The following is a 200,631-nucleotide window of genomic DNA, read 5'->3' as shown; positions in this document are numbered from 1 at the left end:
GGTATTCGTGAAGGTAGCTTAGCACCATTAAACGTTGCTGATATCGGCGAAATGGCAGCTAATGTATTAACTACATCAGGTCACGACAACAAAGCTTACAACATTACAGGCCCAGAGTTATTAACGGGTGAAGATATGGCTAAAGTATTCACTGATGTTACAGGTAAAGAAGTTGCTTACGTTTCACCAACAACAGAGCAAACATTAGAGTCACTTTTATCTACAGGCTGGCCTGAGTGGCAAGCAAAAGGCATGTTAGAGTTATTTGAAGTTTTCGCAACTAACCAAGCTGCTGTAGTTAGCCCAGATGGTGAACAACTATTAGGTCGCCCTCTAACAACATTAAAAGAGTTTGTTGCAGCAAACAAAGCAGCATTCGTTTAATTAAACAAAATTTAATTTGTTAATAAAAATCCAGTCAATGAAAGTTGACTGGATTTTTTACGTTTTTATAAACCTAAACCTTGATTGATTTTTATATACCAATCCGATGTAAGTAATAGCGTATACCTGCTGTTGGCAGTTTTAGGTTTTAACAATTTAATTTACTAGTAGCCTTGCTAGAGTCTAAGAAGACGGTTCAAATTTACTGAACTGAATGTTCAAATCATTGCGTTATTTTTTTTAGAAAACATATTTTATTATACACCCATCAAATATTTACCCACTTACGTAGCGGCTTTAATTCGTTACAGACATACAGATTGTTAAATAAATTTTGGAGAAAAAGAATGAACACTGAAACTATTTTAATTATTGGCGCAGCTGGTAACAACGGCGTTGCAACTATCGATTCTTTAGTTAAGAAAGAAACTAACGCAACTATTCGTGCAGCGGTTCGCAGCTCTGAAAAAGCAGCTGAGTTAAAAGCAAAATTTCCTGCAATTGAAACTGTATTAATTGACCTTGATAAAGCTGAAACTTTAACTGCTGCTTATGAAGGCGTTACTAAAGTATTCATGATCCCAGGTAATGTTGAGCAAAGAGAGCAACATGCTAAAAATGCAATCGATGCAGCAGTAAACGCAGGCTCTGTTAAGCAATTTTTATTCTACTCTGTATTTGGTGCAGAATATGAGTCAATCTTATTCGGTAAGCAATTTAGAGCAGGTGAAAAGTACCTAGAGCAATCAGGTCTTAACTGGACTCATTTACGTACTATCTTCTTCCAAGACAACTTCTTTGGTTGGGCTGAAGGTGTTAAACAAGGTGGTTTATACTTCGGTATTCGTGAAGGTAGCTTAGCACCATTAAATGTTGCTGATATCGGCGAAATGGCAGCTAATGTATTAACGACATCAGGCCACGATAACAAAGCCTATAACATTACAGGCCCAGAGTTATTAACGGGTGAAGATATGGCTAAAGTGTTTACTGATGTTACAGGTAAAGAAGTTGCTTATGTTTCACCAACAACAGAGCAAACATTAGAGTCACTTTTATCTACAGGCTGGCCTGAGTGGCAAGCAAAAGGTATGTTAGAGTTGTTCGAAGTTTTCGCTACTAACCAAGCAGCTGTAGTAAGCCCAGATGGTGAGCAACTATTAGGTCGTCCTCTAACAACATTAAAAGATTTTGTTGCAGCAAACAAAGCAGCATTCGTTTAATTAAACAAAATTTAATTTGTTAATAAAAATCCAGTCAATGAAAGTTGACTGGATTTTTTACGTTTGAAAACTGTTTAAATTAGCCAATACTCGAGAAGTAATACCAATGCGATTAATTAGCTGGTAACAATAAATGCATCAATATTTTTGATTCTAAAGTTCAAATACTACCGTTATTAATTGCTCAGGCCTTTAAATATAATAACCTCAAGATAAAGCAGTGCTTAGCTTAATCGCTTTTACCTGTGATTAACCTAAACCAGCACTAAATGATTTCTTGCAGTTTAATTGAGGATAAAGTCATGAGAAAAGAAGTTGAATTTTATAGTAACGATAATCGCCTGTCTGGATTATTAGAGTTGCCTGAAGGTGATACAAAAGCCTATGCATTATTTGCTCATTGTTTCACCTGTGGTAAAGATATTGCTGCGGCATCAAGAATTTCTCGTGCACTAAACGATAATGGCATTGCCGTATTACGTTTTGACTTTACCGGCATAGGTAATAGTGATGGTGATTTTGCCAATACCAACTTCACTTCAAATCTTGATGATTTGAGAGCCGCTGCGGCATTTTTAAATGAAAGCTATAGCGCCCCTAAATTACTAATTGGCCATAGTTTAGGTGGGGCTGCTGTACTAGCAGTAGCAAGCAGCATTGATTCAGTAAAGGCTGTAGTATCAATAGGTGCACCGTCAAAAGCTGAGCATGTTATTCATAACTTTGATGATAGTTTAGATGAAATCTGCAGTAATGGCATCGCTAACGTAAAACTTGGCTATAAAGAATTCACTATTAAAAAGCAATTTGTTGATGATCTTAGTGAAAACTCTAAGCAAAATTTTGATTTATCAGGAAAGTCTTTGTTGATCTTACACAGCCCTATGGATGCTGTGGTTTCAATAAACGAAGCTGAAAAAATTTATGCAAGCGTAAAGCATCCTAAAAGCTTTATTTCATTAGATAAGGCTGATCATTTCTTATCTAATAAATCAGATGCGAAATATGCGGCCACAGTGATAAGTAGTTGGGCAGATAAATATATCATTGAGTAAACGACTTTAATTTAGTTAATTCTAAAATAAGGTTTGAGTCAATTAGGGTCAGCAAACGTGACCCTAATTATGTTTTAATTTAGATATCATGCAACTCTATAGCCTTGGACTATAAAAGCTTTTCTTGTATCTTCTGTATGTTTTCAACAAACCAAGCCAGTGCCTTACCTTGGTTATCTTTATTCCAAGCCATAGATAACTCACTTTGTCTATTTTCGCATTTTGCCAGCTCAAGTGTAACTAGTTGCCCTGACTCAAGTTGCTCCTTTATTCTGTGTATGGGTAAAAATCCGACACCTAAACCAAGGCAATGAGCATCAATTTTCTTTTGTACAGTGGGTACCGTTATGCGAGCTTGGCCATCTAATAAACCGACAGAGCGAGCCGGTAAGTTTATTGAACTATCCGCTACAACTATTGATGGATACTGCTTAATTATTTTATTAGCTATTGGTTGTGGTTCATTCGCTAACGGGTGGTCATGGGCTACGGCAAATACAAAGTCAATTTCACCTATAGGGTGAACGGCAAAATCATTGTTATATGGATCACCAGTTGCACCAATGATAAGATCTGAATTGCCTGAAACAAGTGAATCCCAGGTGCCACCAAAAACTTCTTCAGAAACGCGGATATTAATCCAAGGATAGGTTTTTAAAAATTGTTCTATTAGCGTATAGATTGGTTTAAACAGCAAAATACTATCTATACATATGCGTAATTCTGACTCCCAACCATCGGCAGATTGCTTAGCCATGTGGGTCAATTCATCTGTAGCTTTAAGAATTAACCGGCCTTGTTCGACAATCATATTTCCAACAGTAGTTAGTTCAGCCCTGCGTTTACTGCGATCAAATAATGCGACTCCCAGATCTTCCTCTAGCTTATTTACAGTATAAGAAATAGCAGAAGGCACACGAAATAACTCATCCGCTGCTGCGGCAAAACTTTTTTTACGTTCAATCGCATCGAGTACTTTCAATGCATCCAATGTTATAGGTGAATTCATTACATCAATTTTTTTGAACCTAAGGTTCAAATATAACCGTTATTAATTGCTCAGTCCTTTAAATATAATAGCTTCAACATTCAAACACAATGAACTTTGGAGAATTAAATGAATATTTCATTTATTAAAAAATTACTTAATAGCGACGCTGGCTACTCTACATTAGCTCTTAGAATTACAGCTGCAATTATCTTTATTGCCCATGGCGCGCAAAAATTATTTGCTTGGTTCGGCGGTTACGGTCTAGAGGGGACTGGTCAATGGATGGAGTCTATCGGCTTAACACCAGGTTACCTATTAACTTTATTAGCCGGTAGTGCAGAGTTCTTTGGCGGTATTGCATTATTAATTGGCTTATTGGTTCGCCCAGCGGCATTAGTTTTAGCTTTCACTATGCTGGTAGCTATCTTCAGTGTTCACATCGATAACGGTTTATTTATGAGTAATAACGGTTATGAATTCGGCCTAGCATTATTCGCTATGTCAGTATCGCTAATGCTTAGCGGTGCAGGAAAGCTGTCAATCGATAACATTTTGAAACAACGTTTATCTTAATTGAGACAGTTTTTTCGTTAACTTTACATTAACATTGTTGTGTCGGTGTTTATAACCCCAGTGACAATGAGCAATTTGACTTGAGAGATTTTAATATGAAACCAGCTTACGAAAAAATCAGTGCATCTGAATTGCACTATTTACCAAGCAGTAACATGCACCCAGCAAATACCCGTTTTCACTTTTCATTTGCCAATTACTACAATCCTGCAAGGATGGGATTCGGCGCATTACGTGTATTAAACGATGATGATGTAGTACCACGTGGTGGTTTTGGACGTCATCCCCATAAAGATATGGAAATTGTTAGTTACGTTCTTAAAGGTAAATTAACCCATTGGGATAGTGTTACTAAAAAAGAAGAAACAATTGGTCGTGGCCACGTACAAGCAATCTCTGCTGGTTCAGGTGTTTGGCACTCTGAATTAAATAAACAAGGTGACTGGTGTCGTTTTTTACAAATTTGGATTATGCCACCTAAACGCGGCGGCGCGGTTCGTTATAACCATAAAAACTTTGAATTAAAAGACAGAGAAAACAAGTTACTACATATTGTTGGTAACCCAAAAAATAAAGATACTTCACCTTTATATGTTAACTCTGACGTTAATTTATATGCATCTGAAATCACAGATTCGTATGCAACAGTTGAATTTGAATTAAAGCCTGGTCGTCAAGCTTACATTAACTGTGCTGAGGGTAGTGTTCACATCGAAGGTTACCCATCTCTTGATGAAAGAGATTCGTTAGAGTTAAAAGAGCCAGGAACATTGAAGTTCTCTTTAAAAGGTAAGAATGCACATTTTGTAATTATTGAAATGAAAAAATCTCGATAATTTTAGATACAAAGATTTAGGAAAAGATTATGACAACTAAACTAGATAACTCAGCATTAGAGCAAACGTTTATTAACGCAAGAACAGTGAATAAATTTACTCAACAAGATGTATCAGATGAACTTATTGCCCAGTTATACGATTTAATGAAGTGGGCACCAACATCGATGAATTGTCAGTCTGGACATTTTGTTTTTGTTAAATCTGAAGAAGCGAAACAGCGCTTAAAACCAACATTAATGGAAGGTAATCAGGAAAAAACTATGGCTGCACCGGTAACGGTTATTGTGGCTACTGATACTGAGTTTTTTAACCATTTACCAGAGCAGTTTCCTGCAGTACCAAATGCAAAAGATATGTTTGCATCTAATGCTGAATTTAGTGCTACAACAGCACAAAGAAATAGCTCAATGCAAGGCGCATACTTAATTATGGCGGCGCGTATGCTAGGCTTAGATTGTGGACCTATGAGCGGTTTTGATAATAATGCTATTGATAGCGAATTTTTCCCAGAAGGTAGATACAAGTCTAACTTCTTAATTAACCTTGGTTATGGTGATAGTTCAGGTAACTATCCTCGCGGACCAAGATTAACACTTGAACAAGTAACTCGTATTATTTAATCAATTTGACATTGATGGTAAACGATAGAGCCTAAGCCTAATTAATAACGTTGGTGCAATAAAGGCAGTATGAATTTTAAAGATTAAAGGTAATTAACATGACTAAAGTAAAGAACAGCTGGAACAGCAGCATTAAAGATGGTGAATACAAACGTAAAGAATCACAATTTAGAAACTGGATCACGCCTGATGGCAGTGCTGGTATCTCTGGACGTGGTGGTTTTGAAGCTGAAGCTGGTCGTTACCACTTATATGTTTCTTTAGCGTGTCCTTGGGCACATCGTACTTTAGTTTTCCGTCAATTGAAGGGACTTGAAGATTTAATTACGGTAAGTGTTGTTCACCCAGATATGCATGAAAATGGCTGGAGTTTTAACCACGATGAAAACTCAGCAAAGCTTTATGGTACGACAGGTGATGATTTATACGGCGATAAATTTATTGCTGAAAAATATTTATCTCAAGATCCTGAGTACGCTGGTGTTAACAGTGTTCCGGTATTATGGGATAAGAAGAACAAAGTTATTGTAAGCAATGAGTCTTCTGAAATTATTCGTATGTTTAACAGTGCGTTTAACCATATTACTGGTAACGAAGATGATTACTACCCTGAACCTTTACGCAGCAAAATTGATGAAATGAACGAGTTGGTTTATCACAAGATTAACAACGGTGTTTATAAAAGTGGTTTTGCTACAGCGCAAGAAGCTTATGATACAAACGTTAAAGAGTTATTTATTGCATTAGATAAAGTTGAAGAAATTCTTGCAACTAATCGTTACTTAACTGGTGATAAGCTTACTGAAGCAGATTGGCGTTTATGGGTTACTTTGGTGCGTTTTGACAGTGTATATCACACTCACTTTAAGTGTAACTTACGATTAATTGAACAATATGAAAACATTTATAATTACATGTTAGAGCTGTACCAAATGCCTAACATTGCTAAAACAGTAAATGAAGCGCATATCAAACGTCATTATTATGCAAGTCACTTATCGTTTAACCCGTTTGGTATTGTGCCAATTACGCACAAACAAGACTGGACAGTTCCTCATAACCGAGGCAAGTAACTCTTAAAAGAGTGAATAATAAAAAGGCCCTACATTATTTTAATAATGTAGGGCCTTTGTTTTTATCTGTTTATAACTAGGTTTATGTTAGTTAGTTTTTACCAACCTTCGACACCTGTCATATCTGGCAATTCATGAGCTATACCTTTATGACAGTCAATACATGTTTTTTCACCACTTGCTAAAGAAGTAGAATGTTGCTCTTCAGCTCTGGTACTCTGTGCGGTAAAGTCCATGTAGTCAAAGTTATGACAGTTACGACACTCTAAAGAGTCATTGGCTTTTAAGCGGGTCCATTCATTTTCAGCTAAATGTCGACGCTTAGCTTCAAATTTTTCTGGCGTATTTATGGTGCCAAAAATCTTTCCCCAAACCTCTTTCGATGCTTGCATTTTACGCGCTATTTTATCCGTCCATTTATGTGGTACATGACAATCTGGACAGGTAGCTCGCACACCTGAGCGGTTAGTAAAGTGAATCGTTGTTTTTAACTCTTCATACGGATTATTTTCCATTTCATGACATGAAATACAAAACTCTTCGGTGTTACTTAACTCTAAAGCGGTGTTAAACCCACCCCAAAAGATGATGCCAGCAATAAAACCGCCTATTACTAGAAAACCTAAGCTAAAGTGAACACTTGGTTTACGTAAGGTATGCCAAATTCTTAACACTAAATTTTTCATATTAGCCCCTAGTGTTTTTCAGCTTTAGATGCTTGTTTTTCTTTCATTAATGTATTCATATCAACAAAAGTATTTTCTACTAATGGTTCGGCATCACGTTGTGGTACGTGACACTGACTACAAAAGTAGCGTCGTGGCGAAACTTCGGCTAAAAAGTTTCCGTCTCGGTCCATGTAATGGGTCACACTCACCATAGGAGCTTGTGATTCATCGGTGCGATTACGTGAATGACAGGACATGCATTTATTTACTTTTAAATCTACCTGGTAATTTCTTACCTTATGCGGAATTAAAGGTGGCTGCATAGGATAATTACGTTTTTGCTTAATATCGGTATTAGCAACATTAGGTATCGCGTCAGGTGTTTTTTGAGTTTCAATTGCTGTGCTATCACGCAAGGTTGCAACTTCATTACCTTCACTAAACGCAGTAAATGATGTAGTAAACATGGTCACTGTTACTAATACTTTGGTTAAAGCGTTAATTGATTTTTTCATTGTTATTCTCCTACGCTTTTTCAATTTTGATTGCACACTTTTTAAAATCCGTTTCTTTTGAAAGAGGATCTGTGGCATCTAAGGTTATTTTATTTACTAAGCGACTCGCATCAAAGAAAGGCATAAATACTAAACCTCGAGGCGGCTTATTACGACCACGAGTTTCAACTCGAGTTTCAACTTCACCGCGACGTGAAATAAGCTTAACTAAATCACCTCGGCGTAAACCGCGTTTTTTAGCATCGTCTGGATTCATATAAACAACGGCATCTGGCACTGCTTTATAAAGTTCTGGTACACGTTGTGTCATTGAACCTGTGTGCCAATGCTCTAATACACGACCCGTTGATAACCATAAATCATATTCTGCATCAGGGAATTCCGCTGCAGGTTCATAAGGTAAGGCGAATATAACGGCTTTACCGTCTGGCTTACCATAGAAGTCATAATCAGAGCCTGGCTTAACGTACGGATCTGAACCTTCTTTAAAGCGCCATTTCGTTTCTTTGCCATCTACTACAGGCCAACGTAAACCACGTTCTTTATGATATCTATCGTATGGTGCTAAATCATGTGCATGACCTCGTCCAAATTCTGCATACTCTTCAAATAAACCTTTTTGAATGTAGAAACCAAAATCTCTAGATTCTTGATTTAATCTATCATCAGGGATCTCTGAAAGAGGGAAGGCATTAACATTACCGTTTTCATAAAGCACATTAAATAATGACTTACCACGATACTCAGGCTTCTTAGCTAGTAATTCTTCAGTCCAAACATCTTCCATTTTAAAACGCTTTGAAAACTCAACTACTTGCCACATGTCAGAGAATGCACCTTCAGGTGGTGTCACTTGTTGGTACCAAGATTGAGTACGGCGTTCTGCATTACCATAAACACCTTCTTTTTCTACCCACATTGCGGTAGGTAAAATTAAGTCAGCAGCTTGTGCTGTCACTGTTGGGTATGGGTCTGAAACAACAATAAAGTTTTTCGGGTTACGATAACCTGGTAAACCTTCTTCATTAATGTTTGCTGCCGCTTGCATGTTGTTATTACATTGCACCCAGTAGAAATTTAACTCACCATCTTTTAATTTACGGTTTTGTAAAACGGCATGGTAACCTGGTTTTGGTGGAATTGTGCCTTCTGGTAGCTTCCAAATTTTTTCAGCAATGGCTCTGTGCTTAGGGTTATTCACCACCATGTCGGCAGGTAAACGATGCGAGAATGTACCGACTTCACGAGCAGTACCACAAGCAGAAGGTTGACCTGTTAATGAAAATGGGCTGTTCCCAGGAGTTGAAATTTTACCGGTTAATAAGTGGATATTATAAACTAGGTTGTTCGCCCACACACCACGAGTATGTTGATTAAAGCCCATAGTCCAAAGGGATGTTACTTTCGTTTTAGGGTCAGCATAAAGTTCAGCTAAGGCATTTAATTTATCAACTGGTACTCCTGAAAGTTCAGACGTGTACTCCGCTGTGTATGTGCTGACAAATTTTGCGTACTCTTCAAAATCAATTGGTTTTGAGCCACCTGCATCTTTAGCGCTTGAGTTTATCGCATTTTTCTCAAGTGGATGCTCTGGGCGTAAGCCGTAACCAATGTCGGCATTACCTAAACGGAAATTAGTATGCTTGTTAACAAAGTCTTTGTTAACACGATCGGTTTTAATAATGTAATGTGCAATAAAGTTAAGTATTGCTAAATCAGTTTGCGGGGTGAATATCATGCCATTATCAGCTAACTCAAAGCTGCGGTGCTCAAACGTCGATAAAACCGCAACTTTTACATGAGGTGCACTTAAACGACGGTCAGTAATGCGAGTCCATAAAATAGGGTGCATTTCTGCCATATTTGAGCCCCATAACACAAATGCATCAGCCGCTTCTAAATCGTCATAACAACCCATAGGCTCATCGATACCAAAGGTACGCATAAAGCCACCAACAGCTGAAGCCATACAGTGACGAGCATTTGGATCTATATTGTTCGAGCGAAAGCCCGCTTTCATCAATTTAACTGCGGCATAACCTTCTTGTACTGTCCATTGGCCTGAGCCGAACATGCCAACGCCTTCAGGACCTTTCTCTTTTAATGTCGCTTTGGCTTTTTCTGCCATAACATCAAATGCTTGATCCCAAGTAATTGGCGTAAAATCCCCGTTTTTGTCAAATTTACCGTCTTTCATGCGCAGTAAAGGCGTTTTTAACCTGTCTTTACCGTACATGATTTTTGATAGGAAATAGCCTTTAATACAGTTAAGACCTTTGTTAACTGGTGACTTAATATCACCATGGGTAGCAACTACTTTATTGTCCATGGTAGCAACATTAACACTACAACCTGTACCACAAAAACGACAAGGTGCTTTGTCCCACTTTAACTTAGTCATGTCGCTACTAGTTATTAGGTTTGATGCACTCGCCGGTAGAGCAATACCTGCTGCACTTGCAGCTACAGCAACAGCGTTTGCTTTAATAAATTCTCTTCTATTAAGTTTCATATCGCGTCCTACTTATTCTTCTAAATATTGGTGGTAAACAGGTGCTAGTGTTAATACACCTGGTTGATATTTGAGTTCATCGGCATAATTACCAATGTGTTTTTGATTATCAGACTCTATGGTAAAAACAATTTTACCCTTACCGTTGTCAGCATGAATTTCTGCGCCTGGTGTAGCTTCAATGCTTTGTCTAACTACAGCATCTTGGCTTACATCGATTTGCATAATAAAACTGGCCACATGGTATTCAGCGGTTTTAGCACTGGCTTGATTCATTAACTTAGCTCCTGAAATAGGAATAATTCGGTTGAGTTGGATGGACATGGTTGGATACAAGCGCCACATCCGTTACATAAATCTTGATCAATTAAAGGTTGAGGAATGGAGCTATCTAAATAACTAAAGGTAATAGCACGAGGTTCGCAAACGTCTTTGCAGCTTTGGCAATAGATTTTGTTTTTAGCTAAGCAATCATCTTTAATGTTAAATTTACTTGGCCAAGCAGCAGAGGTTTTATCATTTTTGAAAAATGTTTGTTGGCAAGATGAAATACAGTCAGTACAAAAAGTGCATTCGCCTTTATTAAAGTCAATGGTAGGGAAGCCATCATCGCCTTTAACAATAATATCTTCATCGCAGCTAGATATGCAGTCGCCACATTGAGTGCAATCTTTAAGGAAGTCACTTTCACTGGTTATCCACGGCAATCTAAACTTAGCCACAACAGAAGGCTTTCTTCCTCGTAGAAAATTACGTTTAGATTGATCTACTGCTGTAGACATAATTTACCCTATACCCCAGGAGGTCCCATTATTAGCTGGCTAAACCATATTGAAAAGCCTAATACGCCAACAATAGCAACGGCTAAAAAAGGTGCTAGGAATATGGTTAAAAATAGGAAGGTATTGAGTTCATCTTTCTTTTGTTCTGTATTGTTATTTACGTCAGACATATTGAAACTCTTATCTATTATTGGTTATTTAACTTAGTATAGACGAATATATTTACAACAATTTGATTTTAATCAATGTTTTTTAACGCTTTGTTTACATCTTATTAAATATTTCATTGTGTGAGTGTTCTGTCAATTAACGGTTTGATTGAGTGCTTTTCTATTTAGCTTAATATTCACATCAATTTAATTTCTGTTAAACTCAAATTATTACTTATCTATTAATTGGTTATTGATATCAAACGGCTCGAATTTATTAACACCTTACAAGCTCATTTAGTTACTAAGCATATGCGTAGTATGCTTATTTTTATCGGTGAGCAGGAGTGGCTAAATAAGCAAATAGAGCAACATATTAGCGAAAGCAAATCAGCGAACTTTTTATTTTTTAGTGACAAGCTTGCCAGTACTCAAAGTAATACAGAATTAGAAATACTATCTAGCGATCACTATGTACATAATAAAAATTATCGACAGTACCTAGGAACTGAACAAGACCTTATTTTATTTGAGGCATTTGATGATTTTAATATCGATGCCTTTGCCGCTTTATCTGGCACTGTAGTCGCCGGCGGACTGCTTGTTTTAACCATAAATAAAAACTTATTTAATAACAGCGAATTCGTACGCTACTTTATTAATAAAGCCGAAGGTACTGATAGTATTTATGTTTTCAATCAAAATGATAACGAGCAAAGTTTCCCTGTTATAGCTCTTGATACTGATAAGTCTGAAAACATTGAAACTCTGCCATTAAATTTTGCTTGTAAAACTTATGAGCAACAACAGGCCGTTGAAAAAATCTTACGTGTAGTTTCAGGTCATCGTGATAGACCCCTTGTGCTTACTGCTGATAGGGGGCGCGGAAAGTCGACGGCTTTGGCTTTGGCTGCAGTAGAATTATTACAGCAAGATAATAAGCAAATAATTATTACAACGTCACATTCTGAAAGTTTAGCTATTTTTTTCAAGCAATTAGAAATAAGTTTACCTCAAGCTAAAACTGCTAAACATAGCGTTAGCCTTGGTACTAGCAATGTTAAGTTTGTCCCATTAGATGTACTGCTCAAACAAAAACCTAGTTGCCATTTATTAATGGTAGATGAAGCGGCGGGCGTACCACTACCAATTTTAAGACTCCTATTATCGAATTATCATCGGCAAGTTTTTGTTTCTACTATTCATGGTTATGAAGGTGCGGGGCGAGGTTTTAGTACTAAATTCATCAAAGAGTTGCAGCAGTTAAAACCACAAAGCCAACATTTTCATATTAATCAACCTATTCGCTGGGCTAGAGGGGATTATTTAGAGAGTTTTACTTTCGATAGTTTATTGCTTGATGCTACTTTGCCAAAGGTATGCTTACAGCAAAATGTTGAAATTGAATATAAAAATTTATCTGGTTCGCAACTGTTACTGACTCCCGGCTTATTAACACAAGTATTTTCATTGTTAGTAAGTGCTCATTATCAAACGAAGCCAAGCGATCTAAAGATGCTACTTGATAATGAGCGAGTAAGGCTTGTATTACAAATCCAAAATGAACAATTACTTGGTGTGGTGTTTTTATTAGCGGAAGGGGATATTGAGCAAGCATTATCAGCTGATATTAAACACTCTTTACGTCGAATTAAAGGTCACTTTACGCCGCAGTCACTACTTGTACATTGCGCAGTTGAGCAGGCATTTGAGTATAACTACCAACGTATTGTACGTATTGCTATTCATCCTGAACTGCAACAATTAGGTTTAGGCCATAAATTAATTGCACAATGTAAGCGTATAGCGATTGAGCAGGGCAGTGACTTTATCAGTTCCAGTTTTGGTGCTAATGCGCAGTTATTGAATTTTTGGTTAAGTAATGACTTTAGCATCGCCCGTATCGGTTTTAGTAAAGATAAGGCCAGTGGTGAACATTCAGCCCTAGTTCTACAAGCTCTTAATAGTAAAAGCGATGTATTATTAAAGAGTATTAGCAATCAATTTAATATAGATTTCCAATACCTCATGAGTGATGAATATCAGTATTTACCGACAGAGCTTATGCTGCTTATTTTACAGCAACTACCAAATCCATATTTATCATTAGATGATCAGCAAGTACTGATTGATCAACAAACCGTATCAGATTTTGCACTAGGATATAGGGTATTTTCCTGTTGTGCTCCGGCTTTACAAAGAAAGTTTTTAGCTTTGCTTCAACAAGGAAAGGTTTCGAATTTGGAGCAATCTTTAGGATATAAATTGATGATCCGTAAAGTGATTCAGCAGCAGTCCTGGTCCGAAATTTATGCTGAGTTTAATTTAACCGGTAAAAAACAGACAATGCAATTAATGAAAGAATTTAGTTTGTACAACTGGAGCGTTAAATAAAAAAGGTGAGCAGATGCTCACCTTAATTTTTAAATTTATTTTTACTAAGATTAAGCTTCGTTTTGACAACCTTTAATCGCTATATCTAAAAGCTCTAACGCTGTTTGTGAACACTCGGTTTCGGTTTGTACATAGTCATTAATTGGCGTCACACGCTCACCCCATTTTATGTACGTAGCACCCCAAGTAAGACCTGCGCCAAATGCTGCAGATATTATGTTTGCGCCGGGTTTAACACGGCCTTGTTCTACTGCTTCACAAAAGGCAATGGCAACTGTTGCTGCAGAAGTATTACCGTATTTATTAATATTAACCATCACTTGCTCGTCAGTTAATTTCAACTGCTTTTGTAGGGTTTCAATAATTCGAACGTTAGCTTGGTGAGGTACTAATAAGTCAACATCAGAAACTTTAAGACCTGCTTGCGTAAGTACGTTTTCTGTTGCTGCGCCCATACCGCGAACCGCATGTTTAAATATTTCAGGACCGGCAAAGTCAATTTTTAAACCTTTTGGTGGGTTTTCATATCTGTCCATGTCAGTACCAAAGTTACTGATTTTTAGGATATCACGAGAGTTTGAATTACAGCCAAGTTTGGCATTAAGTAAACCACATTCAACATCACTAGCTTCTAGAACCATAGCTCCTGCACCATCACCAAATAGTACAGCTGTATCACGGTTGTTCCAGTTCAAGAACCAACTCATACGTTCAGCACCAATCACTAGAGCCTTGCTCGCCATTCCCGTTCTGATTTGTGCCGTTGCATTTTGTAAAGCATATATAAAGCCAGTACAAGCTGCAGAGATATCAAAACAAACTGCGTCATTTGAACCTAATAACTGTTGTACTCGTGAAGCCGTATTTGGTACCAACGTATCAGGAGTACAAGTTGCTACTATAATTAAATCAATATCTGCTGCATCAACGCCCGCACGAGCTAAAGCTTGTTTTGCTGCTAATGTCGACATTTGGGCAGTATTAATATGTGATATGCGGCGTTCCTTTATGCCAGTTCTTGATGTAATCCATTCATCAGAAGTGTCGATAACCGTAGCTAAATCATCGTTAGTTAAGATTGCTGGAGGAGTGTACTTACCCCAACCGGTAATATCAGCGTATTGCATTAGGAAGCCCTGCTTTGAGTATCGTTATTATCATTAATAATTTTTGCGGCATTGTAACATCAAGCTTGGGCTATTACGACAAGAGTAGGTATAGATAGGGGGAAATAGTTTATTAAGCTAATAAAAGTAAAGCGAACCAATGGCTCGCTTTTAATAACAATTTAATTAATGAATTTGGTACAACGACTACATTACGTAAATGTACACCGCTAAGAAGTGACATATGCCACCGCCAAGTACGAATACGTGCCAAATAGCATGATTGTATGGAATTTTTTTAATTGCGTAGAAAATAGCGCCAATGCTATATGCTAAACCGCCAGCGGCTAATAAATTAATGCCACCCGCAGGCACATTATCTAACATTTGCGGCATCGCAATAACAATTAACCAGCCCATTAGAAGGTATGTTGCTAGTGATATTTTAGGGAAGCGTTGTTTGAATTTTAATTTGAAGAATATGCCAAATACAGCTAAAGCCCAAACGACTGATAAAATTGAATAACCCCAAGCGCCTTTTAAGCTGATTAACATAAAGGGAGTATACGTCCCGGCAATTAGTAAATAAATCGCACAGTGGTCAAACTGTTTTAAAATAGGTTTTAGTTTGCTACCACCAATACTATGGTAAAGGGTTGAAGCTAAAAACAGCGCAATCATGCTGCTGCCATAAACAATAGCACTGGTTAAAGCAAAAGCATCAGAAGCGACCTGGATCATTAATACTAGAGCGGCGACACCAAGCATTGCCCCCACTAAGTGAGTAATAGCGTTGATCGACTCTTCAATTGGTGAATATGCCATTATTGAAGGCTGTGTAGAAACGAAAGCTGACATAATATTAATTTATATCCTAAAGCGAAGGTTATTTAACCAGTTAAGACTAGTATGACCAGTGAATGATTATATTGCAATGGTAAATTTGTTTACAAGTGTACACTGAAATTAAATATAAAAGCTAAGAATGAAAAGTAACAACTAAACTTACATGTATAACCTATTTATATCAGTTGTTTATGTGTTTCAGTTATTGTGGTTTGAGAGGTTTTTAAGCTTTTGCTCGCTTGCTATATTTTTATAAAATAATGTTTGATTTTTTAAAAATGAACATGTGTACACTCAATTTTATTGTTTGACTATTATTTGAGTTTTTATTTTTGATAAAGTTCAATCCAAAAAAAAACTCGTAAAATACGAGTTTTTTGCGTTGTTAAGATATTTTAGTTTTATAATTTTAGTTTTGACTAATACTCTTCTAAAAGATGTTCTACTGAACCATTGTAGAATTCTATTTCTTTTTCTAGTTCTAGTTTTTCTTTCAGCTGTTCAATCTCACGCCATTTTTGTTTTTGCTTAGTTTTGGCCTTCGACTTACCTTCTATAATCTCCATTAAGCCATCAATTGGATCCATAGTTAAACTCCTTCTATTTACAACGTCTCCATTTTAATACCATAGTAAATAAAAAAATAAAACACTTAATTTACAAATAGCTAACAAAAAAGTCGCGCTTGGCGACTTTTTGTGCAGTTGTAAGTTTAAAGTTGGATAAAATTAAAGCAGAGAGGCTAATTTTTCTTCTAATTTAATTTGGTCAACAGTGAAACCTCGAATACCTTCAGCTAATTTTTCTGTTGCCATTGCATCTTCATTCATATTCCAGCGGAAATTTTGCTCAGTTAACGCTACCGGGCGAACAGCTTCACTTGCTTGTGCTTTAAGTTTTTGCACTACTGGTTCATTGCTGCTCTCAAGTTCTTGTAGTAGTTGCGGGCTTATGGTTAAGCGATCACAACCGGCAAGTTCTAAAATTTCGCCAGTGTTACGGAAGCTTGCGCCCATAACAATCGTTTTATAATCAAATTTCTTATAGTAGTTATAAATATTTGTTACAGAAACAACACCTGGATCTTCAGCACTTGCATAGCTCTCTTTACCGGTACTCTTTTTATACCAATCTAAGATACGACCAACAAATGGAGATATTAAGAATACACCTGCTTCAGCACAAGCTTGTGCTTGAGCAAAACTAAATAATAAAGTTAAGTTACAATTAATGCCTTTTTTCTCTAACTCTTCAGCAGCTTTAATGCCTTCCCAAGTTGAAGCCATCTTGATCAAAATACGATCTTTGCTGATCCCTTCATCAGCATACAAGGCGATTAACTTTTCTGCTTTAGCAATGGTAGCTTCGATATCAAAAGATAATCTTGAATCAACTTCAGTAGAAATTCTGCCAGGGATCACTTTAAGGATTTCAGCGCCAATTAATACTGACAATTTATCACCAGCATCAACTACTTGCTGTGATTTTGAACTTGATTGTTGTTTTGCCCATTCAACAGACTTATGGATAAGCGCTTGATATTTTTCTAGCTCAGCCGCTTTTAATAATAATGATGGGTTAGTGGTTGCATCATAAGGCGTGTATTTAGCTATCGCGTCAACGTCGCCAGTATCAGCAACAACAGTTGTCATTGCTTTTAATTGTGATAATTGGTTGCTCATAGGGTCACCGTATTGGGAAAATTAGTAAAAAATTGAAAGTTACTTTCTTTATTAGCCAACTAATTTTTTAAATTAACTGATATTGATAGCTATTTGTAACAAAATTACGGGATTACGCAAGAGCTAAATGTCAATTTAGAGTAAATATACCACTTTAATGAGACTTATCGTCATTCTGAGCTTAAAACTTACTTTAATTAGCTATGTTAAAATCAAGCCGTTAATTTTTACTTTTATCGTGATATAGTTTTATTAATTTCAATTTTTACTCTGATATTTATTATGTTATTAGTTATTTCTCCTGCAAAAAATCTTGATTATGAATCATCACTACCAACTACCGAATATAGCCAACCTGAGTTACTAGAACACAGCGAAGAGCTAATGCAGCGTTGTGTTAAATTAACCCCTGCTGATCTTTCATCACTCATGGGTATTAGTGATAAGTTAGCTGGTTTGAATGCTGCTAGATTCGGTGAGTGGTCATTACCTTTTACACCCGAAAATTCACGCCAAGCTATTTTAGCTTTTAATGGTGATGTTTATATCGGTATGGACGCATACTCTTTTAGCAATAAAGACTTTGACTTTGCCCAAAAGCATTTAAGAATCTTATCTGGCTTATATGGCGTATTAAAACCACTTGATTTAATGCAAGCTTATCGTCTTGAAATGGGCACTAAACTTGACAATGATAGAGGTAAAAACCTTTATCAATTTTGGGGACAAGCGATAACCGATAATATTAATGCAGCGCTAGCGCAACAAGGTGATGAAGTATTAATTAACCTTGCTTCTACCGAGTATTTCAAATCTGTTAAACCTAAAGCGTTAAATGCTACGGTTATAACTCCGGCTTTTAAAGATTGGAAAAATGGTCAATATAAAATGATTAGCTTTTTCGCTAAAAAAGCTCGTGGACTAATGGCGCGTTACATTATTCAAAATCAAATAAATAACATTGAACAACTTAAAGAATTTGATTTAGACGGTTATGGTTATAACGCTGATTTATCAACTGATGCAGTGCCTGTGTTTACTCGTAAAATCGTTTAATAAATTTGGCTATAGTTACCTGTATCTATAGCCTAATTTTTATCCTACTGCTATCTAGACTAAACTAATAAGGTAAGTTAATGCTCCTCTATGGGGCTAGTCACTTAAGGAGAAGAAATTGCTGACTCTATTAGCAAAACTATTTAAAGCTTTAAACTCAGAAAGCTCATCAAGGCAGATAGCCTTAGCGATTGCTCTAGGCATGATAGTTGGCTTAAGCCCAACTTTGAGTTTACATAACCTTGTGGTGCTGTTTATTGCTTTTATCCTACGCATAAATTTAAGCGCATTTTTTGTGGCTATTGCCGGTTTTAGTTTATTGTCACTTGGACTTGCTCCAATTTTCTCTAGTATTGGGGAGGGCTTACTCACCAATATTGAGCTTAATAGCCTTTGGCAAAGTTTATATCAGTCAAATCTGATGAAATCAGCACATTTTCATAACACCTTAACCTTAGGCTCGTTAGTTAGCTCATTGGTGTTATTTATCCCAATGGTATTTATCAGCAGGTTGTTAGTTGAACGCTATCGTCATCATTTAAAAACCTTTATTGAAAAATTTAAAGTAGTGCAATGGCTCAAAGGCTCTAAGTTTTATCAGGTTTATCAAAGTATCACTGGCACAGGGAGCATATAATGGCTAAGTTTTTCCGTTGGCAGGGGATTGCCGGGTTTATATTAACTGTTGCTGCTGTTTTAGCTGTGCTGCTAGTACTTGCCCCAACACTGGTGAAAATATCAATAGAAGAAGGCGCAGGCTGGTATAACGGTGCAGAAGTTAATGTTGGTGATGTTGATATTCAATGGTCGCCATTAGTTGTCAAGGTTAACAATTTACAAGCAACAGACAATAAAAAACCAAGTAATAACTTTGTTGAATTTGAACAGGCGAGTGCCGGCGTTGATATTTGGCAATATATGTTTGGACGAGTGCTTATTGAAGAGCTAGAAATAGTTGGTTTAGCATTTGATACAGAGCGCTCATCTGCAGGCGAAGTCTACCGCGATGCTGATACTTCTATCGTAAAAGCTAGTGCGCAATCCATTGAGCAGAAAATGCCGGCAATTGAAGACCAATTACCTGATGTAAAAGACATCTTAGATGACAGTAATTTGCTTACAGTTAAAGCATCTAAGCAACTAGAGCAGAGCTATAAACAAGAAAAGCAAAAATTAAAAGCTCTGCAACAAAAAATACCGAATAAAGCTAGGTTAAAAGACTACGAAGCACGAGTTAAAAAATTAACTAAAACGAAGATAAAGTCGGTGAGTGATGTTACTCGCTTACAACAAGAACTCGATAGTCTTAAAAAGCAGTTTAAGCAAGATAAAGCCTTGATCAAGCAATCGAAACAACAGCTAAAAGCGAGTAAAACTATTTTAGCTAAAGCGGTTAAAGAGGTTAAAAATGCTCCAGATGCTGATTGGCAACAACTTGAGTCTAAATATCAATTAGACAAAGTAGACAATGCAGATTTTGCTCATATTTTATTTGGTGAAAGTGCCCGAGGATACTATCAAACGGCGTCAGACATTTATCAAAAGGTAAAACCTTATTTAGATGACTCTAAAGAGCAAAAGCAGCAACAAAAACAAGCAGTAGAACAAAGCTTAGCGCATGGACGCTTTATTCATTTTATTGATGAAAATCCATTGCCACCTTGGTTAGTGAAAAAAGCTCACTTACAAGTAAACTTAGCTCAAGGTAACTTTGATATTAATATTATTGAGCTAACCAGTGAGCACTGGCACCGTAATAAGCCGACGTTAATTAACATCACTACTAAGCAATTATTAAAAGGAGGCGATGCTAAATTAACATCTCAAGTGTTTAAAAGTAAAAGCGATGTTGATGTAAAAGGTGACTGGTTATTTAGCCATGTGCCTGTTACAGATGTGAAACTTAGGGATAATAAAAATTTAGCCTTAACTTTAGATTCTGCTGATATAACCGGTGTTGGTCAATTTAGCTTCGCCGGGCAAAATATCAGTAGCATTAATGATGTTAATGTTGCTCAAACAAAGTTCACTGGCTCATCAGATTCCTCTATTGGCCGTTCGCTAGTGAGTGCAATTAATGAAGTCAATAAATTCAATTTAGATGTCGAAGTTAGTGGTGATATTAATTCTCCTGATTACAAAGTTAAATCGGATTTAGATAATATTATTGGCCGTGCAATTAATAAGCAGTTACAGAAAAAATTAACTGACTTTCAAAATAAGCTACAGTCGGGCTTAAATCAAAAAGTTGCTAAAGCGCTTAAAATTAACGATAGCGAGGCTGCTGAGTTAGCTGATATAGAAAGCTTATTAACAGATACCGATAAAGCATTGAATAAACTTTTAAAATCTAAATTAGCTGATAGTAAAAAAGACGAACTCGAAGATAAGCTAAAGAAAAAGCTGAAAGGTTTATTAGGTTAGAGAGTACTTTTTAACGCAAAATAAAAGGGCCTAGATATAATCATCTAGGCCCTTTTTTAATCGCGAAAATTTATAAAGTTAAATTAATCGACTAACCAAGTTACTTCTTTTTCTTCGCCATTACGCAAGTATTCAAAGACAATCTTTTCACCTTTGTTTACTTCAGATAAACGTTGTCTGATCTTCATTGCACTGGCTAAGTCCTTTAATGCAACGCCGTCAACTTTAACCACAATGTCACCACCAAGTAATACCGGAGTGCGGCCAATAATGACATTTAAGTAACCGCCTTGAAAACCAAGTTTGTGTGCTAAGGTACCAGGGATCACATGTTGTACTAACATGCCGTGCCCGTATTGGTTATTAATCGCCTTCGCTTCATTAGGGCGTAATAAATGCGGGATAAAACCGCTAAAATTACCTGGCGATGAATCCATAACTTCACGAACCGTATCAACAGAAACAACAAAACCTAGGCCATTGCTGCCACCAGATTTAGATAAAATATGACTAACAATACCAATGATATCACCGTCAAGGTTGAATAATGGGCCGCCAGAATTACCCTGGTTAATTGATGCATCGGTTTGTAGTAAGCGAGGTTTGATACTAGTACCTGGAATTTCATCACGGTCTCGAATACCACTTAAGTAACCTACTGATAAGCTATGACTTACCCCATAAGGTGCGCCAATGGCAATAACTTGTTCACCAATGGTATAGCCGCCTTTATCTGCAAGCTTAAGAGGCTCGATACTACTAGGAACCTTTCTTGCTTGGATCATCGCCAAATCAATTAACGTATCAACCCAAACTACATGACCACTAGTTGTACTACCGTCGTTAAAAATAACTTTAATGTTTGTCGCCTTACCAACTACGTGTGCTGCAGTTAAAATACGACCTGTTTTATTAATAAGAGCACCAGAGCCCAATGAGTTTTGAGTTGTTTCTTTGTAGCTCACTTGTCCCGGTTTTGGAGAAGCAATAGAGGTAACGTGTAATTCAACTACGCCATTGTTTACTTTTTTGAATAGCTGTTTTACTGAATCGGCTGCCGATGCTGAAATTGGTAGCACGATTAAAAGTGTTAAAATAAAATTTCGTAACATAAATACCCTGTCGCTTTAATAGTTGTCTTTAAGCGCAGTCTACTGTTTTACTACATAAATGAAAGGATAAACTTACCTTTTAATAACAAAATATGTGTTTTTAACTAAGTGTTAACATTTTAGGGGCAAAAAAAAACCTTAAGCTAAGCTTAAGGTTTTTATCAATCACAATTTAATTTAGCTACTTTTTTTAGCTTGCTTCTTTCTAGCTTTCTTTGCTTTAGCTGCTTTTTTAGCAACTCGAGCTCGTTTGGTTAGACCCGCATTTTTCTTTACTTTGGTTTTGTTGCGCTTAACAGGGACACGTGCTTCTTTATGTTGAGGACGTAACCCTTCAATAACACGACGTGCTAGTTTTTCGTCAATATAGCGCTCAATTTTAGCTAAGAACAGCATCTCATGTGCTTCGACTAATGAGATTGCAGTGCCTTTTTTACCTGCTCGGCCGGTACGACCAATACGGTGCACATAGATATCAGCTTTGTGAGGCATGTCAAAGTTAATTACATGCGTTATATCATCTATATCTAAACCACGAGCTGCAACATCGGTAGCAACAAGGATATTTACATTACCGTTTTTAACGCGATCTACTGCTTTGTTGCGTTTGTCTTGTGGCATTTCGCCTTCAAGCCAAGCATTTCTTAAGTCTTCGCTTTGCAATAAACCGGCAAGAGATTGTACTGTTTCACGCTTGTTAGCAAAAACAACCGCTCGTTTAACATCTTCTTGCTTTAATATATCGACTAATAGTTTTACTTTATGATCTAGGTTATCTGCTAAGTGTAACCATTGATGGGTCTTAGCTTTCTCTTTACGAGAAGGGTCTGATTCTAAAAATACCGGTTCATTTAAAATATCTTTGGAGAAGCGAATAATGCCAGCACCGGCAAGTGTTGCAGAGAATAATAACGTTTGTTTTCTCCACCTTGCTTCACCAACGATACGGCTGATAATTTCTGAAAAGCCCATATCTAGCATGCGATCTGCTTCATCTAATACAAGTAACTCAATATCACGAGCATCAAATTGTTCAGTTTCGATGTAATCCATTAATCGCCCTGGAGTAGCAATTAACATATCAGTTGTTTCTGTCAGTATTTCTTTATGCGAACCGTAGTTTACACCGCCGGTAATTAAACCAATTTTAATATCGGTGTACTCAGTTAATAACTGCGCTTGTTGATAAATTTGCGTCGCTAATTCTCGCGTAGGAGCAAGTATTAAAACTCTTGGAAATCCAGGTTCAGTTCTTGGGTAATCTAATAAATGTTGGGCACAAGGAAGTATAAAAGCTGCTGTTTTACCTGTACCTGTTGGTGCTGATGCTAAAACATCTTTACCAGCCATAGCTTCAGGTATAACTAAGTTTTGGATTGAAGTCGGCTTTTTGAAGCCAGCTTTTGCAGTACCAGCAACGAGTTCATCATCAAGATCAAACTGTGTAAACATGAATAGATTTTACCTTAGAGTGTTTTTATAGAGTTGTTTATATTAATGCTGTCATTCAAGCTGATGGCATTTTGTGCATATTATAGTGGCATAACTGTATATTTCCTATACAAGTTTATGCTTATTACGCTTTTTTACATTTTTGTAACGTTAAGCGTTAGCGATGTCATTAATTTCTTCAAGTAGTTGTTCACACCACTGATTTATACGTTGGTCAGTTAAATCGTACTGAGTTTCGTCATCAAGCGATAAGCCAACAAAATAATCGCCATCTTCAGTTAATGCTTTTGATGCTTCAAACTCATAACCTTCATTTGGCCAGTAGCCTATTACGCTAGCACCTTGCGGTAGAATATGATCGTGTAACATGCCTAAAGCATCCTGAAACCATTGGCCGTAACCTTGTTGGTCTCCTAAACCGAATAGACCGATAATTTTGCCATTAAGATCTAACTCGGTAATATCATCCCAACTTGATTCCCAGTCTTCTTGTAATTCGCCAAAGTCCCAAGTGGAAATACCAAATATGATAACGTCATAAGCTAAACAATCACTTAAAGGCACATCTTTAATATTAAAGATTTCAACCGTTTCTACGCCCATGCAAGCTTGAATTTTTTCAGCTGCCATTTCGGTATAACAAGTTGTTGAGCCATAAAATAATGCAATTTTCATGTTGATGAACATTTCCGATCTTAAATTTGCGGCGATTCTAGCAGATTTAAGCACATAAACTAAAGTTTTTAAGTACTAAAAAGCGCATGTTATGGGCTATAATGTTAGTTAAATATTAGATTAATTGACTGTAAATTAAGATTAATAAAAATCTTTACTGAGTTTTTCTTGTAATTAAAGCAAATTAAAAGTAATTTTACGCCCAAATTATCGGTCCTATGAAGTAAGCGTACGATAAATTTTCCGAAATGAAGTAAAGGAATTAAAACATGTTTAAGAATATAGTTGCGATTGTTACAGCATCCTTGTTGTTGATAACTGCGCCTAGCCAAGCGGCTAATGATACAGATGCAAAGATTAAAGCTAACTTTGCTAAACTTGGCTTACAAGCTGAGTCGATAAACCCATCAAAAATGGATAACTTATTTGAAGTTTTTACAAGCCAAGGCTTGTTTTACACCAATGCTGATGGCTCTTTCTTGATTCAAGGTAAGCTGTACGAAATTACTGATGGCGGTGTATCAAGCTTAACTGAAGAAAGTTTAGCTAAAGTGCGCGTTAACGGCATGGAAACCTTTAAAGACAACATGATTGTTTTCCCTGCTGAAAAAGAAAAATACCAAGTAACCGTTTTTACCGACTTAACCTGTGGCTATTGTCGTAAATTACATAATCAAATGGCTGAGTATAACGATATGGGTATTACTGTTCGTTATTTAGCTTTCCCTCGTGGCGGTTTAGCAAGTCAGTCATACAATGATATGCGTAGTGTTTGGTGTAGTGCCGATCAACAAACAGCAATGACCAACGCAAAAGCTGGCGCTCAGGTTGCACAAAAAATTTGTACAGCACCTGTTGCCGAACAATATGATTTTGGTCGTAAAATTGGTGTAACTGGTACTCCAGCAATTATGTTAGATGACGGCATGATGATCCCTGGTTACCAAACACCAGAGCAAATGCAAAAAATATTACAAAGCTACTCTACTAAGAAAACAGGCTAAGCTTTATTAAGTTTTACCAAGGCGCTATGTTAGCGCCTTTTTGCTTTCAGGGACGAAAGTATGCAAATCACCATGGACCGCTCTTTCACATCCGTATGATCACGGCATTAGTACATCCCTGATACGTCACGGTTTTAGATTTGTAAGATTTCAGGGAATGCAACTATGTAAATCACCATGGAACATTTAACTTCTAGATTATAGGCATTTTATATTTCTTAAACTTGAGTTCTGCGGTAACCTTTAACTAATCTCAGTTGATAAGTCTTTTTTATGCACAAACAAATTTCACGTCGTGAAACCTCTGATACATCCTCGTTACCTGAAAGCCTGCACCCTATCTTAAAAGCTATTTACGCCTCGCGCGGTATAAGTAATGCTGAACAGCTAAAACAAACTGCTGATCAAATGCATAAACCAAATGAGTTAATGGGCTTAGATGTCGCTTGCCAATTATTATTTACTGCAATAAAAGACAATAAACGCATTATTGTAGTTGGCGATTTTGATGCCGATGGAGCAACATCGACCGCACTAATGATGGATGGTTTACGCCTTTTAGGTTCTACCAATCATGATTTTTTAGTGCCAAATCGATTTGAGTTTGGCTATGGCTTAACACCTGAAATAAGTGAAATGGCGGTTAAATCAAAAGCTGCAGAAGTTATTGTAACTGTTGATAATGGTATTAGCTGTATTGCCGGAGTTGCTAAAGCGAAAGAACTTGGCTGTATGGTGATAGTGACCGACCATCATTTGCCAGGTCAAGCACTGCCTGATGCTGACGCGATAGTAAATCCTAACCAACGTGGTTGTACATTCCCAAGTAAAGCGCTAGCTGGCGTTGGCGTTGCCTTTTATTTAATGGCTGCATTACGCCAAATTATGCGCGCTAATAATTGGTTTGAACAACAAGGCATTGGTGAGCCTAATATTGCCCAGTTACTCGATTTAGTTGCCCTTGGTACGGTTGCCGATGTGGTGAGCTTTGATAAGAATAATCGAATCTTAGTAGCGCAAGGTTTAAAGCGTATAAGAGCCGGAGCAACTCGCCCTGGTATTCAGGCGTTAATTGAAGTGTCAGGTAAAAATCAGTATAAAATGGTGGCTAGTGATTTTGGTTTTGGTTTAGGGCCAAGGCTTAATGCCGCAGGGCGCTTAGATGATATGGGCCTAGGTATTCAATGCTTACTTGCTACTGATTTAAATCAAGCAAGGGTTATGGCAAGTGAGCTTGATGATTTAAATAAAGCTCGTCGTGAAATAGAGCAGGGCATGCAATATGAAGCTGAGAATGTACTTAAAAGCTTAGAATTTACTGAGGATAATTTACCTTCTGCGATAGCACTGTTTCAAGACGACTGGCATCAAGGTGTTATTGGTATTGTTGCTGGGCGTTTAAAAGAAAAGTTCCACCGCCCAACAATAGTATTTGCTAGTGCCAATACTGATATAAACAGTGATAATACTGAAATAAAAGGCTCTGCTCGCTCAATTCCTGGTTTGCATATTCGAGATTTATTAGAGCACATTGACTCACAGCACCCTGGTCTTATTCTTAAATTTGGCGGCCATGCGATGGCTGCGGGTTTATCTATAGATAAATCTAATTTTGCACAGTTTCAAACGCTACTTAATGAGTACGCACAAAAGTGGCTAAGCGTTGATATGCTGCAAGGTAAAATTTTATCTGATGGCGAACTATCTAAAGATGCGTTTAATCTGGAATTTGCCAGTGTATTGCGCGAAGCTGGTCCTTGGGGACAAAACTTTGCTGAGCCAGTTTTTGATAATCATTTTCGCTTAATCCAGCAACGCATTGTTGGCGAAAAACATCTAAAAATGGTGGTTGAAATAGATGGCTTAGCTGTTGATGCCATCGCTTTTAATATTGATATAAAGCAGTGGCCAAATCATCAGTGTGAATGGGTACATTTAGCATATAAGCTTGATATTAATGAATTTAGAGGTAAGCAAACGGTGCAATTGTTGGTCGATTACTTACAGCCCGCATAGTGAAACTTCCTCAATAAGTTCAATCTATTGACGCTAATATACCAGTAGATTATTGCTTACTTTAATTAAGCAATAATCTAAATTTTCCTCATCAACTAAACTTTTTAGCAAACTTCCCCCTTAAATCTATATTCTGATGCGTAAATACGTTACAATGCGCGACTATTTTTCTTAAGTTTTAAAGCTGAATATTATAGATGTTTGAAGTTGCACCACTACACAACCAAATAAAAGACATTCGCGAACGCACCAATGTGCTTCGGGGGTACCTTTGACTACGACCAGAAATCAGAACGTTTAGTTGAAGTAAGTCGAGAATTAGAGTCTCCAGATGTATGGAACGAACCAGAACGAGCGCAAGCGTTAGGTAAGGAACGTTCAGCATTAGAGTTAGTAGTTAAAACTATTGATGATATGGATACCGGTTGTGAAGACATCGAAGGTTTAATCGAGCTTGCCGTTGAAGAGAGCGATGAAGAAACATTAACGGATGCAACCGCTGAGCTTGAAACTTTAGAAGAACAATTAGCTAAACTTGAGTTTCGCCGTATGTTTTCTGGCCCGCAAGATGCCAATAATTGCTATCTTGATATTCAATCTGGCTCTGGCGGCACCGAAGCGCAAGATTGGGCGCAGATGCTACAACGTATGTTTTTGCGTTGGGGCGATGCTAAAGGCTTTAAAGTTGAAGTAATTGAAGAAGCCGATGGTGATGTAGCTGGTATTAAAGGCTGTACTATCAAGTTTTCAGGTGAGTACGCTTACGGTTGGTTAAGAACCGAAACAGGCGTTCATCGCTTAGTGCGTAAATCGCCATTTGACTCAAGTGGTAAGCGCCATACGTCATTTGCCTCGGCATTTATTTACCCAGAGATTGACGACGATATTGAGATTGATATCAATCCTGCAGACTTACGTATTGATACTTTCAGAGCATCTGGCGCAGGTGGACAACACGTAAACAAAACCGATTCTGCCATTCGTATTACTCATATTCCTACGAATGCAGTGGTTAGTTGTCAGGCTGATCGCTCGCAGCATAAAAACAGAGCCACGGCAATGAAGCTACTTAAAGCGAAATTGTATGAGCTTGAAATGCAAAAGCAAAATGACGATAAACAAGCCTTAGAAGATGGCAAGTCAGATATCGGCTGGGGTAGTCAAATTCGTTCGTACGTACTTGATGATAGCCGTATTAAAGATTTAAGAACTGGGGTTGAGTCGCGTAATACGCAACAAGTACTCGACGGCAGTTTAGACCAATTTATTGAAGCCAGTTTAAAATTTGGCTTATAAACAAATTACGTAATATTGAGAACCTAAAAATGACTGAACAAGTAAAAGACGAAAACAAATTAATCGCAGAGCGTCGCGGTAAATTAGCTAACATTCGTGAAAACTGTCCTGCAAATGGCCACCCGAATGATTTTGATCGTGAGCATTACGCTGCCGATATTCAAGCAGAACATGGTGAAAAAACCAAAGAAGAGCTTGAAGAGTTACAAGTAACTTATGCTGTAGCTGGTCGTGTTATGGCTAAACGTGGTCCATTTTTAGTATTACAAGACATGTCTGGTCGTATTCAAGCATACGCTGAAAAAACCGTACAAAAAGACATTAAAGCTCGTTGGGGCTTATTAGATATTGGCGATATTATTGGCGTTAAAGGTGTTTTACATAAATCAGGTAAAGGTGATTTATACGTGAATATGGAAGAGTATTCATTGTTAACTAAATCTCTACGTCCATTACCAGAGAAATTCCACGGTTTATCTGACCAAGAAATGAAGTACCGTCAGCGTTACGTTGATTTGATCATCAATGAAAAAACACGTGATACTTTCCAAGTACGTTCGCAAATTGTAAGTGGTATTCGTAACTTCTTAACCGAGCGTGGCTTTATGGAAGTTGAAACGCCAATGCTACAAGTTATCCCTGGTGGTGCAACGGCTAAGCCATTTGAAACATTCCATAATGCATTAGACATTGACATGTTCTTACGTATTGCTCCTGAGCTTTACTTGAAACGTTTAGTTGTTGGTGGTTTTGAAAAAGTATTCGAAATTAACCGTAACTTCCGTAACGAAGGTCTATCAACTCGTCATAATCCAGAATTCACTATGATTGAATTCTACCAAGCATACGCTGATTACAACGACTTAATGAACCTTACCGAAGATATGCTACGTACTCTTGCTGAAAACGTTATGGGCAACCCTGTTATTCGTAATACGGTTAAAAACGGCGAAGGTGAAGTTATCGAAGAGAAATTCTACGATTTCGGTAAGCCATTCGAGCGTTTATCTATGATGGATGCTGTGATTAAACACGCGCCTCATTTAGATGCGGATGTTATTAAAGATCCTGAAGGTCGTTTTGACGAGCTTAAAGCAATTGCTAAGCAAGTTGGCGTTAAAGAGCCAGAAGGTAAAAACGTTTGGGGTCCAGGTAAGTACCTATGTGAAATATTTGAAGAAGTTGCCGAGCACAAGCTTGACCAACCGACATTCATTACTGAGTACCCTTGGGAAGTTTCTCCTCTTGCTCGTCGTAATGATGAAAACTCATTTATTACTGACCGTTTCGAGTTCTTCGTTGGCGGCCGTGAATTAGCAAATGGTTTCTCTGAGCTTAATGATGCAGAAGATCAAGCAGCACGCTTTAAAAAGCAAGTTGAAGAAAAAGACGCTGGCGATGATGAAGCAATGCACTTTGATGAAGATTACATCACAGCTCTTGAATACGGTTTACCACCAACAGCTGGTGAAGGTATTGGTATCGACCGTCTAGTAATGTTATTTACTGATTCACCAACAATTAAAGACGTAATTTTATTCCCACACATGCGTCCAGTTGCTGAATAAGCTTTACCCTAAAAACGAATCAAAAAAGCCCCGTTAAATCTAATTTAACGGGGCTTTTTTATAATTATATTAGCTGAGATATCTATTGCTTATAAGCGAATATAACAGGTGAAGAAAATAAAAAAACAAATCATAAATAAAATCTAATTTGTTGTATTTGTGTGATTTTTATGTAAAGTTATTACTATAAAAACTCTAAAGAAAATATGGATATGTCAAAACTCAAACTTTTCACTTTGCTAACTTTGTTTATTTCTTCACTACAAGGTTGCGTAAGCTCTAATTCTTCAATACAAGATAAAACCGCAATTGGTGATGAAAATATTCACATTAATATATTAGAAGCTGTTGGTCACGACCCTATGAATGTAGGTAATATTCTCAACTCTAACTTTAAAAACTATAATGTTTCTTCGCAAATTGTCGATAAAGTAAATTCACGCAGAAGTGGCAGTGGTTTTGTTATCGCGGATGGTTATTGGATAACAAATTTTCATGTGATAGATGGCTTAGAAACTATAAATATAGCCACTGTGGATAGAAATATCCCAGCTACTGTGATTGCAACAGATGAAAATTCTGATTTAGCCCTGCTTAAAGCTGATACGACTGGATTTTTGCCAATAAAGATAGGAAAAGCAGATGTTGCTGAACAAATATTTGCAATAGGTTACCCTATGCCAGATATGCTTGGTAGCCAAGCTCGCGTCACGTCTGGCTTGATAAATAGTTTAGCTGGCTTTAAAGGTTCACAGGATCAAATTCAAATATCTGCACCTATACAACCAGGAAATTCTGGTGGACCTGTTATAGGAGAAGACTTTTCTTTAAAAGGTGTTGTTGTTAGTTCTGCATCGACTGTTGCTACGGCACAAAAAACAGGTGTTTTAGCCCAAGGTATTAATTTTGCAATTTCACCTAATATAGTTCATGGTTGGTTAGTTCAAAACGACATTAAACAGCCTAAAACTTATGCAACAAACATTAAAGAAGCAATTAATAGTACAGGGATGATTACTGTTGTTCGTCAAGAGTCTAAATTGCGTAATTATGTATTAAAATATAGTTATATTCATTACTGGGATTTGGGTGATCACATTCGAAATTTAAAGTTAGAACTGAGTGATGAAAGTACCGGTGATATAATTCTAAACACTTATACTCATGCATCAACTAGTGGTGTACAGCAACCTGTTAGAGATGCAGTAAAGCAAATTATAAAAGACCTACAATTAGAAACAATTCCTTTAAAACAACAATTAACCATAACTAAAATATCAAAATCAAGAACACTAAATATAACTTTATCTGATGGTAATAATTATGAACTACCAACGGTTACAAATAAAAAATTTGATAAAGAGCAACCTGTAACTTTAACTTTTAAAACTGACAACAAATTTTATCTTAAACAACAACACTGGAAAAATAGTATTGTAGTGAAAAAGCGTAGTATTTAAGGCAACCGTTCAGGTTTAAGTTTTTAGCCCCGCTGATTAACTGTTAGCGGGGCTTTTTATTTGTATTGATAACACTAACATTAACTTTGTCGAACTTTGCGGTATTTTAACGGTGTGGTATTAAACCAACGCTTAAAAGCCCGATTAAAATTGCCCTTATCTTTATAGCCAAGTTCTTGGCAAATCTCAGTAATTGATAATTGGCTTGTTGCTAATAAACGTTGTGCTTTATGCTTTTTATCGTCATCAATAAGCTCTTTTAGATTAGATTTTTGCTCACTTAGAATTCTTTGTAATTTTCTTAAATTAATATTTAGCATTTTAGCAATCTTATTAGCGTCAGCATTGTTGCCAAAATAATTCTCAGCTAATAAGCGAGTAATTAGTAATTTAGGGTCACGGCTAATTGGTTGCTGCTCAATGGCTTGTAACGGTAATTTGTTGTTAAATTTAAAATGCTGTTTATCTATAGCAATAGCCGTGCATTCATTAGCGAAAGAGCATTGCGTTGCAGGGAATTTGTTTAAGTAGACTTTATTACTGCTTTTAACCGACTTAAACTTAATTGCATTTGGCTGCCAATCCTTGCCTAAATAATGCTGTAAAAATGTCAGTAGCATAGAGACCACTAATTGTTCTATTTGCTCTTCGCCATTAATTATTCCTGGAGTGCCTATTCGGCATAGCCAATAGTTATCTCCATCTTCTTTTAGCCAAAAGTTAGGGCAATTAGATTGTTGTTTTACAAATTGAAAAAACAAATTGATTGCCTGCTCTAAGTTATCTTGGCCAAACAATTCAGGCATTAGTTGTTTATAGTATTTATCGGCAAATAACTCTCCAACTAATAAACCAAATTCATCTCTGGTAACGTGTTTTGCACTATTTTCCATTAACTGCCATATAGGCAGTTCTAAAATTAAATTTTGCTCTGTTGCAACGTGCGATCGGGTTAATGTAACTGAGCTTAGAAGCTTCTCTGTTGGTGCATTTAAATCATCAAGCACATCAATAATAGATTTTAAGTAAATAGCATCGGCTACATAAAAGTTTGGATACATAAACAACTCCATAATTTAGTTAAGTTTAAGGTAACTAAATCATCTTATGTCGTCAAATGACATTTTTTGTCAAATTAAGCGTGCAACCTATTAATTGCTAACTATATTTAGTTAAGAGTTAACGTATTAATCTACGTAGCAAGTTACCCGTACTTTCAAATTTTTAAAGGCAATGCAATGAACTTAAAGACAAAAAAGATAGCAACCATTTTAACGAAAACATCCTTAGCTGTGACCCTTGTTGTTGGTATGTCTGCCAATGCACTGGCAGAGCAAGTTCTATTTAAAAATGTGAATATTTTTAATGGCACAGAAAATAAACTGTATGAAGGCCATAATGTTCTTGTTGAAGACAAGCTAATTAAAACAATTTCTAAAAAATCAATTAGCACTGAAAAAGGCGCTAAAGTAATTGATGGTAAGGGACGTACATTAATGCCAGGCCTTATTGATGGCCATGTTCATATCATGATCAACTCAAACTACTCAGACATTATTCCTAACCAAGACCCGTACGATTTAGGCATCAAATCAGCCATTGTTGCTAAAGACTTCTTAATGGATGGTTTTACCTCTATTCGTGATATGGGCGGGCCTGCTTTTGCTACGGCGCGTCAAATTAAAAAGGGCGAGATAGTTGGCCCACGTATTTACCCATCGGGTGCGTTTATCTCACAAACTTCTGGTCATGGTGATTTTCGCGGTCGTTTTGATATGGGGTATACGATTCGTGGCGGCGATTCTGATGTCGGTGTTTGGGAAAAGTTAGGTTTTGGCGCTGTTGCAGATGGAGTCCCTCAAGTGCTCGAGCAAACACGCTTAAACTTACGTCATGGCGCAACGCAAATAAAAATGATGGCAGGTGGTGGTGGTTCATCTAAGTATGACCCAATTGACACCACTCAATATTCAGTTGAAGAAACATGTGCCATTGTAGAAGCTGCGAAAGATTGGGGCACCTATGTTGGCGCTCATATCTTTACCGACAGAGCCATTAACCGCGCACTCGATTGTGGTGTGAAAACCATGGAACACGGTTTCTTTGCCTCGTTTGAAACTTATCAACGTGTAGGTAAAGAAGGCGGATTTATTGTTCCGCAAATGTGGGCTTTATCACCAGAACTTGCTAACAACCCTAATATGCCAGCCGATAAATTACCAATGGTAGCTGTACTTCAAGAAACTTATAAAGACGTTGGTCGTACTATGTTAGATGCCGGCGTTAAAGTTGCTTTTCAGTCTGATTGGGTAGGTGAAATAGAAGAAGCTAATAGAGCTCGTCGTTATGAAATTTACTGGCGTACAGTGATGTTTAGTGGTGGTAAAAACAACTACGATGGTAACTTTGAAGTACTCAAACAGTTAACTTCAGTTGCTGGTGAAATGCTTGCTTTATCTGGCCCTCGAAACCCTGCTCCAGGCCCTATTGGTGTTATTGAGGTAGGCGCTACCGCTGATATTTTATTGGTTGATGGTAACCCGCTAAAAGATATTCATGTATTAAACGGTGGCTATAAAGAGTGGTATTCACAACCTGCGCCAAGAGAAAATCCAATTAAAACCATTCAGTTAATTATGAAAGAAGGCGTTATTTACAAAAATGAATCGTAAATAATGATAATGCGGACAAGGCTTTTATAGCTTGTTCGCTTTTTTTGTTTACCAGTTAAAGCAGTTTAAACCGTAAATTAGTTAAGCTTTGAGTACCAATAGGTAATAAATATGCGCAATAACCATTTAGGTAGTTTTTTATTGTTAGTATTGCTTGCAATACCCCAGATAAGTTTCGCCACAAGTTCAGAACAAACATGGCAAAAATTGCGTCCCAATTTAGCGCCATTTAACGACCCTTTTAAACAGCTAACACAGCCACAACTCGATGATTTAGGATACTTTGTCGCCTTATCTGAAGATATAACGCTAATTGAGAGCCAAGCCCCAAACTATAAAAAGTTACCTGAGTTAAAGCTAAAACAAACCGCGCTAGAGCAAGAGTTACAATCGCAAAATATAAATGTTAATTATCTGTTGTCACAACGAAAAATTGTGATGCAGAAAAGAGAGCAAGCAGCTACTGCAACAAACCCTGAGATAATTAATAGCTCAACTAAACACACTGTTTCTGGCTATTTAGTTCCGATAGAAATTGAAAATAATGCAATAAAAACCGCATTTTTAGTGAAAGATTCTCCTTACTTTGTTGTTGCTCACCAACACCACGTTCCCCAGCCAAATCAAACCATATACGTTGATTTAAGTAAGTCTAATATCATGCCATCAAAAGAAAAAGTTACTCTTAGCGGTTTACTTAATACCGATGATGTTAAGAAAAATTTAAAGTCTGCAGATAATCATGAAATGAATTATCACGCAGTTTATAAATTAGAAAATGTGACCATCATTGAGCAACAAGGCGATTAAATTATTTTTATTGCAACTCAAAAGGCGAGCCTTAATGATTAACAAGTTTGCTTTAACACTTCTATCCCTATTTTTTTGCCATGTAGCAGTTAGTGCTAATGATGGTATTAAAGCGTTTGGTGAACCTAAAGTATCAGCTGATTTAGTTCGTTTTGCTGTTATTGGAGATTTAACCGGCGGAGAAAGAAAAGGAGTCTTTAAAGTTGGCAGTGAAGCGATAAATAAAATGCAGCCAGATTTTATTTTAAGTATCGGTGATTTAATTGAAGGTGGTACAGAAGATGTCGCCACGCTTAACAAGGAATGGTCTGTATTTAAACGTAATTTAAACAAAAAGGGTATCGTATTTTTCCCTACAGTTGGTAATCATGATATCTCAAATATGGTGATGCGAGATTGGTACACCAAAACTGTCGGGCCGCGTTATTACCATTTTAAACATAAAAACGTGCTTTTTTTGATTTTAGATTCTGAAGATTTCACCAGTGAATTTTTTAGTAACTTTAAAAACAAAAGAAACCAAGCAATTGAGGTTTATAAGCAAGACCCGAAAAAATTTAATGATACAGAATACGCGAAAATGCCAGAGCGTAAATATGGAGAAATTAGCCGTGAGCAAAGAGATTATTTTCTTGATGTTATAAAACAAAATAAAGACGTTCGTTGGACATTTTTATTAATGCATAAACCTATTTGGCAAAGCCAAGATGAAACTAATTTTAAGCAAATAGAATCCGCTTTAAATAAACAAAACTTTACCGTGTTTAATGGTCATGTTCATAGTTATCAATACTGGCAACGTAACAATATGGATTACATTCAATTAGCTACCACAGGTGGAGAGCATACAATTGGTGATGGTGAAAATATGGACCATATTATGTGGGTAAGTATTGACGACTCAGCACCTAAATATTTAAACATTAAATTAACTGGCATGTTAGATAAAAAAGGCAATATACCAGCAGAGGGTGAACGTCTGTTGATGGATGAAAAGTAGCATTACGCTATTAGCCTAAACTAAATAAACCACACTTAAATTACAAAACATTATATAAATATCAACAGGGAAAACTATGGCTGTTCAAATTAAAAAGTATTTAGCATCTCCATTTATTAGCTTAATGATACTTGTTGCTTTATCTTCCAGCTCTTTCGCGCAAGAAAGTGATGCTGATAAAGCGGCAAAGGAATTGGCTAATCCCAATACCGCGTTAGCAAGTCTCAATTTTAAGTTTCAATACACCACCTTTGAAGGCGATTTACCAAAAGCTGATGATCAAACTCGCAATATGATTTTATTTCAGCCGAGTATGCCTTTCCCCCGTGAAGATGGCAGTAAAATTTTATTTAGGCCTGCTGTGCCAATGTTTATTCAACAGCCCATATATCAAGGTGGGGATAGTTGGAGTGATGAGTCAGGTCTTGGTGATATTTCGTTTGATTTAGCCTATGCCCCTAAATCTGAGGCAGGTAACTTAACTGCTTATGGTTTTATTATGTCACTACCTACGGGGGCAGATGAGCTAAACATGGGTGAGAGCACAACGTTTGGTCCTGAAATGTTATTAGGTAAATTAAGCGCTGAAAGTATTTTTGGTGTGTTCCCTAATCATCAATGGGACATTGCTGGTGATAACGACATAAGCCTTACTTCATCACAATTTTTTGCGATATTACTTCCCGGTGGTGGTTGGAGCTATGGTACATCGCCTATTGTTAGTTATAACTGGAATGCCGAAGATGGCCAAGAGTGGACTGTGCCAGTTAACTTTACTGTAAGTAAAACCTTAATATTAAGCGGTAGACCTTGGAAGTTGGGTGTTGAGTTAAATTATTATGTGGAAAAACCTGATGCATTTGGTCCCGAATATATGATCAGTTTCAACATTACTCCAGTGGTAGAAAACTCTTTGGTTAGTTGGTTTAAATAACTGGTAAAGGAATTATTATGAATACAAACAATTGGTTTATAAGTCGATTATCAATTGCAGTCTGCACCGGACTTACTGCCAGTGTATTTTTATCTGCGAATGCTTTTGCTGAAGGCGGTAAGAAATATGATGCCGATGAAGGTTTTGGTGGGCCAGCGGAAACTACTCATCAATTAGAAGATGATGATAAAGAAAAGTTGCCAATATTTAGACTCCCTGCCATTGATGATGGCGTAAAAAATATCAAAGATTGGAAGCATCAAGTTTACGAAGATACAGGCCTGCAGTTTGGTTTAGATTATAGCGTTTTATATCAAAATTTAAGTGATACAACCCCCGGTGCCGCACATGATAGCGCTTCTTCTGGAATTGCTCGATTTTATGGTAAATGGGAGTTTATTAACAAAGGCGAAATGAACTCGGGATCACTAGTTTTTAAAGTGGATAATCGCCATGAGATAGGTGATGCCACACCATCAGAGCTTGGTGGTAATGCCGGTTATTTAAGTCAAACGGGTATGCTATTTAGTGACAAAGGCACAGTATTAGTCGACTTTAATTATCAGCAATATTTCAATGATGGTAATACTGCGATTGTTGTGGGTAAGTTTGATCCAAATGATTACTTTAACGTACTAGGTTATGCCATTCCTTGGACTGCTTTTTCAAATTTAGATTCATTACTAACTATGTCCATAGCTTTGCCTGATAATAGCTACGGGATAGGCATGGGACATTGGTTTAATGACAATATCTATATCAATGGTGCAATAAATGATGCAAATGGTACGGTTGATACCGATGACCCATTTGAAGAAGGTTTTGATGAGTTATATAAAACAGTTGAGCTAGGATATTCGCCAAGTAAGGGGGAGCGATACTTTAAAAATGTCCATGTAATGCTTTGGCAGATGGATGAGAAAACAGCCTACGGCGAAGATAACACTTATCAAGATGGCGCAGAAGGTATTGTTATCGGGGCAAACTATACTTGGGAGCTAGAGTGGATGGTATTTGCAAAACTAGGTTTTTCAAGTGTTGATTCCGCTGCTGTTCCACAATTGTATGAGCGAGATGTTACCGTTGGTTTTATCAAATACTTTGCCGAGCGATCAGACTTACTCGGTATGTCGCTGTCACATGGCCAAATACCGGATGAATTTGGCACACCTAATGACTCACAAACCACCTTTGAAGCGTTTTATCGTATTCAGTTAGCGCAAAACATGGCAATAACGCCAAATGTTCAGTATTTAATTGATCCTGCGCTTAATACCGAAGACGATATTATTGTTACCGGCTTAAGATTTCGCATAACCCTTTAAAAACATGGAACGTTTTTTAGGGATAAGTAAGGTATCAACCACATAACAACAATGACCAATAATATCCATAACATGCATAAAGTATATAAGTTTTAGCGCAGTTAACCCATCAATTTTAATTTGTATCTTTTAATTCGTAGCCACAATTACTGGTTATGTTTTTTTGGTAAGTGCTTTATGGTGAATTGGTTATAAAGGTGTCGCCTAAGCGAAAAACTCTCTTATAAAATATCCGCAGAAGACGATGTGTTATTCGTCACTATAATCAGGAAAGGTAAGCTTGATATTACTAAGCATTACGATATGAAATATAGTGGTTACCGAGCTGGTAACCACTATATTTACTTTATAACGGGTGTTTATAACCTAAACAATGACGTCGCTGATGCTGATAATATGCAAACCACTTTCTATCATATCCAACACATGTATAAAGGATATAAGTTTTAGCGCAGTTAACCAATCAATGTTTCATTTGTATCTTTTTACTCATATCCGCAATTCCTGGTTATACCTATCGCTAAGTTCTTCCTTATAAATTGGTTATAGCGGCACCGCCTTGAACGAAAAATTCTCATATACAATAACCGTAGAAGACGAAGTGCAGTGCGTCACTATAATCAGCGAAGGTAAGCTTAATATTACTAAACACTCCGATATTAAAGATAGTGATTACCGTGCTGGTAACCAGTATATGTACTTTAAAGCTGGTGTTTATAACCAACACAATGAAGGTGCTGATAGGGATTATGTGCAAGCCACTTTCTCTAATATCCATAACAAGCATAAAGGATAGAAGTTGTAGCGCAGTTAACCCATCAATGTTTCATTTTTATCTTTTAACTCGTAGCTATCATTACTGGTTATACTGCTTGGTAACCACTCTTTCAATAAATTGGTTGACACTTTGGTTTGGGTTGGCTAAGTTAACGGTTAGTTAAAATTGATGTTGCTCTAATATAATTAATAATAATAAATGTAAATATAACTGATAATAAATGTAAGTTACCGGCTTGCAATGATAAAAATAAAGGGAGAACTAGAAATGTCCTTAATATTAGGAAAAAACAAGAAATCCACCCACAAGGCAGGGAAGTTTAGGCTTTCACCTACAGCAAAATGGATAAAAGCTGCCGTAATTACTTCGGCAGCTAGCTCTTTTGCATTTTCGGCATCAGCGCAAGAAGCCCAAACTGAAAATCCAGATACAGTCGATAATGATATAGAAGTTGTAGAAATTGTTGGTACACGTAAAACAATTCAAGACCAAATTGCAATAAAGCGTGAAGCTACCACTGTTGTTGACGGTTTATCTGCTTCAGATATTGGTGATTTACCTGCGCTTTCAATTGGTGAGGCGCTAGAGTCGTTAACTGGAGCATCATCTCACCGTGAAAATGGTGGTGCTACTGAAATCAGTATTCGTGGTTTAGGCCCATTCTTAAGTGCGACACATATTAATGGCCGAGAAGCGACCAATGGTAGTGGTGACCGTTCAGTTAACTTTTCTCAGTTCCCATCAGAGCTGATGCAGAAAGTAGCTATTTATAAAACACAAGATGCTTCCATGATTGAAGGTGGGGTTGCCGGTGTTATTTCCCTAGAGACACTTAAGCCTTTAGAGTTTGGTAAGCAACGTTTTCAGGCTGAAGTAAAAGCTAACTACAATCCTGACCAAGCAAACGTTGACAATTCACTTCAAGATGATTTGGGCTACCGTGGAACACTAAGTTATGTTGACCAATTTGAATTTGATAACGGTCAAGCGCTTGGTATGAGTGTAGGTTTTCAACGTCAAGATATTAGCCAGCCAGAAGCTGAATATAGAAGCTCAAGCCCAACAGGCTCATCTTTGTGGGCATGTTTGAATGATCCAACCAATACCAATACCGGTTTTTTCCGTAGCTCAGCGGGCGATTGTGAAGATGGCGTCGATGGTTCGCGTAACGAAGGTTATAATACTGATATTGATCCAGATACAGGTCTTGCAGTAGATGACGGTACACCATACGCATGGACTGGTTCAAGTAGAAGCTTCCGTCAAAACGAGACGTCTGATGAAAGAGACGCTTTGTTCTTTGCTTTACAATACCAACCCTCAGATGCGTGGGATATAAATTTAGACGTGCAAGTTTCAGATCGTACTCAAGCTGAAGCTCGTCATGATTTAATCTTCTTGCAAAAGCGTGTTACACCGGGTGTAACAGGCCAAAATCTGATCACAAACGATGTTGGCGCTATTCTTCATTGGGAAGGTGAAGAACGTATCGAATCCGCGGGCGAGCAGTTTTCACGTGAAGAAAACTATCGTGGATACGGATTGAACGTTGAACATTTTTTCTCTGATGACCTAAAAATTAGCGTCGACCTTGGCTATTCTGAAACAAGCCGTGAAGAACTACAAATAACAAACCGAGGAAGAACTAGCTCTCGCCCATTCTTTTCTTGGGATTTAGGTTCAACTATTCCAGAATTCACAGTTACGGATTTTGATGTGACTGATATTTCTAACTTTACTAGTGATCTTCGTACTCGCATAGATAGAGAAAATGTACGCGATAACGAAGTTATTGGTGCTCGTATTGATATTGAATATAATCTAGACCATGATATTTTTAGTAGCGTTCAAGGTGGCGTTCGAGTTTCAGAACTAACGTTTGTTCAATTTGGTGGAACTAATGGTAATGGCTCAAGAGACACATATGAATTAGATGAAACTGTAACATCAGCCCTCGACGTACTTGAAGGTTGTCAAATAGACTTCCCTGAGTCTGATTTTTTATCTACTGTATCTGACGGTGATATTATTACCCATGTTGACACTTCAGGTAATGTTGTAGAAAGCGGTACAGGCTCTTCGTGGGCAACTTACGATAACAAATGTTTCTCTCAATCAGTAGCAGCATCTGCAGGCGGACAATTCGCATACCCAGAGGTTGTATACGAGAGTACGGGTACTATTGACGTAACAGAAGAAACAACGGCTGCTTACGCAATGCTTAGCTACGACACTGAAATGTTTGGTAAATTTATTCGTGGTAATTTTGGTGTTCGAGTAGTTGATACTGAGGTTACTTCTATTGGTTTTAGAGAAGGTTTTGACGTTGTCACTGATCCAGTGACAGGAGAGGTCAGTCTAGTAACAAACGGTACTATAGAAAAAATTAAAAGTGGCGGTGATTACACAGAAGTATTACCAAGTTTTAATTTAGTAGTTGATTATGATGAAGATATTATCCTAAGAGCCGGTATTTACCGAGGTATGTCACGTGCAGATCCATCTGATATGGGGTATAGCCGCACATTCGTAACCGATGAATCAGATACTCCTGAATCAGTTGAAGACTTGTTAGTGGGTGTTAATGGCTCTGGTAATCCAGACCTTCAGCCACTAATGTCATGGAACTATGATGCTGCTGTTGAATGGTACCCGAGCGATGACTCTATTGTAGCGGTAGGTGTTTATTACAAGCAATTCAATGGCGGTTTCCAACAGCAAACCGAGTTAGAGAATTTTATTGTTGACGGTGTGGAAGTAGCTTTACCTATTACTAATTCAGTAACTAGTGACGAAGAAAGTGACTTGATAGGGTTAGAAGCGTCATTTTCTTATCGTTGGGATTCTGGCGTTGGTGTGAAGCTTGGTTATAACTATGCAGATACAAACTTTGAATTTGAAGATAGTAACTACGGTGATACTTTTACTACTGATTTAGATGGTGTAACCACTCAGCTTACCAAAGGTATTGTTCCTCCTGGCTCCGTACCTGGATTTTCTGAGCATGTATTTAATGGACAGGTTTACTACCAAATTGGCGATTTTGATACCGCGCTTATCTACAAGTATCGTAGCGAATACTTCCAACCTTACACTTCTAACGGCACAAGACTGCGTTATGTTGATGAGGCTGGTGTTTGGGAAGCTCGTGCATCTTACAAAATCGATAAACACGTTCGAGTTAAATTTTCAGCAATTAACTTGTTTAGCGAACATCGTTCTGATGACTTCTATACTGAAGGTAACTTAGGTCAAGTAAGTGACTATGGCCCTCGCCTATTCGCGGGTATAAGCGTTAAGTACTAGACAAACAAAGTACTTAGTTATAACAAGCTAAATTTGAAAATAATAAGATTTTTTGGAGTAGAAAACATGATTAAGAAATCACTTATATCCGTTATCATCGCGACAACCTTAGTAGGTTGTGGTGGTGATGATAATGCTGCACTGGATGGCAATACACGTGGTAACATCGAAATAATTGGAAGCGACTTTTTCGCTGGCGCTACACTTTCTGCAGTAGCTAGTGATGCAGACGGAATTCAAGCCGATACTATTACCTACGTTTGGTCAACCGGTACTACCGGCACATCTTACACAATTACCGAAGCTGATGAAGGCTCAGTAATTACTGTTTCTGCTAGATATACCGATGATGCAGGCTTTACAGAAGGTGTTGGTGCATCCACACCTGCTATCAACCCAACCTTGAATGTTACTGCTAGCATTATCAAAGGTCCTGTTGATGGTGCAAGTTGTGACATATTTGCCGTTGATGAAAGTGGTGCTGCGGTTCTTCCTGCGCAAGGCACTGCAACTTCTGACGGTTCAGGTGGTGTTACATTTAACAATGTACACTTCGAAGGCGTTGGTTTAATTACATGTACAGGCGGTACTTATACGGATGAGTCGACAGGTTTAACCTTAGATGCACCGCAACTAAGATCTGTTGTCAGTGTAGTTGAAAATATTGTTGAGACAGATGATGATGGTAAAGAAATACTACTACCACCACCGACCTATGTTGTTTCTCCTTTAACCGAAATGGCTGTTCAAAACGCTGCTAGTGATTTAAACCAGTTCGCCGATGAAGCTGCAATCATGAACCGTCGCTTTGGCATTCGTTTTGATATAACAGAAGTACTTCCTACTGCAGTAGGTAATGTTGACCTTGGTGCCGATGGCGCGGAAGAGAACGATAGATACGGCTCTGTGTTAGCACTTTTATCTCAACTTGATGCTGACAACGAAGATATGGACATATCTGCGGTTATGGAAGCTCTGGCTACTGACATTGCAGATGGTTCTTTTTCTGAAGAGTCTTTAACTACATTTGAAACAGCACAAATTAATCTGCAAACTACATCAGAAGTTGCTGGCTCTGTTGATGAGCTCTTACTTGACGCGATAGGCGCTGCTGTGGGTTACAACAATAACCCGGTTGCAGCAATCATTGAGGGTGATCTATCAGGTACAGTTCGAAATACTGCAATTGACCCGTTAACTGGTTCAGTTACGGTTATAGATCCAAACTTTGAAGAAGATGCCATTGCTGCTCAAACTAATGTAGCACTTGATTATGGTACATTTAGTATCACTGCCAATGGTGTTTGGTCATATAAAGTTAACACTGAAAACGATACTGTGGCTAGCCTTGCATTAGGAGATTCTGTAAATGATTATGTCTCTATCGCTTCTATAGATGGCACCTCTGCTCAAATTCAGATTCGTGTAGCTGCGCTTACTCAGGTTGCAAAAATATCGGATACAGGTGGCGATACGGGTGAAATTAGATTTAGGGTTGATAACCTTCGTAAAGGTAAACTGACTGCAACTTTCACTAAAGAGGTTGCTCTTGGTAGTGATGGAAATGTGAAAGATGCTTATATTACGCTTTATGGTTCATCTGGTAGTTCAAGTGAATCGTTAATAGACCTGCGTATTCAAGGTAACCAGACTATTGATGATGCTCCGGTAGCCCCTCGTTTCTTTGTTCGAAATACTGACAGTGACGCCTATCCTGGTGATATCATCACTGCACCATTTGTTGAAGATCAGTTTCACGAAGTAGATATTACATGGAATTTAGATGCAGCTGAACAAATCACTGTAACTATTGATGGTCAAGTGATTGGTGGCGGTGCTTTCTCTACTGCAGCAGTTGTTGACTCGGATTTTACAAATTTAGACCAGTGGTTCGCTGATGGTGTGAAATCTATCCAATTTAGATTTGGTGATAATGATAGAACGATTCCTTTTGGTTCTTTCTATGTAGACAACATTGAGGTATTTTCTGATACCGCAGGTACTACAAGTGTATTTTCAGATGACTTTGAAGGTTATAAGGTAAGTGATACTTTAGATGGTACTGACAGCTTGTATAGCTTAGCTATCTACTCAGAAGTTACTGTATTTGATTCTGGTGACGGTACAGTAGAAAATACGCCAGCTGTATTCTTTGGTTTAACAGGTGCTATAGCTAGTAATGAAGCTACCTCAACAGGTGCTGTAAGTGTACTTGATCCAGATAATGGCGAAGCTTTTGCTTCTCCGTCAACACAAACTGGTACATACGGCACGCTAGAAATTTTAGAAGATGGTTCATGGACTTACACTCTTGATACTACCAACGAAACTATTGCTGCACTTATTGTTGGTGAGCGTGAGACAGATACTTTTACAATTGATTCTGTTGATGGAACGACTGCTGAGTTGGTTATAACAATTTCAGGCACCGTAGTTGTAGCGACAGGTGATAACAATGTTGCAAGAATGGCAGATACAACCACAACGGCTGATGCTGAGTTACGTTTAACAACGGATCCTCTTGCTGAAGGTTCTATTTCTACAACCATTAAGTTACAAGCCATTTCGGGCTTCACTGCTACACCAGATGTTAGCGAAGATAATACCGCTTATATTAGTGTTTACGGCGGCTCTGCTTCTTCAAGCAACTTAACAGGTGAAATTGTCTTTAGTAATGGCGCTGTTAAATACCGCGATGCAGCAAAATCTCAACAAACAATTGTTGACTTAACCTATAGTGATGATACTGATATTGATGTAGTGCTTAAATGGACTGCAACGGGTTACTCAGTTTCAATTGATGGCGGTACAACCTTCTTCGGTCCGTATGTTGCAATTAATACAGGTACTGCAACAGAAACGTATCAAATCCGTATTGGTAGCTCTTCGAAAGAGTCAGCTAAAGAATTACTTGCTGATGACATCGTTATTGCTGATGCAAATGATACGGAAATTCTGAATGAAGACTTTGAGTTTTATGCTGACGGTGAAGATCTAAGTACTACTTACGGTAGCTCTGCTGAGGCAACAGTTAGAACCCTAGCTGGAACTAGTATTAACCATGTTGCAAGAATGGCTGATACAACCACAACTGCTGATGCTGAGTTACGTTTAACGACAGCTGCACTTGCTGAAGGTTCTATTTCTACAACCATTAAGTTACAAGCAATTGCTGGCTTCACTGCTACACCAGATGTTAGCGAAGATAATACCGCTTATATTAGTGTTTACGGTGGCTCTGCTTCTTCAAGTAACCTAACAGGTGAAATTGTCTTTAGTAATGGCGCTGTTAAATACCGTGATGCAGCAAAATCTCAACAAACAATTGTTGGCTTAACGTATAGTGATGATACTGATATTGATGTAGTGCTTAAATGGACAGCAACGGGTTACTCAGTTTCAATTGATGGCGGTACAACGTTCTTCGGTCCGTATGTTGCAATTAATACAGGTGCAGCAACAGAAACGTATCAAATCCGTATTGGTAGCTCTTCGAAAGAGTCAGCTAAAGAATTACTTGCTGATGACATCGTGATTGCTGATGCCAATGATACGGAAATTCTAAATGAGGACTTCGAACTTTATGCTGACGGTGAAGACCTAAGCACAACGTATTCAAGTTCTGCTGAAGCAACAGTAAGAAGCATTGATAGCTCGATAAACCTTGTTGCAAGAATGGCTGATACAACCACAACGGCTGATGCTGAGTTACGTTTAACGACGGCTGCACTTGCTGAAGGTTCTATTTCTGCAACCCTTAAATTACAAGCAATTGATGGCTTCACTGCTACACCAGATGTTAGCGAAGATAATACCGCTTATATTAGTGTTTACGGTGGCTCTGCCTCTTCAAGTAACCTAACGGGTGAAATTATTTTAACTAATGATGGTACTGTTAAATATCGTGATGCAGCAAAATCTCAACAAATTATCGAAGGCTTAACGTTTGCAGATGATACTGATATTAATGTAGTACTTAAATGGACTGCAACGGGTTACTCAGTTTCAATTGATGGTGGTACAACGTTCTTCGGTCCGTATGTTGCAATTAATACAGGTACAGCAACAGAAACGTATCAAATCCGTATTGGTAGCTCTTCGAAAGAGTCAGCAAAAGAATTACTAGCTGATGACATCATGATTGCTGATGCAAATGATGCGACGATTCTATCTGAAGACTTTGAAATGTATGTTGAAGGTGATGATTTGAGTACCACTTACTCAAGCTCTGCTGAAGCAACAGTTCAAAAAGACTAATAATCTTGCAGTTGTAGATTAATGTTTTAAACATTGTGTTAAAAATGCCGCTAATTAATAGCGGCATTTTTTTGTTTTTACTTTCTAGGGCAGAGCGTGCTGTTGATGGTTATTTTCGCTAAGCTTAGAATTTCTATAGTTATGTAGATTAAAAAGATAGTTGTATCTTTTTTGACTAACCAGTCAAGAGCTTGTGGGAGGTATTTTTAAAAGTAGCCGTTATTTTGTTGAGTAATATCGGTGAAATATAGTGAAGTAAATTATTTTAATAAATCATACAAATACAAACCTTTTAAGGCTGTTAAAACGTAATGTTTTTATCTGATTCGCTGTAAATAAAGGGGGGATCTAAATTGGGGAAGATAAAAAGAAGGCACATAACTGAACTTGCAATGTACCTTTGAAATTTTTATATCGTTAAAGCTTAGTGGTTATGTCCACAGCCACCTTCGCCGTGTGGGTGACCGTGAGCAATTTCTTCTTCAGTAGCGTCGCGTATTTCTAACACTTCTACTTCAAATTTTAAGTCGATACCGGCAAGAGGGTGGTTACCGTCAACGGTGATCATGTCATCTTCCATACCAATAACAATCACTGTTTGCTCGCCTTCGTCTGTTGTTGCGCGCAGTTGCATGCCAACATCTAAGTCTTCGATACCTGCAAACATTTCTTGAGGAACTGTTTGTACAAAACCTTCTTCACGTTCGCCGTAACCTTCTACAGCTGGTACGTCAGCAACGAATTTATCGCCAACAACTTTACCAAGCATAGCTTTTTCTAGACCAGGAATTAAAAAGCCTACACCTTGAATAAATTCAAGCGGCTGATGATCGTATGAACTGTCGATAAGAGTTTCTTCGCTGTCCATCACTGCGTAGTGCATTTTAACAACTTTGTTGTTTTCAATTTTCATTTTAAATCCTGGTTTATGTAAGTATTAATAATATAGAAATTTGTAAATTTAATTTTAAAAAGAGTCTTATGACTCTTGTAAAGAATAAGGTAGTGGCATCAATGAAAACTTAATTCCGTTTTGATGTTTCAAACGCAATACCGCATTCTCTTCTGTATCGTTGGCAAGTACAGCTTGCACATAGATTGTACCGTCATCGGCTTGATAATGAGAAATTATATTACCCGCATTACGCCAATTATCGCCAAGTTGCTTTTCTAAAGCCGATTGTTCATTAATTTCAACGTCAAGTTGCCACTTAGTATCACCTGTGGTTTGCAGAGCGTATAAAGCCTTTTTATTGCGACCTAAGTACTTCATACGTGCAACGGTTTCTTGTCCAAGGTAGCAGCCCTTAGTAAAACTGATGCCGTTAACTAACTGCAGGTTAAGCATTTGTGGCACGTACTCGTTCACACTTGCTGCATTCATATCAACAAAACCTGAAGTTATCTCTAATAAGCTCCAAACTTTTTGGCCAAAAACAGGCAGATTAGTTGCACTCGCTAACGCTTTTACTTTGTCTTGCTTAGCAATAATTAAATAACGGTTTGTTGCACCACAAATATAAACAATGCTTACGCCGTTATCATTAACTACCGGATTGAATGAGTCTGGGACACTATGAAAATTATCATTAATAAATGCTTTCGCCTCATCACCGACTAAAGCTAAAAAATCTAAGTCAGTCGCTTCATTAATATCAACTTTAGCAAAAACGCCAAACTTATTTAGTTGTGCTAATGACTCGTTCAATGCTAGTTTATTTTGAATTAACAAGCGTTGCTCAAAATGATTAATTAACCTAAATGCTGAAAACAACTTACCTTTGGCGTCACAATGACCGCCAACTAATAAATGCTTTTCTGCTAATTGATTTACATCACAAGTAAGTTGCCCTTGCAGGTATTTATCAGCTTCTTCGCCGGTAACACTAATTGCTGATAAATTATCAGCATAAATGGCAAAGCTACTTGGTAGTTGCTCTTTAGTGGGTAAACTTGAATCAATATTCATAAGTTTTCTTAGTATTTATTGTATAGAAACAGTAATAGGGGCGAGTGGCAAAAAAATCAAGTTCCTTAGACTAAATAATGTGAGCTATAATTTTATAATTACTGGTTAAATTGATTTCTTCGTTGTTATAATAGCGCCATTAAAATTCAGATAAATCATGTGGTGTAAAATGTCGTTAGCAAATAATAAAGCAAGATTACGTTGGGCTTGTCGTCGCGGTATGTTGGAGCTTGATGTATTGTTTATGCCGTTTGTGGAAGAAGCGTGGGATGATTTATCAGACAAACACAAGGCGGTGTTTGAACGATTACTTGAAGGTGATGACCCAGAGTTATTTGCCTGGTTTATGGGACACGAGGAGTGCAAGGATGAAGAACTCAACGAAATGGTGCAACTTATACTCAACCGAGTCAAAGTATAAACTTAGCTTTACCCCTTCTAACATAGCCCCAAAAGTACCTTTATATTTAACGGTACTTTTTTTAGTTCTATTTTTTACTCTACTTTATCGCTTAAATGCATCCCTCGATGCCAAGTACATAGTTATTATTGTTTTAACACTAACCCTGCCGCAATATTTTTTTCTTAGGTATTTATTTAAGCAACAAATTAAGTCAAATTTGTTAGTGGGGAACAATGTTTTGTTGAGTGAAAGTGGAGAGTTAACTTTTGCTGCCGATCAGCACTGGCAAATTACCAGTGCCAGCTTTATCTTGCCTTTTGGCTGCAGTTTAGTGCTAGAGCGTAACTCAAAAAAATTGTTTTGCTGGGTATTTAAAGACAGTTTAAACAATCGGTCTTATCGACGTTTATGTCGCTTAGTTATGCGGCAAAAGGCTAATGTATAGGCTTGTGTTTTAGCCTTTTGGCGTTAAAATTGTTGGTCCTGAAACTTCTAATTGCTCAGGGAAGTCTAAAGTAAAGTGCAAGCCTCGGCTTTCTTTACGCTCTAACGCGCTATTGATAATGAGCTCGGCAACTTGTACTAAGTTACGCAGTTCTAATAGGTTATTGCTGACTCTAAAGTGACGGTAATATTCTTCAATTTCTGATTGTAATAACTGCACTCGATGTAACGCTCGCTCTAGGCGTTTTGTCGTGCGCACAATGCCAACAAAATCCCACATAAATAAGCGTAGCTCATGCCAATTATGTTGAATAACAACTTCTTCATCAGAATCGGTTACTCGGCTTTCATCCCATAATGGTAAGCGTTTAATTTTCTCTTTAGTATTTAAAGTAGCTGCAATGTGCTGAGCAGCAGAGCGAGCAAAAACCACACATTCTAGTAATGAATTACTCGCTAAACGGTTAGCGCCATGCAAACCGGTATATGACACTTCACCAATAGCATAAAGACCATTAACATCCGTTTGGCCATTCTTATCTATCATCACACCGCCACAGGTATAGTGTGCAGCAGGAACAATAGGCAAGGGTTCACGAGTCATATCTATGCCTAAAGCACAGGTTTTTTCATAGATGGTAGGGAAATGTTGCTTAATAAATTTAGCCGATTTATGGCTAATATCTAAAAACATACAATCAGCCCCAAGACGCTTCATTTCAAAATCGATTGCTCGGGCTACAACATCGCGAGGGGCAAGCTCGGCTCGCTCGTCAAACTCTGGCATAAAACGACTGCCATCTGGTCGGCGTAAAATAGCCCCTTCACCGCGCAGCGCTTCAGTTAATAAAAACGTTCTTGCTTGTGGGTGATATAAACAGGTTGGATGAAATTGATTAAATTCCATATTCGCTACTTTACAACCTGCGCGCCAAGCCATGGCAATACCATCACCACTAGCAATATCTGGGTTTGAGGTGTATTGATAAACTTTACTGGCACCACCGGTGGCTAGAATTGTTTTTTTACTGTGGATTGACTCAACTTTTTCAATGTTACGATTCCAAATATAAGCACCAATACATTGTTTATCTTGCTTAGATTTAGAACAAATTAAATCAATAGCGTTATAACGCTCAAAAATTCTTATGCGCGAATGCATCTTAACTTGTTCAACCAAAGTGGTTTGAACGGCTTTTCCTGTTGCATCGGCAGCGTGCAAAATACGGCGATGGCTATGACCACCTTCACGGGTTAAATGATATTTAGAGTCTTCTAATGTCGGCTTTTCTCGATCAAAATCAACACCTTGAGAAATTAACCATTCCATTGCTTCTCGGCCATTTTCGGCAGTAAATTGCACAATATCTTTGTCACAAATATCATTACCCGCAACTAAAGTGTCATTTACGTGCTCATCAACAGAATCATTTTCATCAAATACCGCAGCTATGCCACCTTGGGCATAAAAGGTAGAGCCTTCATTAATAGGGCCTTTACTGAGAATGATCACATCGGCATGATTGGCTAGGTTTAAAGCTAGTGTTAAACCTGCAGCGCCGCTGCCTATAATCAATACGTCACAGTTATGTTGTTGATTCATATGTATAGATGTGGAAAGTTAGCAATGAGAAAATTAAATTTTAACGTAAAAAGTAAAGTAAGTCACTTGTGGCTAGAATAATTAAAAAACATTATTTAGGCCATAATTCTAGTTTAATATTAAAAATCATTAAATTTGTGAAGATAATAAAACCTCGGTTTTATAGGCTTTTTGGCGTATTATTTGTTAATTAAATTAATAATTTATTTTTTTTATTGATAAAAATCGAACTTTTTCATTATGCCTCAGTCCTAATTATACGTTTGTCATGAGCTTAAATGAAAAACGACCCAAGCATGAAGTTAGAAAATAAAAGTAGTATTAGCCAAAATTAATTGGCTTGTTAAGGGGTAAAAGCTCAGATGGGCGAACAGAACATAGACCAGGCTTTGATTGAACGGGTTCAAAAAGGTGACAAAAACGCCTTTAACCTGTTGGTTAGCAAATATCAGCAGAAGGTCATGAATTTAGTGTCGCGCTATGTAAAGAACCAAGCGGATGTGCAGGATGTTACTCAGGAAGCATTTATCAAAGCTTATCGTGCACTAGCTAACTTTCGCGGCGACAGTCAATTTTATACATGGTTATACCGGATTGCGGTTAACACGGCGAAAAACCACTTAACGGCAGGCTCTCGTAAGCCGCCAGGAAGTGACATTGAAGTTGAAGATGCTGAAATATACGACAGTGGTGATGCTTTACGTGAAAATGCGTCACCAGAAAAATTATTGTTAACTAACGAAATTCGTCAGTTAATATTTAAAACAATAGAACAATTACCTGAAGAGTTGCGAATTGCTATTCATTTGCGAGAACTCGATGGTTTAAGCTATGAAGAAATAGCTAATGTAATGGACTGCCCTGTAGGTACTGTACGTTCTCGAATTTTTCGAGCTCGAGATGCAGTAGATAAAAAGATAAAGCCTTTGTTGCAAAGTTAAATGCAAACTTGGTCTTTACAATAAAAACGCTAATAATCACTTTGTGAGTTTAAATATGAATGAAAATAAGTTGCAAGCAGTATCATCGTTATTAGATCAACAGCAAGTAGATGAAGATTTACTTAAGCAAGTGATTGATGACGAAAAGCTAAATGAAAGCTGGAGCCGATATCACTTAATTGGAGATATTATGCGCGGAGAAACTGCCGACTTTATTGATACAGAATTATCACAAAATATAGCCAGTGCAATTGCTGCTGAGCCAACCTTATTAGCACCTAAAGCTAAGCAATCGGTTAGCCAAAAAGTTAAAGCTAAAGTAGTGCAATTAGGTAAGCCTCTTGGCCAATTTGCTATCGCCGCTTCTGCTGCCGGTTTAATGATATTAGGTGTGCAACAAGCAAATAATCCAGATGATATGACCGCTGTGCCAGCGCAAGTTTGGCAACCTCTACCTATGGGAGGTGTTGCCGACCCAGTAAGTTATAATTACTCAAGACAAGATACAGCACTACCTTCACAGCAAAAGCGAGCGCAGATTGAACGCCAACAAAAACTGCAAGCAATTTTAGCCGATCATCAAATGCAAACAAAACTTAATTCAAAAGCTACTGTTACAGATGACTCCGAGCAAGTAGAATTAATTGACGCGCAGCAGCCAAATCAAAATTAATGAAATCAAAAACACTTTCTATATTACTGGCATTTACCGCAATGCCAGTGCTTTCCCAGCAAAACGTAGAGCCAAATAGCTCACCTGAACTTTCATCCGAAAAAGTTATCATTGAAAATAGCATCGATGAAAAAACTACAGCACAACAAGCTGTTACGGATGAAAAAATAGCAAAAGTACCAACTGCATTGCAGTGGATGCAACGCTTATCCTATTCAATTCGAAACTTAAATTTTGATAGCTCGTTCGTTGTTGTTAAAAATAACCGAGCAGAGCCATACCGTTGGTTGCATGGCATTGATGAAGGTAACGATCTAGAGTTAATGACCTTATTAAATGGCCCTCGAAAAGAATCAGTTCGAGTTAATGATAATGTCAGCTATTTTAATTCTAACCTTCACCCTTATACGGTAAAAGCCGACGCCATAAGTGGTCCTATTCCTGTGGCATTTAGTGGTGACATTGAAAAGCTACAACAAAGTTATGACTTTGTTAGTGTTGGTAAAAGCCGAATTTTGGGGCGACCAGCTCAACTAATCCGCCTAGAAAGCAGAGATAAACAACGCTTTGGTTATTGGTTATGGCTTGATGTACAAAGCGGGTTATTATTAAAGGCTGCGTTAATTGATCGTAACGGTGATTTATTAGAACAAATCCAATTTACCCATTTAACCATTACTGAAAAATCGAGTGAAACACTAAACCAATTACTTGTTGCCGAATTACCATCAACCTTAATTGTGTCACAACAAGTTCCTGAGCTGCATTGGCAAGTAAGTTGGTTACCATCTGGTTTTGAGTTGGTTAATACTAAGCGCAACCGTTTAGCTGGAATTAATCAACAAGTAGAGTCGTTAATGTTCAATGATGGTTTAGTCGACATTTCCGTTTACGTAAGTCAAACAAGTGAAGCCAATCGACCTATGACGGTTAATCAAGCTGGCGCCACGGTTCTACTTTCGCAATTGCGCGATGGCTATGAAATAAACGTAGTTGGCCAAATTCCTGCGGATACGGCTAAGGCTATTGCAGACTCGGTAAGTTTTAATTAATCTTAGCGATTAAAGCTAATAGTATGGTCCTATGTGATTCAAAATGATTGAAGAAGTCGCAACAGTAACAGCTATTGATGGTGATATTATCACGGTTAAAAGCACGATAAAGTCCACTTGTCATTCCTGTCATCAGCAAGATGACTGTGGCAGTGGTCAAATTGCCAAAGCAATTCCTCATAAAGCGTTAACGACTAAACTAACTACTTCACTACAGCTCAATGTCGGTGATGAAGTGGTGCTTGGCTTGCCTGAAAATTCAATGTTAACGAGTGCCTTTGAAGTGTATATGCTGCCTTTATTTGGCTTAGTGCTTTTTGCTGCATTTGGCCAATTTACCTTGGTTGAATCATATGAATTGCATGAACTATTTGCTCTGTTTTTTGCCGTGATAGGGGCTTTATTAGGTTTTTATCTTGCTAAATATCGACAAAGTAATACTCAAGTTGCCGCAAACTTACAGCCTAAAATCATGCGTAAATGCGCAAATACCATCCCGGTGAAGCAAATTTAACTAAAAAAAACATATTTTTGCCCAAATTATCGGCAAAGCTGCAAGTAAAGATAGCCCCAAGCTTCGAAATTCTGTAAAATCACGAAATTATTGTTCTATTATTATCGAATTTAAAAGCTCAACTATGAAGCACATACGTAATTTCTCTATTATTGCCCACATCGATCACGGTAAATCGACTTTATCAGATCGTCTTATTCAACATTGCGGTGGCTTACAAGCCCGTGAAATGGAAGCTCAAGTTTTAGACTCAATGGATATTGAGCGTGAGCGTGGTATTACCATTAAAGCGCAAAGTGTTACTCTAGACTACAAAGCCAAAGACGGTGAAGTATATCAACTTAACTTTATCGACACGCCAGGTCATGTTGATTTCTCATACGAAGTATCGCGCTCTCTTGCGGCCTGTGAAGGTGCCTTGTTAGTAGTAGATGCCGGTCAAGGTGTTGAAGCTCAAACGCTAGCTAACTGTTATACCGCACTAGATATGGAACTCGAAGTAGTTCCAATTTTAAATAAAATCGATTTACCACAAGCTGATCCTGATCGCGTCAGTGAAGAAATTGAAGACATTATTGGTATCGATGCAACCGAGGCTGTGCAATGTTCAGCTAAAACCGGCATTGGTATTGAAGATGTATTAGAAAGCATCGTTGAAAATATCCCACCACCAGAAGGCAATAAAGACGACAAGTTACAAGCGCTTATTATTGACTCTTGGTTTGATAACTACCAAGGCGTTGTTTCATTAGTTCGTATTATTCATGGTGAAGTGAGAAAAGGCGACAAAATGACTGTTATGTCGACAGGCCAATCTCACCATATCGATAAAGTTGGTATTTTTACGCCGAAACAAACCGACACGGGTATTCTTAAAACCGGTGAAGTTGGTTTTATCATTGCCGGTATTAAAGAAATTCATGGTGCGCCAGTAGGTGATACATTAACCCTTACTCGTAATCCATCTGAAGACGTGCTTCCAGGTTTTCAGAAAGTAAAACCTCAAGTTTATGCGGGTATTTTCCCAATTAGCTCTGATGATTTTGAAAACTTCCGTGATGCACTAAATAAATTAAGCTTAAACGATGCGTCGTTATTCTTTGAACCAGAAAGCTCTGGCGCATTAGGTTTTGGTTTCCGTTGTGGTTTCTTAGGCATGCTGCACATGGAAATCATTCAAGAACGTTTATCGCGTGAATATGATTTAGACTTAATCACTACTGCGCCTACGGTAAACTATGAAGTACTTTGTAATGATGGCACGGTAGTAACAATTGATAACCCATCAGAGTTACCGCCAGTAAATAACATTGATGAAATCCGTGAGCCAATCGTTGAAGCCAATATACTTGTGCCGCAAGAGCATTTAGGTAACGTAATTACCTTATGTATTGAAAAACGTGGTGTGCAAAAGAGCTTGGTTTATCATGGTAACCAAGTAGCGGTTACTTACGAGCTACCTATGGCTGAAGTAGTAATGGATTTCTTTGATAAATTAAAATCTACCAGTCGTGGTTATGCTTCTCTAGATTATAACTTTGTTCGCTTTGAAGCGTCAGATATGGTGCGTTGTGATATTTTAATTAATGGCGACCGCGTTGATGCACTAGCGATGATCACCCACAGAACTAATTCAGTTTCTCGTGGTCGAATGTTAGTAGAAAAATTAAAAGAACTTATTCACCGTCAAATGTTTGATGTTGCAATTCAAGCAGCTATCGGCAGCAATGTTATTGCCCGTACAACAGTAAAACAGTTACGTAAAAACGTAATTGCAAAATGTTACGGTGGTGATATTTCTCGTAAGAAGAAACTATTACAAAAGCAAAAAGAAGGTAAAAAACGCATGAAGCAAGTAGGTAACGTTGAAGTACCTCAAGAAGCGTTTTTAGCAGTACTTAAATTAGGTAAATAAAGGATTATCATGGCAGCATATTTTTCACTGTTTTTAGTTGTTATTACTATAGTAACTGGCATTGTTTGGGCATTAGACAAATTTGTTTATGCACCTAAGCGCCAGTTAAATTTAGCGGCAACGCAAGAGCAGTGCTCGCAACCTCTTAACGAAGAAGCGATAGCAAAAATCACTGAGCCAAATGCGTTAGTTGAAACGTCAGTACAGGTATTTCCTGTTATTGCGTTTGTTTTAATATTACGTTCATTTATTTACGAGCCATTTCAAATTCCATCCGGGTCGATGATGCCAACGTTATTAGATGGCGACTTTATTCTGGTAAATAAATTTAATTACGGTCTGCGTGAACCTGTAGCCCGTAATAAATTCCTTGAAATTGGCTCACCAGAGCGTGGCGACGTTGTCGTGTTTAAATACCCGGTTAACCCTAAAGTAGACTTTATTAAACGTGTTGTTGGTTTACCTGGCGATAGAATTATTTATCGTAATAAAACTCTTTTTATTCAACCAGCTTGTAACTCGGGTAAAACACCTTGCCCTGAAATGCAGCAAGTTCTTACCACATTTAAAGCCAAAGGTGAGGGCGAAAGCGCCGCATTGTCTCGTTACGAATCGGTAATGCCAAATAAAACACATGAAATTTTAATCAATAATTATAGCCCGGCACAAACAGGACGTTTCTTTAGACAGCCTGGTTTACCTCAAGGTGAATGGTTAGTACCTGAAGGTCAATATTTAGTGATGGGTGACAACCGCGATAACAGCTTAGATGGTCGTTTTTGGGGCTTTGTTGCCGAAGAAGAGTTAGTTGGTGAAGCCGTTGCAATCTGGATGAGTTTTGATTTTGAGCGCAACGAAGAAGACTTTTTACCAACGTGGATCCCAACAGGGATTCGATTTGAACGAATTGGCGGAATAAATTAATTGTCAAAACCAATACAGTTATCACGCTTAACTTCTAAGTTAGGCTATCAATTTAACGACAAGCAATTATTAATCCAAGCGCTTACACACCGTAGTGCTAAAGGAGCAAATAATGAGCGCTTAGAATTCTTAGGCGACTCTATCTTAGGCTATGTGATTGCTCGTGAATTATTTGACCGTTTTCCAAAATCAAGTGAAGGTGAATTAACGCGTATGCGCTCTTCACTGGTTCGTGGTGTTACTTTAGCTGACATCGGCAGAGATTTTGATTTAGGTGACTATTTAATTTTAGGTCCGGGTGAGCTCAAAAGTGGTGGTTTTCGTCGTGATTCAATCCTAGAAGATGCGGTTGAAGCAATTATAGGCGCTATATTTTTAGACTCAGATATGGATAACTGTCGTCGTTTAATTTTATCTTGGTTTGATGCGCGCTTAAATAAAATCCAGCCAGGCTCTGCTCAAAAAGATCCAAAAACGCGTTTGCAGGAATATTTACAAGGGCGTAAGCAGCCATTGCCAGTCTACGAAGTAACAGATACTAAAGGGCAGTCGCACAACCAAGAGTTTACCGTAAGTTGCTCAGTACAAGGTCTTAAGGACGTTATTATTAGCAAAGGTACATCTCGTCGCAAGGCTGAACAAGCCGCCGCTGAAAAAGTTTTGGAGTTACTTAATGTCTAATGATACACAACGCTGTGGTTTAATCGCTATTGTCGGTCGTCCTAATGTGGGTAAATCAACGTTACTTAATGCCTTGCTTGGGCAAAAAATTAGTATTACCTCGCGTAAACCACAAACTACCCGTCACCGTATTTTAGGTATTTTAACTGAAGGTGAAAGCCAAGCTGTATTAGTTGACACCCCTGGCCTACATAACGAAGAAAAACGTGCCATTAACCGCTTAATGAATCGCGCAGCCAGTAGTTCGATTGCTGAAGTAGAAATGATCATGTTTTTAGTTGAAGGTACAAACTGGACTGAAGACGATGAACTGGTGCTTTCGAAAGTAAAAAATAGCGGCGTACCTACGATATTAGTCGTTAATAAAATTGATAACGTGCAAGATAAAGAAGAGTTATTACCGCACTTACAAAAACTTGGCGCAATGCATAACTTTCAACAAATCGTGCCTATTAGCGCAGCTAAAGGCGATAAGGTCGATCATATCCGCGACCTTTGTTTACAAGCTTTACCTGAAGGTGAATTTTGGTTCCCTGAAGATTACGTTACCGATCGTTCATCACGCTTTATGGCCTCAGAAATTGTACGTGAAAAGCTTATTCGTTTTACCGGTGATGAATTACCTTATTCGACAACGGTAGAAATTGAACAATTTAAAACCGATGAAAAAGGCACTATCCATGTTAATGCCTTGATCTTAGTTGAGCGAGACACGCAAAAGCGTATTGTTATCGGCAACAAAGGTGAAAAGCTGAAAACCATTGGCCGTGAAGCACGTAAAGATATGGAAGAGTTATTCGACCGTAAAGTGTTTCTTGAAACTTGGGTTAAAGTAAAAAGCGGCTGGGCAGATGATGAGCGAGCGCTGCGTAGCTTAGGCTATGGCGACGATTACTCAGGCTAGGTTAAACAAACCTAAAGCTGGTTAAGGTTATCTATGGCGCGAATAAAAGAAGTTGTATTACACCAAGCTTATTTATTACATTCGCGCCCTTATCGAGACAGCAGTTTATTAGTCGATTTACTCAGTGAAGAACACGGCCATGTTAGCGCTGTGGTTTATGTTGGTAAGAGTAAAAAATCCAATAAAAAAGGCCTGCTACAACCTTTTTCAAGTTTACAAGTCGAGCTTAAAGGCCAAAACGATTTAAAAACATTATCGCAAATAGAGCCTATGCAAAAAAGCTTACAATTAAGCAGTAAGTATTTATATAGCGGCTTTTATTTAAATGAGTTAATGGTACGCTTGCTCCCCGAAAACATTCCATGCCCACAACTTTTTCAGTTATATCAAACCAGCATACAAGCCTTGGCACAACAACAAAGTATTGAACCAGTTTTACGAAGATTTGAATTAAGCTTATTAGAAGAGCTTGGTATGTCGTTAGACTTTTCTACCTTAGAGCAAGATGCAGACTCTTCAGAAGCAGACCAAACCTTAGCTGATGATGGCCAATATTTGCTGGCAAACCCGCAAGATAGTAATACATTTCGCATAAATGAACCTAAGCCAGTGTATTGGCATTTTATTCCCGAGCAGGGCTTTATACGCGCCGACGGCACATTGAACTTTCCTAGTTATAAACAATTGCATTTACAGCAAATTGGTCATGGTAATTTTAGCGATGCAAACGTATTATTAACCTGCAAACAATTGATGCGACAAGTTTTGCAGTTATACCTTGGTAATAAACCATTAAACAGTAGAAAATTATTTTTTAACCGCTTAGCTAAATAAATCACTATTAAGCTAAGAATATTTATAGAGACAAATATAATGAGCGATATTTTATTAGGTGTTAATGTTGATCACATCGCAACTCTGCGACAAGCACGCGGTACAACATATCCTGATCCTGCCCATGCTGCCTCAGTAGCCGAACATGCCGGTGCTGATGGCATCACTATTCACCTTCGTGAAGATCGCCGTCACATCAATGACCGAGACGTGCAAGTAATGGCACAAACTATCCAATCTCGTATGAACTTAGAGATGGCTGTTACTGAAGAAATGCTTAATATCGCTTGCCAAGTAAAGCCTGTATTTTGTTGTCTCGTACCCGAAAAACGTGAAGAGCTAACTACTGAAGGCGGTTTAGATGTTGCAGGCCAACTAGATAAAATTACCGATGCCGTTACTCGTTTAGCTAATGAAAATATTTTAGTTAGTTTGTTCATTGACGCTGATTTTGCACAAATTGATGCTGCCAAAGCTTCTGGCGCTCCATTTATTGAAATACACACTGGTTGCTATGCCGATGCGCCAACTGAAGATGAACAACTTGCAGAATTAGAACGCCTTACTAAAGGTATAAAGTATGCGGCAAGTATAGGCTTGAAAGTAAATGCTGGTCACGGTTTAAATTACTTTAATGTTAAACCAATCGCGGCGATTGAAGAAATTATTGAGCTTAATATTGGCCACGCGATTATTGCCCGTGCTGCAATCGATGGTTTAGATACTGCAGTTCGTGATATGAAACGCTTAATGATTGAAGCGCGTTTATGATCAAGGCAATAATCTTGTCGTGCCCATCTACAATGGCTTTAACTGATAAAGCTCGTAGGAGTTAACATGGCTAGTGAAGGACAGCGCACCTTACTTGGTTTTGATTTTGGTACTAGCTATATTGGTATAGCAACTGGTCAAGAAATTACCGGCACGGCTTCCCCGCTAAAAGCTATAAAAGCTAAAGACGGTATTCCTAACTGGGGCGATCTTGAAAAAATAATAAAGGAGTGGCAGCCTGACTTATTAGTGATTGGCTTGCCCCTTAATATGGATGGCACCGAACAACCTATTACTGCTAGAGCTCGTAAATTTGCTAACCGCCTAACCGGGCGCTTTGGCATTAAAGCCGAACTACAAGATGAGCGTTTAACAACGGCAGACGCTAAAGCGCAATTATTTGCTCAAGGTGGTTACCGCAATTTGCAAAAAGATAATATCGACTGCCAATCTGCGGTGCTCATCCTTGAAAGCTATATGGAAAGCCTCTACAGCTAGTCAAGTTTCTATAAGCTTGTATTTATAGCAAGTCAGTAAGCCTGATTAAAAGCTTAACTGACTTGTTATAGCATTACTGGTGTGGCGCAAGTTGATCAAAATAAACTACACGATTTTTGCCTTGAGCTTTCGCACTGCGTAGTGCGACATCAGCATCTTTAATTAAATCTTTTAACTGATAGCCGCTTGTTTGAGTGCTGGTTAAGCCAATGCTGCAAAAACTATCAAACCGGTAACTTACTTTCGAAGTGTCCAATTGCTGAAATACGGTTAATATTTTATTCGCAAATGACTTTATTTGTGGCAATGATCGCTCTGGAATTAGTATGGCGAACTCGTCACCACCAAGTCGGCCTATAATTTCGCCTTTAGTGCATACGTTTAAGCAAGCTTGTAATCCATGTTTTATCACCCAATCGCCACGATCACTATTATGAATTAAGTTAATACGATTCATATCATCTATATTGAAAATTAATAAACCGCACGGCGTATTTTCGCTTTGCTGCTGGCTAAGTTTATCTTCTGCTTTGCTGATAAATGCGTGTCGTTGAAATGCTTTAGTCGTTGGGTCATAAGCTAAGTTTTTACGAGCAAGTTTAATGCTTTGTCTTACACGATACATAGAATAGAACTGATAACCGATAAACAATAAAAACAATACTTCTAAGGTTATTTGTATTAACCGATAACGACGAAAAGATATATTACCTTCTTGCTCAACCGCCTGCATCGCATCATTTAATTTTAGGCGCTTTTTATAAAGGCTAACATCTTTTTCTATTGGTTTAAGACCTTGATTACCTTGCTCTATTCCTAAGGCTTTTAAATGAACAATTTGTGTTAACTCATCATTGGCAGCGCTATAAAGTTTTAAATATTCTATCGCCTCAAGGTGATTATCATGAGCTAGCGCATGTTCATATAACACATCGTATGCCCATGTTTTAGGTAAAGGCTCTTTAATATTTGCCACGTGATTAAGAGTTTCTAACGCGTATTTCTTAGCAAGCACTAAGTCGCCTAAATGCATATAGCTACAAGCCAAATACGCGTTGTATTCGGCTTTATTTAAGCTAGAGTAGATAGCATTTGAACGCTCTAACTCGGTATTTATTAGGTTGATGGCACCTTGGTATTGTTGTTGCTCAATATAAATAAGGGCTAAATCAGCAATGTAGTTTTGTACTACTACTTCCTCACCTATACTCAAACATAAATTTTTTGTCGATAAAATACTTTCATCTGTAAGGGTAATTTTGCCTAATTTAACCTCTATTTGAGTACGTTGAGCATTAGCAAAACATTGCTCTCTTGGCGTTAATGAATAGCTAAACAGTTTTTCAATATATGGCAGTGCTTGCTCAAATTGTCCAAGTTGATTATAAAACCCAATTAAACCGATCAAGGTATTATGCAGAGTGTTACTTGGTAAGCTAGCAGAGTCATCGTTCATAATAGCCAATATTTTAGGTACATATTCTGCTGCCCCGCCATAATCGCGCATTAACATTTTTATTTGCAGCATATTAGCGTAAGCTCTAAATACAATGTGCGGTTTATCACTTAAGGTTAAATGTTCGTGCACATCTAAGGCGCGGTAGTACTTGCCGCGCATGGTTTCAAGATAACCTGTTAAATAGACTAATTCTATGCGCTGTGCTTCTGTGAGTTCGTCACGTCGATAATTTAATTTAAATAATAACTCTTGGCTTAAATCTGGATCAGAGCTTTTTACTGCAATGGCTTCATAGTATATATCATTAATCGGACGTAATGGCGCTTGGCTAAAACCGGTTATAGCCAAAAAACAGCCTATAAAAATGACTCTATTGACTAGTGTTTTTATCATATTTGTGCGTTGTTTATTATTTAAAAACATAGGTAAGCTTATCTTCAACAATGTATTTACTGCGCTCACTCATACATAATTCAAATTCAACAATTTGATTTTTACCTTGAGCGCGAGCTACATGCATTGCACAGTTACTGTCTGCGAGTAGGTTTTTAGGTACGTACTTAGCCAATTCTGTATCACTCACTCCTATACAAACATTCAGATCATAACTTATTGCATGGTCTGCACTCTTTAATGTTTTTAACTCTTGTAAAAGCTTTTGAGCAACAATTAACGCTTGTTGCTGTGTGTGATTTTCTAAAGCAAGGCAAAACTCGGTTGCGCCAGTTCTACCTAACAATACATTGTCAATTTTTAAGCGCTTAACTATTACTTCAATTTGCTTTAAAACATAATCACCATGCTCAAATCCGTATTTGTTATTTACCTGCTGAAAATCATCCAAACAAAGGGTAATGAGCGATAAATGCTGGTGTAAGCTTCTTTGTTGATAAATTAAACCGGCTAAATTATCAATAAAATAGCGCCTTGAATACAACCCGGTTAACGAGTCAATGTAAGCTTTATTTAATATGCCTTGATGATGTGCCTTAAGCCAAAAAGTTAAAAGGTAAAGCGCTAAACAAAAAACAAATAGGCCGATAATAATTTTAAAATGTAGCGCTACTCTTTGCTCTAAAATTCTATTTTCATGGCGTAAGCGCTCATCGGTGGCAATGCTGTTACTGTTATCTATTAGCAGTTGTTTTAACTGTTTACTTTGCTCAATGGTTTGATGCCTTGCCATAGCTGAGGCCATTTTTTTCTTTAAATCGAGATCGGCAATGCTTTGCTTGGTCTGATGATACAGCTGTAAATAAGCTAAAGCTTTTTCTGGCTGATTATCGAGTACATACAATTTAGACAGGCTTTCAAAAAAAATTAAATTGTATTTACTAATGCTAAAATTAGTTTGCATTTCTTCTGCAGCAGTGGCATTTATCTTTGCCGCTAAAATATTCTTTTTCTCGATATAAGCTGTTGTTAGTAATACATGTAATGAAAAGTTATGCATGCTAAAACCTGCCGATAAAATAACTTGCTCGTTCTCTAATAAGTTTGCTATCGCTAAATCGTATTGCTGCTCAGCTATTAAATACTTAGCGTTTTCAATAATTAAGCTGTTCGCAATAATAACGTCACCGCTTAAATTACAGTTTTCAATCGCTGATATTACAAATTCATCATTAGCGCGTATTTGTTTTGCGCCTAAATAGCTTAACGCTTGATGATGTCCTAAGGTACAAAGCTCTTTATCTGGCATTATATTTTGGTTGATTAAACTAAAATAATTTAACGCCAGTTGATACTTTTCTAAATGATTATAAAAATAACCTACCATTAAATAAGCACTATTTTTATGCAAGTTAGTATCAGCAAGTGTTTCGACATTTTTTAATAGTAAGTCAATAAGTGTGTATGAGTTAGTAAATTTACTTGAAAGGATTGCGACATTTAATTGCGCTGATAAGCTTATTGCTCGAATTTCTGCATCCTTGGAGTCTTGAATCTGCTTATATGCTGCAACTGCTTGCTTAGATTTACTATTAATAGCAAATTCATAACCACGTAAATAAATGATTAGCTCTTTTTGTTTTTGGCTAAGCTGGGCTTGCTCATCACTGGTTGCTAAGCTTTCAAGGATTATTAAATTTTGTTTAAATTGCGAGCGATTAGATAACCTGATCTCCATAGTTTCAGCAATTAGCGTATCTATTTCTTGGCTAGTTAAGTGGTCGGCAAATGCTGGTGGAGTAAATGTAATAGATAAAGTTAAGATGAGTATTGTCGTCAACAATAACCGTATATTCGTGAGGTTAGTTGCTATTGATGTTCGGTTAAGATAAGTGTTGATAGTATTTATCATTTAAGGCTTAAAGTGGCATAAGAATTGGGCATAATTTAATATGCCCAAATTATTTTAGCCATTAAATGGCTTGTTTAATTTCTTCGTTATTAGGCGCTTCTTCTTCATCTGGTACATCATCTTCATCTGGTACATCTTTTTTATATATATAGCACTTTATTTGCTCTAATTTTAACAGTTGCTCTAGCGCTTTAACATCGCTATTAATAATAGCTGTTTGTTGCTCTGCAGTAAGTTCTGCTTGAGTAACAAGCGTGGTTAGTTGCTCAGTTGATAAATTTGCTAATGCGCTTTGTTTCGCTAAGGTTTCAAGTAAATTGATAACGGACATAAATACCTCTTTTTTGTTGTTAGATTGTGTTGGTTATTAAATGCTGTTTATTGGCCAATTTACTGCGCTTGCCCAATTTAATACCAATAATGAACTTGGTATAACTATAGCTATGATGCTAATTTTTTACTTATTAATCAATGCTTAAATTAAAGCTTAAATTAATGCCTAGGATTATTGCCGAAACTGAGCTTGAACGTGAGTGTAAGGTATAAACTATTTTCATCAAATAAAGCACTACTTTATCGCGGTAAGAGAAGGCGTTGTGCGCTGCTTATCTAACTGTTGCAGTTTTTCCATTACCTGCTTATTTACTACTAATCGCTTGCATGGCGGAATAATTAAGGTGGTGCACTGATTTACTTCGGCATCAATAATATCTTTTAACGGCAGTTTATTAATAATGGTTTTCTCAATAGCAAGTGTTGCTGCTTGGTATAAAATAACTGGGTGCTCTTGTGGGTAGTGCTGTAATAAAACATCAACTAGTACCGCACGATATTCACTGCCCGTTGAAAAGCGGGTTAAGTTGCAATCGCCCACAACACCAACTTGCCATAAGACTAAATAGGCACTGTTATCTACTTGTCGTTTAAAACGAATAAATTGGTTAGCTTCAAAGCTCGCTAAACCAACACTACCAGGGTCAATGCCGCAATCGGCAATTAAGCAATCTTCAGCTGAAATGCCCGCTTCCATCTTGGCAAAATAACCTTCTTTTGTCGCTTGCTTTATCGCCTTATGCGCAGGCGTAACAAACACCCCCGGGTGACCATAAAATGCGCCAACCACCTTTTTACCTTCGCGCATTGCCGCTAGCATAATCTCACTCATTTGATCATAGGTTAAACTGCGTGACTTTCCCTCTTGATAGTATTCTTGTAAATCAACCACATTGTTATTTAACTGGCTCAGCCATTCTTTAATAAATGCATTATTGCCACTAATAAACACAACATCGGCATCTTCAATATGGCTTTTACAAATAGGGGTAAGATGTGCGCCAAGTAGCATACCAATGCCAACACACACAAGGCTGCCTTGTTTCGCGGTTAATTCATTTAGATTGTTACTAGTGCTGCCGGTATCGTTCATTTTTATTCTGTACCGTTTTTATTATTTTAAATTATTTAAATTTTGGATTGTTCATTTGCCAACAGTGTTTACTGTCTGTTGTTGTAAGTTTGTAAGGTAAGCTTTTTATTGCCTTGAGCATAGCTTTATTTTTTGCATCGGTTCTTATCATTAAACACGCAATATTAAGTTGCTTAAATGCAAACTTGGCAAGCTCAGCTAAAACCTCTTTAGCAATACCTTGACCAAAATGTTCACTGTTTAAATAAATGCCCATTTCTACCGAACTTCTATATTTATTCCAGACTAAAGCGCATAAACCAATAGCGGGTTGCGTTAGCTCTTGACTAAATATACTATGGGGATCTTTTGCATGCTCTGTAATGATAAAGGTTAAAATAGAGCCTTTACGATTGAGCCTTAAGCTAAAGTTAAATTCTTGCAGAGCTTTTTCTGTTGATAATACGCCGCCGACATGCTGGCAAGTGATTGGGTCTTGATGCAGATTAATATAAAAGTTTTTATCGGCAAGCGTCATTAAACGCATGGTAAAACGTTTGCTAGAGAACTGATAAGTAGGGAAGGGCATAAATAAGTTAGCTACCTGTAATGTTTGATTGTTACAGGTAGCTTTCGGTGTTATTGATTAAGCAAAAGCTTAGTGAATTAAACGAGCACGTATTGTGCCGTCAATTGCTTTAAGCTCTTTTAATGCCGTTTCACTGTCAGCCGATTCTACATCAATTACTACGTAACCAATTTTCTCATCGGTTTGTAGGTACTGCGCGGCAATGTTAATACCACGGTCAGCAAACGCTTGGTTAATTTGCGTTAGTACGCCCGGCTGGTTATGGTGAATATGAAATAAACGGCTGCGGTTGGTATGTGCAGGTAATGATACTTCAGGGAAGTTCACCGCAGATAACGTTGAACCGTTATCTGAATACTTAACAATTTTTCCTGCTACTTCACGGCCAATATTTTCTTGTGCTTCTTTGGTGCTACCACCAATGTGCGGCGTTAGGATAACATTATCAAAAGCGCGCAGTGGCGAGATAAACTCTTCATCATTTGAACCTGGCTCAACCGGGAATACATCAATTGCCGCGCCGCCAAGCTTTTTACTTGCCATAGCTTCGCTTAATGCATCAATATCAACCACAGTACCACGCGCCGCATTAATAAAGATTGCGCCTTGTTTCATTGCGTCAAATTCGGCTGCGCCCATCATGTTTTGCGTTGAAGCTGTTTCTGGAACATGTAAGGTAATAACATCCGCTTCGTTTAACAACTCGGTCATGCTGTCTACTTGGCTTGCGTTGCCAAGAGGTAATTTAGTTTCAATATCATAAAACTTAACGCGCATGCCCACATGCTCAGCTAAAATCCCTAGTTGTGTACCTATGTGGCCGTAACCAATAATACCTAAAGTTTTACCGCGAGCTTCAACTGAACCAACTGCAGATTTATTCCAAACACCGCGATGTGCTTGCGCGCTTTTTTCTGGGATACCACGAAGCAATAATAGCGTTTCACCTAATACCAGCTCAGCTACTGAACGAGTATTAGAAAATGGTGCGTTAAATACCGGAATACCGCGAGCTTGTGCAGCACTAATATTTACTTGGTTAGTACCAATACAGAAACAACCAATTGCCGCTAATTTTTTAGCATGGCTAATAACGTCATCAGTTAACTGAGTACGAGAGCGAATACCAACAAAGTGAACGTCAGCAATTTTTTCTTTTAGCTCGTCGTCATCTAATGCACTTTTGATGTATTCGATATTGCTATAACCGTTCGACTTTAATACTTCTAAAGCCGATTGATGTACGCCTTCAAGTAATAGGATTTTGATCTTATCTTTATGTAACGATGTTCTGGTCATAGCGGTTAACTCTTCAAATTATTTTATTTGTTTTGGATGGCTAGATATCCATGATGAGATATAAAACTAACATATAGAGTTAAAACTCGAAAGAACTATTTTACAAAATATTCAACATTAAGTTATAGGTAATAAGTTGCCCGTTTGGGCTGGTATTGGAGATGGGTGAAATTACAGTGAATAAAGGGGGGATAGGCCATGATATTGTGGGTGTAATATCATGGCCTCAAATATTAGTTAGTACTAACCAATCACTTTACTACCGTTTGGTGTGCCAAGTACTAAAACATCTGCCGCGCGATCAGCAAATAAACCGTTAGTAACAACGCCTACAATAGCGTTAATTTTGGTTTCCATTTCAACTGGATTTAAAATGCTCATGTTATACACATCTAAAATTACATTACCGTTGTCCGTTACCACGCCTTGACGATACATAGGATCACCACCAAGTTTAACTAACTCACGTGCAACATAGCTGCGCGCCATCGGAATAACTTCTACCGGCAGAGGGAAAGTACCTAAAATTGGCACTTGCTTGCTTTCATCGGCAATACACACAAACTTTTTAGCGACAGCCGCAACTATTTTTTCACGAGTTAAAGCCGCACCGCCGCCTTTGATCATATGCATGTGTTCGTTAATTTCATCTGCACCGTCAACATAAACTGATAAGTCATCAACAGAGTTTAAATCGAACACTTCAATGCCGTAGGCTTTTAATTTTTCTGTAGATGCTTCAGAGCTTGATACAGCCCCTTCAATTTTATCTTTCATTGTTGCTAATGCATCAATAAAGTGATTAACAGTAGAGCCAGTACCAACACCAACAATTGAACCTTGCTCTACAAATTCAAGAGCTTTAATTGCGGCGGCTTTTTTCATTTCATCTTGGGTCATGACAATTCCTGTTAAGAGTATTTAGAGATACCAATTAATGTGTTTGGTATGGGCTTGGTACAACAGCATTAATGCTGATAAATAATTGCCTTAATTATAACCATGTATTGAATAAGGATAAATGCTTTTGCGGTAATTAATCGCAAATAATCTATGTTACTTTTAACTACCAAGAGTAGTGCTTAGTTGCGGTGATTATCTGTGGCAAAGGGATATCCCAGTGCTGGCTTGGAATAGCGGTTAGTAACTGACAATCGTGGGCGACACCAATAGGTGAAAGGTGTACTTGCTCTGACAAAATTTTCTGGTTATGCCAACTGCTTAAGGTGCGATCATAAAAGCCGCCGCCCATGCCTAAGCGGTTACCTTGTGCATCAAAAGCAACTAATGGCGCAATTAACACGTCAAGTTGATTAAAAGGCAGTACATTAGTTACTGCTAGTTTGGGTTCTAATATATTGTATTTATTGGCAACTAAAGTGGTTGTTTGTTGGTAATGTAAAAAAAGTAAATGCCCAGAGCTAAACGGGTGGATAACAGGAAGATAGACTTTTTTATTCTGCTGCCAGCACCACTGGATAAATGGTTCAAGGCTGATTTCGCCATCATTGGCTAAATACACCGAAATAGTTTGAGCGTTAATGATGCTAGGTTGTTGTATTAGCTGCTGACATAAATCGATAGCGGCTTGTTGTTGATCGTTAATTGATAACTGCTGGCGACATTTACGCACTTGCTTACGCAAAGCTTGTCTTTGCTCGTGTGTTATCAAATCCAACTTCTACCCCTTAAATATTAACTAGTTACGCAGTCTTTATAGTAACCTTGCTGTGTGTTTTAGTCTACGACTGAACTTAGCCAACTTTTATTTGCTTAAAGGTAGAAACGATTAAAAAAGTATCATATTATTTTTACATAACGCCAATAAAAACAATAAAGGCAAATAATGAAATTAGCACAATTACTTATACTCCTGCTATGTTTCAGTAGCGTTAGCGCCCTTGCTGCAAAAGCAGGTGAACAAGCACAAAAACAACAAACCCTTTTGATCAGCCGCTTTGCCGAACTTGCACTAGATTGCGTACACAAAGAATACCCTAATATTATTAAGCACATGATGACTTCACAACAAGATGTGCGCACGCCAAAACAACTTTACCCTGCATTTTATGGCTGCTTTGATTGGCACTCATCGGTACATGGTCATTGGTTATTAACTCGTATTTTGCATAAATACCCAGACAATATTTATTACGATGGCATTATCTCCAGCTTGAATAAAAGCTTTACTAAAGAAAACATCGCAGGGGAGTTAGCCTATTTTAACCGTCCAAATACCGGCACAAGCTTTGAGCGTCCATACGGACTTGCGTGGTTTTTACAGTTAACGACCGAGCTTAGACAATGGAACTCGATTGAAGCCAAGCAGTGGTTAGCGATTTTACGACCATTAGAAGATAAAATTGTTGCCAATATAAGCAATTGGCTACCAAAACTTACGTTTCCTATTCGTGGTGGTGAGCATAGCCAAACCGCTTTTGCTTTTGGCTTAATGCTTGATTGGAGTGTACAAGTAAATGATGCCGCCATGGAGCAATTACTTACGCGTAAAATCATTACATTGTATGGCAGCGATAATAATTGCCCATTAGCTTATGAGCCATCAGGGCAAGATTTCTTATCGCCTTGTATTGCTGAAGCCGATTTAATGCGCCGGGTAATGAATAAAGAGCAATACGCTGTTTGGCTCACTGACTTTTTACCAAGTATTCCTAAAGACGGTAGTGCCTGGTTAGTTACCGCTAATGTTGTAGATAAAAGTGATGGTAAATTAGCGCATTTAGATGGATTAAACTTAAGCCGTAGTTGGATGTTAGAAGGCATTGCATCAGGCTTAGATAAAAACGACCCTCGCCAAGCATCAATACAGCGAGCAGCAAGTGAGCATAAAAAAGTAGGCATTGACGCAGTAGTAAATGATTTGCACTACATGGGCAGCCACTGGCTTGGCAGCTTCGCCACATACCTAGAAACCCAACGCGGCATAAACTAATCAAGGTGTCAGACACCTTGATATTTTGAGAAAATAGAAAATAGAAAATAGAAAATAGAAAATAGAAAAAGAAAGGAAAGTTTCCCCAGAAGTATTAGCGCCAGCGTTAATGTCAGTTGTTATGTTCAATGGCGCATTTATCTGAGCGTGTGTTCAGGTGTTAATACACTTAAAAAATTATAATAGATAGAAAGGAAGGAAAGTTTCCCAGAATGCCAGCGTTAATGTCAGCCCATGAACAACCGTGTGTTCAAGGCGGAGATTGGACAACTGCCTCAGGCTTCCCGATACGGGTCGGGCTTGCACAATAGCAGCCGATAAACCCCCTTAGGTAAAACTTATCGGCTCAGGGACATAATTAACAACTCAACATCCCAGGAAACATATTCTTAGTATACACCGCTTATTGCGAAATGGCGGTATATTTTGAATAAAAAAGTAGTGTGCTAATTTTAACTCTGAATAAAAGTGCGAGCTTATTATTTTGTATGCGTCAGAGTTAAAACTGCTTACCAATATCGTGAGATTCGGTAGCCCACTACTAGAAAACGCGGCAACTTTACCTGAGCCATTTAGGGCAATCAACTAAAAAAATGTAACTATTGTCTGACTGCTGTTTTTCTACGCGATGTGTGGTTTTGTTGAGCTTTATCAAGGTTTGAATGATGGTTTTTTCTGGTTAGAACTTTGATTGAGTGTTAGGATTAACTATATTTTATATTTACTAGAAAGTGTCGAAATGGCTGAACAACAATCTTTAACTTTTGCAAACGTACAAGCAGCGTTTGGTGGTGAAAACTTTCAAGCACATGCTTCTGAAATTCACGGCGTATTAACAGGTATTATTTCATCTGGTTTTGCTTTTGAAGATGAAGGCTATTTACCGATTATTAATGACTTATTTAATAATGGTGAAGGCTTAGGTAAAAACCTTAAAGATCTTATTAAAGAAATTTACGGTAACATCTGGCAAGCAATGCTTGATGCAAACTTTACCTTTCAAATGTTAGTACCAGATGATGATGAAGCTATTGTTGAACGTGGTACTGCCTTAAGTTTGTGGGTACAAGGCTTTAATTTAGGTTTTGGTTTGCAAAAGCAAAATAAAGATAAAATGCCTGAAGAAGTTGAAGAGATCATAAGAGACTTTGCTGATATTGCTAACTTATCTAATGAGCTTGAAGAAGATGAAGAAACAGAGCAAGCCTACTTTGAAATCTTAGAGTATGTTCGTATTTCATCGCAGTTATGCTTTGCTGAGTTGGGTAACAAGCCTGAAACAGACACTAGCAAAACCATCCATTAATAAGTAACTCATACCCATAGAAATTACCATGACCAAACATACTCGAATTGATGTGGCAGAATTTGCTACGCGCCGTGAAACTTTATTAGCCCAAATGCCTGAAAATAGCGTGGCCCTTATTCCGGCTGCAAAAGAGCTAACTCGAAGCCGCGATACTGAATACCTATTTTGCCAAGATAAAGATTTTTATTATTTGTCAGGCTTTCATGAGCCAGATGCCTTATTGGTGCTAGTTAAAAACTTTGGTGATGAAAGTATTTTATTTTGTCGTGACAAAGACCCACATCAAGAAGTGTGGCATGGCCGCCGTGTAGGACCTGATGCTGCGCAAGCTGAGTTTGGCTTTGACCTCACCTATACGCTTGATGAGTTAGAGCAAGTTTTGCCTATGTACATTAATGGCAAAGACACTTTAATGTTTGCTCAAGGAGCTAATAAAGAGTTTGATGAGCTGGTTTTTGCTTGTTTAAATATTTTGCGCGGTGGCGCTAAACAAGGATTAACCGCGCCAAGCACTATTGTTGATATACGCGATCTTATCCATGAAATGCGTTTGATTAAATCACCTGCTGAAATTGCGATTATGCGCGAAGCCAATGTTATCTCTGGCAATGCTCACAAACGTGCAATGCGAGCGAGTAAACAAGGTGTTTTTGAGTATCAGCTTGAAGCTGAAATATTGCATGAGTTTGCGTTTAATGGCGCACGCTCTGCAGCCTATGGCACCATTGTTGGTGGCGGTGAAAATGCCACAATTTTGCACTATACCGACAACGAAGAAGTGCTTATGGATGGCGAGTTAGTATTGATTGATGCTGGCGCTGAACTTGCCGGTTATGCTGCTGACATCACTCGAACTTTTCCAGTAAACGGTAAGTTTACTAAGCTGCAAGCAAAAGTGTATAACCTGGTACTTGATGCGCAAATTGCCGCGTTCAATACAATTAAACCTGGCAGTAATTTTGCTATTGCCAACCAAGCAGCAAATGAAGTTTTAACCAAAGGTTTGTATGAGCTTGGTATTTTATCTGGTGATTTAGATGAGCTAATTGCCGATAAAGCTTGTAAGCAATACTTTATTCACGGTTTAGGTCACTGGTTAGGGTTAGATGTACATGACGTTGGCGATTATCAGGTCGACCATGACCGTAACCAACTACGCGCATTTGAACCAGGTATGGTGCTTACCATTGAGCCGGGTTTGTATTTTGATAGCGAAGCCGATGTGGATGAAGAGCTACAAGGCGTTGGTATCCGCATTGAAGATAATATTTTAGTAACTGAAAGCGGTTTTGAGAATTTAACGATAAATGCACCGAAATCAATTAAAGAAATTGAAAACGCGATGCGCAGCCCAAAGAAAAAGTAACAACGCCATCTTATATAAGTAGCTAAAGGCATTTTATGAGCACAGCACAACAATTTGACATTATTATTTCTGGCGCAGCATTAGCTGGCGCGAGTATGGCGCTTGCTTTATCTAAGTTGCAAAAGCCCGATGGTACATTGTTATCTATTGCTGTGGTCGAAACATTCCCGGTAAGTGACCAACTTCCTAAAAGTTATGATGCTAGAGTAATTGCATTATCACATGCGAGCGCGGCGTATTTAAACGAACTTGATGTCTGGCAACAGCTAAAACCTGATGCTATGGCGATTAAAACTATCCATATCTCTGATTGTGATTATTATGGCAAAGCGCGAATGTACGCCGAAGATTATAACGTTAGCGCACTTGGTTTTGTCAGTGAAATGCAAGCCATTGGTAATGCGATTATCTCGCCACTTAAGCAAAGTGCTAACGTAACCTTTTTTGCACCTGACAGCATAAGTGACATTAACTGGCAAAGCGAGTGTGTATCAGTTCAGCTAAGCTCAGGGCAGAGCATTCAAGCCAAGCTACTTTTAGGCTGTGATGGTGGCCAATCTATGTGTCGTAAACAAGCGAAAATAGACACCACAGAAAATGATTATCAGCAAGTTGCCATTATTGCTAATGTTACCCCTGAAAAACCACATAACAATAGAGCCTTTGAACGCTTTAGTGAGTTTGGTCCCATTGCATTATTACCGATGACAGATAACCGCTGCTCTTTAGTTTGGACGGTAAAGCCTGAACACGTTGAGCCATTACTAGCTTTATCAGATGATGAGTTTGCTACAACATTAGCCGATAAGTTTGGTCGATGGTTAGGTGATTTTAGCACGGTAGGTAAGCGTTTTTCTTTTGAGTTAAAGCTTATTCAAGCCAATGAGCAAATACATCATCGTATGGCATTACTTGGCAATGCCGCGCACTCATTACATCCTATTGCCGGGCAAGGTTTTAACTTAGGTATTCGCGATGTAGAAGCAATGGCGAAATACATTAAACAAGCACTTACTCAAAACCAAGACATAGGTAGCTACAAAGTATTAAGCGCTTATGCTCAATCACGAGAGCCTGATCATAAACAAGTAATAACCTTAACCGACTCCTTAGTGCATTTGTTTTCCAATAAGTATACTCCGTTGGTTATTGGCCGTGGTGTTGGCTTAAAAGTATTAAATTATGTGAGCCCGTTAAAGTCGGCCTTAGCACAAAAAACAATGGGTCATTAGCTAAGCTAAACCCTTATAAAAAACCATTAAATAATAGTAAAATCGAAGAGAATAATAATGCAAAACCTTGATGTTGTAATTGTTGGCGGTGGTATAGTTGGCTTAACAACGGCGTTAGCTATTCGTAAGCAAACCTCATTAACGGTTGGCCTCGTTGAAAGCCAAGCATTAAATGAATTATCTTCAGATCCTCATCTTCGAGTAAGTGCCATTAATGGTGCAAGCCAACAACTATTTACTAACCTTGGGGTTTGGCAAGACATAACTAATACTCGACTACAGCCATATAAAAGTATGCATGTGTGGGATAAAGACGGTTATGGCCATCTTGATTTTACCCAACAAGACTTCCCAAACCTTATAGCGAGCAGCAATAATAAAGAGCAAAATTTAGGTTGGATCGTTGAAAACGATGTTATTCGTAATGCTTTATGGAACAAAGCAGAGCAAGACAACGGTATTGTATTTATTACTGAAAAACTAACTAGCATTGCCATGGGCAGTAGTGAAGTATTTTTAATGATTGAAGGTCAAGCACCAGTTACGGCAAAGCTTGTTATTGGCGCGGATGGTGCAAATTCATGGGTGCGTAAGCAACTTGATATGGCGATGACTTTTCGTGACTACGATCATCATGCACTTGTTGCCTCGGTAAAGTGCAGTCAAGGCCATCAAGACACTGCTTGGCAAGTATTTTTACCTACCGGACCGTTAGCTTTTCTACCTTTATATAAGCAAGATCATTGCTCTATTGTTTGGTCACTGCCGCCTGATGAAGCGCAGCGTATAAAAAGCCTGAGCGAGGAAGAGTTTAATAAAGAAATTCTCGCAGCTAGCGATGGCAAGTTAGGACAAGTATCTTTAGTTAGCGAGCGAGCAACGTTCCCATTAACTATGCGTTTAGCTAATGAGTTTGTTAAAGACCGCGTAGTATTAGTTGGTGATGCAGCACATACTATTCATCCGCTCGCTGGGCAGGGCGTTAACCTAGGTTTAGTTGATGTATCTGCTTTAGCTCAAACTCTTGAGCAATTAGTTGAGCAAGGTAGCGACATAAGTGACAGCAAAGCGCTTGGTCATTTCAGTCGTTGGCGCAAAGCTGATGCCAGTGAAATGATCATGGCTATGGAGTCGATTAAGCAAGGCTTCTCTTTACAACAAAAACTACCTAAAGTGATCCGTGGCTTAGGTATGTCTTTGTTAAATCAGTTTTCACCTGCAAAAAAATTACTGATAAAACAAGCGCTTGGTTTTAAAGGCGAGTTACCTAAATTATCGCAAAACCAGGACGGCTTACTTTAGCTTTGTTAAATAAAGTTAATGTGTAAATATTGAACAATGAGCTAACTGCTAAAACGTAAAAAATAATTAATATTTAATTTTGTTATTTTGATTTAATTAGAATAATGTTCGGTAATTACTATTTAGTTGGTTTAATGTTTTAAAAAGTGTGTTTTTAAATTGATTCACACAAATCCTCATCGTATAATCTTGCGCAAATTTAGTTACGATTTAGTTGCCGATTGGTTACTAAAGCAGCAAAGCGTTAGCGACTATTTCCTGCTATGGAAATGCCTAACCCAACGATAAAGTGAATAACAGCATGACTAATAAAACCGTACTACACGCAAAACACCTAGAAGCCAATGCAAAGATGGTTGATTTCTACGGCTGGGAAATGCCAATTAACTATGGCTCTCAAATTGAAGAACATAATGCTGTGCGCACTGACGCCGGTATGTTTGACGTATCTCACATGACCATTGTTGATGTTAAGGGCAGTGATGCTAAAGCATTTTTACGTCGTTTGGTTATTAATGATGTAGCTAAGCTTGAAGAAGCTGGTAAAGCCCTTTACACCGGTATGTGTAATGAAGAAGGTGGTGTGATTGATGATTTGATCATTTATTTCTTCTCAAGCACGGATTACCGTTTAGTGGTTAACTCTGCAACGCGTGAAAAAGATCTTGCGTGGATCAATAAGCAAGCTCAAGGTTTTGAAGTGACCGTAACTGAACGTCCAGAGTTCGCTATGATCGCAGTACAAGGTCCACAAGCTAAAGCTAAAGTTGCTACTTTATTAGATGCAGAGCAAACTGCTGCTGTTGACGGTATGAAGCCATTCTACTCAGCCCAAGCTGGTGATTTATTTATTGCTACGACTGGTTACACTGGTGAAAACGGCTATGAAATTGCATTACCAGCAGAGCAAGCCGCAGATTTATGGCAGCAACTATTAGATGCTGGCGTGGCGCCATGTGGTTTAGGTGCTCGTGATACATTACGTTTAGAAGCGGGTATGAACCTTTACGGTTTAGATATGGATGAAACTGTTTCTCCACTTGCCGCTAACATGGCTTGGACTATTGCATGGGATGACGAGTCTCGCGACTTTATTGGCCGTGAAGTATTAACTGCACAACGAGCTGCAGGCGACGAACAAAAACTAGTTGGTTTAGTAATGGAAGCTAAAGGCGTATTACGTACTGGCTTAAAAGTAATTACTGAGCACGGCGAAGGTGTTATTACTTCTGGTACTTTCTCTCCTACATTAGGTCATTCTATTGCTATGGCTCGTGTGCCACGCGCAGTTAAATTAGAAGATACTGTACAAGTAGAAATGCGTAAGAAGCATGTTGAAGTTAAGGTTATTAGACCAAGCTTCGTACGTAATGGTAAAAAAGTTTTTTAATCTCGTTTTCAATATAAGAAAATCGAATTAAAAAATAGCGATAAAAAACAAAAAATATATTTTCATACGGTCAAATTTGACTATTATATAGACAGACAACAACCGTATGAATAAACTCTTTTGCTTAGCGTGCAAGAGTACAAAAATTAAAAACTTTTTAGGAACAAAAAAATGAGCTCAATTCCTTCAGAATTAAAATACGCAACATCACACGAATGGGTACGCAACGAAGGTGACGGTACTGTTACTGTTGGTATCACTGAACACGCACAAGGCCTTTTAGGCGACATGGTATTTGTTGAGTTACCAGAAGTTGGTGACGAAGTAAGTACTGGTGATGATGTAGCTGTTGCTGAGTCGGTAAAAGCTGCCTCTGACATCTACGCACCTGTTTCAGGTGAAATTATTGAAGTTAACGAAGACTTAGAAGATTCACCTGAGTTAGTTAACTCTGACGCATTTGGTGACGGTTGGATGTTTAAAATCAAATTGGATGACGCTAGCGAGTTAGACGCATTATTAGATGCTGAAGGCTACGAAAATTCAATTGACGAAGATTAATTGTTAATTAACAATCATTTATAAGCCTCGAACGCAGTTCGGGGCTTATTTATTTTAGCACCGAAATAGTTTAAATAAATTAAATAAACCAGTAACTCAAGTTACTGAAATTTTAGGACCTGTTGTATGTCTACTCAATCGTTGACTCAATTAGAGCAAACTGAAGATTTTATCCGTCGTCACATTGGCCCAAGTGCAGAGCAAACTGATGCAATGCTTAAAGAAATTGGTAGCGACTCTGTTGATGCTTTAATTGATGAAATCGTACCTAGCGATATTCGTTTAGCAAATTTACCTGCCATTGGCGAAAGTAAAACTGAAGTACAAGCACTTGCCGACTTAAAAGCAGTTGCGAGCTTGAACAAAGTTAATACTTCGCACATTGGTTTAGGTTACTACGGCACATTAACACCAAACGTGATTTTACGTAACGTGTTAGAAAATCCAGGCTGGTACACAGCATATACGCCGTACCAACCTGAGATCGCTCAAGGTCGTTTAGAATCATTACTTAACTACCAACAAATGTGTATCGACTTAACAGGTCTAGATTTAGCAAGTGCTTCATTACTTGATGAAGGTACTGCGGCTGCTGAAGCAATGGCTTTAGCTAAGCGTGTTTCTAAAAACAAAAAATCAAATTTATTCTTCATCGCAAGTGATGTGTTCCCACAAACTATCGACTTAGTTAAGCAACGTGCTGACATGTTTGGTTTTGACGTTGTTGTTGCTCCGGCTACGCAAGCGCCTGAGCACGATATCTTTGGTGCATTATTACAATACCCATCAGCAACAGGTGAAGTAACAGACATTACTGATTTAATTGCGAGCATTCATGCCAACAAAGGTATTGTTGCAGTTGCTGCTGATATCATGAGTTTAGTGATGCTGAAAGCGCCAGGTGAGTTAGGTGCTGATGCCGTTATTGGTTCAAGCCAACGCTTTGGTGTTCCAATGGGCTACGGTGGTCCTCATGCGGCATTCTTTACTACGTCAGATAAATACAAGCGTTCATTACCTGGTCGTATTATTGGTGTATCAAAAGATACTCGCGGTAACAACGCACTACGTATGGCGATGCAAACTCGTGAGCAACACATTCGCCGCGAAAAAGCCAACTCAAACATTTGTACTGCGCAAGTTTTATTAGCCAATATGGCAGCATTTTATGCGGTTTACCATGGCCCGAAAGGCTTAAAAGTAATCGCTGAGCGTATTCACCGTTTCACTGATATCTTAGCTTTAGGTACGGCGCAAAATGGTTTAATGGCGATGCATAACAACTACTTCGACACATTAACGTTTGATGTAGATGCTACCCAAGGTTTCAACAAAGAAGAAATCGTTGCTCGTGCATTAGCTGCAAATATTAATTTACGTGTTGATGTTGCTGGCCAAATTGGTGTTTCTCTTGATGAAACAACTAATCGTGAATCATTAAATACATTATTTGATGTATTACTTGGTAGTGGTCACGGCTTAGATGTTAGCGAATTAGATGACGCTGTTGTGGCATCAGGCATGTCTTCAATCCCTGCATCACTTGTTCGTGAATCAGAAATCTTAACGCACCCAGTATTTAACTCGTACCACTCAGAAACTGAGATGTTACGTTACATCAAAAAGCTAGAAAACAAAGATTTAGCTCTTAACCACTCAATGATCTCATTAGGCTCTTGTACCATGAAGCTTAATGCAACCGCGCAGATGATCCCGGTATCATGGCCTGAATTTGCCAATATGCATCCTTTTGCTCCAATTGAGCAAGCACAAGGTTACAAACAAATGATTGATGAGCTTGGTGATTGGTTAGTTGAATTAACTGGTTACGACAATATCTCAATGCAACCAAACTCTGGTGCACAAGGTGAGTATGCTGGATTAATTGCTATTCATAAATACCACGAGAGCCGTGGCGACAGTCACCGTAATATTTGTTTAATTCCATCTTCTGCGCACGGTACTAACCCTGCATCTGCGCAAATGGTTGGTATGAAAGTTGTTGTTACTGCTTGTGATAAAAACGGTAACGTTGATATGGATGACTTAAAGGCGAAAGCCGAAGAGCATGCAGAAAACTTAGCTTGTATCATGATCACGTACCCATCTACGCATGGTGTATACGAAACAACAATCAAAGAAATTTGTGATGTAATTCATGCTAACGGCGGTCAGGTTTACCTTGATGGCGCGAACATGAACGCACAAGTTGGTATTACTTCGCCAGGTTACATTGGCGCTGATGTATCGCACTTAAACTTACACAAAACATTCGCTATTCCACATGGTGGTGGCGGTCCAGGTATGGGTCCTATCGGCGTTAAAGCGCACTTAGCACCATTTTTACCTGATCACGCATTAGTTACCGTTAATGAAAACACTAAAGGTAACGGCTCTGTATCTGCCGCGCCATTTGGCTCAGCGGGTATTCTTTGTATTTCTTACCTTTACATTGCCTTATTAGGTAAAAAAGGTGTAACCGATGCAACTAAATACGCCATTACTAATGCCAACTACTTAGCGACTAAATTAAGCGCACACTACCCAATTTTATACTCTGATAAAAATGGCCGTGTAGCACACGAATGTATTATCGATTTACGCCCATTAAAAGCAGAATCAGGTATTACAGAAGTTGATATGGCTAAGCGTTTAATGGACTACGGTTTCCACGCGCCAACTATGTCATTCCCGGTTGCAGGTACGTTCATGATTGAGCCTACAGAGTCTGAAAGCAAAGTAGAACTTGATCGTTTTATTGAAGCAATGACAGCAATACGTGATGAAGTTCGTAAAGTTGAATCAGGTGAGTGGACAAGTGAAGATAACCCTCTTCATAATGCACCACATACGCTAGCTGATATTACTGATACATGGGATAGAGCTTACTCAATCCAAGAAGCAGTATTCCCAGTAGCGGCAGCGGCAGCAAACAAATTCTGGCCAACAGTTAACCGTATCGATGATGTATACGGCGACCGTAACTTAATTTGTTCATGTCCGCCGGTATCTACTTACGAAGATTAGTTAATTCCCGACTGACAACAAGTCGACTGATTTAAAAGCGAGCTATAAGCTCGCTTTTTTGTTTTTAAATTTTGCACATTTCAATTTTAAGGTGATACTTTAATTTATCTAAAATATTTAAATACTTAGACATAAATTCAGTGAAATTTATTGTTAGATAACTTATTCTTAATGAGAACAGTTATCATTTATATAATTAACAAGGCAGAGCCTAATGTCACGACTCATCACTTTTATTGCTTTATTGGTTACTAATATCTTTGCATATGCTGCAACTAGCCCTGTAGTTGACGTGGTTTACCCAGAAATAAGCCAGTCAAATAAAGTGCTTTCTCTTTCTGGCACCGTTGAAGCAAAACAGCATGCACGCTTAGCTCCTTTGCAATCTGGTGTGGTCGCAAGTTTGTTGGTTGATGCCGGAGATGTGGTTAGTAAAGGGCAAAAACTTATTGTGCTTGATGATAAGTTTGCGCGTATTAATGTTGAGCAAGCTCGTGCAGACTATCAAGCTGCGCAAGCCATTATGAATGAAGCGCAGCGGTTACTAGATGAAGTCGTTGAACTATCAAGCAAAAACGTTATCGAAAAAACCTTGATTGGTGAGCGTCAGTCTAATCTTGCTATTGCTAAGGCACAGTATTCTGGCGCAAAAGCAGAGCTAGCGCATCGCCAAGAAGAGTTAGCAAGACATAGTTTATTCGCGCCATTTAATGGCGTTATTGCTAGTCGAAACATTGATTTAGGTGAGTGGGTTACTCAGCAAACTTCGGTGTTTACTTTAGTTGGTGATCAGCAATTAAGAGTGAATGTTGCTGTACCCCAAGAATATTATGCAGTAATTTCAGCAGCAACTTCACAGTCTAAAGATATTAACGTTTCTGTAGTACCTGATTTTAGCCATATGAAGCCAATACAAGCTAAAGTGAGCCGTGTTGTTGCTGTCGCAGATAGTACTAGCCGGGCATTAACTGCTTGGGTAGATATTGCTGCAAATGAAGGGTTAGTGGTTGGCATGTCAACTCAGGTGCTACTTACACTGCCATCAAGTTCAACAGACGTTGTATGGTTGCCAAAGTCAGCAATTAAGTATCATCCTGATGGCGGTCGAAGTATCTTTGTTGTTGAAAATGGCGTTGCTAAAAATATGGTGATTTCAGTTGTGGAAGAGCAAAACGGTAAAGTTGCTGTGTCAGACCTTACAACAAAAAATCCAGTAATTGTTAGCGGTGTACCTGTATTAACTGTGGGCAGCAAAGTAACTATTAAACAAGGTAACAACTCATGATAGCGCAAGCCGTTAATAGAGGGATTTTAGTTACGGTTGTTGTTTTAATTAGCACCATTTTAGGTTTAGTAGCTGCGTTATCTATTCCTGTGCAAATGATCCCCGATTTAGAAGTACGTACCATTACCGTTAGAACTGGCTGGTCTGGCGCAACGCCGCAAGATGTTGAAAAAGAAATCCTGATTGAACAAGAGCGATATTTACGTGGTCTTTCGCAATTAAAACGTATGACCTCTTATGCCGAGATGGGCTCAGCAAGAATAGAGTTAGAATTTCCTTTTGGTGTTGATGAAAACGATGCATTAATCCGTGTTAATAATGCTTTAAGCCAAGTATCCTCATACCCTGAAAATGTTGACCAACCTAGGTTATTTGCCAGCTCATTTTCTGGTAATGCGTTTATGTATTTTTCATTAAAGCCACAAGAAGGCAATCCATTAAATATTGATGTTGATATGCTGCGTGACTTTGCTGAAGACTTTATCCGTCCTCGTATGGAAAGTGTTGATGGCGTATCAGAAGTAAGCGTAAGAGGCGGGGCGCAACGGCAAATACAAATTAAAGTGGATGCGAGCAAATTAGCACAGCGAGATATTAGTTTATCTGAGTTAAGAAACGCTATTCGATCACGTAATAAAGATACCTCAGCAGGTGATATCGAAAGTGGACAAAGCCGCTATTTATTGCGCGTTATTGCCCGTTTTGAAGATCTTGGCGAATTACAACAACTGATCATTAGTCGGAAAAATGGCGCCAATATTCGCTTAAACGATGTGGCCAGTGTAACGCTTGATCATTTTGAAACTCGCAGCATGTCGTTTAAAGATGGCGAGCGCACGCTCAGCCTGTCGGTTCGCCGTGAAAGTGGCTCTAATGTTTTAGCCATTAAACAAGCTATGTTACCCATTGTTGATGATATTAATCGTGACTTATTACAACAAAATGGCCTAGAGCTCCTGTTAACTAGCGATGACGTTAAATACGTTAAAAGCTCACTAGAAAATGTGTGGACCAATCTTGCCCTTGGTGCATTACTGGCAACGTTAGTGATGTATTATTTCCTACGCTCAGGTAAAGCAACTCTTGTCGGTGTATTAGGTATTCCTTTATGTACCATTGCTGCGTTTTTGGCGTTAATGGCATTTGGTCGCACCATTAATGTTATATCACTTGCTGGGGTTGCTTTTGCTATCGGTATGACCGTCGATAATACCATCGTTGTTTTAGAATCTATCGTGCAAGCAAAGCGCCGAGGTATAAGTAGGATAGAAGCCGCTATTAATGGTGTTACAGAAGTATGGCCTGCAGTACTCGCCTCAACGGCAACTACCGTTTTAGTTTTTGCGCCTATCTTGTTTGTGCAACAAGAAGCAGGGCAGCTTTATTCTGATATCGCTATTGCGATTTCAGGAGCGATTATCGCCTCAATGCTAGTGGCTATTTTTGTTGTCCCAGTTGCACTATCTCATATCACTAAAAAAGAAGATTTAAAGCAGGGTAAACAATTTGAGTTATCGAAAAAATGGTTAAGTTTAGCCAAGTACTTTACCCAAAGTATTGCTAAGGCAAGACTGTGTGCAATTAGCTTTGTTGTGGTGATATTAGGTGCGGCTTATATGCTTATGCCAGCAGCTGAATATCTACCTGAAGGAGAAGAGCCGAAAGCCTTTTCTATGATGATAGCGCCGCCTAATTATAATTTATCCGAAATGGCTAAAATAGGCGAAGAGTTAAGAGAACATTTTGATAGCTATGTCATGGCAAGTGACGAAGCTTTCCTTGCAGGTGAAACTGATATGCCACCATTAGAGTATTATTCTATGTCGGTATCGGTTGGCCGTATTTGGTTTTTAAGTGCACCGCTTGACCCTGCATATATTAATCAGATGATGGATGCCATCACTAAAAAATTTAGAAGCTATGAGAATATGCGGGCATTCTCATCACGGGGCTCTATTATCTCAAGTAACAATGGCGGCACAAGAGCTGTGGCTGTCGATATAGCCGGTAATAATATTACTGAGTTATATCAAGCGGCGGACGCGGTTTATCAACAAGCGAGTGTTGTATTTGATCAGCCTCAAATTAACTCCCAGCCAAGCTCGTTAACTCTTGACCAACCATTAATTGAAATAAAGCCCCGCTGGCAACGCCTTGCAGAACTTGGCTTTAGTAACAGTGATTTTGGTTATGCGGTTGCTGCTATGAGTGATGGCGCTTATGTGGATGAATTTATTTTAAACGATGATAAAGTCGACATCTTTTTGTTTAGTGGCGCAGGTAATGAGCAAAACCTTACCCAGCTTGCTGATACTCCATTAGTTACGCCGCAAGGTAATGTGTTGCCACTTAATGCGTTAGCGGATTTAGTCGAAAGTCAAAACAGTAATTCGGTGCGCCGTGTTGATGGTAACCGTACTGTGTCAGTTTATATTATTCCGCCAAGAAACGTTGCTTTAGAAATTGCCGAGCAAAAAGTAAGAGAAGAGCTCCTGCCAACGCTTTGGCAAGAAGGTAAAATTGCGCAAGGCATTAAAGTCAGTATTAGCGGCGCGGCTGATCAACTTGAAGCAACTCAAGCCTCACTATCGAGCAACTTTATAATCGCATTGGTTTTATGTTTCTTACTACTCGTCGCCATATTTAGTCATTGGCGTTACCCTATATTTATTTTAGCAACGGTGCCGTTAGGTATGGCAGGTGGCTTACTTGGCTTAGTTGCCGTTAATGGCATAAACGCTGTGCTTAATAGCATTGGTATGGCTAGCTTTCATTTACCGTTTGATATGATCACTATGCTTGGCTTTTTGATTTTACTTGGTACTGTGGTCAACAATCCTATCTTAATTGTTGATCAAACCCGCCGCGGTATTATCGAACAAGGCATGCAAGTTAAAGCGGCTGTGATGCAAGCTTTGGAAAAGCGCCTTAAACCTATTTTAATGTCAACGGCGACCACCATTTTTGGTTTAGCACCACTCGTACTTATTCCTGGAGAAGGTACCGAGTTATACCGAGGCGTAGGGGTTATTGTACTTAGTGGTATTTTGGTTTCTACCTTGCTTACGCTTACGTTCTTACCTGCATTGCTAGTTGCCACGTTAAAAGATAAGCAGGAGCAATAATCTATTAGGTAAAAGAGGTAAAAAACTCGTTCTTTTTACCTCTTTTGATTGTTCATAGGTAAAAAAATCTTTAATATGTCGCGCAGATGTTAATTAGAGGTTTCTATGCTTAAAGCAATTTCAAAAGTATTGGTATTAACCATGATGCTTGTCGCTTTCCTAAGCCAAGCAATGGCCTTTAATACTTCTATGCCTTGTGAAACTGCTGAAGATGAACATTTAAATGTAGTTACTACCTCGCAAAAGTTAAATTCTAATACTGCAATTGATATTGAATCTAAATATACTATTTCAGCGCATAATGACTCAATAGATCCTGATAATCATGACGATTGCTGCGGCATAGAATGTTGCGATTTAGATTGCAGCTGCATTGCCAATACGTGTAATTCCGTGGTTTATTTCAATATTAGCTTGGTAACTATTAAGACAATTACATTAGATGAAACTATGTTCTTGCCAGAGTTAGTACAACCTAATTCCGTATCAACCTCACTTTATCGCCCCCCAATTTTTACCTCATAAATAGTTTCAATTAGAGCTCGTAATAAAAATAATCGTAAATTTCGCTCTAAATTAATTGTTCCTAATTTAATAGTATTCAGCTTTTTAGGCGAGTACTAACAAGTAGTATTTAAGGTAAAAAATGTTTAAACAAAGTATAAAAATAGCCATTGCAGCATTGTTAATTCCTTCATCTGTCTATGCCAGTGAAAATGAGCATGGCAATAAAGAAGAAGCTCATCAAGAATCGAGTGAGCAACATAAAGAGCTAGACCATAAAAAACAAGATGGTCATAACGACGAGCATGAACATGAAGACGATCATGGGCATAATGACAAAAATGAAGAAGAACACGGGCATCATGACCATGACGAGGGTGGTATTGAAAGAATTCAAGTAAGCGCATCTCGGTTAGGGCGGATTGTTACCGAGTCGGCAACTCGTACCGAAATTATTAACGGTGAGGAAATCCAAGAAAAAGCTCTGATGCGCCCTGGTAATATTTCTATGCTTGTCGCTGAAACTGGTGGCGTTAGGGTACAAACAACATCACCTACATTAGGTAGTGCAAATATACGATTACAAAGTCTTTATGGCCGATATACTCAGCTATTAAGTGATGGTTTACCTTTATATGGCGGTCAAACCGCCTCCATTGGTCTTTTACAAATTCCACCGACCGACCTTGCTAATGTTGAAATCATTAAAGGCTCTGCCTCTTCGCTTTATGGTGGCTCGGCCCTTGGCGGCGTGATCAACTTAATTTCTCGCACCCCAAGCGATGAATTTGAAGGTGAAGTATTAGTTAATGCGACCTCAAAGAATGGCCAAGATGTCACATCATATTTGGCCTCCCCAATAAATGATACCTTAAGCGCATCTGTTACCGCTGGGATTCATCATCAGGAAGAAAAGGACTTAGATGATGATGGCTGGATTGATATGGCTGGTTATGAGCGTGGCACTGTTCGCCCTCGCTTTTATTGGCAAAATGACGATGGCGCTAACCTATACCTCACGCTTGGTGCTATGTCGGAGCAAAGAGATGGCGGTACAAAAGGTAATGCTACACTCCCTGATGGCAGTCAATATGCGCAAACACAAGACACACTTAGAACCGATATAGGCTTTATCTATGACCAACCTATTGGCGAAGTCATGAATATTAATGTTCGTGGTTCGGCAATGAATCAAGAGCATGAACATCAATACGGCGCTATTTTAGAAGACGACAACCACGAAAGTTACCTAATAGAGACAAGCTTATCTGCCTATGCCGATCAAACCGCTTGGTTAGTTGGTGTGGCGCTACAATCTGAAGAATTTTCTTCAGATACTTATTCTGAGTTTGATTACTCTTATGAAGTACCTGGAATATTCTCGAAATTAGATTATGAACTAAGCGATGATATTTCAATGTCATTTAGTGCTCGTGCGGATGATCATAGTGAGTACGGCACTCAAGTAAGCCCGCGTGTATCAATGTTGTACAGCCCAAATGACTGGACGTTCCGCACAGCTTACGGACAAGGGTATTACGCACCAACGCCATTTATTGAAGACATTGATGAAGTCGGCTTATCTCGTCTTGCACCATTAGATAACATAGAAGAAGAGCGTGCAACGACTGCATCACTTGATATTACCTATGCTATTGGCAGTGTTGAAAGCAGTGTCACATTTTTTGCCTCAGATATTGAAAACGTTACTGAATTAGTTGCGATTAACGGCGTTACTGACCCAATGGATAAGCAAGTTGAAATAGTTAATGCACAAGGTGAAAGTGAAATTCGTGGTGCAGAGCTATTACTGCGTTATCGTTGGCAAGATATTAAATTTACCGGAAGTTATTTATATACCGATGCAACAAAAGAAGATGATACTGGATTTGACCGTGTAGCATTAGCGCTAACACCAGAGCATTCGGCAGGTCTTGTGGTGATGAAGGAAGAGCACGGCAGTTACTTACTTGGTTTTGAAGCGTATTATACTGGTACTCAGCACCTTGAAAACAATCCATATCGCCAAAAGAGTCAGCCTTATTGGCATTTAGGATTATTAGGACAAATTACCATTGGCAAAGTAAGCTACTTTGTTAATGCTGAAAACTTACTTAATATAAGACAGACCGATGAGGATCCTTTAGTGTTACCTGAGCAAGCACCAAGCGGGCGTTGGACTACCGATATTTGGTCAAGAAATGATGGTTTTACTGTTAACGCGGGTGTGCGTTTTCAATTGGGTGGATAGAGTCATTTTGCTATTAGGAAGTTAGTCGTTTATGGAACATAAAATCAAACAATTAAACCTTAAGTATGACCATGAAGGTTATTTTGTTCTTCGTGACTTTTTTAGCGCTCAAGAAATTGAGGCGTTAAGAGCGGTCATTTTAAAGTTTCATCAATTATGGAAGCAAGATAACCTTGAGTTTTATCAACAAGAGGCTTTTAACTCATCCTTAATTACTGGCAGTAAATACCTTGGCTGTGCTGATAGAGTTAAACTGTTTAACTTTATCAGCTCTGCAAAAATGATGGCATTGGTTGAGTCATTAATGCCAAATAAGCCTGCATTTATGAATACGCAGCTATTTTTTAACCCTGTTAATCCACAGCAAAAAGATTTTTGGCATCGAGATTGTCAATACGACTATGATGTTGAAGATCAAAAGAAAGTTATTACTGAAACGCAAGTAGTGCACTTACGGGTGCCACTATTTGATGAATTAGGTATTGAGTTAGTACCGGGTACTCATAAGCGTTGGGATAACGATGAAGAGTTTGCAGTGCGCCAGGAAGTACAGGGCAGAACAAGTTGTGAAAACCTCTCGGGAGGTAAAAAAGTAAAACTTGCAGCAGGAGATATCTTAGTTTTTTCAGCTGATATGATCCACCGAGGATTATATGGTTTAGATAGGTTAGCATTAGATATTTTAGTGTTTGATTCATCTGCGAATTACGCTGACTATGTTGATGACGATTGCTTGCCTGATCATTTAATGTTGGCGCAAATTGATAACCCGAAACTTTATATCAATACCATTGATTTAAAGTTAAAAACTGAGCAAGCGATTGATAAAGCGGGGGGCATAGAATGAAAATGAGTAAAATAGTTCAACGCTTGAACGTAAAACTATTGGCAGCATTAGAGCAAATAGATGAGGAGGCTAAGCAATTTGAAGGCTATAGCCATTTAAGTCACAGTGTGCAATTTGATTTATTCCCCAGTAGCTTATTAGTACTTTGTCACTTTTCTAATGAGCAACAGTTTCAGGCTGCTCTGGCTAGTGATGTTGAAACCAAGTTACAAAAGCATTTACATAAATTGTTGTTGAAAAAAGGGATTGTATTGAAAGACCCTAAAATGAACTTAAAACTGAAGGGTTCATTAGAAGTATAAAAATCATTTTTATCAGCAATAAGCTGATAACATGAATTAATAAATTAAAAGGAAATACGATGTCTGAAAAAATCATCAACTTTGAATTTGAGAAGCAAAATAAAAACAGTGTTCGCTACAAAGAAGTTCCAGCGGATGGCATGCCGCCAGTGTTAGGTTCTATCTATGTACAAAAATGGTTTGCTGGTGATAAAAAGAATATTGAAATAACAATTAAAGCAAAAGACTAATTAGTTCTAGTTATAAAATAAAGCCCTATAAATATTATTTATAGGGCTTTATTGTGATAATTAGTGATGATTATTTTTTAATCTTTTTCATTTCAAGTTTAGCAAAGCTTACTTGCGTATAATCACCATTTTTCTTATCGACTTTCCAATCTCCAGTACCAGGGCAGGCGGTATACCAGTAATGCTCAGAGTTTTTAGTACTACATTGGTTGTAAGCACCTGCTTTGAAGTAGAACCAGTCTTGGCTGTAACCTTGAGGGTGGTCGAGTGGGTCAACCTTGCCATAAGGGTCAACATTATTTGATAAATCGACTTTATATACTACCGAATCATGGTCTTGAGCCACAAATTTAACGTACATCATGTTCTCGTACACTAATATTGTGTAAGTAAAATATTCGCCTAGTGCTATACCAGCTTCGCCTGGGTCGGCTAGGTTATCCCAAGTATTACCCCACACAGGAAAAGCAATATCGGTACGATTAGGATCATCTTTGGGTAAATTACGCTCATAAGTCCAAAATACTGAACCTTTGTCGTGGTTAGGCAGCTTTTTATAGTATATTTTTATTGGCTCATTACCCCAGCCAAAGCCTTTATCTTTTTCAATTATACCTTGATCTTTACCTGCATGGATTTGCCCAACAACAACTGAATACGCGGGTTTTTTATCTGGATGACCGGCATTAACAGCAACATGGTCAACCTTTAAACGCGCTTGTAACTGCCCGCCGATAGAACCAAACTTTTTGGCGCGCATATTTGCTTTTATAGCAAAGTTATTCTTGCGATCTTTAGTGCCGATGCTGGTGTTTGAACCACGCAGCATTTGTCTTAATTCGCTACGGGTATTTGATGAACCACCGGTGGTTTGGGCTTTGTTTGGTGCAACAAATACCATATTTTCATTTTCTGAATCTAGATAAAAGAAATCGGAATGTTGAAATTTTTTAATTCTTGAAACATCGACCTCATCAACTTTGCCATCACCGTTAGCATCAAGTGGTAAAGTGATTTTCCAATGTGATAAGTTGAACTTATCGGCAGGAATTGCCGATAAAGCCATAGGAGAAAAAATTAACCCCAGAGAAAGTATCGCTGTGGATAGTTTGGTTAAAGAAGCATGGCGCATAAAAACCTCTGTTTTATAATATTTTTTATGTAGTAAAATAATGTACAGTCATTTTAATTAGATTCTTAAACTAATTAGGCTTTCAATGTTCACTGAAAGCATAGCCATCGTGACTATTTTTTAATTCGTAGAATGTCGCTTGAGTAAATTCGTCATCGTTAGCGGAATTGTTACCATTATACACACCAGCCTTAAAGTACATATATTGACCACCTTGATCATAGCCGCTAGCTGTCATATCCACTGTTTGAACAACATTAGGCTTGTTATCACGGATAATTTTAACGGTGAGCATATTACCTGTTACTTCAATTGAGTAGGAAAACTTTTCATCAAGTGCTATGCCATCAGTAGGATCGTTTGCATCATTACTTCTACTACCAATAAGTTCGTAATAATCGTCACTTTCGCCGATAGGTTCATGAGCAAAATAAATAGAGCCTTTTGTATTGTTAGGTAATTTTCTATAATAAAGACGAATAGGCTCGTCATCATTTGCATGAATTTGACCAATAACAACCCGGCCTATTTGATAGTTCTCACCTGTCTTAGTAACACTGTTTACTGCAAGGGTAGCGGTAAGTTTGCCATCTATGCCACCTGCAGCGACTAAATCTTCACCCGGAGCTGAGGAGAAAACCCAATTGTTCAAATTAACCCCTTGAGTTTTTATGCTGGTATTTTCTCGACGCAGCATTTCTCTTAACTCAACACGAACATACTTAGTATTTTCCGAGGTTTTATAGCCCCTTGGTGGGCACTTAAATACTAGGCCGTTATCATCTGATACATAAAAGAACTCATCAGAGTATCCGCTAGATAATACTGATTCTTTAATAGAATCAGATTTCCCATTGCCATCAACATCTGTTGGAACACTTAAATACCAATCATTTAGCTCTATCCCAAGCTCGTTTGTTTTTAGAGTTGGGGCGGGGTCCGGAATTGAATCTTCATTAGCGAATATTTCAACCTTAATTGTATGCTGGGTACCATCTAGAGAGTTAATGGTAAATTCATCTGTTAGCGTGTTTGGAAAAGTTAATTGATAAACTTCATTAGCAGAGACAGATAATTTATAGTACCAACTTCCATTTGCTTCTATGGAAAATATACCGTATTTACCTTGGGTGTTATTCTGAGGAATAATCAGGCTCTGTGCGGTATCTATATCGGTAACTGTGATAATTGCTTGCATCTGTACATTTGTATCTTTAGCTATTTGCAATGAATCTAAATTATTTCCTGAACTGAAGGTTGCTTTGTCATTTACACCTGCAATGGTAATAACTATCGTGGATAAGGTATCATCAATCGAGGATATTTTTATTTCATCTTTTACGGAAAGACCTTCAGGTAGTGCTTGGATTTCTTCATTTTGAGTGTTTAATTGGTATGACCAAAAACCATCTTGTTGAAGGTTGAAAGAACCATACTTAGATGAAACGTTTTCTTGTATTTTGAAGCCTTGTTCGTTTATATCAGTATCTTCAATTGATAATGTACCTGTTATTAACGTAGTAATATCTTCATTGATTGATTTGCTTAACTCACCACTAATAACTGCTGGCGAAGCTACATCTGTAGTAGCATTATTCTTCGCTGAATTACCTTTAGAACTAGAGCCTGAACCACATGCTGTAAGGTAACTAATTATAAAAATAACACTCAAAATATTTTTCATTCATTTGTACCTATCATAAACATATTAATTATCTCTTGGGGAGAAGATCATCCTTGATCTCTAGTTAACTTAGTTTGTATGTCTGTACGTGTTTGGGTTAACTAATAATCCTTAGGCTAATCTACAATAGGTAAGGCCTGTTGGTCAATAGGTAATTATTTATTGGTAATAACGATTGGTTTCATATGTAAGGTGATATATTTACAAATGTTAATTGTGGTCAGTTATTTGTAAAGGCGTAAAAATAAAGGGGCCATAAGCCCCTTTATATCTAATTTGATAAAATTATTGTTAGTTAACTAAGTGATTTAATGAATATAAATCTCTTGTTTCAGATGTTTTTTTACGTAAATCTTCTAATGCTTTTTTCTCATTTGCTTCGAATAATGAATTTATTAAACGATTAAAATGTTGATGCATAGATCTCCTAGCTGCTTCACTATCACCTTCTTTAAGTGCATTGAATATCTTTGTATGCTCGTCTAAACGGTCATTATCACTTTGACTACAAACATTTTTATAAGCAGAGTTAATTTCTTGATTATTTTCACGTAGTTTCCATAAATCTTCTATGGTTTTTGTTAAAGCATTGTTACGAGTTGCAGCAGATATTATTTTGTGGAATTCTTTGTCTGCAACTTCTGGGTTGGGACCGCTACCCATTCTTTCTAAAGTGCTCTGTAGTTGTTGCAATTCATCCGGAGTAATTGTTGCTGCAGCTAAAGCGGCTGCTTCACCTTCAATAAGTGCTCTTGCTTGGGTTAATTCAAAAGGACTGATATTAGCAGAACTGCTCTCTTCATCAATTTTAGCTAGAACATATACGCCTGAACTGGTTTTAACTTCGACTTTTTCTCTTACTTCCAAAGCAATAATAGCCTCACGAATTGTAGGGCGACTGACATTAAATGTTTCAGCAAGTACACGTTCGGCAGGTAATCGACCACCAACAGGGTATGCACCTGAGTCAATTAGCGCTTCTATTTTCTCAACAATTTGCCAAAATAAACGACGGTTTTTCATCCAAAAAATCCTTAAAAACAAATAATACAGATAAGTGCTAATGTAATTATCGATAAAATCAATGATTTTCAACACCTAAGATTTACATTCTATAGTAAAGAATCTAAAGGTGTCAAATTGGTAATTGACATTGTTTGATCATTAATCTAATTGGTAATAATGTTTTTATCAGGTTTTTGTATTTATTAGTGTAAGCTCTGATGGGAGGGATTGTTATTGGTAAGGTATTTGGACTTGTCTTGGTGAATAATTAATGATGAAAAAGTCCTAACCGCTCTACCACGCTAAAGTGTATTAGTGTATTGAGATTAGCTTTTATGTTTATTTATAACTTAAAAAAATTCCAAATACCTTCATCGCTCATAATTATAAAGTTAACGTAATTTTTACCTGGGCAGCTAACAAAAACTTCGCGCTGGTGATTTTCAATTTAATTCTCCACTTATCTTTATTAGAGATAAATATAGATAAGGTATCCATGTTCATTTGGGTTACTTGCTATACACGCCATCATCTATACCTGTTAAACCCGATGTGTTTTCATCTACATAAAAAACATTACCTGACACAATGATGATGGCGATGAAATTGATGAAGGCGACGATTTAATTAGCCTTAATAAAGTTAAAAAACACATGCTAGTCCGCTACAGTTACCAATGTAGCTATACACTCATCTTTAGGTCAGCCAATTTTTAAAAAAATGGTCTACCAAATGTCTTTATTTTAAGAGCGCTTTTTAACTGTTAGAGCGTGAATTCTGTTTACCAATAGCAAAAATCTTGCCGCAAATAATTATAAACATCTTGTTATAATATAGTTAAATATTTAATAAAAACTCTTTAATCTCTTACAGCCCTTTTATATAAAGGCTTGTGGCTACTTATTTTTTCTTGGTAACTTGATTGGTTAACCAATTGTTGTCTTTTTGTTAACGTATTGGTTGTAAATCTCTCTGTGATGTATTATAAATTGTCTTGACATATTGGTTTTTACATTAATATTTCAAATAGAATGACGACTTAAAAAATAAAAACTGAAATTTATTCAGAGTAAATATTCAGTCTTACGGGGAAATAAAATGAAACTTAACAAAATTAGTTCTGTTTTTAGTTCTAATAAAAACACGAACAAAAATTTAACTTTATTTGGTGCTGCGTTAACTGCAATGTTATCGGCATCAGCTTTAGCTGCTGAAGAAGCTGAAACAGCAACAGCAGCTGCCGAAGAAGAAGTCGAAGTAATTGAAGTTACAGGTATACGCAGCTCTCTTACCGGCGCTCTTATGGAAAAACGCGATAGCGCTAACATCGTTGAAGTGATTCAAGCTCACGATATTGGTAAACTTCCTGACCAAAACTTAGCAGAAGTTTTAGAGAACATCACAGGTGTTCAAATAACAAGAACAGCTGGTGTAGGTACTGGTGTACAAATTCGTGGTACTAACGCAAACCGTGTTGAAATTAACGGTGTATCAACAGTTGGCGCTGGCGCTGGCCGTAACGGTATTAGTTTTGAAGATATTAACCCAGCAATTATAGCTGGTGTTGAAGTAACTAAAGCTTCAGAAGCAAAAACCATTGAAGGTTCAGTAGGTGGTACTGTTAACTTACGTACTATTCGTCCTCTTGAATTATCGGAAACATTAGGTTCTGTTCGTGTACAAATGGAAGATAGTAGCCTAAGTGATGAAGATGCTTCACCAAGACTTTCCGGTGCATACGGTGATAACTGGGATACTGACTTTGGTAAAGTTGGTTTTGTGATGAGTGGTAGTTACACAGAACAAGAAGCTGTGTCATTCCGTCCTCGAGCTGACCGTGATAACTTAACAGATGCCGGGTATCAAGGTATTCAGTTCTTAGTTCAAGAACAAGAAAATGACGATTATGAAACTGTTAATTTAGCAACCACGTTTGAGTGGGCGCCAAATGACAACATGAAACTTTATGCCGATGTTATTATTAACGACCAAGAAAGAAGCCGTGATCAATACCGTCTACAGGCATCTGGCGTAAGTGCATTGAAAAACTATCCAACAAGCACGCCAACAAAATTTGAAGACGTTAACTACGGCTATGGTTTACCAACCTATCAAGCTGCAGTAGCAGGTCGCTTATCTCCAGATTTAGCTCAAGATGACGATGATCCAAACCTACGTTTTACAACTGAGACCGGCTCTCGTGTTACTGATACTGAAGTATTCGTATTGGGCGGTGAATGGCAAGGTGATAACCTTTTTATTAGTGCTGAAGTTTCTACGTCTCAATCAGATTCTAGTAGCCCGACATTAAATACAACAGTTAACTTTATTAACCCTAACTGTCCACAAGATGGTTCAAGTAACGATAACTGTGTTCCATTTATCTATGACTTATCTGGCAACTCATTAGCATTTGGTATTGATTTTGAAAATCAATACGCACCTACTGTTGATCAATTATTAGATCCAGCTAACGTTGTTCTTGACCAAGTTGATTTTGGTGACGATACAACAGAAAACTCTGAAGACGCGATTCGTGTAGACTTTAGCTACTTCTTAGATGAAGTACCATTAGTTACATCAGTTGACTGGGGTGCACGTTACAATGAATCATCACATGAATTTAGAGATGTTAGTGGTAAAATTGGTGGCTACAGTAAAATGGTAGATAGTGCGCCAGGTACTGCATTTGCTGATTTACTTGTTAAAGGTCCGTCAAATTACAGTGATGGTGATGATAGAAGTTTATTTATCAAAAACTTTTTATTAGTTGACCCTGATAAGTCGTTTGATGATGCAATGGGGGTTTGGAATACATTAAAATCAGCAACATTGGCTCATAATCCAGATGCTAAGGTTGCTGATATAGCCGAAAATGATCAAGGTTATCGTAAAGTTGAAGAAGAAACTACTGCTCTTTATGCACAAGTTAACTTTGAGTACAACGACTTTATCCGTGGTAACTTAGGTGTGCGCTACCTTGAAACTGATGTTACATCAACTGGTTTCCAAGATGGTGTTAAAGGTTCTACTACTGGTAGCTACGACTTCGTATTACCTCGTTTCAACCTTGTTATTGATGCTGCAGACGACGTACTTGTACGTCTTGGCTACGGTACCGATATTAGACGTCCTGATTTTGACCAATTAGCCGTTGGTTACTCTCTAGATACTAGTGAAAATGCTGCAGTAGACTTAGGTAACCCTGGTCTTGAGCCGGAAGAAGTAGATTCATTAGATATCTCTGTTGAGTGGTATTTTGCAGAAGCAGCGGTAGCAAGTGTTGGTTACTTTAAGAAAGAACGTACTAATATCTTTGGTACAGACTTTGAAGGTGCACAACTTTACCCATCAGATACAACAACAGGTGGTTTAGAGCGTGATCAAATGGGCCCAGTTTGTGAAGATGGTGGTTTTTGGAATCCAATCGCTGAAGCAAACCAGTTAGGTGACCCTAATATTACTGGTATGTGTGTTGACCAAACTATGCCTGGTAACGACCCTGATACAACTGAAGTTACTGGTTTTGAATTTGCATTCCAATACGGTTTATCTGACTTTGAAGAGCAGTTAGGCTGGGCATCAGGCTTTGGTGTTATTGCGAACTACACAATTCAAGACTTCTCTGGAGGTTCTGTAGAAGATTGTACTTCTGGTCGTGGTGAAGAGGTTCTTGGCGAACTTTGTATTGACCGCGGTTTACTAGACTTTTCAGAAAATGCGTATAACTTTACGCTTTACTACGAAAAATACGGTTTAACAGCACGTATGCGTTATACATGGCGTGAAGCGTTCCGCACTAACGATTTTGCTGGTGGCGCGAATACAAGTGGTTCAAGTACACTTAGTTTCCCTGTTGTTACTGACGACAGAGGCCAGTTAAATGCAAGTGTTAGCTATGATGTTAACGAAAACTTTAACATTGGTGTTGAAGGTGTAAACTTAACAGAAGAAAGTGTTGATCAATACTGTGTATCGAACAATGCATTACTTTGTTTCGTAGGCTTACCTGATCGTCGAATCACAGTTGGTGCAAGCTACAAATTCTAACTGTTTAATTTAACGTATTTATCTAGGTTAAATTATTTATTTTAGGCCAGGGGCGAAAGCTTCTGGCCTTTTTTATAAAAAAGGGCAAGATTAAGTGCCAGCATAGCTTTTACATAAGGATATGACATAAACTAAAATGCACTCTGCTCGAGCTCTTATTTATTAGGCTTTGCCTTTAAATGGATTTATATCATCATTAAATTAACCCTTTTTTTATCAGAAGGAATATTTTTTACTCTTACCCAATAGGAATACTTTTGCCTAAACCAAATAATGCATTGCACAAGCTCACAGAGCTTATCGCTATCAACGAAGAACTTATCCCTTTAAAGAAACTCGCAGACAGGGAGCTTGCTTCTATTTATGGCTTAACTGGAACTGTTTACACTCCCCACATTGATGCGTATATGCAGGTATCAATAAAGAAAGCTGAGATATTAGCCTGTTTAAAAAGGCAGGGCATACTAGCAATATCCGAAGTTGAGTTAATCACAACTGCGTTAGATGCTTTATACAAGAATGTAAAAAACCAAGCTATTGTTGAATATGAAGGTCGTCGCTATGAACGTCGATTTTTACCGTTAAAACTTAGTAAATCAGGTAAGAATGTACAAAAGTGGGCTAAGTTTTGGTTGTTACTAACCTCTGAAGAAAAGGTAGAGCCTAACTGGGATAGACAAGTGAAAGAAATTTGGCCAAGCTATTTTTTAATCAGAAAAGTTGATATTTAATTATAGGCATAGCTATTTAAGATTTCACCACTGTAAACCTTCGCCTAGATTACATTAGAAAAACTTAATTTGTACTATTTACTTAAATCAACTTATTTTATATGACCTCTTAAGAATAATCATTTTTAGGCATTTTGTGAATTTTATTAATATTCTTCGAACCGAACGTTAAAACACCCAATAAATATGTCATGCCAAAATGCAGGGGGATTAAATTACTTGTCAATTTTTTAGCTGCTAAATTGGTAATTGTGTTTTCTTATCTTGTTATGACCAAGGTGGTGGTCGTAGTGATTATATTTTGATGTATTTTCTTAGAGTGGATTTCTAAATAGCTAGTGTAGGCGCTTTGATGTGCCTATTATTCGATAAATTAAATTTAAACGGATGTGCTTAATCGAATAGGGATGCTAAATCCTGTTTTATTTTATTACCCAGTAGAATATTGTAAATCCATTTTATATTTGATTTTATAATTCTAACTAGATTGAAGGCAAGTTAGATTCACTCTAGTTATTGTATAAATCGTACTCATAAGCCTAATTAGATATTGTATTGTGAATATTAGCGTTCACTATTATGGCAAACTTAGGTGTAAATTAGGCACTCACTTTTCAAATGAAAATCAAGTCATTATTTTTGTTTTTTATGGTTTACATACCTATTGGTTGCTCTTTATACAATGGTTGATTTGTTGGTCAGGTGATTGGTTGACAAATTGGTTGACAAGCGTTTTATGAATTGGTTACTATGTGATTTGAATGATAAGTCATGTAACCATTATGTCTTGCATATATTAGCGCACAAGAATCGAATTCTTGTTTCTCTAAAATAGGTAATACAGGTCACCAATTTAATTGGGATGTTCCAGTAAATGAATACACCATATTAGTTGGAATACATTAGACAACTATTTATACCCTAGGCGGCTTTACTACTTTAAGTAATTCAATAGTGCATGGGCCTATGAGGTGGATAAATTTCTCCCTCTGATACACAAAAAACAAAAAACAAAATAATTAGGAGTTAATTATGTCAAAGCCAACTATTGGTTTTATCGGTCTTGGCCTTATGGGCGGAAATATGGTTGAAAACCTACAAAAACGTGGTTTTCAAGTAAATGTAATGGATCTTAATAAAGATGCTGTTGCTAAAGTTATTGCTCGTGGTAATGCGACAGAAGTGTCTTCTGGTAAAGAGTTAGCTGAAAAAAGTGACATCGTAATGCTTGCTCTTACAACTTCAAACGTTGTTGAGTCGGTAGTGTACGCTGAAGATGGCATTTTAGCTGGTATGAGTGCAGGTAAAACATTAATTGATTTCGGTACTTCTATCCCTGCATCTACTCGTAAGATAGGTGCTGATCTTGCTGCTAAAGGTTGTGGCATGATTGACGCTCCTTTAGGTCGTACTCCTGCGCATGCTAAAGATGGTTTATTAAACATCATGGCTGCTGGTGATATTGATACGTTTAACAAAGTTAAGCCAGTTCTTGACGAGCAAGGCGAGAATGTTTTCCACCTTGGCGCACTTGGCGCAGGTCACACAACTAAGTTAATCAATAACTTTATTGGTATGACAACTGTTACGGCAATGTCACAAGCGTTTGCTGTTGCAAAAGCTGCAGGTGTTGATGGTCAGCAGTTATTTGACATTATGTCTGCAGGTCCTTCTAACTCTCCGTTTATGCAATTTTGTAAATTCTACGCGGTAGATGGTGATGAAAAATTAGGTTTCTCTGTTGCTAATGCTAACAAAGATCTTGGTTACTTTAATCAAATGGTTAAAGACCTAGGTTCAGAATCATTAATTGCTCAAGGTACATCTGCTAACTTACAAGCGGCAGTTGATGCTGGTCTTGGTCAAAATGACGTACCTGTAATTTTTGATTACTTCAATACTCTATTAGAGAAGTAGTTAATAGTTAATGTGTATCAAGGCTGATAAAGCCTATTAGATACAACAAATAACTAGTAAATGTAAATCAGCATTATAAGGCTTTCTATTACAAGGAGTAGAGAAAGCCTTAAATTTATCAACAGTTTAGAAGAGTAAGTCATGGTTATCAGTAAACCTAGTTTGATCAAAAAAACTTTCCAAAAATCATTCAGCGTAATCGCAATTTCTTTATTAAGTTTTACAACCTATGCTGCAGAATTTTTAGTAAAAACGCCTGAAGCATTCAAAGATACAGTTAAGAACTTATCTCCTGGCGATACAATAAAATTGGCTAATGGTACATGGCAAGACTTTGAAATTTTATTTACTGGTAAAGGCTCAAAAGAGCAACCAATTACATTAACAGCAGAAACTAAAGGAGAAGTAATTTTATCTGGCCTATCAAACTTACGTTTGGCGGGAGAGTATTTAGTTGTTTCTGGTTTAGTATTTAAAAATGGTTATACCCCAAGTAGTGAGGTTATTGCCTTTCGAGAAAACAAAACGGAATATGCTTACCATTCAAGAGTAACTGAAACTGTAATTGAAGATTATTCTAATCCGGATAAGCAAGAGTCTGATTACTGGGTAGGTATTTACGGTCAATATAACCGTTTTGATAATAACTACTTAGCAGGTAAAAGAAATAAAGGCGTAACGGTTGCAGTACGTTTAAATAGTAAAAATAGTCAGCAGAACCACCACAAAATCGATCATAACTACTTTGGGCCTCGTCCTATCTTTGGTTCAAATGGTGGTGAAACCTTACGTATTGGTACTAGCCATCACTCGTTAACTGACTCATTTACTGTAGTTGAAAATAATTACTTTGACCGATGTAACGGCGAAGTTGAAATTATCTCGGTAAAGTCAGGTAAAAACCAATTACGAAATAATGTGTTTTTTGAATCACGCGGCACATTAACGCTTCGCCATGGTAATGGTAACGTTATTGAAAACAATGTTTTCTTTGGTAATGGTGTGGATCATACTGGCGGTATTCGTGTTATTAACAAAGATCAAATCATCCGTAATAACTATATGGAAGGCTTAACGGGTTACCGTTTTGGTAGTGGTTTTACCGTGATGAACGGCGTACCTAACTCTCCAATTAATCGTTACCACCAGGTTGAAAACGCACTAATTGAAGACAACTCAATGATTAATGTTGACCATATCCAATTAGCTGCAGGTAGTGATGCCGAACGCTCTGCTGCACCATTAAATAGTAAATTTGCACAAAACTTTGTGTTTAATGAAAGCGCTAAGCAACCTTTTACTCTGTTTGATGATATCTCGGGCATTGCCTTTAATAATAACGTAACCAATAGCAAGCCATTATCTGAATTAAAATCTGGCTTTAAAGTCGAAGCTATCAAAATAGAGCGAGCAGAAAATGGCTTGTTATATCCTGTAGGTAAAAACATTGGTGTAGATAGATCAATTTCTCCAATTACTAAATCAGAAACCGGACCTTCTTGGTACCCTAAAACTGCTGGTCAAACTGATTTCGCTAGCGGTGCAACTATTAAGATTAAGCCACAAGGTGATGCCTTATTTAATGCAGTGCAATTAGCTGAAGATGGTGATGTATTAGTTCTTGCACCTGGTGACTATGATGAACGCAAAGTAATCGTGATTGATAAAACATTAACGATTAAAGCCGATAAGTCAAAAACTGCACAGTTATCATTTGAACGTGGCGCTATGTTTGAAATTGCTGATGGTGGCAGCTTAAGCTTAGACGGATTAGTGATTAGTGGTAAAAATAGCCCTGACTCTTCTGGCAATACGTTAATTCGTACTAAAAAGTGGGGCATGACAGCTAATTATCGTTTAGTTGTGCAAAACTCTGAAATTAAAAATTTAGATATTAACCACTCGTTCCATTTCTTTGTATCCGGTAATGGTGCATTTGCTGATGAAATAACGTTAAGCAATAACAGCTTTGATAATATCACCGGCGATATTCTTCGCCTTGATAGAGAGTTAGAAGATTTAGGGATTTATAACGCTGAATACGTTACTTTATCAAAAAACACTTTTAAAGATGTAGAAGGAGCTTTAGTTAAATTGTACCGAGGTGGTAGCGATGAAAGTACCTTCGGTCCACACCTTAATATGACTAACAATAAGGTAACTAATGTAGGTAATGGTAAGCGTAATAAGTCGAAATCTAGCCTTTATTTACACGGTGTACAAGTGACTAATGTTGCAGACAATACCTTAGCTGAGTCAGCTCAAATTGTAGTAGAACATACGGTGGGTCAGCCAAAAACAAGCATCCAAAATAACAAGCTTAGTCAAGATGTAAGTGTTGTTGAACTTCGAGTTAGTGGCCCGCATACGGCTGTACTTGAGAACAACCAAGTCGTTGCTAAGTAGGTAGAAATTATGTTGAACGGTTTTTATAAAAAAATGAATGTTAAAGCACTTGTTACTTGTTTTTTAGTACTTACTTTTTCATGTAGTCAAAGTGTGGCGCGAGTAAGCCCTAACTTAGTTATTAGCCAAGATGACATCCCTTTAATGCAAAGTGCTATTAAAGAGCCGGGAAGTTTCGCTAAAGCTTATTTAGAGACCAAAGCATCAGTTGACGAGCAAATTAGTCAGACGATTAAGGTGCCTGTACCTAAAGATGGTGGCGGTGGTCCAACTCATGAACGCCATAAGAAAAACTATCTTTTAATGTACAATGCAGGGGTTATTTACCAGTTAAGTGAAGATAAAAAGTACGCCAATTATGTACGCGATATGCTTTTAGAGTATGCCAAGTTGTACCCTACGCTTGATGTACACCCTAAGCGTAAACTTAATAAGCAAAATCCAGGCAAGTTATTTTGGCAAAGTCTTAATGAAGCAATGTGGCTTGTTCATACCATTCAGGCTTACGATCTTATCCTAGATTCTTTATCTGCTGATGAGATTGCAACCATTGAGAGCAAGCTTTTAAAGCCAGTTTCGCTATTTTTATCTGAAGGCCAACCTTCTACATTTAACAAGGTACATAATCACGGTACGTGGGCTGCCGCTGGTGTTGGTATGGCTGGCTATGTGTTAAATGAACCTGAATACGTAGAAAAGGCATTACTTGATTTAGAAAAGTCAGGTAAAGGTGGTTTCTTACGTCAACTAGATGAGCTTTTCTCGCCTGAAGGTTATTACAATGAAGGGCCGTATTACCAACGTTTCGCTTTATTGCCATTTATTACTTTTGCTAAGGCGATTCAAAATAACCAACCCGAGCGAAAAATATTTGAACACCGCAACGGTATTATTATTAAGGCTATAGATACTACGATTCAATTAAGCTACAACAAATTGTTTTATCCAATTAATGATGCCATTAAAAGTAAAGGCATTGATACTATCGAGCTTGTTAATGGTGTAACGGTTGCTTATGGCTTTACTCAAGACACAGGTCTTTTAGATATAGCTAAGCAACAAGGGCAAATTATTTTAACCGGTGATGGCCTTAAAGTAGCAAATGCTTTAGATGCAAACTTAGCCACACCTTACAAATTTAAGTCGGTAGCTTTTGGTGATGGCGCTAATGGCAAGCAAGGTGCGTTAGTGATCATGCGCCAAGAATCTCGCGGTGAACAAGCCTTATTATTTAAACCTGCTGCACAGGGTTTAGGTCATGGTCATTTTGATAAATTAACATGGCAATTCTATGATAATGGCGCTGAAATTGTATCTGATTATGGCGCGGCACGTTTTCTTAATGTAGAAGCCAAATTTGGTGGCCGTTATTTACCCGAAAACGACTCTTACGCTAAACAAACGGTTGCTCATAATACCGTTGTTGTTGACGAGAAAAGTCATTTCTTAGGTGATGTTGAAGTGGGTAATGCAAACCACCCAGAGCTATTGTTTTTTGAAAACAATGCTCAAGGTAGTGTTTCTTCTGCACAAATAGACACAGCTTATAAAGGCGTTAACCTGTTACGTACTCTGGCGTTAGTTAAATTGCCTGAAATTGATAAACCACTAGCGTTCGATATCTTTGAAGTAACCAGTGAAGAGGTGCATCAGTTAGATTTACCTGTGCATTATCATGGTCATTTTATTGATAGCAATTTCACCATGGCGGGTTTTGGCAATAACTTAAAAGCGCTTGGTAATAACAATGGTTACCAGCATTTATGGCTAACCGGACAAGCAACACCTAAAGCTGGCATAGCGCAAATTACGTGGTTAAATGATAACGGTAGGTTCTATACACAATCATCTCTTGTAGATGGCAGTACTGATGCGTTATTTACCCGTGTTGGAGCAAATGATCCTAACTTTAATTTACGCAATGAGTCTGGCTTTATTTACCGTAAAAATGCGGTAAAAAATCATCGCTTTGTTAGCGTATTAGAACCACACGGCGAGTATAACCCATCTAAAGAATATACTTTGTCTGCTAATCCAAAAGTATCAAATTTAAGTTTTGAGCAAGTTAATAACATTAGCTTAGTTACAGTACAGCTTAAAAACGGTGCGCAGTATTTACTCGCGATTAATAATAATACTAGCGAGAAATCAACATTCAAATATCAACAAGTTGAATATAAATTCAACGGGCGATTTAATCTTTTTAAATTACCATCACAGAAGTAAGTAGGGGAATTATTATGAGTCAAAGTGCTCACTTTTTATCTGGCGACGAAACTGAAATCGAAGACCTAGGCGGTGGCTTAAAACGTCAAATGTTAGGTTATAACCATGAGTTGATGGCCGTTAAAATTTGGTTTGATAAGGGAGCTATTGGTTACAACCATAGGCACAGACATTCTCAAGTTACTTATGTTGTTGAAGGTGAATTTCACTTTAACATTGACGGTGTAACGACAATTATGAAAGCCGGGGACAGCTGTTTGATCCCACCGTGGGCTGACCATGGTGCGACTTGTCCTGATGGCGGTATTTTAATCGATACATTTAGTCCGCCACGTGAAGATTTTTTACCTGAAGGTACATTCGATAATATCGATATAGAAAAACTTAATGCCAAACCAGCGGAGATTAAATAATGAAAATGCAAGGGTTACGTTGGTGGGTAATTGCGTTAATCGCACTAGCCACAGTGATAAACTATATAGACAGATCAGCTTTAAGTGTACTTTGGCCTGATATTGTTGAAGAACTTTTTCCTGATGAATCAGCTTTAGAGCGTAAGCAAATTTATGCAAATATCTCTATCGTATTCATCTTATCTTATGCTTTTGGTCAAGCCATCTTTGGTAAGATTTTTGACTGGGTCGGCACTCGTTTAGGTTTTGTGTTATCTATTGGTGTTTGGTCACTTGCAACTGCAGCCCATGCATTTGCTCAAGGTGCATTAAGTTTTGCTGTTGTTCGCGCTGTTTTAGGTGTTGCTGAAGCGGGTAACTGGCCGGGCGCTGCTAAAAGTAATGCCGATTGGTTCCCAACCAAAGAGCGCGCTTTAGCACAAGGTATATTCAACTCTGGTGCTGCCATTGGCGGTATTATTGCAATCCCTCTTATTGCTTATTTAACCGTGTTCTTTAGCTGGAAAATGGTATTTATTATCATTGGTTTAGTTGGCTTATTATGGCTTATTCCTTGGTTGATTATTGTTAAAGCTCCACCTGGTTCACATCCTTGGATCACAGATGAAGAGCGTGACTATATTTTAACAGGTCAAAAAAATTCAGACTCGCAATCAGAAGCTGTTTGTGAAGAAGATGAATACAACCCTTCTACAGGTGAATTACTTTCTCGTAAGCAAAGTTGGGGTGTAATTATTGCCTCTGCTGCAATCGATCCTATTTGGTGGTTATTTGTTTTCTGGATCCCTATCTACCTAAACGAAGTTTACGCGATGGATGTTAAATCAATCGGTATTTATGGTTGGGTTCCTTACGTTGGTGCAATGTTTGGTGCTTGGTTTGGTGGCTTGCTTGCGCAAAATCGTATCAAAGCGGGTTGGAATACAGACAAAACACGTAAGTTAACGATTACCTTAGGCTGTCTAATTATGCTACCTGCATTATTGATGATGGCAAACCCAGGCGGTCCTACTTCAGCAGTAATGATCATGGCTGTTATCTTATTTGGCTTCCAAACAGCTATCGGTAACGTGCAAACATTACCTAGTGATTTATTTGGTAAGAAAGCCGTTGGTACACTTGCTGGTTTCTCAGGTATGGCAGCTAAATTAGGTGCATTAGGGTTAACAGCTTTAGTACCTATGCTAACTGCTGATGGTAACTACACTCCTGCATTTGTTATTGGTGCTGGTTTAGCAATTACTGCGATGCTTGCTGTTTGGGTTCTTATTCCAAAAATCGAACCTCTTAAAAGTTTAAAGAAGTAAAGTTTGAAATGACTCGATAGCCTTTATCGAGTCATTTTAATAAATCTAATAAAAGTGAATAAGGCTTTGTAATGAAAAACATTTTTTTATTCGGCGAATGTATGATTGAGCTAATGAGCGCTGAAAAGGGCGAGTTAGCTAATACCATGAAGCAGTCATTTGCTGGTGATGTTTTTAACACAGCAGTTTATCTAAAACGCATTTTTACTGATGTAAAAGTGAATTTAGTTACCGCTGTTGGTAAAGATCAATTTAGTTTGGATATGATCCAATATTTTGAGAATGAAAACATAGCAACTGAATTTGTTTTCAAATCAGAAGATAAAATACCAGGCTTGTACTCGATACAACTCGATGACGAGGGAGAGCGTAGTTTTACTTATTGGCGTAACGATTCAGCGGCTCGTAAAACTATGCAGCACATAGATGAGGACACCGTAGCTGAGCTAGCGAAAGGGGATATGTTCTTTTTCTCGGGTATATCACTTGCTGTGGTTGAAGCTGATGCAAGAGCAAAGTTTTGGGATCTAGTTACAAAGCTGAAAAGTGCAGGTGTGCAAATCGTTTTCGACCCTAATTATCGTCCTCGTTTATGGAAAAATGAAGCACAAGCAAAAGAGCAATTTGATAAAGCATTTAGCCAATCGGATATGCTATTACCTGGTATAGATGACTTTAATAGCCTCTATGGTATGGATAATTTTGATCAAGTTAATCAGTTTTTAGCCCCTTACCAAATAGACGAAATTATTGTTAAAAATGGCCCTGAAACAGTCATTAGTGTTGTGCAAGGCGTAACTGAGCAGCACCATATTACTCCGGTGCAAAATGTCGTAGATACAACATCTGCAGGCGATTCGTTTAACGGTGCTTATTTAGGCGCAAGGCTAAACGGCAAGTCGATAATAAAAGCAATTGATATGGCCTCAAAAGCTGCTGGTTTTGTTATTCAGCATAAAGGCGCAATTGTTGAAAAACAAAGTTTTACTGAATTTACTCAAACCCATTTAATTTAATTACTCACTCATTGCACCTAAGTTCGGTGCTTTGCTAAAAGGTCTACATAATGAAATCTTTCAAATCCTTGATGGGGTCACAAACCCTTTTGCCTATCATTCAAGCAGATAGTGCAGAGCAAGGCGTAAAAATTGCAACGGCTATGGCTGATGCCGGTTTAACTTTAATCGAAGTTGTATTAAGAACTGAAGCTTCTCTTGAGGCTCTAACGGCAATTAAAAAAGCACTACCAAACCTAATCGTTGGTGCGGGTACTATTACCAATGAAACTATATTGCAGCAGGCTGTTGATGCCGGTGCTGATTTTATTATTACTCCAGCAGTATCAGAGCGATTACTTGGTTATCTAGCTGACTGTGGTTTGCCGGTACTTCCTGGTGTATCTAATACTGGTGAGATATTAATGGCCCGTGAGTTTGGCTATCAAGAGCTTAAATTATTCCCTGCTTCTTTATCTGGTGGTGCGCCATTTATTGCTGCGTTATCTTCTATTTTCCAAGATATCAAATTTTGCCCAACGGGTGGCGTTACCTTAGAAAACAAAGCTGATTACTTATCTCTTAGCAATTGTTTTGCTGTAGGTGGTACTTGGGTAGCTAAAAAAGAATGGGTTGAAAAAGGTGATTGGAATGCGATTACTCAAGCCTGTATTGAAGCAAATAAATAAGTAATTTATTTTTTGCTCTAGAGCAAAACTCTCCCCAGAGTTTAAAGGGCGAAGCAATTAGTTGCTTCGCCTTTTTTTATGGGAAATTTAAAGCTAAAAAGAGGTAGATATTTATTAATGCATAACAATTTTTTATCAAATTGATAAGAAACAATAATTTTTTTATTACTCGTTTGCTTGTCTATAATTAGTTAACAAATTAAGCATGACCAACGTGAATATTTCTCTTCATCATGCTTTTATCGTTTTAGATTGTAAGGGCTATTGATGAAATTATTACACACTATGATCAGAGTTACTGATTTAGAAAAGTCTATTGAGTTTTATACCAAAGTATTGGGCATGTCGTTATTAAATCGATTTGAAAATACCGAGTATAGATACACCTTAGTATTTGTTGGTTATGAAGATCAACCAAATGCTGCAACTATTGAATTAACTCATAATTGGGATACCAATGAGTATGAAATGGGAAATGCTTTTGGCCATTTAGCGATTGGGGCTGATGATATTTATACACTGTGTGACAACATCAAAGCACTCGGCGGTAACGTTACTCGTGAAGCCGGTCCTATGAAAGGCGGCACGACCCACATAGCATTCGTTAACGATCCTGACGGATACCCAATTGAACTTATCCAAACCGGCTCTTAAGTAGCACTAGAGGAATATTATTATGCAAGACTCATTATTTACTAAAGTTGACTTAGGTAACTTATCCCTTAAGAACCGCATTGTTATGCCACCAATGACACGCTCGCGTGCAAGTCAGCCGGGTAATACGGCTAATGACATAATGGCGACATATTATGGACAACGTGCATCAGCTGGACTTATTGTTGCAGAAGGCACACAAATTTCAGCTATGGGCCAAGGTTATGCTTGGACTCCAGGTATTTATACGCAAGAGCAAATTGCTGGTTGGAAGAAAACCACTGATGCTGTACATGCAAATGATGGCGTTATTTTCGCCCAACTTTGGCACGTTGGCCGTGTAACTCACCCTGAAAATATTGGTGGTAAGCAGCCTATTTCATCATCGGCACTTAAAGCTGAAAACGTGCAAGTATTTATTGATAACGGCAGCGATGCACCTGGTTTTGTTGATGTGGTTATGCCGCGCGAAATGACAAAAGATGACATTAAAGATGTGATCGAAGAATATCGCCAAGCTGCATTAAATGCGATTGAAGCTGGATTTGATGGTATCGAATTACATGCTGCAAATGGCTATTTAATTAATCAGTTCATTGACTCCGAAGCTAATAACCGTACCGATGAATATGGTGGTAGTGTTGAGAACCGTTTACGCTTTTTAGGTGAAGTGGTTGAAGCTATGGTTTCTGCTATTGGTGCAGAGCGTGTTGGTGTTCGTTTAGCGCCGTTTACTTCATTAAATGGTACAGTTGATGCTAATCCAATTGAAACCTATACTGCCGCCGCTGCATTATTAGATAAGCTAAACATAGTTTACTTACACATTGCAGAAGTTGACTGGGATGATGCGCCAGATACGCCTTTGGAATTTAAGCAGGCTATTCGTGCAGCATATAAAGGCATCATCATTTACGCTGGTCGTTACAATGCAGGTAAAGCTGTACAAGCAATTAAAGATGGCCTAGCAGATATGGTTGCTTTTGGTCGTCCATTTGTGGCTAACCCAGATTTACCTAGCCGTATTTTGAATGGTCAAGAGCTTGCTCCTCACGATCCAAATACTTTATTTGGTGGTGATGAAAAAGGTTTAACTGATTACCCAAGGTTTACTAAAAAGTAAGTCGTTGTTAGTAAATACTTATAAATAGCTCTAATAGGTAATTTAAATTATTTGCTATACAAATAAAGAGGGAGTTTTAAAAACTCCCTCTTTAATGACTTTTATGCTCTATTTATTTCTCTGTGGAAATTGCTTTTTTATCATTCTAAGTTGATGAAAAGAGCCTACTAGTAAAAACATATAGCCAAAGAGCTCTAAACCTTCTTGAATGATAGTTTTATAAAGGTGACGATAATCATCAAGCATTACCTCTTTCCAAAGTGCCCCGCCAGAGCCTAATAAGCGACTAAAAATCATAATAATCACCAAGCCGACGAGTATATTAAAGTAAGCATTGGTTTGACTAAACTTGAGTGCCGATTTATTTAAACAGCTTTTGTGTCTCGCGCTGTAAATTATAGCGATTACAGCTACTGAAATTGCTGGGTAGAACCAAAAACCATGGAATATCATATCTAAGAAATAATCCATTTCACGTATCAACATACAGCCAAAAAATGCGGCAATTAGCACATATAGCGGTCTACTTTTTTCATCTTTATGAGCCGAATATGTAAAAACACTTAAACTAACTAACAAAAATAACTGTTGCAAAAATTCTGTGAGAGACGTTTCACGCAGTTGATTTTCTAAAATAAAGTAATCGATTCTTATGGTGTGAAAAACCCCCGCAGCTAACAAAGAGGTTATAATAAAAGGTAAAATCAGTGCTTTAAATATTTGGCGCATAATAATTTACTCATTCATAACGTTGAAATTGTCGTTTAAAAATTGTTTTAAAATCAAGGTCATCGATAAAAATAATTTTAAACTAATAGGTCGATTTATCAAATATTTTGATAATAGTCTCTTGCTTACTTGCCTAGCGACTAAATAGCCCTCTATTCAATTGTTGCTTCTAGTTCGTTAATACTTATAGCGCACGAGCATTGGTTTGCATCATCACCGCTAACCCGCCATTATTTGTTGGCTCAGCGTAGGCTTTTAAAGCAAACTCAAGAGGTTGGCTATTTGAGCTAAATTTATCCGTATGAGCATTAAACTCTACACATTCCTTTGTTAATTTCTCAGCTAGTTTCAAATTGCTGTGCTCGCTTGCTGGGCAGTTAATAGCAACAACAAGTGATAAAATACTCAATATGGTTAATTTTTTCATTTTCATTCCTAAAGCCCCACTGTTAGGGACTTATGTTAATAAGGTTAAATAAGTACTAGCGTTTACTTTCGCTAATTAACTATTACTTTGATGAGGCTATATTAAATCCTATTGAGTCGATTGAAAATTTGTAATTTTGGTATAATATGTTCTATTAAATAGAATGAATGTGGTTGGTGTACAAATGAAAAATGTGCTCTTTAGCCCATTTTGATAAATTTTTTTAGTTTGTTTAATAACTTAAACGATATTAAATCAATCACTTAAGTAATTAGGGTAGGCATATGGCTAAAGTTCTTAAAGCAACGCAACATGATATTGGCGGATTAGATGTAAATCGTATTTTGCCTCATCAAGAAAAGCGCATGGTGGGACCATTTATTTTTTTTGATCAGATGGGACCTAGTAGTTTTCCCGCAGGACAAGGAATTAATGTTAAACCACATCCCCATATTGGCTTATCCACCTTAACCTACTTGTTTGATGGCCGTATTTTACATCGCGATTCATTAGGTAATCATTTAGAAATATCCCCAGGTGATGTTAATTGGATGACAGCGGGTAAAGGTATTGTGCATTCAGAGCGAGAAAGTTTTGAAGTGCGAGCTAATCCTCATTCTGTTAGTGGCTTGCAGTGTTGGGTTGCATTACCTGAAGCTTTAGCTGAATTAGAACCCGCATTTAGCCATGTTAAAAAAGAACAACTACCTAATATTATTAATGAAGGGGTAATGATGAGGTTAGTTGTTGGGGAAGCTTATGGATTAAGCTCACCAGTGAAAACCTATTCGCCAATGTTTTATATTGATGTAGTCGCGAGTCAAGGCAGTGAAGTTACAATTCCTGATCAAAACCAAGAAACGGCAATTTTTACCGTATGTGGTGAGGTTAGTATTAATGGTGAAACGTTTGCTGCCAATCAGTTTATTTTATTAGAGCCAGGCGACAGCTTAATTAGCTCTGCAACTGATGGCCGTTATGTAATGTTAGGTGGTGATAAATTTGAGCAAGTTCCATTTATACATTGGAACTTTGTTTCTTTTAAAAAAGAGCGCATCAAACAAGCTAAAGAAGACTGGATAAATAGACGCTTTCCTAACATCCCTGGCGATGATAAAGAGTTTTTTGCGTACTAGTATGGTTGATTCAACATGTATCATAATGAACAATCGTGAGATAGTTTTAATTGCAAATATAGAGAAAAATTATGCTTAGAGTCACTCTAGAGCAATGGCGCATGTTTAAAGCTGTGGTTGAGTATGGTGGCTTTAACCAAGCATCACAAAGCATATATAAAAGTCAGTCAAGTATTCATAATGCAGTAAGTAAGATTGAAGAGTCGTTAGCAGTAAAACTATTTGTGATAGAAGGACGAAAAACAATATTAACTGATGCCGGTAAGTTAATGTTAAAAAGGGCTGATTTTCTGCTACAAGAGGCAGCAAAATTAGAAAGTGTAGGGCAAACGCTGGGGCAAGGTACAGAAGGGCAATTAAAAGTTGCCGTTGATGAAATGTTCCCTCAATTACTTTTATATAAAGTATTAGAGCGTGTATCTACACAATTCCCCCTGCTACAAATCGAGTTGGTTGAGTCGGTATTAAGTGGCGCCAGTGAATTAATTGAAAACTCAGATGTTGATATTGCCATTTCATCAAATCCAATCAGTGAGGGTTTTTGTGAACAAATTTGTCAAGTAGACTTCATCGCTGTGGCCAGTCCTGAACATGGACTACACAAGCTAGATAGGCAGCTATCTGTTGAAGATTTAAAAGGTTATAGACAAATAGTGGTCAGAGATTCTGCCATATTAAATCAAAAAGATTCTGGTTGGCTTGGTTCAAATCAGCGTTGGACAGTAAGCCACCTAAGAACATCTATTGATATGATTTGTAATGGTTTTGGCTTTGCTTGGTTACCAAAAACCTCCATAGAGGATAAGCTTACACAGGGGATGTTAAAGCCTTTGCCTTTACAATATAACGACAAGCGTTTCGCCCAACTTTATTTAATTTTTAAAGACTGCGACAATTTAGGGCCAGCAGCAAAAGTATTTGTAGAAAAGTTACGAAATCAGTGTGACGCCTAAGTTATAGCCATTTAATTAACTTGCTATTAATTTTAATCACGCAATAAAAAGTCCCTTTGCTGTTCAGCAAGGGGACTTTATTTTTATTGATAAAATATTGAAATAGCTTAGGGATTGCTATTTTTCAGGAGCATCAATAACGATAATTTCACTGTCAGTTAATGCTTTAAACTTAATTGTTTTTTGCATAGTAACTTCTGCGCCATCGCCTTTATTCATTACAATTGAGTCTTGTTCATCACTTACTTCAAATTGACCATCTGAAGCTAATACATAAGCTTGGTGCTCTACTTGTATTTCAAACTCACTACCTTGTTCAACTTTGCCGCCATAAATACGAGCAAACTGGTTGATATATAAAGCTTTGTCTTGATCTTCAGGGTAACCAGAAACTAATAATGCTAAATCACCATTTTCAGACTTTTCGGCAAATCGCTTACTCTCCCAACGAGGTTTTATGTTGTACTCGTTAGGCTCAATCCAAATTTGGTAAAATGTTAGAGGATCTTTAGTTAAGTTGTATTCTGAATGAGCAATACCAGTACCTGCACTCATAACTTGTACTTCACCTGCAGGAGTAATGCCTTCATTACCAGCACTGTCTTTGTGAGTAATAGCACCAGAGCGAATAAAGCTGATAATTTCCATGTTCTTGTGTGGGTGAGTAGGGAAGCCTGTACCTGGAGCAACCCAATCATCATTTACTACTCGAAGAGTACCAAATCCCATTCTGTCTACATTGTAGTAGTAAGCAAAACTAAAGTGGTGGCTCGACTGTAACCAGCCGTGGTTAGCTTTACCTAATTTATCAAAAGTATATTGCTTGATCATGTTAAATCCTTACTTATCATCTTACTGCTTTCGCAAGTGCTGGTGCGGTAGGTAGTATTTTTATTGGTTAAATAACGTTGCGCCTAGTTAATTAATAGACGCAATGTTCAATTATTTAGAATATTAAGTAGCAGACTACTTTAGTTTGTCAGCAATGATGTTATCAATTGAAAAACGACCAGCACCTTGTAGCATTAATGCAACGCTGATAGCTAATAGTGATAAACCAAATTCATAACCATTGTTGCTCATGAATAAGCCGTTATCGATATGTACGCTGAAGATAGCAACAATCATAGTGAAGGCTAAAACTAATGCTGAAGGACGAACTAAAAGGCCTACGATTAATAAAATACCACCAAAAAATTCTGCGCTACCCGCTAAAAGAGTTAGTAAGTAACCTGGAGTTAGACCAATTGACTCCATCCATTGACCTGTACCTTCAAGACCGTAACCACCAAACCATGCGAAAAGTTTTTGTGCACCGTGAGCCATAAAAATGATACCAGCGATTAAACGAAGTGGTAATGCTGATACAGAGTTTTCAGAGCTAAAAAGTTGTTTCAATGTTGAAGTGTTCATAATGTTAATTCCTAAGTATTTAAAATGTTGATACCAAACTTAATGAGCTTGGTATTTAAAGTATTTGTTAAGTTGGAGCTATTGTAATAGGAAAGTTAATTGAGCATAAGCAATCAAATTTGACGGTTCAGTTCAAAAAAATTGAACTGTTGGGTTTGGAGCACTACTGAATATTTAGGAAAGCTTAGTGTAGAGGCTTCTGCAGCGATAAATAGCATTGGTAGTTATTGCAAAATATCAATGCTAATTTGGCTGTTGTTAGTTTAAAAATGTTGTAAATAGATTAGATAAAGTTAACCAAACTAGTGATTGTTGGCTTTTATGATGGCTTGTACGGTTTCAATTATTTTATTTCTAAACCACTTATGGGCAAGATCATCTTGATCACGATCATGCCATACTAAATACAGGTTTAAAGGTTTAGTTTCAATTGGCAAAGGCGCCCAGGTTAAATCTTTTAAACAGCCGTAGGTCATAACACTTAATTGCGTTGTAATTAAATTTGTACCTTGGATAAAAGCCGATACGGCATTAAAGTTTGGTACATCTATTGTCGCTTGGTTAAGTTGCGATGTGATGGCTCGTGGTAATACTTGATTTGATGATTCTGTATTACTAAATCTTACATCGACATATTTACAATCAATGTATTGTTCTAATGTCTTTGGTGGCTGGCGCATGCTTTTATCATAAAAACAGACCATTTTTGATTCGACTAATGATACATGATTTAGCCCATCTTTATTTGGTAGGGCAGGTGTGATCAGCATATGACAATCTGAGGTACGCGATTGATTTGAACTAGGAATACCCGCAGGAATAAAGTTTAAAGAGGGGAATATACCTTCACAGGCTAAATTTTTAAGCAGGGTTGGAAAGATAAAACCGGTAGGGAAATCATTCGCTGCAATAGTAAATTTAAGAGGATCAGATTTTGGGTCAAAGCTGTGTGGCACGTTGAGTAAAGTTAATCTATTTAAAATAGCTTCTACAGGCTCTTGCAGTGATATCGCCTTCATTGTTGGACTTATACCTCGCCCTTCACGAATGAATAGAGGATCGTCAAGTACGGTACGCAATCTATCAAGGGTATGACTTACCGCTGATTGTGTTACGCCTAGCCTTGTAGCTGCTTTGGTCACAGAGCTCTCTTCTAACACCGTAAGAAATGTTTTAAGAGCGTTACCGTCTAAATCTAATTGATTAATTTTATTCATAATTCATATTAGCTCAAAGGGTATCACTGTTTCAATTGCTTGTTGCCATACCTTGCTGCAATGGCCTTTTTAAAACGAGTTTGTTTTTGTGATTTAGCTTGGCAAATACTTTAGCTTTGGCGGATAAAGTTATCTTCGCCATAAGCAATAATCGTTTTACTGATCTGCTTTTGTACACCTCGCTCTAGTGCCCAACTATGCCAGTACAAGGTTTGTGGTAAATGTTTATCTGGGGCTAAGTCGATTAGTGCGCCAGATAATAAATGTTCATTTGCTTGAGTTGTAGGTATTAGACCATATGCCAGTCCCGCGAGTGTCATAGTTACGACTGCTTCCGAAGAGCGAATTCTATGACAGGGATAATCATTGCGACGTATTTTAAAGTGCTGTTTTAAATAGTCGCTGTGCATAGTATCGCGCGCGTCATAATCTATACTCGGCGCATGTATAAGGTTTTGTTTATTGAGTCCATCTTTAAAATACTTATTTTTAAATTCTTTACTCGCGCACAAAACATAGTTAATGGTGCCAATTGCTTCAACTTTTACTCCAGCAAAGCTGCTTTTTTGAGAACTGACAGCGGCAAAAACTTCGCCTTTCTTTAATAACTCTTGGGTACTGGCTTCATTGCTAACTTGAATGTTTAACTCGATAGCGTGCTTTTTTAAAATGGGGGAAATCGCGGGAATAAACCAGCTGGCTAAGGTGTCTGCATTTACCGCAATGTTTATTGGAATTGCAGTTGCTTGATCGCTTGGTACTATCTCGCCTGCTAAATCGTATTCCAGCTGCCTAACTTTTCTAAAATGAGATAGTAGCTTTTCACCAACGAGTGTTGCACACAAGGGCTGAGTTCTGATCAATACCGGCTGGGCCACTAACTGTTCAAGTTGCTTAATACGCTGTGAGATTGCCGACTGGGTTATGTTAAGTATATTTGCTGCTTTGTCAAAACTCTGTTGTTGAATAACCGTATCTAGGGCATGGATCAGCTTATAGTCAAAAGGGCGCACTGTATTTCTCTATTAATAAAACCTTTGTTGATTATAGGTAAATTTAATCATAAGTAAAATTAATAAAAGTTAAGTTTATTTAATTTTACTTAATATGATCTTGTCACTAACATTTAGCTATTAATTTGATTTTTATCTTTGTGTTTCAATTTTTGTGGGGGGGATTTATGTTAACTGTTATGCCAATTTTAAAAGGGTTTGTTATTGGCGCTGGGCTAATTATTCCTATTGGCGCGCAAAACTCTTATGTCCTTAGTCAAAGTATTAAGCGCAATCATCACTTAGTGGCAGCGACCATCTGTATTGTATGTGATTTTATTTTAATGGCTGTTGGGGTTTATGGCGGCGGTGCACTACTTGCAAGTAATTCTGCACTGGCGTTAATAATTACTTGGGCTGGGATCGTGTTTTTATCTGTTTATGGCGCTTTGTTTTTTAAAAGTTGTTATCAGGGAGGTAAGGGCGATATGTTAAAAAAAGTGAAACCGAGTACCCGTAAAGTGGTTGTTTTTACTACATTAGCAGTTACTTTATTAAATCCACATGTCTACTTAGATACGGTTGTTATTATAGGTAGTATTAGCGGCCAATTTGATGATTCTCAAAAAAGCGCATTTTTAGTAGGGATTATGTTGGCGTCATTGGTGTGGTTTTATAGCCTTTCACTTGCGGCGGCAAAAATGTCACCTTGGCTTTCTCAAGAGAAGGTACAAAGGGTAATAAACTTTTTGGTTGCTGTGCTTATGTGGTCTATTGCTTGGAGTTTATTTAATAGCCTCTAACTAATTAGTTAATACAAAACATAAACTGAAATACAAGTTTATGTTTTGTATGGGGTATTATTTTATTGACTGGAGAATTTAATATACTAAATATTTAAAATGCTTGCCCTAATTGTAAATAAAGACCGTTATTGCCCGACTCACCCACGGCAAAATCTAATCTTAATAAGGTTTGGCTTTTTTGATCTAAGGTGTATCTTGCGCCAACACCAGCCATAGGGTAGAAGTTGTCATCGTTACCGGCGTCATCAAAATCATCAAACAATGAAGCAACACCAGTAAATGCCACTACGCCCCATTTAGGGTTTAACCTATAACGCCCTTCAATTTGCATAACAAGAGCATTTTCGGCACTGTTTTCGCCCGGCGTGTAACCACGTAGACGTCTCAGTGTAGCTTGTGACGTTTTGGGTGCATCTACGGTAGAAAGTAGGGAAGTATTGTAAGCCAAAACCAAATCATCGGTTATTGATTGAAAGTATGAGTACTGAGTATTGTACGACCAATAGTCAAAATCACTGGCAAAGGCATCATCAAATTTAGTTGCTGAAAACTCAAGGTATGAGCCAGAACTTGGGTTCATCACTAAGTCGCGAGAATCATAAGTAATATTTAACGCAAGACCACCACTGTAAACTTTGCCAATATCAAATTTAGAAAGGATGATATCTGTCGGTGCATCCGCTGCTTGCGGATCTAAATTGGTATACACATAACTACCACCAATAAACCAAAGAGAGTCGCCAATACGCTGTTGATAGCGAGCGTAGTATAGTTCAAATGTAGTTGTTAACGATGCAGGGCCTTGACCTAGATAGTCATCATAATCATTATTAGTTTCTGAAATCATGCCCACCATTAACGCGCGCTTGGTGTTGTTATCCCAATAAGCTCGGTTGAATAAAAGGCCAACCCAAGAGTCAGTATCAGAATAAGTATATGAAGCTCCAGCAAGTGAAACGGGCGAAAGCTCATCGTATTTTTTTATGTAGTTAGCACTCGCGCCACCGGAAAAACCAAGCTTAGGACTATTACTTACTTTAGGAGCCACTAACCATTTTCCGTCACTTTGAGTTACAGGTTTTTCTGCTTCTTGTGAGTTAGTTTTAGAGTTTTCATCTGCAGCATAAGCAAATGGATAAACCGATAATAAGGCTAAAGATAAACAACTAACTAGGCTTTTTTTCATCATAAATTCCAATGGTGACAAATCTGTGGAACGCAAAAAACGATAGTCAGTAAGCCTATCGTTTTTTGATTGTTGGTGTGTAAGTTTTTGATCAATTAATACCTACTTAAGCTTGCCCCACATTCTTCTTAAGGTATCGTCTTTCAATACATAATGGTGAAAAAAAGATGCACTAATATGAGCTGCTAATAATACATAACAAGCTATTTCTAAAAAAGAATGGAAATCAAGCGCCATAATATAAAGTCCCATATTGCGCTCTTCAAAACCAGGAATGGTAAATAAATTAAATACTACCGTTTCTCGTGCTCTAGCAAGGTTGATTAATAAGCCTGTAATAGGCATAAGCAATAATATTGCATAAAGAGCCATATGTGCCATATGAGCTACAAATTTTTCAAACTTTGTGCCTAACCCTTCAGGCTTACCAAACCACGCCATTAATACGATTCGGCCGAAATATAAAAAGAATACGGTCATACCAAACGATTGATGTAGTTTCATCGCTTCTGATGAACCAGCATATGAGTCGTACATCATAAGTGCTAATGCGGTGATAAAAGCAAACGCTGATACGTGATGAACGATACGGTTAGCCGAACTAAATTCTTTTACTGGGATCCAAACTTTCATTGAATGTGCCTCTGTTGATCTTTCTTACTGGTGCTTATGGTGTAGCAACCAGATAAATTGGGCGATAACACTCGCCCATCGTAATGTATTTTGGGTGATTAAATCCAAGCGTTAGTAATCAGCTCTTTTTGTTACTTCTGGAGGCATAGAGCCAACAATATTACCTGGGTTAATCATTTCTGGTGCAGCTGGCATTGTCGCCTCAGTAGTAATTTTCACCTCAATGCCGTAATGCTCTGCCGACTCTTTTAGTAATAATTGACCTTCTTTCGCTAATTTTAATGCATCACCTAAAACACGCCATGCTTCACGAGGACTGTGAATACCAGATGAGTTTTCTGCACCAACAAAGTCCCAACGCATGCTAGCACGGCGGTGCATTTCAAGAGCCGGTTGAATTGCTTTTGATATTTCTGCTTCTCGTTCTTGTTCATCTTCAATGATTTTAAATTCAGCCTTTTTAGCTAAATCTTCACGAACACCTTTAATGTCTTCAATTAACGCTAGAATTGCGTTTTCAGCATCATTTAACTCTTTTACTGTGTAACGCTGTACATCACGTACCATAGCTCTAATTTGTTTTTCACTTTGATCATCATGGCAGCTTAAACAAGCTGTAAGCTCGTTCAATGGTGATTCTAAGTTATGGTTAGTTAATTGCTTACCATTTACTGTTTTTTCAGGCATATGGCAATCGACACAAGTAACACCATCGCGAGTATGACGGCCACTTGAGGTCATTTCTGTTTCAGGGTGTTGCATCTTAAGCATTGGCGCTTTTGTGGTTTTATGGCTCCAGTCTTGTTTGAAAGTGCCATTTGCACGAGCATTGTCGTAGTACTCTTCGATCATTTCTACTTTTAAAGGTTTATCCTTTGGCCAGTTAGACCAAGGGAAAGTAAGCTCTTTGTTTTTACCTTTAAAGTAATATTCAACATGACACTGTTGACAAACATGATTGCGCATGTCTTCTTGGCTAGATTTAAGGCCGTGTTTTTTATCCGCTTCATAGCCACGTCCAACCATGGCATTAATGTAAGCTGGGCGAGTAACTCGCAAACTCATATCATCTGGTGCATGACAATCGGCACAAGTACTACCCATTTCAGAGCCATGGATACCTTCACCATGATCTTCTTCTAATTTTGCCACAGTATCCCAGTATGGAGTACGGTTGAAATTTTCCCAGCCCATTTCTCTTACAAGCTCAGGTACCCAACCGCTATGACAATTCATACAAGCACCAGGCTGGCCGTTAAATTTAGCAAAGCCGTGCGAGTTCAAAAACTCTTTGTCATTTCGCTTAGTTTCATATTGATCGATTTGCGAATAATAATGACCACGCTCTTCATTGAAATCCACGGAAAACGCATAGCCAGCCCAAAGCTCGGTAAGTTGCGGGAAGCGTATCAATTTACTATAAGGCGTGTTACCACCATACTCAGTTGGTTTCGATGTATCTTTCATCATCATATACATTTCAACATGCTCAGGGTAATCCTTACCCCAAGACTTAATTGTTGGATCTGAGTCTGAAAGCTTTGTTTTGCCATCATCAGCCAATGACGGCTGTGATAAAACACTTAATAAAGTGCCAAAAAGTATTGTAACAAACGTGGTGGATTTCATATGAAACTCGTACTATTTTAATATTGAGTTAAGTTTATAACAGAATCCTAATTGAACAAGTTACAGTTTGTAATCAGTTAACTATAAGAATAATAAGACTTTTTTAATTGTTTTTATTTGTAACTAGATAAGGTTTTAATAACCTTGTTTGATATGAGTCAAAGCAGAAAATATTCCTTTCGTTAGCATCTTCCGCCCTATTTTATTTTGAGAATTTGCTTACCAATATCGAGCCTTTAATCAAATTTGAAAAGGGCTTAGCTTTCAGCTTAGCTAAGCTTTCTGCTATACTTCAACTCTTTGTTTTTCCGCAACATCTTAAATGGCATCAATAGTTTGCCAGAGGCCTTTTTATGTCATTTTCAACTCTTGGATTATCACCTGCAATATTAGATGCTGTAACTGAACTAGGGTATAGCGAGCCAACCGACATACAGAGTAAAGCAATCCCCGTTATTTTATCTGGTAAAGATGTTGTTGCTGCTGCGCAAACAGGCACAGGTAAAACTGCTAGTTTTGTATTGCCAATTTTAGAAAAATTCAACCAAGATAGAAAATTACGCGGTAAGCGTATTCGCGCCCTTATCTTGACTCCTACCCGAGAATTAGCAGTGCAAATTGAAGAAAGTATTGCTCAGTACGGTAAAAACTTAGAGTTAAGCTCAATGGCTATGTATGGCGGTACAAGTATCGATGAACAAAAGCAGCGCTTAATCTGGGGCGTCGATATTGTAGTGGCAACCCCGGGACGTTTATTGGACATGGCACATCAGCGAGCCTTGCATTTTGATGAACTTGAAGTGCTTGTTCTTGATGAAGCTGACCGAATGTTAGATATGGGCTTTATTGATGATATTAATAAAATCATTGAGCGACTCCCGCATAAACGCCAAAACCTATTATTTTCTGCCACTATCTCAGAAGAGGTACGAAGTCTTGCTCGCCGAACAATACATAAACCTGTCGAAATATCTATTGGTAAGAATAGCGCATCAAAACCAAACATAGAGCAGTGGTTAGTTACCGTTGATAAAGATAAAAAATCAGCATTATTAAGTCATTTAATTGTTGAGCAAGATTGGCAACAAGCGTTAATTTTTATTGAAACTAAACATGGCGCTGCCAAGCTTGTTAGTCAGTTAGAAAAACGCGGTATTCAAGCTGAATCAATTCATAGTGGTCGAACTCAGGCCGTGCGCGAACAAATCTTAGCTGACTTTAAATCGGGTAAAATTAAATTTTTAGTATCTACTGGCATTGCTGCTCGTGGTATTGATATTGGAGAGTTAAGCCGAGTAGTAAATTACGACTTACCTGATCAAGCGGATGATTACATTCACCGTATCGGCCGTACTGGCCGTGCAGGAGCCGAAGGTGAAGCTATATCGTTTGTTGCTAAAGATAATTTTAGAAATCTTTGCGCTATAGAAAGCCGTTTAGGCCATATTATTGAGCGTAAAGAATTTGCCGAGTTCCCGGTAAGAAAAACAGTGCCTATTTCAATATTAAATTACGTACCTAAAAATAAGCGCTAATTAATACACTTTTTGAGATAATTGGCCTGCAATCTTACAGATGCGTGACTATGATTTGGATCGTAACCCCGACCATTCATAAGGCTCATACTATTAAAGTCAAATAAAGGCTTGCTTTAATATACTGATAATAACTTTAATTTATTAGTGGGTATATTTAAAGAAACATCACTATCAAAAAAATTTGCGCTATTTTTATCATACTATTACAATGTAGTAACGTATCTACATTTTTATTAAGGAAGTATTTATGAGTATTCAAACAGTATCTAGTCGGGAATTTAACCAAGACCCTACGGCTGTAAAAAGAGCAGCTCTTTCATCTCCTGTTCAAATTACTGAACGAGGAAAGGTTTCTCACGTCTTAGTATCTATTGAAAAATACCAAGAGCTAACGAATTCATCAGATACAATCGTTGATTTACTGTCTATGCCTAACTCAGCTGACATTGAATTTGATGCTCCAAAATTCAATGCATCATCATTGAAAGCCGCGGATCTTGATTAATGTTTTTACTTGATACTAATGTTATTTCCGAACTTAGAAAAGCATCTACGAGCAAAGCAGAAAAAAATGTAGTTGAGTGGGCTACACAACAATCAGTAGGTTCGATGTTTATATCTGCAATTTCTATATTAGAAATTGAAATGGGCATTTTGCAAAAAGAAAGAAAGGATCCAGCTCAAGCCGCTATTTTAAGAACTTGGCTTAATAGCCATGTGTTAAAAGCATTTTCAGATAGGATATTACCTATAGATACCAGTGTTGCAATACAGTGTGCAAAGCTTCATGTACCGAACCCTAAGTCCGAGCGTGATGCAATGATCGGTGCTACAGCTAAAGTTCATGGAATGACTCTAATCACACGTAATGTTAAGGACTTTAAACACATGAATTTAGATATATATAACCCATGGTTAACTTCATAATTAAATCCCTCTGTAATTGACAAAACAAGAAAAAAAGCTTTACCAACTTCAATAAAGCTCTTTCAAAAAATCACGACATTACCTAGCTTGCAGATGATTTAAATTATTGAATTGTTACTACGCTGAAATGATAAACATAGCAACACAGCAGGCTAATCCAGCAAACCAAGAAAGTGAGCGTAGTGTCGCTTTGTCGCTAATATACAAGTAAATATAGAGCAGGCGAAACCCAATAAAGCTGATAGCTAACGCATCTAATGTTGCTTGGTCAGCCCCAGTGTTATGAGCAATAATTACCGCTGCAAAAAATAGCGGCATAGCTTCTAAAGTATTTTTTTCCGCCCACAAGGCTCTTTGTCCATCACCTTTTAATTTTGCTAAGTAGTCTCGAGGGTTATTATTGTCATAGTTTTTCGGGTCTGAATCACTCGATAAAAACTTTGCATAACCAACGGCTAGTAGAGGTAATAAACAGCTAGCTAATACACACCAATAGGCAATCGTCATTTTAAATCCCTTAAATTATTTTGTTACGTTAATTCTTATACATGTTTGTGCTAAATGATTTACACTTTAAATGAACAAAACTAATTGTTAAAGCATTCTTATACCAATTAAAGCAAAATAATTGGTGTTATCACATTGATTAAACTTTATTGAGACTTTCATGTTTAAACGTTTTGAATCTTGGGTTACTCCTTTTCCAAAGCAAGCTAGCGAAAAAGAACAAAAGCCTGCGCCTAAAGGTATTTTTGCTTTTTGTCGTCACTATACTCGCGGTTTTGAGATCCCTTTAATATTAATGTCGTTAACTACGGCATGTTTAGCTATTTTAGAAGTGTCTTTATTTGGCTTTATGGGGGATTTAGTTGACCTTTTGGTAAATAGTGAACCAGATACTTTTTTTGATGAGCAAGGTGAGCATTTATTGAAAATGACGCTGATGGTACTAGTGGTTATTCCTGCATTAGTTTTGTTCCATGCCTTAGTCATTTATCAAGGGCTATTGGGTAATTACCCTATGTCTATTCGCTGGCTTGCTCACCGCTACTTACTTAAACAAAGTGTTTCTTTTTACCAAAATGACTTTGCCGGACGTATCGCTACTAAAGTGATGCAAACATCATTAGCTGTGCGTGAAACCGTAACCAAATTACTTGATGTATTGGTTTATATCTTTGTCTATTTCACTTCTATGATAGTAATGATGGCCAATGCCGATTATCGTCTGCTTTTGCCGATGCTAGCTTGGTTAGTTGTTTATGTGGTATTACAGCTTACCTTTATACCTAAATTGAAACGTGTATCAACAGAGCAAGCAGATGCTCGTTCAACAATGACAGGGCGCATTGTCGATAGCTATACCAATATAGCCACAGTAAAGCTATTTGCTCATACCGATAAAGAAGCTGAATATGCAAAAGACAGTATGGACTCGTTTTTACAAACTGTTTATAAGCAAATGCGTTTAGTTACTGGCATTAATGTGAGTGTGCAGTTTATTAACTATGTGTTGATCTTTACCATAAGTGCGATTTCTATTTGGCTGTGGACTGACTCAGCAATTACCGTAGGTGCAATTGCTATAGCAATCACCCTGGTACTACGCCTAAGTAGCATGTCGCAGTGGGTAATGTGGGAAATAAGCTCATTATTTGAAAATATTGGCACCGTTGCTGATGGCATGAATACGTTATCAAAACCTATTGAAATTACTGATGATAAAAATGCACCTAAATTAAATGTTGCAAAAGGTAGCATTGACTTTAATAACGTGAGTTTTCATTACGGCGAAAACACTGGGGTTATCGACAAACTTAATTTAAACATTAAAGCGGGTGAAAAGGTTGGTTTAGTTGGGCGCTCTGGCGCAGGTAAATCCACCTTAGTTAATTTACTGATGCGATTTTATGATGTAGAGCAGGGCGCGATAAAGATTGATGAGCAAGACATTAGCAAGGTTCAACAAGATTCCTTGCGTGAACACATAGGTATGGTAACGCAAGATACTTCTTTATTGCATCGCTCAATTCGAGAAAACATTTTATACGGTAATCCAGATGCGAGTGAAGAGCAGTTAATGCAAGCGATAAATGATGCCGAAGCCTCAAGTTTTATTGAAACCTTAACCGACCCGCATGGCAACAAAGGCTTAGATGCACAAGTTGGTGAGCGTGGGGTAAAACTCTCTGGCGGGCAGCGACAACGTATTGCCATTGCGAGAGTGTTACTTAAAAATGCTCCTATTTTATTGCTTGATGAAGCAACTTCAGCGCTCGACTCTGAAGTGGAAGCAGCAATTCAAGAAAGTTTATATACCTTAATGCAAGGTAAAACAGTAATTGCTATAGCGCACCGTTTATCAACAATTGCTGCTATGGATAGGTTAATCGTACTTGATGAAGGTAAAATTGTAGAGCAGGGTAGTCACAGCGAGCTGATTAACGCCGGTGGCATATACGCTCATCTGTGGACTCATCAAACCGGTGGTTTCTTAGGTGTTGATTAGACTTGATAAAAGTAAACTCAATACCCATTAATAAAAAAAACTTAGCATTATAAAGCGAAGATAAAATGACAGAAATTAATTCATACGGCATAGGCCGTGTAAATGAGAAGTGGAATGAAGCTGATAAAGCGCAGTGGTTAGCACATCAAAGCATTAAGCGTTCTTATCAAGAGCAAGTGCTAAGTAAGATTGCAGCATTAAAAACCAGGTTCGATGTTGTGCAATACGGCGAGCTTAACTATGAAACACTGGCTACAGCCGCCAATAGCTACCCTTTATTTGCGATAAAAACTAAAAACTGGGACAGCGCTAAGCCAACTATTTTGGTAACAGGTGGCGTACACGGTTATGAAACCAGTGGTGTACAAGGGGCAATTCGTTTTGTTGAAACACAAGCTGAACGTTACTCTGAGCAGTTTAATATTGTGGTTACGCCATGTATTAGTCCTTGGGGCTATGAAACTATTAATCGCTGGAACCCAAAGGCGGTTGATCCAAATAGATCGTTTTATCAAGACTCGCCTGCACCTGAGTCGGCACAAGTTATGGCATTTGTGGCCAGTTTAAACGTTGAGTTACTTGCTCATATTGATTTACATGAAACCACAGATACAGATAATAGTGAGTTTAGGCCAGCGCTTGCTGCCCGTGATGCCATTGTGCAAAAAAACTGGAACATTCCAGATGGCTTCTATTTGGTTGGCGATACTCTTAATCCATGTGATGATTTTCAAACGGCAATCAATAATAGTGTTGCGCAAATCACCCATATAGCCCCAGCCGATGCTGATGGTAAATTAATTGGTGTTGAATTATCACAAACAGGTGTAATTAATTACCCAACCAAAGAGCTTGGGCTTTGTACTGGTTTTAGTGATGCAAAATACAATACCACCACAGAAGTTTATCCTGATAGCCCATTAGTTGATGATGAAAACTGTATTGTTGCGCAAGTTGCTGCAATTACGGGTGGTTTAGATTATCTTTTAGCTCTGTAATATTAATCATTAATAGATGCTTTTTTTAAAAAACAAATGGTGTAAACTCATAGCACGATTTTAAGTAGGAAATTATTCATGCCAAAAGCAAGTGATATAAAGAAAAATGCTGCAATAGAACACAACGGTAAAGTGTATATTGTTCGCGACATTACCCGTTCAGTTCCACAAGGCCGCGCTGGTGGTAGTTTATACCGTATGCGCTTATACGATGTAGTAACAAATGCAAAAGCGGATGAAACATTTAAAGCAGAAGATATGCTTAACTTTGCCGATCTTACTCGCAATCAAGTAATGTTTTCATACGTTGATGGTGACGAATATGTATTCATGGATAATGAAGATTACACGCCATTTCATTTAAACAAAGAAAGCATTGCTGACGAAATACCATTTATTAACGAAGAAACTGAAGGGTTAATTGTTATTTCTGTGGATGGTGTACCTGTTGGCGTAAATTTACCTGCAACGGTAGATTTAGTGATTGTTGAAACGGCTCCTTCTATGAAAGGTGCATCAGCGAGCGCTCGTACTAAGCCTGCGATTTTAACTACGGGTTTAACCGTACAAGTACCTGAGCATATTGCGGAAGGTGACAAAATTAAGATTAACACGGAAGAGCAAAAGTTCATCTCACGTGCGTAGTCTTTATTAAGCTTAAGTCTTTAGATACTACAGTTTAAATAAAAAGGTTAAGAGCAGGCTCTTAACCTTTTTTTGTGCAAAAATAACTAATACCAATTCCATTAATTAAGTGATCTACTTTTTCATGAGGAAAAAGGGATAAATACAAGGCATAAAATTTAGTAAGTAGTTATTCTACTTATAAATTTTATAACGCAGTAGTTATTCATTTTAACCATTAAAAATGAACGGTTAATTAATGGACTTGGTATAGCTCAGAGCAAAATCTTATTAGACTTACCAGTGCATCTAATAGATACTTACTATAGAGCTATAAGCTACTGATAAATATTAAAAAGGATCTTTTTTAGCGGTGAAGAAATTTAAATTGAGCCAAGATGAAAACTTATCAATTAAGGTAAGCCATTTATTGTGCCCAAAAGAGTTTCAACACATCGACCTATATTTTTCTATTCCTGATGAAATGGGCATAAGTGCCAAAACTCTTTCTGAAGAAAATTACTTTCATTCAAGTATCCGTAGCCACTGTGCTTATTATTCTGAACAAGTGCATTTACCACTCGTTCGAAGTCGCTTTATTAGTCAAACCAAAGGTCAGCAAAGCGATTATCGCAGTAACCTCAACTTATTCTCACATCAGTACCGCAAAGCCTTAGAAACGGATGTTAAGCAGGCGGTTAAGATAGAGTCAGCGGATGAATTTTACCAAAATGCATCAGAGCTACTCGAGCAAACCCAAGCTTTATTAAAAAAGCTGCGTCGTTATACGCCTCCCGATCAAAAGCTAAGTTCGTATTTTGAAAACGTAGATAACTTTTTAAGCTGGAAAACCGAGCAATTATTTTTAAAACTAGTAGCTAATGGCCCTAAAAGTAGTGAGCATAGTGAAGAAAGAGAGTTATTACTTGAGTTATGTAAGCAAGAATCAGCTTATCGAGATGAGAATCAATATAACTCAAAAATCACTTTAGACGATCCAAATCGCATTACCAATAAAATGCGCCTATTGCAGAGATTAAGCGAGATTGGCGTGGTATTTAAACGTCAAACCTTTAACTTAAATGCTAATTTAAAGCGTTTGGTAAGGGGGAGTGTAACCGCGGTTATCATGGCGTTTGTTATGGCTATTGTGTTAAATGCTCGCACCGCTTATAACGAAGTTACCTTAGTATTAATTGCATCATTAGGTGTGATTTATGGCATTCGTGAAATTTTTAAAGACGATTTAACCAGCTACCTTTGGCGTAAGATCCAACATGGCCGGCCTAAGTGGCAGCACTTATTTAGTAATAGCTTAACTAAGAATAAAATTTGCTCGCAAACCATATGGCTTGAATACATTAAGAAAAAAGACTTACCTAAAGAAGTTGATGCTTTATTAATGAAACGTCGCCAGCAAAATCGGCAATCGGCGCAGTTGCTGCATTTTCGCTGTGACTCCAGAGTAATAGCTAAAGATTTTATGCCAGGGTTTGAAGAAATTCAAAATCAAATCGTCTTTAATTTAAGCCCATTTAATCGCTTTTTAAAAAAAGGCGAAGGACGATTATATTCACTAGATAATAGTAAAATATCGAACCAAGGGGTTGAGCGACGCTATCAAATAAATTTAGTGATTATGCAATCGAACCGTAAAAATCAAAAAATATTACAGCGAGCTAAGATCACGATTAATCGCTCAAAGATTGTTAATATTGAAATGATGAAGACGAGCCAAAATTTTGAAGATGAGTCTTAGTTAATACACTTTAACCTACTTAAATAGCTAAATTTCTTAATCTAAATATCTCAATCTAAATATAAAGCTAGCTAATGAAATGTTTGTTGCAATCTTGCTTGCCAATTTCCTTTGTGGCTTATTTCACATGCTTGTTCACTGTCAAAGCGTACAACTTTTCTGCTTGGTTTAATGACGACTGATAACTCATTTATTACGGCCGTAATAGCGGCTGTTAAAGCTTTTTGTTCGCCGTTAATTTCAGCTTGTTTACGTTGTTTTTCAGTGTCATAAATACAATAAATAGTTAAACTGTTGGCTATGTCTTTAAAGTTTACGCTATGGGTTAACCAACTAAATCCATCGGATGTTAGCTTGAACTCTTCACAGATAATGGTTAATTTTTTGATTAACGCTTTTTCGAAATTTTTATCATTCTTTTTCATAAAGACAGTGTAAACTAAAGTTTAACTATAGGAAGTAGTTTTACATGCTAATAAATCAATTAAAAACAATAATAAACGATCCTAATTTAGAAAAAGTCGAAACTGTGCAAATGCTATGGAGCGATTATGGTGAAATAGCTCGTTACTTTAGCCCTTTGAATAATAAACACTTTATTATAAAGCACATCGATGTACCTGAGGATATCGAACATCCGAGGGGATGGAATACCCCCCTGAGCCATCAACGAAAACTAAATTCTTACCAAATAGAAAAAAGCTTTTATCAAGACTATGCCAATCTTTGTCCTGAAGCTTGTAAAGTAGCTACGCCTATAGCTTCTCTTGTCTCTGATGAGCAGTTAGTTATTGTTATGGAAGATTTAGATTATGCAGGTTATTTTAACCGCGTAGTTGATGCCGATATGAAGCAGATAAAGTCGGTTATTCACTGGTTGGCAAATTTTCATGGCTACTTTTTCAATCACGACGGTCAAGGCCTTTGGCAACAAGGGTGTTATTGGCATCTAGGCACTCGCCCTGATGAATTAAAAGCTATGGCTGCAGGGCGATTAAAAGACAATGCTAGCGCTATTGATCAAAAACTTAATGACGCAAAGTATAAAACTTTGGTTCATGGTGATGCTAAGTTAGCTAATTTTTGCTTCTCACAAGATTTTAATAAAGTAGTAGGGGTAGATTTTCAGTACATTGGCTCTGGAGTTGGAGTGCAAGACCTTGCCTACTTTTTAGGGAGTTGTCTTGATAGTAAAGACTTACACCTACATCATAACGAGTTACTTGAAGAATATTTTAGTACGTTAAAGTTAGCACTGAAACGTTATCATAGAGGCGTGAGAGCGCAACAAGTTATCAATGAGTGGCAAGGCTTATATGCATTTGCTTGGGCAGATTTTTATCGGTTTTTGCAAGGTTGGAGTCCATCACACTTTAAAATAAATGCTTATATGCATAAACAAACCGACTTAGCACTTGCTCAATTACAGAAAGCTAAATAGTGCAGCTTGACTAGTTGATTTTAAATTGTAATTTATTGAAATAAAGTCACTGTTATTTGATTTTAAAGGTTATAATTATGACGATATTTTACTTAATCTGAGGAACTTATATGCGCTTTTTATCTCGCCGTCTGGTTATGCCTAATGACTTAAACTATGCCAACTCTTTATTTGGTGGTAGAGCATTAGAATGGATTGATGAGGAAGCCGCAATTTACGCTATATGTCAGCTTGAAACTAATTTTTTGGTGACTAAGCATATAGGTGAAATAAGCTTTGAGTCACCAGCTATGCAAGGAGATATTGTTGAGTTTGGCTTAGAAACCAAAAAGGTTGGTAAAACCTCAATCACCGTAAGCTGTTTAGTAAGAAACAAAGCCTCTAAAAAAACCATCTGTTTTGCCGATGATATTGTTTTTGTTGCCGTCGATCCAGAAACTCGTAAACCTACATTACATGGTAAAGAAATCGAAGCATTGAAACAGCAGACTAAAGAAGAGATCAGGGCATTAAATATGTTAAGCCCAGATGAGCTATCGCAATAACCAATCAATTAGGCGTTAACTCTAAAGGAATTAGATTTAAAGTGTTAACGCCTCATAACTTGCAATTACTTTACTCACATTTTCTTTAGGCTTACTCTGCATTTTTCTATAATGACTCAAGGTTTTACTGAGGTATTCTTGGTGTGATTTAATGCTAAGATCCCACATTGTTGAACCAACATCGGTTAGCTGGTGCTTTGGTGTTTGCTGACTGTTTCTAACCACATGAATAACTTCATAAAAGCGTTTATTTTCACAAACAATGGCTTCATTGATTAAATCAAACTCTAAGTCTATTAAGGCCTTTCTTACCTTATAGTTGTGATGGACAGGGCAAAGCATAAACTCTAGTTTTAAGGTAGGGCTAGCTTTTACTATTTGTTGCACGAACTCGATTAGTAAATCACCACCGACACCTGCAATAATAATTAAATGGCTTGGCTTTTCTGTATTAGACGCAGTTATATGCAAAGGAAGTTTTGCCACATCAAGACAATGTACTTGCCACTTATTAGCAAATATTTCACTGCTAAAGTGTTTTGATAACTGGGTATGAACTTGCTCGGTTAGCGCTGGTACTATATCGACAAAGTGAACCTTATCGGCAATTTGGCGTTTAAGTAAATTCATACCTAATAAGCCATGATCGCAACAACAATCCCATATGTGAGTGTAGTTATTGTTGACCATGGCATTGATGGTTTGTAATCGTAATCCGGTTTTCAAAGTTTCTTTAATATACTTTTAATTAGTGAGCTTGTTATAATCCGGGCAAATTTATTGATTAATTTAAAAATAAAATGCTAAAAAATCTGTTAAACCAATTAAACACTGAACCAGAAAACGTAATATTTTCTGAAGTTATCTCGGTAATAAACCAACACTACATATATACACCAACTAGCTTTATTAATGGTGATATCTCTAATGATGCTGGCACTAACGAAGGCTCTTGTAAAATATTTGCTTTTGCTCAGCTTAATAATTTATCTGAGCAGCAAACATTAGCCTGCTTTGGTGACTATTATCGTATTGATGTTTTACTTTACCCTGAAGCAAATGATCACGCTAATATTCGCAACTTTATTAAAACCGGTTGGCAAGGTATTAAGTTTGCAGGAGCTGCTCTGCAACTCAAAGCTTAAGGTTTAAGGCCTAATTTAAACGTACCATTTGGTAAAAACTGAGCGACTTCTTTACGCTTTTTAGCCACTAACAATGGCCCATCGTCCATCATTAAAAAGTTTTTCCAAGTACGTTTAAATACTGCCCAAGTTGTTTCAATAACGACTTTACGCGATAGGCAAAAATACACAACGGTATTATTTTCCCAAGTCAGATGATTTAAAATCGCCTCAGGTAACTCAGGCTCTTCGCTATCCCATATAGCTTCCCAAGGGCCTTTTTCGCTCCAAGTGCTGTCTTCAAATACCCAATCACCTTCAGAGAAAAAATCAGGATGATCAACTTTAGAGCTTATTGCAGCTCCCCATAACGTTGCTGAACGGGCATTGGACATAGGCTTAATAGCCGCTAAGTCTTTATCAGAAATTGGTAAGTCTTTACGTTTAAAAACCCAAGCATGTTTTAGCTCTTCAATAGCGATGTAATTCATTTACTTTCTTTTTTGGAATAATTAGCGCAATTGTAGCATTGATTTATTGTTGCGTTAATAACTGCTTATTTTGAATTTATTGGTGTTAGGTTAATTTACTGATATTGTGAACTAACGAGTTAACTATTTCGTATAAAACAAATAACTCTAATAACATTAATAACTAGATTTCGAGAGATAGATGCTATGTCTTTGACTGTTCAAACAGTTAATTCAATTAAACCTACCGTATTATTGATCAGTTTATGGTTTTTATCGTGCGCTATTACTTTCTCTGTTTATGCGGATGAAATGGACGTGGATGATCAAATTATAGGTAAACCTGTTTGGGAAGCAGGTATATTTACAGCTGCTTTTAATGGGCCTATATATCCCGCGGCATCTGATACACAAAATAAATTTTTACCCGTTCCTTTTGTTATTTACAGGGGCGAGAGAGTCCGTGTAGGTGACGGATCTTTTGTAAAAGCTATGGCCGTTGAAAAAGAGCGTTTTAAACTTGATGTTTCTTTAGGGGCTGCATTTAATGCTGACTCTGAAAAGTCAAAAATTAGAGAAGGAATGCCCGACCTAGATTTTTTATTTGAAATTGGACCGCAGGCGAGTTTTTTACTGGATGACAATGACTCATCTAATACTTGGCTCAATCTACAAGTTAGGTCTGTCTTTACCACCGATTTTTCTGAAGTAGACCATAAAGGCTATTTATTTCAACCGGAAGTCGCGTTTAAAGGCAAAGGCGTAATAACTGATGATTCAGATTTTGGCTTTTCTATCGCACCTATTTGGGCGACTAAAAAGACACATGATTATTTCTATAGTGTTGACCAACAATATGTAAATGAAGATAGAGAGTTTTACCAAGCTCACAGTGGCTATTTAGGCACCAAAATAAGTATCTTCAACCGTTTTTTGTTACGAAAAAATTTATCAATTTTCTTTGCTAGCCAAATCGGTGTTTGGTCTGGGGCTAAAAATGAAGATAGTCCTTTATTTCAGCAAGACGTTACTTATACCTTCGCTATAGGCGTTAAGTGGACCTTGTATGAAAGCAATCAATTAGTTCAATAGCATATTCATTTTAACCATTAAAAATGAGCAGTTAATTAATGGACTTGGTATTAAGCATTGCTCTTATCATTTATTATCCGTATATTATTCTGGTCGTACCTCTTGTGTTAAGTTAAAAGTTCTTAAACCTTTGCTTACTTAGCGCAGCAACAATGGACTTTGCATGAATCAACAAGCCTTAAATCAAGAATCATTATTTATTGATGATGATGATCATAAATTACACCTTCGTCATATTTATCAGAGCCCTGGTGGCGTTCCGGTGCTTATGGTGCATGGCGTTATAGAAAACGGTTTAATCTTTTACACCGAAAAAGGCAAAGGTTTTGCTTGTTATTTAGCAAAGCAGGGATTTGATGTTTATGTTTTAGATTTACGCGGACGTGGAAAGAGCGTGCCAGCCATAAATGCTGAATCTGATCACGGCCAATATGAATCAATTACCAATGATATTCCTCTTGCCATTGAATATATTTATAAAAATGCTAAGCAACGCATACATTTAGTGTCGCATTCTTGGGGCGGAATTTTAGCTGCAAGTTGTATGGCAAGGCATCAAGAGGTACTGCTTAAAATTCGCTCCAACCTTTGTTTTGGTAGTAAGCGAAGAGTTACTGTTGGTGGTTTTGAAAAGTATTTAAAACTTGATTTGTTTTGGAATAAATTAGCTATGCGTATGGTTAAAAAACATGGCTTTCTTGACGCCAAAAAATACAATTTTGGCTCAGACAATGAAACCCGTAAATCATTAGAACATTGTGTCGCTTGGGTTAATAAAGGCGAGTGGCAAGACCCTCAAGATGGCTTTAATTATCAACAGGCCGCAGAAAACATTATCTGGCCGCCAACTTGGCACTTAACTGGAATAAAAGATACGGTATTAGGAAATGCTGTTGATGTGCAGTTATTTATTGAAGAGTCTAAAAATCATAATGCTAAATTTTCTTTATTGAGTAAGAAAAATGGTAATTTAGTCGATTATGACCATATCAATATTTTAACGCATCCATTGGCCGAACAAGATCATTTTCCGCAATTGCTTACTTGGCTTAATCAGCAAGCATGATTACAATGTAGCTATAGTAAGTAAAAGTGATGAGATATTATGTCTTCAGATAGATTTGGCACCAGTGCTAATTATAAAAGTAAAGAGCAAGGTTATCGAGATAGAGCGTTAAAACTCTTCCCGTGGATTTGTGGTCGTTGTGCTCGAGAGTTTGTTTACTCAAACCTTAAAGAGCTTACCGTGCATCATATCGATCATGACCATACTAACAATCCACAAGATGGCAGTAATTGGGAGTTACTGTGTATTTATTGTCATGACAATGAGCATGCTAAATATACAGATCAAGAGCAGTACACCCGTGAAGTTAAAGCCGGCGAAGATAATCATCAAGCGGCTACTCATAACCCGTTTGCCGATTTAAAATCTATGCTTAAAAAATAATTGCTTAAGTAACCGCTTGTTCAATTAATTCACTAACAATTAGCTTTAATAGAAAGGTCTCTCGTTCAATCGATAGGCCTTTTTTGTTACTCTTTGCCATAGTTTGTTCATTGTGTTTAATGGCATCAAAAATATTCATCCACACCGGTTTCATACCGTTTTGAATTTCGTGCTCTTCAAATTCAGGAGCAAGTAGTTCGTCAGCAATACGACAAACGTAACAATAAGACTCCATATGTACGATATCAAAGTCATCTTTATACCAAGGACGAAACTCTTCGTATAAACCAAATTCAGACAATACATTAATATTTTGTGCACCGGTTTCTTCTTTTAACTCTCGTATTAAACCGGTAATACTATCCTCACCTTCATCGATGCCGCCTCCGGGTAAGGTATAGTCATGGTAGCGCTCGGTATAGAGTAATAATATATCTTCCCCGTTAAGCACTATGCCACGAGCCGCTTTACGGTTAAATTGTTTACCTTGCTGATTTTTAACGAGCTCTGCAATGTCAGGATGAATAGTCGATTTAAGTAAGCGCATCAGATTCTTTATTAGCTATGTGTATTGTATAGGGCGGCTATTATACGGATTTTCAGCGCTAATAAAATTGCTATTATGGCGCATAGTATTGTAACAATTATTGCCTGAGTTAGAATAAGCCAATAATTCAAAATGACTCCATTATATTATGCAGCGCAGCCGCTTAGATAAATTTATTAGCCAAAAACTTAACGTGCCTAAAAAACAGGTGCGTTTGATGCTTGCTCAAAAGCGAGTAAAAGTTAATGGCAATGTTGCAGACAGTATTGACCTTATTGTTGATAAGTTCTCAGTCATAGAATGTGATGGTGAAATATTACAAGCCAACAAAGCTAGCTACATTATGCTGCATAAGCCGATAGGCGTTGTCAGTGCCACTAAAGATGATAAGCATAAAACGGTGATCGATTTACTCGATATCAAGGATTATCCAGAAAAACATCTACTGCATATTGTTGGTCGCTTAGATCTAAATACTTCAGGGTTAATATTATTAACCAATGATAGTAGTTGGTCAGAAAGTTTAACCTTGCCAGAAAACAAGGTTGATAAAGTCTATCGTGTGACCTTAGAAAATCCAATTGCTAGTGATGAATTAAAACAGCAATATCTATCCGCTTTTGCTAAGGGCATGTATTTCGCTTATGAAGATCTCACCACTAAACCCGCAACTTTACAGTTTATTAGTGAAAATGAAGTATTAATTACCTTACAAGAAGGAAAGTATCATCAAATAAAGCGTATGTTTGGGCGCTTTCAAAACCCTGTTATTGGCTTACACCGCCTATCCGTTGGTAACTTACAACTCGATAGTAACTTGTTGGTTACACAAAGTAGGCAATTAACTGCGTGTGAAGTGCGTGAGATCAGTGTAAAATAACGCCATTATTATTTACAACAAGTTAATGTTGTAGCCACGTACGCCTTATCGTACCAATTTATACTTAGGAATACCCATGAGCAAAGCGCCAAAATATAGTTTCCGTGTTGTTGAAAAACGCAACAAAACTTGGACTGCTGAAATCCAACGTCAAGCAACGTCTAAAAAGAAAGTTGTATCGAAACGCCAAACTAATTTTGCCACCGAAGCTGAAGGTATTACTTGGGCCGAAGAGCAGTTAAAAGAAATTTTAGCCAAGCTAGTTGCTAAAAATAAGCGTCATGACGAAGAGCGTGCTGAGCAATATCAAGATAAATTAAAAAAAGCGGCATTACTTGCATCAGAAGCAGCACTAGAAGCCAGCGAGCAAGAGCTTAATAAGAGTGAAAGTGAAGAGTCGTTTTCATTAACTGAAGCAGAGCAAGAAAAAGCAATTGCTGACCTAGAAGAGCTAGAAGCGTTAGAAAGTAATGATGCGGATGACGAATTAAAAAATAAACCTGATACGCTTAAATTCGATTTTGAAATTGAATTAGAAGAAGCTGAGCAAGCTGAAAAAGAAGCAGCCGCTTTAGCTAAGAAAAAAGCCAAAGCAGCTAAGAAAGCTAAAGCTGAAGAAGTTGTTGAAGACGATGTACCAACTGCTGATGGCAGTGAAGAAGTTAACTCTATCTACTTAAACAAGTAATACCAATTTGATTAATTAAGTGAACTACTTTTTCATGAGGGAAAAGGGATAAATACAAGGCATAAAATTTAGTAAGTAGTTATTCTACTTATAAATTTTATAACGCAGTAGTTATTCATTTTAACCATTAAAAATGGGCAGTTAATTAATTAACTTGGTATCTAATATCAAGGTGTCAGACACCTTGATATTAGATGGCAATAAAAAACGAGCTAATTGCTCGTTTTTTGTTTTTACGATTAGATAATATAAATCTAGTTGTTTGAAAATTCTTTCATCATTGCAAGTGCCATTGCTTCGGCAATTTTAATGCCATCAATACCTGCTGATAAAATACCTCCGGCGTAACCTGCACCTTCACCCGCAGGGTATAAGCCTTTAACATTTAAGCTAGTCATTAGCTCTTTATCGCGAGTAATTTGAATTGGTGATGAGGTACGAGTTTCGACTGCCGTTAACGTAGCATCTTTCATCGAAAAGCCTTTAATCTTCCGCTCAAATGCAGGTATCGCTTCTCTAATAGCTGCAATTGCATAATCTGGTAAGGTTTGTGATAAATCACAATAAGTAACGCCAGGCTTATATGAAGGGATAACATCACCGTGTTCACCACTTGCTCGACCTGCTAAGAAATCACCCACTAACTGCGCAGGTGCATCGTAGCTTGAACCGCCAAGTTTAAATGCGGTTTCTTCTAAGCGGCGTTGAAATTCAATACCTGCTAACACATCACCTGGATAATCTTCAGGTGAGATACCAACTACAATAGCGCTGTTGGCATTTCGCTCGTGGCGTGAATATTGGCTCATACCATTAGTTACCAAGCGGCCTTCTTCTGAAGCTGCAGCAACTACAGTACCACCAGGGCACATACAAAAGCTGTAAACAGAGCGGCCATTACTACAGTGATGCACTAATTTATAATCAGCAGCGCCAAGAATAGGGTGGCCTGCATTTTTACCAAAGCGAGCTTCGTCAATAACCGATTGTTCGTGTTCAATTCTAAAGCCAACAGAGAAAGGTTTCGCTTTGATGTAAACGCCTTTATCGAAAAGCATTTTAAAAGTATCGCGGGCGCTATGGCCAATAGCAAAAGCGACAAAGTTAGTTTCTATTTTACTGCCATCAGATAAGGTTAAGCTTTTTACTTGCTCATTTTCTATTTCGATATCGTCAACGCGCTGGCTAAAGCGAACTTCACCACCAAGCTCGATAATACGAGCGCGCATTTTCTCAACCATAGTTACGAGTTTAAACGTACCAATATGAGGCTTACTTACATATAAAATTTCTTCAGGTGCACCAGCATCTACAAACTCATGTAAAACTTTACGCGAGTAATGTTTTGGATCTTTAACTTGGCTATATAATTTACCATCCGAGAACGTACCAGCACCGCCTTCACCAAACTGTACGTTTGACTCGGTATTTAATACTTTCTTACGCCAAAAACCAAAAGTGTCTTTGGTGCGTTCACGTACTTCTTTACCACGCTCAAGAATGATTGGTTTAAAACCCATTTGCGCTAAGACTAAACCAACAAATAAACCACAAGGGCCCAAACCAACAACAACCGGGCGTTGTGGTAAATCTTTTGGCGCTTGAGTAACAAACTTATAGCTTGTATCAGGGCTTTGTCGTACTTGTTGATTTTTTTCGTGACGAGCTAACAGCTCTTCATTAATGGTGGTATCTACATCAAGAGTGTAAATGAGCGTGATTTTGTTTTTTTGACGGGCATCGTAGCCACGTTTAAACATAGTGAAATCAATTAACTGATCTTCTTCGATCTGTAATATATCGAGCACTGCTTGTTGTAATTCTTCGGGCTCATGGTTGAGATCTAATTGCACATTGGTTAAACGTAACATTTATGGTTTTCCGTAAATAATTTAATTACTTATTTCACTATAGACTAAATGGTGTAGTTCATAGAAAAAGTAGCGCTATGGATAAAAATTTTGCGTATTTTACCTTATAGTGACGCGCATAAAAACAAGAGATTGAAATTGTCGCCAAGCAAGGTATGATCTAGAGCAATAATTAGTGTGAATGAGTAAGATCTTTATGGCGTTTGTTGTTACCGACAACTGTATTCAATGTAAATATACTGACTGTGTAGCAGTATGCCCTGCAGATGCCTTTTTTGAGGGGCCTAATTTTCTGGTAATAAATCCTGATGATTGTATCGATTGTGATTTATGTCCGATTGAATGTCCAGCAGAAGCTATTTACCAAGAAGATGCTGTACCTGAAGATCAAAAAGAGTTTATAAAACTCAACGCTGAACTTTCACAAATTTGGCCGCGTATTACCGAAGTTAAAGCCCCACCAGAAGACGCCAAAGATTGGGATGGCGTACCGAATAAAATTAAAAACTTGCTAATTGATTAATCAAATCACAAGTAATTTGATTGATTAACAGGCTAATGCCTGACATAACCCCCATTGACTGCCTAATTATAAAAATAATCGATATAAAAATGAATATTTTTTGATGATTTATCAAGTTAAATCTAATCAAAGTTAAACGCTTCTATGTTATTTTGACGCATGTAAAATTTTATTAAACCTACTTTTTTGTAGGTTTACAATTCATTCTTTTTTTATTTCTCTAGTAGTCAAATATGAACATGCAAATTATTGTAAAACTCATCAAAATAATATCGCAGGCTTGCCTAATATGTTTAACTTTTTCTTGTGGAGAAAGTGGCGATAATGTTGATTCATCCACGACTGACTCGCCCAATGTTAGCTTAAATACGCCCCCTCAAATTGAAAAAACATCAAATTTTAGTTTATTAGAGCATTCCGATTTTTATTTCACACCTTCAGCGTCTGATCCTGATAACGACAAATTAACTTTTACTATTGAGAATATTCCTAATTGGGCAACATTCAATACAACTGATGGTTCATTATCAGGAACACCAACTAGTGATGATTCTGGAGTATATGAGAACATAAAAATCACGGTGACAGATGGCCAAGATAATGCCTTTATTGAATTTTCTATTGAAATTATAGATACCGTTTCAATTCAGGGAGCACTTATAAGTGATTATAATATATCTGCTACCATCTTTATGGACCTTAATGCTAACCAACATATAGACAGTAATGAACCACAAACTCGTAGCGATAGTAATGGCGAGTATAAATTAATTATTAATGCCAGTTTATTTGAACGTTTTTATAGCACACCTATTCGCGCTTATATTAACAATGAAGTCCAACACCAAAATAGCAACGAATTCTATAATTCTCATCCATTTGCTATGTCTGTTTTGCCTAAGCATACAAACAGTTTAGAAATAGACAATGTTTCTGAAGTTCATTTATCTGCTTTCACGCATCTTATATATGAAGGCTTAACTGACTATGTTAAACGAACAATCACGGATGAAATTAGCGTTACAACCTTACAATCGAAACTACAATCGAACTATAGCTTACTAGCTGAATATTATGGTGTCTCAGTAGAGTATTTAAGCGGTAATTATTTGCAGATATTGCCTACAGTATCTAAACCTACACAAACTATGCTGATTAGTAGGGCCGAAAAAATACTGCTCGACGCTGCAATTCTTCAAAGTAGAGAACTCGATCTTGATTTAGACGGCATTCTAAATTATCAAGATGAAGATGCAGATGGTGATTTCATTATTAATGTCGCAGATGCATTTCCGATAGATATTAACGAATCAAAAGATGTCGATAATGATGGTATTGGTGATAATGCCGATAACGATGATGATAATGATGGTGTGCTAGATAGCGAAGATGACTATCCGTTTGATCCTAGTCGTTACAGTTTTCAAGATGCTGATAATGATGGTTGGCCACGTGATCAAGATATTGACGATGAGAATGCCCTAGTACCAGGCGTTGATTTTATTGATACCGACGGTGATGGTTTTGCTAATGAAGGTGGATTAATTGATGATTTGGATGACGATAATGATGGTGTATCTGATATCGAAGATAGCTTTCCGCTAGACCCTAAAGAGTCACAAGATACTGATTTAGATGGAGTCGGTAATAATAGTGACTTAGATGATGATGGTGATTTGGTCCCAGATACTTTAGATGATTTTCCTCTAGATGCTAGCGAAACTAAAGATACTGATAATGATGGTATTGGCGACAATGCTGATCTTGATGATGATGGCGATGGTATTCTTGATATTTATGAAACAGGGCCAGGACAACCAACAGAGTTAAAATTTGCAAATGAAACAGCTAAAACTGGCTTACATCATAGCTGGGATGTGGAATTATTAAAAAGTAACGATGTGACTCATTATCAAAAGGATCTTTTGACAGCGGCTGGAGCAATTGTTTCTGGTGATTATGATAATGATGGTGACTTCGATATATTTGTTGCAACTGGTGACTTATCCGCGAGTAAGTTATTTCAAAACCAAGGAAATAATACCTACATCAATGTTGCCAAAGCTGCTGGCGTTGAGTTAGAGGGCGAGTTACTCAGTGGTGCTAGCTTCGCCGACACCGATGGCGATGGTGATTTAGATTTATTTATTGGTAGTTTACACGCGAAAAATTACTTATTTGAGAATCAAGGGGATGGCACCTTTGTTGGCCAAATTCAAGAGGTAACCACCAACGCCACTGTTTCGTCGGCGTTTGGCGATTATGATAAAGACGGCGATTTAGATTTGTTGTTAAGCCATTGGGCTGAAAGAGGTATGCCAACAGAAGATGCAGAGAATTTATGGGAGAACACTGGCAATAACACCTTTGTTTCGGTAAACCAAAAAACCAATGTTTCAAGTGCTATAACTAACTCTGCTATTAGTCCTGACTTCAGTTTTACTCCAGCATTTGCTGACATTAATAATGATCTATACCCTGATTTACTTATGGCATCAGATTACAATACATCTGTAGTCTTGTTAAATAACAAAGATGGTACATTTTCAAATCATACATCCTCGCTAAATATAAAAATTCCAGATTTAAATGGAATGGGCTCTGCAATTGCTGATTATGATAATGATGGTGATTTAGATTGGTTTGTTTCTGGTATTTTTAGTACTAGTTTTACCGGAAATAAACTTTTTAAAAATGACGGTCAAGGTGGATTTGAAGATGTGTCCTTTGCTTCGAAAACGTTTGATGCGGGTTGGGCATGGGGAACTTGTTTTGCAGATTTTAACAATGACTCACACCTAGATTTGTTTGTAACAAATGGCTATCACTCCGATGGGGTTGGCGGTAATGGTAGTGAGCCTCATACAACCGATAGCGTAAAATTATTTATGTCAAACGGCAATGGAGGCTTTGAAGAAACCTCTGTTGATGCTGGGTTAACCGATCAAGGTCAAGGAAGGGGCGTGCTTTGTTATGATGCCAATGATGATGGCATGATTGACATCTTTATTCTTAATTTAGACCGAAATAAAAATGCCATTGTTTATTACGAAAATAAGAATGAAGAACTACTTGGAAATTATTTAAAAATTACGTTGCGCAGCAAAACGACTAATCAATATGCTATTGGGGCTATGGTTAAATTAACCTCATCAGGGGTAACACAAATGCGCGAAGTAAATATTAATAGTAATTTTATTTCACACAACCCTACCGAATTACACTTTGGTTTAGGGGATAGCAATAGTGTTGATTCGTTAGAGATTATTTGGCCTGATGGGCAAATAGAAATGATGAGTTCTCTTGACGTTAACCAAACCATTATCATAGAACAATAATAAGAGAGTTAAATGAAAAATATACAATTAAAGCCTTTAGCACTTAGCTTAGCGGTTATCACTTCAGCTTTTGGCATGTCCGGTTGTGATGATAAAGCTGCAGAAGCAAATATTGAAAAAAATATCGATAATAATCTTGACCAAGATATTGATAAGGATATTGAACCAAAAGAGCCTTCGGTGGCTCGCCGATGGAATGAAGTAATACTCGCCGGTATTCGTAATGATTTCGCGCGTCCAACTGTACATGCGCGTAATTTATTTCATATGTCATCCGCAATGTACGATTCTTGGGCCGCATATTATCCAGATTCACCGTATTTATTAAACAATACTCAAAAAGATTACACATGTCACTTTGAGATGGATAATATTCCAGAAGATACATTAGCCGCGAGTGAGAAAGCGATAAGTTTTGCAACTTACCGATTGATCAAACACCGCTTTAAACTATCACCTGATGCTGAAGATACTTTTGCTCTAGCTGATGCTCTGATGACATCTTTAGGGTATGACAGTAGCAATGAAAGTTTAGATTATAACTCTGTTGATATAGATGCAAATGCAGCTGCACTTGGTAACTACATTGCTAATTGCTACATTGAATATGGCTTAGAGGATGGCTCTAAAGAAAGTTTTTTACATCGAAACACAGTTTATCAACCGACTAATTTACCATTAGAACCGGAAATGCCAGGTAATCCTAATATAGAAAATATGGATCGTTGGCAATCGCTAGATCTAGGTACTTATATTGACCAGTCAGGTAATTTAGTACAAGGATCGATAGATTTTCTGGGCGCGGAGTGGGGAGAAGTCGATCCCTTTGCTTTATCTGCAAACGACTTAACTATTCATCATCGTGATGGCTATGATTATCATGTATATCATGATCCAGGTGCTCCACCATCGTTTAATGAGGGATCTTTTGAGGAATACTTATGGTCTTTTTCATTAGTAGCGAAATGGTCGGCGCAATTAGATCCTGCTGATGGAGTAATGATAGATATATCTCCGGCAAGCCAAGGCAATATTGATCTAGCAAGTTTCCCTACTAGTTATAAAGAACATGCCAGTTTCTATCAAACTGAAGGTGGAGATATAGGCAAGGGCTACGACATTAACCCTGTAACGGGTGAAGCATATGAAAAACAAATGGTACCAAGAGGTGATTACACCAGAGTTTTAGCTGAATTTTGGGCGGATGGTCCTGATTCTGAAACACCTCCAGGGCATTGGTTTGTGATCATGAACGAAGTTAATGACCATCCTGAGTTCGAAAGAAAATTTGCTGGTACTGGCGAAGAGCTTTCTCCGTTAGAGTGGGATGTTAAGTCTTATTTCGCTTTAGCGGGGGCTATGCATGACTCTGCTATTGCAGCATGGGGGATTAAAGGCTGGTATGACTATATTAGACCTGTATCGGCAATACGTGCTTTAGCAGATTTAGGGCAGAGTAGTGATGAAAATCTACCAAATTACAACGCTAAGGGCTTAGCATTAGAAACTGGTTTAATCGAACTGGTAACTGCAGAAGATGTTTTAGCAGGAGAAAACGCAGAGCATGTTGGTAAGATTAAATTATTAGCATGGAAAGGCCCTGATTATATCGATGATCCTACTGTGGATGTAGCTGGAGTTGGTTGGATTTTAGCTGAAAATTGGTGGCCATATCAAAGACCGTCTTTTGTTACCCCACCTTTTGCTGGTTACGTTTCTGGGCACTCAACTTATTCAAGGGCAGCAGCTGAATTATTAACACTGTTAACAGGAAGTAAGTATTTTCCAGGTGGTATGAGTAGTTTTGAAATAAAAGCGGATGATTTTCTTGTTTTCGAACAAGGCCCTAGTGTTGATATGAAACTGCAATGGGCGACTTATCAAGATGCATCAGATCAGTGTAGCTTATCGCGTATCTGGGGAGGTATTCATCCACCTGCAGATGATATTCCTGGCCGCCTTATTGGTGAAAAAATTGGTAAGGCCGCATTTACACACGCAAGTAGCTATTTTGCCAAATAGAACTTAGCTTCAGTAATAGTTCATTAAGTACCCGCTTACTTGATGAACTATTACGCTCTTTCTTAATAAATCTCGCCAATAAACTCTATCTGGGTTAAATACAAACGTAATTCAAATTCAACCTGATGATAATTAGGCATCATATGCTGGCATAACTTATAAAATGCTTTGTTATGATCTTTTTCTTTTAAATGTGCTAACTCGTGTACCACTATCATAGTTAAAAATTCAATCGGTGTGTTTTTAAATAGAGCAGCAACACGCAGTTCATTTTTACTTTTCAGCTTACTACCTTGTACTCTCGATACATAGGTGTGCAGACCAAGTGCGTTATTAATTACATGGATTTTATTATCAAAGGCTATTTTACTTAATGGCGCAGACTTTCTTAGGTACTGATTTTTCAAATCTAGTACAAATTCACGTAGCTGATTATCATTACCAATGCCATGTGTTTTGGGATACTTTTTAAGTAAAAATTTATCTAATCGCTTTTCATCAATAAGCGTTTGTACTTGCGCAATTACATTTGGCGAGTAAGCAGATAAATACTTTAGTGAAACAGTCATAAGGGTTCGAGTAATTAAAGGTTTTTGATTAAATAGCTAAAAGTAAAAAAGCGAATTAGTTGCCTAATTCGCTTTTATATTATTTTAACAGCTATCAATTAACAATCAATGACTAGCTTTAGTCGATGCTTAGTTTTTGCCAATCATCATCATCGCTTAAACGTACCGAAGATGTTTTACCATCACGCTCAACGTTTATCTGATTAATTTGGCCAGGCCAAACTTCTTGCAGTGCACGCATTTGAATGTACACGCTAGTGATAGTTTTCGGCTGCTTAATTTCTTGGTATACCCAAAAGAATTTACCTTCAATTTCATAGCCAACACTACCAAGTTCAAGTAGTTGTTTGTTTTGATCGCCTAAGCGAAATTGCTGTTGAATATAATTGGCAAAATCTTTCTGCGTTTCATCACTCTTCATAATATCAGTATGCCTTTTTAATATTCTGCCAAGCGCATGCTCAGCGTCGTGTATATAAAAGCGATGTGAAACTTCAATGTTACCGGTATTGTTGTTAAACAATACCGTAGTGTAAGCTTCTTTTTGCTGATGAGCGGTAACTAAGCTGCTCATTAACAAGGAGATAGTTATAAATAGTAAATGAAAAATACGCATTATTTTTTGTATACCTTAGGTTTAACTTCTTTAAGTTCTGTTTTGATGTCGTGCATTATATCACGTGATTTCATCGCTTTGCTCTTCTCTTTCTTGAACGCTTCAATACGAGATTCGATGATTTGACGCGGGTAATGGTTATTTTCAACATCGGTATCGGCTGTTTGCCATAAAGGATCAACAACTACAGATGCTAATTCTTTACCTTTTTCAGTAACAATTAACTTACTTACATTTTTAGGAGCACGGCGCCAGATCTCAGCAGGAATATGCAATGATTCTTTTGTGCCATCGGTGTAAGTCATTTCTAATAAAATCGGCATAACCAAACCACCAACGTTAGTGAAATCCATTACGTAGTAGTTTTTATCTTCAGCTACTGCACGCTCTAACGCGGTACGCTCCCAAGGCTTAAGCTTGTTAAGCATCTCATTGTACTTGTTACGCTCTTTGTTCGTTACCGTCCAACGGTCATTCTTGTCATGGAAGTCGCTTACATCAGGGTTTAATTCAACCCACGTTTTAACGCCTTCAGCTTCGTTTCTTTCTAAGAATAAGGTACCTGGCTTGTTCGCTTCTTCTTGACGACGACGGTCAAAATCGATGTCAGGGTTTTTAGTATCTAAACGCAGTTTGTATACTTTATCTAAAGAGATATCAACGTGATCTGTGGTGTAGAACCAACCATTCCAGAACCAGTCTAAATCCATACCAGAAGCTTCTTCCATGGTACGGAAAAAGTCAGATGGAGTAGGGCGTTTGTTTTTCCAACGAACCGCGTATTCTTTAAAAGCGAAATCGAATAAATCACGACCCATAATTACTTCACGTAAAATATTTAACGCCGCAGCTGGTTTAGTATAAGCATTTGGACCTAAACGTAATACGCTGTCCGATTGAGTCATAACAGGTACTTGTACGTTAGATTTCATGTATGACGTAATATCGCGTGGCTCAACGCCCCATGGAATTGTAGGATCCCATTCACGACCAGCAACACCGTCTAAGAAACTGTTTAAACCTTCATCCATCCAAGTCCATTGACGCTCGTCAGAGTTAACAATCATTGGGAAGTAGTTGTGACCAACTTCGTGGATAACAACGCCAATTAAGAATTGTTTTTCAGCTAATGTGTAAGTACGGCTGCCGTCTTCATGGCGAGTAGTACGAGGACCGTTAAAACTGATCATTGGGTATTCCATACCGCCAACAGGGCCATTAACACTAATTGCTGTTGGGTATGGGTAATCAAATGTGTAACGAGAGTATACGTCTAAGGTGTGGATAACAGACTCAGTTGAATACTTGCTCCATAACTCGCCACCTTCTTTCGGGAAGAAAGACATAGCCATAACGAATGGTTGCTCTTTACCACCTTGCTTATAACCTTTTGCATCCCACATAAACTTACGAGATGAAGCCCAAGCAAAGTCACGTACGTTTTCAGCTTTAAAACGCCATGTTTTGGTTTTAGTTGTACCAGCTTTCTCGTTCTCTAACGCTTCTTGTGCAGTAACAATCATAACAGGACGTTTAGCCGTTTTAGCTTGCTCTAAACGTTTACGCTGAGTTTTTGTTAACACACTGCTTGGGTTATCAAGTACACCAGTTGATGAAACGATATGATCGGCAGGTACTGTCATAGACACGTCGTAGTCACCAAACTCTAACGTGAACTCACCACGGCCTAAAAACTCTTTGTTATGCCATGCTTCGTAATCTGAAAAAGCAGCAACACGAGGGAACCACTGCGCTAAAAGGAAAATGTCATTACCACCTTCGTTAGCGTCATCAGGGAAGTGCTCAAAACCAGAACGTGCTGAAACCGCGTTCTCTTCAAGAATGTTGTAAGCAAAATCGATGTTGAAAACAAAATCATCACCTGGCTCTAACGCTTCTGCTAAATCGATGCGAGCTTGTGCGCCAGTAATCGTTATTTTAAGTTTGTTACCGCGCTTATCAGTAACTTTAGTAATGTCATAACCAATCGTGTTATCAGCGTAGTATTGCTGGCGACGTAATTCACCAATACTCACTTTTGCTGGTGTATTACCACTTGCTTTGCTGCTTGCTGGACCACGGCGACCAATACCACCAAAGTCTCCACTGCGCTCAGCAATTGAATCTGGTTTAAAACGGTTTTGCTCAAGCTGTAACCAAATATATTTTAAAGTATAAGGAGAGTTGTTTTTATAAGTGATCGTTTGTGATGCGCTAAGACGACGCTTTTTCTCGTCTAGCTTAACATTAATTTTGTAATCTACTTGTTGTTGCCAGTACTCTTTACCTGGTTCACCTGCGGCATTACGGTAATCATTTGGTGTAGGTAAAACTTCTTCTAATTGACGAAATTTATCTTCAAAATCACCTTTGGTTTGTTTTACTGCAGAAGCAACTGCAGGGCCTGCTATAACAATCGATAAGATTGTTGCTTGGCACAATGCTTTAAAGTTCATGAATCTTCCTGAAATATAGTTTGGATTAGTTGAAAGCAATGTTTGACTTTGGAAAGTAAGCTTAAACAAAAATTTTCAACACTTAGCGCTATTTTGTGGATGAGAATTTAACTAAGAGCAGTAGGGGAGTCAATGCACTATCAGCCTAAAGCACCGATTTATGCGATTAAGTTACAATTTGTAAAGATTTGTAGTGATAGCTGGAGGGAAGAGCTTGGATTAGTAATAAAAACTAACCCAAGCTAAATACTTTAAATGGATAAAATATAAGGCTATCCGAATATAGAGCGCATTAACGAAATCGCCTTTTCAACCGGCTTGCCATCTTTTACGCTGTTAATTAATGAGTTTCTCATTTCCAGCAAGTATTCAGGAATATCTTCTTGAGCAAGGGCTTTATCAACGATTTGTTCAGCTGATTCTTTGGTGCGTTTAACGCTACGAGCAACACCTACTTTTGTCTTTTTAGGTTTATCTCGCATGCGTACGTAATTAGAATTTTCAGCTAATGACTCATCGGCAAATAAGAATAAATCAATCATTAGTGCGCGGGCTTGCCAAATACGAAGCTGTTGTTCATCGCTCGGTTTTGGCTCTCTATGCCAAGGGCAAGTTTGAATCGCTGTAATTAGCTCATCCCAGTAACCATCGAAACTTTGATTATTAAACTTCGTAATACTTAAACCTTGGCAAATGACATCGAGTTTGGCATTGGTTAACGCCACAAAAATATCTGGACGGCGCATTGCTAATAAACGCGTTGCAGCCATCATAGAAGGCTTATCACCATCCGTATGTTCGGTAAATACATTGCAATATGCTGATACGAACGCATCGTAATTAGCTTTTGTCACATCGCCTTCTAGTGGGATATGTGCAAGAGCACTATCAAAGTATTCGCTATGATTAACTAATAGGTTATGAAATATCTTGGCGCCTTTAGTACTAGCAAACCACTCAACATCAAAGTTATAAATGCTAATATCGTGTTTGGCACTGTGCTTACCGGTAAATGCTAAACGATCTTCTTCGATCATCTCAGCTAAAGGTTTAGTTTTTATCTCATTGATGTAATCAAGCAGAGCTAAGCGTTCTTCTAAAGCTTGCAGAGTTGAGTTTTCTTCAATAAAGCTTAGGTAGATTGGCCAAGGAGTTATGCGAGTCATTTTTAACTGACAAACCGAAATCCCAGCTTCCAATGTTTCTTGCAGTTTTTTTAATGGACGAAACTGATTTTCTTCCAATAAATCCATGTTAATTCCATGCTTACATAATTTGTGTAACTCTTTACACCAACCTAAAAAGTCTTCTGGATGATTTTCAACTTTAACTGCCATTAAGTTTAGGGCCAGATCGGCAACGTATTTTAAAGCGGTTTGATAAATTTGGTTTTCAAGTGTGCCAATAGACATTTTTGCAGGGGAAGTAAGCAGTTTTCTCATAGATATAAATAACTCCAGAAAAGGGAAACGAAAAAGTTGAGCGGATGATACGCCGATTAAAAATCTATACAAGACCAATCATGTTGCATTTTTGTTAAAGAGTTTTACCTGCTTTTTTAATGAACTGTAATTGTATGTTTTTTAAGTTTTTATTATTTGTTTCAAATAAAGCTTTAAATACTACCTCGAAAGAGTATGGTTTATTTATGATGTAATAATTAAAAAACCTTAAAATGATGTGCCAAATATTTTATATTTTCCGTAGCGGATTAAATTTTTAAGTACAAAAATCAAGAGTCACTCATCAGGGAATTATAAATATTGAATCCATATATATTAACCACACCACGCCTTTTAATTCGGCAGGTAAGTATTGAAGATGCGGGCTTTATTTTGGAATTGCTCAATGAACCCGAATTTATTAAATACATAGGCGATAAAGAAATCCGAAATCTTAACGATGCCATTAATTATATAAAAACAGGCCCTCAGAAAATGTTAAAAGAGCATGGCTTTGCCTTACATGTTGTCGTTTTAAAAGAAAGTGAGCAAGCAATTGGGTTTTGTGGTTTTCTAAAAAGACCTGTTCTACCTTACCCTGATTTAGGTTTTGCATTTTTACAAAAATACTGCGGAAAAGGCTATGGTTTTGAAGCAGCACAAGCCGTTTTAAACTATGAAATAGAACATCATAACTTAGATAAAGTAATGGCTATGACTGCGATAGAGAACCCTGCTTCACAGGCACTATTAACTAAGCTTGGTTTTAAATTTGAACAACAAAAGTTTATTGCCGGTTATGACGGTGAAATATCAATAGCTTGCTATAGTTAATACAAGCACGCTAATGAGAATTAATTACAAAAGTGAGTAAATAAATGAATATCAATAACAAATCTAAAACTTATAAAAAAACTATTTCAACTCGCTTTATTTTACTCAGTCATTTAACCATTGCATTACTATGTTTTAAGGCGAATTCTTCTGAGATAAACACTCAACAGCAAGAGCAGTTTGTAACTGTTGAATTATCACAAGAAGATATTGAGTCTTTAAAACTAGGAAAGCAAATTAACGAAGCATTATTAGCAATTAAACACCCAAACGACCCAACATCTATCCATAAAATAACCAAGCTTGGCTGGGATCAAAGATACTACTTAATGATCAGGGGCTGGTTAGTTCTGCAACTTCAAGCTGATCAAAGTATATACACAGGAATGCAAGATCAGACACACCTTGCAGATAGGATCGAGTTTATTAAAAAAGCGATTCGTACTATTGATTTGGAGTGATGTTATTAATGTATTTATTGAGAAAATAGTTAACTAAATAAAATATAATTATGGCGATTAAAAATAAATTTAAGCCCATCACTGCAAATAAGTCTGGTGCTTTCATAAATGTACTCATTAAAGATTCTTGATAATAAAAGAACCACTGATGATTATCCGGAAAAACTAAGGTATGAAAGTAATAAAATATTTGTTTAAAACCCAAAAAAGCAAAACTTAAAACAATTACTAATGCGCTAGTAATTAACGCTTGTAGTTTTAATTTCTTATCAGGCATTGCTACTTTATTCTTTATATAAGCAAAAAGTAAAATGCTTAAAGGAATTAAATTTACTAGCCAAAGCCAAGTGAGCCGGTCGATTAAAATACTTACGTCTTCTAAGTGAATAACCTCACTTTTTGTAAAAAGCCTTTTTGTTCTCTCATCTATTGTATAGCTTATTTTATCTAGACCTTCACCATGGTTGTTAATCGCCACCACTACTTCCGAAAATAATGAATAATGCTGTTCGCTGCTTGTATGTACAAAATCCTGTTTATTGTATTGGTTTTGTGGGGCATAGGTTTGTATGTGATTTTTTATGTCTAAAGCTTGATACCAATTAGGGTAAGTAAAATCAATAGCAGAGTTTAATTTCCAACTGATCCCCGACGAAAATATAAATAATGAAGTGCAAAAGCATAACCAAATTAATGCGGGGAGAGTTTTTTGATTTTTTACGGAAGAAAGCATTTCAGAGTTTTATAAGATAAATTAATATCAACAAGTTACCACCTTTTTTCTTTCAAATCACCATTCAACCCCGTTCATTGTTACAAAATTTAATCCCTCATAATTTGACAGACTAAATATTGCTACCTAGATTTTATATAGCAATAGAGTTTTGCTGAGTGTATTAAGGGATTAAAAAGGGATTAAAAAATGGTTGTTGATAAAACAAACAGCTTGCTAGTAATAGCATTTGATAGGGTGTTAGAGCAACACTACAGGGAAGAACTGAGTTCATTTTGCGATACCCAGTTTATTCGTTCAATGCAAGACTTGGAATTTTCCAATATAGAGCCTGGCGCTGTAATTTATTTAATGGACTACACCAGTAGCGCTCATTTGCACAATATTGAATATATCCGCAATAAATATTCATCTAAGCTATTTTTCGTCATATCTTCTGCTGTTTCAATTCCTCTATTACATCAATCCATTCATTTAGGTGTAAATGACTTATTTATTTCTCCTTTAAATGAGCAAGATAAAAAATCCTTGCGATGTAACCTGATGAATAAAACACAAATAGCATGTAACTCTTTAAGTTCGGAGTTCAGCGATGATTTATGTTGTGAAACACTTGATAGGGATAACCCTATATCAGAGCTGCTAGATATTATCGAACGCGATTATATTAAAGGCCCATCTCTTCAAGATTTAGCTCATGATGTACACCTAAGTCCTAGCCGTATTTGTCATATGTTTAAAGACCTATGTGGCATAACTTACAGTCAATATCTCATTTGCCGAAAACTAGAAGAAGGGGAAAGGCTACTAATATCTGGTGATAATTCTGTCACGACGATTGCTTATCAAGTTGGATTTTCGAATCCATCCCATTTTTGCCGCAGTTTTAAAGAGCATTTAAACATCACCCCAACAGCTTATGTGCACGCCAATAATGAATTAAAACAAAGTCCAACATATATTCATTATCAAAGGGTCCGGTCTGATATGATGCAGCAATACTCTAATCAACCAAGTGCCTATGCTAGTAATAGGATAAGTCGTGTGTCCTAAGTTGATATTTGTATTTTATAAGGGCTTTATTCTTCCTTTTAGAAAAATGAAGTTCGCACTTGTATTAGGTATTTTTATATCCCAGCCTATAGCGGCTCAAGAAAGTACTGTCATTTCAAGTGTTCTAAGCGTACCTGTAGCTGAGAGTGGTAATTCCAAGGTTATTGACTCAAAGAATCTTAATCACAATAATATTGGTTCATCTAGTATCCCCACATATGATTACCTGATCTCAAACAGTAAAAAGCAATATTTATGGTTTGATGACTCTGGTTTAACAATGTCTGGTTTATCTCTGCATCGCTTACTGGCTGATCTTGGTTGGCATCAACAAATCAAAGTTACTTCAATTGAAGCTGAATCATTTAAAGCTCATGATGAGGTTTTAACTCTTGGTTTTTTAAAGTTATTAAACCTTAATGAAAGCAGCAGCCAAGAGAATTTAAGTGATGGCTTATTAGAAGCTATTGATAATGATTCTACAGATGAATTATTACTGTCATTAATTCCTAATTACGACCAAATTAGCCACTTACGTAAAGCTATTTCTCAGTACCGTTTTCTATCTAGTTACCAATGGCCTAAATTAGATCCTTCATTTAAACCAAAACTAGGTCAAAGCCATAAAAATGTTGCAGCAATAAGGAATATTCTAGTTAATTTAGGTGACTTACCTAAAAAGGCGCAAACTCAATACCGATTAGATGTGTATGACTCCGTTGTAGTTGCTGCGCTAAAAAAATTCCAAGAACGTCATGGTCTAACTGTTGATGGAAAGCTAGGGCCTCAAACATACCGAGCATTGTCGGTCACACCAAAGCAGCGTGTAGTGCAACTACAAACTAACCTTTGGCGGTGGTTTACTCTTCCAAAAGAAGCGCCAGAGAATTATTTATTAGTAAACATTCCCGGCTATCAGCTTGCTGTTGTTGAAGGTGGTGAGCAAGTAATGCAGATGAAGGTTATTGTTGGCGATAACGATAATCAAACACCGCAAATGATCACCGAGATTAATCGTGTCACTTTAAATCCGACATGGACACCAACACCTAACATTATTAAAAATGAATTAATTCCTGAGTTTGAACAAGATTACTTATCGCTAAAGCGTAAAAACTTTCAATTGGTTAAAGGTTATTGGAAAAATGCTCAAACGCGAGAAATTGACGACCCTAATTTAAACTTAGCAAAACTTCTAAAATCATACCGCTTGGTACAAGCTCCTGGTGACAATAATGCATTAGGCTATTATCGTTTTAATATACCTAACGATTACTCAGTGTATTTGCATGACACACCAATTAAATCATTATTTAACCGTAGTGAACGAGCATTAAGCCATGGTTGTATTCGACTCGAAGATGCAAAGCTTTTGGCTAATTACTTAATAAATAGTGAAACATCTGTTAAACCCGAAAAAGTGAATAAAGCTTTGCAGTCGGGAAAAACTACAAACCTACCATTAAACAACCCTCTACCTGTTTATATTACTTACCAAACGGCTTGGATAAATGAGCAAGGCGAATTAAGACTTTCACCTGACATTTACAACCTTGATCATAACAATTCATCTAATTCGCAATTTCATGCAACAGATAGCAATCCTGTGATAAGCATTTCTCAAAATAACTTCTAATCTTTTAATTCGTACCTTAAATAGACCTTGGTTTGTGTAAGGTTAACGAAAGTCTGGCAGGGAGCAGATAATTTGGCTCTCCTAGCTGAGTTAAAAAAATATGGAGTCATTTCAGATGAGAAAATTAAAAAATTTATTCACCGAATTTATTGAAGACGAGAGTGGTTTGACCGCTGTCGAATATGCTATCGCGGGTAGTTTAGTCGTTGGTGGTATGGTTGTTGCGTTTTCAGATTTAGGTCAGTCCGCAAAAACAAAAATAGGAGATCTATGTGAAGCCGCAGGGACCTCTGCATCTACTTGTACGCAATAGATTAAATTTCAATTATTAATTAAGGAATAGAAATGAAATTATTAAAAGATTTTATTAATGATGAGAGTGGATTAACCGCTGTTGAATATGCAATTGCAGGTAGTTTAGTTTCAGCTGCGTTGGTTTTAGCCTTTACCGAGCTAGGTGATGCGGCAACAGATAGCCTTGATTGTATGGATACTGCAATTAATGCTGCTCCTGGAGCTGGTGTAGATTGTACCTAATCTCACTTGAATTAAGGATATAGGGATCATGACTGAATTCGAATTTGGGCAAACTTTAATTTTAATCATTACATTTGCTATTTTTACTATTGCACTGATATACGATTTGAAATTTCAGCGTATCCCTAACTCTTTATGTTTTGTAACAATTCTAATCGGAGTCGTGTTACAAATTTATTTTTTAAAGTTCAGTGGGTTAATTACTGCTGTTTTAGGGTTTGTTGTTGCTTTTATCATCCTCTTTCCCGCTTTTTATATTAAAGCATTAGGAGGAGGTGATGTAAAACTGATGATGGCTATAGGTGTTTTGATAGGTCCAATGTTAATTGGTTGGTCAATAGTCTATGCAATTCTAGTAGGAGGATTTTTAAGTTTACTTTTAACTATATATAAAACTGGATTTAAAGGTATTAAGGCTACTCTTGTTCGGTACTACCATTGCTTTTATTTAAGAACATACTTTAAACCAGGTGCAGGTGAAGCTGCTTCTTTAAAAGTTCCTTATGCTCCCGCTTTAGCTTTAGGTTGGTTATTAGCTTGTAGTCAAAATAAAGATGTTCTAAGTGTTCTTTCTAATTTTAAATATGTGATATTTTCATGAAGGAGGTTTCATGAGTTTATTTGACTTCACTAAAAATAAATCAATAAAATCAGAAGATTCGATTATAGAGAAGGGCAATGACCTTCAAATTATAAATGAAATTACTGAACTTAATAATGATGATGACATAACTTTTGATGAAGATCGTGTTGATTTGGTAGGCGAGGCAATAGAAAAACATAAAATTGAAGGCTTTAACCTTTATTCAAAAGGAGAAGGCAATAGTAATGAGAGAATTAGTTACCAACCACAAGACTTATCAAACTCAGAAATTTCCAATAAATATTTTGAATTTAATCAAGTAGCACCTTGTCCGTTAGAGTTATCAGATACTGGGTTGTCAGAATATTTATTAGTTAATTTAATGCTTAAACATTTACAGTATTTTGGTGTATTAACCCTTCGTGATTTAGCTCAAAAAATGTGTTTAAGTGGCGGCGTAGTTCAAGGTTTAATTGATATAGCTAAAGTGAAGTCTTGGATAGAAAATTATTCAAACAATGCGAACGAACAAATGCGATTTTCGTTGAGTTCAATTGGTACATTAGAAGCCGAAAAAGAGTTATTAAGAAATGGTTATGTTGGTCCTGCCCCTGTACCTTTAAAGCAATATACTGAAATTTGTTTAAAGCAATCTAGTCGAGGTCATCATATTAATATTGATGAGCTTACAAATGCCTTTTGTGATTTAACTTTTTCTGATGATTTATTACAAAAAATAGGCCCATCTCTTAATTCCACAAAACCAATATTAATTTATGGTGCGCCAGGTACAGGTAAAAGTTATTTATGTCGTCATTTAAATTTAGTGTTTGGTGGCGATGTTCTTATTCCACATGCGATTGAAGTAAATAATGAAATTATTCAAGTGTTTGACCCAGAAATTCATCATTTATCAGAACAATTACAACAAGAAAACGTTTTAAAATTAGCAAGTAGCTACGATCAACGTTGGGTGTTAGCAAAACGTCCTGTAGTGGTTAGTGGTGGAGAACTTACTGCTGAAATGCTTGAGGTTAAATTTGACCCAACCTCGAAAACTTATCGCGCACCTTTGCAGTTAAAAGCAAATAACGGGATTTTATTATTAGATGATTTAGGTCGTCAAAAGATAACACCTAAAGAATTATTTAATCGCTGGATTATCCCGCTAGAAGAAAGAAGAGACTTTCTTTCTTTACAGTCCGGTCTTCATTTTGAAATTCCTTTCGAATTACTCTTGTTATTTTCTACCAATTTATCACCCACTGAGTTAGTGGATGAAGCATTTTTACGCCGTCTTGGCTATAAAATTCAATTTGAAGACTTAACCAAAGAGCTTTACCAAGAAATTTGGTTTAAAGAATGCATAGAGCAAAATTTGCGTTGTGAATTAGAAGTTTTTAACTATTTAATCGAACACTTACACGAAATGCATAAACGAAAATTTTTACCATGCTACCCAAGAGATTTGACTTGCATTGTAAATGACCAAATAAAATTTAATAAGTTAGATAATGAGATTACTAAAGAGTTATTAGACTTTGCCTGGCACAGTTATTTCGTTAAATAGGCAGTACGGATAAACATTGTTTAGCAAATAAGGAGATTTTGTGAATAAGAATATCGCGGTATTTATATTATTATCAGTTGGTTTTGGCTTAGGAGCTGTTTTTTTAGCTAAAAACTGGCTGGATGAAAATCAACCCAAAGATGCTGCCGCAGGTCATGCTAAAGTTGTTGTTGTTAACGCGGCACTTGCTACAGGAAGTATCATAGAAGCTAAACATTTAAGTGTTACTACATTACCTGAGGGAATGGTGCCAAAAGGTAGTATTTCTTCCATTGAAGAAGCAACGGGTATGGTAGTTAAAAACAGGCTTTATGCTGGTGATATCTTACATAGTGCTCGTGTAGCTAAAAAAGGTGAAGGTAGCTCTTTAGCTAGTCTTATTGGTAAAGACATGCGAGCCGTGTCAATTAGGGTAAATGATGTTGTTGGTGTTTCTGGCTTTATCTTACCCGGTAATAAAATTGATGTGCTAACAACTTATAAAAAAGAAAAAACTACTTATACTGAAGTAATCCTTTCAAATATTAAAATCCTTGCCGTAGATCAACGAGCGTCTAATGATGAAAATAAACCTCAAATAGTTAGAGCGGTAACTCTTGAGGTTAACTTAGAGCAAGCTGAAATACTAATGAGCGCACAAAGTAAAGGTAACTTACAACTAGCTCTTCGTAACCCTAACGACGAAACCGAAACTCAATTGAGCCAGCAATTTAATGAAGTTGAACCTGAGCCTTCTAATACAGAATCTGAAGAATCATCTGACCAAATAGCATCGACGTCAAACAATACAAAATCAACCCGTAATAAAGTTGAAATAATCCGTGGCATTGAAACTGAATCAGTTTCAATCTCAAATTAAATAATAAGGACTACCACATGAAAATGGCATTCAAAGTAGTACCCTTTTTAGTTTTATCATTGAGCATAACTATTATCTCTATAAATTTTAATAGTGCGTTAGCCGGTGGCCCAACTGTGAAGGAAGACAGTGCAGTAAAGGTTCCAATTTTTAAGTCACGAAATTTACAAATGAAACAAGATATTCATCGTGTTTCAATTGGTAACCCTGATATAGCTGACATTCTAGTTTTACGCTCTGATGAACTTTATGTTGTAGGTAAAGAGCTAGGTCATACTAATGTAATGATTTGGGATGAAAACGATAAAGTTATTGATGTATTTAATCTAGAAGTTTCCCATGATTTAAATGGCCTTAGAGAGCGTTTTTATCATTACTTGCCAAATGAAAAAATAGGCATTGAAAGTTCACAAGGACAGTTAGTTCTTAGTGGCCAATCGTCATCCTTAACTAAAATGAATTTAGCTGTTGAATTAGCTAGATCTTATGCTGAAGCTGCTAGTGTTGGTGGTCGTTCAAGTGAAGTCTTGAATATGCTTAGTGTTGGCGGTGGTCATCAAATTATGCTTGAAGTTACCGTTGCAGAAGTGCAAACCGAAGTTGCTCGCCGCTTAGACTCAAAAATGTTACTGCAATTTGATGGTAGTGATGGGTCTGGTGGTATAGTTTCAGGAGGTGATTTATTTAATGCAATAGGCGTAACTCCTGCTATTTCACAAGGGATCTTCGGTACCTATTTAAGTGGTGATATGTTACTTAGCTTTGCTTTTGATGTAGCAAAGCAACACGGTTTAGCGAAAATTTTAGCTGAGCCCAATATTACGGCTTTAAGTGGCCAAAAAGCCGAATTTTTATCTGGTGGTGAATACCCTATCCCGGTGCCTAATGAAGATGGTATAACCATTGAATACAGAGACTTTGGCGTGGGTGTAAGCTTTGTTCCTACTATTTTAGATTCAGGCAAAATTAATTTAAGCCTAAATGTTTTAGTAAGCGAATTAAGTTCAACTCATGCCATGGCTTTAACCCCGACAGATTCTAATAGTCGAATTATAGTTCCTTCTATAACTAAGCGTACCACAGCGACAACCGTCGAATTAGGAGACGGGCAAACCATAGCTATTGGTGGCTTGATTAGCGATACCCTCAGAGAAACAGTAGATAAAATTCCTGGCCTTGGTGATATTCCTATTTTAGGGCAACTATTTCGCAGTCAAGAGTTTGTTAAAGGTCAAACAGAGTTAGTAATAATGGTAACGCCTAGGTTGGTTAGACCATTTAATAAAAAAGATATCGAACTACCAACAGATAACTTTGTTCCTGTTTCAGATATGGAGTTTTATTTACTCGGGCGCATGACTCCTAGGGAAGATCCAGAAGAAGATGAGGCAAAGGAAAAGTCACCAAACGAAATTGAAGACCAAAATGATGAAATGCTCCCTGATGATGGTGGTACTCAGGAAAAGTATGGGCATGAACTAAGTTCTGAAGAGAGTGGAGTATAAATTATGAAAACCATTATGTTAGCTATTGCCTGCATGTTTTGCTCTGTTGGGTGCACTTCTACCGATGTTTATCCGATAACAGGTTCATATGCCAAAATAAACGAAATGCAAATCCTTGATCCTATGGCCCCTGAAAATAACGCCGGAATAGTCAACGATCTTGATGGTGTGTATGGAGAAAAAGTTGTTGATGGATATCAAAAATCCGCGGTGACTCCAAAGGATGGAAAAGTAAGTTCAGCAGCCAGTCAAGCGATGGATTCAGGTAGCAGTAAGTAAACATTGGAAAATATGATGAAAAATATCAGTAAGCAACAGCAAGGCAACATATTAGTGATGTTCACTATAGGCCTGTTTGTGCTTATTGCTATGTCAGCATTAGCATTAGATGGTGGGCATATGTTGCTCAATAAAAGCCGCCTACAAAACTATGTGGATGCTTCAGCATTAAATGCAGCAAAAGTGATTGATGATGGTGGCAACCACGCGCAAGCAAGAGCGGCTGCAATTGAACTATTTAACATTAACTTAGCTCATAGTGATGCGGCTGAAATTGCTAATAGTTTTGATATTTCAAATTTAGTTGTGAGCTTTTACCACTCCCCTGAAGATACCACTCCGGCAGCTGAAACTGATGAAACAGCTAAGTTTGTTAAGGTGGTTGTTTCAGATATTGATTTATCTAATTTTTTAGCGCAAATAATGAGCTTTAATAAAGTTGTTTCTGCTTCTGCTTTAGCAGGGGCAAGCACCGCGATACAGTATTGTTTTAACGATATCGTCCCTATGATGGTTTGTGGAACTCCACCACCTGATCCAAAACCTGATAATTATACATTTGGATATGACTATGGAAAACTTCAAATAATGAAAATGGACTCTAATCCAGACTCTCAAATAGGTCCCGGTAACTTTCAATTAATTAGGTTGGGCGATAGCCATGGTGCTAATGAGATCAGAGAGGCAATGGCCGGTGGTAATGATCCTTCTGCAAATATATGCTTTTCATCTGGTAGTGATGATCCTGATGTTGATACTACTTCTGAAGTTCCAACTGAGCCTGGTAATACCGTAGGACCCGTGGCGCAAGGATTAAATACTCGATTTGGTGAATACCACGGCCCTCTTAACAAAGATTCTCATTTATACCCGCGAGATCCTAATGCCTGTGAAGGAGATCGCATTGAATTAGATGATGAAGGCGTTGCATATATGCAGGATGGAGGGACTATATTTCCGTCTGTAGATGATGAATCAACACCTATCGATGAATCACTTGAATTTTATCAACGACTTTATACTCATGAAGAGTATGAAAGTGATAATGCACCTGCTACCCAGCAATGCTCGGTTGATAATGGTGATTGGGATAGTACAGATGCTATTGCAAAACGTCGCATTATTAGGGTTGTTGTTGGCAATTGTACTGAACAGGATAACGGTGCCAATAGCGTAGAATTCTTAGGTGTAGCATGCTTCTTCTTAACCCAGCAAACAACACAAAAAGGTAATGAATCTTACGTGGTAGGGGAGTTTATTTCAAATTGCACAGGTAATGGTTGGCCTTCGGGAAACACTACTGCTAATGGGCCTCATACTTTAGTACTTTATCACTCACAAAATAGTAGTGATTCTTAGGGAGGAGGGATGAGTATTCGTAATCAAAAAGGTTTAGCCGCAATTGAACTCACTTTAATATTACCGTTTTTATTATTAATTGTTTTTGCTACAGCAGAATTTGGCCGAATGCTATACCAATACAATGCTCTTAACCATTTAACTCGTGATGCTCTTAGATATGCTGTACATGATGTTGTTGATGGTGATACAGGGATTGTTACAAATGATACTATTAGCTTAATATCAGCAAGGTCTAGAAACTTATTGTTTTATGGTCAAAATTCAACTGATACTGAAGTCCTACCAGGTTTATCCTCTGCAACCGTAAGCATTGTTCCTCATAATTCTAACTTTGTAACTATTACTGTCAGCTATGATTGGCAGCCGATTTTCTTTGATTCTATGCCTAGCTTTGTTTCTACAGACAGTTTTGATCTAACTTTCCCATTAGTTGTTAATTATACGATGAGGGCGTTATGAATAAAAACTCTCAATCAAAACAAGATGGGTTATATACAGTAGAGTTTGCCATTGTAGGCAGCTTATTTTTCCTTTTATTTTTTGCTTGCATAGAAATAGGGCGCTTATTTTTTACATGGAATGTTTTAACTGAAGTATCTCGTCGAGGGGCAAGGTTGGCTACTGTATGTAATGCTCTTTCTGATACATCTGATGCATCATCTGTTAACGAATTATTAGGTGTTACTCAGTTAGCTACATTTTCTGGTATCCAAATAATTCCAAATTTAACCACTGATAATATTGAAATAACTTATCTTGAGCTTGATGGCAGTGAAGCTGGATCTTTATCTGATATTAGACTTGTTAGAGCTGAAATCGTTAATTATCAGCATGAATTATTAATTCCAGGGTTATACCTAACCCTCAATTCGCCAACATTTAAAACAACATTAGTGAGCGAGAGCTTAGGTGCAATACCCGGCGGCAATTACACTGTCTGTTCGTAATAGGAAAGAGGATTTATACATGGAAAACAAGCTGTATGACGTTAAACCATTTAACTCATTATCAAAAAAAGTATCGTCGGCCTCCAGTAATCAAGGATCGTTGGATATGTCTCTGTCTTTAATGATTAAAGCTCTTATTATTTGTGATGATGAACAAGTGAAATCTGCACTTGAAGAGTTACTTAAAGCGGTTAAAAATTTAGATATTCACTTTGAAAATAAAGTCTCATTCGTAACTGAAAACTATTCTTTAGCTATCATTGTTTTTACAGGAGAAGAGCAGCAAACAATACTTGATATTGAAAAAGTATCTAATTCTGGAGCAAGTATAATATTGATAGGTGATACTTTACCTCAAGGTTTGTTGAGGAAGGCGTTGCAACTTTCTATTAAAGATGTAGTTCCTTTAGAAACAGCGGAAGATGAGTTAATCCCTGCGATTCAGCAAATTGCAAACCAATTATCCCAACACGCAAATTTAGCTCCAGTGATTTCTGTTATTAATGGTAAAGGTGGATCAGGAGCTAGCTTTATTACAAATTCTTTAGGTCAGGTTATAAGTGACCGAAGTGAACATGAGATAGCTTTATTTGATGCTGATCTACAACATGGTAGTTTGGCTGATAGTATGAATCTAAAACCAAGTTATTATTTAGATGATGCTTTAGAAGAGGTTAAAGAACTCGATTCTACTGCCATTAAAAGTATGATGGTTCGAAGAAATAACTTAAGTCTATTGCCTGTAAAAGCATATTCACAATTAAATCGACTAGCTCATATTGATCAAAACAGAGTTAATCAATTATTAGGGAAGTTACGCTTAAGTTATCGACTAATGCTTGCCGATTTATCTAGAGGGGTGGATAGTTTATCTGTCCCAATTATAGAGTCCTCTGAACATGTTTTAATTATCATTCAACAAAATATTGTTAGCATTCGTGAAGCTAAAGAATTAGTTGAGCAGTTAAAAAATACTATGGGTATAGATGGAGAGAAATTACATATCATTGTAAACCGTTTTTCTGATAAATATTCAACAATTTCTGTTGATGATATAAGAAAAACAATTGGCATCAATTCCGTATTTAAAATATCTAATGATTATCAACTAGCTAGCTCTTGTACTGAGCTAGGAAAACCTTTAAATGAATTATCAAATTCTAAGCACCTCACTGAAGAATTACTTGAGATTATTAAAAATATAATGCCGTTAGATATAAAGCATGATTCCAAACCTCAAGGTTTTTGGGCCAAAATTACAGGTAAAAAATAATGGAATTGATGAAAAAGCAAGATGCACAAGAATATGACTTTTTAAATCCTCAAGATTTAGAAATAAAGCAGCAAATATTTTCTAAACTTTTGAAAATGCTTGATCTTTCTGTATTAGAAACTATGGAGGATATACCTGCTAGAGAACAAATAAGTGATATTTGTAACCAACTATTAAATGAAGTCACTAGACCATTAAATTTATTAGCTCGACAAAAGATAATTAAACTTATTTTAGATGAAATTTTAGGGTTAGGGCCGCTTGAGACCTTATTCTCAGATACCACAATATCCGATATTTTAGTAAACAGTTACGACAATATCTTTGTTGAGCGCTACGGTAAGTTAGAAAAAGTACCTGTACAGTTTTATGATGATAAACATCTATTGAATATAATTGATCGTATTGTTTCTAGTGTTGGTCGACGTATTGATGAATCTTCTCCGATGGTTGATGCGAGGTTAAAAGATGGTTCTAGGGTAAATGCCATTATACCGCCACTTGCATTAGATGGTCCTACATTATCTATTCGTCGTTTTACCGTTGAAAAGCTCAAAGCGGATCAACTGATAGAATTTGGCTCAATGAGCCCTGAAATTGGTCAGATTATAGAAGCTGCAGTATTAGGTAAGCTCAATGTTTTAATCTCGGGTGGTACGGGTAGCGGTAAAACAACCTTGCTTAATATATTATCAGGGTATATTCCTGATGTTGAACGTATTATTACCATTGAAGATTCTGCTGAACTGCAACTACAACAACCGCACACGGTAAGGCTAGAGACTCGTATAGCCAATATTGAAGGCAAAGGTGAAGTTACACAGCGTGACTTAGTAAGAAACACATTACGGATGAGACCGGATCGTATTGTTATTGGTGAGGTCAGGGGGGCTGAAGCTGTTGATATGTTAACGGCAATGAACACCGGTCACGAAGGCTCTCTTACCACATTACATGCTAATACTCCCCGAGATGCTTTAGGCCGTTTAGAGAACATGGTTTGCATGGCTGGTTTTGATATGCCGGTTAAAAATATTCGAGCACAAATTGCCTCTGCAATTGATTTAGTTATTCAGTTACAAAGACACGAAGATGGACGCAGACGTATCGTTAGTGTGCAAGAAATTAATGGTATGGAAGGTGAAGTCATAACCATGTCTGAAATATTTACTTTTGTCAGAAAAGGTAAAGATGAAGAGGGGAATATATTAGGAGATTATAAAGCAACAGGTGTGGTTCCTAACTTTAATGGCGATTTAAAAGCTAAAGGCATTAACTTACCCAATAGCATCTTTGGAATTGACTCTGATATGACGAATTTTTAGGGGGAATTATGAGTAATGAAGTGATTTTCTTATTACTAGTGTTTGGGGCTGTTTTGTTTATGACACAAACATTGTTTGTTTCAGTTTATAACCCTCAACGAACTAAAACTAAGCAGCTTAAACAACATCTTGAAGAGTTAGCTCAAACGGACCCTAATCAAGTTGATTTAGTATTGAATCAAAGGCTTTCGCAGTTTAGTCCGTTTATTATATCGATTGAAAAAATACCTGCGATTGAAAATTTAACTTATAAATTAGAAATGTCTGGTTCTAAGCTATTTGGCCATCAATATATTTTATTAAATTTACTAGTTGCAATAATTATTGCTCCATTAATATGGGCACTTACCCGTGATCCTATCTTTGTTTTAATCGCTATTTTATTTGTTTTTATTGGTTTTTCTATGAAGTTAAGAAAAGGCATAGCTTCAAGATTAGAAAAAATTGAAACGCAATTTCCTGAAGCTCTAGATGTACTCAAAAGAGGCTTACAAGCAGGGTATGCTTTTTCTGAAGCACTAAAGTTAGTATGCGAAGAAACACAAGGCGAGTTAGCCGATGAATTTAATTTACTTTTTAAGCAAATTAATTTTGGTAACGATATTAAAACCGCGCTATTAACTTTTGTTCATAGGGTACCAACGACATCATCAATGGCTTTTGCAAGTGCGGTAAGTATCCAAAAAGAAACCGGTGGTAATTTGGCTGAAAAGATAGAAACCTTATCTAGGGTTATTCGTCAGCGTTTTAAATTTAAACGTAGAGTAAAAACATTATCTGCAGAGGGGCGTTTGTCTGCCTGGGTGTTGGTTTTAACTCCATTTGCACTTTTTGCCGTTTTATACATGAGCTCTCCTGAATATGTAGGAACACTGTTTGCTACCCCTGAAGGAATTAACCTAATGAAATGGGGTGGGTTAGGTATGATTATTGGAACAGTTTGGATTAATAAACTTATTAGAATTGAGTACTAATTATGGATTATTTATTAGGTCTAGTTAATAGTGTTATTGATAGTCCTGAGGGGGCTAAATGGGCAATTTATTTTATTGCTGGAGCTGCTGGAATTACTTTAGCGATAGCAATGAGCTTAGTTTTTTCGGGGACATATTCTCCTATTCGAATGAAATTACAAAAAATGCAAGGTGAAAGCAATAAGGCTGAGCAGGTTAGTGATAATATATCCCAAGCTTTAGAACATTCGCTAGATAAAATGCCTTTCTTACAGCAAAGCTTTGCAGGGGATGATAAAACCAAGCGCTTGTTAATTCATTCCGGTTTTCATTCTGAAAACGCTTTAAAAATATATAATGCGATTAAACTCTTTTTATTATTAATTGGCGGTAGTATTGCCATTATGGCTTTACAAGCTTTTCCTGATTTGTCGTCTTTCGTTACTATTTATTTAGTTGCCATTATTCTTGGTGGAAGTTATTTACTACCTGGATTCATCTTAACTTATATCGCAAAACGTAGAATGTTAAATTTACGCAAGTTTTTTCCTGATGCACTAGACTTGTTAGTGGTGTGTTGTGAATCTGGCCTAGGCTTATTGGACTCATTCCAGAGAGTAAGTAAAGAGATGGAGTATGCACAACCTGCGTTATCCCACGAGTTAGCTTTGGTTTGTAGCAAGGTTAGAGTGGGTTTTTCAATGCAAGATGCCTTGCATGAATTTTCAGAGCGTACAGGTTTAGAAGACATTCGAGGATTAAACTCTGTTATTGTGCAAAGCTTAAGGTTAGGTACTGGTATTGCAAGTACACTTCGAATTTATTCTGAAGAGTACAGAGATAAACGTTTACAGGAGGCTGAAGAAAAAGCCGCTAAAGTAGGCGTTAAAATGGTCTTTCCAATGATGTGTTGTATTTGGCCTTCATTTTTTATAGTTGCTGTAGGCCCCGCAGTGTTAAAGGTTATGGCCGTTTGGGATACAACATTCTAGGATAATGATGAAATATATAAAAATAATAACGGTTCTACTTTTTTCGATAAGCTTGCTATCAGCATGTTCTTCAACTGATGATGAACAAGCTAATATGGAAAACTATGCTCGAGATGATTTATTTGGCGAAAAAGGTCAGTCGCGAGGCATAACTAATAAAACTATGGATGAAGCACTTGCTAGTGCGCTTGAAGCAGAGCAGCGAGGTGATTTAGATAAGGCACTTTATTACTATATTCAATGCTTAGAGTTTGAACCTGACAACTCTAAGGTACTTTATAGAATCGCTCGAATTCATGACAAACAAGGAAATCACTCTATTGCTGAGCGAGCATACAAAGAAGCCTTAGCTAAAGAACCTGATATTTTACTTGCGTATCAATACCTAGGCATTATTCAGATGCAGAAAAAGCAATATAAACAAGCCCAAGGTTACCTACAAAAAGCCATTCATTTAGATCAAAAACGTTTAACTGACCTAGGTGGCAAAAAGGAAGGAGGGTATTACGCTTTAGATAAAGCTTCTCCTACAAATTCATACAGTGTATCTGGCATTATTGAAGATATGCACCATAACTTTGAACTAGCCAGAATTTATTATAATTTAGCACTTCATCAAGACGAAAATTCAGCTAATTTACTTTCTAATCTTGGTTATTCTTATTACCTAACTGGAGATTTAACCCTTGCAGAGCGCTATTATCGCCGTGCAATTAATGTAGATACAAAATTTAAACGAGCTTGGACTAACTTAGGTTTAGTATATGCAAGAAAAGGGCAATACAACCGGGCGATAAAAACCTTTAAGCAGGTAATGCCTGAATTTGATGCTTACAATGATTTAGGGTATTTTGTAATGCTTGAAGGACGTTTAGATGAAGCTGAATTTTTCTTTCAAAAAGCTATCGATATGTCACCTAGCTATTTTAAAAAAGCATATGCTAATCTAGAGCAAGTGCAAATGCGTAAACGAGAGTTATGGTTAGCAGAGCAAGAAGCGCATGGCATGGAATCTGATGAAGGAACTAAACCAACTGAGCCGGTTAAGGCTAGTTCTGAAGCGCAACAAATAAGAAGCAAATAATATATTGGGTAAACAAATAACGTGAATTTTAAAGTAGTAAATGCAGAAAATAGCCAAACCATTGTTGAGAATGAATATGGGAGTGTTACCCAGCAGTTAATCAATGCTAAGTGTACTGAGGTAAGTATTTCTCACCAAACATGTCAAGCGAGTTTATCCTTGTTTGGTGGTCATGTGCTCAGCTGGAAGCCCATAGGGCACGATGAAGTTTTTTGGTTAAGTAAAAGTGCAGTCTTTGATGCTAAAACAGCAATTAGAGGGGGGATCCCTTTATGTTGGCCATGGTTTGGGCCTTATGGCGAAGCAGGTAACCATGGTTTTGCTCGTACTAGCGTATGGGAGTTATCTAAAGTTGATGTTGCCCAGCACTCAGTTACGGTTGAGTTGACTTTATCTGGAGCTAATTTTTCTCAGTTTTGGCCAAATAAATTTGTGGTAAAGCAAATCATTACTTTTTCAAATACGTTTTCACAACAGCTTATAATAGAAAATGTCAGTGATGAAGATTTTCAGTTTACTGATGCTTTACATACTTATTTTTCGGTAAGCTCACCAGAAAACGTTGCTATTCCTGAACTAAGCAATAGTTCTTATCATGATAAAATTAAACAATTATCGAATTGCCAACCAAAGGATGTATTTGATTGTATCGGACCTATTGATAAAATTTATCACTCTGATTCATCGATGACTATGTTTGATAAAGGTTGGAAACGAGCGATTGAGATCAATAAATCAAATTCCTCGCAATGGGTTTTATGGAACCCAGGTAAAGAAATTGCGGCAGGCATGGCAGATATCCATCAAAATGGCGAAGATGAGTTTGTTTGCTTGGAAGCTGCGAATACAAATTGGATAACTGTGAAAGCTGGAGAGACAGCAGAAGTATCGCAAGAAATTCAGGTTTATAAACTCTAACGTTAAGTATCGTTTTGTGATTAAGTGAGCTAAAAACTCTAGCTCACTTTTGCCTTTCGATTTTAATTTATTCTTAAATGCCTATTTAATAGCATTTGGGTAAAAGGGATCTTTAAATAAAACCCTCTAGGTAGGGTTTGAAATGGTCTGCCTTGAGAGTCGAATGCTTGGGTTTTTACACTTGAGTTTGCCGCTTTCGGCCTTAGTTGCAGCACTTGCCCATATTTAGCATTTATTTGTTCTACTTTTCCTAGTGCTATCATATCTGTCAGCTCTTGCCAGTCTTGGCGCATTAGTTCTTCTTCTTCTTGGTTTGGCTCCCATAAAAAAGGTGTGCAAACCATGCGCTCGGCAATTGGGATAGAGCGCTCTGAAATAACAGGTACCCACAGCACTTTTGCCATTTTGTTTTTTAAATGGCATTTTTCCCATGTCATACCTGTGATGCCTGTAAGAGGGGCGACACAGACAAAAGTAGTTTCAAGAGGTTTACCTTCTCTTGAAATTGGCAAGGTTTTTAATTCTATTCCCAATTCAGGAAAGTCAGGTAAGGGCATTGAACCTGCGCTAGCACCTAAGGTTTTCTCTAGTAATAAGCCTATCCAGCCTTTTTCTCTAGATAAGTTTTCAGGAACAACAACCCCTGCTTTTTCGGCAAGTTCTCCTAATGAGCGGCCCGCAAGGCTTTGTGCGTGTTCTAAGAGCTTTGATTCGGTTGCAGGGATATTAATACTCAAGGTTTTTATTCAATTATTACAAGTAGATTTTATTATTATGCTTAAAAATAAAAATAATTTCCTTGTTTATTTGCTCAATGCACAACTTTGTGGAACAATCATTTTATATAGTTATAAAATTGAACGGGAGTTCATGTGATTGATGCCGAAGGCTATAGAGCTAATGTCGGCATAGTGATTACAGATGGTAAAGGTCGAGTTTTTTGGGCTAGAAGGTTTGGTCAGCATTCATGGCAATACCCACAAGGTGGCGTTGATGAGGGTGAATCAATCGAACAAACGATGTACCGTGAATTACACGAAGAAGTTGGTTTAAAGCCTAATCAAGTTGAAATTATTGCTACGACAAAACATTGGTTAAGGTATCGTTTACCAAAACGTTTGATACGACACGAAAGTAAACCTGTGTGTATTGGACAAAAACAAAAGTGGTTTTTATTAAAACTCACCTGTGCTGATGAAGAAGTCGATTTATTACATTCTAGTCATCCTGAATTTGATGATTGGCGTTGGGTAAGTTATTGGTACCCGGTAAGACAGGTGGTATCTTTTAAGAAAGATGTTTATCGAAGAGTTATGAAGGAATTTGCTCCTATTGCATTACCTCCATTCTCCAATGATAACAACCAATCTAATCGGAAAGAACAAAAAAAGCCCAGACACAGTCATCGTAGAAATTTTAGAAGAAATAGAAATTCGTAATCATTATGTTCAAAATACCGTTTCATCTTAGATGCAGCGGTATTTTTTTGTCTGTTGCATTCCCTTTTAATTAATCAAATTATGTTAGAGTCCTTCTAAGAGAGGAGTACTGTAATATTTAAAGTATTTGGGCAAATGCTTGCTTGTTAGCTATTTGTTAATGAGATAGATTTTTTTTCACTTTTTTAGTATGGTAACTGTCTATTTTAAATTGATTTTTTAATTAATTACGCGTTTGCACATTGTCATAGTTTTATTAGCACAGGGAATTTATGCTAACCACTTTACGTCGCATTGTATTAGCCTTTAGCCAAGAGCCAGATCTAGAACAGGGCTTATTACGCTTAGTTTCGCAAGTCAAAGAAGCTATGGCGACAGAGTGTTGCTCTGTATATCTTGCCGATTATGAACAAGAGCATTTTTTATTAACTGCCTCTGATGGCTTATCAAAAACATCATTAGGACAAGTCGCGATTGGTTTCTCTGAAGGTTTAGTTGGCCTAGTTGGGCAACGAGAAGAGCCAATAAATATTGCAAACGCGCAAAGTCACCCTCGTTTTAAACATTCTCCTGAAGTGCAAGAAGATGATTTTAATGCCTTTTTAGGAACTCCAATAATCCATCAGCGAAAAGTTGTTGGTATTATTTCTGTTCAGCAAAAACAAGCTAGGCAATTCGATGATACCGAGGAAGCCTTCCTCGTTACACTTGCAGCTCAGTTAGCTACGGCGATAAGCCATGCTGAAGCAAAGGGCATTAGTAACCCTAATATTAGTCAGAATAAATGGCAAAAATTGCAAGGTATCCCAGGCTCTTCAGGCCTAGCTATTGGTCGTTTTTATGTTAGCTACCCTAGATCTCAGCTTAGTAGTATTAATTTAACTAAGCACGATCAACCAGCGCAACAAATAAAGCGCTTTCAGCAATCAGTATTGCTGACTATTCGTGATTTTGGGCAAATGAGTCATCGCATGCGCGGTACTATTCCTGATGATACCTTAGACATTTTCGATATGTATAAACATATGCTAGAAAGTGCCAGTTTAGGTGAAGAAATTACTGAAAAAATTAATGAAGGTTGGTGTGCTGAGAGTGCATTAAAGCTCGTTATAGATCAATATATTGTGCAGTTTCAGTCGGTTGACGATCCTTACATTCGAGAGCGTGCCACTGATATTAAAGACTTAGGCAATAGAGTCTTATTCCATTTACAAGAAACAGATCATTCTAAGCCGGAAGTACCTGATGACATGGTGCTTGTGGCGCAAGAGGTAACAGCGGCTTTATTGGCTGAGTATCAGCATAAAGGACTAAAAGCGATAGTATCCTTATCTGGCTCAACCAACTCTCATGCCGTTATTTTAGCTCGGGCATTAGGTATTCCCGCAATTATGGGCGTTGGTAATATTCCATTAAATAACTTGTCTAATAAACAAGTGATAATTGATGGTTACTCTGGTGAAATATTTCTTTCGCCGGAAGCAAGTTTATTAAAAGAATACCAACATTTAGTAAAAGAAGAGGAAGAGCTTCAAGATGTTGTACGTGAAGTTACTGATCTTCCAACCATCACCAAAGATGGTAAATCGATAGAGTTATTACTTAACGCTGGCTTGAGCGGTGGTATTGATCATTCAATGAAGAATGGTGCAGTTGGTATAGGCTTATATCGCACCGAAATTCCATTTATGGAGAGACCTTGTTTCCCATCAGAAGTTGAACAAGTATCTTGGTACAAAACTGTTCTACAGTCTTTTCCTAGACAAGCTGTTGTTATGCGCACCCTTGATGTCGGTGGGGATAAGGCTTTACCATACTTTCCTATTAGCGAAGATAACCCTTTTTTAGGTTGGCGTGGCATTCGCATTACTTTAGATCACCCTGAGATATTTTTAGTTCAAGTAAGGGCTATGCTCAAAGCGAATATCGGGATTGGTAATTTAGAAATTATGCTACCAATGATCTCGTCAATAACCGAAGTCGATGATGCAATAAGATTAATTAATCAAGCGTATTTTGAAGTTAGTAGCGAAACTGAAGAACAGGTGCTTAAGCCTAAAATAGGTATTATGTTGGAAGTTCCTTCGGTTATTTTTCAATTATCTGAACTCGCTAAAAAAGTAGACTTTTTCTCTGTTGGAAGTAATGACTTAACTCAATACCTTCTTGCAGTTGATCGCAACAACTCAAGAGTTGCAGGTATTTATGACTCATATCACCCAGCAGTACTACGAGCTCTAAACCATATTGCCGAACATGCTCAAAAAGAACTTATAGAATTGAGTCTTTGTGGTGAATTAGCAGGAGATCCTGGCGGCGCACTGTTATTATTAGCCATGGGCTATGATAAACTAAGTATGAACTCACATAATATTCCTCGGATTAAGTGGGTTTTGCGTCATATTGATTATGAACAGGCAAAATTGATACTAAGCCATTGTCTAATGTTAAGCACGACTAAACAGGTGCATAATTACATTAACGACCAGTTGGAGTTGCTAGGTCTTGGTGGTTTTGTTCGAGCGGGTAAGTAAGGCTCTATAGTCTATATTTTATTTTTTAAAGGTGCTGGTATTTAGCACCATCTTCAATAAGAGCTTAGTTCTCTATGTTTTTAACGGTTTTTTTAATTTGTATGTTACTTGGTACCTTGGTGGGGTTTCTTGCCGGGTTACTTGGTATTGGTGGTGGTTTAGTTATAGTTCCATCGCTAGTAATTCTATTACCTATGCTTGGCTTTGAACCTGAAATTGTTATGCCTATTGCCTTAGCTAGTTCACTAGCGTCTATCGTTGTAACCTCATCAAGCGCTGCCTTTAATCATCACAAAAGTGGTAACATCCCTTGGCACATGGCCAGAAAAATGATGGCTTTTGTTGCGGTAGGTGCTGTTGCTGGTGCTAACCTTGCAGACTTACTGCCAACAAGTGCTTTAACGGCTATATTTTCAATATGTGTTATTTTACTTGCCTCTTATATGCTGTTTTCGATAAGACAAACAGTTCATCGTGATCTTCCTAGTGACAATACCCTTAAAGGAGTTGCTGCAGGTACTGGTGTAATTGCTAGTTTAATGGGGATTAGTGGTGGAGCGGTTCTTATTCCTTTTTTAACCTATTGTGGCGTAAATTTACTTCACGCCATTGGCGTTTCAACTGCTTGTGGTATGATAGTCTCGCTTTTTGGTACTCTGGCATTTATCATCGCTGGAATAGGTGAGCCGAACTTACCTGAATGGAGTTTGGGTTATGTCTATTTACCCGCTGTATTAGGTATTGCTTCAACTTCTACCATTTTGGCATCATATGGTGTGCGATTAGCAAATCGTTTACCGGTTAAAACAATAAAAAAATTCTTTGCTGCATTCTTAATCATAGTAGCAATAGAAATGATGATTTAATTTTGGATCTTATATGACCCTTGCTGCAATTCAATTCCCGATTATTGACCCAATAATTTTTTCAATCGGACCTGTTGCCCTACGTTGGTATGGCTTAATGTATTTAGTTGGTTTTGTTTTTGCGATGATCATTGCTAACAAAGCGGCAGATAAAAGTAATGGCTTATGGACACGTGACCAAGTAAGTGACTTATTATTTTATGGCTTTTTAGGCGTAATTTTAGGTGGTCGTGTAGGTTATGTGCTGTTTTATAACTTCGACTATTTCTTAACCGACCCTATTTATTTATTTAAGATATGGACTGGGGGGATGTCCTTCCACGGTGGCTTGCTAGGGGTAATTGCTGCGGTTGCAATCTTTGCTAGAAAAGAGAAAAAAGGCTTCTTAGAAGTGGGCGATTTTGTTGCGCCATTAGTACCTCTTGGCCTTGGGGCCGGGCGTATTGGTAACTTTCTTAATGCCGAGCTATGGGGCCGTGAAACCGATGTGCCTTGGGCTATGGTATTTCCGACCGACAGTTTACAGTTAGCGCGTCATCCATCACAGCTCTATGAATTCTTCTTAGAAGGCGTTGTACTGTTCTTTATCGTTTATTTTATTGGCCGTAAGGCAAAAGCTCCTGGTTTAGCTTCAGGGCTTATTTTAGCCGGTTATGGCGCCTTTAGAACCTTTGTTGAATTCTTCCGTGAACCAGATGCGCATTTAGGCTTTATTTTCTCGTTTGTATCGATGGGACAAATACTTTCAATGCCAATGATCATTATCGGCTGTGGCTTAATTTGGTGGTCATTAAAGCAAGGTTCAAGCAGTAATAATAAGAGTAAAGCTTAATGAAACAATATTTAGATTTATGCCAGCGCATTATTGATGAAGGTAGCTGGATTGAAAACGAAAGAACGGGTAAGCGTTGTTTAACCATTATTAATGCCGATTTAGAGTATCAAGTTGGCAAAAATGAATTCCCAATTATTACCACTCGTAAAAGCTTTTATAAAGCTGCTATCGCTGAGTTACTTGGCTACATTAAAGGTTATGATAATGCAGCCGACTTTAGAGCTTTAGGTACTCCTACATGGAATGCTAACGCCAATGAGAACGAAGCATGGCTAAACAACCCGCACCGTAAAGGTGAAGATGATATGGGCCGTGTTTATGGCGTGCAGGGTAGGGCTTGGGCTAAGCCTGATGGCGGTAGTGTAGATCAATTAAAGAAAGTTGTTGATAACTTAAGCAAAGGTATTGATGATCGCGGTGAGATAATCAGCTTTTACAATCCAGGTGAGTTTCATATGGGGTGTTTACGCCCATGTATGTTTCAACATCAATTCTCACTTCTTGATGGTACGCTTTACCTTAATAGTTACCAACGCAGCTGTGATGTCCCATTAGGGCTTAACTTTAACCAAATACAAGTATTTGCCTTCTTAGCTATCATGGCGCAAATCACCGGTAATAAAGCTGGTGTTGCTTATCATAAGATAGTTAATGCCCACATTTATGAAGATCAAGTTGAGTTAATGCGTGATGTGCAATTAAAGCGAGAGCCTTTTGCTTCTCCGCAATTAATTATTAACCCTAAAATTAAATCACTAGAAGATCTAGAAACATGGGTAACCATGGATGATTTCGATGTGGTTGGCTATGAGCACCACGAAGCAATCAAGTACCCATTCTCGGTGTAATTAAATATCAAGGTGTCAGACACCTTGATATTTATTTCAGTTGAATTTTAGATATAAAAAAACCGGCATAAGCCGGTTTTTTTAATGTTAAAACAAAAGTTCTAATTAAAGAGCTTTAATTTTAGCATTTAAGCGGCTCTTAGCACGAGCAGCTTTGTTTTTGTGAATTAGACCTTTACTTGCGAAACGATCTAAAATCGGAGTTGCTAATGCGAACTCTTTTGTAGCTTCTTCTTTGTTACCAGCTTCGATTGCAGCGATAACTTTTTTCAAGTATGTGCGCATCATTGAGCGACGACTTGCGTTGTGTTGGCGACGCTTTTCTGATTGTACAGCGCGCTTCTTAGCAGACTTTGAGTTAGCCAAGGTGAACTCCTAAAATAAATAATAATTGCCGAAATTTAAGGCGATGAAATATGCCTGTTTTAGAAGGTTTTGTCAAACCTTTTATCTATTGATTAAACAAAAAATAACAAATTCATGTAATATTTTGTTTAAACAGGCACAAGCAGTGGATAAGATGATACCATTATTTATCGCCAATGACTAAAATAGTTAGTGGTTTTTTCACTATTTTCATAAAAATAATAAAGGAGTAGCAATTTTGAGCAAAAAATTGCTTAAATCTGGGCTAATCGTCAGTTTTATGACGCTTATCTCAAGAGTTCTTGGTTTAGTACGCGATGTGGTTATCGCCGATAAAATGGGTACCGGTACAGGGGCCGATGTTTTTTTCTTTGCTAATAAAATTCCAAACTTCTTACGTCGTTTATTTGCTGAAGGCGCATTTGCACAAGCATTTGTTCCTGTTTTAAGTGAATACCAAGAGCTTGATAAAAAAAATGGTACTAATGAAACTCGTGAATTAATTGCCAAGGTAAGTGGTACTTTAGGTGTCATTGTAACTATCGTTACCGCGATAGGTGTTATCGCTTCACCAGTTTTTGTGGCTTTGTTTGGTTTTGGTTGGTTTTTAGATTGGCTAGATAATGGGCCTTTTACTGAAAAATTTGATCTAGCCTCGCAATTATTAAAAATTACCTTCCCGTATTTATGGTTTATTACCATCACTGCACTTGCAGGAGCTGTGTTAAATACTTTAGGTAAATTTGCTGCAGCAGCTTTTACGCCAGTACTGCTTAATGTTTGTATTATTGGCGCCGCGATATATTTATCGCCTTTATTTGACGTTCCTGCGTTTGCATTAGCGTGGGGCGTATTTTTAGGTGGTTTAACTCAGTTTTTATTTCAAATACCATTTTTAATCAAGGCAGGCGTGTTAGTTAAGCCTAGTTGGGGCTGGCAACACAGCGGCGTTAAGAAAATTCGTAAATTGTTAATACCTGCATTATTTGGTGTTTCGGTAACGCAAATTAACTTATTACTCGATACCTTAATTGCCAGTTTTTTAATCACGGGCTCTATTAGTTGGTTGTACTATGCGGATCGATTATTAGAATTCCCGCTTGGCTTATTTGGTATTGGTATTGCCACTGTTATTTTACCCAGTCTGTCACGATTACATTCAAGTCAGAACCCAAATGAATTCTCAGCAACCATAAATTGGGCGATTAAAGTCGTTAGTCTTTTAGGTTGGCCAGCAATGGCAGGACTTATGGTGTTAGCACAACCAATTATTATGGTGCTATTTATGCGCGGAGAGTTTAGTGAGCAAGATGTTACGCAAGTATCATTCGCTTTATATGCTTATCTAAGTGGCTTGTTAAGCTTTATGTTTATTAAAGTCTTAGCACCCGGTTATTACGCTAGACAAGATACTAAAACGCCGGTGGTTATTGGGATTAAAGCCATGATCGCTAATATGGCATTTAACTTAGCATTAGCGCCGTTTTTCGGTTACGTAGGCTTAGCTATGGCAACAGCAATGTCAGCTACTCTAAATGGATTTTTGTTATACCGAGGCCTTAAAAAACAAGGTATCTATCAATTTGATTTTGCAACTAAAATGGTTGTGTTTAAGTTGATTGTCTCTGCGGGCATTATGGCCGGAGTAATATATTACTTATCGCCTAACTTTAGCTCGTGGTTAGAGCTAGGTTCGTTGGAGCAAATTTTACAACTGGCGATGCTGATTGGTATTGGCGCAGTGAGTTATTTTATCAGTGCGATCATTTTAGGTATTCGTTTACATCACTTTACGGTAAAAGTTGAATCTAGCCAGTAAAAATCTCTATAAAAGTTTGTCAATTTGTTGGTTTTTTATTTAGCAAAAGCGATGAAAAACCAATAAATTCTAAATAATCACAAAAAAACATCAACAAATGTGCAGTTAGTTGCCCCAAGGTGCTGATTATTCACTCCTACTAAGATATAATTCGTCGGTTTTTAACTTGCTCAGGATTTAGGTTTACATGCAATTAGTTCGTGGTATACATAACCTTCGTGACAATCATCACGGTTGTGTGCTCACTATAGGTAATTTTGATGGTGTTCATTTAGGACATCAACGAGTCATTGCCGCTTTAGTAGCTAAAGCTACAGAACTTAATTTAGTGCCCGCAGTAATGGTGTTTGAACCACAGCCACAAGAGTTATTTAATCCACAAATGGCTCCAGCTAGGTTGAGCCGTTTACGAGATAAGTACTCGTTGTTGAAAAAATTGGGCGTGCAGAGGTTAATTTGCGTTAACTTTAATCGTGAATTTGCTAATCAAAGCGCCGAAGATTTCATTGAAAAATTGCTCGTAGAAAAACTAGGTATTAAGCATTTAATTATTGGTGATGACTTTTGTTTTGGGAAAAACCGTTTAGGTAATTTCCAAATGTTAAAAGAGTCGGGTCAACGTTTTAACTTTAACGTAACTGATACCGCAAGTTATAAACTTTCAGATTGCCGTATATCGAGCACTGAAATACGTAAAGCCTTACAACAAGATGAACTGGCTGAAGCTCAAGCTATGTTGGGCCGAACGTATAGTATTATCGGCCGTGTAGTTCATGGTGATAAACAAGGGCGAAATTTAGGTTTCCCAACCGCCAACGTATTATTAAAGCGTTGTGTGTCACCGGTTAGCGGTGTTTATGTAGTGCAAGTTAAAGCACTTGGTAAAGAATTTAATGGTGTTGCCAATATAGGCTCTAGGCCAACAGTAAATGGTATTAGGCAGCAACTCGAAGTAAATATATTTGATTTTAGCGACAACTTATACGGACAACCAATTGAAGTAGCACTATTGAAAAAACTGCGCGATGAGCAACGTTTTGCTTCTTTAAAAGAATTGACCGACCAAATTGCAAAAGATGTTAAGCAAGCAGGTAGTTATCTACAGGCTTTAGAAACTGATACTAACGGATAAATGATTAAATGAGTGATTATAAACATACTTTAAACTTACCTGATACTACGTTCCCTATGCGTGGTGGTTTACCTCAAAGTGAACCTAAAATGCTAAAAAAGTGGGCTGAAAAAGACTTGTACGGTCAAATTCGTGCTGCTAAAAAAGGCAAAAAATCATTCATCTTGCATGACGGCCCTCCGTACGCAAATGGTAATATTCATTTAGGCCACTCAGTTAATAAAATCTTAAAAGATATTATCGTTAAGTCGAAAACATTGTCTGATTTTAACTCGCCATACGTACCAGGTTGGGACTGTCATGGTTTACCAATTGAATTAGTGGTTGAGAAAAAGTGGGGCAAGCCAGGTAAAAAACTTAACTCAAGCGAGTTTCGTCAAAAGTGTCGTGAATACGCACAAAGACAAGTTGATGGTCAACGCGAAGACTTTAAGCGTTTAGGTGTTTTTGCTGACTGGGAAAACCCATACCTGACAATGGATTTTAAAACTGAAGCGAACATTATCCGCGCTTTAGGTAAAATCACTGAAAACGGACACTTACATCAAGGCTTTAAACCTGTACATTGGTGTACAGATTGTGGTTCAGCTCTTGCTGAAGCAGAAGTTGAGTATCAAGATAAATTCTCTCCTGCAATAGATGTGAAATTTACAGCCGAAGATTCTGTTGCTGAATTATTTTCTCATCCAGAAGGGCACAGCGGTGAAGGCCAAATTTCAATTATCATTTGGACTACTACGCCTTGGACATTACCTGCTAACCGCGCGGTTTCTGTTCACCCAGAATTACAATACACCTTAGTACAAGTTGAAGGTGAGCAAGGTCCACAACGTTTAATTTTAGGTACAGACTTAGTTAAAGACTGTATGGATCGTTTCGGTATTGAAAAATACCATGCGTTAGGTTTTTGTGACGGCTCAGCATTAGAAAATGTACAAGTTAATCACCCATTTTATAACTTTACGGTGCCAATTATTTTAGGTGACCATGTAACTACCGATGCTGGTACTGGTTGTGTTCACACTGCACCTGGTCATGGTGTAGACGATTTTAATGTTGGTCGTACATACAACTTAGAAGTTGCGAATCCTGTTGGCGCAAATGGTGTTTACTTACCTGATACCGAATTATTTGCTGGTCAGCACGTATTTAAAGCTAATGACAGCGTTGTTGAAGTATTAAAAGAGAAAAATGCCTTAATGCATCACCATGCATTTGAGCACTCTTACCCACATTGTTGGAGACATAAAACGCCTATTATTTTCCGTGCAACGCCGCAGTGGTTTATCAGCATGGATCAAAAAGGTTTACGTGATGAGTCATTAAAAGAGATTGCAAAGACTGAGTGGCTCCCTGACTGGGGTGAAAGCCGAATTCAAAAAATGGTTGAAGGCCGTCCAGACTGGTGTATTTCACGTCAACGTACTTGGGGCGTACCAATTGCTTTATTTATTCATAAAGACACAGGTGCACTTCACCCAAATTCAATTGAATTAATTGAAACCGTTGCACAAAAAGTTGAACAAGCAGGTATTCAAGCTTGGTTCGATTTAGAGCCGCAAGAGCTAATTGGCGATGATGCTCAAGAGTACGTGAAAGTACCTGATACGCTAGATGTATGGTTTGATTCAGGTGTATCACATTACTCAGTAGTTGATGCTCGTGAAGATTTTGATAAGCACGCTGATTTATACCTAGAAGGTAGTGATCAACACCGTGGTTGGTTTATGTCTTCTATGATTTCTTCGGTAGCGATGACGGGTAAAGCACCATACAACCAAGTATTAACACACGGTTTTACCGTTGATGTTAATGGTCACAAAATGTCTAAATCTTTGGGCAACGTAGTTATGCCAAAAGAAATCACCGGCAAGTTAGGTGCGGATATTTTACGTTTATGGGTAGCTTCGGTTAACTATACACAAGAGATCACAGTGTCAGATGAGATCTTTAAGCGTCAAGCTGATGCTTATCGTCGTATCCGTAATACCTCTCGTTTCTTATTAGCTAACATGAATGGTTTTGAGCCCAGTCAACACGCCGTAGCTTTAGAAGATATGGTTGCGTTAGATCGTTGGGTTGTTGGCCGCGCTGCGCAATTACAAGAAGAGATTATTGCTGCATATGACAACTACGAGTTTAGCTCGGTAGTAAGCAAAATCATGAATTTCTGTACTAATGAACTAGGTGGTTTCTACTTAGATATTATTAAAGACAGACAATACACAGCCAAAGCTGATGGCTTAGCTCGTCGCTCTTGTCAAAGTGCATTATTCTTAATTGCCGAAGCTATGGTTCGTTGGTTAGCGCCAATCTTATCATTTACAGCACAAGAGATTTGGACTGCATTACCAGGTGAGCGTGATGAGTTTGTATTTACTGGTGTGTGGTTTGAAGGTTTAGAAAAACTAGATCAAAACACACAAACCAATGATAAATTCTGGTCATCGTTAATTGCTGTTCGTAATGAAGTAAATAAAGCCTTAGAGCAAGCTCGTCGTGACGAAGTTGTGGGCGCTGCATTACAAGCTAAAGTAACTCTTTACACAAATGAAGAGTTAGCTAAGCAGTTATTAACTGTTGGTGATGAATTACGCTTTGCTTTAATCACATCAAGTGCTGAAGTTGTTGTCGTAACTGATGCGCCAGAAGGGGCAATTGCTACAGAATTAGACGGCTTATGGTTAAGCGTTGCTGCTTCAACAGGAACTAAATGTGATCGCTGTTGGCATTACACTGACGATGTTGGCACAAATGAATCACACCCTGAGTTGTGTGGTCGTTGTGTGACAAACATTGAAGGTGATGGTGAAGTTCGTCAGTTTGCTTAATTTTGCAAAACTCAGGTTAAGTGTTAAAGCAAAATTAAATTTATAGAGTAGTAATAAAATGGCGAACACAGAAAACAGCATTTTTAAAGACACCGGCTTGCGCTGGCTTTGGCTAGCAATTGTTATGTTGATACTTGATCAAGTAACTAAGCAAACCGTTGTTGCATTAATGGATTATCGCGAGTCAATCGCGGTAATGCCATACTTTAACTTAACTTATGTACATAACCCTGGAGCCGCGTTTAGCTTTTTAGCCGACCAAGGTGGCTGGCAACGTTGGTTCTTTACTGCAATTGCTGCAGGCGTAAGTTTGATGTTAGTTGTATGGATGGCAAAAACGCCCAAACAAGACAAAGCAATATCGATTGCTTTCGCGCTTATCTTAAGTGGCGCACTAGGTAATTTAATTGACCGAGTGATGTTTGGTTACGTTATCGATTTTCTTGATTTTTATGTAGGTAATAAACATTGGCCTGCATTTAATATTGCTGATTCAGCTATTTTTGTTGGCGCAGCTATTATGATATTTGATGCTTTTAAAGGTGAGTCGAAAAACGACTCAGCTGAGAAGTAAAGCTCTGGAGTACAGTAGTATGTCTAATAAGACAGTTGTAAATGATTCAAGCATAATGATGCATATTACCATGAAGCTTTCTGACGGCTCTGCTGCAGATAGCACTAAGGTAAATAATAAACCTGCTAAAGTTAATCTTGGCGATCAAAGTTTATCTCCAGCTTTTGAAGCTCAACTTTTAGGTTTAAGCGCAGGTGATAGCAAAGAGTTTACCTTAGCTGCCGCAGATGCGTTTGGTGAAGTGAACCCTGATAATATTCATTATGTAGACCGTACAAAGTTTAGTGAAACACCGGCAGAAGTTGGTAGTATCGTTACTTTCACTCAACCAGGTGGCGAGATCCCCGGTATTATTCGTGAAGTAAATGACCTATCTGTTACGGTTGATTTTAATCACCCTTTGGCAGGACAAGAGATCACTTTTGCTGTTGATGTAGTAGAAGTACTTTAGAGTATTAACGAGTTCGAAACTCATGAACCTCACTAAAAGATTTAAAGGCGTTTAGGAACACTATGGAAATTATCTTAGCTAACCCTCGCGGTTTTTGTGCCGGTGTTGACCGAGCAATATCTATTGTTGATAGAGCATTAGATTTATTTGATGCACCTATCTATGTTCGCCATGAAGTCGTGCACAATAAATTTGTCGTTAATGGCTTAAAACAACGTGGTGCTATTTTTGTAGAATCACTAAGTGAAGTACCTGACGATAAAACAGTGATATTTTCTGCCCATGGTGTATCTAAAGCGGTTAGACAAAAAGCTAAAGATAGAGGCTTAAAGGTGTTTGACGCCACTTGCCCATTAGTAACTAAAGTTCATATGGAAGTAACTAGAGCTTCACGTAAAAATCACGAATGTATTTTAATTGGTCATGCTGGACACCCTGAAGTGGAAGGCACAATGGGCCAATATGAGTCAGAAATTGGCGGCATTTATTTAGTTGAGTCTGAAGAAGATGTAGCTAAGCTTGAAGTTAAAAACTCAGATGTGTTGTTTTATTGTAGCCAAACAACCTTGTCGGTTGATGACACCTCAAGTGTTGTTGATGCGCTGCGAGCAAAATTTCCTAATATTCAAGGCCCGCGTAAGGACGATATTTGTTACGCGACCCAAAATCGCCAAGATGCTGTTCGCTCTATAGCAAAAAAAGCAGAACTGTTATTAGTAGTAGGAGCCAAAAATAGCTCTAACTCTAACCGTTTGCGTGAGCTATCAGAAAAGTTAGGTACAACTTCTTATCTTATTGATGGCGCCGATGATATTCAATCAGCTTGGCTAGAAGGTGTTGACAAAATAGGGGTAACTGCTGGTGCATCCGCTCCTGAAGTATTAGTTGCGCAAGTGATTGAAACCTTAAAAGCCCTAGGCGGTAAAGTTGTTATTGAAAATCCGGGCCGAGAAGAGACCACAGTATTTGCTGTACCTGCAGAGCTAAGATAAGTAAAAGTTAAACAGAATAAACCATAAAAATGCCTCGTATTTACGAGGCATTTTTGTTTCTAATACGGTCAAATTTCTAATAAGTTTGCGCTTGGAATATCACCATTTACTTCTATACTTAATATTGATTTTATTATAAGCAAGGAGGCTTAAATGAAGTATTTTATCAACCCAAATCAAACTAAATTCAACAACCATGCTGGCTTCTCATTAATTGAGTTAACGGTCGCACTCTCAGTCACCGCAATTCTCACTTCTATCGGTATGCCTAGTTACAATGATTTAATTAAAAAACAGCAAATTTCGGCGGATATAAATCGTTGGTATCGCGCCTTTAATCTAGCTCGTCATACTGCAATTATTAATTCAAAGATTGTTACTTTGTGTCCAAGTGACAATGGTGAACAATGCACTAGTAATTGGCAAGATGGAGGATTGATATTTGTTGATGATAATAAAAATCATCTACGGGATTTTGGTGAGCAATTAATTCAGGTTATTGCTAAAAGTTCAGATGAACATAATATTACTTGGCGGGCTTTTCAAAACAGGAACTATTTACAATTTCAAGAAAATGGTTTTACTTGGGCGCAAAATGGTACGTTAAGAGTATGTAATAGTGACACTAGCCTAAAATATAACAGGGCTATAATCGTAACACGCTCAGGGCGCTTAAGGTTATCTCAAGATATTAACGGTGATGGTATTGAAGATGATGCTTCGGGTAAATCGATAACTTGTAGTTGAATCAAAATTAACAGCAAAACTTATTAATAATAATTAAAGCCAGCATTTTGTGTTTAGTATGCCTTGCTCTGTGTAGCCATTTCGCTGGTTTAAATTATTTATCGTTAATTGCCGGCAGTCGCGATCATTTATTTGTGAATTGATCGCTTGTGCTTTTATAGTAAAGCTATCTTGGCCATCAACATTATAGTATTTAACTTGAACGGATAGCTGATAAAATTTATCAACTGTTAAGAGGGTTTGATTATTTAAGCCATCCTGCGATATTAAGTCAGATGAGTAACTTAAGTTTTGATTATAAAATTTCTCTTGTGCTACAGCTAACTTCATTAAAGTTGATTTTGCATCACTGCGGTGTGCTTTTAAAACATAGTGCTGATAGTTTGGGTAAACAATTGCGGATAGTATGGCTAAGATCAAGATAACGATTAATAACTCAATTAAGCTAAAAGCCAACTGCTTAACCAAAGTGATTGCGTTGTTTATAACTGCAAGTCGCATATTATTATCCTTAGTAAATTTATGCTACAGGCACAGCAAAGAATGATTGTTCAATATGTTGACTACCTTGCCCTAGTTGGTTGAATACAACTATTTTAAAAAGCTGGTGTTCAATGCCATTGTTACTGCCATAGCTTTTAACGTGTTGACCTAAATAAATAACCACGTATTTACTGTTGTTTATACTGCTTATCACTGAGTTATTATCCTGCCAGTTAATATCATTAATTGATAAATCAAAGGCATATGGAAAATAGCCATTGCGTGCAATATTAAGGTCAGCATTGCTTTTGATTAAATCCATAATAAATAACCTAGCGTTGCTATAGGCATAATCGGCATTATTTTTACTTTGCAGCTTTAATAACTGTTGATTCGCCATTTTAGTCTCGACAAAACTGTTTTGATAAAGCGAAGTAGCCACTAAGGTAACCAGTAACAACATAATTAAGTTGGTAGCTAGCACTAAACCACTTTCATTTGATGCATAAGGTTTGTCGATCATATCTTTGACTCTTTTTTAATAAGCTAAAGTAAGCTGATAAACCTGGCGGTGAAAATTATCCATAGGTTGGTAAACCTCATCGCCAAGGTAATAGGTAGTTTTATCAAGATGAGAAAAGTCAGGGCATCGACTGCGTACTAATAAATCAACTTTTACGCTCTTAATATTACGCCAGTTTGATACCTGATCAGCGTTAACGTATTTATCAGGAGCAGAGTTTTGATCCTCATCAATGCCGAATTGCACTTGCAAATTTTCAACGCCACTAAGTAGCTCTTCTTTTTGCGGTCGACCATTAACTAAGGTTTGCCAATGAAGGGCGGGGATCACTTGATTATTACAACGTCTATTACTATCACCTATAAAATAACTATGGCTAATAACTTGATGAGGCTTAGCCGCTATAGGCAAAGAATTTATGACAAGGTTTTGATCTTTACCTAAAAATGCCTTGTGCTCGTTGCCATTACTCTTTATGTATAGCTGTTCATTATCAATAATCGTTGTTGGTGTTGGCTCTATATATCTGAGAGTTAAAATATCACCACGCAGGTAATCGTCATTGGTTACACATGTATAATCGCCGCTTGAATTGTTCACCGCAAAAATACTTTGCTTAAGTTGAGCCCCCCAACTATTGCCTGCTTCAACGCAAGTTTGATTTAACTCATCACTTAAATTTAGGCTGCCGTTAATCTCACTAAAAGCAAGTAAGCCTGCCCAATAACTGCTATGGTTTATATCTGTAGATAAAAAATTAAAGCTAAAGCGAGCATTTTCTTGCATATGTGCAGATTGTTTTACCACTACAAAACTTTTATTAATTAACAATAATGACTGCATGCCCATTGTTAACATGAATAAACCAAGTGCTAGGGAAATCATTACTTCTATTAAAGTAAAGCCAGCCAAATTTGTTTTATCAACAGAATACATGAGTATTAAAATTGACGATTAATTTTTACGCATTCTAAATCAGCCGAAGTTTGTTTTGGGCAATTGTTACCTGCAGAGCCATCTCTATTTTCATCCCAGTGGACAATAATGGTCGCACGATTATTATTAATTAATATTTCCCCTGATCCTGCTGGTAATGATGCACTGATCAAATTTTGCCATTGCAATAAATCATATTGCGCAATTTCATTTGGCGAACAACTACTGACCTGACAGTCGATTGAGGCTGATGGCAGTTGTTTAAAGTTTAATTGGTAATTGGCTAAGACCGTACTATTTGCTTCAATGTGCGCTGACATCTTTTGCACCAGTAAATTAGCTTTTGTTTGAAATTGCGCAATTTGTGTATCGCGTAATGAGTTGAGTTGTAATTTGGCTATACCTAACATGCCAAAGGCAAGGATACTCATGGTTATGAGCACTTCTAAAAGGGTAAAGCCATAGTTAGGTTGGGTAAATAATTTAGCGTATTGCTTAGCGTTAATTGTAGAGGTGTTAGTAGTCATTGAGTCACATCCTTGTTATCAAATACTGTATTAACGAATAGCTTATTATTTTATTTATTCAAACTAATTTATGTTAATTTCAATGGTTTTTCTTCTCAATAATAACTATTCGATGTGGTAAAAGTTACCTAACACTTTAATAATTAGTGAAAAAATAGCTCTAATGTTAAAAGGGTGCTAAATTTAAGATAGTCTATAAAATTAGCGTCTATTCCTTTTTCGTGAAAAAAAAGTAATAATGGGTTAGCGCAACAATTTATAAATAACAGAATAACAACAAATAGTGCAATTTATAGGATATAACTTTGCGATACAAAGGAAGCGCTATTAAGGCGGATGCTCTTAATAGTGGGTATTGAATTATGAAAAAAACAAAAGGGTTAACACTAATTGAAGTGTTAATCACCATTCTAATAATTAGTATTTTAGCTGGGGTTGCAGGCCCTAGCTTTTTACGTTCATTTGATTCTCGCAAGCTGGTTAGTGCCACTGAGCAACTTTATTCACACTTGCAGTTAGCTCGTTCCGAGTCATTAACTCGTTCTGCATCAATTTATTGGACAGCCAATTCGTTAGGCTCAAAAAGTTGGGCATTTGGTTTTAGTACCTCAGCCAGTTGTGATCCGCTAATTACATCTAATACAGCCGCTAATGCTTGTGTATTAAATATTGATGATGGTGACGGTAATTATGTCGCAGCTGATGATGATGTCTTACATCGTATTAGTGGCAGTGACTTTGATGACATCACTATTCGTCGTACATACACTTCTCTAGCTACCGATGCTATTACTTTTGATCATCTCCGAGGCACTATTGACCAAAATAATCGTTATTATACCCTAACATCAGCATTGGGTAGTACTGTGCGAATCCATCTGACTTTACTTGGTCGAGTTAAAATTTGCTCTGATGACCTTAGCGATTATAAGGACTGTAATTAATGATAAAACTTCATAAAGGCTTTACCCTTATCGAATTATTACTATCCATGGTTTTTGGTTTAATTGTACTTTCCGGGGTTACTTATATTTATGTTGCTGTAGTTGGAAGCAGTGCAAGTACACTCAAATCTAGCAAGTTGAATACTGAGTTAATGACGATTATGAGTGTTATGACTAATGATGTGCGCCGAGCAGGTTATTGGGCCAATACAGCGGATTTAGCATCAGAAAATCCTTTTCAACAACTTGGCGTTTCAGCCTTAACTGTTGTTAATTCCTCTTCATCTAATACACAAATCACCGATGATAGTAGCGTCGATGGTGAGTGCTTATTATATTCATACGACCTGGATGAAGATGGAGAGTTAGGGTTGGGGACTGAGTTTTTTGGCTTTCGCTTAAATGCTGGCGCAATTGAAATGCGAGTAACAAGTACTATTACTGAAGGCGATAATTGTAATGATGGTAGTTGGGAGCAAATTAGTGATCCTGATTTATATACAGTCAACAGCTTGGCTTTTAATCGTCAAAACTCTGCTTGTGTAAATACTTCTGAACCGGATGGTATAGACAATGATGGTGTGGATGGTATCGACAATGACGGTGAGAGAGATTGTTATGATGTTACACCCGAAACCTTGGATGTAACCGTTGAAACACGTGAAATAAATATAACTATTTCAGCTTCTTTGGTTAACGATACAGAAGTTAATCATACTGTAAGTGAAACCGTTAGAGTGAGAAATGATTTGGTTAGGGTGCGTTAATATGAAACCAAGAAATATAAATCTAATGCACATGAAAAAACAGCAACAAGGTATGGCTGTATTGGTCATTTCAATTATCTTACTAGTACTAATTACTCTAATTTCTTTGTATTTAGCTCGAAGCGTTTTAGTTGAGCAAAAAATGGTAAGTAATGATTTTAGAGCAAGGCAAGCTTTTGATAATGCCGAAGCAGGTTTAGCTCTGGCAATGGAAGCGATAAGTGATGATAAATATTGGGACGAAGATGGTAATGTTTTAGGCGTTTTTGATCTTGATGCTGGCGATGGTATTAATGACTCGAATACTGGTGATTTAGATAATGGCAGTGTATCTATTAACGTTATTACAGTCGTTATTAATGAACTCGATGCATATACAATTGAATCTACCGGTTTAAGTGATGACGGTACTGCTTCTCGAACTGTTACAGCTGATATGCGCGCGTTAAATCCTTTACCTAATATTCCTGATAACCCTTTGAGTACTAAAGGCACAATTATTTTAGGTGGCTCCGCTACAATACATAATCCCGAGGGACACAGTACCATTTGGAGTGGCGGGGATGTCGATGTTGGCTCAAATAACTCAACGGAAACTACAATTGCCGATCCAAGTGATCCTAACTATCCAAGATGTATGGATGATGGTAGTTGTAATACGGTTGAAACCTCTAGTCGCGATAAAATTGGACTTGATATAATTGAACATGACTCAGACTTAGCTAACTTAACTGCAGCGGAAATGTTTGAAAACTTTTTTGGTATGAGTCCAGAGCGCTATAAAGAAGTGATGAGTGATGTAATTATTGGCGGCCCTGATGCTAGAGGGGAGTGCGGTAACACTTGGAATGGCTGTGTTGATGGTTCACAAAATGACATTATTTGGTATGACGGTGACGTTAGTGAAAATGGTGGCTCTATGGGCTGTGCACAAATAATTACCGGTGGCAATGTTTGTGCGGAAAATGATCAAAGGCCTTCAGTCTTAGTTATAGATGGCGACCTTGATTTGCAAGGTACACCTCATTTTTATGGCATTGTTTATGTTATGGGCTCTATCTTAGGTACTGGTAATAGCACTTTTCACGGCGCATTAATTGTAGCAGGTGATCTTGCTAACTCTACTAGTGGTAGTTTAGATGCACATTATGATTCTAGTCTTCTGAAAAAAATAAAAGATAATGGACCTAAAGCTGTCGGTGCTGGTAGTTGGAAAGATTTCTAATGGGAGTAAATGTAATGAATTTACGTAAAAATCATGGATTTGGTTTAATTGAAGTGTTAGTCGCTTTAGCTATTATGGCCGTAGGTTTACTAGCTGTAGCTAGTTTTCAAAGTGGCTTAATAGGTGAAAGTGCAGAGAGCAAAGCCCGTGCAGAAGCGGTCGCTATTGCCCAAGATCGGATTGAGCAAATACGAAACTATACTGATGTTGCTTATGATTCTGCAGCTTTCGATACTTTATTTGCTGATATTAGTGAAGGTAATGCAACAACATTTACTGGTAGCAATACCGTTTTTACTCGCACAGAGACAATTGTCGAGCCAAACGATACTAAAGAAATTGATGTGATAGTTAGCTGGGTAGATGTTTCTGGTGCCAACCAGCAAGTCGTACTATCAACCGAGATATCTTGGGAATCACCGAGTCTTGAAGGTGAATTGGATAATGAATCATCAGCACCTCTCGTACGTTCAGCGACAGGGCGCGCGGAATTAGGAGCCGGTGATGTTCTTGATTCTGATAATGTCGTTAAGGAACTTGGTGAGTTACTTGGTTTAATCGACCGTGGTGATGGTGATTTACGACTATCCAGTGGTGAAGACGTAGTCTTAACTTTAAAAGATGCATGTTTACTTGATGATGAAGGTGCTCGTACAGAGGTTCCGTGTACTGACTTTGTAAAAATATCCGGTCGTGTATTTATCGATCAAACAACTCAAGCAACAAATCCTACCGATGTGTTTGTTATCGCATCTGATGCTGCTTTTTGTCAACGTTATTACCTTACTAATAAATACGATGCTTTGGGTAACCTTATTGCTGTAGATGTTCCTACAGATATTAAAGATGCTGATATATCTAACTTTGCCACAAAGCCAAATGGTGATTATTTATATTATTACTACACCTGCTATTTAGGTGGCGGTTGGCATGGTAATATCGGCTTACTTGTTACTGCAAAAAACAATTCACAAGATACAGTTAAAGCCTGTGTTGGCGACCCTACATCTTTAGATGCCTATGCTGACCCTGAAGTTGCTATTCGTCGTGTATATCGAGGCATGGCATTTAAATATATTGATGATGCCCATACGCAAAAAGAAATGAATGGCGATGAAATTGTTTATTACACTGTTGGTGTAGCTGATGCTCTTCAACTACCTGATCCTGATGACGAGACACAAGTACCGCATGACTTTGTTATTTCATCGATTAGTGGCTCTGATGGTAGTGAGTGTATTTCAGAAGGTATTATGGTTCGAGGTGACAGTAATGATGGTAGTGAGTTTGCAGGTAACCCTACGTCGTTTTATTGTCTAAATCAAAACGTAAACTTTGTTGATCAGATTAAGTTAGATGCTCTAGATTATGGCGTAGATGAAGCTTGCCCATTTGACCCTAGTGATCCTCCTAATCAAAAACATACTATCAGTGGTGTGGTGAATATTTCTGCTCCATTGAATGATGTAAATACTGTATTTGTTCGCACTACCAATGTAAATACGTCTGATGGACCGTTAAATTGTGTTGTCGATACAGATAGTATGACTCATGATGGAAGTAACTATGTTTTACCTTATAGTTGTGATGTTTATCAATGGACTAATCCTTGGAGTGGGTACTTGCAAGTTACACCCAATCTAAATCAGTTTACTTGTACTCGATACCGTAAAAGGTTCACTAGTATCGGTGATGATACTTTTAATATAGATTTTCAATGTGAAAATAAAATCGACAATGGCATCTATGGCAATATTGTCATAAGTGGCAATAACTCATCATTAGCTACTGCTATTAATATTTCAGGTGACGTGAATGAGTTCGGTGACAATACTTGTTCTACCGATATTAAACCTGATTATAGCTGTGCTACGGTTAACTTCTTAAATTCTGATACTTGGAGTGGAACAGTTACACTTTCTGGTACCAAACTTTGTACTAAAGTCGTTAGTGATCCAGATGGCGTAGTAACCATTAATGAAGATGCCTCTAGTAAAGCAACTATAATTACCATAACTAACGCTAGCTCTGGCAACATCAGCATTGATATATCAGATGAACAAGCAGGAAATCCTAAATGTCCTTAATAAATAAAAACAAAAATAAAGGTTTTACCTTAATTGAGTTAATGATTGTTGTTGCTATTATCGGTATTATTGCCGGTATTGCATATCCTTCGTTTAGTGAATCAATCAAGAAGTCGCGTCGCGCTGATGCCCGTGGTGGTTTAGTTGAACTGGCGTTATCACAAAGCAAATTGAGAACAAGCTGTACAACTTACGGTAGTACCATTGGTGCAGCAAATAGTTGTGCTAATGCTACTGTAAAGGGTCGTAGTACAAGTGAGAATGGCTATTATACATTTTCAATAAGTGGCGCAACAGGAAATGCCTATGTACTAACCGCTAGCGCGAAAGGGGCACAACTTAAAGACACAGCTTGTTTGTCAATGACAGTAACGGTGAACGCTTCAAATCCAAAAGGTTTAAAAGCGCCAGAAGCTTGTTGGTAACCTAAAGTAAAGATTAACTATTTTTAACTAAAAAGACCTTCAATAATGAAGGTCTTTTTTTATATGTAGATAAAATTTAGCTGGAAGCTAGATTAATCGTAAATAGTTGGAATAGCTTGGCGTTTATGTTGAGTATTGTTAAAGATAGCAACTAACTTATCTTCCACTGAAGAATCTATGTCCTTACCCTCTAAGAAATCATCAATGTTGTTATAGCTTAAGCCAAGTGCAACTTCATCTTCTTTACCTGGTGCTAACTCTTCTAAATCAGCTGTAGGAGCTTTAACGACAAGTTTTTCTGGTGCACCTAAGGTTTTAGCTAATAAACGAACTTGACGCTTACTTAAGCCAAATAATGGCACTAAATCACATGCGCCATCGCCCCATTTAGTGTAAAAGCCGGTAATATTTTCAGCACTATGATCAGTACCAATTACTAGGCCGCCTAAAATACCTGCTAAATGATATTGCATTACCATACGGGTGCGAGCTTTCACATTACCTTTTGAAAAATCTAAACGATGCTCATTTGCATCAAGTAAGCCATTTTCTGCTAAAACGCTTACCGCTTCATTGTGAATACCGTCAGCGCCTTGCATGATATTAGTCGATACACAGTGGCTTGGCTGAATAAACTTAACCGCTAATTGGGCATCATCTTCATCCGCTTGTACGTTATAAGGTAGTCGTACCGCGATAAATTTATATGTAACTTTTGATTGTTCTTTATTTAATTCGTTAACAGCTAGCTGAGCCAAGCGGCCACAGGTAGATGAATCAACGCCACCACTGATCCCTAAAATCAAGTGTTGTAATCCAGAGTTAACTAATTGCTGCTTAATAAAATTCACACGGCGAGTAATTTCAAATTGAGGATCAATCTCAGCTAATACTTTCATTTCAGCTATTATAGCTTGGCGGTTCATATGGGGCCTTAAAGGTTATTTTTAATGTCTATATTCTAACTATGATAATGTTGGCTTACTACTGTGTAAATTGAAAAAATCTAAGTTATAAGCATTTTTATTAATTATTTTTATAACTAGCTATTTATCTTAGCGAAATTTTAGTTAGAATGAGTTAATAAATAACTTTTTGGTAACAAATAAAATGAAAAAAATAGAAGCCATCATTAAACCGTTCAAAATGGATGATGTACGAGAAGCATTAGCTGAAGTAAGTATTACTGGTATGACTGTATCAGAAGTAAAAGGATTTGGTCGTCAAAAAGGTCATACTGAACTTTATCGTGGCGCTGAATATATGGTTGATTTTTTACCTAAGGTAAAAATTGAAATCATTGTTGCCGATGAAGACGTTGACCGTTGTGTTAATACTATTATTGAAACGGCGCAAACTGGTAAGATTGGTGATGGTAAAATTTTCATTACTAACGTTGAGCGTGTTATTCGTATTCGCACAGGCGAAGAAGACGCTGCAGCAATTTAACTCTTTTCTTTACTCATAAAAAAAGCGTGCCATGCACGCTTTTTTTGTAGTTAAAATATCTAGTATCTAGCTTTAAAGCCCTTTCACCATTTCGTTATTAGGGTAGTTAACCGATAATACTTGACGAGCATTTTTTTGTAAGTCATCAAGACCAAGAATTCCATAACATTCAATCATAATAACCAATGCATCTTCAACTTGATCACCACCAGGGAAGTATTCAACAATATAACGGGCACGGTTCGCAGCAGCAGCATAAGCTTTTCGCTCAATAAAGAAACGGGCTGCAGCAATTTCATAATCAGCTAAGCGACTTTTGATAGCAATAAGCCTTTTGCGAGAGTCTGGGGCGTATTTACTATCAGGGTATAAAGTTAAAATTGTTCTAAAGTCAGTAAATGCAGAGCGCGCGTGTACTGGATCTCTGTCACTTCTGTCGATTCCTGCCATTTCTTGGAAAAGATTTTCTTCGTTAGAAAGGTGCATTAAACCACGCATGTAATAAACGTAATCTACATTTTTATGGCTAGGGTTTAGTCTTAAAAACCTTTCTACTAAAGCAATACCTTGTGCTGTATTTCCTGATTTGTAATAAGCATAAATTAAATCAAGTTGTACCTGATGAGAAATAGCACCAAAAGGGTAGCGAGAATCAATCGCTGATAAAATTGGAATAGCTTTTTGGTATAAGCCATTATCTAAAGCACTCTTTGCATCTAAATAAAGCGCTTGTGCAGATTTATCAGGAACTTTTTCAACATCTTCTGGTGAAGATGAACAGCCTGCTAAGCCTAGAAAAAACGTAAGAGTTAGAATTTTTATTGTAAACTTGTTCATAAATTTTGGATGTCTGCTTAAAATAATTGTGAAAGCCCCGCATAAAGCAGGTAAAATACTTAAATCGAATAATACTTAGCATTCTAACCTAGCTTTAGTGCATTGCACAGTGCTAAATAAATGCAGTATTAAATATTTACCAATGATACTCAAATACAGTGGCTATAATCGTACCGTATGGGTATTGAGGTATTAATTAATAGAGACTTCAATGGCTGAAAAAATTCAACATCAGGATATCGTTCCAGATTCGTGTTTAGGTAAACGTCTAGACCAAACTATTGCGCAAATGTTCCCGGATTATTCTCGCTCTCGTCTAAAAGATTGGATTTTAGATGGTAGTGTGCAAGTTAATGGTGAAGTGGTAACTCGTGCCCGTGAAAAAATGATGGGTGGCGAAACTATCAGTATTAATGCAGCCGTTGAAGTTGAAGTTCATTATAAAGCACAAGATATTAAGTTAGATATTGTCTATGAAGATGATGATATCTTAGTTATTAATAAACCAGCTGGCTTAGTTGTTCACCCTGGAGCAGGTAATCCTGACGGCACTGTATTAAATGCTTTATTACACCATTGCCCTGAGCAAGATAAGTTGCCTCGTGCAGGTATTGTTCATCGTCTTGATAAAGATACAACTGGCTTAATGGTTGTAGCAAAAACAATTGCTGCACAAACAAACCTTGTTGAGTCTCTTCAGGCAAGAGAAATAACTCGAGAATATGAAGCAATTGCCAATGGCATCATGACTGCCGGCGGTGTAGTAGATGAGCCTATTGGACGTCATGCTACCAAGCGTACTCATATGGCGGTTGTTTTATCTGGTCGTCCATCAGTAACTCATTATCGTGTGGTTGAAAAATACCGTTTACACACTCGTTTAAGGTTGCGCCTAGAAACTGGTCGTACTCACCAGATCCGTGTACATATGTCTCATATTCAACACCCTCTTGTTGGTGATCCTGTTTATGGTGGTCGCCCAAGACCGCCTAAAAATGCAAGTGAAGAACTAAGAGAAATATTACGAGGCTTTAAGCGACAAGCGTTACATGCTGCATTGTTATCACTTTATCATCCTATCACTGGTGAGCTAATGACTTGGACAGCACCTGTACCTGACGACATGGTTAAAGTTGCTCTTGCACTGCAAGAAGATGCTAAGTTAAATATTGTTGAAGACTTCTAATTTTAGTTAAATGAATTCAATCATTGATATCAATTGGCCAAGGCTAACAAATGTCTTAGCAGCAACTACATCAAGACAAGGTGGTATTAGTTTACCGCCTTTTGATAGTTTTAATTTAGGTGATCATGTTGCAGATAATATTGAACATGTTCAACTAAACAGGCAGCGTCTTAGTCAGCAATTTAATTCAAAACAACCTATTCAATGGTTGAATCAAGTCCATGGTGGTGATGTCGTTGAAGTAACTATACACCAGCAAACTCCGATTACAGCCGATGCGGCTTTTACAAAATCTAAAAATATCACTTTAGCCATACTTACTGCCGATTGTTTACCTATATTACTAGTAAATCAACAAGGCGATGAGATTGCTGCGGTTCATGGTGGTTGGAAACCTTTGGCTGCTAATATTATTGCCAATACTTTAGATAAATTTAGTTGTAAAGGTACAAGTGTTAAAGCTTGGTTAGGCCCTTGTATTGGCAGTTCAACCTTCGAGGTTGGCGCCGAAGTAAAAGCTAAGTTTTTATCACTTGATGTAAAGTTAGAAAATTGTTTTATTGAGCAAGGCAATGACAAATATCTAGCTGATTTACAGGCAATCGCTCGATATTTGTTAACTTGTAACTGCGTTAATTCTATTGATGCGCTTGCTGAGTGTACATTAACGCAAGCTGATAAATACTTCTCTTATCGCCGTGACGGAAAAACCGGCCGTATGGCAAGTTTGATTTCAATTCAAGCCTAAGCAAAGACTAGTAATAACATTAAAATTCCATAGTACAATGGCTAGTTTACACTCTATTAAAATTTGATTTAAAACAAGTTTACCTTTCAAACTAGTATCTAGATATTGAAAATTACCTTCCTCGTACCTATCTCTTAAGTAAGAAGTTATTTTATTGATCGTTTAGGAGATATTTATGCGTTTAGATCGCCTTACTCAAAAATTCCAACAAGCCCTAGCAGATGCTCAGTCTTTAGCTTTGGGCAAAGATCATCAATTTATTGAACCTGTTCATTTAATGCTGGCACTAATCAATCAATCAGGTGGCACAGTGCTCCCATTGTTGAAAAATTTAGGTGTTGATGTCACGAGCTTTCGCGCAAGTCTTGCCACAATCCTAGATAATACTGCCAAAGTAGAAGGTAGCGGGGGAGAAGTGCAAGTCTCCAACCAATTAGGCAACATCATTAATTTATGTGACAAGTTAGCACAAAAGCAAAATGATAAATTTATTTCATCAGAAATGTTTATCTTGGCTGCACTGCAAGACAAAGGCAAGTTAGGTCAATTGCTAAAACAATTAGGCCTTAATGAAAAAGAAGTAAAAGCGGCAATTGAAAAGGTTCGTGGAGGTCAAACGGTTGATGACCCTAATGCTGAAGATACTCGCCAAGCATTAGATAAATATACGGTTAATTTAACCGAGCGAGCAGAGCAAGGTAAATTAGATCCGGTGATTGGCCGTGATGAAGAGATCCGCCGAACAGTTCAAGTTTTACAACGTAGAACAAAAAACAACCCGGTATTAATTGGTCAACCTGGTGTTGGTAAAACTGCCATTGTTGAAGGCTTAGCGCAACGTATTGTTAATGGCGAAGTATCGGAAGGATTAAAGAACAAACAAGTTTTATCATTAGACATGGGAGCTCTTATTGCCGGCGCTAAGTATCGTGGTGAATTTGAAGAACGCTTAAAAGCTGTTCTCAGTGAGCTAGCGAAAGAAGAAGGGGAAGTGATTCTCTTCATTGATGAATTACATACTATGGTTGGCGCAGGAAAATCTGACGGTGCCATGGATGCGAGCAATATGTTAAAACCTGCACTTGCCCGTGGTGATTTACATTGTGTTGGTGCAACAACGTTAGATGAGTACCGTCAATATATTGAAAAAGATGCAGCGCTTGAGCGACGTTTTCAAAAAGTATTGGTCGATGAGCCAAGTGTTGAAGATACCATTGCTATATTACGTGGTTTAAAAGAGCGTTATGAATTACACCATAGTGTTGAGATCACCGACCCTGCAATTGTTTCTGCAGCAACATTATCCCATCGTTATGTGAGCGATCGTCAGTTACCCGATAAAGCAATCGATTTAATCGACGAAGCTGCATCAAGTATTCGCATGCAAATGGACTCAAAGCCAGAAGAGCTTGATCGTCTTGAGCGACGTTTAATCCAGCTGATGCTTGAGCAAAAAGCGTTAGAGAAAGAATCAGATGATGCATCGAAAAAAAGGCTGGCTTTGCTTAATGAGCAAATAACCGCTAGTCAAACTGAATTTGATCAACTCGAGCAAGTTTGGAAAAAAGAAAAAGCATCCTTATATGGCACGCAGGCGATAAAAGCTGATCTTGAACAAGCAAGAATGGATCTTGAAATTGCTCATCGTGCTGGTGATTTAAATCGAATGTCAGAATTACAGTACGGCCGTATTCCTGAACTAGAAAAGCAACTTGAATCATCAAGTACATCTGAAGTGGTTGAAACCGTACTTATTCGTAATAAAGTAACCGATATTGAAATCGCGGAAGTATTATCAAAAGCCACAGGTATACCTGTAGCAAAAATGCTTGAAGGTGAAAAAGATAAACTTCTTACTATGGAGCAGTCATTACAAAAAAATGTGATTGGTCAAAAAGAAGCTTTATCAGCAGTATCTGATGCCATTCGAAGATCTCGAGCTGGCTTATCCGATCCAAACCAACCAATTGGTTCATTTATGTTTCTTGGGCCTACAGGAGTTGGTAAAACCGAGCTAACTAAAGCTTTAGCTAACTTTTTATTTGATAGTGATGACGCCTTAATTCGTGTTGATATGTCTGAGTTTATGGAGAAGCACTCCGTAGCTCGTTTGATCGGTGCTCCTCCTGGCTACGTAGGTTATGAGGAAGGCGGCTATATTACAGAAGCTGTTAGACGCAAACCATACTCAGTAATATTACTCGATGAAATAGAAAAAGCTCATCCAGATGTTTTCAATATATTACTGCAAGTATTAGATGATGGTCGTCTCACTGATGGCCAAGGTCGAACAGTTGATTTTCGCAATACGGTGATCATCATGACATCTAATATGGGATCAGATCTTATTCAAGAGTTATCAACCGAAAGTAGCTACGAAGAACTTCGAAATACTGTTATGGGTGTTGTTGGCCAGCACTTTAAACCAGAATTTATTAATCGTATTGATGAATCAGTTGTATTTCATCCTTTAGATGCTGAGCAAATTAAACAAATAGCTAAGATACAACTTAAGCTTCTGTCTAAGCGTTTAGCGGATAGACAAATAAGTTTAGAAGTAAGCGACGAAGCATTAACTAAGATATCTGAAGCTGGTTTTGATCCTGTATTTGGGGCACGACCACTGAAACGTGCGATACAACGCCATGTTGAAAACCCATTGGCTCAAGCTATTTTAAATGGCCAATTCAATGTAAATGATGTTATCAATATCGATGTTGAAGATGATAACCTAGTGATTAACTAACGGATCAGATATCCAAATATTCAAAAGCCTTACTATGTAAATAGTAAGGCTTTTTGTTTAGGAATGAGATTGCAGTGAAATAGTTTAAATTAGAAAGACTAATAACAATAGTCTTGTACATCCTTTTCAACAGAGCGGATTCGGTCTAGTTTTTCTTTATCAGTTAAAATTCTTGATTTACCATTGGCATCAGTAATTTCAATTTTATCAAAATCAGTTAAAGTTCTCAGATTTGCTTTAGCGTTATTACATTTAGCCACTGATGCGTGCACAATTTGAGTAGATGTATCTGCTAATTCGTCTTTTTCAGGTTTAATGCCATTCTTTAATGGCGCTTGAATTGGAGAGTAGTGTGTATCTATTTTGATTTCAGCGTAATCATCTTCAATTGGATGTTGTTGTGTATAGTGGATCACACCATTTTCATCAACCCAACGATATACAGTCACATCTTTCGCGAAAGATTGTGAGCTAATTATGAATGCGATTAATAAAGAGAATATCCTATTCATATTTATTCCTTGTTTAATTTACTACCTATTTGAGACTTGGAAACAAGATAAACTTATTCAAAATGCCTATTTAAATAAGTGAACCTACATTTATTATATATGAGTTAGACTAAACCCGTTAAATAATAATGCCCAATATGTAATTAATTGACTAAATTTAGTTGTTTTAATAACGTTAATTTACACATTAGATTAAAAAATAATCAAACGGAAGTTTTTTTTCGATTATTTAAAAAAAGGTGTTGATCTTCACCTGCAAATCTATAAAATGCGCTCCACTTCTTCGGGGCAACCCAAAGAACGGTTAGAAGGTTAGATGTTAAGAATTACTTAGTATTTAACGCCAACAAAAACTTTTTAAAATTCTTTTTGAAAAGCTGTTGACTTCCTAACTGAGGTGCTTATAATGCGCCTCCTGCTTCGGGCAAACGGCAACGTTAGCTACAAGCAATAAGAGTTAAGCGAATGCGACTTGCTCTTGTTATAAACGAACGTTTATAACCTCTTTAACAATTAGTTATCATGCAATTTGTGTGGGCACTCACATTGATGTTGATTTTACATAGCTACTTAGTAGCAAATTAACTTAATG

The 200,631-nt window shown here is 37.5% G+C and carries 181 protein-coding genes, 1 other RNA gene and 3 pseudogenes; 126 read left to right on the top strand and 59 right to left on the bottom strand.

All coding sequences use genetic code 11. From position 1 onward, the window contains the following. The 3 genes and pseudogenes from FNN08_RS12680 to FNN08_RS12670 all read left to right on the top strand — a co-directional run. Positions 1-384 (top strand): annotated as a pseudogene (locus FNN08_RS12680) (SDR family NAD(P)-dependent oxidoreductase); the annotation flags it as partial. 347 nt (positions 385-731) lie between these two features. Continuing rightward, positions 732-1,607, top strand: a complete 876-nt coding sequence (locus FNN08_RS12675; RefSeq protein ID WP_143586343.1) for an SDR family oxidoreductase — start codon at positions 732-734, stop codon at positions 1,605-1,607. A gap of 302 nt (positions 1,608-1,909) precedes the next feature. Continuing rightward, positions 1,910-2,653 (top strand): annotated as a pseudogene (locus tag FNN08_RS12670) (alpha/beta hydrolase family protein); the annotation flags it as partial. A gap of 118 nt (positions 2,654-2,771) precedes the next feature. On the opposite strand, the gene FNN08_RS12665 reads toward FNN08_RS12670, so the two are convergent. Then, positions 2,772-3,671 (bottom strand): LysR substrate-binding domain-containing protein, encoded by a 900-nt coding sequence (locus FNN08_RS12665; RefSeq protein WP_143586339.1) that lies wholly within the window; start codon positions 3,669-3,671, stop codon positions 2,772-2,774. A 108-nt stretch (positions 3,672-3,779) separates the two neighbouring features. Between FNN08_RS12665 and FNN08_RS12660 the strand changes: the two genes are divergently transcribed. The 4 genes from FNN08_RS12660 (at position 3,780) to FNN08_RS12645 (ending at position 6,758) form a co-directional block, all read left to right on the top strand. Next, the gene (locus tag FNN08_RS12660) at positions 3,780-4,226 is read left to right on the top strand and encodes a DoxX family protein (protein WP_143586337.1); all 447 of its coding nucleotides are present in this window, start codon (positions 3,780-3,782) and stop codon (positions 4,224-4,226) included. 95 nt (positions 4,227-4,321) lie between these two features. After that, positions 4,322-5,062 carry a pirin family protein gene (locus FNN08_RS12655; protein ID WP_143586335.1) on the top strand — a complete coding sequence of 247 codons (741 nt, stop codon included), beginning with the start codon at positions 4,322-4,324 and terminating at the stop codon, positions 5,060-5,062. Between the two features lie 29 nt (positions 5,063-5,091). After that, positions 5,092-5,685: a malonic semialdehyde reductase gene (locus FNN08_RS12650; RefSeq protein ID WP_143586333.1), complete on the top strand. Its 594-nt coding sequence runs from the start codon at positions 5,092-5,094 to the stop codon at positions 5,683-5,685. Positions 5,686-5,783: 98 nt separating this feature from the next. Further along, positions 5,784-6,758: a glutathione S-transferase family protein gene (locus tag FNN08_RS12645; RefSeq protein ID WP_143586331.1), complete on the top strand. Its 975-nt coding sequence runs from the start codon at positions 5,784-5,786 to the stop codon at positions 6,756-6,758. Between the two features lie 98 nt (positions 6,759-6,856). On the opposite strand, the gene FNN08_RS12640 is transcribed toward FNN08_RS12645, so the two are convergent. Genes FNN08_RS12640 through napE form a run of 6 tightly spaced genes read right to left on the bottom strand, consistent with a single transcriptional unit; the run spans position 6,857 to position 11,405 of the window. Further along, a complete protein-coding gene (locus tag FNN08_RS12640; protein WP_143586329.1) occupies positions 6,857-7,444 on the bottom strand; it encodes a cytochrome c3 family protein in 588 nt (195 codons plus the stop codon). Between the two features lie 8 nt (positions 7,445-7,452). Next, positions 7,453-7,941: a nitrate reductase cytochrome c-type subunit gene (locus FNN08_RS12635; protein ID WP_143586327.1), complete on the bottom strand. Its 489-nt coding sequence runs from the start codon at positions 7,939-7,941 to the stop codon at positions 7,453-7,455. A gap of 10 nt (positions 7,942-7,951) precedes the next feature. Next, a complete protein-coding gene (gene napA / locus FNN08_RS12630; protein ID WP_143586324.1) occupies positions 7,952-10,453 on the bottom strand; it encodes a nitrate reductase catalytic subunit NapA in 2,502 nt (833 codons plus the stop codon). Positions 10,454-10,465: 12 nt separating this feature from the next. Then, positions 10,466-10,729, bottom strand: coding sequence for a chaperone NapD (locus tag FNN08_RS12625; RefSeq protein ID WP_185962663.1), 264 nt, complete (start codon positions 10,727-10,729; stop codon positions 10,466-10,468). Next, on the bottom strand, positions 10,729-11,235 hold the full coding sequence (napF, locus tag FNN08_RS12620; protein WP_143586320.1) for a ferredoxin-type protein NapF: 507 nt from the start codon (positions 11,233-11,235) through the stop codon (positions 10,729-10,731). The genes FNN08_RS12625 and napF overlap by 1 nt, the downstream gene beginning before the upstream one ends. Positions 11,236-11,243: 8 nt before the next feature. After that, positions 11,244-11,405 (bottom strand): periplasmic nitrate reductase, NapE protein, encoded by a 162-nt coding sequence (napE, locus tag FNN08_RS12615; protein WP_143586318.1) that lies wholly within the window; start codon positions 11,403-11,405, stop codon positions 11,244-11,246. 225 nt (positions 11,406-11,630) lie between these two features. On the opposite strand from napE, the gene FNN08_RS12610 reads away from it, so the two are divergent. Continuing rightward, positions 11,631-13,778 carry a GNAT family N-acetyltransferase gene (locus FNN08_RS12610; RefSeq protein WP_313904985.1) on the top strand — a complete coding sequence of 716 codons (2,148 nt, stop codon included), beginning with the start codon at positions 11,631-11,633 and terminating at the stop codon, positions 13,776-13,778. Positions 13,779-13,828: 50 nt separating this feature from the next. Here FNN08_RS12610 and FNN08_RS12605 read toward each other — a convergent pair whose 3' ends face one another. The 4 genes from FNN08_RS12605 to tal form a co-directional block, all read right to left on the bottom strand. Beyond that, a complete protein-coding gene (locus FNN08_RS12605) occupies positions 13,829-14,905 on the bottom strand; it encodes a ketoacyl-ACP synthase III (RefSeq protein ID WP_143586314.1) in 1,077 nt (358 codons plus the stop codon). Positions 14,906-15,091: 186 nt separating this feature from the next. Beyond that, the gene (gene trhA, locus FNN08_RS12600) at positions 15,092-15,742 is read right to left on the bottom strand and encodes a PAQR family membrane homeostasis protein TrhA (protein ID WP_143586312.1); all 651 of its coding nucleotides are present in this window, start codon (positions 15,740-15,742) and stop codon (positions 15,092-15,094) included. A 407-nt stretch (positions 15,743-16,149) separates the two neighbouring features. Next, positions 16,150-16,317 carry a DUF3545 family protein gene (locus FNN08_RS12595; protein WP_143586310.1) on the bottom strand — a complete coding sequence of 56 codons (168 nt, stop codon included), beginning with the start codon at positions 16,315-16,317 and terminating at the stop codon, positions 16,150-16,152. Between the two features lie 141 nt (positions 16,318-16,458). After that, complete coding sequence (tal, locus tag FNN08_RS12590) at positions 16,459-17,412, bottom strand: transaldolase (RefSeq protein WP_143586308.1); 954 nt, start codon at positions 17,410-17,412, stop codon at positions 16,459-16,461. Between the two features lie 282 nt (positions 17,413-17,694). On the opposite strand from tal, the gene yaaA reads away from it, so the two are divergent. From yaaA to FNN08_RS12575, 3 genes are all read left to right on the top strand, one after another. After that, entirely contained in the window at positions 17,695-18,468 is a 774-nt protein-coding gene (yaaA, locus tag FNN08_RS12585; protein WP_143586306.1) for a peroxide stress protein YaaA, read from the top strand. Between the two features lie 118 nt (positions 18,469-18,586). After that, positions 18,587-19,105 carry a TIGR03546 family protein gene (locus FNN08_RS12580; RefSeq protein ID WP_143586305.1) on the top strand — a complete coding sequence of 173 codons (519 nt, stop codon included), beginning with the start codon at positions 18,587-18,589 and terminating at the stop codon, positions 19,103-19,105. Continuing rightward, positions 19,105-20,892, top strand: coding sequence for a TIGR03545 family protein (locus tag FNN08_RS12575; protein ID WP_143586303.1), 1,788 nt, complete (start codon positions 19,105-19,107; stop codon positions 20,890-20,892). Before FNN08_RS12580 ends, FNN08_RS12575 begins: the two co-directional genes overlap by 1 nt. An 83-nt stretch (positions 20,893-20,975) precedes the next feature. On the opposite strand, the gene FNN08_RS12570 is transcribed toward FNN08_RS12575, so the two are convergent. From FNN08_RS12570 to fldB, 3 genes are all read right to left on the bottom strand, one after another. Further along, a complete protein-coding gene (locus FNN08_RS12570; RefSeq protein ID WP_143586301.1) occupies positions 20,976-22,004 on the bottom strand; it encodes a S1C family serine protease in 1,029 nt (342 codons plus the stop codon). 177 nt (positions 22,005-22,181) lie between these two features. Further along, positions 22,182-23,456 carry an ATP-dependent RNA helicase SrmB gene (gene srmB, locus FNN08_RS12565; protein ID WP_143586299.1) on the bottom strand — a complete coding sequence of 425 codons (1,275 nt, stop codon included), beginning with the start codon at positions 23,454-23,456 and terminating at the stop codon, positions 22,182-22,184. A gap of 150 nt (positions 23,457-23,606) precedes the next feature. Continuing rightward, positions 23,607-24,131: a flavodoxin FldB gene (gene fldB, locus FNN08_RS12560; protein WP_143586297.1), complete on the bottom strand. Its 525-nt coding sequence runs from the start codon at positions 24,129-24,131 to the stop codon at positions 23,607-23,609. A gap of 269 nt (positions 24,132-24,400) precedes the next feature. Here fldB and dsbC point away from each other — a divergent pair, with 269 nt between their 5' ends. The 5 genes from dsbC (at position 24,401) to FNN08_RS12535 (ending at position 31,475) form a co-directional block, all read left to right on the top strand. Next, a complete protein-coding gene (gene dsbC, locus FNN08_RS12555) occupies positions 24,401-25,135 on the top strand; it encodes a bifunctional protein-disulfide isomerase/oxidoreductase DsbC (protein ID WP_143586295.1) in 735 nt (244 codons plus the stop codon). A 273-nt stretch (positions 25,136-25,408) separates the two neighbouring features. Further along, positions 25,409-27,151 (top strand): single-stranded-DNA-specific exonuclease RecJ, encoded by a 1,743-nt coding sequence (recJ, locus tag FNN08_RS12550; RefSeq protein ID WP_143586293.1) that lies wholly within the window; start codon positions 25,409-25,411, stop codon positions 27,149-27,151. Between the two features lie 197 nt (positions 27,152-27,348). Further along, positions 27,349-28,447 (top strand): peptide chain release factor 2 gene (gene prfB / locus FNN08_RS12545; RefSeq protein ID WP_185962661.1). Its coding sequence is split into 2 segments (ribosomal slippage): positions 27,349-27,423 and positions 27,425-28,447, totalling 1,098 coding nucleotides; the frame shifts between segments, so codons are not numbered across the junction. 29 nt (positions 28,448-28,476) lie between these two features. Continuing rightward, positions 28,477-30,015, top strand: a complete 1,539-nt coding sequence (gene lysS / locus FNN08_RS12540) for a lysine--tRNA ligase (protein WP_143586290.1) — start codon at positions 28,477-28,479, stop codon at positions 30,013-30,015. Positions 30,016-30,227: 212 nt separating this feature from the next. Continuing rightward, positions 30,228-31,475, top strand: a complete 1,248-nt coding sequence (locus FNN08_RS12535; protein ID WP_185962660.1) for a S1C family serine protease — start codon at positions 30,228-30,230, stop codon at positions 31,473-31,475. Between the two features lie 80 nt (positions 31,476-31,555). On the opposite strand, the gene FNN08_RS12530 is transcribed toward FNN08_RS12535, so the two are convergent. Next, complete coding sequence (locus FNN08_RS12530) at positions 31,556-32,536, bottom strand: helix-turn-helix domain-containing protein (protein WP_185962659.1); 981 nt, start codon at positions 32,534-32,536, stop codon at positions 31,556-31,558. 177 nt (positions 32,537-32,713) lie between these two features. Here FNN08_RS12530 and FNN08_RS12525 point away from each other — a divergent pair, with 177 nt between their 5' ends. From FNN08_RS12525 to FNN08_RS12485, 9 genes and pseudogenes are all read left to right on the top strand, one after another. Then, positions 32,714-34,147: a metal-dependent hydrolase family protein gene (locus FNN08_RS12525; protein ID WP_221931798.1), complete on the top strand. Its 1,434-nt coding sequence runs from the start codon at positions 32,714-32,716 to the stop codon at positions 34,145-34,147. Positions 34,148-34,258: 111 nt separating this feature from the next. Then, positions 34,259-34,957 (top strand): DUF3299 domain-containing protein, encoded by a 699-nt coding sequence (locus FNN08_RS12520; RefSeq protein ID WP_143586284.1) that lies wholly within the window; start codon positions 34,259-34,261, stop codon positions 34,955-34,957. Positions 34,958-34,991: 34 nt separating this feature from the next. Next, complete coding sequence (locus FNN08_RS12515; RefSeq protein ID WP_143586282.1) at positions 34,992-35,957, top strand: metallophosphoesterase family protein; 966 nt, start codon at positions 34,992-34,994, stop codon at positions 35,955-35,957. A 76-nt stretch (positions 35,958-36,033) separates the two neighbouring features. Beyond that, a complete protein-coding gene (locus FNN08_RS12510) occupies positions 36,034-36,891 on the top strand; it encodes a transporter (RefSeq protein WP_143586281.1) in 858 nt (285 codons plus the stop codon). Between the two features lie 17 nt (positions 36,892-36,908). After that, complete coding sequence (locus FNN08_RS12505) at positions 36,909-38,216, top strand: carbohydrate porin (protein ID WP_143586279.1); 1,308 nt, start codon at positions 36,909-36,911, stop codon at positions 38,214-38,216. A gap of 213 nt (positions 38,217-38,429) precedes the next feature. Then, positions 38,430-38,666, top strand: a pseudogene (locus FNN08_RS16650) (polysaccharide lyase family 7 protein); the annotation flags it as partial. 88 nt (positions 38,667-38,754) lie between these two features. Beyond that, complete coding sequence (locus FNN08_RS12495; protein ID WP_143586277.1) at positions 38,755-39,012, top strand: polysaccharide lyase family 7 protein; 258 nt, start codon at positions 38,755-38,757, stop codon at positions 39,010-39,012. A 249-nt stretch (positions 39,013-39,261) separates the two neighbouring features. Next, positions 39,262-42,300, top strand: a complete 3,039-nt coding sequence (locus tag FNN08_RS12490; protein WP_143586275.1) for a TonB-dependent receptor — start codon at positions 39,262-39,264, stop codon at positions 42,298-42,300. 66 nt (positions 42,301-42,366) lie between these two features. After that, positions 42,367-46,557, top strand: a complete 4,191-nt coding sequence (locus FNN08_RS12485; protein WP_143586273.1) for a VCBS domain-containing protein — start codon at positions 42,367-42,369, stop codon at positions 46,555-46,557. A gap of 424 nt (positions 46,558-46,981) precedes the next feature. Here FNN08_RS12485 and FNN08_RS12480 read toward each other — a convergent pair whose 3' ends face one another. Together FNN08_RS12480 and ygfZ are read right to left on the bottom strand one after the other, a co-directional pair. Further along, positions 46,982-47,470, bottom strand: a complete 489-nt coding sequence (locus FNN08_RS12480) for a peptidylprolyl isomerase (protein WP_143586271.1) — start codon at positions 47,468-47,470, stop codon at positions 46,982-46,984. A 66-nt stretch (positions 47,471-47,536) separates the two neighbouring features. Then, complete coding sequence (gene ygfZ / locus FNN08_RS12475; RefSeq protein ID WP_143586269.1) at positions 47,537-48,526, bottom strand: tRNA-modifying protein YgfZ; 990 nt, start codon at positions 48,524-48,526, stop codon at positions 47,537-47,539. A 169-nt stretch (positions 48,527-48,695) separates the two neighbouring features. Here ygfZ and FNN08_RS12470 point away from each other — a divergent pair, with 169 nt between their 5' ends. Together FNN08_RS12470 and FNN08_RS12465 are read left to right on the top strand one after the other, a co-directional pair. Beyond that, on the top strand, positions 48,696-48,947 hold the full coding sequence (locus FNN08_RS12470) for a succinate dehydrogenase assembly factor 2 (RefSeq protein ID WP_143586267.1): 252 nt from the start codon (positions 48,696-48,698) through the stop codon (positions 48,945-48,947). Then, positions 48,847-49,374 (top strand): protein YgfX, encoded by a 528-nt coding sequence (locus FNN08_RS12465; RefSeq protein ID WP_143586265.1) that lies wholly within the window; start codon positions 48,847-48,849, stop codon positions 49,372-49,374. The genes FNN08_RS12470 and FNN08_RS12465 overlap by 101 nt, the downstream gene beginning before the upstream one ends. A 9-nt stretch (positions 49,375-49,383) precedes the next feature. On the opposite strand, the gene nadB is transcribed toward FNN08_RS12465, so the two are convergent. Then, positions 49,384-50,976 carry an L-aspartate oxidase gene (nadB, locus tag FNN08_RS12460; RefSeq protein ID WP_185962657.1) on the bottom strand — a complete coding sequence of 531 codons (1,593 nt, stop codon included), beginning with the start codon at positions 50,974-50,976 and terminating at the stop codon, positions 49,384-49,386. Between the two features lie 362 nt (positions 50,977-51,338). Here nadB and rpoE point away from each other — a divergent pair, with 362 nt between their 5' ends. The 11 genes from rpoE to ruvX all read left to right on the top strand — a co-directional run bounded on the left by rpoE (position 51,339) and on the right by ruvX (position 60,683). Continuing rightward, positions 51,339-51,917, top strand: coding sequence for an RNA polymerase sigma factor RpoE (rpoE, locus tag FNN08_RS12455; RefSeq protein WP_143586261.1), 579 nt, complete (start codon positions 51,339-51,341; stop codon positions 51,915-51,917). Positions 51,918-51,972: 55 nt separating this feature from the next. After that, complete coding sequence (locus FNN08_RS12450) at positions 51,973-52,590, top strand: sigma-E factor negative regulatory protein (RefSeq protein WP_143586259.1); 618 nt, start codon at positions 51,973-51,975, stop codon at positions 52,588-52,590. Next, entirely contained in the window at positions 52,590-53,642 is a 1,053-nt protein-coding gene (locus tag FNN08_RS12445; protein WP_143586257.1) for a MucB/RseB C-terminal domain-containing protein, read from the top strand. The genes FNN08_RS12450 and FNN08_RS12445 overlap by 1 nt, the downstream gene beginning before the upstream one ends. A gap of 43 nt (positions 53,643-53,685) precedes the next feature. Beyond that, the gene (locus FNN08_RS12440; RefSeq protein WP_143586255.1) at positions 53,686-54,156 is read left to right on the top strand and encodes a SoxR reducing system RseC family protein; all 471 of its coding nucleotides are present in this window, start codon (positions 53,686-53,688) and stop codon (positions 54,154-54,156) included. Between the two features lie 124 nt (positions 54,157-54,280). Continuing rightward, entirely contained in the window at positions 54,281-56,071 is a 1,791-nt protein-coding gene (gene lepA, locus FNN08_RS12435) for a translation elongation factor 4 (RefSeq protein ID WP_143586253.1), read from the top strand. A gap of 9 nt (positions 56,072-56,080) precedes the next feature. Continuing rightward, the gene (gene lepB / locus FNN08_RS12430; RefSeq protein ID WP_143586251.1) at positions 56,081-56,995 is read left to right on the top strand and encodes a signal peptidase I; all 915 of its coding nucleotides are present in this window, start codon (positions 56,081-56,083) and stop codon (positions 56,993-56,995) included. Further along, positions 56,996-57,676: a ribonuclease III gene (rnc, locus tag FNN08_RS12425; protein ID WP_143586249.1), complete on the top strand. Its 681-nt coding sequence runs from the start codon at positions 56,996-56,998 to the stop codon at positions 57,674-57,676. Continuing rightward, positions 57,669-58,580 carry a GTPase Era gene (gene era / locus FNN08_RS12420; RefSeq protein ID WP_143586248.1) on the top strand — a complete coding sequence of 304 codons (912 nt, stop codon included), beginning with the start codon at positions 57,669-57,671 and terminating at the stop codon, positions 58,578-58,580. The genes rnc and era overlap by 8 nt, the downstream gene beginning before the upstream one ends. 33 nt (positions 58,581-58,613) lie before the next feature. Then, the gene (recO, locus tag FNN08_RS12415; protein WP_143586246.1) at positions 58,614-59,414 is read left to right on the top strand and encodes a DNA repair protein RecO; all 801 of its coding nucleotides are present in this window, start codon (positions 58,614-58,616) and stop codon (positions 59,412-59,414) included. Positions 59,415-59,453: 39 nt separating this feature from the next. Next, positions 59,454-60,185, top strand: coding sequence for a pyridoxine 5'-phosphate synthase (gene pdxJ / locus FNN08_RS12410; protein ID WP_143586244.1), 732 nt, complete (start codon positions 59,454-59,456; stop codon positions 60,183-60,185). Between the two features lie 66 nt (positions 60,186-60,251). Then, on the top strand, positions 60,252-60,683 hold the full coding sequence (gene ruvX / locus FNN08_RS12405) for a Holliday junction resolvase RuvX (RefSeq protein WP_143586242.1): 432 nt from the start codon (positions 60,252-60,254) through the stop codon (positions 60,681-60,683). A 73-nt stretch (positions 60,684-60,756) separates the two neighbouring features. Here the strand turns inward: ruvX and FNN08_RS12400 are convergent, their stop codons facing one another. From FNN08_RS12400 to FNN08_RS12365, 8 genes are all read right to left on the bottom strand, one after another. Next, positions 60,757-62,490 (bottom strand): GGDEF domain-containing protein, encoded by a 1,734-nt coding sequence (locus FNN08_RS12400; protein WP_185962656.1) that lies wholly within the window; start codon positions 62,488-62,490, stop codon positions 60,757-60,759. A 61-nt stretch (positions 62,491-62,551) separates the two neighbouring features. Then, entirely contained in the window at positions 62,552-64,375 is a 1,824-nt protein-coding gene (locus FNN08_RS12395) for a GGDEF domain-containing protein (RefSeq protein ID WP_185962655.1), read from the bottom strand. A gap of 133 nt (positions 64,376-64,508) precedes the next feature. Continuing rightward, the gene (locus tag FNN08_RS12390; protein ID WP_143586236.1) at positions 64,509-64,778 is read right to left on the bottom strand and encodes a hypothetical protein; all 270 of its coding nucleotides are present in this window, start codon (positions 64,776-64,778) and stop codon (positions 64,509-64,511) included. Between the two features lie 237 nt (positions 64,779-65,015). Beyond that, positions 65,016-65,873, bottom strand: a complete 858-nt coding sequence (locus FNN08_RS12385; RefSeq protein WP_143586234.1) for an SAM-dependent methyltransferase — start codon at positions 65,871-65,873, stop codon at positions 65,016-65,018. A 31-nt stretch (positions 65,874-65,904) separates the two neighbouring features. Further along, positions 65,905-66,441: a GNAT family N-acetyltransferase gene (locus FNN08_RS12380; protein ID WP_143586232.1), complete on the bottom strand. Its 537-nt coding sequence runs from the start codon at positions 66,439-66,441 to the stop codon at positions 65,905-65,907. 69 nt (positions 66,442-66,510) lie between these two features. After that, on the bottom strand, positions 66,511-67,740 hold the full coding sequence (gene serA, locus FNN08_RS12375; RefSeq protein ID WP_143586230.1) for a phosphoglycerate dehydrogenase: 1,230 nt from the start codon (positions 67,738-67,740) through the stop codon (positions 66,511-66,513). 243 nt (positions 67,741-67,983) lie between these two features. After that, positions 67,984-68,640, bottom strand: a complete 657-nt coding sequence (gene rpiA, locus FNN08_RS12370; RefSeq protein ID WP_143586228.1) for a ribose-5-phosphate isomerase RpiA — start codon at positions 68,638-68,640, stop codon at positions 67,984-67,986. 166 nt (positions 68,641-68,806) lie between these two features. Beyond that, positions 68,807-69,418, bottom strand: coding sequence for a 5-formyltetrahydrofolate cyclo-ligase (locus FNN08_RS12365; protein WP_260679344.1), 612 nt, complete (start codon positions 69,416-69,418; stop codon positions 68,807-68,809). Positions 69,419-69,586: 168 nt separating this feature from the next. Between FNN08_RS12365 and FNN08_RS12360 the strand changes: the two genes are divergently transcribed. After that, positions 69,587-70,693 carry a DUF2891 domain-containing protein gene (locus tag FNN08_RS12360; RefSeq protein WP_143586226.1) on the top strand — a complete coding sequence of 369 codons (1,107 nt, stop codon included), beginning with the start codon at positions 69,587-69,589 and terminating at the stop codon, positions 70,691-70,693. Between the two features lie 200 nt (positions 70,694-70,893). Here the strand turns inward: FNN08_RS12360 and ssrS are convergent. Then, a non-coding RNA gene (gene ssrS / locus FNN08_RS12355) (6S RNA) lies at positions 70,894-71,077 on the bottom strand. 355 nt (positions 71,078-71,432) lie between these two features. Between ssrS and FNN08_RS12350 the strand changes: the two genes are divergently transcribed. From FNN08_RS12350 to FNN08_RS16375, 14 genes are all read left to right on the top strand, one after another. Continuing rightward, positions 71,433-71,999: a UPF0149 family protein gene (locus tag FNN08_RS12350; RefSeq protein WP_143586225.1), complete on the top strand. Its 567-nt coding sequence runs from the start codon at positions 71,433-71,435 to the stop codon at positions 71,997-71,999. A 28-nt stretch (positions 72,000-72,027) separates the two neighbouring features. After that, positions 72,028-73,368, top strand: a complete 1,341-nt coding sequence (pepP, locus tag FNN08_RS12345) for a Xaa-Pro aminopeptidase (protein WP_143586223.1) — start codon at positions 72,028-72,030, stop codon at positions 73,366-73,368. A 35-nt stretch (positions 73,369-73,403) separates the two neighbouring features. Continuing rightward, positions 73,404-74,600 (top strand): 2-octaprenyl-6-methoxyphenyl hydroxylase, encoded by a 1,197-nt coding sequence (gene ubiH / locus FNN08_RS12340; RefSeq protein WP_143586221.1) that lies wholly within the window; start codon positions 73,404-73,406, stop codon positions 74,598-74,600. A gap of 57 nt (positions 74,601-74,657) precedes the next feature. Beyond that, positions 74,658-75,902 carry an FAD-dependent monooxygenase gene (locus tag FNN08_RS12335; RefSeq protein WP_143586219.1) on the top strand — a complete coding sequence of 415 codons (1,245 nt, stop codon included), beginning with the start codon at positions 74,658-74,660 and terminating at the stop codon, positions 75,900-75,902. A gap of 301 nt (positions 75,903-76,203) precedes the next feature. After that, positions 76,204-77,292 carry a glycine cleavage system aminomethyltransferase GcvT gene (gene gcvT / locus FNN08_RS12330; RefSeq protein WP_143586217.1) on the top strand — a complete coding sequence of 363 codons (1,089 nt, stop codon included), beginning with the start codon at positions 76,204-76,206 and terminating at the stop codon, positions 77,290-77,292. A gap of 171 nt (positions 77,293-77,463) precedes the next feature. Continuing rightward, on the top strand, positions 77,464-77,853 hold the full coding sequence (gene gcvH / locus FNN08_RS12325) for a glycine cleavage system protein GcvH (protein ID WP_143586215.1): 390 nt from the start codon (positions 77,464-77,466) through the stop codon (positions 77,851-77,853). Between the two features lie 126 nt (positions 77,854-77,979). Continuing rightward, the gene (gcvP, locus tag FNN08_RS12320; RefSeq protein WP_143586213.1) at positions 77,980-80,880 is read left to right on the top strand and encodes an aminomethyl-transferring glycine dehydrogenase; all 2,901 of its coding nucleotides are present in this window, start codon (positions 77,980-77,982) and stop codon (positions 80,878-80,880) included. A gap of 214 nt (positions 80,881-81,094) precedes the next feature. Beyond that, complete coding sequence (locus FNN08_RS12315) at positions 81,095-82,165, top strand: efflux RND transporter periplasmic adaptor subunit (protein WP_143586211.1); 1,071 nt, start codon at positions 81,095-81,097, stop codon at positions 82,163-82,165. Next, complete coding sequence (locus FNN08_RS12310) at positions 82,162-85,290, top strand: efflux RND transporter permease subunit (RefSeq protein ID WP_143586209.1); 3,129 nt, start codon at positions 82,162-82,164, stop codon at positions 85,288-85,290. Before FNN08_RS12315 ends, FNN08_RS12310 begins: the two co-directional genes overlap by 4 nt. Before the next feature lie 105 nt (positions 85,291-85,395). Next, on the top strand, positions 85,396-85,815 hold the full coding sequence (locus FNN08_RS12305; RefSeq protein ID WP_143586207.1) for a hypothetical protein: 420 nt from the start codon (positions 85,396-85,398) through the stop codon (positions 85,813-85,815). Positions 85,816-85,936: 121 nt separating this feature from the next. Further along, positions 85,937-88,045: a TonB-dependent receptor plug domain-containing protein gene (locus FNN08_RS12300; RefSeq protein ID WP_143586205.1), complete on the top strand. Its 2,109-nt coding sequence runs from the start codon at positions 85,937-85,939 to the stop codon at positions 88,043-88,045. A 31-nt stretch (positions 88,046-88,076) separates the two neighbouring features. Beyond that, the gene (locus FNN08_RS12295; RefSeq protein WP_143586203.1) at positions 88,077-88,892 is read left to right on the top strand and encodes a phytanoyl-CoA dioxygenase family protein; all 816 of its coding nucleotides are present in this window, start codon (positions 88,077-88,079) and stop codon (positions 88,890-88,892) included. Between the two features lie 2 nt (positions 88,893-88,894). Beyond that, positions 88,895-89,194 (top strand): hypothetical protein, encoded by a 300-nt coding sequence (locus tag FNN08_RS12290; RefSeq protein ID WP_143586201.1) that lies wholly within the window; start codon positions 88,895-88,897, stop codon positions 89,192-89,194. A 59-nt stretch (positions 89,195-89,253) separates the two neighbouring features. After that, entirely contained in the window at positions 89,254-89,424 is a 171-nt protein-coding gene (locus FNN08_RS16375) for a hypothetical protein (RefSeq protein ID WP_185962654.1), read from the top strand. Between the two features lie 70 nt (positions 89,425-89,494). On the opposite strand, the gene FNN08_RS12285 is transcribed toward FNN08_RS16375, so the two are convergent. From FNN08_RS12285 to FNN08_RS12275, 3 genes are all read right to left on the bottom strand, one after another. Further along, positions 89,495-90,556 (bottom strand): polysaccharide lyase family 7 protein, encoded by a 1,062-nt coding sequence (locus FNN08_RS12285; RefSeq protein ID WP_143586199.1) that lies wholly within the window; start codon positions 90,554-90,556, stop codon positions 89,495-89,497. A gap of 82 nt (positions 90,557-90,638) precedes the next feature. Further along, positions 90,639-92,240 carry a polysaccharide lyase family 7 protein gene (locus FNN08_RS12280; protein ID WP_143586197.1) on the bottom strand — a complete coding sequence of 534 codons (1,602 nt, stop codon included), beginning with the start codon at positions 92,238-92,240 and terminating at the stop codon, positions 90,639-90,641. Between the two features lie 291 nt (positions 92,241-92,531). Next, on the bottom strand, positions 92,532-93,263 hold the full coding sequence (locus FNN08_RS12275) for a FadR/GntR family transcriptional regulator (RefSeq protein ID WP_143586195.1): 732 nt from the start codon (positions 93,261-93,263) through the stop codon (positions 92,532-92,534). A 1,080-nt stretch (positions 93,264-94,343) separates the two neighbouring features. Between FNN08_RS12275 and FNN08_RS12270 the strand changes: the two genes are divergently transcribed. From FNN08_RS12270 to FNN08_RS12220, 11 genes are all read left to right on the top strand, one after another. Beyond that, a complete protein-coding gene (locus FNN08_RS12270; RefSeq protein WP_185962653.1) occupies positions 94,344-97,295 on the top strand; it encodes a TonB-dependent receptor in 2,952 nt (983 codons plus the stop codon). 257 nt (positions 97,296-97,552) lie between these two features. Beyond that, a complete protein-coding gene (locus FNN08_RS12265; RefSeq protein WP_260679343.1) occupies positions 97,553-98,026 on the top strand; it encodes a hypothetical protein in 474 nt (157 codons plus the stop codon). A gap of 1,032 nt (positions 98,027-99,058) precedes the next feature. Continuing rightward, complete coding sequence (locus tag FNN08_RS12260; RefSeq protein WP_143586192.1) at positions 99,059-99,943, top strand: NAD(P)-dependent oxidoreductase; 885 nt, start codon at positions 99,059-99,061, stop codon at positions 99,941-99,943. Positions 99,944-100,084: 141 nt separating this feature from the next. Further along, positions 100,085-102,349, top strand: a complete 2,265-nt coding sequence (locus FNN08_RS12255; RefSeq protein ID WP_143586190.1) for a polysaccharide lyase 6 family protein — start codon at positions 100,085-100,087, stop codon at positions 102,347-102,349. Positions 102,350-102,358: 9 nt separating this feature from the next. Beyond that, on the top strand, positions 102,359-104,575 hold the full coding sequence (locus FNN08_RS12250) for a heparinase II/III family protein (RefSeq protein ID WP_260679342.1): 2,217 nt from the start codon (positions 102,359-102,361) through the stop codon (positions 104,573-104,575). A gap of 11 nt (positions 104,576-104,586) precedes the next feature. Then, entirely contained in the window at positions 104,587-104,988 is a 402-nt protein-coding gene (locus tag FNN08_RS12245; RefSeq protein ID WP_143586188.1) for a cupin domain-containing protein, read from the top strand. Beyond that, positions 104,988-106,295 (top strand): MFS transporter, encoded by a 1,308-nt coding sequence (locus FNN08_RS12240; RefSeq protein WP_143586186.1) that lies wholly within the window; start codon positions 104,988-104,990, stop codon positions 106,293-106,295. The genes FNN08_RS12245 and FNN08_RS12240 overlap by 1 nt, the downstream gene beginning before the upstream one ends. A 71-nt stretch (positions 106,296-106,366) precedes the next feature. Further along, positions 106,367-107,311, top strand: coding sequence for a sugar kinase (locus FNN08_RS12235; protein ID WP_143586183.1), 945 nt, complete (start codon positions 106,367-106,369; stop codon positions 107,309-107,311). 50 nt (positions 107,312-107,361) lie between these two features. Then, positions 107,362-107,979 (top strand): bifunctional 4-hydroxy-2-oxoglutarate aldolase/2-dehydro-3-deoxy-phosphogluconate aldolase, encoded by a 618-nt coding sequence (gene eda / locus FNN08_RS12230; protein WP_143586182.1) that lies wholly within the window; start codon positions 107,362-107,364, stop codon positions 107,977-107,979. A 267-nt stretch (positions 107,980-108,246) separates the two neighbouring features. Further along, positions 108,247-108,633, top strand: coding sequence for a lactoylglutathione lyase (gene gloA / locus FNN08_RS12225; RefSeq protein WP_143586180.1), 387 nt, complete (start codon positions 108,247-108,249; stop codon positions 108,631-108,633). Between the two features lie 22 nt (positions 108,634-108,655). After that, on the top strand, positions 108,656-109,756 hold the full coding sequence (locus FNN08_RS12220; protein ID WP_143586178.1) for an alkene reductase: 1,101 nt from the start codon (positions 108,656-108,658) through the stop codon (positions 109,754-109,756). Between the two features lie 108 nt (positions 109,757-109,864). Here FNN08_RS12220 and FNN08_RS12215 read toward each other — a convergent pair whose 3' ends face one another. Both FNN08_RS12215 and FNN08_RS12210 read right to left on the bottom strand, forming a co-directional pair. After that, positions 109,865-110,485 carry a hypothetical protein gene (locus FNN08_RS12215; protein WP_143586176.1) on the bottom strand — a complete coding sequence of 207 codons (621 nt, stop codon included), beginning with the start codon at positions 110,483-110,485 and terminating at the stop codon, positions 109,865-109,867. Between the two features lie 184 nt (positions 110,486-110,669). Then, positions 110,670-110,912, bottom strand: a complete 243-nt coding sequence (locus FNN08_RS12210; RefSeq protein ID WP_143586174.1) for a hypothetical protein — start codon at positions 110,910-110,912, stop codon at positions 110,670-110,672. Positions 110,913-111,196: 284 nt separating this feature from the next. Between FNN08_RS12210 and FNN08_RS12205 the strand changes: the two genes are divergently transcribed. Continuing rightward, positions 111,197-112,048 (top strand): pirin family protein, encoded by an 852-nt coding sequence (locus FNN08_RS12205; protein ID WP_143586173.1) that lies wholly within the window; start codon positions 111,197-111,199, stop codon positions 112,046-112,048. Positions 112,049-112,119: 71 nt separating this feature from the next. Next, positions 112,120-113,001, top strand: coding sequence for a LysR family transcriptional regulator (locus tag FNN08_RS12200; RefSeq protein ID WP_143586171.1), 882 nt, complete (start codon positions 112,120-112,122; stop codon positions 112,999-113,001). 117 nt (positions 113,002-113,118) lie between these two features. On the opposite strand, the gene FNN08_RS12195 is transcribed toward FNN08_RS12200, so the two are convergent. The 4 genes from FNN08_RS12195 to FNN08_RS12180 all read right to left on the bottom strand — a co-directional run bounded on the left by FNN08_RS12195 (position 113,119) and on the right by FNN08_RS12180 (position 116,644). Further along, positions 113,119-113,832 (bottom strand): pirin family protein, encoded by a 714-nt coding sequence (locus FNN08_RS12195; RefSeq protein WP_143586169.1) that lies wholly within the window; start codon positions 113,830-113,832, stop codon positions 113,119-113,121. A gap of 135 nt (positions 113,833-113,967) precedes the next feature. After that, positions 113,968-114,414 carry a DoxX family protein gene (locus FNN08_RS12190; protein ID WP_143586167.1) on the bottom strand — a complete coding sequence of 149 codons (447 nt, stop codon included), beginning with the start codon at positions 114,412-114,414 and terminating at the stop codon, positions 113,968-113,970. Positions 114,415-114,716: 302 nt separating this feature from the next. Beyond that, positions 114,717-115,631, bottom strand: coding sequence for a LysR family transcriptional regulator (locus tag FNN08_RS12185; RefSeq protein WP_143586165.1), 915 nt, complete (start codon positions 115,629-115,631; stop codon positions 114,717-114,719). Between the two features lie 110 nt (positions 115,632-115,741). Further along, on the bottom strand, positions 115,742-116,644 hold the full coding sequence (locus tag FNN08_RS12180) for a LysR family transcriptional regulator ArgP (protein WP_143586163.1): 903 nt from the start codon (positions 116,642-116,644) through the stop codon (positions 115,742-115,744). 167 nt (positions 116,645-116,811) lie between these two features. Here FNN08_RS12180 and FNN08_RS12175 point away from each other — a divergent pair, with 167 nt between their 5' ends. Then, the gene (locus FNN08_RS12175) at positions 116,812-117,426 is read left to right on the top strand and encodes a LysE/ArgO family amino acid transporter (protein WP_143586162.1); all 615 of its coding nucleotides are present in this window, start codon (positions 116,812-116,814) and stop codon (positions 117,424-117,426) included. 94 nt (positions 117,427-117,520) lie between these two features. Here the strand turns inward: FNN08_RS12175 and FNN08_RS12170 are convergent, their stop codons facing one another. The 3 genes from FNN08_RS12170 to FNN08_RS12160 all read right to left on the bottom strand — a co-directional run bounded on the left by FNN08_RS12170 (position 117,521) and on the right by FNN08_RS12160 (position 120,877). Continuing rightward, the gene (locus FNN08_RS12170) at positions 117,521-118,615 is read right to left on the bottom strand and encodes a BamA/TamA family outer membrane protein (protein ID WP_185962652.1); all 1,095 of its coding nucleotides are present in this window, start codon (positions 118,613-118,615) and stop codon (positions 117,521-117,523) included. Between the two features lie 102 nt (positions 118,616-118,717). Beyond that, entirely contained in the window at positions 118,718-119,248 is a 531-nt protein-coding gene (locus FNN08_RS12165; protein ID WP_143586158.1) for a cytochrome b, read from the bottom strand. Between the two features lie 111 nt (positions 119,249-119,359). Beyond that, positions 119,360-120,877, bottom strand: a complete 1,518-nt coding sequence (locus tag FNN08_RS12160; protein WP_143586156.1) for an ammonia-forming cytochrome c nitrite reductase subunit c552 — start codon at positions 120,875-120,877, stop codon at positions 119,360-119,362. A gap of 353 nt (positions 120,878-121,230) precedes the next feature. On the opposite strand from FNN08_RS12160, the gene FNN08_RS12155 reads away from it, so the two are divergent. From FNN08_RS12155 to FNN08_RS12145, 3 genes are all read left to right on the top strand, one after another. After that, on the top strand, positions 121,231-122,412 hold the full coding sequence (locus tag FNN08_RS12155) for a DEAD/DEAH box helicase (protein WP_143586154.1): 1,182 nt from the start codon (positions 121,231-121,233) through the stop codon (positions 122,410-122,412). Between the two features lie 250 nt (positions 122,413-122,662). Beyond that, positions 122,663-122,920: a type II toxin-antitoxin system Phd/YefM family antitoxin gene (locus FNN08_RS12150; protein WP_143586152.1), complete on the top strand. Its 258-nt coding sequence runs from the start codon at positions 122,663-122,665 to the stop codon at positions 122,918-122,920. Then, positions 122,920-123,342 carry a type II toxin-antitoxin system VapC family toxin gene (locus tag FNN08_RS12145; protein WP_143586151.1) on the top strand — a complete coding sequence of 141 codons (423 nt, stop codon included), beginning with the start codon at positions 122,920-122,922 and terminating at the stop codon, positions 123,340-123,342. Before FNN08_RS12150 ends, FNN08_RS12145 begins: the two co-directional genes overlap by 1 nt. A 117-nt stretch (positions 123,343-123,459) precedes the next feature. On the opposite strand, the gene FNN08_RS12140 is transcribed toward FNN08_RS12145, so the two are convergent. Next, positions 123,460-123,849 carry an MAPEG family protein gene (locus FNN08_RS12140; protein ID WP_143586149.1) on the bottom strand — a complete coding sequence of 130 codons (390 nt, stop codon included), beginning with the start codon at positions 123,847-123,849 and terminating at the stop codon, positions 123,460-123,462. Positions 123,850-124,009: 160 nt separating this feature from the next. Here FNN08_RS12140 and FNN08_RS12135 point away from each other — a divergent pair, with 160 nt between their 5' ends. From FNN08_RS12135 to FNN08_RS12120, 4 genes are all read left to right on the top strand, one after another. Next, positions 124,010-125,851, top strand: coding sequence for an ABC transporter ATP-binding protein (locus tag FNN08_RS12135; RefSeq protein ID WP_143586147.1), 1,842 nt, complete (start codon positions 124,010-124,012; stop codon positions 125,849-125,851). 65 nt (positions 125,852-125,916) lie between these two features. Continuing rightward, entirely contained in the window at positions 125,917-126,849 is a 933-nt protein-coding gene (locus FNN08_RS12130; protein ID WP_143586145.1) for a M14 family metallocarboxypeptidase, read from the top strand. A 78-nt stretch (positions 126,850-126,927) separates the two neighbouring features. After that, the gene (gene yeiP / locus FNN08_RS12125; protein ID WP_143586143.1) at positions 126,928-127,494 is read left to right on the top strand and encodes an elongation factor P-like protein YeiP; all 567 of its coding nucleotides are present in this window, start codon (positions 126,928-126,930) and stop codon (positions 127,492-127,494) included. Between the two features lie 352 nt (positions 127,495-127,846). Further along, positions 127,847-129,232 carry a hypothetical protein gene (locus tag FNN08_RS12120; protein ID WP_143586141.1) on the top strand — a complete coding sequence of 462 codons (1,386 nt, stop codon included), beginning with the start codon at positions 127,847-127,849 and terminating at the stop codon, positions 129,230-129,232. Between the two features lie 71 nt (positions 129,233-129,303). On the opposite strand, the gene FNN08_RS12115 is transcribed toward FNN08_RS12120, so the two are convergent. Continuing rightward, entirely contained in the window at positions 129,304-129,657 is a 354-nt protein-coding gene (locus tag FNN08_RS12115) for a hypothetical protein (protein WP_143586139.1), read from the bottom strand. A 44-nt stretch (positions 129,658-129,701) separates the two neighbouring features. Here FNN08_RS12115 and FNN08_RS12110 point away from each other — a divergent pair, with 44 nt between their 5' ends. Next, on the top strand, positions 129,702-130,673 hold the full coding sequence (locus FNN08_RS12110) for an oxidoreductase family protein (RefSeq protein WP_143586137.1): 972 nt from the start codon (positions 129,702-129,704) through the stop codon (positions 130,671-130,673). 110 nt (positions 130,674-130,783) lie between these two features. After that, positions 130,784-131,218, top strand: a complete 435-nt coding sequence (locus FNN08_RS12105; protein WP_143586135.1) for an acyl-CoA thioesterase — start codon at positions 130,784-130,786, stop codon at positions 131,216-131,218. Between the two features lie 36 nt (positions 131,219-131,254). Here FNN08_RS12105 and FNN08_RS12100 read toward each other — a convergent pair whose 3' ends face one another. Then, positions 131,255-131,944, bottom strand: coding sequence for a tRNA (adenine(22)-N(1))-methyltransferase (locus FNN08_RS12100; protein ID WP_143586133.1), 690 nt, complete (start codon positions 131,942-131,944; stop codon positions 131,255-131,257). Between the two features lie 74 nt (positions 131,945-132,018). Here FNN08_RS12100 and FNN08_RS12095 point away from each other — a divergent pair, with 74 nt between their 5' ends. Further along, positions 132,019-132,363: a HopJ type III effector protein gene (locus FNN08_RS12095; protein WP_143586131.1), complete on the top strand. Its 345-nt coding sequence runs from the start codon at positions 132,019-132,021 to the stop codon at positions 132,361-132,363. Here FNN08_RS12095 and FNN08_RS12090 read toward each other — a convergent pair. Beyond that, positions 132,360-132,833, bottom strand: coding sequence for a DUF2947 family protein (locus tag FNN08_RS12090; protein WP_143586129.1), 474 nt, complete (start codon positions 132,831-132,833; stop codon positions 132,360-132,362). The genes FNN08_RS12095 and FNN08_RS12090 overlap by 4 nt on opposite strands. Before the next feature lie 186 nt (positions 132,834-133,019). Between FNN08_RS12090 and FNN08_RS12085 the strand changes: the two genes are divergently transcribed. The 3 genes from FNN08_RS12085 to FNN08_RS12075 all read left to right on the top strand — a co-directional run bounded on the left by FNN08_RS12085 (position 133,020) and on the right by FNN08_RS12075 (position 135,354). Then, on the top strand, positions 133,020-133,904 hold the full coding sequence (locus FNN08_RS12085) for a MipA/OmpV family protein (protein WP_143586127.1): 885 nt from the start codon (positions 133,020-133,022) through the stop codon (positions 133,902-133,904). A 163-nt stretch (positions 133,905-134,067) separates the two neighbouring features. Continuing rightward, positions 134,068-134,970, top strand: a complete 903-nt coding sequence (locus FNN08_RS12080; protein ID WP_143586125.1) for an alpha/beta fold hydrolase — start codon at positions 134,068-134,070, stop codon at positions 134,968-134,970. A gap of 39 nt (positions 134,971-135,009) precedes the next feature. Beyond that, positions 135,010-135,354: a YajD family HNH nuclease gene (locus FNN08_RS12075; RefSeq protein WP_143586123.1), complete on the top strand. Its 345-nt coding sequence runs from the start codon at positions 135,010-135,012 to the stop codon at positions 135,352-135,354. Between the two features lie 4 nt (positions 135,355-135,358). Here the strand turns inward: FNN08_RS12075 and FNN08_RS12070 are convergent, their stop codons facing one another. Continuing rightward, positions 135,359-135,901 carry an NUDIX domain-containing protein gene (locus FNN08_RS12070; RefSeq protein ID WP_143586121.1) on the bottom strand — a complete coding sequence of 181 codons (543 nt, stop codon included), beginning with the start codon at positions 135,899-135,901 and terminating at the stop codon, positions 135,359-135,361. A 148-nt stretch (positions 135,902-136,049) separates the two neighbouring features. Here FNN08_RS12070 and FNN08_RS12065 point away from each other — a divergent pair, with 148 nt between their 5' ends. Both FNN08_RS12065 and FNN08_RS12060 read left to right on the top strand, forming a co-directional pair. After that, a complete protein-coding gene (locus FNN08_RS12065; RefSeq protein WP_143586119.1) occupies positions 136,050-136,781 on the top strand; it encodes a pseudouridine synthase in 732 nt (243 codons plus the stop codon). Between the two features lie 76 nt (positions 136,782-136,857). Continuing rightward, on the top strand, positions 136,858-137,469 hold the full coding sequence (locus FNN08_RS12060; protein WP_143586117.1) for a DUF3622 domain-containing protein: 612 nt from the start codon (positions 136,858-136,860) through the stop codon (positions 137,467-137,469). Positions 137,470-137,723: 254 nt separating this feature from the next. Here FNN08_RS12060 and FNN08_RS12055 read toward each other — a convergent pair whose 3' ends face one another. Further along, positions 137,724-139,340 carry an NAD(P)/FAD-dependent oxidoreductase gene (locus FNN08_RS12055; protein ID WP_143586115.1) on the bottom strand — a complete coding sequence of 539 codons (1,617 nt, stop codon included), beginning with the start codon at positions 139,338-139,340 and terminating at the stop codon, positions 137,724-137,726. A 196-nt stretch (positions 139,341-139,536) separates the two neighbouring features. Between FNN08_RS12055 and fdxA the strand changes: the two genes are divergently transcribed. From fdxA to FNN08_RS12040, 3 genes are all read left to right on the top strand, one after another. Beyond that, positions 139,537-139,863, top strand: coding sequence for a ferredoxin FdxA (gene fdxA, locus FNN08_RS12050; protein ID WP_143586355.1), 327 nt, complete (start codon positions 139,537-139,539; stop codon positions 139,861-139,863). A 233-nt stretch (positions 139,864-140,096) separates the two neighbouring features. Further along, positions 140,097-143,201, top strand: coding sequence for an FG-GAP-like repeat-containing protein (locus FNN08_RS12045; RefSeq protein WP_143586113.1), 3,105 nt, complete (start codon positions 140,097-140,099; stop codon positions 143,199-143,201). A gap of 12 nt (positions 143,202-143,213) precedes the next feature. Next, positions 143,214-145,223: a vanadium-dependent haloperoxidase gene (locus tag FNN08_RS12040; protein WP_143586111.1), complete on the top strand. Its 2,010-nt coding sequence runs from the start codon at positions 143,214-143,216 to the stop codon at positions 145,221-145,223. A 62-nt stretch (positions 145,224-145,285) separates the two neighbouring features. Here FNN08_RS12040 and FNN08_RS12035 read toward each other — a convergent pair whose 3' ends face one another. The 4 genes from FNN08_RS12035 to FNN08_RS12020 all read right to left on the bottom strand — a co-directional run bounded on the left by FNN08_RS12035 (position 145,286) and on the right by FNN08_RS12020 (position 150,306). Beyond that, on the bottom strand, positions 145,286-145,792 hold the full coding sequence (locus tag FNN08_RS12035; protein ID WP_143586109.1) for a M48 family metallopeptidase: 507 nt from the start codon (positions 145,790-145,792) through the stop codon (positions 145,286-145,288). A 118-nt stretch (positions 145,793-145,910) separates the two neighbouring features. Continuing rightward, entirely contained in the window at positions 145,911-146,408 is a 498-nt protein-coding gene (locus FNN08_RS12030) for a DUF6702 family protein (RefSeq protein ID WP_143586107.1), read from the bottom strand. Continuing rightward, a complete protein-coding gene (locus FNN08_RS12025; protein WP_143586105.1) occupies positions 146,408-148,864 on the bottom strand; it encodes a M1 family metallopeptidase in 2,457 nt (818 codons plus the stop codon). The genes FNN08_RS12030 and FNN08_RS12025 overlap by 1 nt, the downstream gene beginning before the upstream one ends. A 272-nt stretch (positions 148,865-149,136) precedes the next feature. Further along, positions 149,137-150,306, bottom strand: a complete 1,170-nt coding sequence (locus tag FNN08_RS12020; protein WP_143586103.1) for a hypothetical protein — start codon at positions 150,304-150,306, stop codon at positions 149,137-149,139. 321 nt (positions 150,307-150,627) lie between these two features. Between FNN08_RS12020 and FNN08_RS12015 the strand changes: the two genes are divergently transcribed. Together FNN08_RS12015 and FNN08_RS12010 are read left to right on the top strand one after the other, a co-directional pair. Beyond that, on the top strand, positions 150,628-151,140 hold the full coding sequence (locus tag FNN08_RS12015) for a GNAT family N-acetyltransferase (RefSeq protein ID WP_260679341.1): 513 nt from the start codon (positions 150,628-150,630) through the stop codon (positions 151,138-151,140). Positions 151,141-151,184: 44 nt separating this feature from the next. Then, on the top strand, positions 151,185-151,601 hold the full coding sequence (locus FNN08_RS12010; protein WP_143586101.1) for a hypothetical protein: 417 nt from the start codon (positions 151,185-151,187) through the stop codon (positions 151,599-151,601). Here the strand turns inward: FNN08_RS12010 and FNN08_RS12005 are convergent. Then, complete coding sequence (locus FNN08_RS12005) at positions 151,585-152,334, bottom strand: DUF1461 domain-containing protein (protein WP_143586099.1); 750 nt, start codon at positions 152,332-152,334, stop codon at positions 151,585-151,587. The two genes, FNN08_RS12010 and FNN08_RS12005, sit on opposite strands and share 17 nt — an antisense overlap. A gap of 213 nt (positions 152,335-152,547) precedes the next feature. Between FNN08_RS12005 and FNN08_RS12000 the strand changes: the two genes are divergently transcribed. From FNN08_RS12000 to FNN08_RS11915, 18 genes are all read left to right on the top strand, one after another. After that, the gene (locus tag FNN08_RS12000) at positions 152,548-153,387 is read left to right on the top strand and encodes a helix-turn-helix domain-containing protein (RefSeq protein ID WP_185962651.1); all 840 of its coding nucleotides are present in this window, start codon (positions 152,548-152,550) and stop codon (positions 153,385-153,387) included. Positions 153,388-153,433: 46 nt separating this feature from the next. Beyond that, positions 153,434-155,023 carry a murein L,D-transpeptidase gene (locus FNN08_RS11995; RefSeq protein WP_143586095.1) on the top strand — a complete coding sequence of 530 codons (1,590 nt, stop codon included), beginning with the start codon at positions 153,434-153,436 and terminating at the stop codon, positions 155,021-155,023. Positions 155,024-155,123: 100 nt separating this feature from the next. Beyond that, complete coding sequence (locus FNN08_RS11990; RefSeq protein ID WP_260679340.1) at positions 155,124-155,336, top strand: Flp family type IVb pilin; 213 nt, start codon at positions 155,124-155,126, stop codon at positions 155,334-155,336. A 32-nt stretch (positions 155,337-155,368) separates the two neighbouring features. Further along, positions 155,369-155,560 carry a Flp family type IVb pilin gene (locus tag FNN08_RS11985; protein ID WP_143586093.1) on the top strand — a complete coding sequence of 64 codons (192 nt, stop codon included), beginning with the start codon at positions 155,369-155,371 and terminating at the stop codon, positions 155,558-155,560. 28 nt (positions 155,561-155,588) lie between these two features. Continuing rightward, positions 155,589-156,161 (top strand): prepilin peptidase, encoded by a 573-nt coding sequence (locus FNN08_RS11980; protein ID WP_143586091.1) that lies wholly within the window; start codon positions 155,589-155,591, stop codon positions 156,159-156,161. Positions 156,162-156,171: 10 nt separating this feature from the next. Next, complete coding sequence (locus FNN08_RS11975; protein WP_260679339.1) at positions 156,172-157,713, top strand: AAA family ATPase; 1,542 nt, start codon at positions 156,172-156,174, stop codon at positions 157,711-157,713. Positions 157,714-157,753: 40 nt separating this feature from the next. Beyond that, positions 157,754-158,572, top strand: a complete 819-nt coding sequence (gene cpaB, locus FNN08_RS11970; protein ID WP_143586089.1) for a Flp pilus assembly protein CpaB — start codon at positions 157,754-157,756, stop codon at positions 158,570-158,572. A gap of 17 nt (positions 158,573-158,589) precedes the next feature. Beyond that, a complete protein-coding gene (locus FNN08_RS11965; RefSeq protein WP_143586087.1) occupies positions 158,590-160,077 on the top strand; it encodes a type II and III secretion system protein family protein in 1,488 nt (495 codons plus the stop codon). A gap of 3 nt (positions 160,078-160,080) precedes the next feature. Then, entirely contained in the window at positions 160,081-160,356 is a 276-nt protein-coding gene (locus tag FNN08_RS11960; RefSeq protein ID WP_143586085.1) for a hypothetical protein, read from the top strand. Positions 160,357-160,371: 15 nt separating this feature from the next. Then, entirely contained in the window at positions 160,372-161,715 is a 1,344-nt protein-coding gene (locus FNN08_RS11955) for a TadE/TadG family type IV pilus assembly protein (protein ID WP_260679338.1), read from the top strand. A gap of 9 nt (positions 161,716-161,724) precedes the next feature. Beyond that, positions 161,725-162,177 (top strand): TadE/TadG family type IV pilus assembly protein, encoded by a 453-nt coding sequence (locus tag FNN08_RS11950; RefSeq protein ID WP_143586081.1) that lies wholly within the window; start codon positions 161,725-161,727, stop codon positions 162,175-162,177. Beyond that, the gene (locus FNN08_RS11945) at positions 162,174-162,665 is read left to right on the top strand and encodes a TadE/TadG family type IV pilus assembly protein (protein ID WP_143586079.1); all 492 of its coding nucleotides are present in this window, start codon (positions 162,174-162,176) and stop codon (positions 162,663-162,665) included. Before FNN08_RS11950 ends, FNN08_RS11945 begins: the two co-directional genes overlap by 4 nt. A 19-nt stretch (positions 162,666-162,684) precedes the next feature. Then, positions 162,685-163,938 carry a CpaE family protein gene (locus FNN08_RS11940; protein ID WP_143586077.1) on the top strand — a complete coding sequence of 418 codons (1,254 nt, stop codon included), beginning with the start codon at positions 162,685-162,687 and terminating at the stop codon, positions 163,936-163,938. Next, a complete protein-coding gene (locus FNN08_RS11935) occupies positions 163,938-165,263 on the top strand; it encodes a CpaF family protein (protein ID WP_143586075.1) in 1,326 nt (441 codons plus the stop codon). Before FNN08_RS11940 ends, FNN08_RS11935 begins: the two co-directional genes overlap by 1 nt. 8 nt (positions 165,264-165,271) lie before the next feature. Further along, complete coding sequence (locus FNN08_RS11930; RefSeq protein WP_185962650.1) at positions 165,272-166,237, top strand: type II secretion system F family protein; 966 nt, start codon at positions 165,272-165,274, stop codon at positions 166,235-166,237. Between the two features lie 2 nt (positions 166,238-166,239). After that, the gene (locus tag FNN08_RS11925; RefSeq protein WP_143586071.1) at positions 166,240-167,208 is read left to right on the top strand and encodes a type II secretion system F family protein; all 969 of its coding nucleotides are present in this window, start codon (positions 166,240-166,242) and stop codon (positions 167,206-167,208) included. A gap of 7 nt (positions 167,209-167,215) precedes the next feature. Beyond that, positions 167,216-168,292 (top strand): lipopolysaccharide assembly protein LapB, encoded by a 1,077-nt coding sequence (locus FNN08_RS11920; RefSeq protein WP_185962649.1) that lies wholly within the window; start codon positions 167,216-167,218, stop codon positions 168,290-168,292. A 21-nt stretch (positions 168,293-168,313) separates the two neighbouring features. Further along, positions 168,314-169,210 (top strand): D-hexose-6-phosphate mutarotase, encoded by an 897-nt coding sequence (locus FNN08_RS11915; protein WP_143586067.1) that lies wholly within the window; start codon positions 168,314-168,316, stop codon positions 169,208-169,210. 62 nt (positions 169,211-169,272) lie between these two features. Here FNN08_RS11915 and mutH read toward each other — a convergent pair whose 3' ends face one another. After that, the gene (gene mutH / locus FNN08_RS11910; RefSeq protein WP_221931799.1) at positions 169,273-169,941 is read right to left on the bottom strand and encodes a DNA mismatch repair endonuclease MutH; all 669 of its coding nucleotides are present in this window, start codon (positions 169,939-169,941) and stop codon (positions 169,273-169,275) included. A gap of 141 nt (positions 169,942-170,082) precedes the next feature. Here mutH and rppH point away from each other — a divergent pair, with 141 nt between their 5' ends. The 5 genes from rppH (at position 170,083) to FNN08_RS11885 (ending at position 175,732) form a co-directional block, all read left to right on the top strand. Further along, entirely contained in the window at positions 170,083-170,649 is a 567-nt protein-coding gene (gene rppH / locus FNN08_RS11905) for an RNA pyrophosphohydrolase (protein ID WP_143586063.1), read from the top strand. A gap of 272 nt (positions 170,650-170,921) precedes the next feature. Then, positions 170,922-173,183, top strand: coding sequence for a phosphoenolpyruvate--protein phosphotransferase (gene ptsP, locus FNN08_RS11900; RefSeq protein ID WP_143586061.1), 2,262 nt, complete (start codon positions 170,922-170,924; stop codon positions 173,181-173,183). Positions 173,184-173,257: 74 nt separating this feature from the next. Beyond that, the gene (locus tag FNN08_RS11895) at positions 173,258-174,049 is read left to right on the top strand and encodes a sulfite exporter TauE/SafE family protein (RefSeq protein ID WP_143586059.1); all 792 of its coding nucleotides are present in this window, start codon (positions 173,258-173,260) and stop codon (positions 174,047-174,049) included. 13 nt (positions 174,050-174,062) lie between these two features. After that, on the top strand, positions 174,063-174,881 hold the full coding sequence (gene lgt, locus FNN08_RS11890; protein ID WP_143586057.1) for a prolipoprotein diacylglyceryl transferase: 819 nt from the start codon (positions 174,063-174,065) through the stop codon (positions 174,879-174,881). Continuing rightward, positions 174,881-175,732: a thymidylate synthase gene (locus FNN08_RS11885; RefSeq protein WP_143586055.1), complete on the top strand. Its 852-nt coding sequence runs from the start codon at positions 174,881-174,883 to the stop codon at positions 175,730-175,732. Before lgt ends, FNN08_RS11885 begins: the two co-directional genes overlap by 1 nt. Positions 175,733-175,837: 105 nt before the next feature. Here the strand turns inward: FNN08_RS11885 and rpsT are convergent, their stop codons facing one another. Then, positions 175,838-176,098 (bottom strand): 30S ribosomal protein S20, encoded by a 261-nt coding sequence (gene rpsT, locus FNN08_RS11880; protein WP_143586053.1) that lies wholly within the window; start codon positions 176,096-176,098, stop codon positions 175,838-175,840. Between the two features lie 238 nt (positions 176,099-176,336). Here rpsT and murJ point away from each other — a divergent pair, with 238 nt between their 5' ends. The 7 genes from murJ (at position 176,337) to FNN08_RS11845 (ending at position 184,644) form a co-directional block, all read left to right on the top strand. Then, entirely contained in the window at positions 176,337-177,917 is a 1,581-nt protein-coding gene (gene murJ / locus FNN08_RS11875) for a murein biosynthesis integral membrane protein MurJ (RefSeq protein WP_143586051.1), read from the top strand. Positions 177,918-178,104: 187 nt separating this feature from the next. Next, a complete protein-coding gene (gene ribF, locus FNN08_RS11870) occupies positions 178,105-179,049 on the top strand; it encodes a bifunctional riboflavin kinase/FAD synthetase (RefSeq protein WP_143586049.1) in 945 nt (314 codons plus the stop codon). Positions 179,050-179,057: 8 nt separating this feature from the next. Then, positions 179,058-181,880: an isoleucine--tRNA ligase gene (gene ileS / locus FNN08_RS11865; RefSeq protein ID WP_143586047.1), complete on the top strand. Its 2,823-nt coding sequence runs from the start codon at positions 179,058-179,060 to the stop codon at positions 181,878-181,880. 58 nt (positions 181,881-181,938) lie between these two features. Then, a complete protein-coding gene (gene lspA, locus FNN08_RS11860) occupies positions 181,939-182,454 on the top strand; it encodes a signal peptidase II (protein ID WP_143586045.1) in 516 nt (171 codons plus the stop codon). Between the two features lie 19 nt (positions 182,455-182,473). Beyond that, entirely contained in the window at positions 182,474-182,905 is a 432-nt protein-coding gene (gene fkpB / locus FNN08_RS11855) for an FKBP-type peptidyl-prolyl cis-trans isomerase (protein WP_143586043.1), read from the top strand. A 62-nt stretch (positions 182,906-182,967) separates the two neighbouring features. Beyond that, a complete protein-coding gene (gene ispH / locus FNN08_RS11850) occupies positions 182,968-183,897 on the top strand; it encodes a 4-hydroxy-3-methylbut-2-enyl diphosphate reductase (RefSeq protein ID WP_143586041.1) in 930 nt (309 codons plus the stop codon). Between the two features lie 153 nt (positions 183,898-184,050). Continuing rightward, positions 184,051-184,644 carry a GspH/FimT family pseudopilin gene (locus tag FNN08_RS11845; protein ID WP_143586039.1) on the top strand — a complete coding sequence of 198 codons (594 nt, stop codon included), beginning with the start codon at positions 184,051-184,053 and terminating at the stop codon, positions 184,642-184,644. Between the two features lie 33 nt (positions 184,645-184,677). Here FNN08_RS11845 and FNN08_RS11840 read toward each other — a convergent pair whose 3' ends face one another. From FNN08_RS11840 to pilV, 4 genes are read right to left on the bottom strand one after another with little or no spacing between them, the layout of a single operon-like run. After that, positions 184,678-185,145, bottom strand: a complete 468-nt coding sequence (locus FNN08_RS11840; protein WP_143586347.1) for a type IV pilin protein — start codon at positions 185,143-185,145, stop codon at positions 184,678-184,680. 19 nt (positions 185,146-185,164) lie between these two features. Beyond that, positions 185,165-185,650 carry a pilus assembly PilX N-terminal domain-containing protein gene (locus tag FNN08_RS11835; protein ID WP_143586037.1) on the bottom strand — a complete coding sequence of 162 codons (486 nt, stop codon included), beginning with the start codon at positions 185,648-185,650 and terminating at the stop codon, positions 185,165-185,167. Between the two features lie 15 nt (positions 185,651-185,665). Beyond that, a complete protein-coding gene (locus FNN08_RS11830) occupies positions 185,666-186,586 on the bottom strand; it encodes a PilW family protein (RefSeq protein WP_143586345.1) in 921 nt (306 codons plus the stop codon). A 5-nt stretch (positions 186,587-186,591) separates the two neighbouring features. After that, entirely contained in the window at positions 186,592-187,113 is a 522-nt protein-coding gene (pilV, locus tag FNN08_RS11825) for a type IV pilus modification protein PilV (protein ID WP_143586035.1), read from the bottom strand. 362 nt (positions 187,114-187,475) lie between these two features. Between pilV and FNN08_RS11820 the strand changes: the two genes are divergently transcribed. The 5 genes from FNN08_RS11820 to FNN08_RS11800 are packed head-to-tail and all read left to right on the top strand — an operon-like array spanning position 187,476 to position 192,561. Continuing rightward, complete coding sequence (locus tag FNN08_RS11820; protein ID WP_143586033.1) at positions 187,476-188,057, top strand: GspH/FimT family pseudopilin; 582 nt, start codon at positions 187,476-187,478, stop codon at positions 188,055-188,057. After that, positions 188,057-188,824, top strand: coding sequence for a prepilin-type N-terminal cleavage/methylation domain-containing protein (locus tag FNN08_RS11815; protein WP_143586031.1), 768 nt, complete (start codon positions 188,057-188,059; stop codon positions 188,822-188,824). Before FNN08_RS11820 ends, FNN08_RS11815 begins: the two co-directional genes overlap by 1 nt. A 1-nt stretch (position 188,825) precedes the next feature. Further along, positions 188,826-190,049: a PilX N-terminal domain-containing pilus assembly protein gene (locus tag FNN08_RS11810; RefSeq protein ID WP_185962648.1), complete on the top strand. Its 1,224-nt coding sequence runs from the start codon at positions 188,826-188,828 to the stop codon at positions 190,047-190,049. A gap of 14 nt (positions 190,050-190,063) precedes the next feature. Beyond that, positions 190,064-192,136: a prepilin-type N-terminal cleavage/methylation domain-containing protein gene (locus FNN08_RS11805; protein ID WP_185962647.1), complete on the top strand. Its 2,073-nt coding sequence runs from the start codon at positions 190,064-190,066 to the stop codon at positions 192,134-192,136. Beyond that, positions 192,127-192,561 (top strand): type IV pilin protein, encoded by a 435-nt coding sequence (locus tag FNN08_RS11800; RefSeq protein ID WP_143586026.1) that lies wholly within the window; start codon positions 192,127-192,129, stop codon positions 192,559-192,561. Before FNN08_RS11805 ends, FNN08_RS11800 begins: the two co-directional genes overlap by 10 nt. A gap of 92 nt (positions 192,562-192,653) precedes the next feature. Here FNN08_RS11800 and nadE read toward each other — a convergent pair whose 3' ends face one another. Continuing rightward, entirely contained in the window at positions 192,654-193,487 is an 834-nt protein-coding gene (nadE, locus tag FNN08_RS11795) for an ammonia-dependent NAD(+) synthetase (protein ID WP_143586024.1), read from the bottom strand. A 184-nt stretch (positions 193,488-193,671) separates the two neighbouring features. Here nadE and glnB point away from each other — a divergent pair, with 184 nt between their 5' ends. After that, positions 193,672-194,010, top strand: a complete 339-nt coding sequence (gene glnB / locus FNN08_RS11790; protein ID WP_143586022.1) for a nitrogen regulatory protein P-II — start codon at positions 193,672-193,674, stop codon at positions 194,008-194,010. Between the two features lie 72 nt (positions 194,011-194,082). On the opposite strand, the gene FNN08_RS11785 is transcribed toward glnB, so the two are convergent. Then, the gene (locus FNN08_RS11785) at positions 194,083-194,847 is read right to left on the bottom strand and encodes an outer membrane protein assembly factor BamD (protein ID WP_143586021.1); all 765 of its coding nucleotides are present in this window, start codon (positions 194,845-194,847) and stop codon (positions 194,083-194,085) included. A 211-nt stretch (positions 194,848-195,058) separates the two neighbouring features. Between FNN08_RS11785 and rluD the strand changes: the two genes are divergently transcribed. The 3 genes from rluD (at position 195,059) to clpB (ending at position 199,527) form a co-directional block, all read left to right on the top strand. Further along, positions 195,059-196,033 carry a 23S rRNA pseudouridine(1911/1915/1917) synthase RluD gene (gene rluD, locus FNN08_RS11780; protein WP_143586019.1) on the top strand — a complete coding sequence of 325 codons (975 nt, stop codon included), beginning with the start codon at positions 195,059-195,061 and terminating at the stop codon, positions 196,031-196,033. Positions 196,034-196,043: 10 nt separating this feature from the next. Beyond that, positions 196,044-196,781 (top strand): peptidoglycan editing factor PgeF, encoded by a 738-nt coding sequence (gene pgeF / locus FNN08_RS11775; protein ID WP_143586017.1) that lies wholly within the window; start codon positions 196,044-196,046, stop codon positions 196,779-196,781. Positions 196,782-196,956: 175 nt separating this feature from the next. Further along, complete coding sequence (clpB, locus tag FNN08_RS11770; RefSeq protein ID WP_143586015.1) at positions 196,957-199,527, top strand: ATP-dependent chaperone ClpB; 2,571 nt, start codon at positions 196,957-196,959, stop codon at positions 199,525-199,527. Positions 199,528-199,625: 98 nt separating this feature from the next. Here the strand turns inward: clpB and FNN08_RS11765 are convergent, their stop codons facing one another. Further along, on the bottom strand, positions 199,626-200,039 hold the full coding sequence (locus FNN08_RS11765) for a DUF4124 domain-containing protein (RefSeq protein ID WP_143586013.1): 414 nt from the start codon (positions 200,037-200,039) through the stop codon (positions 199,626-199,628). Positions 200,040-200,631 lie beyond the last annotated feature (592 nt).

It is taken from the genome of Thalassomonas sp. M1454 (assembly GCF_007097525.1).
Lineage (GTDB): Bacteria > Pseudomonadota > Gammaproteobacteria > Enterobacterales > Alteromonadaceae > Thalassotalea_A.
Note: the sequence above shows the minus strand (reverse complement) of the source record. Positions and strands in the feature narration are given on the sequence as shown.

Coding starts and splice junctions, on each gene's coding strand:
- FNN08_RS12025 (WP_143586105.1), bottom strand. CDS start 148,864: ATGAACTTTAAAGCATTGTGCCAAGCAACAATCTTATCGATTGTTATA.
- FNN08_RS12005 (WP_143586099.1), bottom strand. CDS start 152,334: ATGCTTTCTTCCGTAAAAAATCAAAAAACTCTCCCCGCATTAATTTGG.
- ruvX (WP_143586242.1), top strand. CDS start 60,252: ATGGCTAGTGAAGGACAGCGCACCTTACTTGGTTTTGATTTTGGTACT.
- FNN08_RS12170 (WP_185962652.1), bottom strand. CDS start 118,615: ATGAAAAAAAGCCTAGTTAGTTGTTTATCTTTAGCCTTATTATCGGTT.
- FNN08_RS11895 (WP_143586059.1), top strand. CDS start 173,258: ATGTTTTTAACGGTTTTTTTAATTTGTATGTTACTTGGTACCTTGGTG.
- trhA (WP_143586312.1), bottom strand. CDS start 15,742: ATGTCAGCTTTCGTTTCTACACAGCCTTCAATAATGGCATATTCACCA.
- ptsP (WP_143586061.1), top strand. CDS start 170,922: ATGCTAACCACTTTACGTCGCATTGTATTAGCCTTTAGCCAAGAGCCA.
- rpiA (WP_143586228.1), bottom strand. CDS start 68,640: ATGACCCAAGATGAAATGAAAAAAGCCGCCGCAATTAAAGCTCTTGAA.
- FNN08_RS12655 (WP_143586335.1), top strand. CDS start 4,322: ATGAAACCAGCTTACGAAAAAATCAGTGCATCTGAATTGCACTATTTA.
- FNN08_RS12350 (WP_143586225.1), top strand. CDS start 71,433: ATGGCTGAACAACAATCTTTAACTTTTGCAAACGTACAAGCAGCGTTT.
- FNN08_RS11935 (WP_143586075.1), top strand. CDS start 163,938: ATGGAATTGATGAAAAAGCAAGATGCACAAGAATATGACTTTTTAAAT.
- FNN08_RS12315 (WP_143586211.1), top strand. CDS start 81,095: ATGTCACGACTCATCACTTTTATTGCTTTATTGGTTACTAATATCTTT.
- lepB (WP_143586251.1), top strand. CDS start 56,081: ATGGCAGCATATTTTTCACTGTTTTTAGTTGTTATTACTATAGTAACT.
- FNN08_RS12255 (WP_143586190.1), top strand. CDS start 100,085: ATGGTTATCAGTAAACCTAGTTTGATCAAAAAAACTTTCCAAAAATCA.
- FNN08_RS12010 (WP_143586101.1), top strand. CDS start 151,185: ATGAATATCAATAACAAATCTAAAACTTATAAAAAAACTATTTCAACT.
- glnB (WP_143586022.1), top strand. CDS start 193,672: ATGAAAAAAATAGAAGCCATCATTAAACCGTTCAAAATGGATGATGTA.
- FNN08_RS12095 (WP_143586131.1), top strand. CDS start 132,019: ATGCTAAAAAATCTGTTAAACCAATTAAACACTGAACCAGAAAACGTA.
- FNN08_RS12605 (WP_143586314.1), bottom strand. CDS start 14,905: ATGCAATACGCTGATATTACCGGTTGGGGTAAGTACACTCCTCCAGCA.
- FNN08_RS12575 (WP_143586303.1), top strand. CDS start 19,105: ATGGCTAAGTTTTTCCGTTGGCAGGGGATTGCCGGGTTTATATTAACT.
- fdxA (WP_143586355.1), top strand. CDS start 139,537: ATGGCGTTTGTTGTTACCGACAACTGTATTCAATGTAAATATACTGAC.
- FNN08_RS12270 (WP_185962653.1), top strand. CDS start 94,344: ATGAAACTTAACAAAATTAGTTCTGTTTTTAGTTCTAATAAAAACACG.
- gloA (WP_143586180.1), top strand. CDS start 108,247: ATGAAATTATTACACACTATGATCAGAGTTACTGATTTAGAAAAGTCT.
- FNN08_RS12505 (WP_143586279.1), top strand. CDS start 36,909: ATGAATACAAACAATTGGTTTATAAGTCGATTATCAATTGCAGTCTGC.
- FNN08_RS12450 (WP_143586259.1), top strand. CDS start 51,973: ATGAATGAAAATAAGTTGCAAGCAGTATCATCGTTATTAGATCAACAG.
- FNN08_RS12260 (WP_143586192.1), top strand. CDS start 99,059: ATGTCAAAGCCAACTATTGGTTTTATCGGTCTTGGCCTTATGGGCGGA.
- FNN08_RS12385 (WP_143586234.1), bottom strand. CDS start 65,873: ATGAACGATACCGGCAGCACTAGTAACAATCTAAATGAATTAACCGCG.
- FNN08_RS12665 (WP_143586339.1), bottom strand. CDS start 3,671: ATGAATTCACCTATAACATTGGATGCATTGAAAGTACTCGATGCGATT.
- FNN08_RS12045 (WP_143586113.1), top strand. CDS start 140,097: ATGAACATGCAAATTATTGTAAAACTCATCAAAATAATATCGCAGGCT.
- lepA (WP_143586253.1), top strand. CDS start 54,281: ATGAAGCACATACGTAATTTCTCTATTATTGCCCACATCGATCACGGT.
- pilV (WP_143586035.1), bottom strand. CDS start 187,113: ATGACTACTAACACCTCTACAATTAACGCTAAGCAATACGCTAAATTA.
- FNN08_RS12310 (WP_143586209.1), top strand. CDS start 82,162: ATGATAGCGCAAGCCGTTAATAGAGGGATTTTAGTTACGGTTGTTGTT.
- FNN08_RS12085 (WP_143586127.1), top strand. CDS start 133,020: ATGTCTTTGACTGTTCAAACAGTTAATTCAATTAAACCTACCGTATTA.
- FNN08_RS12595 (WP_143586310.1), bottom strand. CDS start 16,317: ATGGATCCAATTGATGGCTTAATGGAGATTATAGAAGGTAAGTCGAAG.
- FNN08_RS11985 (WP_143586093.1), top strand. CDS start 155,369: ATGAAATTATTAAAAGATTTTATTAATGATGAGAGTGGATTAACCGCT.
- recJ (WP_143586293.1), top strand. CDS start 25,409: ATGCACAAACAAATTTCACGTCGTGAAACCTCTGATACATCCTCGTTA.
- FNN08_RS11805 (WP_185962647.1), top strand. CDS start 190,064: ATGAATTTACGTAAAAATCATGGATTTGGTTTAATTGAAGTGTTAGTC.
- FNN08_RS12250 (WP_260679342.1), top strand. CDS start 102,359: ATGTTGAACGGTTTTTATAAAAAAATGAATGTTAAAGCACTTGTTACT.
- ygfZ (WP_143586269.1), bottom strand. CDS start 48,526: ATGAATATTGATTCAAGTTTACCCACTAAAGAGCAACTACCAAGTAGC.
- pepP (WP_143586223.1), top strand. CDS start 72,028: ATGACCAAACATACTCGAATTGATGTGGCAGAATTTGCTACGCGCCGT.
- FNN08_RS11930 (WP_185962650.1), top strand. CDS start 165,272: ATGAGTAATGAAGTGATTTTCTTATTACTAGTGTTTGGGGCTGTTTTG.
- FNN08_RS12640 (WP_143586329.1), bottom strand. CDS start 7,444: ATGAAAAATTTAGTGTTAAGAATTTGGCATACCTTACGTAAACCAAGT.
- FNN08_RS12105 (WP_143586135.1), top strand. CDS start 130,784: ATGCGCTTTTTATCTCGCCGTCTGGTTATGCCTAATGACTTAAACTAT.
- FNN08_RS12520 (WP_143586284.1), top strand. CDS start 34,259: ATGCGCAATAACCATTTAGGTAGTTTTTTATTGTTAGTATTGCTTGCA.
- FNN08_RS11945 (WP_143586079.1), top strand. CDS start 162,174: ATGAATAAAAACTCTCAATCAAAACAAGATGGGTTATATACAGTAGAG.
- FNN08_RS12530 (WP_185962659.1), bottom strand. CDS start 32,536: ATGTATCCAAACTTTTATGTAGCCGATGCTATTTACTTAAAATCTATT.
- FNN08_RS12295 (WP_143586203.1), top strand. CDS start 88,077: ATGGAACATAAAATCAAACAATTAAACCTTAAGTATGACCATGAAGGT.
- fldB (WP_143586297.1), bottom strand. CDS start 24,131: ATGAAAATTGCATTATTTTATGGCTCAACAACTTGTTATACCGAAATG.
- napA (WP_143586324.1), bottom strand. CDS start 10,453: ATGAAACTTAATAGAAGAGAATTTATTAAAGCAAACGCTGTTGCTGTA.
- FNN08_RS11920 (WP_185962649.1), top strand. CDS start 167,216: ATGAAATATATAAAAATAATAACGGTTCTACTTTTTTCGATAAGCTTG.
- serA (WP_143586230.1), bottom strand. CDS start 67,740: ATGACCAGAACATCGTTACATAAAGATAAGATCAAAATCCTATTACTT.
- FNN08_RS12290 (WP_143586201.1), top strand. CDS start 88,895: ATGAGTAAAATAGTTCAACGCTTGAACGTAAAACTATTGGCAGCATTA.
- FNN08_RS12645 (WP_143586331.1), top strand. CDS start 5,784: ATGACTAAAGTAAAGAACAGCTGGAACAGCAGCATTAAAGATGGTGAA.
- nadB (WP_185962657.1), bottom strand. CDS start 50,976: ATGAATCAACAACATAACTGTGACGTATTGATTATAGGCAGCGGCGCT.
- FNN08_RS12075 (WP_143586123.1), top strand. CDS start 135,010: ATGTCTTCAGATAGATTTGGCACCAGTGCTAATTATAAAAGTAAAGAG.
- FNN08_RS12300 (WP_143586205.1), top strand. CDS start 85,937: ATGTTTAAACAAAGTATAAAAATAGCCATTGCAGCATTGTTAATTCCT.
- FNN08_RS12210 (WP_143586174.1), bottom strand. CDS start 110,912: ATGAAAAAATTAACCATATTGAGTATTTTATCACTTGTTGTTGCTATT.
- FNN08_RS11950 (WP_143586081.1), top strand. CDS start 161,725: ATGAGTATTCGTAATCAAAAAGGTTTAGCCGCAATTGAACTCACTTTA.
- FNN08_RS12110 (WP_143586137.1), top strand. CDS start 129,702: ATGCTAATAAATCAATTAAAAACAATAATAAACGATCCTAATTTAGAA.
- nadE (WP_143586024.1), bottom strand. CDS start 193,487: ATGAACCGCCAAGCTATAATAGCTGAAATGAAAGTATTAGCTGAGATT.
- FNN08_RS12135 (WP_143586147.1), top strand. CDS start 124,010: ATGTTTAAACGTTTTGAATCTTGGGTTACTCCTTTTCCAAAGCAAGCT.
- FNN08_RS12145 (WP_143586151.1), top strand. CDS start 122,920: ATGTTTTTACTTGATACTAATGTTATTTCCGAACTTAGAAAAGCATCT.
- FNN08_RS11810 (WP_185962648.1), top strand. CDS start 188,826: ATGAAACCAAGAAATATAAATCTAATGCACATGAAAAAACAGCAACAA.
- FNN08_RS12060 (WP_143586117.1), top strand. CDS start 136,858: ATGAGCAAAGCGCCAAAATATAGTTTCCGTGTTGTTGAAAAACGCAAC.
- ubiH (WP_143586221.1), top strand. CDS start 73,404: ATGAGCACAGCACAACAATTTGACATTATTATTTCTGGCGCAGCATTA.
- FNN08_RS12200 (WP_143586171.1), top strand. CDS start 112,120: ATGCTTAGAGTCACTCTAGAGCAATGGCGCATGTTTAAAGCTGTGGTT.
- FNN08_RS12490 (WP_143586275.1), top strand. CDS start 39,262: ATGTCCTTAATATTAGGAAAAAACAAGAAATCCACCCACAAGGCAGGG.
- FNN08_RS12235 (WP_143586183.1), top strand. CDS start 106,367: ATGAAAAACATTTTTTTATTCGGCGAATGTATGATTGAGCTAATGAGC.
- FNN08_RS11975 (WP_260679339.1), top strand. CDS start 156,172: ATGAGTTTATTTGACTTCACTAAAAATAAATCAATAAAATCAGAAGAT.
- FNN08_RS12465 (WP_143586265.1), top strand. CDS start 48,847: ATGACCCAGAGTTATTTGCCTGGTTTATGGGACACGAGGAGTGCAAGG.
- FNN08_RS12480 (WP_143586271.1), bottom strand. CDS start 47,470: ATGAAAATTGAAAACAACAAAGTTGTTAAAATGCACTACGCAGTGATG.
- FNN08_RS12070 (WP_143586121.1), bottom strand. CDS start 135,901: ATGCGCTTACTTAAATCGACTATTCATCCTGACATTGCAGAGCTCGTT.
- napE (WP_143586318.1), bottom strand. CDS start 11,405: ATGTCTGACGTAAATAACAATACAGAACAAAAGAAAGATGAACTCAAT.
- FNN08_RS12130 (WP_143586145.1), top strand. CDS start 125,917: ATGACAGAAATTAATTCATACGGCATAGGCCGTGTAAATGAGAAGTGG.
- FNN08_RS12535 (WP_185962660.1), top strand. CDS start 30,228: ATGTCAAAACTCAAACTTTTCACTTTGCTAACTTTGTTTATTTCTTCA.
- FNN08_RS12090 (WP_143586129.1), bottom strand. CDS start 132,833: ATGAATTACATCGCTATTGAAGAGCTAAAACATGCTTGGGTTTTTAAA.
- FNN08_RS12240 (WP_143586186.1), top strand. CDS start 104,988: ATGAAAATGCAAGGGTTACGTTGGTGGGTAATTGCGTTAATCGCACTA.
- FNN08_RS12335 (WP_143586219.1), top strand. CDS start 74,658: ATGCAAAACCTTGATGTTGTAATTGTTGGCGGTGGTATAGTTGGCTTA.
- pdxJ (WP_143586244.1), top strand. CDS start 59,454: ATGAGCGATATTTTATTAGGTGTTAATGTTGATCACATCGCAACTCTG.
- FNN08_RS11845 (WP_143586039.1), top strand. CDS start 184,051: ATGAAGTATTTTATCAACCCAAATCAAACTAAATTCAACAACCATGCT.
- yeiP (WP_143586143.1), top strand. CDS start 126,928: ATGCCAAAAGCAAGTGATATAAAGAAAAATGCTGCAATAGAACACAAC.
- FNN08_RS12675 (WP_143586343.1), top strand. CDS start 732: ATGAACACTGAAACTATTTTAATTATTGGCGCAGCTGGTAACAACGGC.
- FNN08_RS11835 (WP_143586037.1), bottom strand. CDS start 185,650: ATGATCGACAAACCTTATGCATCAAATGAAAGTGGTTTAGTGCTAGCT.
- lgt (WP_143586057.1), top strand. CDS start 174,063: ATGACCCTTGCTGCAATTCAATTCCCGATTATTGACCCAATAATTTTT.
- FNN08_RS12035 (WP_143586109.1), bottom strand. CDS start 145,792: ATGACTGTTTCACTAAAGTATTTATCTGCTTACTCGCCAAATGTAATT.
- FNN08_RS11785 (WP_143586021.1), bottom strand. CDS start 194,847: ATGAACAAGTTTACAATAAAAATTCTAACTCTTACGTTTTTTCTAGGC.
- FNN08_RS12155 (WP_143586154.1), top strand. CDS start 121,231: ATGTCATTTTCAACTCTTGGATTATCACCTGCAATATTAGATGCTGTA.
- lysS (WP_143586290.1), top strand. CDS start 28,477: ATGACTGAACAAGTAAAAGACGAAAACAAATTAATCGCAGAGCGTCGC.
- FNN08_RS12055 (WP_143586115.1), bottom strand. CDS start 139,340: ATGTTACGTTTAACCAATGTGCAATTAGATCTCAACCATGAGCCCGAA.
- FNN08_RS12305 (WP_143586207.1), top strand. CDS start 85,396: ATGCTTAAAGCAATTTCAAAAGTATTGGTATTAACCATGATGCTTGTC.
- FNN08_RS11820 (WP_143586033.1), top strand. CDS start 187,476: ATGAAAAAAACAAAAGGGTTAACACTAATTGAAGTGTTAATCACCATT.
- FNN08_RS12115 (WP_143586139.1), bottom strand. CDS start 129,657: ATGAAAAAGAATGATAAAAATTTCGAAAAAGCGTTAATCAAAAAATTA.
- rluD (WP_143586019.1), top strand. CDS start 195,059: ATGGCTGAAAAAATTCAACATCAGGATATCGTTCCAGATTCGTGTTTA.
- FNN08_RS12160 (WP_143586156.1), bottom strand. CDS start 120,877: ATGAAATCCACCACGTTTGTTACAATACTTTTTGGCACTTTATTAAGT.
- FNN08_RS12020 (WP_143586103.1), bottom strand. CDS start 150,306: ATGAGAAAACTGCTTACTTCCCCTGCAAAAATGTCTATTGGCACACTT.
- FNN08_RS12175 (WP_143586162.1), top strand. CDS start 116,812: ATGTTAACTGTTATGCCAATTTTAAAAGGGTTTGTTATTGGCGCTGGG.
- FNN08_RS12140 (WP_143586149.1), bottom strand. CDS start 123,849: ATGACGATTGCCTATTGGTGTGTATTAGCTAGCTGTTTATTACCTCTA.
- FNN08_RS12205 (WP_143586173.1), top strand. CDS start 111,197: ATGGCTAAAGTTCTTAAAGCAACGCAACATGATATTGGCGGATTAGAT.
- FNN08_RS12190 (WP_143586167.1), bottom strand. CDS start 114,414: ATGAACACTTCAACATTGAAACAACTTTTTAGCTCTGAAAACTCTGTA.
- FNN08_RS11815 (WP_143586031.1), top strand. CDS start 188,057: ATGATAAAACTTCATAAAGGCTTTACCCTTATCGAATTATTACTATCC.
- ribF (WP_143586049.1), top strand. CDS start 178,105: ATGCAATTAGTTCGTGGTATACATAACCTTCGTGACAATCATCACGGT.
- FNN08_RS12445 (WP_143586257.1), top strand. CDS start 52,590: ATGAAATCAAAAACACTTTCTATATTACTGGCATTTACCGCAATGCCA.
- FNN08_RS16375 (WP_185962654.1), top strand. CDS start 89,254: ATGTCTGAAAAAATCATCAACTTTGAATTTGAGAAGCAAAATAAAAAC.
- FNN08_RS12285 (WP_143586199.1), bottom strand. CDS start 90,556: ATGCGCCATGCTTCTTTAACCAAACTATCCACAGCGATACTTTCTCTG.
- FNN08_RS12275 (WP_143586195.1), bottom strand. CDS start 93,263: ATGAAAAACCGTCGTTTATTTTGGCAAATTGTTGAGAAAATAGAAGCG.
- era (WP_143586248.1), top strand. CDS start 57,669: ATGTCTAATGATACACAACGCTGTGGTTTAATCGCTATTGTCGGTCGT.
- FNN08_RS12625 (WP_185962663.1), bottom strand. CDS start 10,729: ATGAATCAAGCCAGTGCTAAAACCGCTGAATACCATGTGGCCAGTTTT.
- tal (WP_143586308.1), bottom strand. CDS start 17,412: ATGAGCAACCAATTATCACAATTAAAAGCAATGACAACTGTTGTTGCT.
- fkpB (WP_143586043.1), top strand. CDS start 182,474: ATGTCTAATAAGACAGTTGTAAATGATTCAAGCATAATGATGCATATT.
- FNN08_RS11940 (WP_143586077.1), top strand. CDS start 162,685: ATGGAAAACAAGCTGTATGACGTTAAACCATTTAACTCATTATCAAAA.
- ileS (WP_143586047.1), top strand. CDS start 179,058: ATGAGTGATTATAAACATACTTTAAACTTACCTGATACTACGTTCCCT.
- FNN08_RS12150 (WP_143586152.1), top strand. CDS start 122,663: ATGAGTATTCAAACAGTATCTAGTCGGGAATTTAACCAAGACCCTACG.
- FNN08_RS12635 (WP_143586327.1), bottom strand. CDS start 7,941: ATGAAAAAATCAATTAACGCTTTAACCAAAGTATTAGTAACAGTGACC.
- FNN08_RS12360 (WP_143586226.1), top strand. CDS start 69,587: ATGAAATTAGCACAATTACTTATACTCCTGCTATGTTTCAGTAGCGTT.
- yaaA (WP_143586306.1), top strand. CDS start 17,695: ATGTTATTAGTTATTTCTCCTGCAAAAAATCTTGATTATGAATCATCA.
- FNN08_RS12390 (WP_143586236.1), bottom strand. CDS start 64,778: ATGTCCGTTATCAATTTACTTGAAACCTTAGCGAAACAAAGCGCATTA.
- clpB (WP_143586015.1), top strand. CDS start 196,957: ATGCGTTTAGATCGCCTTACTCAAAAATTCCAACAAGCCCTAGCAGAT.
- FNN08_RS12525 (WP_221931798.1), top strand. CDS start 32,714: ATGAACTTAAAGACAAAAAAGATAGCAACCATTTTAACGAAAACATCC.
- FNN08_RS12280 (WP_143586197.1), bottom strand. CDS start 92,240: ATGAAAAATATTTTGAGTGTTATTTTTATAATTAGTTACCTTACAGCA.
- gcvT (WP_143586217.1), top strand. CDS start 76,204: ATGACTAATAAAACCGTACTACACGCAAAACACCTAGAAGCCAATGCA.
- FNN08_RS12220 (WP_143586178.1), top strand. CDS start 108,656: ATGCAAGACTCATTATTTACTAAAGTTGACTTAGGTAACTTATCCCTT.
- FNN08_RS11925 (WP_143586071.1), top strand. CDS start 166,240: ATGGATTATTTATTAGGTCTAGTTAATAGTGTTATTGATAGTCCTGAG.
- FNN08_RS11830 (WP_143586345.1), bottom strand. CDS start 186,586: ATGTATTCTGTTGATAAAACAAATTTGGCTGGCTTTACTTTAATAGAA.
- FNN08_RS12185 (WP_143586165.1), bottom strand. CDS start 115,631: ATGAATAAAATTAATCAATTAGATTTAGACGGTAACGCTCTTAAAACA.
- FNN08_RS11800 (WP_143586026.1), top strand. CDS start 192,127: ATGTCCTTAATAAATAAAAACAAAAATAAAGGTTTTACCTTAATTGAG.
- FNN08_RS11980 (WP_143586091.1), top strand. CDS start 155,589: ATGACTGAATTCGAATTTGGGCAAACTTTAATTTTAATCATTACATTT.
- srmB (WP_143586299.1), bottom strand. CDS start 23,456: ATGTTTACACAGTTTGATCTTGATGATGAACTCGTTGCTGGTACTGCA.
- ispH (WP_143586041.1), top strand. CDS start 182,968: ATGGAAATTATCTTAGCTAACCCTCGCGGTTTTTGTGCCGGTGTTGAC.
- gcvH (WP_143586215.1), top strand. CDS start 77,464: ATGAGCTCAATTCCTTCAGAATTAAAATACGCAACATCACACGAATGG.
- FNN08_RS12165 (WP_143586158.1), bottom strand. CDS start 119,248: ATGAAAGTTTGGATCCCAGTAAAAGAATTTAGTTCGGCTAACCGTATC.
- FNN08_RS12515 (WP_143586282.1), top strand. CDS start 34,992: ATGATTAACAAGTTTGCTTTAACACTTCTATCCCTATTTTTTTGCCAT.
- FNN08_RS12510 (WP_143586281.1), top strand. CDS start 36,034: ATGGCTGTTCAAATTAAAAAGTATTTAGCATCTCCATTTATTAGCTTA.
- FNN08_RS12040 (WP_143586111.1), top strand. CDS start 143,214: ATGAAAAATATACAATTAAAGCCTTTAGCACTTAGCTTAGCGGTTATC.
- FNN08_RS12470 (WP_143586267.1), top strand. CDS start 48,696: ATGTCGTTAGCAAATAATAAAGCAAGATTACGTTGGGCTTGTCGTCGC.
- eda (WP_143586182.1), top strand. CDS start 107,362: ATGAAATCTTTCAAATCCTTGATGGGGTCACAAACCCTTTTGCCTATC.
- FNN08_RS12650 (WP_143586333.1), top strand. CDS start 5,092: ATGACAACTAAACTAGATAACTCAGCATTAGAGCAAACGTTTATTAAC.
- FNN08_RS12570 (WP_143586301.1), bottom strand. CDS start 22,004: ATGTTACGAAATTTTATTTTAACACTTTTAATCGTGCTACCAATTTCA.
- FNN08_RS11960 (WP_143586085.1), top strand. CDS start 160,081: ATGAAAACCATTATGTTAGCTATTGCCTGCATGTTTTGCTCTGTTGGG.
- FNN08_RS12440 (WP_143586255.1), top strand. CDS start 53,686: ATGATTGAAGAAGTCGCAACAGTAACAGCTATTGATGGTGATATTATC.
- FNN08_RS11965 (WP_143586087.1), top strand. CDS start 158,590: ATGAAAATGGCATTCAAAGTAGTACCCTTTTTAGTTTTATCATTGAGC.
- pgeF (WP_143586017.1), top strand. CDS start 196,044: ATGAATTCAATCATTGATATCAATTGGCCAAGGCTAACAAATGTCTTA.
- FNN08_RS12485 (WP_143586273.1), top strand. CDS start 42,367: ATGATTAAGAAATCACTTATATCCGTTATCATCGCGACAACCTTAGTA.
- FNN08_RS12660 (WP_143586337.1), top strand. CDS start 3,780: ATGAATATTTCATTTATTAAAAAATTACTTAATAGCGACGCTGGCTAC.
- lspA (WP_143586045.1), top strand. CDS start 181,939: ATGGCGAACACAGAAAACAGCATTTTTAAAGACACCGGCTTGCGCTGG.
- FNN08_RS11885 (WP_143586055.1), top strand. CDS start 174,881: ATGAAACAATATTTAGATTTATGCCAGCGCATTATTGATGAAGGTAGC.
- FNN08_RS12380 (WP_143586232.1), bottom strand. CDS start 66,441: ATGCCCTTCCCTACTTATCAGTTCTCTAGCAAACGTTTTACCATGCGT.
- FNN08_RS11955 (WP_260679338.1), top strand. CDS start 160,372: ATGAAAAATATCAGTAAGCAACAGCAAGGCAACATATTAGTGATGTTC.
- FNN08_RS11840 (WP_143586347.1), bottom strand. CDS start 185,145: ATGCGACTTGCAGTTATAAACAACGCAATCACTTTGGTTAAGCAGTTG.
- FNN08_RS12080 (WP_143586125.1), top strand. CDS start 134,068: ATGAATCAACAAGCCTTAAATCAAGAATCATTATTTATTGATGATGAT.
- gcvP (WP_143586213.1), top strand. CDS start 77,980: ATGTCTACTCAATCGTTGACTCAATTAGAGCAAACTGAAGATTTTATC.
- FNN08_RS12065 (WP_143586119.1), top strand. CDS start 136,050: ATGCAGCGCAGCCGCTTAGATAAATTTATTAGCCAAAAACTTAACGTG.
- recO (WP_143586246.1), top strand. CDS start 58,614: ATGGCGCGAATAAAAGAAGTTGTATTACACCAAGCTTATTTATTACAT.
- FNN08_RS11995 (WP_143586095.1), top strand. CDS start 153,434: ATGAAGTTCGCACTTGTATTAGGTATTTTTATATCCCAGCCTATAGCG.
- FNN08_RS12030 (WP_143586107.1), bottom strand. CDS start 146,408: ATGCGTATTTTTCATTTACTATTTATAACTATCTCCTTGTTAATGAGC.
- FNN08_RS11990 (WP_260679340.1), top strand. CDS start 155,124: ATGGAGTCATTTCAGATGAGAAAATTAAAAAATTTATTCACCGAATTT.
- dsbC (WP_143586295.1), top strand. CDS start 24,401: ATGTTTAAGAATATAGTTGCGATTGTTACAGCATCCTTGTTGTTGATA.
- rpoE (WP_143586261.1), top strand. CDS start 51,339: ATGGGCGAACAGAACATAGACCAGGCTTTGATTGAACGGGTTCAAAAA.
- napF (WP_143586320.1), bottom strand. CDS start 11,235: ATGTCTACAGCAGTAGATCAATCTAAACGTAATTTTCTACGAGGAAGA.
- FNN08_RS11765 (WP_143586013.1), bottom strand. CDS start 200,039: ATGAATAGGATATTCTCTTTATTAATCGCATTCATAATTAGCTCACAA.
- FNN08_RS12215 (WP_143586176.1), bottom strand. CDS start 110,485: ATGCGCCAAATATTTAAAGCACTGATTTTACCTTTTATTATAACCTCT.
- FNN08_RS12195 (WP_143586169.1), bottom strand. CDS start 113,832: ATGATCAAGCAATATACTTTTGATAAATTAGGTAAAGCTAACCACGGC.